The organism is Gardnerella sp. KA00288 (genome assembly GCF_049244085.1).
In the GTDB taxonomy this organism is placed as follows: domain Bacteria; phylum Actinomycetota; class Actinomycetes; order Actinomycetales; family Bifidobacteriaceae; genus Bifidobacterium; species Bifidobacterium greenwoodii.
In genome coordinates, this window is the sequence record NZ_CP058373.1 from 692059 (window position 1) to 922744 (window position 230686).

General features: G+C 40.6%; 166 protein-coding genes, 9 tRNA genes, 1 other RNA gene and 2 riboswitches (2 of these 178 running past the window's edge). Of the genes, 65 read left to right on the forward strand and 111 right to left on the reverse strand.

The genetic code is table 11. The features are described from left to right. The 4 genes from HXT52_RS02570 to HXT52_RS02585 form a co-directional block, all read left to right on the forward strand. Nucleotides 1-1009, forward strand: the 3' portion of a protein-coding gene (locus tag HXT52_RS02570) for a replication-associated recombination protein A (protein WP_119521175.1). It extends 386 nt beyond the left edge of the window; 1009 of the gene's 1395 nt are visible here — the last part of the coding sequence; the start codon falls outside the window, past its left edge; the stop codon is at nucleotides 1007-1009. After that, nucleotides 996-2102: a hypothetical protein gene (locus tag HXT52_RS02575; protein ID WP_421776139.1), complete on the forward strand. Its 1107-nt coding sequence runs from the start codon at nucleotides 996-998 to the stop codon at nucleotides 2100-2102. Before HXT52_RS02570 ends, HXT52_RS02575 begins: the two co-directional genes overlap by 14 nt. Nucleotides 2103-2240: 138 nt before the next feature. Further along, nucleotides 2241-2738 carry a hypothetical protein gene (locus HXT52_RS02580; RefSeq protein ID WP_410314347.1) on the forward strand — a complete coding sequence of 166 codons (498 nt, stop codon included), beginning with the start codon at nucleotides 2241-2243 and terminating at the stop codon, nucleotides 2736-2738. Between the two features lie 92 nt (nucleotides 2739-2830). Beyond that, nucleotides 2831-4069, forward strand: a complete 1239-nt coding sequence (locus HXT52_RS02585) for a hypothetical protein (RefSeq protein ID WP_421776140.1) — start codon at nucleotides 2831-2833, stop codon at nucleotides 4067-4069. A gap of 52 nt (nucleotides 4070-4121) precedes the next feature. On the opposite strand, the gene HXT52_RS02590 is transcribed toward HXT52_RS02585, so the two are convergent. From HXT52_RS02590 to HXT52_RS02600, 3 genes are all read right to left on the reverse strand, one after another. Continuing rightward, nucleotides 4122-4427 carry a YhbY family RNA-binding protein gene (locus HXT52_RS02590; protein WP_119521168.1) on the reverse strand — a complete coding sequence of 102 codons (306 nt, stop codon included), beginning with the start codon at nucleotides 4425-4427 and terminating at the stop codon, nucleotides 4122-4124. A 161-nt stretch (nucleotides 4428-4588) separates the two neighbouring features. Then, nucleotides 4589-6904: an energy-coupling factor transporter ATPase gene (locus tag HXT52_RS02595; protein WP_421776141.1), complete on the reverse strand. Its 2316-nt coding sequence runs from the start codon at nucleotides 6902-6904 to the stop codon at nucleotides 4589-4591. A gap of 48 nt (nucleotides 6905-6952) precedes the next feature. Next, complete coding sequence (locus tag HXT52_RS02600) at nucleotides 6953-7531, reverse strand: ECF transporter S component (protein ID WP_421776142.1); 579 nt, start codon at nucleotides 7529-7531, stop codon at nucleotides 6953-6955. Between the two features lie 6 nt (nucleotides 7532-7537). Next, nucleotides 7538-7684, reverse strand: a riboswitch (FMN riboswitch). 72 nt (nucleotides 7685-7756) lie between these two features. Here HXT52_RS02600 and HXT52_RS02605 point away from each other — a divergent pair. From HXT52_RS02605 to HXT52_RS02615, 3 genes are all read left to right on the forward strand, one after another. Beyond that, entirely contained in the window at nucleotides 7757-8800 is a 1044-nt protein-coding gene (locus HXT52_RS02605) for a glycosyltransferase (protein WP_410314344.1), read from the forward strand. 118 nt (nucleotides 8801-8918) lie between these two features. Then, on the forward strand, nucleotides 8919-9695 hold the full coding sequence (ppgK, locus tag HXT52_RS02610; RefSeq protein WP_004137262.1) for a polyphosphate--glucose phosphotransferase: 777 nt from the start codon (nucleotides 8919-8921) through the stop codon (nucleotides 9693-9695). A 99-nt stretch (nucleotides 9696-9794) separates the two neighbouring features. Beyond that, nucleotides 9795-10985 carry a pyridoxal phosphate-dependent aminotransferase gene (locus HXT52_RS02615; protein WP_421776143.1) on the forward strand — a complete coding sequence of 397 codons (1191 nt, stop codon included), beginning with the start codon at nucleotides 9795-9797 and terminating at the stop codon, nucleotides 10983-10985. A gap of 18 nt (nucleotides 10986-11003) precedes the next feature. Here the strand turns inward: HXT52_RS02615 and HXT52_RS02620 are convergent, their stop codons facing one another. Together HXT52_RS02620 and HXT52_RS02625 are read right to left on the reverse strand one after the other, a co-directional pair. Continuing rightward, nucleotides 11004-13217: a beta-carotene 15,15'-monooxygenase gene (locus HXT52_RS02620; RefSeq protein WP_421776179.1), complete on the reverse strand. Its 2214-nt coding sequence runs from the start codon at nucleotides 13215-13217 to the stop codon at nucleotides 11004-11006. 56 nt (nucleotides 13218-13273) lie between these two features. Further along, nucleotides 13274-14875 (reverse strand): ABC-F family ATP-binding cassette domain-containing protein, encoded by a 1602-nt coding sequence (locus HXT52_RS02625; RefSeq protein ID WP_004135059.1) that lies wholly within the window; start codon nucleotides 14873-14875, stop codon nucleotides 13274-13276. A gap of 213 nt (nucleotides 14876-15088) precedes the next feature. Here HXT52_RS02625 and uvrA point away from each other — a divergent pair, with 213 nt between their 5' ends. Next, nucleotides 15089-18049 carry an excinuclease ABC subunit UvrA gene (uvrA, locus tag HXT52_RS02630; protein ID WP_421776144.1) on the forward strand — a complete coding sequence of 987 codons (2961 nt, stop codon included), beginning with the start codon at nucleotides 15089-15091 and terminating at the stop codon, nucleotides 18047-18049. A 69-nt stretch (nucleotides 18050-18118) separates the two neighbouring features. Next, nucleotides 18119-20416, forward strand: coding sequence for an excinuclease ABC subunit UvrC (gene uvrC / locus HXT52_RS02635; protein WP_421776145.1), 2298 nt, complete (start codon nucleotides 18119-18121; stop codon nucleotides 20414-20416). Nucleotides 20417-20597: 181 nt separating this feature from the next. On the opposite strand, the gene HXT52_RS02640 is transcribed toward uvrC, so the two are convergent. Beyond that, entirely contained in the window at nucleotides 20598-21188 is a 591-nt protein-coding gene (locus tag HXT52_RS02640; RefSeq protein ID WP_004137250.1) for a hypothetical protein, read from the reverse strand. Nucleotides 21189-21570: 382 nt separating this feature from the next. On the opposite strand from HXT52_RS02640, the gene HXT52_RS02645 reads away from it, so the two are divergent. The 17 genes from HXT52_RS02645 to HXT52_RS02725 all read left to right on the forward strand — a co-directional run bounded on the left by HXT52_RS02645 (nucleotide 21571) and on the right by HXT52_RS02725 (nucleotide 36421). Next, nucleotides 21571-22701 carry a GuaB3 family IMP dehydrogenase-related protein gene (locus tag HXT52_RS02645; RefSeq protein WP_004126790.1) on the forward strand — a complete coding sequence of 377 codons (1131 nt, stop codon included), beginning with the start codon at nucleotides 21571-21573 and terminating at the stop codon, nucleotides 22699-22701. Nucleotides 22702-22917: 216 nt separating this feature from the next. Then, nucleotides 22918-24975 carry an AMP-dependent synthetase/ligase gene (locus HXT52_RS02650; RefSeq protein WP_421776146.1) on the forward strand — a complete coding sequence of 686 codons (2058 nt, stop codon included), beginning with the start codon at nucleotides 22918-22920 and terminating at the stop codon, nucleotides 24973-24975. A gap of 66 nt (nucleotides 24976-25041) precedes the next feature. After that, nucleotides 25042-25530, forward strand: coding sequence for a peptide deformylase (locus tag HXT52_RS02655; protein WP_004135050.1), 489 nt, complete (start codon nucleotides 25042-25044; stop codon nucleotides 25528-25530). Nucleotides 25531-25770: 240 nt separating this feature from the next. Next, nucleotides 25771-26589, forward strand: coding sequence for a 30S ribosomal protein S2 (gene rpsB, locus HXT52_RS02660; RefSeq protein ID WP_004126798.1), 819 nt, complete (start codon nucleotides 25771-25773; stop codon nucleotides 26587-26589). Between the two features lie 102 nt (nucleotides 26590-26691). Then, a complete protein-coding gene (gene tsf / locus HXT52_RS02665) occupies nucleotides 26692-27543 on the forward strand; it encodes a translation elongation factor Ts (RefSeq protein ID WP_004135048.1) in 852 nt (283 codons plus the stop codon). 170 nt (nucleotides 27544-27713) lie between these two features. Continuing rightward, a complete protein-coding gene (gene pyrH / locus HXT52_RS02670) occupies nucleotides 27714-28463 on the forward strand; it encodes a UMP kinase (protein ID WP_004126813.1) in 750 nt (249 codons plus the stop codon). Nucleotides 28464-28482: 19 nt separating this feature from the next. Continuing rightward, nucleotides 28483-29037 carry a ribosome recycling factor gene (gene frr, locus HXT52_RS02675; protein ID WP_004126816.1) on the forward strand — a complete coding sequence of 185 codons (555 nt, stop codon included), beginning with the start codon at nucleotides 28483-28485 and terminating at the stop codon, nucleotides 29035-29037. A gap of 50 nt (nucleotides 29038-29087) precedes the next feature. Next, nucleotides 29088-30113, forward strand: a complete 1026-nt coding sequence (locus tag HXT52_RS02680; RefSeq protein WP_004137244.1) for a phosphatidate cytidylyltransferase — start codon at nucleotides 29088-29090, stop codon at nucleotides 30111-30113. Between the two features lie 66 nt (nucleotides 30114-30179). Beyond that, nucleotides 30180-31121: a prolipoprotein diacylglyceryl transferase gene (lgt, locus tag HXT52_RS02685; RefSeq protein WP_421776147.1), complete on the forward strand. Its 942-nt coding sequence runs from the start codon at nucleotides 30180-30182 to the stop codon at nucleotides 31119-31121. Between the two features lie 55 nt (nucleotides 31122-31176). After that, complete coding sequence (rpe, locus tag HXT52_RS02690) at nucleotides 31177-31842, forward strand: ribulose-phosphate 3-epimerase (protein ID WP_004126825.1); 666 nt, start codon at nucleotides 31177-31179, stop codon at nucleotides 31840-31842. Nucleotides 31843-31951: 109 nt separating this feature from the next. After that, a complete protein-coding gene (locus tag HXT52_RS02695) occupies nucleotides 31952-32557 on the forward strand; it encodes a CDP-alcohol phosphatidyltransferase family protein (protein WP_102694737.1) in 606 nt (201 codons plus the stop codon). Nucleotides 32558-32572: 15 nt separating this feature from the next. Continuing rightward, nucleotides 32573-33655 carry a DUF881 domain-containing protein gene (locus HXT52_RS02700; RefSeq protein WP_415699435.1) on the forward strand — a complete coding sequence of 361 codons (1083 nt, stop codon included), beginning with the start codon at nucleotides 32573-32575 and terminating at the stop codon, nucleotides 33653-33655. 2 nt (nucleotides 33656-33657) lie between these two features. Beyond that, nucleotides 33658-33990, forward strand: a complete 333-nt coding sequence (locus HXT52_RS02705) for a small basic family protein (protein WP_004135038.1) — start codon at nucleotides 33658-33660, stop codon at nucleotides 33988-33990. Between the two features lies 1 nt (nucleotide 33991). Then, the gene (locus HXT52_RS02710; RefSeq protein ID WP_421776148.1) at nucleotides 33992-34828 is read left to right on the forward strand and encodes a DUF881 domain-containing protein; all 837 of its coding nucleotides are present in this window, start codon (nucleotides 33992-33994) and stop codon (nucleotides 34826-34828) included. A gap of 18 nt (nucleotides 34829-34846) precedes the next feature. After that, a complete protein-coding gene (locus tag HXT52_RS02715; RefSeq protein ID WP_004137215.1) occupies nucleotides 34847-35287 on the forward strand; it encodes an FHA domain-containing protein in 441 nt (146 codons plus the stop codon). Then, nucleotides 35265-35900 (forward strand): MerR family transcriptional regulator, encoded by a 636-nt coding sequence (locus HXT52_RS02720; protein ID WP_421776149.1) that lies wholly within the window; start codon nucleotides 35265-35267, stop codon nucleotides 35898-35900. Before HXT52_RS02715 ends, HXT52_RS02720 begins: the two co-directional genes overlap by 23 nt. Before the next feature lie 68 nt (nucleotides 35901-35968). After that, nucleotides 35969-36421: a hypothetical protein gene (locus HXT52_RS02725; RefSeq protein ID WP_421776150.1), complete on the forward strand. Its 453-nt coding sequence runs from the start codon at nucleotides 35969-35971 to the stop codon at nucleotides 36419-36421. A gap of 151 nt (nucleotides 36422-36572) precedes the next feature. On the opposite strand, the gene HXT52_RS02730 is transcribed toward HXT52_RS02725, so the two are convergent. The 12 genes from HXT52_RS02730 to hisS form a co-directional block, all read right to left on the reverse strand. Beyond that, entirely contained in the window at nucleotides 36573-37292 is a 720-nt protein-coding gene (locus tag HXT52_RS02730) for an HAD hydrolase-like protein (RefSeq protein WP_421776151.1), read from the reverse strand. Nucleotides 37293-37299: 7 nt separating this feature from the next. Continuing rightward, nucleotides 37300-37647, reverse strand: a complete 348-nt coding sequence (locus HXT52_RS02735) for an RNA polymerase-binding protein RbpA (RefSeq protein WP_004126876.1) — start codon at nucleotides 37645-37647, stop codon at nucleotides 37300-37302. A 62-nt stretch (nucleotides 37648-37709) separates the two neighbouring features. Then, nucleotides 37710-40343 (reverse strand): DEAD/DEAH box helicase, encoded by a 2634-nt coding sequence (locus HXT52_RS02740; RefSeq protein ID WP_421776152.1) that lies wholly within the window; start codon nucleotides 40341-40343, stop codon nucleotides 37710-37712. A gap of 15 nt (nucleotides 40344-40358) precedes the next feature. Beyond that, nucleotides 40359-40697 (reverse strand): hypothetical protein, encoded by a 339-nt coding sequence (locus tag HXT52_RS02745; RefSeq protein WP_004135025.1) that lies wholly within the window; start codon nucleotides 40695-40697, stop codon nucleotides 40359-40361. Between the two features lies 1 nt (nucleotide 40698). Further along, on the reverse strand, nucleotides 40699-42621 hold the full coding sequence (locus HXT52_RS02750; RefSeq protein WP_004135023.1) for a helix-turn-helix transcriptional regulator: 1923 nt from the start codon (nucleotides 42619-42621) through the stop codon (nucleotides 40699-40701). A gap of 229 nt (nucleotides 42622-42850) precedes the next feature. Further along, complete coding sequence (locus HXT52_RS02755) at nucleotides 42851-44290, reverse strand: UTP--glucose-1-phosphate uridylyltransferase (RefSeq protein ID WP_410296076.1); 1440 nt, start codon at nucleotides 44288-44290, stop codon at nucleotides 42851-42853. Nucleotides 44291-44421: 131 nt separating this feature from the next. Then, nucleotides 44422-45573 (reverse strand): amino acid ABC transporter permease, encoded by a 1152-nt coding sequence (locus HXT52_RS02760; RefSeq protein ID WP_421776153.1) that lies wholly within the window; start codon nucleotides 45571-45573, stop codon nucleotides 44422-44424. 5 nt (nucleotides 45574-45578) lie between these two features. Beyond that, nucleotides 45579-46256: an ABC transporter permease subunit gene (locus HXT52_RS02765; RefSeq protein WP_116794028.1), complete on the reverse strand. Its 678-nt coding sequence runs from the start codon at nucleotides 46254-46256 to the stop codon at nucleotides 45579-45581. Between the two features lies 1 nt (nucleotide 46257). Beyond that, the gene (locus HXT52_RS02770; protein ID WP_246905870.1) at nucleotides 46258-47091 is read right to left on the reverse strand and encodes a glutamate ABC transporter substrate-binding protein; all 834 of its coding nucleotides are present in this window, start codon (nucleotides 47089-47091) and stop codon (nucleotides 46258-46260) included. 74 nt (nucleotides 47092-47165) lie between these two features. Beyond that, on the reverse strand, nucleotides 47166-47936 hold the full coding sequence (locus HXT52_RS02775) for an amino acid ABC transporter ATP-binding protein (RefSeq protein ID WP_102695167.1): 771 nt from the start codon (nucleotides 47934-47936) through the stop codon (nucleotides 47166-47168). A 188-nt stretch (nucleotides 47937-48124) separates the two neighbouring features. Next, the gene (gene aspS / locus HXT52_RS02780; RefSeq protein WP_004135012.1) at nucleotides 48125-49921 is read right to left on the reverse strand and encodes an aspartate--tRNA ligase; all 1797 of its coding nucleotides are present in this window, start codon (nucleotides 49919-49921) and stop codon (nucleotides 48125-48127) included. Between the two features lie 88 nt (nucleotides 49922-50009). Continuing rightward, the gene (gene hisS, locus HXT52_RS02785) at nucleotides 50010-51410 is read right to left on the reverse strand and encodes a histidine--tRNA ligase (protein ID WP_102694747.1); all 1401 of its coding nucleotides are present in this window, start codon (nucleotides 51408-51410) and stop codon (nucleotides 50010-50012) included. Nucleotides 51411-51505: 95 nt separating this feature from the next. On the opposite strand from hisS, the gene HXT52_RS02790 reads away from it, so the two are divergent. Beyond that, nucleotides 51506-52876 (forward strand): DUF349 domain-containing protein, encoded by a 1371-nt coding sequence (locus tag HXT52_RS02790; protein WP_421776154.1) that lies wholly within the window; start codon nucleotides 51506-51508, stop codon nucleotides 52874-52876. Between the two features lie 88 nt (nucleotides 52877-52964). Here the strand turns inward: HXT52_RS02790 and HXT52_RS02795 are convergent, their stop codons facing one another. From HXT52_RS02795 to HXT52_RS02830, 8 genes are all read right to left on the reverse strand, one after another. Then, nucleotides 52965-54083 (reverse strand): Mrp/NBP35 family ATP-binding protein, encoded by a 1119-nt coding sequence (locus HXT52_RS02795; RefSeq protein ID WP_019261012.1) that lies wholly within the window; start codon nucleotides 54081-54083, stop codon nucleotides 52965-52967. Nucleotides 54084-54098: 15 nt separating this feature from the next. After that, nucleotides 54099-56870, reverse strand: a complete 2772-nt coding sequence (ligA, locus tag HXT52_RS02800) for an NAD-dependent DNA ligase LigA (RefSeq protein ID WP_421776155.1) — start codon at nucleotides 56868-56870, stop codon at nucleotides 54099-54101. Between the two features lie 55 nt (nucleotides 56871-56925). Beyond that, a complete protein-coding gene (locus HXT52_RS02805) occupies nucleotides 56926-60162 on the reverse strand; it encodes a tetratricopeptide repeat protein (protein ID WP_421776156.1) in 3237 nt (1078 codons plus the stop codon). 75 nt (nucleotides 60163-60237) lie between these two features. Beyond that, nucleotides 60238-60313, reverse strand: a tRNA-Gly gene (locus HXT52_RS02810). A gap of 219 nt (nucleotides 60314-60532) precedes the next feature. Beyond that, a tRNA-Val gene (locus HXT52_RS02815) sits at nucleotides 60533-60605 on the reverse strand. Nucleotides 60606-60645: 40 nt separating this feature from the next. Continuing rightward, a tRNA-Val gene (locus tag HXT52_RS02820) sits at nucleotides 60646-60717 on the reverse strand. Nucleotides 60718-60747: 30 nt separating this feature from the next. After that, a tRNA-Cys gene (locus tag HXT52_RS02825) sits at nucleotides 60748-60818 on the reverse strand. 28 nt (nucleotides 60819-60846) lie between these two features. Then, a tRNA-Gly gene (locus HXT52_RS02830) sits at nucleotides 60847-60919 on the reverse strand. A gap of 642 nt (nucleotides 60920-61561) precedes the next feature. Between HXT52_RS02830 and HXT52_RS02835 the strand changes: the two genes are divergently transcribed. Next, nucleotides 61562-62965, forward strand: a complete 1404-nt coding sequence (locus HXT52_RS02835; protein ID WP_421776157.1) for a hypothetical protein — start codon at nucleotides 61562-61564, stop codon at nucleotides 62963-62965. Between the two features lie 141 nt (nucleotides 62966-63106). On the opposite strand, the gene HXT52_RS02840 is transcribed toward HXT52_RS02835, so the two are convergent. The 10 genes from HXT52_RS02840 to HXT52_RS02885 all read right to left on the reverse strand — a co-directional run bounded on the left by HXT52_RS02840 (nucleotide 63107) and on the right by HXT52_RS02885 (nucleotide 78761). Next, nucleotides 63107-64393: a nucleotide-binding domain-containing protein gene (locus HXT52_RS02840; RefSeq protein ID WP_421776158.1), complete on the reverse strand. Its 1287-nt coding sequence runs from the start codon at nucleotides 64391-64393 to the stop codon at nucleotides 63107-63109. Nucleotides 64394-64410: 17 nt separating this feature from the next. Next, nucleotides 64411-64965 (reverse strand): SLATT domain-containing protein, encoded by a 555-nt coding sequence (locus HXT52_RS02845; RefSeq protein WP_421776159.1) that lies wholly within the window; start codon nucleotides 64963-64965, stop codon nucleotides 64411-64413. 13 nt (nucleotides 64966-64978) lie between these two features. Then, nucleotides 64979-69082, reverse strand: a complete 4104-nt coding sequence (locus HXT52_RS02850) for an Eco57I restriction-modification methylase domain-containing protein (protein WP_421776160.1) — start codon at nucleotides 69080-69082, stop codon at nucleotides 64979-64981. Then, entirely contained in the window at nucleotides 69060-70058 is a 999-nt protein-coding gene (locus HXT52_RS02855) for a restriction endonuclease subunit M (protein WP_421775658.1), read from the reverse strand. The genes HXT52_RS02850 and HXT52_RS02855 overlap by 23 nt, the downstream gene beginning before the upstream one ends. Before the next feature lie 423 nt (nucleotides 70059-70481). Further along, nucleotides 70482-73187: an ATP-dependent Clp protease ATP-binding subunit gene (locus tag HXT52_RS02860; protein WP_421775659.1), complete on the reverse strand. Its 2706-nt coding sequence runs from the start codon at nucleotides 73185-73187 to the stop codon at nucleotides 70482-70484. Between the two features lie 137 nt (nucleotides 73188-73324). Beyond that, nucleotides 73325-74635 carry a DUF3027 domain-containing protein gene (locus tag HXT52_RS02865; protein ID WP_421775660.1) on the reverse strand — a complete coding sequence of 437 codons (1311 nt, stop codon included), beginning with the start codon at nucleotides 74633-74635 and terminating at the stop codon, nucleotides 73325-73327. 17 nt (nucleotides 74636-74652) lie between these two features. Further along, nucleotides 74653-75042 (reverse strand): cold-shock protein, encoded by a 390-nt coding sequence (locus HXT52_RS02870; RefSeq protein WP_116794016.1) that lies wholly within the window; start codon nucleotides 75040-75042, stop codon nucleotides 74653-74655. A 129-nt stretch (nucleotides 75043-75171) separates the two neighbouring features. Then, nucleotides 75172-77118, reverse strand: coding sequence for a sensor histidine kinase (locus HXT52_RS02875; protein ID WP_421775661.1), 1947 nt, complete (start codon nucleotides 77116-77118; stop codon nucleotides 75172-75174). 14 nt (nucleotides 77119-77132) lie between these two features. After that, a complete protein-coding gene (locus HXT52_RS02880) occupies nucleotides 77133-77861 on the reverse strand; it encodes a response regulator transcription factor (protein ID WP_004127837.1) in 729 nt (242 codons plus the stop codon). A 75-nt stretch (nucleotides 77862-77936) separates the two neighbouring features. Continuing rightward, a complete protein-coding gene (locus tag HXT52_RS02885; protein WP_421775662.1) occupies nucleotides 77937-78761 on the reverse strand; it encodes a hypothetical protein in 825 nt (274 codons plus the stop codon). 127 nt (nucleotides 78762-78888) lie between these two features. Between HXT52_RS02885 and HXT52_RS02890 the strand changes: the two genes are divergently transcribed. Continuing rightward, nucleotides 78889-79182: a WXG100 family type VII secretion target gene (locus HXT52_RS02890; RefSeq protein WP_004127832.1), complete on the forward strand. Its 294-nt coding sequence runs from the start codon at nucleotides 78889-78891 to the stop codon at nucleotides 79180-79182. Between the two features lie 125 nt (nucleotides 79183-79307). Here the strand turns inward: HXT52_RS02890 and groL are convergent, their stop codons facing one another. Next, nucleotides 79308-80933 carry a chaperonin GroEL gene (groL, locus tag HXT52_RS02895; protein ID WP_004127829.1) on the reverse strand — a complete coding sequence of 542 codons (1626 nt, stop codon included), beginning with the start codon at nucleotides 80931-80933 and terminating at the stop codon, nucleotides 79308-79310. 246 nt (nucleotides 80934-81179) lie between these two features. Beyond that, nucleotides 81180-81851: a LytR C-terminal domain-containing protein gene (locus tag HXT52_RS02900; protein ID WP_421775663.1), complete on the reverse strand. Its 672-nt coding sequence runs from the start codon at nucleotides 81849-81851 to the stop codon at nucleotides 81180-81182. A 129-nt stretch (nucleotides 81852-81980) separates the two neighbouring features. Here HXT52_RS02900 and HXT52_RS02905 point away from each other — a divergent pair, with 129 nt between their 5' ends. The 11 genes from HXT52_RS02905 to HXT52_RS02955 all read left to right on the forward strand — a co-directional run bounded on the left by HXT52_RS02905 (nucleotide 81981) and on the right by HXT52_RS02955 (nucleotide 94595). After that, the gene (locus HXT52_RS02905; RefSeq protein WP_119521608.1) at nucleotides 81981-82697 is read left to right on the forward strand and encodes a uracil-DNA glycosylase; all 717 of its coding nucleotides are present in this window, start codon (nucleotides 81981-81983) and stop codon (nucleotides 82695-82697) included. 90 nt (nucleotides 82698-82787) lie between these two features. Continuing rightward, nucleotides 82788-83909, forward strand: coding sequence for an AAA family ATPase (locus tag HXT52_RS02910; RefSeq protein ID WP_421775664.1), 1122 nt, complete (start codon nucleotides 82788-82790; stop codon nucleotides 83907-83909). Next, nucleotides 83906-84850 carry a DUF58 domain-containing protein gene (locus HXT52_RS02915; protein ID WP_421775665.1) on the forward strand — a complete coding sequence of 315 codons (945 nt, stop codon included), beginning with the start codon at nucleotides 83906-83908 and terminating at the stop codon, nucleotides 84848-84850. The genes HXT52_RS02910 and HXT52_RS02915 overlap by 4 nt, the downstream gene beginning before the upstream one ends. Then, nucleotides 84850-85380, forward strand: coding sequence for a hypothetical protein (locus HXT52_RS02920; protein WP_119521602.1), 531 nt, complete (start codon nucleotides 84850-84852; stop codon nucleotides 85378-85380). Before HXT52_RS02915 ends, HXT52_RS02920 begins: the two co-directional genes overlap by 1 nt. Further along, entirely contained in the window at nucleotides 85380-86513 is a 1134-nt protein-coding gene (locus HXT52_RS02925; RefSeq protein ID WP_375169514.1) for a vWA domain-containing protein, read from the forward strand. The genes HXT52_RS02920 and HXT52_RS02925 overlap by 1 nt, the downstream gene beginning before the upstream one ends. After that, the gene (locus tag HXT52_RS02930) at nucleotides 86510-87664 is read left to right on the forward strand and encodes a vWA domain-containing protein (RefSeq protein WP_421775666.1); all 1155 of its coding nucleotides are present in this window, start codon (nucleotides 86510-86512) and stop codon (nucleotides 87662-87664) included. The genes HXT52_RS02925 and HXT52_RS02930 overlap by 4 nt, the downstream gene beginning before the upstream one ends. Then, nucleotides 87661-88251, forward strand: a complete 591-nt coding sequence (locus tag HXT52_RS02935) for a DUF6466 family protein (protein WP_421775667.1) — start codon at nucleotides 87661-87663, stop codon at nucleotides 88249-88251. Before HXT52_RS02930 ends, HXT52_RS02935 begins: the two co-directional genes overlap by 4 nt. A gap of 263 nt (nucleotides 88252-88514) precedes the next feature. Next, complete coding sequence (locus tag HXT52_RS02940) at nucleotides 88515-90167, forward strand: alpha/beta hydrolase (protein ID WP_421775668.1); 1653 nt, start codon at nucleotides 88515-88517, stop codon at nucleotides 90165-90167. Nucleotides 90168-90220: 53 nt separating this feature from the next. After that, complete coding sequence (gene purB / locus HXT52_RS02945) at nucleotides 90221-91663, forward strand: adenylosuccinate lyase (protein WP_421775669.1); 1443 nt, start codon at nucleotides 90221-90223, stop codon at nucleotides 91661-91663. Between the two features lie 16 nt (nucleotides 91664-91679). After that, nucleotides 91680-94115 carry a lysylphosphatidylglycerol synthase transmembrane domain-containing protein gene (locus tag HXT52_RS02950; protein WP_421775670.1) on the forward strand — a complete coding sequence of 812 codons (2436 nt, stop codon included), beginning with the start codon at nucleotides 91680-91682 and terminating at the stop codon, nucleotides 94113-94115. A 198-nt stretch (nucleotides 94116-94313) separates the two neighbouring features. Next, nucleotides 94314-94595 carry an HU family DNA-binding protein gene (locus HXT52_RS02955; protein WP_004119480.1) on the forward strand — a complete coding sequence of 94 codons (282 nt, stop codon included), beginning with the start codon at nucleotides 94314-94316 and terminating at the stop codon, nucleotides 94593-94595. A 110-nt stretch (nucleotides 94596-94705) separates the two neighbouring features. Here HXT52_RS02955 and HXT52_RS02960 read toward each other — a convergent pair whose 3' ends face one another. The 3 genes from HXT52_RS02960 to HXT52_RS02970 form a co-directional block, all read right to left on the reverse strand. Further along, entirely contained in the window at nucleotides 94706-97057 is a 2352-nt protein-coding gene (locus HXT52_RS02960) for a RelA/SpoT family protein (RefSeq protein WP_116794002.1), read from the reverse strand. Nucleotides 97058-97178: 121 nt separating this feature from the next. Beyond that, nucleotides 97179-97658 carry a dUTP diphosphatase gene (dut, locus tag HXT52_RS02965; RefSeq protein ID WP_004128220.1) on the reverse strand — a complete coding sequence of 160 codons (480 nt, stop codon included), beginning with the start codon at nucleotides 97656-97658 and terminating at the stop codon, nucleotides 97179-97181. Continuing rightward, nucleotides 97659-97952 carry a DUF4193 domain-containing protein gene (locus HXT52_RS02970; protein WP_004128217.1) on the reverse strand — a complete coding sequence of 98 codons (294 nt, stop codon included), beginning with the start codon at nucleotides 97950-97952 and terminating at the stop codon, nucleotides 97659-97661. Nucleotides 97953-98110: 158 nt separating this feature from the next. Between HXT52_RS02970 and sepH the strand changes: the two genes are divergently transcribed. Further along, the gene (gene sepH / locus HXT52_RS02975; protein WP_421775671.1) at nucleotides 98111-99376 is read left to right on the forward strand and encodes a septation protein SepH; all 1266 of its coding nucleotides are present in this window, start codon (nucleotides 98111-98113) and stop codon (nucleotides 99374-99376) included. Between the two features lie 51 nt (nucleotides 99377-99427). On the opposite strand, the gene HXT52_RS02980 is transcribed toward sepH, so the two are convergent. Beyond that, nucleotides 99428-100684 (reverse strand): alkaline phosphatase family protein, encoded by a 1257-nt coding sequence (locus HXT52_RS02980; RefSeq protein WP_421775672.1) that lies wholly within the window; start codon nucleotides 100682-100684, stop codon nucleotides 99428-99430. Nucleotides 100685-100913: 229 nt separating this feature from the next. On the opposite strand from HXT52_RS02980, the gene HXT52_RS02985 reads away from it, so the two are divergent. Then, on the forward strand, nucleotides 100914-103577 hold the full coding sequence (locus HXT52_RS02985; protein WP_421775673.1) for a DNA gyrase/topoisomerase IV subunit A: 2664 nt from the start codon (nucleotides 100914-100916) through the stop codon (nucleotides 103575-103577). 38 nt (nucleotides 103578-103615) lie between these two features. Here the strand turns inward: HXT52_RS02985 and HXT52_RS02990 are convergent, their stop codons facing one another. The 8 genes from HXT52_RS02990 to HXT52_RS03025 all read right to left on the reverse strand — a co-directional run bounded on the left by HXT52_RS02990 (nucleotide 103616) and on the right by HXT52_RS03025 (nucleotide 113640). Then, nucleotides 103616-105802 (reverse strand): InlB B-repeat-containing protein, encoded by a 2187-nt coding sequence (locus HXT52_RS02990; RefSeq protein ID WP_421775674.1) that lies wholly within the window; start codon nucleotides 105800-105802, stop codon nucleotides 103616-103618. 166 nt (nucleotides 105803-105968) lie between these two features. Further along, nucleotides 105969-106262 (reverse strand): type II toxin-antitoxin system YafQ family toxin, encoded by a 294-nt coding sequence (locus tag HXT52_RS02995; protein WP_116794594.1) that lies wholly within the window; start codon nucleotides 106260-106262, stop codon nucleotides 105969-105971. Nucleotides 106263-106287: 25 nt separating this feature from the next. Further along, nucleotides 106288-106545 (reverse strand): hypothetical protein, encoded by a 258-nt coding sequence (locus HXT52_RS03000; RefSeq protein ID WP_004136131.1) that lies wholly within the window; start codon nucleotides 106543-106545, stop codon nucleotides 106288-106290. Nucleotides 106546-106690: 145 nt separating this feature from the next. Next, nucleotides 106691-109255: an InlB B-repeat-containing protein gene (locus HXT52_RS03005; RefSeq protein ID WP_421775675.1), complete on the reverse strand. Its 2565-nt coding sequence runs from the start codon at nucleotides 109253-109255 to the stop codon at nucleotides 106691-106693. Between the two features lie 172 nt (nucleotides 109256-109427). Further along, entirely contained in the window at nucleotides 109428-110609 is a 1182-nt protein-coding gene (locus HXT52_RS03010) for an MFS transporter (protein WP_415682051.1), read from the reverse strand. A 187-nt stretch (nucleotides 110610-110796) separates the two neighbouring features. Beyond that, complete coding sequence (locus HXT52_RS03015) at nucleotides 110797-113028, reverse strand: InlB B-repeat-containing protein (protein WP_419388774.1); 2232 nt, start codon at nucleotides 113026-113028, stop codon at nucleotides 110797-110799. A gap of 154 nt (nucleotides 113029-113182) precedes the next feature. After that, on the reverse strand, nucleotides 113183-113392 hold the full coding sequence (locus HXT52_RS03020) for a DUF3791 domain-containing protein (RefSeq protein ID WP_004136124.1): 210 nt from the start codon (nucleotides 113390-113392) through the stop codon (nucleotides 113183-113185). 14 nt (nucleotides 113393-113406) lie between these two features. Beyond that, complete coding sequence (locus tag HXT52_RS03025; protein WP_116793995.1) at nucleotides 113407-113640, reverse strand: DUF3791 domain-containing protein; 234 nt, start codon at nucleotides 113638-113640, stop codon at nucleotides 113407-113409. 149 nt (nucleotides 113641-113789) lie between these two features. Here HXT52_RS03025 and HXT52_RS03030 point away from each other — a divergent pair, with 149 nt between their 5' ends. Next, on the forward strand, nucleotides 113790-114197 hold the full coding sequence (locus HXT52_RS03030; RefSeq protein ID WP_308583194.1) for a hypothetical protein: 408 nt from the start codon (nucleotides 113790-113792) through the stop codon (nucleotides 114195-114197). 59 nt (nucleotides 114198-114256) lie between these two features. Further along, on the forward strand, nucleotides 114257-115366 hold the full coding sequence (locus tag HXT52_RS03035; RefSeq protein WP_419388772.1) for a type II TA system antitoxin MqsA family protein: 1110 nt from the start codon (nucleotides 114257-114259) through the stop codon (nucleotides 115364-115366). 163 nt (nucleotides 115367-115529) lie between these two features. On the opposite strand, the gene HXT52_RS03040 is transcribed toward HXT52_RS03035, so the two are convergent. From HXT52_RS03040 to HXT52_RS03050, 3 genes are all read right to left on the reverse strand, one after another. Continuing rightward, nucleotides 115530-117914: a DNA gyrase subunit B gene (locus tag HXT52_RS03040; RefSeq protein WP_421775676.1), complete on the reverse strand. Its 2385-nt coding sequence runs from the start codon at nucleotides 117912-117914 to the stop codon at nucleotides 115530-115532. Nucleotides 117915-118007: 93 nt separating this feature from the next. Further along, nucleotides 118008-119513, reverse strand: coding sequence for an RNA polymerase sigma factor (locus HXT52_RS03045; protein WP_421775677.1), 1506 nt, complete (start codon nucleotides 119511-119513; stop codon nucleotides 118008-118010). A gap of 106 nt (nucleotides 119514-119619) precedes the next feature. Next, on the reverse strand, nucleotides 119620-120510 hold the full coding sequence (locus HXT52_RS03050; protein WP_421775678.1) for a hypothetical protein: 891 nt from the start codon (nucleotides 120508-120510) through the stop codon (nucleotides 119620-119622). 226 nt (nucleotides 120511-120736) lie between these two features. Here HXT52_RS03050 and HXT52_RS03055 point away from each other — a divergent pair, with 226 nt between their 5' ends. Then, nucleotides 120737-121843 carry a polyprenyl synthetase family protein gene (locus HXT52_RS03055; protein WP_421775679.1) on the forward strand — a complete coding sequence of 369 codons (1107 nt, stop codon included), beginning with the start codon at nucleotides 120737-120739 and terminating at the stop codon, nucleotides 121841-121843. A 107-nt stretch (nucleotides 121844-121950) separates the two neighbouring features. Beyond that, a complete protein-coding gene (locus tag HXT52_RS03060) occupies nucleotides 121951-124164 on the forward strand; it encodes a protein kinase domain-containing protein (protein WP_421775680.1) in 2214 nt (737 codons plus the stop codon). 85 nt (nucleotides 124165-124249) lie between these two features. On the opposite strand, the gene HXT52_RS03065 is transcribed toward HXT52_RS03060, so the two are convergent. Continuing rightward, on the reverse strand, nucleotides 124250-124960 hold the full coding sequence (locus tag HXT52_RS03065) for a lysophospholipid acyltransferase family protein (RefSeq protein WP_004136107.1): 711 nt from the start codon (nucleotides 124958-124960) through the stop codon (nucleotides 124250-124252). A gap of 79 nt (nucleotides 124961-125039) precedes the next feature. On the opposite strand from HXT52_RS03065, the gene HXT52_RS03070 reads away from it, so the two are divergent. Then, nucleotides 125040-125591 carry a hypothetical protein gene (locus tag HXT52_RS03070; protein ID WP_004136106.1) on the forward strand — a complete coding sequence of 184 codons (552 nt, stop codon included), beginning with the start codon at nucleotides 125040-125042 and terminating at the stop codon, nucleotides 125589-125591. Nucleotides 125592-125773: 182 nt separating this feature from the next. Here HXT52_RS03070 and secA read toward each other — a convergent pair whose 3' ends face one another. After that, a complete protein-coding gene (gene secA / locus HXT52_RS03075; RefSeq protein WP_102694780.1) occupies nucleotides 125774-128560 on the reverse strand; it encodes a preprotein translocase subunit SecA in 2787 nt (928 codons plus the stop codon). A gap of 217 nt (nucleotides 128561-128777) precedes the next feature. Then, nucleotides 128778-129449 (reverse strand): ribosome hibernation-promoting factor, HPF/YfiA family, encoded by a 672-nt coding sequence (hpf, locus tag HXT52_RS03080; RefSeq protein ID WP_004128140.1) that lies wholly within the window; start codon nucleotides 129447-129449, stop codon nucleotides 128778-128780. 211 nt (nucleotides 129450-129660) lie between these two features. On the opposite strand from hpf, the gene rnpB reads away from it, so the two are divergent. Beyond that, an RNA gene (gene rnpB / locus HXT52_RS03085) (RNase P RNA component class A) lies at nucleotides 129661-130034 on the forward strand. On the opposite strand, the gene HXT52_RS03090 is transcribed toward rnpB, so the two are convergent. The 14 genes from HXT52_RS03090 to HXT52_RS03155 form a co-directional block, all read right to left on the reverse strand. Further along, a complete protein-coding gene (locus tag HXT52_RS03090) occupies nucleotides 130031-130702 on the reverse strand; it encodes an HAD family hydrolase (RefSeq protein ID WP_421775681.1) in 672 nt (223 codons plus the stop codon). The genes rnpB and HXT52_RS03090 overlap by 4 nt on opposite strands. Further along, nucleotides 130686-132470, reverse strand: a complete 1785-nt coding sequence (gene recN, locus HXT52_RS03095; protein ID WP_421775682.1) for a DNA repair protein RecN — start codon at nucleotides 132468-132470, stop codon at nucleotides 130686-130688. Before recN ends, HXT52_RS03090 begins: the two co-directional genes overlap by 17 nt. A gap of 36 nt (nucleotides 132471-132506) precedes the next feature. After that, the gene (locus HXT52_RS03100) at nucleotides 132507-133436 is read right to left on the reverse strand and encodes an NAD kinase (RefSeq protein WP_119521576.1); all 930 of its coding nucleotides are present in this window, start codon (nucleotides 133434-133436) and stop codon (nucleotides 132507-132509) included. A gap of 81 nt (nucleotides 133437-133517) precedes the next feature. Continuing rightward, nucleotides 133518-134321, reverse strand: a complete 804-nt coding sequence (locus HXT52_RS03105) for a TlyA family RNA methyltransferase (RefSeq protein WP_421775683.1) — start codon at nucleotides 134319-134321, stop codon at nucleotides 133518-133520. Then, nucleotides 134318-135430: an HAD-IIA family hydrolase gene (locus tag HXT52_RS03110; RefSeq protein WP_421775684.1), complete on the reverse strand. Its 1113-nt coding sequence runs from the start codon at nucleotides 135428-135430 to the stop codon at nucleotides 134318-134320. The genes HXT52_RS03105 and HXT52_RS03110 overlap by 4 nt, the downstream gene beginning before the upstream one ends. A gap of 20 nt (nucleotides 135431-135450) precedes the next feature. Continuing rightward, nucleotides 135451-136863, reverse strand: a complete 1413-nt coding sequence (locus HXT52_RS03115; protein ID WP_421776180.1) for a tetratricopeptide repeat protein — start codon at nucleotides 136861-136863, stop codon at nucleotides 135451-135453. Between the two features lie 64 nt (nucleotides 136864-136927). Continuing rightward, on the reverse strand, nucleotides 136928-138247 hold the full coding sequence (gene tyrS / locus HXT52_RS03120; protein WP_004136073.1) for a tyrosine--tRNA ligase: 1320 nt from the start codon (nucleotides 138245-138247) through the stop codon (nucleotides 136928-136930). A gap of 137 nt (nucleotides 138248-138384) precedes the next feature. Then, the gene (argH, locus tag HXT52_RS03125; RefSeq protein WP_421775685.1) at nucleotides 138385-139872 is read right to left on the reverse strand and encodes an argininosuccinate lyase; all 1488 of its coding nucleotides are present in this window, start codon (nucleotides 139870-139872) and stop codon (nucleotides 138385-138387) included. 18 nt (nucleotides 139873-139890) lie between these two features. Next, on the reverse strand, nucleotides 139891-141105 hold the full coding sequence (locus HXT52_RS03130; RefSeq protein WP_004134896.1) for an argininosuccinate synthase: 1215 nt from the start codon (nucleotides 141103-141105) through the stop codon (nucleotides 139891-139893). Between the two features lie 258 nt (nucleotides 141106-141363). Next, nucleotides 141364-141909 (reverse strand): arginine repressor, encoded by a 546-nt coding sequence (locus HXT52_RS03135; protein WP_004128117.1) that lies wholly within the window; start codon nucleotides 141907-141909, stop codon nucleotides 141364-141366. 177 nt (nucleotides 141910-142086) lie between these two features. Continuing rightward, entirely contained in the window at nucleotides 142087-144711 is a 2625-nt protein-coding gene (pheT, locus tag HXT52_RS03140; protein WP_410313349.1) for a phenylalanine--tRNA ligase subunit beta, read from the reverse strand. Nucleotides 144712-144716: 5 nt separating this feature from the next. Then, entirely contained in the window at nucleotides 144717-145826 is a 1110-nt protein-coding gene (pheS, locus tag HXT52_RS03145) for a phenylalanine--tRNA ligase subunit alpha (RefSeq protein WP_050543263.1), read from the reverse strand. Nucleotides 145827-145861: 35 nt separating this feature from the next. Beyond that, the gene (locus HXT52_RS03150) at nucleotides 145862-146800 is read right to left on the reverse strand and encodes a TrmH family RNA methyltransferase (protein ID WP_421775686.1); all 939 of its coding nucleotides are present in this window, start codon (nucleotides 146798-146800) and stop codon (nucleotides 145862-145864) included. A 61-nt stretch (nucleotides 146801-146861) separates the two neighbouring features. Next, a complete protein-coding gene (locus tag HXT52_RS03155) occupies nucleotides 146862-147842 on the reverse strand; it encodes a cation diffusion facilitator family transporter (RefSeq protein WP_419185073.1) in 981 nt (326 codons plus the stop codon). 372 nt (nucleotides 147843-148214) lie between these two features. Between HXT52_RS03155 and HXT52_RS03160 the strand changes: the two genes are divergently transcribed. After that, a complete protein-coding gene (locus HXT52_RS03160; protein ID WP_421775687.1) occupies nucleotides 148215-149099 on the forward strand; it encodes a hypothetical protein in 885 nt (294 codons plus the stop codon). Nucleotides 149100-149460: 361 nt separating this feature from the next. Here HXT52_RS03160 and HXT52_RS03165 read toward each other — a convergent pair. From HXT52_RS03165 to eno, 5 genes are all read right to left on the reverse strand, one after another. Next, nucleotides 149461-149544 (reverse strand) — tRNA-Leu (locus HXT52_RS03165). A gap of 128 nt (nucleotides 149545-149672) precedes the next feature. Beyond that, a complete protein-coding gene (locus HXT52_RS03170) occupies nucleotides 149673-151337 on the reverse strand; it encodes a DUF501 domain-containing protein (RefSeq protein ID WP_119521397.1) in 1665 nt (554 codons plus the stop codon). A 54-nt stretch (nucleotides 151338-151391) separates the two neighbouring features. Next, nucleotides 151392-151868: an FtsB family cell division protein gene (locus HXT52_RS03175; protein WP_421775688.1), complete on the reverse strand. Its 477-nt coding sequence runs from the start codon at nucleotides 151866-151868 to the stop codon at nucleotides 151392-151394. Between the two features lie 170 nt (nucleotides 151869-152038). Then, nucleotides 152039-152953, reverse strand: coding sequence for an L-lactate dehydrogenase (locus tag HXT52_RS03180; protein ID WP_421775689.1), 915 nt, complete (start codon nucleotides 152951-152953; stop codon nucleotides 152039-152041). Between the two features lie 195 nt (nucleotides 152954-153148). After that, nucleotides 153149-154444 carry a phosphopyruvate hydratase gene (eno, locus tag HXT52_RS03185; protein ID WP_004111411.1) on the reverse strand — a complete coding sequence of 432 codons (1296 nt, stop codon included), beginning with the start codon at nucleotides 154442-154444 and terminating at the stop codon, nucleotides 153149-153151. A 147-nt stretch (nucleotides 154445-154591) separates the two neighbouring features. Then, nucleotides 154592-154708: riboswitch (TPP riboswitch) on the forward strand. Between eno and HXT52_RS03190 the strand changes: the two genes are divergently transcribed. The 3 genes from HXT52_RS03190 (at nucleotide 154698) to HXT52_RS03200 (ending at nucleotide 157423) form a co-directional block, all read left to right on the forward strand. Beyond that, nucleotides 154698-155519 (forward strand): ABC transporter permease, encoded by an 822-nt coding sequence (locus HXT52_RS03190; RefSeq protein ID WP_004136055.1) that lies wholly within the window; start codon nucleotides 154698-154700, stop codon nucleotides 155517-155519. (Overlaps the previous riboswitch by 11 nt.) A 56-nt stretch (nucleotides 155520-155575) precedes the next feature. Further along, entirely contained in the window at nucleotides 155576-156580 is a 1005-nt protein-coding gene (locus tag HXT52_RS03195; protein WP_004136053.1) for an ABC transporter substrate-binding protein, read from the forward strand. Between the two features lie 27 nt (nucleotides 156581-156607). Then, on the forward strand, nucleotides 156608-157423 hold the full coding sequence (locus HXT52_RS03200; protein ID WP_004136051.1) for an ABC transporter ATP-binding protein: 816 nt from the start codon (nucleotides 156608-156610) through the stop codon (nucleotides 157421-157423). Between the two features lie 77 nt (nucleotides 157424-157500). On the opposite strand, the gene mfd is transcribed toward HXT52_RS03200, so the two are convergent. The 3 genes from mfd to HXT52_RS03215 form a co-directional block, all read right to left on the reverse strand. Beyond that, on the reverse strand, nucleotides 157501-161082 hold the full coding sequence (gene mfd / locus HXT52_RS03205) for a transcription-repair coupling factor (RefSeq protein WP_421775690.1): 3582 nt from the start codon (nucleotides 161080-161082) through the stop codon (nucleotides 157501-157503). Further along, nucleotides 161072-161671 (reverse strand): aminoacyl-tRNA hydrolase, encoded by a 600-nt coding sequence (gene pth, locus HXT52_RS03210; RefSeq protein ID WP_410313344.1) that lies wholly within the window; start codon nucleotides 161669-161671, stop codon nucleotides 161072-161074. The genes mfd and pth overlap by 11 nt, the downstream gene beginning before the upstream one ends. 131 nt (nucleotides 161672-161802) lie before the next feature. Next, nucleotides 161803-162843, reverse strand: a complete 1041-nt coding sequence (locus HXT52_RS03215; protein WP_421775691.1) for an ABC transporter substrate-binding protein — start codon at nucleotides 162841-162843, stop codon at nucleotides 161803-161805. Between the two features lie 383 nt (nucleotides 162844-163226). Between HXT52_RS03215 and HXT52_RS03220 the strand changes: the two genes are divergently transcribed. After that, nucleotides 163227-164018, forward strand: a complete 792-nt coding sequence (locus HXT52_RS03220; protein WP_004136043.1) for an ABC transporter permease — start codon at nucleotides 163227-163229, stop codon at nucleotides 164016-164018. A 217-nt stretch (nucleotides 164019-164235) separates the two neighbouring features. Here HXT52_RS03220 and HXT52_RS03225 read toward each other — a convergent pair whose 3' ends face one another. Both HXT52_RS03225 and HXT52_RS03230 read right to left on the reverse strand, forming a co-directional pair. Further along, a complete protein-coding gene (locus HXT52_RS03225) occupies nucleotides 164236-167805 on the reverse strand; it encodes a UPF0182 family protein (RefSeq protein ID WP_119521381.1) in 3570 nt (1189 codons plus the stop codon). Nucleotides 167806-167947: 142 nt separating this feature from the next. Then, nucleotides 167948-169237 (reverse strand): uracil-xanthine permease family protein, encoded by a 1290-nt coding sequence (locus tag HXT52_RS03230; RefSeq protein WP_004136036.1) that lies wholly within the window; start codon nucleotides 169235-169237, stop codon nucleotides 167948-167950. A gap of 381 nt (nucleotides 169238-169618) precedes the next feature. On the opposite strand from HXT52_RS03230, the gene HXT52_RS03235 reads away from it, so the two are divergent. Further along, nucleotides 169619-170680 carry a YeiH family protein gene (locus tag HXT52_RS03235; RefSeq protein WP_004136034.1) on the forward strand — a complete coding sequence of 354 codons (1062 nt, stop codon included), beginning with the start codon at nucleotides 169619-169621 and terminating at the stop codon, nucleotides 170678-170680. A 135-nt stretch (nucleotides 170681-170815) separates the two neighbouring features. Here HXT52_RS03235 and HXT52_RS03240 read toward each other — a convergent pair whose 3' ends face one another. From HXT52_RS03240 to HXT52_RS03255, 4 genes are all read right to left on the reverse strand, one after another. Continuing rightward, entirely contained in the window at nucleotides 170816-171589 is a 774-nt protein-coding gene (locus HXT52_RS03240) for a L,D-transpeptidase (protein ID WP_421775692.1), read from the reverse strand. Between the two features lie 106 nt (nucleotides 171590-171695). Then, nucleotides 171696-172784 (reverse strand): redox-regulated ATPase YchF, encoded by a 1089-nt coding sequence (gene ychF, locus HXT52_RS03245; RefSeq protein ID WP_004136029.1) that lies wholly within the window; start codon nucleotides 172782-172784, stop codon nucleotides 171696-171698. A gap of 51 nt (nucleotides 172785-172835) precedes the next feature. Beyond that, nucleotides 172836-173642 carry a pyrroline-5-carboxylate reductase gene (gene proC / locus HXT52_RS03250; protein ID WP_421775693.1) on the reverse strand — a complete coding sequence of 269 codons (807 nt, stop codon included), beginning with the start codon at nucleotides 173640-173642 and terminating at the stop codon, nucleotides 172836-172838. Nucleotides 173643-173778: 136 nt separating this feature from the next. Continuing rightward, a complete protein-coding gene (locus tag HXT52_RS03255) occupies nucleotides 173779-175161 on the reverse strand; it encodes an alpha/beta fold hydrolase (RefSeq protein ID WP_421775694.1) in 1383 nt (460 codons plus the stop codon). Between the two features lie 115 nt (nucleotides 175162-175276). Here HXT52_RS03255 and HXT52_RS03260 point away from each other — a divergent pair, with 115 nt between their 5' ends. Together HXT52_RS03260 and HXT52_RS03265 are read left to right on the forward strand one after the other, a co-directional pair. Further along, entirely contained in the window at nucleotides 175277-177832 is a 2556-nt protein-coding gene (locus HXT52_RS03260) for a sensor histidine kinase (RefSeq protein ID WP_421775695.1), read from the forward strand. A gap of 9 nt (nucleotides 177833-177841) precedes the next feature. Then, entirely contained in the window at nucleotides 177842-178615 is a 774-nt protein-coding gene (locus tag HXT52_RS03265; protein WP_421775696.1) for a response regulator, read from the forward strand. 94 nt (nucleotides 178616-178709) lie between these two features. Here HXT52_RS03265 and HXT52_RS03270 read toward each other — a convergent pair whose 3' ends face one another. The 4 genes from HXT52_RS03270 to HXT52_RS03285 form a co-directional block, all read right to left on the reverse strand. Next, nucleotides 178710-180647, reverse strand: coding sequence for a chromosome partitioning protein ParA (locus HXT52_RS03270; RefSeq protein ID WP_421775697.1), 1938 nt, complete (start codon nucleotides 180645-180647; stop codon nucleotides 178710-178712). Nucleotides 180648-181028: 381 nt separating this feature from the next. After that, entirely contained in the window at nucleotides 181029-183722 is a 2694-nt protein-coding gene (locus HXT52_RS03275) for an ABC transporter permease (RefSeq protein ID WP_421775698.1), read from the reverse strand. Nucleotides 183723-183739: 17 nt separating this feature from the next. Continuing rightward, the gene (locus HXT52_RS03280; RefSeq protein WP_421775699.1) at nucleotides 183740-184579 is read right to left on the reverse strand and encodes an ABC transporter ATP-binding protein; all 840 of its coding nucleotides are present in this window, start codon (nucleotides 184577-184579) and stop codon (nucleotides 183740-183742) included. 271 nt (nucleotides 184580-184850) lie between these two features. Then, nucleotides 184851-186173, reverse strand: coding sequence for an O-acetylhomoserine aminocarboxypropyltransferase/cysteine synthase family protein (locus HXT52_RS03285; protein WP_421775700.1), 1323 nt, complete (start codon nucleotides 186171-186173; stop codon nucleotides 184851-184853). Nucleotides 186174-186493: 320 nt separating this feature from the next. Between HXT52_RS03285 and HXT52_RS03290 the strand changes: the two genes are divergently transcribed. From HXT52_RS03290 to HXT52_RS03310, 5 genes are all read left to right on the forward strand, one after another. Next, nucleotides 186494-187042 (forward strand): YraN family protein, encoded by a 549-nt coding sequence (locus tag HXT52_RS03290; protein ID WP_421775701.1) that lies wholly within the window; start codon nucleotides 186494-186496, stop codon nucleotides 187040-187042. Beyond that, a complete protein-coding gene (locus HXT52_RS03295; RefSeq protein ID WP_421775702.1) occupies nucleotides 187042-188685 on the forward strand; it encodes a YifB family Mg chelatase-like AAA ATPase in 1644 nt (547 codons plus the stop codon). Before HXT52_RS03290 ends, HXT52_RS03295 begins: the two co-directional genes overlap by 1 nt. Further along, nucleotides 188682-190337 (forward strand): DNA-processing protein DprA, encoded by a 1656-nt coding sequence (dprA, locus tag HXT52_RS03300; RefSeq protein WP_421775703.1) that lies wholly within the window; start codon nucleotides 188682-188684, stop codon nucleotides 190335-190337. The genes HXT52_RS03295 and dprA overlap by 4 nt, the downstream gene beginning before the upstream one ends. Nucleotides 190338-190377: 40 nt before the next feature. Beyond that, the gene (locus tag HXT52_RS03305; protein ID WP_421775704.1) at nucleotides 190378-192327 is read left to right on the forward strand and encodes an FAD-binding protein; all 1950 of its coding nucleotides are present in this window, start codon (nucleotides 190378-190380) and stop codon (nucleotides 192325-192327) included. A 114-nt stretch (nucleotides 192328-192441) separates the two neighbouring features. Further along, nucleotides 192442-192528, forward strand: a tRNA-Leu gene (locus tag HXT52_RS03310). 179 nt (nucleotides 192529-192707) lie between these two features. Here HXT52_RS03310 and HXT52_RS03315 read toward each other — a convergent pair. The 3 genes from HXT52_RS03315 to guaA all read right to left on the reverse strand — a co-directional run bounded on the left by HXT52_RS03315 (nucleotide 192708) and on the right by guaA (nucleotide 197121). After that, entirely contained in the window at nucleotides 192708-193436 is a 729-nt protein-coding gene (locus HXT52_RS03315) for a GntR family transcriptional regulator (RefSeq protein WP_308582964.1), read from the reverse strand. Between the two features lie 214 nt (nucleotides 193437-193650). Then, nucleotides 193651-195039 carry a PTS ascorbate transporter subunit IIC gene (locus HXT52_RS03320; RefSeq protein WP_421775705.1) on the reverse strand — a complete coding sequence of 463 codons (1389 nt, stop codon included), beginning with the start codon at nucleotides 195037-195039 and terminating at the stop codon, nucleotides 193651-193653. Nucleotides 195040-195558: 519 nt separating this feature from the next. Continuing rightward, nucleotides 195559-197121, reverse strand: coding sequence for a glutamine-hydrolyzing GMP synthase (gene guaA / locus HXT52_RS03325; protein WP_421775706.1), 1563 nt, complete (start codon nucleotides 197119-197121; stop codon nucleotides 195559-195561). 401 nt (nucleotides 197122-197522) lie between these two features. On the opposite strand from guaA, the gene HXT52_RS03330 reads away from it, so the two are divergent. The 3 genes from HXT52_RS03330 to HXT52_RS03340 all read left to right on the forward strand — a co-directional run bounded on the left by HXT52_RS03330 (nucleotide 197523) and on the right by HXT52_RS03340 (nucleotide 203383). Then, nucleotides 197523-200000, forward strand: coding sequence for a phosphoketolase (locus HXT52_RS03330; protein WP_016786789.1), 2478 nt, complete (start codon nucleotides 197523-197525; stop codon nucleotides 199998-200000). Between the two features lie 279 nt (nucleotides 200001-200279). Continuing rightward, nucleotides 200280-201986: a phosphate acetyltransferase gene (gene pta / locus HXT52_RS03335; RefSeq protein WP_421775707.1), complete on the forward strand. Its 1707-nt coding sequence runs from the start codon at nucleotides 200280-200282 to the stop codon at nucleotides 201984-201986. A 167-nt stretch (nucleotides 201987-202153) separates the two neighbouring features. Beyond that, on the forward strand, nucleotides 202154-203383 hold the full coding sequence (locus tag HXT52_RS03340) for an acetate/propionate family kinase (protein ID WP_165844124.1): 1230 nt from the start codon (nucleotides 202154-202156) through the stop codon (nucleotides 203381-203383). A gap of 80 nt (nucleotides 203384-203463) precedes the next feature. Here HXT52_RS03340 and aroA read toward each other — a convergent pair whose 3' ends face one another. Together aroA and HXT52_RS03350 are read right to left on the reverse strand one after the other, a co-directional pair. Then, nucleotides 203464-204831 carry a 3-phosphoshikimate 1-carboxyvinyltransferase gene (gene aroA / locus HXT52_RS03345; RefSeq protein ID WP_116793952.1) on the reverse strand — a complete coding sequence of 456 codons (1368 nt, stop codon included), beginning with the start codon at nucleotides 204829-204831 and terminating at the stop codon, nucleotides 203464-203466. Nucleotides 204832-204917: 86 nt separating this feature from the next. Further along, nucleotides 204918-204991, reverse strand: a tRNA-Pro gene (locus HXT52_RS03350). Between the two features lie 166 nt (nucleotides 204992-205157). Here HXT52_RS03350 and HXT52_RS03355 point away from each other — a divergent pair. Beyond that, entirely contained in the window at nucleotides 205158-206252 is a 1095-nt protein-coding gene (locus tag HXT52_RS03355; protein WP_004135993.1) for a hypothetical protein, read from the forward strand. A 73-nt stretch (nucleotides 206253-206325) separates the two neighbouring features. Here the strand turns inward: HXT52_RS03355 and glgX are convergent, their stop codons facing one another. The 18 genes from glgX to HXT52_RS03445 form a co-directional block, all read right to left on the reverse strand. Next, a complete protein-coding gene (glgX, locus tag HXT52_RS03360) occupies nucleotides 206326-208455 on the reverse strand; it encodes a glycogen debranching protein GlgX (protein ID WP_308583095.1) in 2130 nt (709 codons plus the stop codon). A gap of 99 nt (nucleotides 208456-208554) precedes the next feature. Then, nucleotides 208555-211596, reverse strand: coding sequence for a DNA polymerase I (gene polA / locus HXT52_RS03365; RefSeq protein WP_421775708.1), 3042 nt, complete (start codon nucleotides 211594-211596; stop codon nucleotides 208555-208557). Between the two features lie 109 nt (nucleotides 211597-211705). Next, nucleotides 211706-212494, reverse strand: coding sequence for an ANTAR domain-containing response regulator (locus HXT52_RS03370; RefSeq protein ID WP_119521327.1), 789 nt, complete (start codon nucleotides 212492-212494; stop codon nucleotides 211706-211708). A gap of 225 nt (nucleotides 212495-212719) precedes the next feature. Then, on the reverse strand, nucleotides 212720-213808 hold the full coding sequence (gene menA, locus HXT52_RS03375) for a 1,4-dihydroxy-2-naphthoate octaprenyltransferase (protein ID WP_421775709.1): 1089 nt from the start codon (nucleotides 213806-213808) through the stop codon (nucleotides 212720-212722). A 39-nt stretch (nucleotides 213809-213847) separates the two neighbouring features. Next, nucleotides 213848-214621, reverse strand: a complete 774-nt coding sequence (locus HXT52_RS03380) for an energy-coupling factor transporter transmembrane component T family protein (RefSeq protein WP_004135984.1) — start codon at nucleotides 214619-214621, stop codon at nucleotides 213848-213850. A gap of 55 nt (nucleotides 214622-214676) precedes the next feature. Next, nucleotides 214677-216530: an ABC transporter ATP-binding protein gene (locus tag HXT52_RS03385; RefSeq protein ID WP_050543656.1), complete on the reverse strand. Its 1854-nt coding sequence runs from the start codon at nucleotides 216528-216530 to the stop codon at nucleotides 214677-214679. Between the two features lie 264 nt (nucleotides 216531-216794). Next, nucleotides 216795-217421 (reverse strand): hypothetical protein, encoded by a 627-nt coding sequence (locus tag HXT52_RS03390; protein WP_004135981.1) that lies wholly within the window; start codon nucleotides 217419-217421, stop codon nucleotides 216795-216797. Nucleotides 217422-217895: 474 nt separating this feature from the next. Then, nucleotides 217896-219296, reverse strand: a complete 1401-nt coding sequence (locus HXT52_RS03395; protein ID WP_421775710.1) for a glycoside hydrolase family 3 protein — start codon at nucleotides 219294-219296, stop codon at nucleotides 217896-217898. A gap of 49 nt (nucleotides 219297-219345) precedes the next feature. Next, the gene (locus HXT52_RS03400; protein ID WP_421775711.1) at nucleotides 219346-221085 is read right to left on the reverse strand and encodes a VWA domain-containing protein; all 1740 of its coding nucleotides are present in this window, start codon (nucleotides 221083-221085) and stop codon (nucleotides 219346-219348) included. Between the two features lie 82 nt (nucleotides 221086-221167). After that, entirely contained in the window at nucleotides 221168-222823 is a 1656-nt protein-coding gene (locus tag HXT52_RS03405) for an alpha-amylase (protein WP_421775712.1), read from the reverse strand. A 144-nt stretch (nucleotides 222824-222967) separates the two neighbouring features. Beyond that, nucleotides 222968-223041 (reverse strand) — tRNA-Leu (locus tag HXT52_RS03410). A 257-nt stretch (nucleotides 223042-223298) separates the two neighbouring features. Beyond that, on the reverse strand, nucleotides 223299-224738 hold the full coding sequence (pyk, locus tag HXT52_RS03415) for a pyruvate kinase (protein ID WP_004127978.1): 1440 nt from the start codon (nucleotides 224736-224738) through the stop codon (nucleotides 223299-223301). A 149-nt stretch (nucleotides 224739-224887) separates the two neighbouring features. Then, nucleotides 224888-227002, reverse strand: a complete 2115-nt coding sequence (gene uvrB / locus HXT52_RS03420) for an excinuclease ABC subunit UvrB (protein WP_421775713.1) — start codon at nucleotides 227000-227002, stop codon at nucleotides 224888-224890. A 28-nt stretch (nucleotides 227003-227030) separates the two neighbouring features. Continuing rightward, the gene (gene coaE / locus HXT52_RS03425) at nucleotides 227031-227699 is read right to left on the reverse strand and encodes a dephospho-CoA kinase (protein ID WP_421775714.1); all 669 of its coding nucleotides are present in this window, start codon (nucleotides 227697-227699) and stop codon (nucleotides 227031-227033) included. A 78-nt stretch (nucleotides 227700-227777) separates the two neighbouring features. Then, the gene (locus HXT52_RS03430) at nucleotides 227778-228326 is read right to left on the reverse strand and encodes a TM2 domain-containing protein (RefSeq protein WP_004135965.1); all 549 of its coding nucleotides are present in this window, start codon (nucleotides 228324-228326) and stop codon (nucleotides 227778-227780) included. A gap of 152 nt (nucleotides 228327-228478) precedes the next feature. Beyond that, the gene (locus HXT52_RS03435) at nucleotides 228479-228808 is read right to left on the reverse strand and encodes a TM2 domain-containing protein (RefSeq protein WP_004135962.1); all 330 of its coding nucleotides are present in this window, start codon (nucleotides 228806-228808) and stop codon (nucleotides 228479-228481) included. A 220-nt stretch (nucleotides 228809-229028) separates the two neighbouring features. Beyond that, nucleotides 229029-230531, reverse strand: coding sequence for a 30S ribosomal protein S1 (gene rpsA / locus HXT52_RS03440; protein ID WP_004135961.1), 1503 nt, complete (start codon nucleotides 230529-230531; stop codon nucleotides 229029-229031). A gap of 138 nt (nucleotides 230532-230669) precedes the next feature. Beyond that, nucleotides 230670-230686: the 3' end of a bifunctional methylenetetrahydrofolate dehydrogenase/methenyltetrahydrofolate cyclohydrolase gene (locus HXT52_RS03445; protein WP_004135959.1), read on the reverse strand. Its footprint extends 865 nt past the window's final position; only the last 17 of its 882 coding nucleotides appear in the window; its start codon lies off the right edge, out of view; it ends in the stop codon at nucleotides 230670-230672.

Below are 230686 nucleotides of genomic sequence, written 5' to 3' on the forward strand. Positions count from 1 at the left end.
TAAATCGCAGCAAGATGCTCTGCTTCCAAGCGTAGAAAATCGCGACGTAACTTTTATTGGAGCTACAACTGAAAACCCAAGTTTTTCAATAATTAAGCCGCTTCTTAGCAGATCTGTAGTAGTAAAACTTGAGTCGCTTAGTGTTGAAGATTTACACACGCTTATAGAGCGCGCAGTAACTAGCGAAAATGGGCTCAACAATCAGCTTAAAATTGACGACGACGCAATAGATTCTATTATTCGCTTAAGCGGTGGAGACGCTCGTAAAACTCTTACTATTTTAGAAGCTGCAGCAGGAGCAATAACAGGAGATGCTGCGCTGCAGCACGGCAAAAAGAAACCTGTTATTACTGCCGATATTGTTTCTAACGTAATGGACACCACTACAGTTCGCTACGACAAAGATGGTGACGATCATTACGACGTGATTTCTGCTTTTATTAAGTCGATGCGCGGAAGTGATGTTGATGCGTCCTTGCATTACTTAGCGCGAATGCTTCGAGCTGGTGAAGACCCGCGTTTTATTGCCAGACGAATTATGATTGCTGCTGCCGAAGAAGTTGGCATGGCAGCTCCGCAAATTTTGCAAGTAACTGTTGCTGCAGCTCAAGCTGTTGCTTTAATAGGCATGCCGGAAGCACGCATTATTCTTTCTGAAGCTGTGATTGCTGTAGCAACCGCTCCTAAATCAAACGCAAGCTACAATGCTATTAATCAGGCTTTGCAAGATGTTGATGCTGGAAATATTGGTCAAGTGCCTCTTCATTTGCGAAACGCTCCAACGAAACTAATGAAAAGCTGGGGAAACCACGAAGGATACCAGTATGCTCACGATTATCCGGGTGCTGTAGCATCGCAACAGTATATGCCAGACGAGCTTGTTGGCCGCGAATACTACCATCCAACGAATCGTGGATACGAGCACGAGCTAACTCAACGCTTATCTCAAATTCGTAATATACTTCATGAGTCTAAAGAAAGTAGAGAAGTTGGCAATGAAAAAGAATAACGCTTTTTTGTATTATTGCGTATCAACAGTTGTGCTTATTTGCATGCTTACAACATGGGTTGTGTATGTTCGCTTTGTTGCAGACACTGTACAAAACAGCGGTTTTTCACTGAAAAATGTTATGAACAACAATGCTGTAACAGCTGTAGTTGAACCAAATAAGTCAGATAATGCTCTTGCTTTAGCAGGTCGTGCTTATAAAAACGTGCTTGAAAATCTACACGGAAAATACAAGTTCAAAAATGTTACAGATTCCTTCGGATATTACTACGATTTATGGGATTTGGATAATGATAAGATTCCAGAACTTATTGTAACTGCAAGGAAAAAATTAGGTTACGATGATAATAAACCGCGTTTTACTAAAGTATTTTCTTTTGATGGTAAAAAAATTCTTGAGTCGCAGTTAATTGAAGATTTAGATCAATCTAATGATGGCGAATTCTCAGACACATTAATGTACGATCATAAACACAATGGCATAGTTGTATATCGTGTATTTGACGCGCTTAAAGTTCGTCGTTATACTTACAAGCTTACTGAAGATTATAAGTTTAAATTAGATTCAAGTGTTGAAAGCAGTTCGGCAGATCCTAGCAATGTAGGCGATCTTGATGCAATGTTTGTTGATGTTAAAAATCTTAAGCCTGTAGACAATCTCATCAATAATATGACTCTTAGCGAAAAAGAGAAGAAACACAATAAGTATATTCAAGATTTACGAGATGATGGATACACCATTCTTACCGGCAATGTTAAAGAGATGAATATTGACGAAGTAAAGCAAACAGCACAGCCGGATGCAGATTTAGAAAATTATTCTTATTATTTTGTCAACGATTCAAAAATTATTTATACAGTAAATATGCCATACAAAACCATCATAACTGTTGGAGTTGATGGCAAAGGTACGCCAGTTCCTGACACATATGTTTACAAACGTTTCTTTGTTGAACCTAAAGCCGGAGAAATGAAAGATTATGTAGGCAAAAACGTAACTATAGCAGTTAAAAAGGCTTCTTCAATATGCTTTACCTTAGAACCAAGTTACGATGACCCTAGCTACAGCGCTCTAAAAATCATTACAGACTAAACGTAAACTGAAGGTTTACGCGTTATCAAATCGTGCGACTAGAATCATGGTTAAGAATTTCATTTAAGAGAGATTGATTGATTCGAAAACTAAGTCAGCGATGCTTATTTTGTATCACGCTTAAGATGGAGGTTTATTATGAGCAAAGCTAAAAGTTACTTTTGGGGATTTGTTGTAATTGCAATACTAGCCGGTTTATTCTATTGCGTTCAGCACAATGGATCTTTTAGCGGCGTGCGAAATGCTCTTAATATAAAGCCAGATCTTAACGCTATTAGCGAAAAGTGTAATCTGCCAATAAAGCATAGCTATGCTCTTGGTGGGGCTAAAGCAATCGTAAAAGTTGGAACAGGCGACGCTTTTGAAAAAGATGCATCATGCGTACTCAATGAGTTTCCGTCCGCTGAAAAAAATCGTAAAAAATTAGAGAACATTCTTTACAAAAATGGTAGCCCCTTCGATATGAGTGATGACAATCATATTTTTATTGTTGGTGACCCATGTTCTGTAATAATTTTCCCGACTACTGCTGGCGACGTTATGATTGTTGGAGATGCTAGTAATCTTTCCCACATTGACAACAACTCGCTTATGGCAGGTTTAATGAAAGATGTTTCTTCCAATTACGGTGACTAAATCTACGTATAACACGTACAAACCTTATATAACCTGCGCTGAATAAAGACGATTAGTTGTTGTGCAGCTTGGCGAAAGTAGAGATGTTTGCAATGAAAAAGAATAATGATTTTCTGTATTATTGCGTATCAACAGTTGTGCTTATTTGCATGCTTACAACATGGGTTGTGTATGTTCGCTTTGTTGCAGACACTGTACAAAACAGCGGTTTTTCGCTGAATCATGTTGCTAGTAGTGCCATAAGTGCTATCACAAAACCGCATACTCGCAGTACGGACGATATTCTTTCTCAAGCTGGTAAAGAATACAAAAAGGTGCTTGAAAATATTCACAAGTATTCATTCAATGATGCTCCAGAAGGCGATTATACTTACGCCTTATGGGATATTAATGATGACAAAATACCTGATTTGCTGGTTAATGATACGTACGAAGTTAAGAAAAATGATTCAGACGATACTCAGGAAGTGTCGTCAACGCGAGTTTTTTCATACGATGGGAATAAGCTAGTTGCTCCTAATAATGTTCTTAAAACTCTATTAAATAAATATGAGCATTCAACGCTCTTCTTTTATAGGAATCACAAAGGTTTAGTATTCTATCTTCCAGAAAGTGAAGAGTGGTATAATAATTATTCTAATAACAGTCCTTCTTTTGACCCAGATACTCCATTCAAATGGAAAGAAGTATCTTATACGCTTACGGGAAACAATCTGAACGATAGTACTACAGTTGTTGATTATCCTATTAAGAAAAATGAAAACGATACGTGCGAAATGGATAAAGTAGTTGCTCCAGTTTTTATCCCTATAAATGATGATACTGGTATCAATAAGCTAATCAACTCAAATAAACGTAGCGATAAGCAAAAAGCGTACGATAAGCAAGTTCTTCAATGGCAAGAAAAAGGGTATCAAGTTTATACTGGTACAGTAAAACAGCTTACTCCAGAAGAAGCATACAACTATCCTGGTGCGCCAGTAACATATACTGGTTTTAGTCTTGATGACTTTATACGTATTAACAATAACCCAACTACCACAGTGCTTGCTTTAGATAATCCGCGCTCAGCATCGTCATATTGTAATGGAACTGAGTGCGGATATAGGCCTCCAAGTAATTTGATGAATAGGGTCGTAATAATATTAGATGATGCATTTGTGCACGATCCAAATCATGACAAGATTATGAATTATGTTGGAAAGAGAGTTACTTTTGCAACAGATGGAATGTATGATACTGTAAACAATCTTCCATGGTCCCAGCCTGTATTAAGCAGTAGCTCATATATAATTCAGGAGTTAGATCCTAGCTTGGATGAGTACAAATAAGCAACATCAGGCAAGTTCGTGAGACCTGCTGCGCGATAACATATGAAATAATTTATTCACGCACAAGCATAATGTGGTCAACGTTGTCGAGTGTAGATACGCGGAACAATACAAAGCGATTGCCGATTACTTGCACGACTTCGGCGCCAAGCTTTTGAGCAAGAGCTTCAGCTGCTTCTTTAGCGCTTAATCCGGAACCATCTTGCACAGCGCACTTCATAAGTTCGTGGTACTGCATGGTTTCGTCTGCTTGCTTTACGGCTGCATCAGTAATGTCGTTCTTGCCAACGTATAAAAGTGGGCTTAGCGTATTAGCAAGTGCGCGAAGCTGCTTAATCTGCTTCTTTGTCAATGCCATAAGGCGTCCTTTCGCATGCAAGTTTAATCAAGTTTAATTAAACAAAAGTATTGCATAAGTTACATAAGTGCTTAACGGATTATACAGTATATTGCGAATTATTTCACACCAAAATTGCAACATGCGCATTTTGCTATGCATAATTTTATTCTGTATAACATTTATAAACTCATTGCAATAATCGTGCTAACAAAACCAACGGCCACAACTAATAACAGCACATCTTTTGCGTTAACTTTCAGCGTGTGCAGGTGCGATCTTGTTGCGCTTGGCGTGTAGCAGCGAGTGTCAAGTGCTAAAGAAAGTGTTTCTGAGTGGCGAATAACGCCTGCAAAAGCAGGAACAATAAGCGAAGATATTGCGTGGATTCGTTTGCAAATCGAGCCGTCCCGTATGCTTCCGCCTCTAGCGGTTTGAGCGTGCGCAACTTCTACTGCCTCGTTAGAAAGCGTTGGTAAAAATCGCAATGCTAGGCTCATAATAAGCGATATTTCCTGCGTTGGCACTCCAATAGTTTTAAGTGGCGACAGTAAAGACGTGCAGGCTTCGGTTAGTACTGTTGGGCTTATTGTCATAACTAATATTGCGCCAATAATAATTACAAGCGAGAATCTTGTGGCAAATAGTATTGCGCAATTAATTCCGTCGTAAGTTACAATAATCGGCCCGAGTTTATAAAGTATTTTGCCTGTGCGAACGGCAAGAATATTCAGCAATCCCGAAAAAGTAAATACTGCAATAAGCATGTGTAGTGAAGAAATTAGTTTTATGAATTGTATTTTTGCGGCAATAATTAGACACAGTGTGGCAAAAGCAAGAACAGCTAACTGTGTGTAATGAGTGATGCTAAAAGCGCTTAGCATGAGCATGAAGCAGGATATAAGTGTTATTCTTGGATCAAAAGAGCTAAGTAGTGAGGTTGATTTTTCTTGCGAAGATTCTTCTATCGTAATCGTTTCTTGTGATGATTTCTTTGTATCTTCTAAGCTTTCACTATTGTTTGCTTTTAATGTTACTAATCTTGCTCCTAAAGCTTTTACATCATGAATATTATGCGTAATAACAACAATTGTTACGCCTTGATTATTCAGTTCGCAAAGAATTTGCAAGAAATGTGATGCTGCTTCAAAATCTAATCCTGCTGTTGGTTCATCAAGCACAAGTACTCTCGGTCTAAAAGCAAGAACGCCCGCTATTGCCACAAGACGCTGTTGGCCGCCGGAAAGAGAAAAAGGCGATTTTTCAGCCAGATTTTCGAGATTAAGCAATCTTAAAGTTTCATCTACACGTTCTTTAAGTTCGTCTCCTTTTAGACCAAAATTTTTAGGACCGTAAGCAACATCTTCGCGCACAATGTTAGCAAAAAGCTGCTGTTCTGGAAGCTGCATTACGTAGCCAATAGTTTCGCGAAGTTTTTGACGATTCTTTTTAGAAGTTTTTCCACTAACAGGTATTTTTTCTACGCTTATAGAACCAGATTCTGCTTTTAACAGTCCGCACAAAGCTTTCGCAAGAGTGGATTTTCCACAGCCGTTTTCGCCCATTATTGCAATTATTTCACCTTCGTTTACGTCAAGTGAATAGTCGTTAATTACAGCTGGAGATTTATCATCGTATTTAACTGTTAAGTGTGATATTGAAATTGCTTTATTTGAATGCGTGCTATTGTTTATGTTTTCGTTTTGCTTCGCGTAATTATTAATATTTTCCTGCGCTTTTTTTGAAAAACTAGATTTAGAATTGTTGAAATATGATTCCAGTTTTTCTAAACAAATTTCGTGAAGCACCCCATTTTCTAGCAGAAGTATGCGATCTGCGCGCTGGCATTCGTCAATTCGGTGCGTAATTTGCACAATACTTGTGCCGTTTTTATGCAAATCATCAAATAATGTGTCAACGTTTTCGCGAGATTGAGAGTCGAGCATAGAAGTAGGCTCATCTAGCACAAGTAGCTTTGACTGCATTGCAATAGATCCTGCTAAAGCAACTTTCTGCATTTGCCCGCCACTCATAAGACTTGGGTTAGAAAGTCTATGATTTTGCATGTGAACAGCCTCTAAAGCATTGTTAACAAGTTTTCGCATTTTATGCTGTTCTACGTTTAAATTTTCCAGTCCAAAAGCAACATCATCTTCAGTAACAGTAGTAACAATCTGATCTTCTGGACTTTGAAACAGAGCGCCAATAAGCTTTCGCGCGTTTCTGTAAGCATCAGCATAAGCAGTAGTATTTTCAAAAACTTTTTCGCCGCACAATTCAACATAGCCGCTATCTGGAGCTGTTAAACCTGCAATAATTTTTGCCAAAGTTGATTTACCAGAACCGTTTTTGCCCACAATCGCTACGCGCTCGCCGGAGCGAATTGTAAGACTTAGATTATTAAGCGTCCAAGTTTTTCCATCATCGTAGCTGAAGCAAATATTTCGCAACACTACTAGAGTATTGTTTTCAACTGCGCAATTTTGAGCTTCGTTCATACTACTGCTTGTGCTGGTATTTTGCATAGTTTATGCCGTTTAGAAGATTTACTTGCTGTGGTGAAGTAGTTTAGAAACTGGTTTATAAACAAGCATCGTTACTACAACGTGAAGCGCAAGTTTAATAATATTAAACGGTAGCAGTGCTGGAATAATAAGAGCCACAACCTGCGAAACAGTCATGTGAGCGTAAAGAGGAGTAATAACAAGATTTCCTGCTATTGCGAGCGCAATTGCAACAACAGAGCCTACCAAAAGTGCGATGATTGCACCTTTTTTGGTATGCATTTTCTTGTATACGATTGCCGCTGTAACACTAGCTCCTAAAGAAACTAGCACTGCCATAACTGTGCCGAGTGGATTGGTAAACAAGTGCGGCGCAAAGCCGAGTATGCTTACGATTGCTGCAGCTGAAGGCCCGTATGCGAATCCTGCAACTAGGCACACGATTCCTGAAGGATCGTATTTTAGGAATGAAAAGTCTGGAATAAGTGGAAATTCTATGAAACTTACTGCCATTGAAAGTGCTACGAATAGCGCATATTTTGCTATTTTTTCGCTAGACCAGCGTGTGTTTGAAGAGTTAGTTTGATGATTGTTATGACTGCTAGTATTAGAAATACCCATGATGGGCCTCCGTTTCTTTCATCCGGACTGTAACCGTTGGCTTCGGAATTTAACCGAATCAGCAGCTTGTAAGCCGCTCGCGGGCTTCAAAAAGGCATAAAATACGCATTTTGTTACCGCCAGTAAGGATTTTCACCTTCCCTGAAACTGACTATTCTTTTGTATCTCATGCTAGGAACATTGTTGTAATAATTGTGTGGCGAGGGTAGGTGCGAGAATACAAGTATGAGCAATATGGGAACAAAGAAAATTGTTAACAGTAAAGCCAATAGTGTATGCAAGAGTATTGATAAGCTTGCTGTTGTTGTGGTTACTTATAAGCGTCAGGAACTTTTGGATAATTTGTTCCATTCTTTTGAATGTTTGAACGAGTGTCCTTGGCGAATTGTTGTTGTTGACAATGAGTGCAGCGATAAAACTCGCGAAATGGTTTCTGTTCTTGAATCTGATTTAACTAATCGTTGGGGTAAGGCAGAAAAAGACGATGAGGGCAATTGCTCTCACGTTGTTTACGCTCCGCAGGATGAGAATCTTGGTGGAGCCGGCGGTTTTAGCGCTGGTGTTAAAAAAGCTTATGAGCTTGGTGCTAAGTGGTTCTGGGTTATGGATGATGATGTTGAAACAGTGCCTGAGTCTATTGAGCGTCTTGCTCCTTGGACTAAGCGCCACTCGGTTGTTCAAGGAAGTCGTTTAGATTACGACGGTGGTAATTTCTACTGGCAGTATGATTTTTTGGTTCCTCTTGGTATACCGAATCCTATTGCGCCTTCAGCTTTTGGTAATGCTGGTTATCGTGTGATGAACACAATGTGTTTCGAGGGTGGTTTAATTCGTCGAGATATTGTTGAAAAAATCGGCTTCCCGGATTCTCGCTACTTTATTTACTGGGATGATACTACTTACGGGTATCTTGCTAGTAAGGTTACGAATCCTATTGTTGTTCCGGATATTATTCTTCGTCGCACTCGCGATATTCCAAACTGGGATATTGCAGGAGTTCGTCAGCTAAACTCAACTTCAGATATGAACCGTTACCATATTATGCGAAATCGTGGGTTTATGGCTCGCTACTTTATGGTTCATGGTGATTTCCATCCGTTTATGTTTGCGCTTGGAACCGCTTTAACTGCTGCTAAAGAGATTATTCGTCTGTTGGCTGTTGATCGTGAGCATATTCTTTCCGGTATTTGGAAATTATTTACCGGTTGGCTTGCTTCTAGGAAGATTTTGCATGACGGAACGTGGAAACCTATGCCTTCTTTGAAGTAAAAATAAAGCAGAAGTGAAGTAGAAGTTAACAATCAGCAAGCGTGTCGCAATAAATATACGATACAATACTTGTGAATATCCTGTTATCAGCACACATTCAGAGGGGAGTGTTAGTGAGATGATTGACACTGCACAAGCATTTGGCGTCGATATTGGCGGTTCTGGAATTAAAGCTGCTCCAGTAAATTTGGAAAAGGGCGAGTTTGCAGAGCCTCGTTATAAGATTCTCACTCCTGCAGTTTCTACGCCTCAGGCGGTTGCGGATATTGTTCGTCAGCAGCTTGAGCATTTTGAAGTTCCTGCAGACGTTCCTGTTGGAATCGCTTTCCCTGCTCCAATTAAGCCAGGCAAGAAGCTTGATTTTATGGCAAATCTTGACCAGTCTTGGATTGGTGTTGACGTTACTGAAGTCTTTAGTGAGGCTTGCGGTCGTCCAGTAACAGTTGTTAACGATGCTGACGCTGCTGGTTTAGCTGAGCAGCGTTTTGGTGCAGCAAAAGATAAGGATGGCTTAGTTATTGCTACAACGCTTGGCACTGGTATTGGCACGGCTTTGATTTACAACGGTGTGCTTATTCCAAATACTGAGCTTGGTCATATTCAGCTTGAAAAAGGTAAGGGAGATGCTGAAAAGTATGCTGCTTCTTCCGTTCGTGAAAAGCTTGATATGGGCTATAAGAAGTGGGCTAAGCGCCTGACTAAGTACTATGGTTTGATGGAAAAATACTTCAATCCAGATTTGTTTGTTGTTGGTGGTGGAGTTAGCCGCGTAAGCGAAAAATTCCTTCCACATATTGATATTAAGACTCCTATTGTGGTTGCAACTTTGCATAATGAGGCTGGAATTATTGGTGCAGCTTATTACGCAATGCAGAAGAATCAGCAACAGGACTAAATATTAATAAATAGTAATAGTTTATTTGTTGTTGTTTTAAGCTGGGTGCAGGTTTAATCTGTTGCCCAGCTTTTTTATGCCAAGTGTTAGGGTTGTTACGTGCGATTTTCTTCAAGAGTAGACGTAAGCGAGCCAAATCCTATTATTTTAGCGCAGAGAAAAGCTGTGTCTCAAGGCATAAAGCTTACTAAATTAAACGATTCTAATCCTACTGTTCATTCTCTTGCACCTGAGTGTTTATCTGAAAGTTATGCTGCAAATCCTAGAGGACCTATTGAATCTCGAAAACTGTTAGCAGACTTTATTAATAAGCGCGATAATCGCACTAATACTTCTACTCCTTCAAAGCTTAATCCAGATCAGCTTTACGTACTTTCTTCAACATCTCAAGCTTACGCATGGCTTATGATGCTTCTTTGTGATGCTGGGGATGCTGTTATTGGTCCTACTCCTGGATACCCGCTTATTGAGTCGATTGCGCGCTTGCAATGCGTGAACGCAATACAGTATCCTTTGCATTACGACGGTTCTTGGACTATTGATTTGCCTCGCGTAAAAGAGTTAATCGAAAATAAGTCTTTGCGCATTAAAGCACTTGTGCTTATTAACCCGAATAATCCTACCGGCTCTTACGTAAAGAGTGAGGAGCGTAAAGAATTATTGCAATTATGTCATGATAATGATGTTGCAATAATTGCTGACGAAGTTTTTTACGATTATTATCTTGAGCCTTTTGAAACAAACGCTAGGCTTGCTGGAGAATCGTCTACGCTCGTGTTTGCGCTCGATGGTTTTTCTAAAATGCTTGCAGCTCCTCACGCAAAAGTTGGGTGGATTGAAGTTTCAGGTCCTAAAGATGATGTTTACGAGGCTCAAAAAAGGCTTGATGTTATTGCAGACGACTTTTTGCCGATTGGAACAACGGTTTCTGAGCGCATACCTGAGTTGTTAGAGTATGCTTCTTTGCAGACTCAAAAGGTTCGTAACCGGGTTAGTAAAAATCTTAAAACTCTTCGTGAAACTTTAGCATCCTGGCCTAATTGTTGTGTTAGTGCTTTGCGTGCAGAAGGCGGTTGGAATATTTTATTGCGCGTGCCATCGTGCATTGATGACGATGTGTTAGCGTTGCGCTTAATGCAAGATTATCGCTTGGTTTCGCAGCCAGGATACTATTTTGACATGCCAGTAAATGGGTATCTTGCTCTTTCTTTGCTTCCGGAAGAAACTCAGTTTATTGAAGGTTTGAAATCACTTTTAAAAACCGTTGATACTCTTCTTTGTGAAGAATAGTTTTGCTAAAGACTTTTATTAAAATAGCGTAAGCCAGGAGCGAACCAAATACCATAAGTCTGGGTTAAAACGAAGAGTGCTATCTTCACGACCTGTAACAAACCAGCTGAGTGCTGCAATAATAATCGAAGCAAAAAGTAGTGCTATTACAACAAAACGTATGCTGTATGAAATAGTTTTTTTCTGCCAACAATCATCTTTTTGAACAGAGGCTGCATGCTCTAAAAGTAAAGTTACGCCAACTACCGCAGTAATTGCAAAAGCCCACGCAAAATCTGCAATATATCTCCAACCAATTCCAGCTTTTAGACTGTCGAAAACAATAAGAAATACGCCAATTATTAAAGAAGTTATAGCAATATTCCACGAAGTCTTGTGCAAGCATCGTTTTCTCATGACTAAAGCAGCAAAAGATGCAACTAATGCGAGAGGAGAAAGCACGAACATTCCGCCAATCATAGGCTCAGCATACTGCCATCTGTCAAAAGCAACAGGCTGAATGCCAATCCAAGGAAAAGTTGGAATTAAGCGCAAAGGCAGAGCAATATAGCTAAAAATAGACGGCAGAATATTTTGCGATGGCAAACGCATAGTTGTCATATCTGTAATAGTGATTTGATACTCGTTACCAAAGTTTAAAGGCGATCCAAAGCGCAGAAAATTATACAATCCAAACGGAATTGCAGTAATTACTGCTGGAAGAATCCAAGCTGTAGCATAGAGCAAAGGAATTCTCCAATATTCAGATTTTTTCCAATCTTTACTAAAATCTTTAAACGATTTTTTCAAAATAGGGTATAGCACAGGAATTGCAAATAAGACTGCTATTACAAAAGTAGGTCTGCAACCTAAATTAAGCGCTATAAAGAACGATCCCAAAGCAATATTTCTAAAAGAATTAGTTTTACTCTTAGCAAATGCGCCGAAATAAAACCATAATCCTAAAGATGTGAAAAATAGTGAAGCTGCCATTGGAACGGAATAGAAAGATGTTCTAAACCACAAGTAAACCGTGTTTGCGCTAATAAAGAACAGTGCTAAAGAAATTGATACGGTTCCTAAAGAAGCGTTTTTTACAGTATGCTCAATTATGCGAATAACAAGTAAAGATCCTGAAATAAGAAAAGCAATAAGAAACACAAATGTTGCAACAGTAGTTGGAAGCATTGCTCCGCCTGGAATCCAAATGCTTGTAATAAGACGGTAAGGCAAAAACAGTAGTACTGCTGGAAGAACACCAAAATACGAGTACCAGTGCCCCTTATAGTATGCGTAATCCCAGTACATGTGAGGAACTGAATGATTAAGAAGATTATTCCTAGCCATAGGATCATACGGGTTTGGCAAGGTGGTTAATTCGTGAGGAACAGGAAGATTAAGATGAACCTGCCCTTTTGCAAGAGCGTCAGCAGTATGAGCATACTGGTCGAAATCGTAAGCGTAATTTCCAGGCGAATCAAAATGCATTGGTGTAGCATTGCGCAAATTCCAAATAATTGTTGCAAGCGCAATGATTATAAAAGGCATCCATGATGCGAATAAGTAGAATCGTTGAGAAATGCTACTTGTGTTGAGTTTAATTTTCCAAAGCTTAGACCAAGGATTCCATAAAGCTATAAGTATTGCAAAAACAATTAGTATGCTTACGCGTCCCCAAGACCAGCTAAAAGGCGCTCTAACATTAGCTCTAGCATCCTCAATATCAAGTATTGCTCCAGCCGGATGCTGAAGCCACACTCTAACTACGCACGGCTGATCAACTACTTCTTCAGGAATGCTAAGTAGGGAAGCGTTAAGCGCTCGAGGATTTGTGCTTTGTGGTTTGCTTAAATATCTATTAGCTTCAACACGCGTGTGAATATCGTCTATAATTTGCTGCTTTTTATGAAGCTTGTTTTTAACGCGAGAAGGTTGAAGACGAATATAAGGCGAGCTTCCATCTGAAATAACCTCTAAGTATGCTTCGGAAGGGTCTGTTATAAGAAGACCGCCTGATTTAAGACGTTTAACGCCGCTTCCTAAAGAATTGTGAACAGATGCGCTATCTGTACTTCCTGTAACACTGCTCCAAAATGGAATATTTCCAATAGAACATTCAAACAGTGCAATTATTAGCAAAACAAGAAGCGGAATGTGTAAAAAACGCCATGCGCAGCGCATAATGCGACTGTGAGTTTGCCTACTAGTGTGCGAAATAGTATCGCTAGAATCTTTCGGCAAGTCTTTAAGCATGGACGTTGTAATCACCACATAACCATTCTATTTCAAAGTTTCGAGCATTTTTCTAACTATTCTTCAGCAACCAAGTCAAGATACTCGTCGTTCCACAAATCTTCATCGCCGTCAGGCATAAGAAGAACACGCTCAGGGCGCAAAGCTTCAACAGCGCCCTCGTCGTGTGTGACTAGAACAATTGCGCCTTCATACTTAGATATAGCTTTTAAAATCTCGTCGCGAGATGCAGGATCCAAGTTGTTAGTTGGCTCATCTAAAAGAAGTACGTTGGCTTGAGATGTAACAAGTGTTGCGAGCGCAAGACGCGTTTTTTCGCCGCCGGAAAGAACTTTTGCGGGCTTCATTGCGTCGTCGCCAGAAAATAGGAAGCTGCCTAGCATTGAGCGAGCTTGAGTGTCGTCCAAATTTGGCGCAACATGCTGCAGATTTTCAAGAACCGTAGCATCTAAATCCAAAGTGTCGTGTTCCTGGGCAAAATAGCCGATTTTGCAGCCGTGACCGTATTGAACTTCTCCAGTATCCGCTGTTTCTTCTCCGGCTAAAATACGCAAAGTTGTGGTTTTTCCAGCACCGTTGTAACCCAAAATAACAACCCTAGAACCTTTGTCTATTGCAAGATTAATTCCAGCAAAAACAATATTAGAGCCGTAAGCTTTAGAAATATCTTTTGCCATAATTGGTGTGCGACCGCATGGGGATGGTTCTGGGAAGCGAATGTCTGCAACTTTTTCCTGTTTTTGAGCTTCGCTGGTTTCGCTAAGTAAACGTTCTGCTCTGCGCATCATGTTTTGAGCTGCTACTGCTTTTGTGGCTTTTGCGTGCAGACGAATACCTTGCTTCATAAGGCGTTCTGCCTTCTTTTCGGCGACTTCGCGCTCGCGGCGGCGGCGTTCCTCGTCTACTACTCGCTGATGCAAGTATGCTTTCCAACCCATTGAATACATGTCTATTTGGGCGAGTTGAGCATCCAAATGCCAAACTTTGTTTACTACTTCGTCAAGTAGTTCCGTTGAGTGGGAAATAACAAGGAATCCGCCTTCGAAGCGTTTCAAATAATTTCGCAACCAAATAATTGAGTCGGCGTCCAAATGGTTCGTAGGCTCATCGAGAATAAGAGTGTCGGCGTCAGAAAACAGAATTCTCGCGAGTTCGATGCGTCTGCGCTGTCCGCCGGAAAGAGTGCCAAGAGTCTGCTGCATAACTTCTTGAGGTAGTCCCAAGCTTGTTGCCATTGAAATTGCTTCAGACTGTACTGCGTAACCGCCTGCTTTTTCAAAATCTTGCATAGCTTTGTCGTAGCGGTTCATAGCTTTAGTCATTACGTCCGGGTCTGGGTCGGTCATTTCTTTTTCTGCTTTGCGAATCCTAGACACAATGGAAGAAATATCTCGAGCACTCATAATGCGATCAATTACGCTTTGCTCAGGGTCTGCTGCGTGAGTATCCTGAGGCAAATATCCTAGGCCTCCGCTTACTCTAACGGATCCTCCTGCTGGAAGCATATCTCCAGTAATTACTCGAGTAAGAGTTGTTTTGCCTGCGCCGTTTCTACCGACTAAACCGATTTTGTCTCCCTTTGTAACGTGAAAATCGGTAGGGTTTAACAGCGTGCGCGCACCAATTTGAATGGTTAATGCTTGTGCGTCAATAGGCATAGTTTATAATCCGTTTCCCAAAAATTAGGCTTTATTTTATGTGTAATAAGTAAAGTATTGCCAAACTCACTATTGTACCGTGTGCTAGTAACGAATATGTGATTATAAGTTAGCAAAATACTTTAGTTTTTCGAACACTTGTTCTAAATGTAATTTTATAGTATAGTGGTTTGTTAATAGTTGGGGAGTGTTAATGGGGTTAAAAGTGGAGGTATGCGTTTGAATCAGCAAGTAAGTAAGCAGTCTGATGCTTTGCAAGCATTACTAGATAACACTACGTTTTCTTCGCATGACGGAAAAATAATATCGGATTTGTCTAAAGTGCCTTCTGAATGGAAAATCACTATTCAAGGAGCGCGCGAGCACAATCTTAAAAACGTGAGCTTGTCTATTCCTCGAAATCGAATGGTTGTTTTTACTGGTCTTTCTGGATCTGGTAAATCCTCTTTAGCTTTTGACACGCTTTTTGCAGAAGGTCAACGACGTTATGTTGAGTCGCTTAGTGCATACGCTCGCCAATTTTTGGGGCGTATGGATAAGCCGGATGTTGATTTTATTGAAGGGTTAAGTCCGGCGGTTTCTATTGACCAAAAAACTACTAATAGAAACCCTCGTTCTACAGTTGGAACAATTACTGAAATATACGATTATTTACGACTGCTGTTTGCTAGAGTTGGAGTTCCTCACTGCCCTGAGTGTGGTGAGTTGGTAAGTGCACAAACTCCTCAACAAATGACAGACGCTTTGCTTTCTAAGCCAGAGCGTACGCGTCTGCAAATTTTATCTCCTGTTGTTAGAGGTAGAAAAGGAGAGTTTAAAGATACGCTTGAATTGTTGCGTTCGGACGGTTACGCGCGAGCAATTATTGACGGTCAAATGCATGAACTTTCTGAAGATATTACTCTTGAAAAACAAAAGAAACACAATATTGAAGTAGTAATTGATCGAATAGTCATAAAAGAAGGTATTCGCGTTCGTTTAACAGACTCAATCGAAACAGCATTAAAACTTTCTAAAGGCGTTATGGTTGCTGATTTTGTTGACGAGCCAGAAAACTCTCCAAACAGGCGCCAATCATTTTCCGAGCACAGGTCTTGCCCTAATAATCACAAGCTAGATCTTGAAGAAATTGAACCTAGAACATTTTCGTTTAATGCACCGTACGGAGCGTGTGCAGAATGTTCCGGAATTGGCTACAAGCTTGAAATTGACCCTGAGCTTGTTATACCAGATTCAGACAAATCTCTTTCTCAAGGAGCTATTGAACCTTGGGCAATGAATAAAGCTGCAGGAATGTACTATCAGCACGTACTTTCAGGTCTTTCTAAAGACATGGGCTTTAGTATGAATACGCCTTGGAAAAATCTTCCAGAAGACGTACAGCATGCAATCATGTACGGACATGATTTTAGCGTAAAAGTCTCGTACAAAAACAGGTGGGGTAGGCAGCGCGAATATTCCACAGGCTTTGAAGGTGTAGTTAGAACGCTTATGCGAAAGCATGACGAAACTGATTCGGATCAAATGCGCCAATACTACGAGTCGTACATGCGCGAAGTTCCATGCCAAAAATGCCATGGAAAACGCTTACGTCCAGAGGTTCTTGCAGTTACAGTTGCAAATACTTCAATATCTGAAGTATGCGATATGCCAGTTGAACGCAGTCTAGAGTGGGTTAATGAGCTGCATTTAGAAGGATCTAAAGCACTTATTGCAGGAGAAGTATTAAAAGAAATCCGCGCACGACTTGGCTTCTTAAACGACGTAGGATTAAACTACTTAACTCTTTCAAGAGCTGCAAAAACATTATCTGGTGGCGAAGCACAACGAATTCGCCTAGCTACACAAATAGGCTCAGGATTAGTTGGAGTTATGTACGTGCTTGACGAACCATCTATTGGACTTCATCAGAGGGATAACGAACGACTGATTGCAACATTGCATCATTTAAGAAACCTAGGAAACACTCTTATTGTTGTAGAACATGATGAAGAAACAATTCGCGAAGCAGATTGGCTAGTTGACATTGGTCCAGAAGCAGGAGAACACGGTGGAGAAGTAGTGTACTCCGGTCCTGCAGCAAATATTGTGAAAGCAAAACGTTCGATTACAGGCGACTATATTTCAAGAAGGCGAATAATTGAAGTGCCAAAAAATCGTCGCTTAATTAACCCAGATCGAATGCTACATGTTATTGGAGCTCAGGAGCATAATCTTAAAAATATAGACGTTAACATACCTTTGGGAGTATTTACTTGCATCACAGGAGTATCTGGATCTGGAAAATCAACACTAATTAACTCAATTTTGTACCCTGTTCTTGCAAACAAACTAAACGGCGCTCGCATAGTTCCTGGAAAACACAAGCGTGTGGAAGGATTGGAATATTGCGATAAAGTAGTTCATGTTGATCAAAATCCTATTGGTCGAACCCCACGTTCTAATCCTGCAACGTACACTGGCGTGTGGGATAAAATTCGCACACTTTTTGCTCAAACTCCTGAAGCAAAAGTTAGAGGCTACGGTCCTGGAAGATTCTCATTCAATGTTAAAGGTGGCCGTTGTGAAGCCTGCCATGGTGATGGTACCTTAAAAATTGAGATGAACTTCCTGCCGGATGTGTATGTAGAATGCGAAGTTTGTCACGGAAAACGCTACAATCGTGAAACTTTGGAAGTTACTTATAACGGAAAGTCAGTTTCTGACGTTCTTGACATGCCAATTTCAGAAGCTGCAGTATTTTTCAAAGCATACCCGTCTATTGCTCGCTACTTGGATACTTTGGTTCAAGTTGGATTAGGTTATATTCGTTTAGGCCAAAGCGCGCCAACTCTTTCTGGTGGAGAATCTCAGCGCGTAAAACTTGCTACAGAATTGCAACGAAGGTCAACCGGCAAAACAGTGTATATTCTCGACGAACCGACTACTGGATTACATTTTGAGGATGTTAGAAAGTTGTTGAATGTTTTGCAATCGTTGGTAGATAAAGGCAATAGTGTTATTGTTATTGAGCATAATCTCGATGTTGTAAAGTCTGCTGATTGGATTATTGATTTGGGTCCTGAAGGTGGAGATTCTGGCGGAACAGTTGTTTCGGAAGGAAGTCCTGAAACTGTTTCGCTATGTGATGCAAGTTGGACTGGTAAATTCCTTAAATCAATGTTAAATTCGTAAAATTAAATTCGCATATTGTGCGTAAATCTTAAACGATTGTTTACATTTTGTGCTTGAAAGGAGGTGAAAATGCAGAATAATAATCTTAATAAGAATTTGCATAAACCAGATAACTTGCAAGAATTAGATCAAATGAAAGCGAACGAAAAATGGCGAAAAACGCAATCATTTGAAGATGAACATTATCTCGAAGATTCAGAAGATTCAGAAGATTCAGAAGATTCAGAAAATGTTAGCGAAAAGGTAAATGCTTTTGGAGCTCCATTATTGGGGGATAGTCGAGACTTGTTCCGTCCAGCGGCTAAAGATATTCCAGCGCAACCTGGAGTATACAAGTGGCGTGATGCAGATGGTCGAGTAATTTATGTTGGAAAAGCAAAAAATTTGCGCAATCGTTTAGCAAATTATTTTCAGCCACTTTACCAATTGCATCCTCGCACGCAATCAATGGTACTTTCTGCTAGAAGCTTGGAGTGGACTGTTGTTGCTACAGAATTTGAGGCGCTTACTCTTGAATACACTTGGATTAAAGCTTTCGACCCGCGTTTTAATGTTGTTTTTCGAGATGATAAAACTTACCCTTATGTTGCTGTATCTGTAGGAGAAACATTTCCTAGAGTGTGGATTACTCGAAATCGTTCCGCAAGAAACGCTAGATATTTTGGACCATATGCAAAAGTTTGGCCATTGCGTCACAGCTTAGATTTGCTTATTAAAACTTTTCCTGTTAGAACATGCTCGCCTGCGGTTTTTAATAAGGCTCATAGAACAGGGAGACCATGTTTGCTAGCCTCTATTGGTAAATGTTCGGCTCCATGCGTTGGAAATATTAAACCGGATGAGCATCGTTATTTAGTTGAGCGCCTAGTTGGGGTTCTTACTGGAAGCGTAGGCTCATCTTATATTTCTCAAATAACTCGTGAAATGAAGCAAGCTAGCGAAGAGCTAGAATTTGAGCGTGCTGCTAAATTGCGTGACGAAATTTCAGTATTAAGCACTGTTTTACAACAAAATTCAGCTGTTTTTGACGACGATGTGGAAGCTGACGTATTCGGTTTTTGTACCGATGAGCTTGAAGCTTCAATTCACGCATTCTTTGTTCGTTCTGGAATGATTCGCGGCGAGCGCAATTGGTCTGTTGAGCGCAATGAGCAAATAACTGATGGTGAACTTTTAGCGGATTTAATTACGCATGTTTATGCAGAATATGAACATAATGTTTTTAATGGTAAGAATACTTCTATAAGTATTAAGAAGATTCGAGATGCTGTTAGTGATACGCAAAAAGCTACTGCAACTGATGTAATATTGCGAGCTCAAGCAACTAGAGAGCGTAGGGAGCGCCAAGAAACTACGGGGCGCGAAGATTTACTAGCTCCTATATCTCCAGTTCCGCGCGAAATAATAGTTCCAATTTCAATTCCTGAAGATCGTCAAGAAGAGCTTGAATCATGGCTTAGTAATATGCGCGGCTCTAAAGTAAGTATTAGAGTTGCGGAGCGTGGAGAAAAGCGAGCTCTTATGGAGCGTGCTAACGAAAACGCTTCTCAAGCGCTAACTCGCATAAAATCAAGTCGTATTAACAGCATAGATATTAGAACTGAAGCCATGAACGAAATTTCTAAGGCTCTTGGCATGAAGGAATCTCCTTTGCGCATTGAATGCTACGATATTTCAAATACTGTAGACGGTAGTTATCAGGTTGCTTCTATGGTTGTGTTTGAAGATGGAATTGCGCGTCCTAGCGAGTATCGTCATTTTGTTATTCGCGGAGAAAATGGTGTTGGAAAACTTGATGATTTAAGCGCAGTTTATGAAACAATTTTTAGAAGATTTAAGCATTCTGATTCGAATGTTGAATCTGAAAATTTGAATAATTCTGCTATTGTTGCAGATTCCAATCAGAATCGTCGTTTTGCCTACAAGCCGCAACTTATTATTATTGATGGCGCAAAAGAGCAAGCTAAATCTGCTAAGCGCGCAATGCTGGACGCGGGTATTAGCGGTATTACTGTTTGTGGTTTAGCTAAAAAACTTGAAGAAGTATGGCTTCCAGATGAAGATTATCCGATTATTTTGAAGCGTAGTTCAGAAGGATTGTATTTGTTGCAGCGTGCAAGGGATGAATCTCATCGTTTTGCTATTACTTACCATCGTAAGCGTAGAAGAAAAGGTGCTTTGCATTCAGCTTTTGACACTATTCCTGGAATTGGTGAAGTGTATCGTAAACGTTTGCTTTCTTCCTTTGGATCTTTAAAAGAGTTAAAGAAAGCTTCGTTAGAAGATTTACAAAAGGTTAATGGCATTGGTGAAAGTAAAGCAAAAACCATATTTGACGCTTTACATTCTGAAACAGCTGGCAGCTAGTTGTCGTAAAAATTGCGGTTTCAATAGTGATAGTTGAAAATAGTGTATAAGTTGTATCAACAAAAAACTCCACCTTGTAGAAGATTCTCGCTTGACTCGCAAAATATTAATCTACAAGGGGGAGTTTTCTGTAATTTTTATTAAATACTTATGAAACATTTGTGAACTTTATTACCGTTTGCTAGCCCAAATCTGCATATGTACAAATCCATTTATTGTATTTGTGCTCCAAAACGATTGAAGCCCAGTATTCTACAGGTCCTGCAGAAATATGAACAACGCCTTCAAAATGATGAGGATTCGTTAGCATTCCATTAACAAAACTCGGCACTGCCGGCATCGCACACAATGCTGAACGTGTTTTCATATCATTCTTATATTGGAAGTAATCATCCATTAGCTTCCACATGTTATTTAATTTTGTAACACACTTTGGTGTTAGCAATTGTTTCATAGCTGTAGAAGTAGGTCTTCCTCTGGAAATATCAGAAGCAATGCAAGCTATTTGGCAAGTTCTTAATGCAATCTTAACAAGATCTTTTTCATCTTGATCGTCAAAATAGCATGTGCCAATATGGTACTCCAGTTTTTTGCGCGATAAGGCAATAGACAGTTCGCCTTCGTACACTGGTAACGATGTGCGAGCGTTAAAAACAACATGTGGCGGATGCTCATTGTTATCGTTGCTATTATTTGATGACTTGTTATTAAGCACGTCATCATTTTCGTCATCGTTATCCATTTCATATGTATCAACTATATTAATTTTCATTTTCTCTCCTGTATCTCATCTGCTCTATGAGCCCTTAAATTTCAGTACTTGCTAAGCTCATATCCCTACAAAATCAGCAAGTTAGATAAAAGCTTACAACGCGAGTTTTCGTCTATCTGTGTAAAATGCAAAAATGTGGATAAATTACAAAATATTCGTCATTTACCTTGAAAATAAACGATTTTAAGCGTGTTGAGTTATACACATTACGGTTTTATCGGTGTGTCGTATGATTTGGATGAATATTTTGTATGCATTGTTATGCAAATTTGCTTATAAAAACCATTAAAAATTAGATTTTTCAACATCAAAAAGCTACTGATAATAGTTGTAAAACATTGCAGATAAAACTTCGTCAGCATAAGGCACTAGCCTAATAAGTATGTCTCAGGAAATTGAAATTGGTTTGGGCAAAAAAGCCCGAGTTGCATATTCGCTTGACGATATTGCTATTGTTCCTTCGCGCCGTTCGCGCGACCCAAAGGCTGTATCTACTTCATGGCAGGTAGATGCTTATACCTTTGATATTCCAATTATTGCCGCTCCAATGGATTCAGTTACAAGCCCAGATACTGCAATTGCTATTGGTCAAATGGGCGGTCTTGGAGTTCTTGATTTGGAAGGATTATGGACTCGTTATGAGAATCCAGAGCCTTTATTAAAAGAAATATCCGAGTTGCCTTGCGAGGTTGCAACGCGTCGAATTCAGGAAATTTACACTGAACCAATCAAGCCTGAATTAATTGCTAAGCGCTTGCATACTATTCGTGACGCTGGTGTTACTGTTGCTGGCGCTCTTTCTCCTCAGCGAACTCAGGAACTTTACAATACTGTTCTTGAAGCTGGTGTTGACTTGTTTGTTATTCGCGGAACTGCTGTGTCTGCTGAGCATGTTTCCACAGATCACGAGCCTCTTGATTTAAAGAAGTTTATTTACGATCTTGATGTGCCTGTTATTGTTGGAGGCTGCGCTGATTACACTTCTGCTTTGCATTTGATGCGCACTGGAGCTGCAGGTATTTTAGTTGGATTCGGCGGTGGTGCTGTGTCTGCAACTATGAACACTTTGGGAGTACAAGCACCTATGGCTACTGCTATTGCTGATGTTGCTGAAGCTCGTAGAGATTATATGGATGAGTCCGGTGGTCGATACGTGCAAATTATTGCAGATGGCGGAATGGGTAATTCTGGCAACTTTATTAAAGCTCTTGCAATGGGCGCGGATGCCGTTATGCTTGGAACTCCATTAGCTCGCGCAACGGAAGCTCCAGGCCGTGGCACTCATTGGGGTGCTGAAGCTCGTCATTTAACACTTCCACGCGGTATGCGCACTAATGTTGGAACGGTTGCTCCATTGGAAAACATTCTATTTGGTCCAAGTCACGAGGCTGACGGTACAACGAATTTTGTTGGTGCTTTGCGTCGCACAATGTCTTCTACCGGATACGTGGATGTAAAGAGCTTCCAGCGTTGCAATGTTGCGTTTAACCCATTCCATCAGGATGTTCGTTAAGTTTATTTCAGCATAACTTTGTATATAGAATATGCGGTTTAGTGCACGAATTGTGTGCTAAACCGCTGTATTTTTAGCATATTGCGAAAGTTTTTAGTATAAGCGCTTGTAAAAATTCGTTTATTTAAATATTTTGTCAGCTAATAACAATATTAATCTCTATTTTTTGTATGGCTTACAGTAGTGTCGGCATAGGAATCAAGTACAATTAATAATATGCTCCGAGAATTTTCTGTAGAAGTAATTCACCCAACTCAAGACGGTGACACCATTTACTCGCTTCTTTCTAACCGTGCTATGCGCGATCCGCAAGGTATTGTTGCGCAGTGGCAAGATGACGACACTCGCCAGTGGCATGATGTTACTGCTGCTGAAATGCTCTCCAAGGTAAGGGCTGTAGCTAAAGGTTTAATTGCTCTTGGCGTGCAGCATGGATCAAAAGTTGTTATTTATTCTGCTACATGCTACGAGTGGGGTGTTGTTGACTTTGCATGCGCTTGCATTGGTGCAGTTAGCATTCCTATTTACGAAACGGATTCTGCTTTACAAGCTGCAGACATTATCAACGAAGTTAAGCCGGTTATTGCTTTTGCTGGTGACGATTCTCATGCTCAATGCTTAGAGCGAGTTCGCCAAGATTATAAGCGCATTACTCTCAAAACCGTATTCAATTTCAAAGCAGGCGGTTTGGAAGCAGTTATTGACTTTGGTAAATCAATTAGTGAAGATGAGCTAAATCAGCGTGTTATCGCTGTTAAAGCAGACGATTTGTCTACTATTGTTTACACTTCTGGCTCTACTGGAAAGCCAAAGGGAGCTATGCTTTCTCACCGTAACTTTACGCATATTGTTTTTGCAGGATACGATGTTCTTAGCGACATGCTTTGCAAACCAAATCGTTTACTTCTGTTCCTTCCTCTTGCGCACTGCTTTGCTAGATACATTCAATATGTTGCTATTGGCGGGCATGGTGTAATAGGTTATGTTCCTAACGCAAAGCATTTGCTCGCAGACTTGCGTAGTTTTAAACCAACCTACTTATTAGGTGTTCCTCGAGTCTTTGAGAAAGTTTACAATGCTGCTTCTCAAAAAGCTGGCGCAGGTATTCGTGGCCGCATTTTTGCTAAAGCTGTTAAGCATTTTATTCAGTGGTCTCGTGACAACGTTGATGGCAAAGCTCACTCTTTGGCTTCGCGCATGAATCACGCTATGTACATGCGAACAGTTGGTTCTTCAATACGCTCTGCTTTAGGACCTAATCTTTCATGGCTTGCTTGCGGTGGTGCTCCAATTAATGCTGATTTAGCGCATTTCTTCAACGGTCTTGACGGCATTACCTTCATTCAAGGTTACGGTATGACTGAAACTGCAGCTCCTTGCGTAGTTAATTTTGAACACGCAAATCAGGTTGGTTCAGTTGGTCGCCCAGGTCCTGGAATCACAATTCGACTTGCTGACGATGATGAAGTGCTTATTAAAGGACCTAACGTTTTCATGGGTTACTACAATAAGCCTGAGCTTACTGCAGAAGTTATTGACGAAGATGGCTGGCTTCATTCTGGCGATCTTGGTGAAATTGATGACGAAGGCTTCCTATCGATTACTGGTCGCAAGAAAGATATTATTATTACTGCCGGAGGCAAGAATATAAGTCCTGCTCCTATGGAAAGCATTATTGCGCAATGCCCACTGGTTTCTCACGCAGTAGTGGTTGGAGATGGAAAGCCATTCGTTTCTGCATTGATTGAGCTTGACTCAGACATGGTTCGTTCATGGCTTAAGAATAAGAGCATGGATGTTGACTTATCTATGAAAGAAATTGCTAACAATGACGCTGTTCGCTCTGTTGTTCAGCAGTTTATTGATCAAGCAAATAGCACTGTTTCTAGGGCTGAATCTGTTCGTAAATTTGTTATTTTGCAAGATGAGTTCACTCAGGATGCTGGAACTTTGACTCCAAGTATGAAGATTGTTCGTCCAAAAATACTTGCACGTTACGCAGATATTATTGAAACTCAATTGTATGCTCCAAAGCCAAACACGCGTCCTTTGCCTGCAACTGTTAAGATTCTCGATAAAACTACCGAAACTGTTAAGCAGGCTCAAGAAACAGTTAAACAGGCGCAAGAGGTTGTAACTCCTCGAGTCCGTCAAGCAATTGATCAGGCTGCAACTCATCTTAAGCATTTTGGTGAAGAAGCTTCCTCGGAATCATCTGTTTCGCCTCGCGATAATCAAGACAATAACGATAATAACGTACGCAACAACGAGTGAAATTAATTACTAATCTGCAATAGAAGATAATGTGTAATTAGTTATACTTGATTAAGGAGTTTTTGCGTGGCAATTAGAAAAATTCGTGTTGTTCCAGATCCTGTTCTTAGAACACCTTGTGACGAGATTCGTGAGATTACGCCGGCTGTTAAGCATTTGGTTGAAGATTTGTTGGAAACTGTGAACGATCCAGGTCGTGCAGGATTGTCAGCTAATCAAATTGGCGTAAGTTTACGAGCGTTCTCTTACAACATTGATGGACGTATTGGCTATATTCTAAATCCTGTTCTTGAAGATTTAAGCGGAGAACAATACGACGATGAAGGCTGCTTATCTGTGCCAGGATTGTGGTATAAAACTCGCCGATATAATCATGCTCGCGCTCGCGGTATTGATTTAGACGGTAAAACTGTTGTTCTTGAAGGCGATGGTCTTATGGCCAGAATGTTGCAGCATGAATGCGATCATTTGGACGGTCATATTTATTTAGATAGGCTAGAAAAGGACGTTCGCAAGCAAGCTATGCGTGAGCTTCGCAACAATATGCGTTCCTAACTTTGGCTGATTAAATATCGTATCTAGTATCTGATATAATTTCGCTTTGCGTGTCCATTTTGAGCATGAGTATTGTCGCGTTATATGAATGCTCGCTTTTTATTGTCTACAAGGACTCGCAAATACGCGCCATGTACGCGTCCGTTCGTGTCGGTCGGCTTGCGCTTAGACGTATGTTTAAGACAAGTTGCATGCGAACAGACATGGCCAGGCAAGAACCGACAAGAAAGGTATATAGATATGGCACAGATTACCATGAGCGAAATGCTGAAGGCTGGTTTGCACTTCGGTCATCAGACTCGTCGCTGGAACCCAAAGATGAAGCAGTTCATTCTTACACAGCGCAATGGTATTCATATCATCAATTTGTTCAAGTCTCTCGACATGATCGACAAGGCTTATGACTTCATCAAGCAGACTGTTGCCCACAATGGCACTGTTCTCTTCGTGGGCACTAAGAAGCAGGCTCAGGAAGCTGTACAGAATCAGGCAACTCGCGTAAACATGCCTTATGTTTGCGAGCGTTGGCTTGGCGGTATGTTGACCAATTTCCAGACCGTTTCTACTCGCGTAAAGCGCTTGAAGGAACTTGAGGAAATGGACTTCAGCGATGTTCGTGGATCCGGCTTGACTAAGAAGGAACTTTTGCTTCTCGAGCGTGAGAAGGACAAGCTTTCCAAGCAGCTCGGTGGTATTCGCAACATGAACCGCACTCCATCTGCCATGTTCGTTGTTGACATTAACAAGGAAGCTTTGGCTGTTGAAGAAGCTCATAAGCTTGGTATTCCAGTCGTGGCAATCGTTGATACCAACACTGATCCTGAAGCTGTTGAGTACCCAATTCCAGCTAACGATGATGCTATTCGTGGCGTTGAGTTGTTGACTAGCTTAATGGCTGACGCTGTAGCTGAAGGTTTGCTTGAGCATGCTGGTAAGGGCGCTAAGTCCGAAGGTAATGATGCTCAGCCAATGGCAGCTTGGGAAAAGGAATTGCTCACCAAGGAAGGCGAAGCTGAAGCTAAGCCTGCTAAGGAAGAAAATACTGAGGCAAAAGCCTAGTAAGCTAATTTGCAACCAGATTCTTAAATTAAAGCTGCAAAATCCAATTAATTCTTTGCTTTTTGCAGCTTTTAAGAATCATATTGATACGAGGAGAACAAAATGGCAGCAATTACTGCAGCGTTGATTAAGCAGGTGCGTGAAGAAACCGGCGCCGGCATGATGGACGTTAAAAAAGCTCTTACTGAAGCTGAAGGCGACGTTGCCCGCGCTAAGGAAATCATCCGCGCAAAGGGTATTCAGGCCGCTGGTAAGCGCGAGGGCCGTAAGGCTCAGGAAGGCACCATCGCTTCTAAGGTTGTTAAGTCTGCTGAAGGCGAAACTGGTTATGCAGTTGAGTTGAATTCCGAAACTGACTTCGTGGCAAAGACCCCTAAGTTTGTGGAATTCTCTAACACTGTTCTTGACCATGCTGTTGAAGCTAATGCTTCCACTACTGAAGAAGTACTTGCAGCACCAGCTGATGGCGCAACTGTTAAGGAATCTGTTGAAGAAGCAGCAGCTTTGTTTGGCGAGCACGTCAAGGTTGGTCAGGTTGCTAAGGTAAGCGGTCCACATGTTGAGATTTATGCTCACAAGAAGTCCGTGGAATTGCCTCCAAGCATCGTTTCCATGATTGCTACTGACGAAGCTGGTGCAAAGGTTGCTCACGAAGCAGCTTTGCAGATTTCCGCTATGGGTGCTCAGTGGCTTCGCCGCGAAGATGTTCCAGAAGAAGTTTTGGAATCTGAGCGTCGCGTTGCAACCGAGAAGTCCTTGGCTGAAGGCAAGCCAGAGAAGATTGTTCCAAAGATTGTTGAAGGTCGTATGAACGCCTTCTTCAAGGAAACCGTTCTTCTTGAGCAGACATACGTTAAGGATCCATCCAAGAGCGTTGGAGACTTGTTCAAGGAAGTTGGCGGTACCGCTTTGGCATTCGCTCGTCTTGAGGTTGGCAAGGGCGCTGCTGAATAAGCATTGCTTATGCTAAGAATCTGTTATGATTCTTAAACTATTGGGCTGTGTACATTTTGTGCGCAGCCCTTTTTATTTATTTGACAGTTTAATGTGTGTTAAGTGTCGCGTTTTATAGATAAAATAGCAAAGATATACTTGCATTCGCCGTGATGACTGGAGGAATCTGTATGGCAATTGCACAAGCGGAGGAAAGCAAGTCCCGTAGGGTTTTATTGAAACTTTCAGGCGAAGCATTTGGCGGCGGCGCTGTTGGAATTGATACTCATGTTATTCGAAGAATTGCTGGGGAAATCATGACTGCAGTGCTTGAAGGTGTTCAAGTGGCTATCGTTGTTGGTGGAGGTAATTTCTTTAGGGGAGCAGAGTTGCAGCAGGCTGGTATCGATCGTAGCCGTGGTGATTACATGGGTATGTTGGGTACGGTTATGAATTGTCTTGCTCTTCAAGATTTTCTTGAGCAGGCAGGGCAGGCAACTCGTGTACAAACTGCTATTACAATGGGACAGGTTGCAGAGCCTTATATTCCATTGAAAGCAATACGTCATCTTGAGAAGGGTCGCGTAGTTATTTTTGGTGCTGGTGCCGGTATGCCATACTTCTCAACAGATACTGTTTCTATTCAGCGTTCTTTGGAAATCCATTGCGATGAAGTTTTAATGGGTAAAAATGGCGTTGATGGAGTTTACAGTGCGGATCCTCGTAAAGATCCTTCTGCTCGAAAATTTGTAACATTGAACTATCAGCGTGCTCTTGTTGATGGTTTAGCTGTCATGGATGCGTCCGCACTTTCTATGGCTAGAGATAACAATCAAAAAATTCGAGTGTTCGGCTTAGAGGGTGAAGGTAACGTAACTCGTGCTCTTGTTGGCGAACCTATTGGTACATTAGTGTCTGACGCAGAACCAACATTTGCTTAAATATTACAAAGGAGAACACATGTCAGCAATTATTGATCAAGCAAAAGAGCAGATGAATAAGTCCGTGGAAGCTACTAAGGAAAATTTCATGGGTATTCGTACTGGTCGTGCTAATCCTGCTTTATTAAATGGAATTATGGTTGACTATTATGGTGCTCCAACTCCGATTAAGGCTGTAGCTTCTATTGGTGTTCCAGAGCCACGAACTCTTTCTGTTACTCCTTTTGATGCTTCTCAAGCTAATGCTGTTGAAAAAGCTATTCGTGATTCCGATTTGGGAGTTAGCCCTAACCGCGACGGCAATGTTATTCGCGTAACAATGCCAGAACTTACTGAGGAACGTCGCAAGGAATACGTTAAACTTGCTAAGAACAAGGCAGAAGAAGGCAAAGTAGCTGTACGCAATATTCGTCGTAAAGCCAAGGAATCTATTGATAAGTCTGTTAAAGATGGTGATCTTGGTGAAGATGAAGGCGATCGTTTACTTAAGGAACTTGATAAAGTAACTAAGCAGATTACTGATTCTTTGGATGTTTTGCTTGATGGTAAGCAAAAAGAAATTATGGAAGTCTGAGTTTCAACAGTTTTTCTTAGATTTTTGTAATCAATCTGAATGGGTGTCGTATGAGTCAACAAAAGCAGCATGATTTCGTAAGCGAATTAAATCAAAAGCGAGCTGACTGCGCTGCAAAAAAAGCAGATGCTACTTCTACTAATCAGGAAGAACGCGGCACCCATGAAACTTTAACAGACATAAATCGTCGAACTGGCCGCAATATGCCTCAAGCAATTGCAACAGCAGCAGTTTTGGTTGTGGCGATTATTGCGTGCTTACTTATTAGCATCGATGTTTTCGTTGTATTAATGGCTGTTTTTATGGTTCTTGCGTTGTGGGAGTTGCACGTTGATTTTGCAACTCTTGGGTTGCGTATACCGTTTGTAACTTTGTCGCTTTGCTCTCTTGTTACTATTTTTTCAACCTATTACGCAAAATGGCACGCTGTTGCGATGGCTAGCGGAATTACAGCATCATTACTTCTTACTGTAGTTTGCGCAACTCTTAGTAACACTATTTCTACTCGAACAATGCATGCTGTAGAAAAAAAGCTTAACGGCTCTAATTGCTCATCCTATGAGCATACGCTATTTACAAATATGTCTGTTTCTCTATTTGTAGTTTTGTATATTCCGCTTTTAGCTTCCTGCATTGTTCTAGCTTTAACTAATACTCGTTATGCTATTGCTCATGCCATGCTTTTAGTATTTTTGCCAGCATTAAGCGATACTGGTGGACTGTTTGCTGGTGCTTGGCTTGGTAAGCATAAGCTTTCTCCGCGTATTTCCCCAAAGAAGTCTGTTGAAGGCTTGATTGGCTCTATGCTTTTTGCTGTTGTTGGAGCGTATGCAATTATTGCAGGTTTTTACGGTTCTTCTTGGTTTAATTTCTGGTGGATGCCGTTAGTTATGGGCATTTCTTCAGGTATCGTTGGCACTTTTGGTGATTTATGCGCATCTATGCTTAAGCGCGATATTGGCATTAAAGACATGGGCCATCTGCTTAAAGGACACGGTGGAGTGCTAGATCGTGTAGATTCTATTTTGCTTTGTGGTCCTGTTCTGCTTGTTCTTGTGCATCTTGCTCATTTTTAAGCATATAATCTTGAATATTGTCAATCTTTATACTCTCAATCTTGGGTTTAGACTAATATCGACGCCATGACAGTCTGTTTTATTCCATCGCCAAGTATTTCGCAATTTTCACTTGGACCTATCAATATAAAGTTTTACGCGCTTTCTATTCTTGCAGGCATATTGATTGCAATGTTTATTACAAATCGTCGTTGGAAGCGCGTAGGCGGTGATTTTAATCAGATTCTCGATATTATTCTTCTAAGTCTTCCTATAGGCATCGTTGGTGCGCGCTTGTACCACGTAATTACAACTCCAGAAAGATTCTTTGGATCTCATGGTGATTTCTTAGAAATTTTTAGAATTTGGAACGGTGGACTTGGTATTTGGGGAGGAATATTTTTAGGCGCGATTGCTGCATGCGTTTTTTGTAAGCATCGCAAATATCCTGCCGGGTTGCTTGCGGATGCTGCCGCTCCTGCAATACTTATTGCACAAGGCATAGGTAGACTTGGAAATTGGTTTAATCAGGAACTTTATGGCGCTCCAACAACATTGCCTTGGGGTTTGAAATTAAACTATAATGCCACTCAAGCTATTGGTCATGCTGAGCGCTGTTACGATGGTTTAACCTGCCCAGCTGGAACATTATTCCATCCAACTTTTTTGTATGAAATGATTTGGAATTTCATTGGTGCAGCACTGCTTATTTGCTTTGGTAAAATGCTTATGGCCAAATTAAAAGCAGGCTCACTATTTATGTTGTACGTTATGTGGTACACGCTGGGCCGTGTTTGGATTGAAGCTTTGCGCATTGATTTCTCGCATGTTTTCTTAGGCGTCAGAATTAACGTATGGGTTTCTATTATTGTTTTTATTTTTGCCGCAGTAGGATTCGCTTTACTTCAAAAAAGTAATACTACACGCGAAATGTTAATTGAACGTCTTATTGACATTACTTCGGATGAGCGTGAGCGCGAAGAGCAAAATGTTTCGTCAAAGAAAATAAAATCTACTTCAAAAAAGTAGTATTAGGTACCGTTTTTTAGCATTCTAGTCTCTTGCATTTCCTAGAATGGAACACATGAATATACAAATAGCACCTAGCATTCTTTCCGCAGATTTTTGCAATCTTGAGCGAGATCTTGACGCAATATCGAATGCGGATCTTGTTCACGTAGATGTGATGGATCATCACTTTGTACCGAACTTAACTTTGGGAGAGCCAATTGTTAAGCGTATTTGCGAAGTTACCAAGCTTCCAGTAGATGTTCATCTTATGATTGAAGATCCTGATCGTTGGGCTCCAGAATATGCTAAGCTCGGGGCTGCTTCTGTAAGCTTCCACATGGGTGCTACTCATGCTCCTGTGCGTTTAGCTCGCCAGCTTAGGGATATGGGTTGCAAAGCATGCTTTGCTGTTCGCCCTGCTGAACCGGTTGAACCTATTTTCGATATTCTTGACGAATTCGATATGGTTCTTATTATGACAGTCGAACCAGGTTTTGGAGGCCAGAAGTTCTTGAGCAATCAGATGAATAAAGTTCGTCGTTTGCGTGATGAAATTACTCGCCGAGGACTTCAAACTCATATTCAGGTAGATGGTGGAGTTAGCCCTTCTACAGCTGCTACAGTTGCTGAAGCTGGAGCTGATGTGCTTGTGGCTGGATCTGCAGTTTACGGAGCTGAAAGTCCTGCAAAAGCTATTGAAGCTATTAGAAATACTGCTCAAGCCGCTTGGCGTGCATAGTTGTTTGTATTGGGGCATCAAAAGTGCCCCAATATTTTAAATCATTTGTAATAACTGAGCATATAAATATTTGTTTCAGTACACGCAAATATGTGATTAAGGAAGGTTTATGGTTAAGTTCGTGATGAATCAGGAATACAGTCCTAAGGCGATGAATCGCGTTCTAACTGTTCCTAATCTTATTAGTTTTCTTCGCATATGCTCAATTCCATACTTAGCTTGGCTTATTACTAAGAATCATATGATTCTTGCGCTGATTGTTTTAGCTATTTCTGCTTTTTCTGATTGTATTGATGGTTATATTGCTAGGCGCTGGAATCAAGTTAGTAAATTAGGTCAAATTCTCGACCCTATAGCTGATCGCCTTCTGATTATTTTCAGTACTGTAGCGTTGGCAATTGCAAAAATAATACCGTGGTGGGCGCTTGTATTAGTGGTTCTAAGAGATGTGATTATGGCAGCTTTGGTGGTTCTTTTGGCTCAACACGATTACGGACCGTTACCGGTTAATTTTGTTGGTAAAGCTGGGACTGCTCTTATTATGTTAGCTATTGTGTCTCTTATGATTGTATATGCTGTTAATACTGAGGCAATGTTTGTGCTGTATGCTGCCGCTATAGCTTGCGGAGTGTGGGGTGTTGTACTTTACTGGTATGCCGGTTTGCTTTATTACAGACAAGCCTATGTGCTACTTTCTGGTGCAAAATCTAAGTAAACTATGTAGGTTAATATGACTCAAAATAGTGCATTAGATAACGCTCAGAAAGATTTTGAAGAAGAGGAGTCTACTAAGACTTCTAGCTTTTCTAGTGTTTCTAGCATTTCTCGCGTTTCTAGTGTAGATATGCCTGAGTCTTTTGCAGCGTTGGACGGTATTGCGTTATCTCGTCGTCGCGCACTATTTTCAAAATCCTTTACAGGACTTGAATCTCACCATGTTGTTCTAACTGCAGATCGTTTTGCTCACAGTCACGATCGGCGTAGGTATATCGATGATTATGCTCTTCGTTTAATTGACGACTTAACAAATAGGCCTGTTGATCCACTATTTATGGATGCTCGCTTAGGAAAACAGCCTGTTAAACCATGGCACAAGTGGTTTACACGTATTATTGTTTTTCTTATTTGTATTGCTATTGGTACTGTTGGTAGCCAGTTTGTTCGTAAGCTTCACACGGACCCAAGAAAAGCAATACGCTCTTCTTTAGCGAACGAGTTAGTTGGTTATACGAATCGTTTTGACAAGCTTGTTAAGGAAGTAACTCAGCTTAGAAATAGTGTTGATCATGAATCTCAGCGTATTACAACTGCCGAAGAAGACGAAGTTAGTAAATCTGACGATATGGTTAACGGTACGCATGCTGTTGAAGGAAGCGGAGTTACTTTAACTATTGCAAATCCTCTTTCTGCCAGGTCTGACACAAATAATGGCTCATTGCCTAGGGAAAATAACGGTGCTCGTATGCGTCTTGTTACAGATAGAGATATTCAAAAGCTGGTTTCAACCTTGTGGGAAGCTGGAGCTGAGGCTATATCTGTTAACGGACATAGAATTGGCGCTCAAACATCTATTCGTATTGCTGGTCAAACAATTCTTGTTGGTGTTAATCAAACACAAAGCCCTTATGTCATTGAAGCAATTGGCGACACGAATGAATTAATGCGAGCATTTAATGCAGCAAAACGTGTGCGTTGGTATACTTCTTTACTTAACGCAGGTATTAATCCACAAATTTCACCTTCCAGGGTTATAAAACTAAACGCAGCTAGTACAGGTGATATTAATTTTGCTAGCGAAAGAAATAGGAGATAAGCATGGCAGCAATTCTAGGCTTGATTTTAGGCGTGCTAATTGGCATTGTGGTGCATCCAGATATTCCTATTGTTATTCAGCCATATTTGCCAATTATGGTGGTTGCAGCATTGGATGCATTGCTTGGTGCGGCTCGTGCGTATTTTGAGCGAAACTTTTCGGATAAAGTTTTCGTTATTTCGTTCTTCTCAAACGTTATTGCAGCAACCTTACTCGTTTTGCTTGGAAACCAGCTTGGTGTAGGCGCTCAATTGCAGACTGCAGTTATTGTTGTGCTTGGTATTCGAATATTCTCGAACGTTTCTGCAATTCGTCGCTTTATTTTCAGGAGTTAATATGCGACCACTGTTTTCTAATGCTTCTCGAGGAGATGACATTATTCATAAAATGCGCAGACAGAATGTTCACGATTCTGAAAGCGATGCAATTCAAACGGGTTCGTTTCCTGCTGTTCGCCGTAGGGTAAAGCCGTCTTTAAGCGGTCATATTACTTACACGCGAATATTTACCGGACTTTTAATGATGCTTCTTTGTGCTCTTTTAGGATTTGCTTATATGATTCAAGTTAATAGAAGCAACTCTTTACTGTATGAAACAATGAGCGAGGAAGAACTAACTCGACTTATAACCGAAACGCACTCTCAAATTCAGAGTCTTGAAATGAGAAAAAGTGAATTGACTGGTCAGCTTGATTCTTTAAAGCAGGCAGTTAATAAGCAGGATGAAGCGCGAAGAATTGCGCAACAAAACGCACAAGCCAATGGTCTTATTTCTGGTCGTCTTCCAGCTGTTGGAAGGGGTATTATTATACACATTACAGCGGGAGAGAAGGAAAATATTGACGCCGCAACAATGTTTCAGCTTTTGGAAGAATTGCGAAATTCTGGTGTAGAAGTTATGTCTATTAATGATGTTCGCATTGTAACTTCAAGCTATATTTCGCAAACAAAGCATGGTCTTTTATGTGACGGCGTTATGATTGATCCGCCATATATTGTTAAAGCAATTGGAGATCCGCAGAATCTTCAAAATGCTGTTAATATTGCTGGTGGTGTTGGGTCGCGTTTGAAGGTTAAATTCGGCTCTTCCGTTTCGGTTTCTGTGCCAGATGAGGTAGAAATTACTGCGACACGCGAGCCAAAACAGTACGAATATGCAAAACCCGTCGAGTAACAAGGTAGAATAGCAAGTATGACTGAACCAATTCCTACCGCTGGCGAAACAACTATTATTGGTATGCCAGCTATTCATATTCCAATGAATACTACTTCGGATCGTCCTTTGCAGCAGGATGATTTTGACACAATATCAAAATTGCTGCCTGGAACCGCATTGTTGATTTCAACTAGGGGAGCGGTGTCCGGTTCTCGTTATCTTCTTGACGAGGATTTGGTGTCAGTTGGTCGCGATTCACATGCTGATATTTTGCTCGATGATTCAACTGTTTCTCGCTCTCACGCAGTGTTTAAGCGCGTTAACGGCGTCTTTAGCATTATTGATGCTGGAAGCTTGAACGGAACTTACGTAAATCGTGAAAGAGTGGATGAAGCTGTGCTTCATAATGGTGATGAAATCATGATTGGTAAATTCCGACTGGTATTTTTCGCTCATGACGCAGTTACAGTCCGATAATTCTTCCGATAATTCTTCTTATGCTGTCCAGGGGGAGCTTTTTGGTTTTTCGCTATCATCTGATCAGCTAGGATATCGTGGTAGCGTTGCTATGAAGGTTGCTGGTATTACTTACCGGCAGTTAGATTATTGGGCGCGTAAAAGCATTATAGAGCCTTCGATTCATGCATCTAATGGATCTGGTTCTCGTCGTTTGTATTCTTTTAAGGATATTGCGATTATGGCGGTTGCTAAAAGGCTGCTTGATGCTGGCGTAAATTTAGTAAATGTTACGACTGCTATTATTTTTCTCAATCGTTATTCTGAGGATCGTTTGCGCAATATGACGATTATTTGCGACGGACAGTCTGTTCAAGAATGTGATGATAATCAAGAAAATATGCGTCGTATGCTTGCTTCTGGTTTCGCTGTATTTGCTATTGCTGTTGGGCGTATTGTGGCGCGTGTAGAAGATGATTTAGCTTTAGAAGCATCTTCTGAAAATACTAAAACAGAATACAACAAGAAAATTTCTGGCAAATCTGCATCTAAATCTAATTTAAAATCATCTCTTACAAAAACGTCGTTGAATAAGCATAGTTCTTGGAATCTCGTTCAAGAAACGTGGGGATAGTAGGTATTAGTCTACAATTATTGAGTAGCAATTATTATGCGTGGCCTTTTTTAAGAGGGAGGATATAGATGCTTTTTACTAATAATATGCTTAGCAATGTTTTAGTTTGCGTTGTAATGGTTTTTTGTTTTGCTCCTTCTTTAATTTTCCTAGTTAGCGAAATTATGTTTCTTATACCGTTTTCTCGTCGAAACAAAAAGATATATGAAGAGAAAAAGTATATTAAAAGTATTGGCGTAGATGTTTCTAAATATAAGCCGTCAGAGCCTATGCCGTTGATTCCGTGGAATGCTGTTGCAGTTTATTTAGCTGGATGGCCTGTTATGATTTTAGCGTTCATAATTAACGAGGTTTGTAATTTTTATCATCTTATTGATAAAGAGACTGTTGATTTTAGAGTTTACAAATGGTTGATTATTGTATTTGAAACTTGTAGTATTTTATGTGCTTTTATTGCTTTAGCTGCAATGATTGGTTATTCAGCGTATGCAGTATCACAAAATAAAAAAGTAGCCGCATAAAAGTAAGTAAGCAAATATAAAAATGAGTACTACTTTTTATGTTTTTTTTTACTGCTTCAGTTTGCGTATTCTAATCTAATTTGACATAACGTACATTATCGGATAAATATCAGGTAATAATATACTCTCAAAAGTCTTATTAAAGAATAAGTTAAGCGAAATATTCTAATACTGCTGTGCTTAATTCGCTTACGTTGTCAATAATCCTGTAAGATCCGTGTGCTTTAAGCTCACCAGGCTCAGCATAACCCCAAGCGCATCCCAAGCAATCTAATCCGCATTCTTTTGCGCCGTCAGCATCAGTCCAACGGTCGCCAACCATAAGTGCTCTGTCTCCTTGAGACGCATCGTAGCCTATTTGATTGAATACGTAGCGAATAACTTGCGCTTTAGTAGTACGCGACATATCTCTACTTGCGCCATAAATTCCGTCAATAAGATTGTTAAATCCAAAATAATCACAAATAGGTTTCATCTGATATTCAGGCTTGCAAGATGCGGTTGCTAAATAAAAACCTGCTTCGCGCAATTTAATAAGCTGCTCAGGAATACCGTCGTATACTTTGTTGAGCAAGCAACCTGGAATTTTGCTTCCAGGAATATTCGGATCGTCAAATGTGGCAATCTCAGAATAATATTTGCGATAAATAGCAAGACCCTGCATCTGCAGATTTTCAGGAACTTTAATTCTTTGGAAGGATTCTAAAATAGACGGTCCTATAAAACGTTGCATTTCAGCATCGTCAGGAATAGGCTGGCCTAATTCTTTCAAAGCAAGCTTAGCGCAGGTAATAATGCCTACGTCAGACTTTGTTAAAGTGCCGTCAAGATCTAACAGCACAACATTTCGTGAGATTTTTCTCGAGTCCATCGAGCAATCACTCATAGTCAGGAATCCAGCCTTCGTGATGCATTTTCAAACGCTTATCTAGTAAAGTCTTTAATTCGTCTTCACTACGGCGCTCAAGCAACATATCCCAGTGTGTGCGAGACGGCTTGTTAAAATCGTCGTCAGGACGGTCGTCTTCGCCTTCGCGATGAGCAATCGAACCGCAGCGGCACTCCCATTCTTCAGGAACATCAGCACCTTGAGCAAAAGGAAGTATTGTGCGATGACCCTTTGGGCACACATATGCCACATCCTCGCGTGCAGCAAAATCCACATTATCGTCAGATTCCAAAGATTTTGCACCAATGCTCATACCGCGTAAACTGCGTTCTGCCATAGTATCTCCTTATGTAGTACTTTATAAAACTACCTAATTGCACGGACTAGCTGTTAAAAATGTTAAACATCCGAATATGCTACAACGCCACGGTTCATAAGTAATGCAGCCTCGTGAGCGTTAGAGGCAAGATTTTTATCTACACCGCTTATAGCTTGTAAATACTCTCCCGCTGCGTAAAGTTGGGTAAGCAAATCAATAAGGCGTTTTGCTTGACGGACAAAATCTCCGCCAGTATTGTCTGTATTTTGCAAAATGTCGGCTAAATCTGCTCCCTGAGCCCAATCGTACATAATATCAACCGCACCAAATTCAAGCGGTCTTAAAGCTGGAAGATGGGCGTTTGCGCACAATGCGCTGGTTCTAATAAATAGTTCCTTCATGCGCGAAACAGTTGTAAATACCGCTCCATTTTGACCACCAGGGTATCTTTTAGGCTCTCCGCCTGAAGCTCCCCTAGATTCGTACACTAAAGCAGATAAGCATGATAATAATTCAATAGGCGTAAGATTATTAAAAATTCCTTCGCAAATTGCTTCAGCAAAAACAATATCTAGTTCGTTATATAGTCTTCGCAACAATTGCCCGCGATTAGTAAGGCATAAAATATTTTGCTTGTTACTATCTTTAGAAGATTGTAAATAATCTAAACTGTAAAGAACATCGCAAATATGGTCAAAAGTGCGAGCAACAGAGCCAGTACGAGATTCATAACGTTCACGCACTTGCTCAAGCTCCTTATGCTCGCGCATCCAATGGTATCCCCAACGTAAATGTTGTTGAATATCTGGGCATGCAGCGCAAGGATGCTTTCTTTCTTCTTCGCGAAGCAGAGAAATAGTGTCATCTAGCTTCTTAAAAGCTGCACTTCGTTCAGCATCCGTCTTAAATAAAGTGTGCTTAAGCTTACGACGCTGATCATGCTGAGCTTCTTTAAGTTTCATGCGCAGCTGAAGAAACTCAGCAAAATCCCCTTGTTCACAGTGAAAAGCTTCCTCATATCCCCTAAGAGCTGTTTCAAGCTCGTTCATGCGACTATGTAAGCGTTGAGCTGAAGCATTAGCTTCCCACTGTGCAAATGAGCAATCTAAAGTTGTACGAGCAGTATCCGCATCGCTTGAATGCAGCAAATTAACAGCCATATTAAACGTTGGCACGAAGCTTGAATGTAAAGGATACACGCGCTTACTGGAAAGTGCTGCAGCTTGAGCTGGCACAAAATCAGCATGATCGACTAATACAGCATGACCAATATCGTCAATTCCTCGCCTTCCAGCACGGCCTGTAAGCTGTGTAAATTCGCCTGGAGTAAGAGGAACATGACCTGTGCCATCAAACTTTACTAGCTTTTCTACTACAACGCTTCTTGCAGGCATATTTAAGCCCAAAGCTAGTGTTTCTGTTGCAAAAACAACTTTAATAAGTCCGCGTTCAAATAGTGTTTCAACAATATGCCTAAATAATGCGATCATTCCAGCGTGATGAGCTGCAAAACCTTGTTCAAGCGAAAATCTGAATCTTTCAAAAGAAAGCGCATGCAAGTCTTCTTTTGAAAGTTGATTTGCAACCATGCTGTCAACGATTTTGCGAATTTCATACATTTCATCATCGGAAGTAAGAATTAATCCAGCATTCAAGCATTGCTGAACAGCTTGATCGCATCCTGAGCGAGAAAAAATAAAGTAAATTCCAGGAAGCATCCCTAAGTAATCTAATTCGTCAATAACAGCCCAACGTTTAGGAGTATGTCGGCGAGTAGATTTATCTGACTCGGCTACTCCCCTTCTAACAATACGCTTTTTGCCTTTTCTATAACGGTATTTGCTGTCACTGTATGAATCCTGACGTCTACGAGCACGATGCTCCCATTCGTTAAGTTTCCTAGTTAATGCAGGATTTACGCGTTTAGTTTCTTTTCCGTTATTATCGCGGTCATACAAATCCAATAATTCAGGCTCAGTTCTGCCATCTTCTTGAATAACAACATGCCTTTCAAGAGGTACAGGCCTGTGCTCATCTACAACCAAATGTGTTGTTCCGCGCACAGATTCAAGCCATGCGGAAAAATCTTCTACATTAGAAACAGTTGCAGATAAACCGATGATTTTCACTGTTTTAGGAAGGTGAATAATAACTTCTTCCCAAACTGCTCCGCGGAATTTGTCTGCAAGATAATGAATTTCGTCAAGAATTACAAAGCCAAGAGAATTAAGCGTAATAGAGTTTTCATACAGCATATTGCGCAAAACTTCAGTGGTCATAACAACAATATCTGCTTCAGGATTTACAGATGTGTCTCCTGTTAGTAAACCAACATTTTTAGAACCGTATTGTTCGCAAAAATCATGATATTTTTGATTACTTAAAGCTTTTATTGGCGTAGTGTAAAAAGCTTTTACGTTACGCTGCTGAGCTAAAAATACTGCAAAATCTGCAACAACAGTTTTTCCAGCACCTGTAGGAGCAGCAACTAGAACATTGTTTTCAGCTTCCAGCGCATCAATTGCTTCACGCTGAAAATCGTCTAAATCAAAAGGCAAAGAACGTTCAAAATCTGCGGCCATTGAACGCTCATGCTTCATAACTTCACGAAAAGCAGCAAAACGTTGAGCAGGAGACAATAAAACGTCACCGTCTTTGCAGTTATCTGTTTGTGAATTATGCAAAATATGCCCCGCGCTATCTTTATTGTTCAAATTGTTTTATGAGCTTTATAGTTTAATATCTTCTTCTCGAAGAGATTTTTCATCCCAGTGCTGCCATATTTTACGATGATTTTCGCGAATTTTTTGATGGCGTTCAAGCACTTTTTCTCTTGTTTTCTCATAGCGCTCTGCAGCTTTTTGAATAGGCAGAGTAAAAAGAGGATCTTTAGGCTCGTCGTCGTTTTCATTGGACTCGTTCAAAGCTTCAAACTTAGAGGCTGCACTATCTGTAAAGTTAAAGAAAGCCTTGGCTAGTTTTATTGCGCTTAAAACAACTACCACTACTCCGGCGGCAATCATGCACAGCATAAACACTGTGATGACTAGCCAAATCCACCATGGCATATTACTCCTCCGAGTTCGTGCTATCAGCGTGATTAACGCTTAATTCACGCTGTGCGCGGGCAATAATCATACTGCGCAATGTTTCTGGAGCAACAGCAGTAATGTGGCGAGCGTGAGCAATACAGAATGCTACGAACCAAGAATCTGAAGAAACCGTAAGATGAACCTCAACTCCGTTTCCGCAAGGTTTAATAGTAGCTCCAGATAAATTCTTTAAGAAATTAAGCTCTGTTTCGTCAGTAGTGAAGCAGGTTTCAGTACCATTGTCAAAACTCCACTTACGAAGTTCGCTAACTGGAACGTCTGGAATTTCTAACTTAGATACAGGCTCAACAACTTCCGCACGCTCGATTCTAGCTACGCGAAGTACCTGCCAAATTCGAGGCAAGCCATTTGCTTTATTAATAGTCGTATCTTTAGAAACAAACTCGCGCTTATCTTCAGGTGTTTGATTCTCAACATCAGTCCAAACAGCAACGTAGTAAACGCCTTCATCAACATAAATTTTTGAAGGAGCCACAACTTTGCGTCGAATACAGCCAGCTCCATCGGTGTACTCCATATCCAACAAGGCGGAGGCATTGATAGCACTACGAACAATCGAGCAATTGCGAGGCTCGATTTCGTAGCCTGTTAAGCTTAGCCAAGGAGTTTGGCCTGGAAGCACGTGGCGACGAAGACGCTTATACAACGATTCAGCTTGCGTTCGCTGCTCAACTGGTAACAGTAGAGAGTGCGCCAAATAGTTAGCAGACGCAGTTAGCATACTCAAATACTGTTGAGAAATGCCGGCAAGACGCTCCAAACCCAAAGAGTTTGTTGCAGAAACAATGCCCTCGTTTTCAAGAAGAGTCCAATCAATGTCAAAGAATTGGCTGCCTGCCATTTCACCATCGTCGGAAACAGTAGTAAGCGTATTAATATCTTTGTGAAGAATGGTAACGAAACGACGAAGCTCATCCTCATTCTTTGGCTTTCCAATAAAACGCTCAGCTAGTTCGTTTAATGGGAATTCTTCGCCAAGGTGAGCAGATAAGAAAAGCATCAAACGCAAACGACGGTCAACTTCGCTGCCCGTTTGGAAGGATGAGCCTTTCTTTGTGTGAGATTTATCTGCTTCAGCATCTTGCGCTTCAGAATTTTGCAAAGGTGCTTCGTTGTTTTCTTCGCTATCAAGTTTGTTATTTTCGTTGCATGCTGCAAAATTTACTGCTGCGTGCAAGCGACGGTGGAAAGCGTCAACTGCCTCTTGAGGGCTTACAACGCTTGAGCCTGGATGCTCGAGCACAAACATTGCTAAATCGTCTGCATCAGTATAAGCAACGTTTAAGTGTTCTCCGTCAACGTCAACTGTTGCTGCAAAACGACGAGAATCAATAACTTTCACCAAAGAATCAGGAAGCATTTGAGTGCCTAAACCAGGCGCAATAGAATCCAAACCTAATCCTGGAATAGGAGTTTGAGGAACTCGTGGAGCTGTGCGAGAAGCACGCTGTTGCTCATGCTGATCTGATTCTAGAGAAGAAATAGACATTGAGCGAGCAAGATAATTTGCCGCTGCCAACACTGGCAATTCAGATTGGTCAAAACGTAAACGCACGCGAGGCTCATCGCCTAATTGTAAGCGATACGAAGCAAAGTCTTGGCCTTCGGACTTCGATGAGTATTCAGGCTGCCTAGACTCGATTGCAATTCCCATGGCTGCTAGTTTTGCGCGATCTCGCTGGAATTGTTTTGCGAATGCTGCTTTTGCTGCTTGATCAGCAAGCTCGCCATAAGAATCTGCGTATGCTTTAACGCGTTGTGCAATTTGCCGCGAAGTCAGCCATTGCGGGAATGCGGAAGACAATACAGCGAGCACATCGAGCTCGTGTTTGCCCCATTTGTCGGAAAAACGTCGCCTTCCGTTGCTTCCTTCTACCATTGGTCCTCACGTATCATGTTTGAAATCTGTTTACTTATGTGTAAGTGCATGCAAAACTTGCAAAATGCAGTTTTATTTGCGTTGCACTATTACACAACCTTTTCTATTTTAATGGTGTTTTGCGGTACGTGTGGACATTTTTTGAAAAAAGTTACAATAATTCTATATTTTTTGTTCACACAAACACAAACAACGTTGAAAATACGCCATTTTTTCGCGACACGCCATACTAGACCCATGAATCTGGCTCAATTCCTTGCGGTCCAACAAATTCTCCATTTGGAACATAACTTGGCTCACCTGTGTCTTCTAATAATGCATCAGCAAACATTGATACCTGGTTGCCAAAAGTCCAATCTCCCCTAATAGTAACCGATTTTGCGGCAGCTAAAGCTGGTACGGAGTACGGGAATCTCTCGTTAAAATCGTTTATGTTCTTGTAATAGCGTGGATCCAAGTCAATATCCGGGAATATGTAATTTCCATCTTCCATCTCGTAAGAATCAGTAAGATGGAATCTGTCGGATCGCATAATAAACAAGTCATTCGTGGTTTTAACAGGCAAGAAACGCATGCGGTCTACTTCCACGCAAAGCGCTTCGTCAAAAAGCGATGCAACAGCGCCCATTGCTGTTTCTAATTGAACTACTGGAGTGCTTGTTTCGTCAGTTGGGTCAACTGTTTTTCTGTTGCAAATAACAGGAAGAGGCAAAACGCCATCATATTCTTCCAGCTTTTTTTGCAACGCATCAACACGAACCCAAATATTATTCGTATTAAAATATGGATGCTTTTTAATGCTTTGCGCACTTCTACGATCTTCCGGATGAACCTGTGTCATTTCGCGAAGCATTAATCTTCCAGTTTGAGCATCTCGAACAATATGCCCACCTTTTCGATCAGCTTGGGTTCGTTTTGCCACTTCAATCATGATTGGAGCGCCAGTATTTTCAAAATGCTGTGCAAGTGTTCTTGAAGGTCTTGCGCCTAAGTTGTCGGAATTTGAGATAAACAAATACTCAATACCGTGTTCTTTTAAAGCTTGTAATAATTTAGATTCCCACAGAGTTGAAAAAATATCCCCATGTCCAGGAGGACACCATTCAAGACCATGATCTTTTTCGTAAGAAACCGGCTCTCCTGTTTCTTCAACAAGTTTAGGCTCTTGATGCTGAATAATTTCAACCGGAATATCTTCCTGAATAAACTTACGATTGCGTTTTAACACTTGCAAAGTATCGTGAGAAGTACGGAAAGAGTTCATAAAAATCAGTGGAAGCTCAACTCCTAAACGCTGACGTGCTGTAAGAACCTGACCGATAATAATATCAATAAAGCGCATTTGGCGAGCTTTATGTCTGCGAACTGGAAGTAAAGATTTTGCGCAAGACAATCCCATAGAAGTTCCCAAGCCGCCGTTCAGTTTAATAAACGCTGTTTTTGCGAATGCGTTTACTGCTTTATCGTGATCAATAGTTTCGTAAATTTCGTGAAAAGTTGGCACGCTTTTAATAGGCTCAATTGTGCTTTCACGAATAAACTCCCCTGAATTATCTCCAGATTTATTTAAGCTCCAAACATTATACAAGTGCTCAAATTGTTCAATAGCAATTTCGCTCATTCCTTGTTCGCGCATCTTTGCAGCGGACAATTCAAACGCGCCATCCATGTATTAGCCTCCTTGTATGCATGTGGCCATAAATAGTTTATGACCCTAATAGTTTAGCTACAAAAAGCGTAGTCAGCAACTAAAGTCACTAACTACGCTTCCTAAATTTTGCTACAAATTTTAGCTACAAGCTAAGCTTTTGGATTATCTTTTTTAATATCTTTATGATTATCCTTTGGCTTATTTTTTGGTTTGTTGCCAAAATTGCTTTGAGCATTCTTAAGATTTTCTTCTGTCTCGTCGCCAGTTTTTAAGTGATGCTCATCATAGCCTTGTATGTAGCGAGTTCTACGCCAATGATGGATAGAAGCATTAGTTCCACGGTGATGGACGTGATACTTACGAGGAGTACCACCATAAGGCAATTCCTTAACCTCGTCAGCCACAGCCATCTGGTTCACGTTAGAAGGATCCATAATAGCAATTGGTGCAACAGGATCTGCCTCTGTTGGAGCCGCAGTGCGATTCTTCAAGTGAGCTGGGAGCCATTCTGCAAACCAAGATAGCGCAAGGCAAATCAGGAAGTATATAACTGCTGCCACGCTTAAAGTTTGCAAAATATTAAAGTACATTGATCCAAGTCGACGCGATTCCTGGAGTAAATCAGTGTACATAATAATCGAACCAAGTGCAGTATCCTTCAAAACAACAACAAGCTGAGTTACTGCAGCAGGCATCATAGCAATAATAGCCTGTGGCATTTCGATTTGCGTAAGAGATTGGTATTCGCTTAAGCCTAATGCTAACGAAGCTTCGCGCTGTCCATTTGGCAGATTACCAACGCCTGCTCTAACAAGCTCAGCAACGACGGAGCCGTTGTACATAATCAAAGCAAGAACTACAGCCCAGTAAGATGCCTCTTTCATGCCAGAAAGTGCAAACGCTCTCCACAAGAAAATCATAAGCATTAATACTGGTACAGCTCGGCAGAACTCAACTATTACTGCAGAAATGCTACGAATAATAAAATTAGGTAAAAGACGGCACAATCCAAAGAATAAGCCAAATATTATGGAACCTACTACAGCAAGCATAGAAGCTTTCAAAGTCATCCATAATCCTGGAAGATAGAAATCAACCCATGCTTCAGTTTCAATAGCTGGATTCCACAATACCGAGGAAAGCTGGTTTTCTCCTTCTGGTGGATTGCTAAGTCGCATTAGTACAGCAATAACAAATAAAGCAAACACGCAGGCTGCAATAATATTTGCTACTCGAATCTTCCTAAGAGCTTTAGGACCCGGAGCGTCAAATAATAATGATTGTTCACGTTGTTTAGCCATCACTATCACCTTCTTACAGCAAGCTTGTTAGACAGATACGTTGTCAAAATTCCAATAGGAATAATGAGGATGATGTATCCTAAGGCGAATATTAAGAAGATTGGTACGATTAAATCCGCATGCTTCTCAATCATTTCGCTCATCATTGTTGAAGTTTCTGTTGCAACAGATGCTGCTGCAGCAACTGTAGAGTTTTTAAGCAATGCAATAAAAGTGTTACCCAAAGGTGCTACAGATCCGCAGAATGTTTGTGGCAAAATCACTTGCGTTGCCGACTGGAAGAAGTTTAATCCAAGAGCGCGGCAGGCTTCAGCTTGACCAACAGGAACAGTGTTAAGTCCGGATCTTAAAGATTCGCACACAAACGCTGCCGTATATAGTGATAATCCAGCAATTGCAAGCCAGAAGAAATTCACTTCAAAAATTGGTGAGAAACCAAGCTTAAGCTGAGCGTACACGCCTAACACCATGAAAACCATGATGATTGTAAGAGGCATGTTTTTAAAAAGCTCAACGTAGGCAGTTGCAACCATGCGCAAAGAAGCCACAGGGCAAATACGCATCGTAACAAGAATTACGCCAATAATTGATGAAAAAAGTACACTCCATAAGGTGATTTCAATATTGACCAAGAATGCTCCTGGAATATTGTAGGATGTAAAAAGTTGCACGAAATCTTGCATATTACATCTCCCCCTCTTGAGGAATTGGCGGATTATACTTTGCGTTTGGCTTAAAACCAGTTCCGCGCAAATTATCGTCTAGAGCTCGCTTCCAAGATCCGTTACGAATCATGTCTTTTAATGCGGCGTTAATTTTCTTAGCTAAGCTAGTATTGCCTTTTTTGATGCCAATTCCGTAATATTCTGCGGTAAATGGCTTGCTAACAAGCTTTAAACGGCCTCTAGAAGCTGTAGCTAGGCCAGCAAGAATAATATCGTCGGTAGTTACAGCATCCACAATGCCTGAGAATAATGCAGTTGCACATTCCGCGTAGCCTGGCTGTTGCATAAGTTGTACTTTTGAAGAGAACTTTTCTTTAACAACTATTGCGGATGTTGAACCAGATACTGAGCATAAACGCTTACCGTCTAAATCGTTCGGGCCATTTACTTTATGCTCGCCTTTGCGAATTAGCAAATCTTGGCCGGCAATAAAGTAAGGTCCTGCGAACGAAACCATTTTCTTTCGAGCGTCAGTAATGGAATATGTTGCAACAATCATATCGACATCACCGTTTTGAAGCATTGTTTCACGCTGCTTAGATGGTGATTCTTTCCATACGATTTGATCTTCTGAATAGCCGAGCTTTTTGGCAACATACTTAGCAACGTCAACGTCGAATCCAACGTAAGTTCCTGCTTTTTTGAAACCCATACCAGGCTGATCGAATTTAATACCAATGCGTATTACTTTTTTACCATCGCTACGATCGCAAGCTGTAAGCGGCATAACGCAGCATACGGTACAAAGCATCGCTAGTATCGCACGAAAAATGCGATTATGTAATATTTTCATATCTTTTCCCTTCATAAGAACTGTTTTTCGCATGTTTTGGCGTTTAAGCTAAAACGAAATTGAAAAAAGCGCTATTAGTGCGTAAGAATCTTGGAAAGGAAATCTTTTGCTCGATCAGTTTTTGGATGCTCGAAGAATTCTTCTGGAGTACCCTGTTCGAGGATTTGACCATCGGCCATAAACACAATTCTGTCAGCAGCTTTACGAGCAAAGCCCATTTCGTGCGTAACACAAATCATTGTCATGCCTTCTTTTGCAAGCTCAACCATAACATCCAGTACTTCGTTAACCATTTCTGGGTCGAGTGCGGAAGTTGGTTCGTCAAAAAGCATAACTTTTGGTTGCATTGCGAGCGCTCGAGCTATTGCTACGCGCTGCTGCTGTCCGCCTGAAAGTTGCGAAGGCATTTTATTAGCCTGATTGTCTACGCCTACTCTAGTGAGTAATTCCATGGCAAGAGTTTCAGCGCTTTGCTGATCCATGTGACGAACTTTCATTGGTGCAAGAGTGACGTTTTCAAGAATCGTTTTGTTTGCAAAAAGATTAAATGACTGGAATACCATTCCAACTTCTGCGCGCAAGGCTGCAAGCTCTTTGCCTTCCTGTGGAAGTGGCTTGCTGTCTATGCGAATATCTCCCGAATCAATTGTTTCAAGACGGTTGATTGTACGGCACATTGTTGATTTTCCAGAACCGGATGGGCCAATAATAACGAGAACTTCGCCCTTATTGACAGTGAGATTAATATCTTTAAGCACATGTAATTTTCCGAAATGCTTTTCGACATGGCTTAATTCTACAAGGGGATTTGCCGCTTTGAGCACTTTAGAAGTGCTATTAGTCATATCCTCGGCGTTTGGATCTGACTTTGATACTTGCTTATCCATAAAAAGAAGTCTAGCTAAGCTGTGTTACGGTTATTTATCGCCACCGTTACGTTTTGTTACTCTTAGGTTACAAAAAAGCCGCTGATTGAGGATTATTAAATCAACAATCAACGGCTTTGTAACAATATGTTACGAGTAGATTTTATTTACTCGTCTTCTTCTGGATCGTAGTCTACGCCAGTTTCTGCGCGCTGTTCGTCAGAAATTGGAGCTGGAGCGCCAGTTAGAGGGTCTCTACCGCCGCCAGCCTTAGGGAAGGCGATTACGTCGCGAATTGAGCTTGCGCCTGCCAAAATTGCAGCAGTACGATCCCAGCCCAAAGCAATACCAGCGTGAGGTGGAGCACCGTACTTGAAAGCTTCAAGCAAGAAGCCGAACTTTTCGTCAGCTTCAGCCTTGTCGATTCCAAGAACGTTAAGAACGCGGTCTTGAATATCGTCGCGGTGAATACGAACAGAGCCGCCGCCCATCTCATTACCGTTGCACACAATATCGTAAGAATCGCTCATTGCATGCTCTGGATCTTTATCGAATTTATCAATCCAATCAGCAGATGGCATTGTGAACGGATGGTGCATAGAAGTCCACTTGGAGTGACCGACTGCAACATCGTCATCGTCTGGATCATCAGTGCGCTTAAACAGTGGGAAGTCAACAACCCAAGTAAAAGCAAACTCATCTGGGTGAAGCAATCCTGCGCGGCTTGCAAGTTCTACGCGAACTGCGCCAAGCAAAAGCTGGGAAGACTCACGAGAGCCTGCTGCAAAGAATACTGCGTCGCCATCTTCTGCTCCAACAGCTTCTTTAAGTCCTGCGCGCTCTTCTTCGCTAAGATTCTTAGCAACAGGGCCTTTAAGCTCGCCGTCTTCGCCGAAGACTACGTAAGCCAAACCTTTAGCTCCACGCTGCTTAGCCCAATCCTGCCATGCGTCAAACTGGCGACGAGGAGTTTCAGCACCGCCCTTAAACAGCACAGCTCCAACGTAGGAAGCTTGGAACACGCGGAATGGAGTGTTCTTAAAGAAGTCAGTCAACTCAATAAGTGGGTTTCCAAAACGCAAATCTGGCTTATCGGAACCATACTTATCCATTGCTTCCTGCCAAGTAATACGAGGCAAAGGAAGAGTGATTTCGTGGCCTGCTTCCTTCCAAATAGCAGCAATAACGCGCTCGGCCATAGCCATAACGTCTTCCTGACTTGCAAAGCTCATTTCCATATCGAGCTGAGTGAACTCAGGCTGACGATCAGCACGGAAGTCTTCATCACGGTAGCAGCGAGCAAGCTGATAGTAGCGTTCAACGCCAGAAACCATGAGCAACTGCTTTAAGAGCTGTGGAGACTGTGGAAGTGCGTACCAAGAGCCTGGAACCAAGCGTGCTGGAACAACAAAGTCTCGAGCACCTTCTGGAGTGGACTTAATAAAGGTTGGTGTTTCAACTTCCGTAAAGTCCATATCTTCCAAAGCGTGACGAGCAGCCTTAGCCATGTTGGAACGAAGCTTTAGATTGCGCTGCATAGATGGGCGACGCAAATCAAGGTAGCGATACTTCAAACGAACATCTTCGCTAGGAAGCTTGTTTTCGGACTCGTTTTCCAAAGCTGTAGAAACCTGGAATGGAAGAGCGTCGGATTTAGCGAGAATAGTAACAGTTTGAGCAACAATCTCAATTTTACCTGTTGCTAAGTGGTCGTTCTCATTGCCGTCTGGGCGCAAGCGAACCTCGCCGGTTACCTGCACAACGAACTCGCTTCTAAGCGGGCGTGCAGTTTCCTCATCATAAATAACAACCTGCACCAAGCCTGTGTTATCACGGACATCAACAAAGGCAACGCCACCGTGATCACGGCGACGATCAACCCAACCAGCAATGGTTACTTTTTGCCCGACTAATTCTTCAGTCACTTCAACGGCATGATGTGTACGATACGCCGTCTGGCTCATAAGTCCACTTCCTCTACGTTCTAATAATGGTGTATTCATTTTTGTTGACATAAATTGCGTTTAATATTCAAGCAATTTTGCACGAATATTATTTAGCGCAAGAAACTGTCTGCCGGGCATAAACAGTATCCGGTTGCCACGACGTGGCATCTGCTACCGTCTGCTCGCCAGTAATAATATTTTTTACCTCGTCTTTGGAAGACTCAGACTCGGTGCTGTCTGCTGGGAACCATACGTAAGGAATACCCAGCTTATCTGCATACTTGATTTGCTTACCAAGTTTTGCTGCAGTAGGTGCAACATCTGTTGCAATACCGCGCTCGCGAAGCTTCCTAGCAATCTCATTGCATGCTGGACGATCTTCCTCATTCCAAACTGCCACAAGAACTGCTGCAGGAGAAATTCTAGAAACTGTAGCACCAGCGCTGTGAAGCATGTAAGAAACCAAGCGAGACAATCCAATAGAAAGACCGACGCCTGGATACTTCTTTTTGCCTTGAGAAACAAGATTATCGTAGCGTCCGCCAGAGCAAATAGAGCCTAAAGATGCTGCATTATCGAGGAAAGTTTCGTAAACGGAACCAGTGTAGTAATCAAGTCCTCGAGCAATCTTCAAATCTGCAACGACAGCGCCCGGACGAATTCGTGCAGCTTCGTCAACAATCATTGCGAGCGTTTCAACACCTTCTGTAGCCAAAGCGTACGATTCGTTATCTTCGCTCGTAGAAATATTGTGTTTAATGCAGAGAGATTCGAAACTAGATTTTAGTTCTTCCCCAGTTTTTGCAGTAAGCTCAGCCAATTCTAAGCAGGCAGCAGCTTGAGACTCATTAGCTCCGCACTCTTTTATAAGAAGTTTAGATACTTCTTCTGCGCCAATTTTGTCTAGCTTGTCTATTTCGCGAAGAACACCTTCAATATCTGTTAAACCAATACCGCGGTAAAAACCTTCGGAAAGCTTACGATTATTTGCGTGAACTGTAGCTTTTGGTAAACCAAATTCTCTCAATCGTTCAAGAGCTTCAACCATAACCAAAGGCAGTTCAACTTCGTAATGAGAAGGAAGTTCGCCGTTGCCAACAACATCAATATCTGCTTGAACAAACTCGCGGAAACGACCTTCTTGAGGACGCTCCCCTCGCCAAACTTTTTGCATTTGCCAGCGTTTAAACGGGAATGTTAAATCTCCAGTATGTTCAACAACGTAACGGCTAAGCGGAACTGTTAAATCAAAATGCAAGCCAATTCGTTCTTCCACAGGAGTGTCAGATTCGTGACCAACTTCTTGCAATCTTGACAATAAATAAATTTCTTTACTTGTTTCGCCTTTTTTCAACAAACTTGAACCTTGTTCTACGGCGCGCGTTTCTATGCCAATAAAACCGTTTAGTTCAAAGACTTCTCGAAGTGTATCTACTACTCGCTGTTCAACAGCGCGTTCACTAGGAAGCCATTCAGGGAAACCTGATATAGATGAGCCTTGTACCATGTCCACTATAATAGGTGGTGTTGCGGAAAAATCATGGCTTACCGTCATACTTATTCGTAACATTGTTACCGTGCATCTGCTGTAAGGAGTCGACCGTGACCGAACAGACTAAACCTGAAGAAACTACTAAAACTACTACCGCGCCAAAGCCACTTGCTCCATCGCCAGCAAGCTTCGCGCATAAGACTCGTGTTGTTGCTCAAGCACCAACTATTTCTTATAGCGAAGAGGATATTAAATCCGCAAAAACCTTTGGTCGTGTTGATGAAAATGGCACTGTTTATGTTACTGAAAACGGTGCTGAACGTGAGGTTGGTCAATACTCCACTGGAACTCCTGAAGAAGCATTGACTTTCTACATTCACCGCTACCTTGATTTGAAGATTAAGCTCGATTTATTCGCTAAAAGGTTGGAATCAACCAACGTAAAAGTGAAGGAAATTGATGAAACGCTTAACACTTTGCAAGAAGAATTAGCTGAGCCTGCAGCCGTTGGTGACCTTGCTGCTTTGCGTGCGCGACACGCCGAGCTTAAAGCAAAGGGAGATGAAAAGAAAGAAGAAATTGCAAAAGCTCGTAAAGAGGCTCTTGAAAAAGCTTTGAAAGAGCGTGCAAATATTGTAGAACGCGCTGAAGCATTGGTTGCTAAAATGAGCGATTCAACAAATTGGCGCGAGCTTAACGATAAGCTTCGCTCTCTTTTCGACGAATGGCAGGAACATCAGCGCACTACTATTCATTTGAACAAGGCTGATGCAGACGCTTTGTGGCAGCGTTTCTCTAAGGCTCGTTCCGCATTCTCCCAAGCTCGTAACTCCTGGGTTAAGGAGCGTGAACATGTTCGCAATAATGCTAAGCAGCTTAAGGAAGCAATTATTGCTGAAGCTGAAAGCTTGAAGGATTCAACTGACTGGCGTGAAACTTCTGCTAAGTTTAACGCTTTGATGGATCGTTGGAAGAAGGCTGGCAATGCTGGACGTCAGCATGATGATGCTTTGTGGGCTAAGTTCCGTGAGGCTGCTGACGCTTTCTACCATGCTCGACAGGCTGATCGTGAAAAGTTGAATGCTGGAGAGCATGAGAATCTCGCGAAGAAGGAAGCTTTGCTCGTAAAAGCAGAAGCGTTGCTGCCTGTAGAAAATGAGGAAGCTGCTAAGAAGGCTCGTAAAGCTTTGTCTGAAATTCAAGAAGAGTGGGATGCAATTGGATTTGTTCCTCGAGAAGATATGCGTCGCATTGAGGCTCGCTTGAATGATGTAGATAAGAAGATTAAGTCTGTTGAAGAGGCTGCTTGGAGAGATGCTGATCCTGAAGCTAACGCTCGTAAGTCCAGCTTTGCTTTGCAATTGGAAGCGCAGCTTGAAGAGCTTAACGCTGCTATTGCTAAAGAAACCGACAAGAAGCGTAAAGCTAAGTTGGAAGCTGAAAAAGCAACTAAAGAACAGTGGCTTAATGCTGTTAAGTAATTAGTTTTATAAATTAGTTTTATAAATTAAATAAAAATATGGGGTTGCTTGAAAATTCAAGTTGCCCCATATTTGTTTTTTGATTAGATTATTCCATTAAAGATTTAGCAAGTTGCACAAAAGTATTAGCAAGCTGTGAATTATCTAACTTCCCGTCTTCGTTTAGAACCGCAGGACGTCCCGCTTCGCCAATTTCTCTAAGAGTTGGGTCAAGAGGAAGCTGAGCTAAAAGAGGAACATTAGTATGAAGAGCTTCACAAAGCTGTTCGCTAACTCTTTTTCCGCCTCCGGAGCCGAATATTTCCAAGCGCTCGCCATTATTTTCAAACCAGCTCATATTCTCAACAACTCCTCGAACGCTTACAGGAATTTGCAAAGCCATAAGACCTGCCCTAACCGCAACGTCCGACGCACTAGGCTGAGGTGTTGTAACAACAACAAGCTCAACGTTTGGTAAAGTTTGAGCCACAGCAAGTGCCATATCTCCTGTACCAGGTGCTAAATCAAGCAAAAGAACATCTGGACTTCCCCACCAAACGTCTGAAAGAAACTGTTCTAGCGAACGCTGTAAACGCGGTCCTCTCCACAAAATAGCACGATCAGTTCCAGCAAACATGCCGATTGAAATAAGCTTTACTCCCCAAGACACAACTGGCATAAGCATGCCGTTAAGATTAGTTGGCTGAGAGTTTACTCCGAACATGCGTGGTAAAGAAAAACCGTATACGTCCGCGTCGATTGCTGCAGTATCGTATCCTAAAGCTGCAAAAGTTGCGGCTAAATTAGCGGTTATAGAAGATTTTCCAACGCCGCCTTTTCCTGAAGCAATAGCAAAAATTTTCGTGCGCGTACCTGTTTTATTAAAAGGATTTTCTCTGCGCTCAGCTTTCAAATCTTCTACTAGTTTTTCTAGCTTATCTTTACTCATTGCGCTAGAAGTAACATGTGGTATAAGAGTTGCTTGAGGATATTTAGATACAGCTTCTTTTACTCGTTCTGTAATAATTTCAGCCAATGGGCAGTTTGGTACAGTAAGTTCAAGCTTTATTCTTACGTTATAAACCGGTTTAGAAGCATCTAAATTTTCAGCTTCAATAACACTAACGCCAGTTACCATATTTAGTTCTGTAACCGAACGGCCTAATTCTGGATCAATAACGCTACCCAGCAAATCGTAAACGCGTGTTTCGAGTTCGCTCGTGTTCATTTATGCTATGATTCCTTAGTTATTAATATCAAGAGAATTTTCGCCAGCTTTTTGTAGAGCTTCTTCCACACTTCCAGTTTCCAAAAGAACACTAAACTGATTTTCGTTAAGCATTGGAATAGAAAGTTCCTGAGCTTTGGTTGCTTTAGAACCAGCATTTTCTCCCAAAATTACGCAGTACGTGTTTTTACTAACTGATCCTGAAGCTTTACCGCCTCGAGATACTATTGCTTCCTTTGCTTCATCTCTACTAAAGCCTTGCAAAGATCCTGTTACAACAACAGTTTTACCAGCTAGAGTTTGAGCAAGGGATGATGTTTCAACTTTTCCAACTACCCCTGCTTCTTGCCAAGCGTGCAAAACTTCAAATCTCCAGTTGCTACTATCTTTTGCTTGCTTAAACCAGTCATAAACAGCTTGAGCAATTTCTGGACCAACGCCATCAATCTGAGTAAGTTCTTCAACTGAAGTATTTGCAATATTTTCTAAAGATCCTAATTTCGCTGCTATAAGACGCGCTGTTGGTGGGCCTAGTCTACGAATAGAAAGCGCAACTAAAACGCGCCACAGGGCAGCATTTTTGCCTTTTTGGGCTATTTCTTCAAGCATGCTGCGAGTAGTTTCCGATGGTCTTGTGTACCACGGAACGTTAATTGTTTCTTTTGAGTTATTTGAAGCTCGTTTAGTTTTCCAAAAAACTACTTGAGCATCTTTTGGAACCTGAAATTCTGGATATTTAGAATCAAATTCACTGTTCTGATCCAAAGCTTCAGCTTCAATGTTTTGACTCGAAGATTCAGCAAATTTCGCTTCAATTGTGCGAGTCCAGAATGCTCGCACTTGTCTCCAAAGCCCGGATCCTCCAATTTTTCGAGTATGCTTTTTTAATTTTCCGTCTTTTTCTACTTCTTGCCATTCTTCAACAAGCGGAATTTCCTTCCAAACCATAACATTTTGTAAATCGTTAGCTGTTATGCTAAAAATTCCAGATTCGCTTTTAAGTACAGGAATTTGAGGCTTAGGTAACGTTAAATTAGCAGGAGGAACATAAGGCTGCTGCATGGAGCCTCTTTGAACCACAATCTTATCAATATCCGGGCAGTAAACTTCAGCGGTAGATGGCCTAGAATCTTCAGGATTTGTAAGAGCTAAAGCGGCGTTATCTCCCAAATTCTCAATATCAAAAGCCTGCCTAGAAGCCAGGTGAATAATACGTTCAGTAAGCTGAGCTGGGCAGTTTTCTACATTCGGACAGCGAATATCTTTATCTCCCTGTTTTGCTGGAGCTAATTTTGCTCCGCAAGAAGGGCAATACTCAGGCATAACAAATTTTCGTAATTGGTTTTCACGGCCTTCTCGTGCTTTTAAAACAGGCCCAACTAATTCAGGAATAACATCTCCAGCTTTTCGAACCACAACAGTATCGCCAATAAGCACGTTTTTATGCTCAACTTCGTAAGCGTTATGAAGAGTTGTTCTAGAAATAGTAGAACCTGCAACAGTTACAGGCTCAAGAATTGCTACAGGCGTAACTCTTCCTGTTCTTCCAACCTGAACAACAATATCCTTCAAATAAGTGTTAACTTCCTCAGGAGGATACTTATATGCAATAGCCCATCTTGGGGCTCTTGAAGTTGCTCCAAGATTGCGCTGCAGTGCGCGGTCATCAACCTTTACAACAATTCCATCCAATGCGTGCAAAATATTTGCCCTATGTTCGCCATAATAATCAATCATGTCTTGTATTTCGGCAAAGTTAGTTACTCTACGCGTGTATGGAGAAACTGGAACACCCCACTGTTTGTAAAAATTGTATGCGTCAGACTGGTTAAAAGTTGTTTCACTATTAGCATGACTTGAGTTTGATTTCCAACGAAGCTCCCCCAAGCCGTGCGCGAAGAAGCTTAAATGACGAGTTGCGGTAATGCGCGGATCTTTTTGACGAAGCGAACCTGCAGCAGCGTTTCTAGGATTTGCAAAAGCTGCTTTTCCAGCGTCTTCCTGCTCCTCATTAAGCTTACGAAAATCAGACCATTTCATAAAAACTTCGCCGCGAATTTCAACAAATTCAGGAATATCGTCAGGATTTTCAGCATGAAGCTGAGTTGGTATTGCCTCAATCGTTCTAACATTAAGAGAAATATCTTCGCCTGTTACGCCATCTCCTCTAGTAAGCCCCTGCTCAAGAGTGCCGTTTCTGTAAATAAGATTTAACGCAAGACCGTCAATTTTTACTTCGCATGTCATAGGAAGCGGCTTGGATTCAGGCCATTGCAAATCTCGAAGAACACTGTTGTACCAATCGTGTAATTCGTCAATAGAAAACACGTCATCCAAACTCATCATTCGCGAAGGATGTTTTACAGAAGTAAAATCGTTGGAAAAAGTTCCACCTACGCGGTGCGTTGGAGATTGCGGAGTGTCAAGTGTTGGAAAAGCTGATTCCAGAGCACTCAACGCTCGTATACGCGCATCATAAGCTGCATCCGAGCTTGTTGGAGCATCTTCAACATAGTAGGCAATTTGATCAGATTGCGTCCACGCTGCTAATTTTGCCCACAAGCGTGCAGCTTGTTCAGTAGTAAGAGATGTAGGCTGTAGACTTGAAAGAGCTAAAGCGTCCGCATCGGTAGGTTCTAGTTTATGAATCCACTCATCTGTGTCAACATTAGGATTCCAAATATGAGCATTAGAGTGCGCTTCATCAGTTACAGCTGGCTCATCAAAATCGTCAAAAAGCGTCCATTGAGAGCTTTGTGACGCCGCATCATTGTAAGCAGCACTCATAAAAATTCCCTTTCAACCCAAATATTTAGCGTAATCTACTACGCTATTTAGCATTTTAAGCATTTAGTGAACGCAAGAATTGAGATTGCACAGCGCCTTCCAAATCTTCGTTTGAAGTCATGCGAATATTAGCAACGCACAAAGTTCTTGCAATAACAAACATTCCTTCATCAACCGTAAGTTTTGCAGCTCTGCCAATAATATGGCTGGCTTCAATATTTGGCCAAACAGGAATATCGTCATTCATAAAATTCTGCTTCACATCGTCCATATTAGCCGGAGCTTTATAACACTGCGAGCGCATTCTAGATAGCAGTTCTTCTAGTTCCATTTGCAATGGTTCTATTCTTCCTGGGGCTAAATAATCAGCCATTCGATACGAGCTTGCAGCGAGTGCAAACCTGTCTTGCATCCATGCAGCGTACGCTAGTCGATAGTATGCGAATGCTGCATCATCTTTGTCGAAAGATACTCTCAAAGCGTTTAAGCATGCTGCTATAACAGATGACCAGTCTTCTTTTTGAGATAATTCTGCCGCAAGCTTTAAGTGAGATAGTGCGTATGTTGGAGCGTAAGCAACCATCGTGTTTAAGTGCTTTAATGCAGCCTCATGCTTATTCAATTGTGAAAGTAAGTCTGCTAACTCCATGTGCGCGTAGAACAATCCGTCTGGAATAAGTAGTGTATGCTCTTCTGGTGTTGCAAATATGTGATTGTACACAACTCTTTCCGCATATGAGTTAAAGTAGCGTGGAACAACATTTTCTACCGCAAACATTGAGTCGAATTTAGCAATATTCTTCTCGTATTCTTCTATTGCAGTGCTAATATCGCCTTCCATAAGCTGCTCTTGGACTCGAATACGCATGTTTCGTATGTTTTGCGAAGCTTTGAATGAAAGTTCAGGTATGTCTGTTTCATCAATAAGAGCTCTTGTTACACTGTCTGCTTTTTCACTAAGCTCAGGATCTGCAATTTGCTCAATAATATTCATTGCTTCTCTAGCTTTTTCTGCTGTTGTTTGAATTGGTTGAGATGCAATATGGTGGAAGTCTGTAACAGCTTGCTGCAAAAGGTCTTCTCTTTGAATTGATAAGCCTTGTGCGTGTGATGTTCCAAGTATTTCTTCTTGTTCTTCGCTAAATATTGTGTCGGAAAACTCAGGCTCTTCTTGCGCTCCTCTAGGCGCGAAGCAAGTGTCGTGCATGTCGAATGATGCTTCTACTGAGCCTAAAGTGTAGTCTTCGCGCATGCTCATTGTTGCATTAGATTGCTTATATATTTCCATTGGATTTTGCAAACCGTGAGCACGAATATGTTTAATAAATTTTTCGCGTTCAAACGTTACTGTCATTAGCGTACGTATTTCTGGAGGCTCGCTAAAAGCAGCTAAAGGATTTGAGTTTGAATCTGCTTTAGATTCCGTCTTAGAATCAACTAAAGATTGTGCACCTTCAACAACTTCTGCAAGCGGTAAGTGTTGCAAATCTTGGATTTGTGAAGGATCTCCATGAACGTCACCGTCTTTTGGATAACCTTTTGAAGGTGCATTATTTACATTCATATTGTCTAATGCTTGAATAGTGCGGTTTAGTAGCGTACTGATTGCATTATCTTGTGCTGCAACCATTTCTTCTAAACCAATAGAATCAAGCCTAATTGAAACATGCTGTATTTTCTCGCTTGCACCAAAGGCGAGCGTTGCAAGCATAATGCCGAATCGCAGATTGTAATAGGTTGCCATACGCGACTTTTCAACATTACTTAGCTTATGCCACTTATGCTCTAAAGTATCGTATTTGCTTGTAGGCATTAGCGACGATCCTGTAGAAGTGAACGCAATCGCCACATTGCCATCGTTTAGATTAGAGCGAAAATCTGCGTCGAATCTAAACGGCATGTATAAGCTTCTAATAAGCTTAGAAAGAGATTGACGGTAAAGCCACTCTCCCGCATCATTCTGCTTCAAAAATGTTGCAGACTGCTGATATTTTCTAGCCTTATTCCATAAGTGAAGCAAAGGACGAATACTATCGTCTTGTAAAGGATTTGCTAAACTTGGCGTATCAAAAGATTCACAAGCATTAAAAGCAGGGTTTTCAATCATAGCGTTATCTATAGCAGCAATGCGCTCTAAGCTAACGTTTCCTTCAAAATTCTTTCCGCCCTGCAAAGAATTAGCTTGCAAGAACTGGTATATTGCTTGTAAACGATTTAGCGCTCCTTCAATTCTTAAAACTTTTAGTGCTGCTGAAGGATCTAAGGAATCGTCCCAAATTAAGTAATGTGCAGAAGTTTGTTGAGCTTGTCTAAAATGTAGTCTTTCTGCGCCATGAACGGCTTCTAAGCTTCTAGTTGGATCTAATGCTCCAACCTCTTTCATAACGCGCTCATAGTAGCTTTCTAAACCGGAAACTTGCAATCCAACTTTTCTTGCGTGCGCAATATCTGCAGAGCTTCTTCTTATTGCGCCAAGAGGTGCTTCAGTATGCAATCTTCTTAGAACGTGCGAATATCCAAAACCTATTAAGTTTTGATTTAAATCTGGTATGAAAAATGTTGCGAAAAATGTTGTTGCAATAGCATTCTCGTAAGTAAGATTGCAGCGCAAAGAATCAGGTAATTTTACGCGCGTGCTTTCAAGCGTATACCTTTTATGCTTTCCAATTGTGCAGCACAGCCATGAAGCAACTTGATGCAAACCGTCTTCTAAAGAAACTTGCATAACAATATCGCCATTTACTATAGAAATATTGTTGTTGCTGTTGGTGATTGCTGCGCTTGCCTTGGACGTGCTGGCTGTGTTTTTATTTTTTAAGCACAGGCTTGGCAAGCTTTTTAAACTTTGCAAAATATTGCGGAATTTTTTTGAAATATTATTTGATTTAGGTACTTTTAAGCTTCCGTAAAAACGAGTTGAATTTCGTAAAGTAAAAGAAGATTGCTCAATAAAAGAAAGTTGCGGAAGACGTTCAAACGTATCTTCAAGAGTTACTTTGTCACCCGTGTAAACTCTACCTTCTGAATCTGCAATAGCAAGTTGACGAAAAAGCTTGCCATCATTTTTAACTAATCCAATCGAAATGCAGAAGGATTTTCCAGGAATTCTAAACCATCCAACCTGAGTATTAGAAGGAAGGCTTGGAAAATCGGTGAAAATATTATGCTTTACAAAGTTTGGAATAGAAGTAATTTTGCCTTCTAACCATAAGGAATTGATGGCATCTACCATTGTAGACATACTATCTTCGTTAGAAGTCGTCTGATTGGTAGATTGTACGTCGTCAGCCATAAATTCCCATTCTTTCAAAATCGATGCTAGTAGCAATTATGGAAACACGATTTCTTAAACAAAATACTAAAAAAGTGGAGCGGACAACGGGACTCGAACCCGCGGTCTCAACCTTGGCAAGGTTGCGCTTTACCAACTAAGCTATGTCCGCAAAACAAAATGATATTTTAGTTAATTATTTAATTAAATGCAAATATGGAATGTCGCAAGGTTTGTGGTTGGGTAAGCGTTGGTAATTGGTGGAAAGTAGTGTCAAGCGGCGAAATTGGGGTTATAGCGGTATAGGGGTTATAAGGGTTATAAGGGTTATTGGCCAAAAATCGAGTAACAAAAACAAAAAACGCAGTGCTTTTACACTGCGTACCTATTGTGGGTGATATAGGAATCGAACCTATGACCCCTTCCGTGTGAAGGAAGTGCGCTAGCCGCTGCGCCAATCACCCAAAATTTTTTTAATTATGCGTGAAAGGCAATCCTTTCGAGTGGGCGATACAAGGTTCGAACTTGTGACCCCTTCCGTGTCAGGGAAGTGCGCTACCACTGCGCCAACCGCCCAGGTTGTTTATTAAGCACGAAGCTTAATCGAGGTGGGTACGAGAGTCGAACTCATCTATACGGCTTTGCAGGCCGCTGCCTAACCGCTTGGCTAACCCACCGTAAGGTCGAATAACTCATCGGACCTAGAGCGGACAACGGGACTCGAACCCGCGGTCTCAACCTTGGCAAGGTTGCGCTTTACCAACTAAGCTATGTCCGCAATGCAACTTTACTGACCAATGTCAGCGCCGAAGCACGAGTAACTACTATACCCGAAATATTCTCAAATGCAAGCCCTCGCCTATTTGGCGTGTCGTTTGGTGGTGTTTGCGCGTGTTGGTTGGAGGTTTGTTATGCGTATGGATTGGAGCATTTGCGAGCGCAAGTGTTACTTTCTCAGATACTTGACTGAGTTTTTAACAGTGTTTATAGAATCTTTCTAGATTGATTTTGAGTCAAAACATTCTATGGAATCGAGATATATGGTATATACTCCAAAAGGGTAAATTGCAAAAGTAAAGGAGCCTACGCAACGCCTAAGGTGAGTAAATCAACCGACGGCATGAAGCCGACTTTCAACGCAGGAAGACTCCTATAACTCATGCTACCAAATATTGCTTTATTTACAACTTTGACTTTGTATAGTAAATCTAATTCATAGAGTTGGTGCGCAAGTGTATCAAAATTGTTGCGTTAAAGAAACAGTTTTGAGACGCGCGAGTGCACGATATTTTCAAGCGAAATTATCGATTGCTGTATTGGTTTGTAGTGATAAAATTGCAAACAATAAATTGCGGTTGTTTACATTTGTATATTAAATTATTCTTATTAAAAGCAACAAGTTAGTTGGAGATTAAGAGATATGGAAGATAAAAGACTTGATTTAACTAAACCAGTTCTTGGTTTTTTGAAGACAGAGAATAATGATTCTTCTGAAACTGTAGTTATGTTACATGATAACGGACTGAAATTTGAACTGTCTGTATTATTTAAAGAACTTAGTGATCAAATTTTAGGTGGAAGAGTTACACATATAAAATCTGATGCAGGGAATGAAATAATGAATATACTGTCTGCACCTCCTCATATTTTGCAAGTTTTATCTCCAAGAAATGCATATACGCTAGTCGGGTGTAGAGATGAAAAATTACTTACTAAGAAAAATTGTCAAATTGGAATTGGAACAATTACATGCGACTACATAATCGTTGGTTCAAGTAAAATACAATTCGAAAAAATAACTAATTTGCGAACTAGTTGTTCAAATCTATATGAATGGTTCACATCGGGAGGAATTAGCGTTAGTAATCTTTCTGATGATGGAGAAAGTATAAAAATTTATATTAAAAAATCTAGCAGCAAAGAGCTATGCAAAATAAATCCAATGCAAAATGAAAGCAATAAATCATCCATCAGTCTGTCGCTTGCTATTAATCAGCATGTAAGAAAATTATCAAAAAATAGCAGTATTGTTAGTTTTGAGGAAGAAGCATTTATTGAGACTCATAGTGAAACACAATTGAATTGGGAAAATCATATTTCAATTCATAATTGGATTTTAAATCTTATCTCTATATCTAAATTAGAGCGATGCGAATTCTCAAAAATGAAAGTAGGTGTGGAAAACAATAATACTTGCAATGATTCAACAGTAAAATGGTTCACTGTTCTTCATCATTTAAATGCTGGCACACAAAACATTTATGAAAAGCACAATAAACAATTCTTGTTCGATTTTGACGATATTAATACTTGTGGAATAGAAAAATGGTTTGAATTATTGCAAAGATATGGAAGAGCAATGGGAATAATATCGCACATAGCAAAAGAACAAAATAATCTTTCAGTTGAATCTGTGAATATAATCTTAGGCGTTGCGTTAGAAGATATTGGATGGGAAATAATAAAAAGTACAGGTCGTGAAGATAGGATGAAAAAGAGAAAGGGAGAAACAATTGAGGAATTGAAATGTTTTTCTTGTGCATTAGACACTATAAAAGAAGAACTAGGCAAATATTTTCCAATAGATAGCAAAGACTTTGATTGGGTAAAAGACATGAATGATATTTATAGGAAAAATAAACATGCGGACGCTAACGAAAATATGGAAAAAACTCCGAAAGATTATGAAAAAATGTACAGAATTAATGTTTGCTCTATGAATATTATTAGGTTGTGGATTGGCAAGCAGCTTGGAGCTGATCTACCTACAATGCTTAAAAGACTTAATTGGTACATCTTTAAATACAATGAGACATCTATATAAACAACTTTAAACGTTATATAGCTTGTTCTGTGAGAGTTTCAAGTGCATCTAAGCCACTTAACTTATGTTCTGCATCTAATGCGTCCCAGTATATTGAATCTTTAGTAAGTTTTAATTTTAGAACTACTAAGTTGCATAAGACTAGTTTGTGGTGATTGGTACAGATATTTTACCTTTTGCTATTACCACGCCGTAGTGTATAGCGTAGCATTCAACATAGTGTTCTCCTCGAAAAACCGTATGTTCTTCTATGGTGTTAGAGCTTGTACCATCGATAATTTGTCCTCTTATACAATTTCGTTTTTTAGCTTCTTCTCCACAGTTGCATACTTTCCATTTTAGACTATATGGTGTTGGTAGATCTGTATTTGTTATATAAAATTCTAGTTTTTTGTTTGGTTTAAGCCAAATATGATTTCTTATCATATCTCTTAAACTATCTGGTCTAAATCCATCTTGTGTTACTTTGCACTCAAGATTAAGCTCATATTGTAAATCAATAGGATAAAAATTTTCGATAAACTGTTCAGTGTCATCATACGACGTAAAAAGATTCTTGGTTACCTGTTCACAGTCACTTAATGGGACAAATCTTCCAAAGACCTCCCGCCATTTCTTGTATGACTTAACTTCATCGCTTTCATCAATAGCAGCACAACAGAGATCATAGGCTTCTAAAGCTTTTACTTGAAAATTTTTCTTGACCTTTACTCTTTGATTGCTGCCTAGAGCATTCCAGGATTCTTGTTTGGGTAAATTGCTTAGATATTTAAAGAAATCTCTAATCATATAATCAGGATGATTTGTAACGTTAAAATATTCATCGTTATCATTGAGAAATCTCCATGCAAGAGTATCTATGAGAAGACCACCCATAAGAACTTCGTGTTTATTGTTCCATACCCGAGCTAATTTGCATATTTTTCTAGCATTTCCATTAGAAGCTGTATCAAGGTCAGATATAGCTTTAATCTCATCTCGGGGTTTTGTTGTTTTCCAAGAATCGTGATACGTATCTGGATACGAAAATGAACCATCATCTTGTTCAAAGACAGGTTGCACTTCAAATTTATAATTTTCGAAATTAACTACAACAACTAGTTGATTTACTCGAATATCAGTTCGTGAATAATGGGTTACTATAGCTTGTTTTACTTTAGATAGAACTTTGCATGTACCTCCTGACACATGAAATTCATCATATAAATGATAAGGAAGAATATAAAGAAAATCTAAATCAGAGACTCCATTAATGGCTGTACAACGTCCCCATGAACCTACCATTAACCGATTGTCTGATTCTGAATCTGAATCTCTAAATTCTCTATTAAGAGCTTTTGTAATTTCATCTCTACGGTTTCTAATTTCTTCCTTATTAGAAATCTTAAGATTGTCGAAGATTTTATCAAAAACGTCTAATGCACTCATGTACTGATATTTCTTCCTTATTCTATTCTTCCTGGGGTTCTGTTATCAATTTCTTCTTGTGATGACTGAGGTTTTTCGTTACCGTTTATAGCAGCATTAGCCTTGTTATAATCTCTGGATGTTGTTCTAGGTGCTGTTGATAGTACGTCGTGTTCTTTAAGCTCTAGCTCATCTCGAATTTTACGTGCATACTCGTCTGAAATGGCTGAAGCTTCAAAATCAGAAATTAATGATTCATATCTTTCGAATAAATAGCGAATTTCAACAGCTGACTTTTGATGTTCTGCTATTTTTGCCTTAAAATCAAAAAATTCACCCGAAAAAGAAGCGCCTGTAGCTAAAGTTGCGATAAGTGATACTGCGAAATTCCCCCAGATTTCGTTTAATATAATACCAACAATACTTGTAATTAGTGTACCTGTAGTTACGACAGTTAAGCCAATTGAGAATCTTTTGCGCCATCTTTCCCAGGATTCATATCTATCAGCAGCTTTTTCTTGTGTGCGATAAGTGTATAAAAGACGATCTGCACGAGCATCAAGTAAATGGATTAGTTTGCTTTTATTTTCCATCACACGCCTCATGCTATTCCATATCTTTTATAGAGTTACGAATATGCTGTTTTTCTTCTTCATTTAAACCATAAAAGTTGAAAAGCTGCTCATCAATTTCATTTAAAGACAAGTTCCAATTAATTGGTGAATCTTTACTTAAATCAGGAACTGGCACAAAGCGATAAGTTTGTTTTGTGCCATGTTGGCTGACTTTTGCTTGAGCATGAAGGAATCTAGAGAATTTTGTCTTTAGATAGTTAGATAAATTATTTGCATCTTTTTCATCATTTACTAGATCAAAACCAATTACGATGAAAGTTTCTGAACAAACGGAATTCGGAATGGCAACAAAACAATTTTGGTTGTCGTCTTTTAGCTCAGTTCCTATATTATTAGCATAAGGGGTAAGTACTTTCCACTTGTCAATCCAACTATTATTTGATCTTATAATGTTTTGTGGAACATATCCTGTCAGCTTGGATTTGCAATAGCAGGTAACTGGGGATTCAAGTGTGCTCTTATCTAAACTAAAAGCAGTAGTCTTAAATATATCTCCATCTAGGCCGAAGGGCTTTCGTGATGAAACATGATCCGCCAAAGGTTTAAATGAACTTCTGCTTAACAATTTTTTAACAATGGAAACACCTATAGAATCACGCAAAAAGATATTTAAATGAAAACTGTTTAATGGTCTAGTCGCATTATATACATGTTTATTTTCATAATGAGTGAATATCTGTGTTCCACTACTATAATCTGCCTTATAAGTCTTATCAATCAAGAAATAGCAAACACCACCACGATTATTTGTACCAGGGAATACGGTTTCTGGGTTAATAAAATCATGAAGCTGACTTATGTGTGTATTTGCAAGCATATGCTCTCTAAATTGATCGAGTCCTTTGCCGCCTGCGTACCAACGTGTAGGGATAATAAGAGTAGCCTGATTTGTACTAAGCTGATTAGTGATTTCAACAAATTTATGGTAAATAGGGCGAGCGCTAGCTCGAGCTCCACCATCACTTTCCTGATACGGCGGATTTCCTACGATTGCTCCGAATTTCACTGTTTCACCCCCTTGAATTTTATCTTCCAGCGTAATTTTATCAAAATCTTTCTTCTGACTGAGAAGTTCGGTTATTCGATTATAGTCCACCTCCTCGTTATCTTTTTTAATATCGAGAAGGTCATAGCTTGTAAAGTCCTTAGCAATACAAGCAGTATTTAGTCCAAGTATTTCGTAGAAACGTCTTGTGAACTCATATGCAACGCTTGAAGTAGGAATGGCATATATGCTGTTTCTTATTTCGTCAAGCGTAAATCCTAATGCCTGTAGACGTTTTACAAGTGCCACTGAATATTCACCTGATTTTGAAGCAATATCAAGCAACTTTTCACCAGAAGATATAATTTGACGTAATTTTTCTTCTGACAACATTTCTACCATTTCATCAGCTACTTTTATCGGAGTTATGATTTCAGAAGCTGACATACGGCTAAATTTGGCAAGTGAAGTTACAGCACGATCAAGAGGATGCAAGTTTTCGTCAGTGGCAAGTGTAGATATATTTTGTATTTTATAATCTAAAGCACTGAGCTTAAAAGCATTGAGTGAATTTCGCAAAACCTCAATATCTTTTGTAGCGATACCTAGGTTTTTAGCGAGTTGATTATTTTTTCCTTGATGCAATGTTTCTAAAATATCATCTAATGACTTTACTGATTCTGGGCAAAGGAACGAGAAGAAGAGGATGCGCTGATAATATGTGCGTATCTTGTTTTCTAAATCTTTGATTTCTTTATCAGTTTTTTCGTTTGTTGAATCCTTAGGGTTTGGTTGTTCGCTGGACTCTAGTTGGGAATTATAATCATACAATGTTTCATCTGCGGACCCATTAACATCAAAATCCTGTCCATCAGTATCACTTTCATGAGCTTCTAGAGTTAAGCCAGCCTTAGATCCAAATGGGTTTTGATCTTCAATTACCTTCAGCATATCTTTGTTATTTAGGATTGAGAGATCTATTGGTAAATCTATTACTTCGTCAGTAATTGAACGAGAATTATTGTAGCGACTAACCTCTTTTAGGATATCAGTCGCATGCACTTGTTCTAAGTGATTATGATTCATAGTAATAATTGGTGATATTTTAAGTTCCTCTGCAATACGCTCACCAAGTTTTGAATTACCATTTTTCTCAATATTGGCATTGTAAATTAAAGATTTTTGTTCCTGCATAGTAAAGAGACGATGTGGATCAAAATCTACAAGCAGAGTCTGCGGTTTTAGGCACTCTTTGATAACTTTTGTACCGTCGCTTAATTTACGAACATATTGATTTTGTAAGCGAAATATTGCCTGATCATATTCTTGCGGACTAGATGTGTCTTTTAGATAAATCATCGTATCCCATTGTTCAACAGTTGATCCTGTTAACATGCGATTTACTGTTAAAGTAAGTGTCTTTTTACCTTCGGATTCTAATTTAGTTATTCTAGCTTTAATATCATTTGGAGTATTAAATGTATGTTTAGCATCCGCTCCCGAGATATTCAGAATCTCATAATCCCCTAAATTCTTAAATTCAGATGTGTGGTCATTAATAAGTTTTTCCATTGCATCGCAAGAAGCACAATAAGGCAAAACCATTACAATATGCCTACACATTTGACCTTGCTTAATTTTATCGTAGTCTAAAAATCCTAAAAGCTTTGAGTCACTAGAAGTACCATCGATAATTTTTAGAAGGTCAAAAACTTCATCTTCATGTACAAATTTTTGATGTCCGTTTGTTTTTGTGTCTTTCTTGATAGATTGCGGCTTAAAGAGAGCAGATAAAGCAAGACTAACTCCATGCTTTTTCAGTTCGTTCATTTTTTCTATAGCTCGCTCGCTTGGGTGGAACGCAAAACGAATCATCTGAGGGAAACCAAAATAAGGGTTATCCCATTCCTCAACATCATCTTTATCTAAGTTTTTAGCATCCCAAGCTGCCTGCTCATGAGCAATATCAGTAAATTGAACAAAAGAAATAATATCTTCTGGTTCAAATTCTGAGCCCATTAATATTCGATACGGAGTACCAGAGAGATGCAATCTAACTTTAGCTTTTAATTCCTTGATTTGTTTATCTGCATCTTCAAGATCTATTTGATCATCTTCCTGTTTATCAAGAAATTTAATATTATCTTTTAGGTCTTTTTTCTCGTCTGATTGCACATTGCGCAAAATTTCGCCATAACTTTGAGCACGAGCACCAAAATGTGTTTCATCAACAATTAATAAGTCAATTTTATTTTCAAAAACTTGTGCATGCTTTGCCTTAATCTCGGTACCTTGCAAGTCTTGTAATGTTAGGAAAATAACTGCCGTTTCATCTTTGGCATGAATATCTGAAATAGCATTATCATTCTCTAATAATTCTTTTGAACTTAAAAAGTTATAGCCTTCAAAATTACCAGGCTGTTCTACGTTCTTCTTCCATTCTTCGCGAACGTCTGCTTTAGCAGAAACAATAAGTACAGTCTTTGCATTTATAGCTTTGGCACATGCAAGCGATGTAAATGATTTACCAAATCGCATAACAGCATACATTAAAAGATTTGTACGTCCTAAGTTCACTGCCTTTATAAAATTGTCAACTGCTTCTTGTTGATTTGGGCGTAGTGTCCACTTTGATCCACGCTCATAGTGTATCGTAACAGGCAATCGTTTATTGGAATCATAGTAGGCATATGTAGAGTTTTTCAATTTATATTGCTCGCATATATCGTTAATAGCTTCATCTAATTCAGAAGTATTAACATCTTTAAAAAATTCCCTACTATAGTAAACATTATTTGTAGATAAATCTTCTGGTTTAAGACGTTTTTTGCCAAGCGAATTTTCTAAATAATCATGTACAGCATAATCGCGAAAATATACATTATCCGAAACTGTTGCTTTATGCTCATATTTTTTGATTAGGTCAGGAAACTTTTCTTCCCATTCCTTTAAACGAACACTGACTGGCCGATAAGTATCACCAACTTTGAGATAGTTTGGTATTGTGCCTGTTCGGAAAGCATAAATGTGAGGTGTAACTCTACCAAAAATAAGATTATCTAGCAATTCAAGATTGTCTACTTGTTCCATCGTTTTTCTCCTGTAAAAGTAAGTCATTGAATGTGTTGGTTTTATTAGTGCGCCAATCTTTTATTTGGCAGGATGTTGAAGTTTGAGAATCTATATTTTTTTCAGATTCTTCAAAATCAAATAAAGTTGGTTGTACGCTTGCTGGTATCTCACTACAGTAAGGGGGACATCCTGTAAGACCATCCATTTGCCAGATGTTCCACGAAATAATAGATGCTATGCTTAAAAGTTCTGATTCTGTAGGTTTTCTATTAAGCGAATCACGCATATAATCAACATATGTTGCAAGAAGATTTTCTCTTGCTAGAAGCAGACTATCTCCTTGATATTCAAAACCGTATATAGATTCAAATGCGCGTTTAGACCATTTGAGCCAATCTGTTTCATCATTAGTATTCTCTTTAACTACTCTAAGCTTGCGATCCAAAAGTCCTATACGTTGATTAAGTGAAATTATTTTGCCAGTTGTTGCATCATAACGACTAACTAAATAAGGAGCTTCTCCGCATGTTATTTCCATTCGACGTTCATCTACATATGAGACCCAACTTTTAGAAGATTTATTTGGAAACTCAATTTTTTCCGTTGTAGAAGTCCAACTTTTGTCACTAGTACAATTAAAAACATCAGATCTACCAAACCAAGCTTCATCAACAATATTATTTTGTTCATTGCAAATCCAAGACGGAGTAAACACCTCAGCCTTATTTTTAGTTCGAGATGTTTGCAATTCGCGAGATTTTGATGTTCTAGGTGCAATCAGTCCTGCATATTTACCAGTAATTGAAGCAACGGTTATTTCGGAATGTGCTTGATGCATATGACCACAATCTTTATAATCATTCGTAGCCCAGCAAATATTGCGTTTTGTTGTATGATCTAACAATAAAGCAGAGAAAACTTTAGGATATTTCTCAGCCAATGTTTGTTCATCAACATTCTGCTCAAAAGTATAATCAAGAGTTGATTTACTCATTTACTCATTTCCTTAAACTTAACAATAATCTCAATAAGTCTTCAATTTTTAGTCAAACGAAGCAAATAACTTTGTTGATATATTCATATAATTAAACTCTTTTCCCCTTTAAACTTAGCAACCAAATTACTGCCGCAATGACTCTCTTATTAAGTTATATATCACTTATATTTATTAAATTGCATCTATATAATCTGCTTATAATTCTCATTCTTCCCCTATAAACACATATAAGCATCACATATCCCTACTCAGTATGAGAAGAATAATCAGACATATCTTCTCTTATTATATTTAACAATTATGATTGCAGCAACACAGCAATAAAATTTGTAAAAATAGACAAATTTGTATATAAACAAATCAATAAAAACAAAAAATCCCGACGACATTACAGTCAGTCGGGATTTTTGCTATCTAGACTTATTTTGTTTCACTGCCAGTTTTATCAGCAGCTTCGTTATCAGAGTTGTTTGCAGTTTTATCTGCAGAATCGTCACTAGAAGCCTTGCTATCGCTAGAATCGTCAGCAGATACGTCGCTAGAATCCTTTGCAGAGTTATCTTTAGCAACATCATTAGAAGCCTTACTAGATTCATCTAACTCCACATCACCACTAGAATCCTTGCTAGATTCATCTAACTCAGCAACATCAAACTGCTGGCTCTTAAAAGTAAACTCCCCCAGCAATCCTTCGCCTTCAGCGTCAACCTCAATTCGTTCGCCGTCAGAAATTTCGTTCAGCAAAATCTTCTCGGAAATAATATCCTCAATATCTCGCTGAATTACACGACGCAATGGACGCGCGCCCAGCAAAGGATCGAATCCTTTTTGAGCGAGCAAATTCTTAGCAGCGTCGGTCAATTCCAAAGACATGTGGTGGTCAAACAGTCTATTATTGAGCAGCTTTATGTCCATATCAACAATTTGGCGCACTTCAGGCTCCGTAAGCTGACGGAACACAATAGTGTCATCCAAACGGTTCAAAAATTCTGGACGGAACTGGCGCTTAAGCTCCGAATTAACCTGATCCTTCATGCGCTGATACGTAGAATCAGAACTATTTCCAAGCGTAAAGCCAGTGTTTGCAGCCTTCGCAATATCGCGCGTACCAAGATTAGTAGTAAGAATAATAATCGTATTCTTAAAGTCTACTTTTCTACCTTGGCCGTCGGTTAAATGACCATCATCCAACACTTGCAAAAGCGTGTTGAAAATATCCGGATGAGCTTTTTCAATCTCGTCAAAAAGCACCACAGAGAATGGCTTCCTGCGAACTTTTTCGGTAAGCTCGCCGCCCTCTTCGTAACCAACGTATCCAGGAGGAGCACCGAAAAGCCTAGACGCAGCATACTTTTCAGCAAATTCAGACATATCAACGCGAATCAAAGCATCATCGTCGTCAAAGAGGAAGTTTGCCAACGCTTTAGCAAGCTCAGTTTTACCAACGCCTGTAGGTCCAGCGAAAATAAACGAACCAGAAGGACGTTTAGGATCTTTCAAACCAACGCGCGCTCGTCGAATAGAGCGTGCCAAAGCAGATACGGCTTCATCTTGGCCAACAATACGCTTATGAAGCTCAGATTCCATTTGAAGAAGCTTCTGAGACTCCGCCTGAGTAAGCTTTACTACAGGAATTCCCGTAGTGCTTGAAACAACGGAAGCGATCATGTCTTCGTCAACAACCATTTTGACGTTAGACTCGCCTTCGCGCCAAGCTTTTTCCTTTTCGGCAGCTTCGTTTTCAAGTTTTTCTTGATCGTCTCGAAGATTAGCAGCCTCTTCGAAATCTTGCTGCTTAATTGCTTCATCTTTCTTTTCAGAAATCTTAGCAATCTTATGGTTAAGTTCCTTAAGCTCAGGCGGCTGAGTTAAGCGCTTAATTCGCAAGCGTGCGCCAGCTTCATCAATAAGATCAATAGCCTTATCTGGAAGGTGACGGTCTTGAATATAACGGTCGGAAAGCTCTGCAGAAGACTGTAAAGCTCCGTCCGTAATAGTTACATGATGATGATTTTCGTAGCGCGAACGCAAGCCTTTAAGAATCTCAATCGTCTCGGCAATAGTAGGTTCAGGAACCTGAATTGGCTGGAAACGACGCTCTAAAGCAGCATCTTTCTCAATATACTTACGATACTCATCGGTTGTAGTAGCACCGATTGTCTGTAGTTCGCCGCGAGCAAGCATTGGCTTAAGCATGTCGGAAGCGCCAAGAGCGCCATCGGCCGAGCCTGCGCCAACAATAGTGTGAATTTCGTCAATAAAAAGCACAACATCGCCACGAGTTTTAATTTCTTTAAGAACTTTCTTTAAGCGCTCTTCAAAATCACCGCGGTAGCGAGATCCTGCAATCATTGATCCTAAGTCAAGAGAATAAATCTGCTTGTTTTTCAGCGTTTCTGGAACATCGCCTTCAACAATTTTCTGGGCAAGTCCTTCTACAACTGCAGTTTTACCAACGCCAGGATCTCCAATAAGCACAGGATTATTCTTCGTTCGGCGGCTAAGAATAACCATAACTCGTTCGATTTCCTCAGAACGGCCAATTACTGGATCAAGTTTTCCTTCGCGCGCTTCAAGTGTAAGATTTCGGCCAAACTGATCCAGAAGTGCAGATCCAGACTTGTTGCTTTTATCTTGCACGCTTCCAGCGTTAGCAAGTTCGCCCTTTTCATCTTCTGAATTTGTAGAGCTGCCTCCGCGAATTAAGTCAACTGTAGTGCTTCTTAAGTCTCCAAGATCGACTTCCATTTTAATAAGCACTTGTGTGCCAATGCCTTCGCCTTCGCGAATAAGTCCTAGCAAAATATGCTCAGTACCAATGTAGCTATGACCAAGTTGCAGAGCTTCTCGTAAGCTAAGCTCCAAAACTTGCTTTGCATGCGGCGTAAAAGGAATGTGGCCGCTTGGCGCAACAGCACCCTTGCCAATCATTTCTTCCACTTGTTTGCGCGCGCCTTCCAAGTCTACGCCCTTTGAGCTCAACGCTTTTGATGCAATTCCGTCACCTTCGCGAATTAGACCAAGCAAAATATGCTCAGTACCAATGTAATTATGCTGAAGTGAGCGAGCTTCCTCTTGAGCTAGCACAATCACGCGTCGTGCGCGATCAGTGAACCGTTCAAACATAACTGCCTTCCGTTCTTTTCGTTCATTCCATGGTAACTAGTCACCATGACGCGAAGTATTACACAACTTATTAGTATTTATTAGAATCTGTTAAGATTTTTAGGATTTTTCTGTATTCCTTAGAATTTCTTTAGATTTTACTTATGTTGTCTGCGTGATTTCCTTTTGTACAATCGCATTGCTGTAGTACCTGTGTTTTTATTAGGTTCTTCGCTTTTAGCAGATTCTTCAGTAACTTCTATTTTCTTAATTTCTTCGGTTTTTGCTTCATCCTCATAGTTAGATTCAACATCATTAGATTCAACATCGCGAGATTCAATATCGTTAGTTTCTGAAGTCGAATCTGCTGTCTTAGAATCAGCTGTATCTGTACTAGGGGTATCAGTGATATCAGTATCAGCCGTATCAACGGTATTAGCATCATTAGCAGCATCTTTATTTAATTTGCGACGCTTGCGGCGATGCGTTTTGCTATCTTCAATTGCTTCCTCAATAAGCTCAACATCTGCACGCTCGTCTCGAGGAGCTTGCTGCAAAATATCAATATGATAATCGTCGTAGGCTGGAGCTGATTGAATCCACAGCTGTGATGGTTCAGGTGGCTCAATTTCGGAATGCTCTCCGCAAGCGTGATCAAGAGATACAACTCGACCATCGTCTGGACTCCACATGTTCGCGCACACGCCAAACATTGAACCCAAGCTTCCAGCTAGTGGAATCATAAAACCGCATGAAGAGCAAACATTACCGTCAGCTATTTTTGTTGACAGTGACTTCGGACCGTGCTGCCCTGCATACCAGCGTTTTGCTGTTTGCGAAAGAGCTTCTGCAGTCATCACGCGTCTGCGAGATAGACGTAAAGTCGAAACTGCCTCTTCAAGATCTTCGTTAGAATCATTATTTTCGGATGATTCATTGCCTTGCGAATCGCAAGAGCCATTTTCATTCTCAACAATTTCTGTGGCGTCTGCATTTTCAGCAGTTTCGCCATCTTGCTTAAGCGTATTTTCTTCGGAATTTTCTTTTTCTTCTTTAGATTCTTCCTCAGATTTTTCGCTTAATTCATCTTCAGACTGATGATTTACTGGACGGAATCCATCTTCAAGACGAGAATCATCTTCCTCTGTTCCAATAGAATCCATTACAGAAAGATCACTTGGCTTCAATCGATCTTTCCACGGAATCCAAGGTGGCGGCAGCAGTGAGTCGTCGGTAGGAATAAGCGTAGATTCGTTTACAGTCCAACGCTCAGTTTCCAAATCGTGATACAACGTTACTGACCACTGCCAGCCCTCGTAACCAACAAGCTTACTTTCAAAGCGAAAATCGGTAACACCGTCACCAATATCCGTGGAAGACACAAAATCTCCCACGGCATCGGAACGCTCTGAAGTTTCCACAGCAATGCTACGAGCAATATCTTGTGGATTCATCACTTCATCAGTCATAAATAATATTCCCGAAACTATTCTTGAACGTCGAAATTGTCGGCTACTGCGCGCAAAAGCGTAGCGAGCTTCTTGCTTTCAGCAGTAGATGGATAATGACGACGACGCAAACCGTTACCTGCAGAATCAAGCAGCTTAATAAGATCTTCAACAATTGCTGCCATATCTTCTGCCTTTGGGCGAGTTGCTTTAACTAGCGATGGAGCTGTTGCAATAAGATTAAGTCCCATCGCTTGAGGACCTTTACGACCCTCAATTACAGAAAATTCAACCTTTGTACCCTTATGCAAAGTCTTTACAGTTGCAGGCAAAGCTGCAGCTGGTAAGAAAACATCCTTACCATCGTCGCCGGCAATAAAGCCGTACCCCTTCTGCGCATCGTACCAACGCACACGCCCATTGGGCATAACACACCTCACTCAAATAATCACTCATTGTCGCATATCAATATGCATTAAACACACAAGTGCATCGTTTATATGCGAAAACATCCGTATATAGTTTAACAGATATTAATGTTAATTGTTTCGCTTTTTCTATTGTAGCGCATAAGGTTCAATTTCTCTTACAGGAAGCACAACAGTAAGCGTTAATCCATGAGGATTAATATCCAGAGACTCCGAACCGTCCATTGTGTCGTCAACATTATTATCTGAGCCAGCAAAGTTTCCCGAAATAGTTGACGGGTCAGATATTGTTGCGCAAATAAAACCATGATGAGCTTTTACAACAGACTGTGCTATAGCCATTCCTAATCCAGTTCCGCCTTTTTCGCGCGCTCTTGAAGGATCTGCAATATAGAAACGTTCAAAAATGCGAGAAAGCGACTCTTCTGGAACTCCAGGACCATGGTCAACAACACGAATTACTGCGTAAGTATTGCCAGAATCAGTAGATTGGCTTTTTTCTGCAGCAATCAAAAACTCTTTTAACGAGTCACTAACTGAAGGAAGCTTGGAAAGCTGGTCTGGATCAATTGAAGCCTTCATTACGCCAATAGCAATTTCTACTGGAGAATCAGCCGGAGTGTATCGGTGAATATTTCCAACAATATTCGTCATGACTTGACGTAAGCGCGCTCCATCACCAAGAAGAGATACGCTAGGAAGACTTCCGCTATTGAACACAAACTTGCGTTCAAAATTGCAGTCAGTGCAGTCTTCCAAAGAAAAGTCTTCGGAAAGCGTAAGCGAACCCTGCTGAACCGCTCTAGAGGGATCTAAAGCATGCAAATCGTTAGCAGCATCCGAAAGAATTGGAGACAAGCTAACTTCCTGAGAAATATTAATTCCTCTACCCTCGTCAAATCGAGCCAATGAAAGCAAATCTTCCACTAACTCAGTCATGCGCTCGCTAGAAGCCTTAATATGAGCAATAGAATCATCAGCGCGCTCCTGCTCTCCCGGCATATTGCGCCACATTGTGTAAAGCTCAGCATAACCGTGAATAGCAGCTAAAGGAGTTCGCAATTCGTGACTTGCGTCAGAAACGAATCGCTTCATTTTTTCAGTCATTGCTTCTTGCTCATTAAATCCACGTTCAATACGCGCAAGCATTGAGTTCAAAGAAGCAGCCAAAGAACCAACTTCCGTGTTTTCTGGCGCGGATGGAACTCGCCTACTTAAATCTCCAGAAGCAATTTTTGAAGCTGTTTTTTCTATACGCTTTAACGGTCTTAAAGTGGACTGAATAATAAGCGCCGCAAATACCGCTCCAAGAAGAATAACTGCAATACTTACCATAATGCAGTATCTAGTAAGAGTATTTACAGTATCGCGCTGGTCGCTTAAAGATAAAGCAATATACACGTATCCGCGCAAACGTACGTCTGAAGTGTAGCTGCTTCGATGCTCCCATTCAAGCACTAAAACTCTCCAAGGAGCTTTTGCAGATTTTAAAGTAATCTCATCAACACTACTAGGGTCACCTTTAACTTTAGCCGGAGCAGTGTAAGGCTTATGTATAAGAACGCCCTTAATGGATTTTCCGTTTGCAGGAAGCTTCGGTATAGAAACAAAATCTCCCTTTAATTTTGGAACTAAAGGAGTAGATATGATTTTGTTATTAATATCGCGAATCTGCATAAAGTAGTCGTTTGGACCTGCTGTAGATTGGCTTGAATCTTTTGAACGAAGCAAATCTATATTGTCGTAAATAAGTCTTGCCTGATCCGTTAACTGTGCGTCAGTTTTTTCAAGCAAATAATTTCCTACCAATTGACGAATTGATAATGAAATACAAAATGCTGCAACAGTAAGTACTGCAAGAGTGCAAGCCACAAGACGAGTACTTAAAGGAATAGAATTTGCTTTGGTTTTAAGCCAGCAAATTCTGTTTTGTTTTGGCTTTTTTCCTGACGCAGTATTTTGTATAACAGCAACGCTTTTTCCAATATGCTGTCGCGCTGAGTCTTTGTTAGATTGCGCAGTTCCAGCATTATTTGGCTGCTTTTTATCGTCGCTACTACGATTATTGTTTTCCATAATCAGGCTTGACCTTACTTTGGTTCGCGAATCATGTATCCAATTCCGCGTTTTGTTTCAATAAGAGGGACTACCTTTTGCAGCTTGCCATTTTCGTCCGTAATTTCAATTCCGTCAATTTTCTTTCGAAGATACGAAATATAGGATTCAACGATTGCAGCATCTCCGCCCCAATCGTACTGCCATACATGATTCAAAATCTGGCTTTTTGATAACACTCGTCCTTCATTATCCATCAAGTAATGTAAAAGCTTGTATTCGGTTGGACTAAGCTCAATCGGTATGCCGCTTCGAGTTACATCGTGCGAGTCTTCGTTAATCTCAAGATCTGCTACGCGAATAACAGGAGTTATTTCATCCTGCTCCTGAGTGCGGCGAAGAATTGCGCGGATTCTTGCAACAACTTCTTCCAAACTAAATGGCTTAGTTACGTAGTCGTCGCCACCAACTGTTAAGCCCATAATCTTGTCTTGCGTATCATCTCTTGCTGTAAGGAAAAGAACAGGTACTTTAATACCATTTTGGCGAATTCGTCTCGTTACGGTGAAGCCGTCAATATCTGGCAGCATAACGTCCATAACAATAAGATCAGGCTTCACTCTTTCAATAACATCAACAGCTTGAGAACCTGATGCTGCAGTTTCAACTTCAAAACCTGCAAAGTGCAAAGACGCTACTAAAAGCTCACGAATTGATGGTTCGTCGTCTACGACAACAATAGATGCTTCAACATTCTTACTCATACTGATTAGCATCACTTATAAAGCTGAATGTTTCCTGAATAAATGCTGAAAATCAACAAGTTGTAGCTGATTTTATTAGCGGTGACGAGCATGACGCCTACGCGCTTTTCTAACCCCTGCTTTTATCTGCTTTTGAATACGGCTTCGGTGAAGCAAAATAAGTGTCACTATTGCCCCTAAGCAAATAATAATAATCAACATAATAAGTGTTGACATAAGGCTTACAGAAGAAGTTGTAGCGGTTCGTTTAGAGCGAGAAATTTGTTTCATCATCATAATTGCAGACTGACCCCAATGAGTGCCAGTTGTTGTTACTAAAGGTTTATACGCTGCATCAGATAATGCGTCAACAGTATTTCTGCTTTTTAACCATTCGTCGGAATTAGGCGATACTGCAACTACTAGACGGCCGTCGCGAGTTGCGACAGCAAGCAATACAGTATTTTTTGCAGGAAGAGTGCTTATTAATAAATCACTTGCCCATTTTGATGGATCTTTAGTATCTCCAAAAGTAGACAAATAAAGTAATCTTACCGTTACTCCAGTTCGCTTTTTAGTTGCGGCAATTTCGTCAGAAACTTTATTAACAGAGTCACCAAGAAGATTTTCAGTATCCGTAATTGAATCAGTCGCAACAATTCCTGAATTTAAAGCTTGTTCTTCCGCATAAGCTTTATTAATTTTTATAAAATCAGACGAAAGTAAAGAAAAAGTTGGAAATACTGGAAATATCTGAAAAATAAGAAAAATACTAACTAAACATGCCACAACTGCACGTAACACTTGCTTTAAGCGTGCAAAATTTAAGTTTGTAAGCTTATAGTCATTTAAAATGTGGATAACCCCTGACCTTTTAACCACATTCTCTTCTAAAACTTTTGCATAATTTTTCAATGGCATATATTCATAATAGCGTGACATCACACAAGTAGGTAAGACACGTTTATGTAAGAAGGTTACCCAATAAGTGTGATGTTGCGCTAATTAGTACTAAATGCTTTTTAAGCAGATACAAATAGGGGGAAATATGGCACAATTTCGAGTTGATTCAGAACAAATTCAGCAGGCAGCTGCAGCAGTTGGAACCTCGGTTAATTCAATTAGAGAAGCAGTCAACGGCATGTATGCCAATCTGCAGCAGTTGCAAAGCGTATGGACGGGTTCAGCTGCTACAAAGTTTGCGTCGACCGCAGGTCAGTGGCGTGCAGCACAGCAGCAGATGGAACAATCATTAGAAGCAATTCAGCAAGCTATGCAGCATGCTTCGGGAGTGTATCTTGATGCGGAAACTCAAGCTACTTCCCTATTTGGAATGGGCTGAATAGTCTGGTGAATAGTCTAATGAAAAATGGCGGTATACTTCATTTCTGAGCATACCGCCATTTACTATGAGCTATTCAGTCTATGAGCTATTAAGCTATAAAAATTTTCTCAACTTTTTTATATTTAGTAACCCATATCAGCGCCAGCTTGTGGTGCTGCAGCTGGCTTTTCTGGCTTGTTAGCAACCACAGCTTCAGTGGTTAAGAACAAACCTGCAATAGAAGCAGCGTTCTGTAGAGCAGAACGAGTTACCTTAACTGGGTCAGTAACACCAGCAGCCATTAAATCTTCGTAAGCATTGGTTGCAGCGTTGAAGCCTTGGCCTTCTGGAAGTTCGCGCACCTTGTTGAGCACAACATCTCCAGAAACGCCGGAGTTTTGTGCAATCTGCTTGATTGGAGCTTCTACAGCGCGGAACACGATTGCAGCGCCCGTTGCTTCTTCACCCTTAAGCTCGGTGATTGCTTGAGACTTTTCAATCTTTGCAGCAGCCTGAACCAAAGCTACGCCACCGCCTGGAAGCAAACCTTCCTCAATAGCAGCCTTAGCGTTACGAACTGCATCTTCAATACGATGCTTACGCTCCTTAGCTTCAACTTCAGTAGCAGCGCCAACCTTAATAACAGCAACGCCGCCAGCAAGCTTGGCAAGACGCTCTTGAAGCTTTTCGCGATCGTAATCGGAATCAGTGTTTTCGATTTCTGCGCGAATCTGAGCCACGCGAGCGTCAACATCTTCCTTAGATCCAGCACCAGAAACGATAGTTGTTTCATCCTTAGAAACAATAACCTTAGCTGCGTGACCAAACACAGAAGCGTCGATAGAATCAAGCTTCAAGCCGAGGTCATCGGAAACAACCTGTGCACCAGTCAAAATAGCCATATCCTGGAGCATAGCCTTACGGCGATCGCCAAAGCCTGGAGCCTTTACAGCTACAGTGTTGAAAGTGCCACGAATCTTGTTCAAAACAAGAGTTGGCAATGCTTCACCATCAACATCTTCAGCAATAATAAGCAATGGCTTGCCGGACTTCATAACGAGTTCAGCAATGTGAACAATGTCCTGCTGGCTTGAAACCTTGCCAGAAGTGAGCAAAATGTATGGATCTTCAAGAACAGCAGTCTGGTCTTCTGCGTTAGTGACGAAGTAAGGGGAAATATAGCCCTTATCAAAACGCATACCTTCAGTGAAGTCCAAATCAAGGCCAAACTTGTTGTTATCTTCAACTGTAACAACGCCGTCCTGACCGACCTTATCCAAAGCTTCAGCAATCTTTTCGCCAACTTCAGGATCTGCTGCAGAAATAGTAGCAGTAGCAGCAATCTGATCCTTAGTTTCAACATCCTTAGCAGAAGCAAGAAGTTCTTTGACAATTGCTTCAGAAGCCTTCTCAATACCACGGCGAAGAGCAATTGGGTTGCTTCCTGCAACAACGTTCTTCAAACCTTCGTGTACCAAGGACTGAGCAAGCACTGTTGCGGTTGTTGTACCATCGCCTGCAACGTCATCAGTCTTCTTAGCAACTTCTTTAACAAGCTCGGCGCCAATACGCTCATATGGATCTTCAAGATCGATTTCCTTAGCGATGGAAACACCATCGTTAGTAATGGTTGGAGCTCCATAAGTCTTATCAAGCACTACGTTGCGACCCTTAGGTCCAAGCGTAACCTTTACAGTGTTAGCAAGCTTGTCAAGACCTGCGAGCATACCCTGACGGGCGTCCTCTTCATAGGCAATAATCTTTGCCATGTTTCCTCCACATATCGTAACTATGGAACACTCACTCGTAGGTGAATAAGATTTGATTAGCCGTCAGCTGCTAATTATCACTCTCAACCTTCGAGTGCTAATTAGCAGATTAGCACTCTATGTGCCCGAGTGCCAACTTTGGCGTTTATAATTATTATTTTCAATAAAATTTTACAAATAAAGCCGGTTAGAATCTAATCCAACCGGCTTCTATATTTTGCTTTTATTACTTCTGTGCGTAGAAAACTACTTGCAAAGAACTACTACAATCTGCGAAACAATCTCTTTTTCGTTTTCTACAGCAGTAATGCCCAAAGTTTTTGCTATATCTTCAGCAGCAGCTTTCTGAGAATCATCCTTGTACCATACAACAGATTCAGACGGAACTTTGCCGCTTGGATTACCAGCAGTAACATTTGCATAACCAGATTGCTTCAGCTTGTCTGCATTCTTAGCAGCATACCCAGCAATATTGGTTGCATTAATAACTTTTACGGTAGCAGACTTATCTACTGAAGTCGTAGAATCAGATTTACTATCAGCATCCTTAGTATCGTCCGCTGATTTATCTTTGTTGGACTTTTGCTTTGCTGAAGCATCTTCATCTTCATCCGTATCTGCATCATCAGACTTATCTTCATCTTTTCCATCTGACTTATCAGTATGCGATTTCTTAATTATTGTTGTAGACTTCGAGCTTTGATGCGAATTATTCCAAGGTAATGGAAGATGCGAAATCTCTCCAGAGCCGATTGCCCAAACAAGCAAACCAGCCAGTAATGCAATAACTATCGCAACAAAATAAGGAAGAATTACAGCGTACCAAGCGGGATTGCCGCGATGCACACCAACTGGTCCCTCTGGTGGTTCATCAAAAACATCGGGCGTATACGACACGTTGTGATTATTTCGCGCCATAATTGCATTCCTCCAAGTGTTTACTTAAAACAATATGCATCCATAGTACCGAATGCTGGTCACAAAGCACAAATCAGAATTTTCAAGAAATTTTTCCTATTATGCTATGCCTTGTCATACAGTAGCCATATGAGTCCTTACAAAATTAAACCTTTAGAAGAATTAATGGATCCAGATTGGGCTAAAGCTCTTACTCCAGTTGAGCCGCAAATACGAGCAATGGGAGTGTTTTTGCGAGAGCAAATCGAAAGTGGACACCATATTCTTCCCGCAAGTCACAACATTTTGCGCGCGTTTAGCATTCCGCTAAAAAGCATAAAGGTTTTAATTGTTGGCCAAGACCCTTACCCTACTCCAGGCCATCCTGTGGGATTAAGTTTTTGCACTTCACCAAAAGTGCGTCCGTTACCTAAAAGCCTTATTAATATTTACAAGGAATTAGTGAACGACTTAGGTGTTTCTACTCCTCAAAGTGGAGATTTAACGCCGTGGACTAAGCAGGGTGTAATGCTTCTTAACCGCTGCTTAACTGTTGAAGCTGGTAAAGCAAATAGTCATCAAGGAAAAGGCTGGGAAACTGTAACAGACGCTGCAATAAATGCGTTAAATTCTCGAAAAGACGAAAACGGAAACCCAATGCCTCTTGTAGCTATTTTATGGGGAAGAAACGCTCAAAGCTTAGCTCCATTGTTAACAAACGCAACACTTATTACTTCTTCTCACCCAAGCCCTCTTTCTGCCTCGCGTGGTTTCTTTGGATCAAAACCGTTTTCAAGAGCGAATAACGCACTAATCAAAATGGGCGCTTCGCCAATTGACTGGTCGCTAAATTCTCAAGAAATATAGCTTTAAAAATACGCGTAGTAATCAAATAATCCCTAGCAATATGCCGGTTTTTACCAATTTCAGTACCGTATATCAGCTAACATAGAGCCTATGGCATTATTTCCACCGCAACCACGTAAGCAACAATTAAATAATAATTCCAATATGATTCCTAATGCGAATATAGCTTCTGCAGCAGGTAAATCTACAGTTGGATTATCAAATGCTCAAGATTCGGCTACTATTTCAGCAGACGATATTCGTCGCTGCCAGCAGATTGCAAACATTTTGCGCTCGCGCTTTGCACAAACTTTAGTCGGTCAGGAAGCATTGCGAGAATCTCTTATTTTAACACTTATTGCTGGCGGACATATTCTTATTGAATCTGTGCCAGGCCTTGCAAAAACCACTGCTGCACAAACTCTTGCAACTGCAATGTCTGGTAGTTTCCGACGCGTGCAGTGCACTCCTGATTTAATGCCAGCTGATTTAGTTGGTACGCAAGTTTTTGATTTTGCATCCCAACGTTTTACTACTCAGATTGGTCCTATTCACGCAAATATTATTTTGCTAGACGAAATCAACCGATCTAATGCAAAAACTCAATCTGCAATGCTTGAAGCTATGGCAGAAGGCGCAACAACAATCGGCGGTGAGCGTATTGCGTTACCTCAGCCTTTTATGGTTATTGCAACTCAGAATCCTATTGAAGAAGAAGGCACTTTTAATCTTCCTGAAGCTCAAATGGATCGTTTTATGGTTAAGGCAATTATGACCTACCCGAATCCTGACGAAGAAGTTAAAATGCTTCAGTTGCTTACACAAAGAGGATCAGATGTTGTTGATCCTGCAACTTTAAGCACACAGCGCATTAGCTTGCAAGATGTTGTGTTTATGCGTGCTGCAGCACGACATATTCATGTTTCTGAAGCAGTTATGAAGTATGCTGTTGACATTGTTGCAACTTCTCGAGGCGAAGGCTCTCACCCTCTTGCAACCATTAATACTCTTGTTCGCATGGGTGCAAGCCCTCGTGCTTCTATTGCGCTTATTCGCATTGCTCAGGCGCATGCTTTGCTTTCTGGTAGAGACTATGTAATTCCAGAAGATGTTAAATTATTCGCGCACGAAGTATTAAGACACCGTATTCTGTTGACTTTTGAAGCTTTGGCAGACTCTATTACTACGGATCAAGTTATTGACGCATTGGTAAAGACTGTTCCTGTGCCATGATACCTATGAAACGTTTAGCGTTGTCTGAGCCAGCCAAAGCCGTTCGCAGAAAAATTGAGCTGCTCGACCAACGCATAGATTTGCCTATTGCTCGTAAAGCATTGGGATTACTAGAAGGTGAACACCCTTCACATCGTCGTTTTGGAACTGGGGATGTTATTGATGTTCATGCTTGGCAACCTGGTGACGAAGCTCGAATGATGAACTGGTCTGCTAGTGCTAGAACAGGTCAGCCTATGGTTTCTTCGCGCGAACGTACTTCGTCATCTCATACTTGGATTGTGTGTGACGCAAGTATTAATATGAACGGCGCTTGCAAATCTTTTGAAACATTGTATGAGATTGCTGCAAATGCTGCATGCTTTTTTGCAGCTTTAAGTTTAAGACGTCACGATTCTGTTTCGTTACTTTGCGTTGATGGTAGCAACACAGTTAAAGTTCCTCAAGCTCGTAATCTTTCTGATTTTGAAAGGAACCTTGACAGCGCTTTGCTTAATACTCGAAGTCACATTCGAAATACTGAGTATTTGATTAAATCAATGCAAAAATTTGTTGATTCAAATGGTCTTGTTGTTCTTATTACAGACGAGTATGCGTTGCAAGCTCACGATGCGGATAGTTTACGAAAAATTACTCAAAATCATAATCTCGTTGTTGTAACTATTTGCCCAGTTAATTCTTTTGATAAAACAATTAACATGCGTATAAGCGATGGCATTACTTTGCGAAAAATTCCAGCATTTTTGCAAAACGATAACGTTAAGCAAGAGGTTGAAAATCGCAGAAGCATCAAAAGTAGTGCCTTGCGTGACATGCTTGTTGGCGTTAAAGCGTCATTAATATGTGGGTCATCTAGTGAGGAAATTTTCCGCGTGTCTGCCAAATCTGTAAGTCGTACGAATTATCTTACTGAATCATTACTCAAGGAGGATGTGCAGTAATGAGTATGCAAGATATTCACCCACAGATTCACAACGACATTCTTTTTGCAAGCATACTTGGCGTTGCTTTTGTTGTTATTGTTGTTGCTGCAATTGTTTTGTATTTTTCTTTCAAAAAGCCGAAAGTTTTGTTATCTTCTGACGAAATTGCGGATAATGCTGTACACGTTCATCGCGAAAACAAACAAGCTTGGCGAAATGAAATTGATGAAATTGTAAAACAATATCACAGCAATGAGCTTACTTCTGATCAGGCTTGTGCAAAGCTAGCTTCAGTTGCTAGAACTTACGTTTCTCGAATGAGTGGTGAAGATATTAAAACGCATACTTTAGGTGAAATTAGTTCTTTGCGCCTAAAGTGGCGCAATAAAAAGGGTGCAGATATGTTGCGCCAAACAATCGCAGCTTTGTATCCGCCCGAATTTGCTAATTATAAAGAGAATAAACAGGCACAAAATACTACTGTTGATCAAGCAGCAGAGTGGGTTCTTGTTTTGCTCGAAGGATGGCAAACGAAGGGGCAACGCTAATGAGTAAGATATTTGAGACTTTGTGGCCTTGGCGTTTTAAGTGGCCTTTAATTTTTGCTGCAGGAATACTAGTTTGCTTAGTTATTTTTGCTGTTTTGATTATTGGAGACGTTATTCGTCAGCATATTCTTAAAAAGCAGTATCAGAAGCATCACCACAATCTGAATCAAAAATTCTACACTTTTACTTTTGATGAAGATTTGCAAGGATCTTTAGCAAGTCACTCATGGTATATGTGGAGAAGGCTTAAAAGATTTGCAACAGCAATGTTGGTTTTGTCTTTATTAGGATCACTTGCAACTGCCTCTAGGCCTTCTCGAGTGTTTAATGCGGATGAACAAATAAGTTCTAGAGATATTGTTTTGTGTCTGGATGTTTCCGGCTCTGCATTGCCGTACGATCGCGAAGTTATTCTTGCTTATCTTAATTTTATTGAGCATTTCCAAGGCGAACGAATAGGTTTAAGTATTTTTAATTCCACTTCTAGAACAGTTTTTCCTTTAACAGATGATTATCGTCTAGCTAAAAAGCAGCTGCAGTATGCTGCTAATTTGCTTGGAGGGGTTCAGTCTCAAAATAAGATTGACAATTTGCAGCAGCGCCAATATCAGGAAATTTCTGATTGGCTTGAAGGCACACAAAATAGAAAAAATGCAACTTCTCTTATTGGAGATGGCTTAGTTAGTTGCGCTGCAATGCTTCCTGGTTTTATTTATGGCAATGCTCATAATTCTAGTAAATCTCAAAGTCGTTTTAACAGAAGTGCATCAATTGTTCTTGCAACAGATAATGTTGTTTCAGGAAATCCAACTTACTCGTTAAAGCAAGCTTTAGATTTGACTAAGCAAGCAAATATAACTGTTGACGGCTTATATTCAGGCGCTAAACAGAATGAGAATGAAGATACAACTGTAGACATGAAGAATCTTATTGAATCTCATGGCGGAATATTCTTAACTCAACGAAATACTGATTCTGTTCTTAATCTTGTAAGAGAAATTGAAAAACGTCACTCAGTTATTCCTCAAGGCACAACGCAATCAGCGTTTAGCGACGATCCTGGAATATGGGTGCTTATTAGCGTTGTAAGCGTTGTTGTGTGGTTGGCTATTGCAAAGAGGATTAAGAGATGATATCAACACTATTTTCAGCCGCGGCTCTCAATTTCTCATATGGCAAAATTGTGGCAGATGACACTGCTAAAGCAGGTCAACTGGTTCTCGCTCCATCTTATGGTTGGATTGTTGCGATTATAGCCGTACTTATTGTTCTTGTTGCAATGTTTTTTGAAATCATGCCTTTAAGAAGAAAATTGGCACTAACAAACGAAACTTTAGCAATGAGATTGCGAAGAATAGCTATTTGCGCAATGCTCGTAATCTGCATACTATCCCCTAGTATTATGCGCGCAACTATGCAACGTGCTGTAAACGCAACTAACGTAATCATTGCAGTTGATATTACAGGATCAATGCGAGCCAAAGATGCAAATTATGATAATAAGGCCAATATTGAGCGTATTGATGCAGCTCGCGCTATTGTTAAGCAAATAACTAAGTCTTATGCAAATGCGAGTTTTGCAGCTATTTCTTTTGGAGCATCCACGTCTGTCGATGTGCCTTTAACTCCTGATGCAAAAGCGGTTGATAATTGGATAACCACCTTACTTACAGAGCCTACAAGTATTGCTACGGGAACAAGCCTGGACGCTCCAATAGATCAGACTTTGCTCACAGCAAAAGCTATTCATGACGCTCATCCAGACGACACAACAGTGCTGTATGTTCTTAGTGATGGCGAAGAAACAACTCAACGAAAGCGTAGAACATTCTCATCTTTACGAGCTTATATTACTCACGCTTTTGTTATTGGTATTGGCTCGTCTAAAGGTGCAAAAATACCGCTTAAAAGTACAAAATTAAGTATTGACGATTACGCTTCTGAGGAAGATTTGCAAGGAAAATCAGAAGAAGATTCCAATTTAAGTTCTTCAATACAATGGGTTAAAGATCCATCTACTGGAAAACCTGGCATTTCAAAACTTGATGAAAAAAACTTGCGAAATATTGCGGATGAGCTTAGTGGAAAGTATATTCATTCTTCTTTAAATCACGCTTTAGGAAGTGAAGCAAAGCCAATACTTTCTCATCAGTGGCGTATGAATGAAACAGCGAAACCACGCTTGCGTCCAGAACCAATTATTTGGCCATTTGCCACAATTGCTGCTGTTTTGCTTATATGGGAATTAGTTGTTTGGTTTATTACATCAAGGAAATTAGTATGATGCGCATATCTAAACGAAATATTATTCGAGTTATTTCTATTATATTTCTTATTATTGCGTTATTCGCAGCATACTATGCGATTACTAATTGGCGTGCGCAATATGCGTATAATGCTGCAACAAACAGTCTTATTGCAAATATGAAATCTGCTAAAAATATTTACAGTGACAAAGATATATTGGTTACACAACAGCAGCAGACTGACGCACAATTTAGTGACGCTAAATCTCAGCAAATACTTTTATTACCAAAACTTAGCGAAAATATTGAGCACAATTCTGAAATTTCACGAAAGTTTACTGAGAGCCTTAAGCAAAAGAACGGTAAAAATAATACTAAATCTCCTGCGTCTAAGAGTAAACAACTAAAAAACTCTAGTAAGAGCGAAGAAAATAAGAATCAGACTGAATCAAGCAAGCCTAAACTTAACAATACACAAAAAAATAAAGTAGAAGACTTGCTTAAGCAGAACAATAAGGTAAATCCTAAAGATCAACAAGATCAAGAAGATCAAGATAATCAAAACGGAAAAGAAAAAACGACTAAACGCACAACGAGTTCAGACGGTGCAAATAAGCCTTGGTAATTGCTTATAGCTTTTATCCACAATGCCTACTTTTTGGTGACTTTAATTTATCAAGTGTGTTTAATACTTAATTATGCACACATATTACGAATGGAAATGGCTTATTCAGCGCACTGAACAGTGCGCAAGAAACATTCTTGCTGCAGCCTCAGCGAGCGAATTAAACGAATGGCAAGGTATTGCTGCCCAGTATTTTCGCCATAGCATGAGCAATATTGCTAGCCAAGCATATTCACTCTACGAAATTAGAGGAGGAATGTAATATGCCTTGGAAAGTTCAATCTTCTGTTTCGGGCGGAATGCCTCTTACTGTTGCGCAAAGCGAAGCGTACTGCAGTGTATCTAGAAAACTAAGCAATCTTGCGCATGAAATGTCAATGTTAAGTGCTTCTTGGCAGCATGCTGCAATGGTTATTTCTAATCAAACTTCGGCTTTTAATAATTTATCAGCTTCTTACAACCCTTCATCGCCTTTTACTATAAACGCTTCTCAAAGTTTTCTAACTCCAAGTATGTGCAATGTTTATGCGTCTAAATGTCAAAATATGTCTCAAAATTTAGAGCAGTTGGCAGCTCTTATTATTAGAGCAAGCGGCATTTACGAGGAAGCTGAGCAGAAAGCAAAAGAGCAATTTGATAATGGAATTGCGCTTCTTACAGCAATTTTTCCTATAACATCCTTACCATTTTTTATTTCAGCACTCTCTTCAGCGTCTAGCGATGCTAATAACCACACAGGTCTTAAAAATGTTGGGAAATGGGCTCACAAAACTCGCAAAATTCAGCAAGGAACTATTCGAGGCCTTTCTCAAAATCTACTAATAAACCCAATTACAGGCATACCTCTGTCTATTTTAGGAGCAGCGCAAAGTAAAAGAAATAATCGAATGACAAAAACGTATCGAAATAAGTCGCTTAATTTCTTAAAGTACGCAAATAAGCATATTGATAATTCAAGCAAAACAGTTTCTTCAGTTCCGTTTGTTTCTGGAGCGCTAAGCCTTTTTACAGCACAGTTAAATAACAAAAAGCAAGGTAATAATCTAACTGTTACTAAAATTAACGAACCATGGAGAAAACCAGCTTTTGTTCTTCCTAAACCTGGAAGAAATTTGAGCGAAACTCTCGATAATTTAGCTGAGCTTGGCAGCGGAAATTTGGGAGTTCGCCCTCCACTTGTTAATCCAGATGCCGCAACTATTGCTATTTCACGCTTCAAAAAAGCGGACGGAAAAACATCATGGCTAGTTGTAATACCTGGAACAGACGGTAAGGCTCATTCACCGTTTGGATGGGAGCAGAATGCTGAGGTAATGAGTCATACTCCTTTAGCTAGAAAGCAAGCAGATAGTACAAGAATGGTTGTTGAAGCAATGAAAAAATCTGGGATTAAGCCTAAAGATCCTGTTGTGTTAGTTGGTCATTCGCAAGGCGGTATTGTTGCTGCAAGTATTGCAAGCGATTATTCAAAACAGTACAACATACAGCATGTAGTAACTGCAGGCTCTCCTATTGCAAATCATCCTATTGCAAAACGCACTTGGGTTACGAGTATTGAAATGGAAGATGAGCTTGTTCCATCTCTAGACGGTAAGGAAAATCCTCGCCGCAGTAATTGGATTACTATTCACGGCAAAGCAACGCATGTTAAAGAAACTCAAAAACCTTTGCCTCCTGGAGTAACGCGTTTTTCTGGAAGGAAATATTCTAATCAAAAATTTAGTAAAGACGGAATATTTGTAAACGATGTGCCTGAAGAAGGAACTTTAACTCATGACATGCATTATCATAAAGCTGCCTACGATGACGCTCTGCAATTAGGCTCTAAAAATGTGATTATGCATAATCAGCATTTTAACAGTATTATCAACGGAAAGTTAGAAAGCACTACCCTATGGCAAGGCATAATGCATTAGTTAATATAATTTATCTAACTGCCTAATTCACAGCATGATGTAACCTTGCAAGTATGAAGCTTACTGATATTTCTCCTGCAATAGCTCTAACTCCTTTAGACGGTCGTTACCATAATCAAACTTCAGCACTTGTTGAATACTTAAGTGAACCTGCATTAAACCGCGAGCGCATGCGTGTTGAAGTTGAGTGGATGATTCTTCTTGCAAACGGATATGAGGGCAATAATTGGAAGCCTATTGTTAATGGTGTCAATCCTTTAACGAATGAAGAATGTGAGTATTTGCGCAATATTCCTGAAGATTTCGACGCTGAAGGAATTGCTCGTCATGCTGCTCATGAGGCTGTTACGCATCACGATGTTAAAGCTGTTGAATACTACATTGATGACGCTTTAGATGAGGCCGAAAAGAAGTTAGGTCACAAAACTCAGCTGTCTAATCTTAAAACGTTGGTTCATTTTTCGTGCACAAGTGAAGATATTAACAATCTTTCTATTGCTCGTTGCGTAAAAAATGCGGTTTTGAATGTTTACAGGCCGAATTTGGAAGCAATTGTTGAATATTTAGTGAGCAATGCTCAAAAGTATCGCGACTTGCCAATGCTTTCTTTGACGCATGGTCAGCCTGCTACTCCAACAACTTTGGGTAAAGAATTGGCTGTTTTTGCATACCGTTTGAAGCGTCAGATTAAGCATCTCGACAATCAGGAATATTTGGGCAAAATTAATGGTGCTACTGGTACTTTTGGCGCTCATTTAGCAGCATTCCCTAATGTTGATTGGATTGGCGTTTCTAAAGAGTTTGTTGAAAATCGCATGTCTCTTCAATGGAATCCATTAACAACACAAATTGAAAGTCACGACTGGCAGGCTGAACTTTATAGCACAGTAAGCCACACTAACCATATTTTGCACAATCTTGCTGTTGATGTTTGGATGTATATTTCTCGAGGCATTTTTGTTCAAGTTCCTGTAAAAGGTGCTACTGGATCTTCTACTATGCCTCATAAGGTGAATCCTATTCGCTTTGAGAACGCTGAAGCTAATCTTGAGATTTCTTGCTCTCTGTTTGATACCCTTTGCGCAACTCTTACAGAAAGCCGTTGGCAGAGGGATCTTACAGATTCTACAACTCAGAGAAATATCGGTTCTGCTTTTGGCTACGCTCTTTTAGCTCTTAACAATCTTTTGGGCGGACTTAATTCTATTCACCCTAATTCTGATTTTATTCTTAAAGAATTGGATGCTAATTGGGAAGTTCTTGGCGAGCCAATTCAAACCGCTATGCGTGCTGAAGAAATTGCGGGAGTTCCTGGAATGGAGCGTCCTTATGAGCAGGTTAAAGAGCTTATGCGAGGACATCATATTTCTCAAAAGGATGTTGAAGATTTTATTTCTTCTCGCGAGTTTGACGAGGCTACAGCTTGCAGATTAAAGTCCTTGACTCCTGCTTCTTACACTGGTTTTGCTTCACGATTGGTGGATTTTATTCAATAAGTAAACGGTAAGAACAATGCAATCTCGCATAAATCCAAATCTTGTTATTGAAGACACTCAGCCAAGTTTAGTGAGAAATTGGGCTGATTTGCTGTACGCACTTTCAGCTATTGCTGTTGCCGTACTTACAGTTTTGTCAGCAATGTGGCTTTCTGCAACAACAGTCGGCGTGGAAATTGATGCCCGTAGCGCTAGTAAAATCATTGGTCTTACTGTTACTGGAATTCCATGCGCGTTAATACAGCAGGGTTTAACGCTTATTGTTGTTGCAGAAGTAATTGCTTTTATGGCTGCACAAAAGCGTTGGATTGATACTGCTATTTCTGTTATTACGCTGTTTGTAAGCTACGGCTCAATATGGCTGCTCTCTGACGCTATTGCTTCTACACACAATTTGCCCCTGCTTTCTGCATTGCATTCTCAACCCACAAATTCAGTAACAGAATTATTGCCAGACATGTACGCTGTTCTGGTTGCGTTTCTTACAGTAAGTGGCCCGCGTAAAGAATATAAGCATGTAATGTGGGGCTGGAATGCTCTGTTTATTGTTTCTGCAATACTGCTATTTTCTTCATGGGACTCCTACCCTGCAGCACTTATTTCTTGCTGCGTAGGAAGAACTATTGGAACATTAATAAGATTTGCTAAAGGTACGAGCAGTAAAGGCGCTTGGGGTGATGACATCGTTATTGCGCTTAAAAATATTGGTATAGATAATCTCACTCAGCTTACTCGCAGAACTCAGCAGGCTGACCATACTGGAGTGTTACGCTCAAGCTTGGATGACGATTTAATCGAAAATTCAAGACTTTATGACGCAACTGATATTCACGGAATGCACTATGTTATTTCAGTTTTAGACAATCAAGTGCATTTACCTGGATATTTGAATCAGCTGTGGCAGTGGGTGCGTTTAATTGACATTCCAACTCGACGTGACCGTTCAGCAAGACATTCCGTGCACCATCATCTTTCGATGCTTCTTGTATTGAGAAATCTTCATTTGCCAACTGCTAATGTTTACGGAGTATCTGACAGCGATAAATCATCAATCATGGTTTTTCACGCAGCAAATGCTTTACTTCCTTGTAATTTGAACACTCTAACTGTTGAAGATGCGGCAAAACTTATGCGATACGTTGACGCTGCAAATATGCGAGGAATTACGCATAGAAGAATTACTCCAGAAACTATTGCACGTTTAGAGGATGGAACTCCTGTTATTGCAGGATGGCAAAATGGCGATGTTGCCAGCGATTCAACAAATATTGCTTTAGATAAAGTTCAATTATTAACTCTTATTGCTGCATGCACAGATATTGAAACTTCAATCAAAGCCGCTCTTAACGCTTGGGGTGCAGACAAGCTTGCAGAAATACTTCCTTTTATGCAAAAAGCTGCTATTCCTGCATCAACACGTTCTCTTCCTTCTTGGAATAAGAAAGTTTTTGAGCATCTTTGCAATAAGCTAAGCCAGACAGTCGCACTGCATACTGATGAGGAAGACTACGATACAGTGCGATTAGCACGTTTTAATATTCGATTCTTTGTGAGCCTTGTTCTAGCAATTATTGCTATTGCTGTTATTGCAACACAATGGCATCCTCAGGAAGTATTTGCAGCATTGAAGCATGCTAATAATCTGATGGTTTTGCTTTGCTTTATTTTCAGTATGTTTGCTTGGGTTGGCTCTGCAATTACTTTAGGATCGTTTATGGATGATCAAAAACCGTCTTCTACGGTTTTGTTTGCTTCTCAAGCAGCATCAGGTTTTACAGCAGTTTCTATGCCTGCAGGCGTTGGCCCTGCTTTTGTCAATATGCAATTATTGAAAAAGAATGGCTACAATTCAACTCAAGCTACTGCTATAACTAGCGCAGTATGGCTTATTCAAGCTTTAATAACAACTATTGTTCTTCTTGTTATTGGTATTTTTACTGGAAAGAATGTGCTTTCTGGAATGATTCCAACGCACATGCTTATTACAGTTATTGGCGTAATAACCTTGTTAATATGCACTTTAATGGCCATTCCTAAGGCTCGTAAAATTATTCGCAAGCATTATCTTCCAATACTGTCTGATTATGGCAGACAGGTTAAAGAGCTTGTTTCGCACCCTCTTCAGCTTATTGGAGGATCTTTTGGAGCGATTGTATTGGTTGCTTGCATTGGACTGGGATATTGGGTTGCTTTACTTGCGTTTGGCTACTATGCGAACCCTTGGGAAACAATACTTTTGTTCATTCTTGCAAACACTGCAGGATCCGCAATACCAACTCCTGGCGGCTTAGGCGCGGTTGAAGCTTCTCTTACTTTTGCGTTTACGTCTGTTGGAGTTCCACCTACTATTGCATTATCTGCAACCTTGCTTTATAGGCTTATGTTCTACTGGCTAAGAATTCCTATTGGCGCTTTTGCTATGAATTGGCTTAGCAGCCGTGAGCTAGTATAAATGGCTTAATTGCTCAACTTTTGTGTATTTTTCTATCAAAAAATCGCAATAAGACTATTCAGAATGAGTTTTTTATAAAAAAATACATAAAATTATTGAAAAAAATGCTAAAAAAGGCCACATTTGTAGGGAAAATGTATTAGTATCGAGAATGAACGTGGCCTTTGCAAAGAAGGCCCTTGACCCAAAGGATGCTGCATGGCATACAACAAGTCTGATCTCGTTTCTAAGATCGCACAGAAGTCCAACCTGACCAAGGCACAGGCCGAGGCCGCCGTCAACGCATTCCAGGATGTGTTCGTTGAGGCTTTGCAGTCTGGTGAAGGTTTGAAGCTCACTGGTCTGTTCTCCGCAGAGCGCGTAAAGCGCGCTGAGCGCACTGGCCGCAACCCTCGTACCGGCGAAACCATCAAGATTCCAGCTTCTTACGGTGTACGTATCTCCGCTGGTTCCTTGTTGAAGAAGGCTGTTACCGCCTGAAATTAGACGGATGCACATTCAAAATGTGCGATTAATAAAGAAGGACGTTCCAAAGCTGGACGTCCTTCTTATTTTTATCTTATCTTATTTTATTTTATTTTATCTTTTATTTATAAGTCTCCGCGCTCCATTTTACGCAAACGAGGCTCAGCGCTATCTTTCGCACCAGTAATACGATAAACGTCAAAAACGCCTTCAATCTTACGAATAGCAGCTAAAAGCGTGTTCAGATGCTGAGGGTCTGCCATTTCAAACGTAAACTGGCTTGTTGCAACACGATCATCTCCAGTGGCAATAGTTCCGGAAAGAATATTTACGCCATGATCCGAAAGTACGCGAGTAACATCAGATAGCAAGTGTTGCCTATCCAAAGCTTCAACCTGAACCTTTACTAAGAACAAACCTTTATCGCTGGTCCATTGAACAGGAATAACTCGTTCAGGCTGAGTTTTTTGTAAATCAAGCATATTCTGGCAGTCAGTTCGATGCACAGACACGCCTTGATTTCTAGTAATAAAACCAATGATGTTATCTCCTGGAACAGGCATACAACATCTTGCAAGCTTTACCCAAACGTCTCCAACACCCTTAACGGAAACACCTAAAGCACCATTAGATTTTCTATTGCGCTCTACATTCTTAAGAGGTAACGCTTCCTGCTCTACTTCTTCTGCAACCTCATCGGCACCAGCATCTTTAACAAGTCTAGAAATAACATTTTGCGTAGAAACTTGTCCTTCGCCAATCGCCGCGTACAATGATTCAACATTAGCTGGCAAATTAAGTTCATCCGCAACGCCAATTAAAGCCTGCTGTGTCATCAAAGTGGTTAAAGGCAAGTTACGTTTACGCATAGCACGAGTTAGCTCGTCCTTGCCCTCTTCAATGGCTTCAGAGCGACGTTCTTTGCTAAACCACTGACGAATCTTATTTCGAGCACGAGGACTTTTGACAAAACTCAGCCAATCACGAGATGGTCCGGCGGTATCTGACTTTGAAGTAAGAACTTCAACCGTGTCACCATTTGTAAGCTTAGTGTCCAAAGGAACTAATCTTCCGTTCACTCTTGCGCCCATCATTCGGTGACCGACTTCAGTGTGAACCGAATAAGCGAAATCAACAGGCGTTGCATCCTGAGGAAGAGCAACAATGCTTCCCTTTGGAGTAAACACGTAAACTTCAGAAGCTCCAAGATCTTGCTTTAATGAACCTAAGAACTCATCAGAATCAGGCGTTTCACTAGTCCAATCAGCAAGCTGCTGAATCCACTTAAGATTATCTGCCTCACTAAGCTCTTTACGCTCTTCAAGCTCACCTTCACGCTTACGGTCATCTCTGTCTGGCTTACTTAAAGCTCTACCAGCCTGACCATTTGCCTTGTACTTCCAGTGTGCAGCAATACCAAATTCAGCTCGCCTATGCATATCCCAAGTACGAATCTGAATTTCTACAGGCTTTCCACCAGGGCCAACAACAGTAGTATGTAAGCTCTGATACATATTTAGTTTAGGAGTTGCAATATAGTCCTTAAAACGTCCTGGAACAGGGCTCCAACGCGCATGAACCGCTCCTAATGCGGCATAGCAGTCTCGAATAGAGTCAACAATAATTCTAACGCCAACAAGATCGTAAATATTCTCAAAATCATGACCGCGAACAATCATTTTTTGATAAATCGAGAAATAATCTTTTGGACGACCCTTTACGGATGCTTCTATGTGTTGAACTGCTAAATCTTCGTTGATTTCTTCAAGAATTTGACGCAAATAAACTTCGCGCTGACCAGCTCTACGAGCAACAAGTACAACAATTTCGTTATAAATTTTTGCATAAAGTACTTTGAAGCTAAGTTCTTCAAGTTCAGTTTTAATAGCATTCATACCAAGACGGTTTGCAAGAGGAGCATACACGTCAAGAGTTTCTCGAGCTTTTTTGTGAGAACTTGATGGCTTAACATATCTCCAGGTTCTTGCATTATGAAGACGATCTGCAAGTTTTACAACAAGCACTCGTACATCTCGGCTCATAGCAACAACCATTTTTCGAATTGTTTCAGCTTGTGCGCTTTCGCCATACTCCATCTTGGAGATTTTTGTAACACCATCAACTAATCCGGCTACAGTGTCACCAAATTCTGCACGACATTCTTCTAACGTGTAATCAGTGTCTTCAACAGTGTCGTGCAATAATCCTGCCGCAACAACAATCGGACCCATGCCAAGATCTGCAAGAATCTGCGCAACTGCAAGAGGATGAATAATATAAGGCTCGCCTGATTTACGACGCTGACCTGTATGCTGTTTTACTGCGCGGGCGTAGGCACGATGAAGAATAGTCATGTCTTCATCGGGATGATGCCACTTGCACATGTTTAATATTGGCAGCAATGGGTTACGAGAATCCTCACTGATTTCGCATCCAAGCCTATGAGCGCCTTTTACATCATCTTGAAGTTCACCCATCGCAGCACACCTCCTGTATTGTCTACTATCCTACCCGCAAAAATGCGTTATGCTCTACAAAATTGTCAAATAATACAATAAATCCGACTCAGCGCTAAAACTGGTCGGATTTACTAAAAAATTATTGTACTCCGGTTGATCCAAAGCCTTTATTTGAACGATCAGAACCAGGCAATTGTGTTGCTGGAATAAATTGTGCTTCTACATAACGCTGTATAACCAATTGAGCAATACGATCGCCGCGATTAAATTTCACGGTATTTTCTGGATCTAAATTAATAAGCGGCACTTTAATTTCGCCACGATACCCAGCGTCAACCGTTCCAGGAGCATTCAACACAGTTACGCCCTGTTTTGCGGCAAGACCAGAACGAGGATGAACCAAAGCAACATATCCTGCTGGCAAAGCAATAGCAACCCCAGTCGGAACTAAAGCACGTTCAAATGGACGCAAAGTAATATCCTCAGTAGTACGCAAGTCTGCACCAGCATCGCCAGCATGCGCATAGCAAAGCGGCTGCATGGTGGAGGATTCGCCATCGAGATACTGAATTAATACCTCAACCTGCTCGGGGCCAGTGTAGGTCTCGTCGTATGCCATTTAAGCTGCGCACTCCTTGCAAACAGGCTGTCCATCAGCCGTAGTTTCTGCTAATTGACTACGATGCTTTACAAGGAAACATTCAGAACAAATAAATTCATCACCTTGCATAGGAATAACAGTTACAGACGCATCTTCATTGCTTAAATCAGCACCTGGTAACTCGTAGTCTTCAGCAATAGCATTCTCGTCATCGTCAATGTCGCTGCTGGAATTTTGAGAGCTTTTGCTCAAAGCTTCCAACGACTCTTCGTCCTCATCTTTACTACGAGGAGAATCATAATCCTGTGCCATTATGGTCCTTTCGTTTTAAGCTACCTACGCGCATAGCATACATTAATGCCACCCCGCATATAATACACACATTTTATCTTATATAGAATGGTAAAGAATGCAGTGTATGGACTAAAGTATATACATAGTATTGTTAAAAGCGAAGAAAGTGGTGCACAATGCTTGAAAATCCGCCAAAAGAGGCGAGTTTTGACCATGTTGATGCAGACGGCAATTTGATTTTTATTTTTGAAAACACGCCGTTAAGCATTAAAGTGGACGACACGCTGGAACACGCTATCGCTGAATCACAAAAGATTACTAAAAAGCATAGCGATAATAATTCGGCAGATAATAACGTATCTGCATCATCGTCGAACGCTACCCTGCCTATTTCGCAGATTCAGGCTTTAATTCGCGCTGGAGTTGATCCAAGCCACGTTGCTAAGCGTTATAACGTAAGCGAGGCACAAGTAAGGCGATTTTCTGCTGGAGTAGAAACAGAAAAACAGTACGCTATTGAGCAATTCCTGCTTGTTCCTGCACCAAAACAAAGCAATATGCGCACACTTGCAGATTTAATAGAGCGAACTCTTGCCAAAGCTCATATTGGTATGGAAACAGTTCAATGGCGCGCGACACGCCGAGGCTTAGAGCCGTGGCTTATTAGCGCTACTTTCAAAACTGCAACACGAACTATTAAAGCTGAGTGGACATGGAATATGCATGACAACTCAGTAACATGCGCTAATCCATCTTCTCGTTTACTTCTTGGCGAAGACGCAAATGGTAATGATGCAGCTAAGCAGGCGCAATACGGCGGAATGTATCGTGACACTGTAAGCATAAACTTCCCATTTTCAACAGAAGAGTTGCCGGGAAATTCAATTCGTTCAGCAAGAATTGAACGCGCTGTTTCACAATGGGAGCTTAGAAATAGTGATAAGCTTTCTGAACTTGATTCGAATAGTTCGGATATTTCTGATAGTTCTGATTCTAAGCAAGAGCATAAGCGCGCAAAAACTAGGAAAATCGCAGATTCTTCAAATGAATTAGCCGAAAACGTGCTATCAAATAGCAGCAGAGCTCAGCAACCTTCGCTTATACAGTCAGATTATGATGAAAATCAAGATGCATCATCTAGTATTCTTTCTTACGACTCGAGTGAAGCACAAAAATCTTTGGCAGACAAAGTAAAGCAAACCGAAAAAGCCGAGAAAGCAAAAATAGTTGAAGTATCTGAAAACGCAGAAAAAGTAAATTCTGATGCTGCAAAATCTTTGAATACCACTTCTACAAATCATGAAGCTGAGTTTGACACTAATCAAGAGTCTGATTCTGCTAAGAAAAACTCTTTAGATCATGCAGATCACAATAACAACAAGAGACGAAGTGGAAGAGCTGCAGTTCCAAGCTGGGACGAGATTTTATTCGGCGAAGGCTGATTCTTTTGATCTTAGTGTGAATTTTTCACTACGAAATTTACGCTAAAAAATTCACACTAAATCAATAAGACATGGAATATCCATTTCCATGTGAGTCATTGACCCGTGAACACTTGGTAAGCTCATAGCTTTTTCTGTTTGAGTTCTAGAATCGACAATAGTAAAAGCGTTACGAGCCTGAACTAGAACGTCGCCAAGAACAGATTCTGCGCGCGGGTCAACCTTGCCAAAAACACCGTCTAAAATAGCTTGCTTTTTGCTGCGAATAAGCGCATTTTCACCAATAATTTTGCGCCATCTTTCAATAATATCTTCGGGATTAGTGTTTTTATTTGCATAAAGCATAACAGAGCGAGGTTCTCCACCAACCAGTTCAACTCCGCGCATTAACTCTTCACTTTTAGCAATATCAATACGAGAGTTAGGGTCAGACTGAATCATACCGTGGTCGGCAGTAATAACAATCAAAGTGCCTTTAGCACAATTTCGCTGCAACAAACGCAACTGCGAATCAACCTGCTCAAAAGCGGCAACCCAATGCTCGGAATCCCATCCATAATTATGCCCAACCTTATCCGTATCTCTTAAATACAAATAAGTTAATCCCGGAGTTTTAGTAGTATTAGCAGCTTTCATGATTCTAGCTCTAGGAGTTCCAGCAGTAATATAAGTAGCTCCACGAAAAGCAGCTTGAGTAAGTGGGGAATTTTCAAACTTAGGCAAACTAATACTATCTGCACGAAAACCTTTAGAAACTAAGCTTTCAAACACTGTTGGCTGCTGCTGCAATTCCAGAGGATTTGGAGCATCCTTAAATTGAATAAGTTGAGCAAGCTTTCCAGTTTGAGCATTTTTTTGAGTATAGCCAGTCATGCAAGTAAGACCTGGGCATGTGCCTGTGCCAAACGTTGCCATTGCAGCAACAGTTGTGCTTGGAATACAAGATTTAATAGGACGCTGATTTTTAGGCTCATTTAAAAGAGAACGCAAATATGGCGCATGACCTTGACGCATTAGAATATTCCAGTATCCCAATCCATCAACTAAAACAACAATTGCAGATTTTACTTTAGGAAAACCAAGACTTTCGCGCAAAAAAGCTGGATTTTCATGCACTTTAGTACTTATAGGAGCGCCAATTGCATCGCTTAAAGCTGGTAAAACTGATGAAAGATGGAAAGCTCCGCTGCTTTGCTCATAGCAAGAATCATGCGAATAATCTTGCAAACTTGAGCTGGAAAAATCTCCATAAGTAATATTGCCTACAAACTGCAGCAATTCTTTTTTAGATGGCACATCAACACTCATATACACTATTGAACCACTTATATAGAACCACAATCTACTACTGCTAGCCACTACTAAGAGCTAATACTGAGAGAGCAAAATCATTCTAGCAAAATAAAAAATACTAAATTAGTAACAAATATTCAGCAAATAAACCTACTTTTATTAACAATATTAAGAAAATACTTACAGTTTGTGCATAGAAATTGGTAACATTGAGAGCCGTAATGTCATTCAAGGAGTTCTAGATATGCCTTCACGCCGTCACTCAACACAACAAGCTTTCGACCCAAGAAAAGTCAAAGAGCATATTGTTGAAACACCATTGAATGAAGAAATGAGCAAATCATTCCTTGAATACGCTTATTCTGTTATTTACGCGCGTGCTCTTCCAGATGCAAGAGACGGCATGAAGCCTGTCCAGCGACGCATCATTTACCAAATGGGCAACATGAATTTAAGCCCTGATCACGCTTACATGAAGTCTGCTCGCGTTGTTGGTGAAGTAATGGGTAAGCTGCATCCTCACGGCGATTCTGCTATTTATGAGGCAATGGTTCGATTAGCACAGTCGTTCTCACTACGTTTACCTCTTGTTGACGGACACGGTAACTTTGGTTCTCTTGACGACGGCCCTGCAGCTTCCCGCTACACGGAAGCACGTTTAGCTCCTGCAGCTCTTGGAATGAACGCGGATATTAACGAAGATACTGTTGATTTTGCGCCAAACTACGACAACAAGCTTAAAGAGCCTACTGTACTGCCATCTGCTATTCCAAATCTTCTTGTAAACGGAGCTTCCGGCATTGCTGTTGGCATGGCAACAAACATGGCAACGCATAATTTAGGCGAAGTAGTTTCTGCAGCAAAATATGTTATGAAACATCCTGAAGCCACATTGGACGATCTTATGAAACTCGTTCCAGGACCAGACTGGCCGGGCGGAGGAATTATTATTGGCAGAAGCGGTATTCGTGAAGCTTACGAAACTGGTCGCGGAGCGTTTACAACGCGTTCCACAACGCATATTGAAAATATTACCGCTCGCAAAAAAGCGATTATTGTTACCGAGCTTCCGTTTATGGTTGGACCTGAGCGTGTTCTTGAGCGTATTTCTCAAGGTGTTAAAGCTCGTAAACTCGATGGAATTTCGGGTGCTATTGATTTAACCGACCGACACAACGGCACTCGTCTTGTTATTGAAATAAAAACAGGCTTTGACCCTAACGCAGTTCTTGCGCAACTTTTTAAGCACACTCCTCTTCAAGAAAGCTTCACCATTAACAATGTTGCATTAGTTGACGGAAGACCACACACAATGGGATTGCGTGAGCTTTTAGACGTTTGGATTGCACACCGCAGAACAGTTGTTAGAAGACGCAGTGAGTTTAGGCGTACGAAAGCACAAGAGCGTCTACACTTAGTTGACGGCTTGCTACTTGCCCTGCTTGATATTGATGAGGTTATTCAAGTTATTCGATCTTCTGAAGACGCGGATAGTGCAAAAACCAAGTTAATCAAAGTTTTTGATCTTGACGAAATTCAAGCACAATATATTCTTGATTTGCGCCTTCGCAGACTTACAAAAATGAGCCGAATTGAGCTTGAAGCAGAACGCGACGATTTACTTAAAAAAATTGACGAACTTAATCAAATCTTAAGCTCTGACGCAAAACTTGACCGAGTAGTAATAGCAGATATGGATTCTGCTGTTAAACAGTGGGATACTCCACGAAGAACAATTCTTCTAGACGAAAACGAAGACGGCAGTTTTGTTCCTGTTGAAACAAGCATTAGCAAAGATAGCGAAGACGTTGCAATTAAAGCAGTACAATCCGCTAATAAACTTACTTCAACTCAAGCAGACTTGGCTGCTGCCGCTAACGCTGCACGTAAATCTGGAGAGAATGATGCAGCTTACGCAGCTTTGCAATTAAGCGACGAACCTTGTGCAGTTGCATTAAGTGCTTCCGGTTTCATTGCGAGAACCGACGTAGAAACATTCGAACGCTGGAAGTCTCACAACGAAAACGTTTTTAACACTCCTTGCTCAACAATGTTTAAAACAACAACTCGAGCAAGCTACGCTCTTATTACTTCCGCTGGACGCCTAGTATTAGCGCATGTTGCTGATTTACCGCAGATAAACTACGAAGAAGGAAAAACTTCTGAATTAACCAAAGGCGTAAAAGCACAAGAATTGTTAACATCTACACAAAGCACAGATCCAGTAAGAGGAGAACGTGTAGTTACAGCAATAGTATTAGAAAATTCCGAATCTCCTACCCCACTTGCGATTGGAACTATAAACGGCGTAGTAAAACGTTGGAACTGCGAAGCTCCAACAACTATGGACTCGTGGAGCATAATTGATTTGAAAGATGACGATGCTGTTATTGCCGCAGCCCCAGCTAAAGACAATGACAGACTTGTGTTTATTAGCACAGATTCGTCACTTCTTACCTTCGACGCAAAACAAGTTCGTCCACAAGGACGTACAGCAGGAGGAATGGCTGGAATTCGCCTAGCTGAAGGTGCAAAAGTTGCAAGCTTTGCAGTAGTGCCAGAGCAAGACATTGAATGGCATTATGAAGAAGGCGAAAATGGACTATTCTGCGCTACAGGAACAGTAGTATTCACAGTTGCTGGCGACAGCGATGCTCTTCCTGGAACAGAAAACGGTGCTGCAAAACTTACACCTTTCGACATGTACCCAACAAAGGGCCGCGGAACTGGCGGCGTGCGCTCGCAACGATTCCTTAAGGGGCAAAATACTCTTATTCATGCATACGTTGGGTATTATCCACTGCATGCAGTAACAGATAGAGGAAGTCGCGTGGAGCTACCTAAGCCAGACATGCGAAGAGACGCTTCGGGAACCGAGCTTGTTTCCCCAATTGCGCACATTGGGTAGTAATGTTTTTGCTGCGCTAGTTTTACACTTTTTTAGAGCTAGTTTTTGCGAGCATGTTTGGAATATCTGCGAAGTGATTTTCTAGCTTCTACAAGTGCAAAAATTCCTGCAGTCACAAATGCAAACAAATAATTTATTACCGTAGCTACTGAAGAGCCAGTTTGAGGAAGATGCTTAATAACGCGCTTAGCTTCCGGTTGCTCCGGCTGTGAAGGAGCTGGAGCGGACTCAGGTTCTGGAACAGGAGTTGGAGTTGACTCCGGTTCTGGCGCAGGAGCTGGTGGGGTCGGTGGCGTTGGCTTCTTAGTAACAGTTACTGCGGCAGATGCTGTTGCAGTAGCACCGCCATTGTCCGTTACGCTAAACGAAATAACATAAGAACCAACTTTACTATTATCAAAACCGCCATTATTTGTAATCTGAACCTTATTTTTTAAGTCTCCATCTTCTGGATCAGTTGCAGACACAATAAGTGACCTTAGATCAAGAGGGTCTCCCTCGGTAATGGTTTTACCCTGCACAATAAGAGTTGGCGCTGCATTGAGCACAGCTGGCGTAGGAGTATAAATAGCATAAACTGTTATGTCGCCTGTTACTGAGGTGGCAGCACTAAATTCCTTGGTTTTATCTTTACCAGTCTTATCCGTACTCCAACCTCTAAATGTATAACCATCCTTAGAAGGATTAGCCGGCATAACCTGACCTGCAACGCTTTTATCCTTTATGGATTTATTCTCTTTTACCTGCACTTTTGCATAGTTTTGATCGGTTCCATTCACAAATGTTACGGTATAAATCTTAGCCTTAGGAATAATGTTGTAAGTAAAGTGCGAAATACCAATTATCCTAAACTGCCCATTAATCGTATCGTAAAACATACACTGACCGTCAAGCGTTCCAGTTTTTACTGCTATATACTTGCCATCAGCGTTTTTCTTAAAGTATGAAGATTGAGCAATAAGTGTAGGAGTTCCATTCTCGGCAAAACCCTCCATAACACTAATTGCATGATTAGAGTTTTCTTGCGTGATTGTAATAGGGCGCTTGTATTCGTCACCTACTTCAATAGTGAAAGTTCCTGGATTCTGGTTATCGAATACAGAATCGCTTTTTTGTGGATTATTAGATGGGTATAATTTATACTTTCCTAAATTATCTTTTACGACAATTTCAGAAATTTTATTACCCTGAAATGCCTTTTCGCCAACTCCAGCAAGATAATACGGCGCAGTATCCGTAGCGTGCTCTTTGCCCTTGCCATCAAGCACGCCTTCAAACACCACTTTTTCAATTTCATTAGCAACAAATGCTGCGCTATGTATTGAAATGACATTTTTTGGAATAATAACGGTACCCTTAATTTTGTTCCAGCCAAACGCACCGTATTCGATGATTTTAAGAGATTGCGGAAGCGTTACGCCTTCAATATAGGTTTCGCCGTCAATATGTTCATGCTGCTTATTCCCAACTTGTTTTGCGTGTCCAGTAAAAGCACACTCATGAATAACTTCAATGCCTTCAGGAATAACAATGTGATGATTCTTCTTAAGCTTTTCCTTGCCCTTTTCGCTAAGTCCATCTACATATTCATTTACCGTTTGACCGGTATCCGGATAATGAACATCTTTCCTGCCTCCAATAGTTTTACCATCGGCAGAAATGTTAAAGTCTTCGCGCGTCCAGGTTAAAGATGCATCATCTGTAGTACCCGAATCAGTTGATGCTGATACAGATTCTGCAGATGCATGTACGCTTCTATCTTCACGATTATTTGTTTGAAGATCAGTATTGCTTACATCTATAAGAGTTTGTGTAAGTCTAGCATTTTCAGAATTTTCAGCATCAGTTACAGATTCAGAAGCTTTAGCAGATTTAGTAGATTTAGTAGATTTTGTGGTTTCAGCAGTTTTTGCAGTTTCGCTAGACTTGGAAGGTACAGTATTTACAGAAGGTTTTGCGGAAGTGCTATCTAAAGCAGCCCCCCCATTGTGTGTATTAGAAGTTACTTCAGAAGAAGTTACGTCAGAAGAACCTTCGTTAGAAGATGTTGCTGTATTAGAAGTTTCTGTATTAGAACCTGCTTTAGAAGAATTTACAGTCGTAGTAACACCAGAAGCAGTTGAAGTTTCGGCAGCATTCGCACTTTGCGCCATACAGAAAGCACAAGCAGCAGTAGCAATACCCATCATAGTGCTAGTCAAAATTATGTTAGTTCTCTTACTCATTTTTCCTCTTACAAAACCAAATCTTCTATAATCTTTAGAAAAATAACGGAATCAACACTAAAACAAATATAATTCAGGTATTTAATAGCATTGAACCATCAGATATTCTACAACTTACAACTCAATTCGTAACAAAAATGTGGCCAAGCTCACAAATTAGCAATTACTATTTGCCAAACAAATCAGAATGAGTGCCGGTTCGAGTCAAATATAATATAAGTTCATCATCTGCAATCTCATAAACGAGCAACCAATCAGGAGTTATATGACATTCTCGGCAACCATCATAATTACCAGTTAGTTTATGATCCTTATATTTTTCAGGAAGGCTCACGCCCGACGCAAGAATATCAACAACTTCTTCAATCAAACTAATGTTATATCCACGTTTAATAGCCAGCTTCAAATCTTTTTTAAACACGCGCGAGCGCGCAATACGATATTTCTTATAAACGCTCATAGACATCTCGTGATTATCGCTACGGTCAATCATTGTCAATATCTTGCAAAAGTTCAGCAAATGAACCGTAAGTTTTTTTATTAGGATTAGCCTTAAGCTGTTTTACTTCCTCAATAGCTTCAATAGTATCCGCATTAGGAATATCATATTTAATAACCGATTGCATATATTTAACTAAATTGTTTTTTACATTATCTCCGCGTAATTTAACTACATGCTTATACTGGTTGTAAATATTGCGATCCATAACAAACGAGCATGTAACAGTATCTTGATTAGGCATTTAATCTTCCTCCCCAATTGATAACGCAAACAATAAAGCCATCAATTTACAAACTATATAATTACTAAGTAGTATTACTAAGTAATTTTACTTAGTAATACTACTCAATTACTTAACTTGCATCAACATAAATAATTAACTATTTTTAATTTTTTCGGAGATGCTTTAAGTCTGCTACCAATGCCACAAGCCCAGCAAAAAGCGAGGCAATTGCGGAAGCAAGAACTGAAGTTGCGGTTGAACCAGTTTGTGGAAGACTTTTAACAACGCGCTTAGCTTCCGGTTGCTCCGGTTGCGAAAGAGCTGGAGCGGACTCAGGTTCGAACTCAGGCTCAGCAGGCGTCAGAATCGGAGCTGGAGCAACAGGAACCGGCAATTCAGGAACTGGCTCTGCTTCTGGCTCAGGTTTTGGAATAGGCTTTGGTTTCGGGACTGGATTCGGCTTATCACCAGCCGGCGTTGGAGGTGTTGGAGGTTTAGACGTATATGAACTATACACAGAAATACTGCTACTAACAGTAGTATTTCCAGTGAACTTAGTACCTTTACCATCTTTCCCAGTAAACCAACCGTTAAAAGTAAAACCAGGCTTCGTAGGATCAGGCGGCATCGACTGGTCAGTTAAAGAATCGCCACTAATAGAAAGACCTTGCTGAACTTTCACAGTTGCATACGGATTATTTTCATCATCATTTATAAATTTGACTACAGCAATCTTTCTTCTCAACACAAAAGTAACAACTTTTTGAGTAGAATCCGTATCGCTTTTATTTACTCCAATACTAAAGTTCACACTAGTGGAAGAATTAGCAATATCTTTTGAATCAGCAACCCACTCATAGTTCTCTGGAGCATCAGCAGTTGGATTCACAGTATAGTTTCCTGGAGCAAGATACACATCGTTGCCAGAAATATAGCCAGCCGCCTCAGGAAGCAAAGCCGTGTTTTTGTCTGTGATCATCTTTTGAAGTGCATCTTTTGTAGGAGCTGTTGGAGTATTAGAAGATGAAGTAAGAGTATTACTTACAAGAGTATTTCCAGAATAAATAGCATACTTCTTACCACTCTCAATCTTGTTTTGCGAATCTTTGTACTGCACCACAAGCTGCGTAGGAATCGGCCTAAAAGTCACATAATAGTGCTTTGTGGTTACTTGATTATCATCCTTATCTCGAACAATACCATAGTCGTAGTTGCCAAATTTCTTGGTATTTTCCTTGGTGAATGTGCCACCTTCAGGAGTATCAATGTCGTTACTGTAATACAAATAACCAGGGATGTTAGTGTTTTTAAGTTCTTCCATCGTTGGGCGTTCAACAATATCTTTCTTTGGGTCGCCTTCGTAGCTTAGAAGAGGAATAAAATAATTTGCAATAGCGTTATTGCAAAACTTTACATTATACACATTTTTATAATTTTGCAAATCAGTTATATTTAGCTTGGTAAACGATTTAGTAGAGAACTTGTCAGTTTCACCATCACTACGCTGAGAAAGTTCACCAGTACCTTCAATACGTGCAACATTGCGATATTGTAAATCATCTACAAAATGAAACTGCGCGCCACACTCTGGTATAAATACAAATAATCCCGGGGCAACACTTGAACCCTCATAATTAAGAGATTGATTTCCATAAATAATTTCATCATCTTTGCGACCGTACATTGTCATATGCACAAAGGTTTGATTTCTATGCATGTAATATTCAAAAGGCGTTTTTGTTGTAAGGTCTTTACCAATAAATTTCCCATTTATTTCAAGCGTGTATGGTATCACCGTATCAGGAGCTTTACTATAATCAAAGCTTAGAGATCCATCATTATTCCTAAACTCACGAGAAGATTTATATGGACGTATCTCACCCTCACCACCGTACGCTTTTTCGGCACGAGGGATAAAAATGTAATTATCAATGCGACCAAGCATATCATGATATTTATTCTGGATTGTATACGTAAATTCTTGAGTGTCCCCTACAGGTTTTCCATTCACAACTTTAAACTCTTTACCAGCAGGAGTATAAAAACTTTTAACAATAAGCGGGAAAGGATATGCGGACGTTGTTTTATCCTGCAACTCTTTTACTTCATCAGGCGTAATAACATTCGGGAACGGATTGGTTACATTCTCATCAGTAGTAAAATCGTATTTGCCATATTCGTTAAGCTTAACTTCGTTTTTCTTCTCGCCACTATTTGTGGACTCTTCTGCCGCTTTATCTTCTTTTGATACTTCTTTTGCAGACTGAGCCGACTTGTATACAGCTACTTTGCTTTTCTTTACATCAGACGAATCGTTTGCAGAACTATCATCTTTTACATTATTATTTGCAGCAGCATTGTTAGGAATGTTCGCATTACTAGAATTTACATCATTCTTCGAAGAATCAACATTCTTGGCACCAGCATCATCCTTGAAATTAGAATCATTCTTCGAAAGCGTAACATTCTTGGAATTGTCATAACCCTTGGAAAGCGCAGCATCATTGGAACTAGCATCACCCTTACCATTATCAGGATTTTTAGCAGAAGGATACCCCCCCCCGTCAGAAAATCCCGGATTCGAAACATTAGAATTAGCATTCACAACAGCAGACGCACTTGTAACATTTTCAGCCGCATTCGCGCTCTGTGCCATGCAAAAAGCGCAAGCGGCAGTAGCAATACTCATCATCGTAGTCGATAAAACAAGCACAGTTCTCTTGTTCATTTTTCCCTCTTATAAAATAAACAAATTTAAAAAACTTATAAAATAAAAATCACACAGCTGCAATCTCATCCTAAGAATGCAACCACACTAACCAATATACCACAATTCGGTATAATTTATATACAAAATTATAAAAGCTTAAACTTAAACGCACACGCAAATACTTTCACGCTCAACTTTCGCAAGTTCGAAGCAGACGCACGTGCATAAAAGTCATTACAGCAAGAAGAATAAGCAAATAAACCGGAAGCAGAACCATAGAAACATTCTGCGCAATTATTCCAAAAATCGCAGGCATTACCATAGATCCAATATATGCACTTGCCATTTGCATGCCAACAATCGCTTGCGACTTATCTGCACCGAAATATTGCGGAGTTGAGTGAATAATACACGGATACACCGGAGCACAACCAAGCCCAATAATTACAAATCCTGCAATAAGCTCAATATGATTCGGCAAAGGCAGCAACAATACCAGAATGCCAACAAGCATAACGCACTGCCCAATACGAATCATTGTTGCATCGTTAAAACGCATAGTAAGAAATCCACTTACAAAACGACCAACCGTAATACCAACATAAAACAAGCTTGCCCAACCAGCTGCAACAACACGGCCAACTCCTCCATGCAAAACCATGTAACTACTAGCCCATAATCCTGCAGTTTGTTCCAAAGCACAATAGCAAAAGAACATAATAAGAATATTTTTAGCTCCAGGAATAAGCAAAACTTCCTTGTAAGATAGCATTCCAGAAGATTGTTTCTTTACCTCAGTAAGATTATGCGGCTCTGCCTTTTTATTATTATTTTTCCACAGTGGCAAACTTATAAACAGCACAAGAGTTAAAACAATTTGTATAACAGCAATATACTGATACCCTGCAGGCCAACGCCGGCCGTGAGAAAGCGCAAAACCCATAACGTAAGGACCTAGAGAAGCTCCAATTCCCCACATGCAGTGAAGCCAGCTCATGTGCCAGCTTTCATAATGCACTGCAACATAATTATTAAGAGCCGCGTCCACTCCTCCTGCACCCAAACCGTACGGTATAGCTAGAAAAATAAGCACAAGATAATTAGGCGCAAAAGAAAAACCTAGTAACGCTAAAGCTGTTAAAGCAACTGAAATAAGCGTAACCTTCCCGGGGCCAAACTTATGCGTAAGCCTATTAGATAGCAGCGCAGAAACAATTGTTCCTGCAGAAATAACCATTGATATTCCACCAGCCCAAGAAATTTGCGCGCCAACATCGTGACTCATCGTAGGCCACGCAGCTCCAAGAAGAGCATCCGGCAAACCCAAGCTAATAAAAGCAAGATAAATAACAGCAAGAAGAATGTTAACCATAAAAATTCCCCAACCTTAGTCAATATGTATTTACAAAACAACTCACCAAACAAGTGTAGCCCAATAAGCATTAACAGCATATCGCGTGACGAAAAATAAGGCTTCTGCTTATGCGTTAAACATAAAACAGAAGCCTTAATTATTAAAACGTAAGCAATTAAAACTACGTATTACTTACAACTTATAACTAGTTTCTGCGCTTACGAGTTGCAGCAAATGATTCAGCAAAACCGGCTAAACCGGCGAAAAGCGAAGCAATTGCGGAAGCGAGAACCGGGGTTGCTGTTGAACCGGTTTTAGGAAGATTCTTAACAACGTGCTTAACTTCCGGCTCTGGCTGCGAAGGAGCTGGAGCAACAGGAACAGGAGTTGACTCAGGTTCTTGATCTGGAGTCAAATCTATATTCGGAATATCATCCCAATTAATGTCCGGCTCCAAAGTTGGCGTTGGCTCCGGTTCAAGTTCCGGCGTAGGAGCTGGCGGAGTTGGAGGTGTTGGCTTCTTAGTAACGGTCACTGTGGCAGCTGCTGTTGCACTAGCACCACCTTTATCTGTTACACTAAACGTAATCTTATACGAACCAACTTTACTATTATCAAAACCGCCATTATTGGTAATCTGAACCTTATTTTTTAAGTCTCCATCTTCTTGATCGGTTGCAGACACAACAAGACTATTTAAATCAAGCGAATCCCCCTCGGTAATCGTCTTATTCTGCACTGTAATAACCGGCGGATAATCCTTAAAAATGGAGTAAACTGTTAAATCGCCACTCACCTTAGTGCTAGCAAGGAACTTTGAACCCAATCCATCAGCTTGAGTATTCCATCCTTTAAAAGTAAACCCATCTTTCGTAGGATCTTGAGGCATAGACTGGTCAGTCCACTCATCACTATCAATAGAGTTGTTTTCTTGCACTTTTACTTGTTTATATTGAGTATTCCCATTCATAAAAGTAACTGTATAACCAGCAACTTCCCACTTAGGGAACACAACAAAGGTGTGATTTGTAGAGCAATACTGCGTACCGAGTTTACTGCCAAACGTATTTACACCCTTGTTATCCCTAAGCACAGCAAATAGATATGGGTAGGTAATAGTCTGAGCATTAAACGGTACGTAAGCAACGGTTGTGCTATTAATGATTTTTTTATCATCATCACTCATACGGTCATACGATGTGTATGCTATGCCGTTTGTCTTTCTAGCAACATAGAACTGCCAGCCAGCAAACTTAAAACCTGCTTTAACAGGATGTATAAGATTGCCATCTTTATCCTTAGGGAATTGAATAGCATTATTATCTACACGAAGGCGCTTAAAAATATTGTCATTGTTATAAGTAAACTTCCAATCACCATCAGATCGATAGTCACCATTTTCCTTTTTAGGCTGTTCATACGAGAAGCACTTGTCCGCCACAGACTCATCCTTCGCATAAACAATTTCCAATGCGTTTAGTCGAAAATATTTGTTTTGATAAGTTTTATTAGACCCGTTAGCTGGAGTCCACGTAAAGTTGCTAACACTAGGTGTAAATTCATCACCTTCATCTGCAGAAACGTTATTATAGGTCACATAATACGGGCTTGGAATTGTGCTATTTACTACTGACACTTCGTAAGTATGGCTTGAATCATAACTGCCCAAGCTTTTGGTTGCACTAGTAGCAGTAGTAGCATCATAAGTGCCAGTAGTCGTTGCTACTACCTTGTTGTTATCTGTTGTATCTACTATCTGAAACTTAATCTTTGAAAACGCGTCTTTCACGTCTTGTCTACTTGCGTCCAGCGTGGAACCAAAATCCCAATTCACAAAATTCAGTTGACCAAAATCGCTATCAGATTTAACTAGCGCATTGTTATTATCACCGTTCATGGTTTCCCAACAAAGACTAACCTTAAGCTCAGTTGTCTGTGTTGCAGGATTTTGAATAGGAGCTGGCTTACCAGTACTTGCCAAAAACATTTGATTATAAATTGTTGAAGAAGATGAATCTTCTTTCGACTCAGACTTTACATCATTCTTCTCAATAGTCTCAGACTTGGATTCAGGCTTATCATTAGCCCCAGTCTCATTCTTAATCTCGGCACTTGTTTTCGAGCTCACTTCAGTCTTTGCGCTACTATTCGTAGGTTCTGCAGCCTTTGCATCACCATTTTCAGAAATTCCAGAATCTTCACTCTTCTTTGAGTAATCTTCAGTTTTTAGGCTACTTTCGTTAGAAGCACCAGTATTTGTAAAAGTGCTATTTGCAACTGGGGGGGGGGTTGAAGATTTTGTTGTTGCAACAGCACTTTCAACGTTAGTAACGCTTTTCTCAGCCGCATTCGCAGTCTGCGAAACGCAAAAAGCGCAAGCAGCAGTAGCAATACTCATCATCGTCGTCGACAAAACGAGCACAGTTCTCTTGTTCATTTCTTCCTCGCAAAATAAACAAATTTAAAAAACTTATAAAATAAAAATCACACAGCTGCAATCTCATCCTAAGAATGCAACCACACTAACCAATATACCATAATTCTGTATAATGTATATACAAAATTATGAATTAAAAAACGCATCAGAATCATTAACATTCATGCATTTTTTCTACCAGATCTTGCACTAAATATTCATCACTCATGCAATGCATATCCGAAATGCCATTACGCATCAAATCGTAAGTAACAGAATGGTAAAACACGTCAAGCGCCTGCTCATAGCTCAACCCAGCACGCTCAGCCAGAAGACTTACAACCCTCGCATACTTCTTTTGCAACAAAACAGGATTCGCCTTCAAAATCCATCACTCCCCTAAAAACTTGCCACACCTTTTTCGCGCATGAAGGAAATAATGTCGTTTGTAATATACTCTTTGCCTTGAGTATGTAAAGCATCATAAGATGAAACAATATAAGACATAAGAATATTACTTTTCTTAGTTAAAGCATCATACGTATCACGAGGGTTTTGATTAAGTTTCTTAGCAACATTTTCAATACAAAATATTGCAAAATCAAGATTATCTCTATCGAAGACTTCTTGCATATCATCTTAAAGCATAAAAACAAGCCAAGAACATTAATAAGGCTAATAAATTTTATTCTAAAATGCATGTGCAATTATTTATGCATCAATAGATGCGTTTTTCTTGATGAATGCACTTATTTTTTGTATCATAAGAGTGGAGGTGGTATATGAACAAGAACTATAATCAGAATTACACAAAAGAAGAAATTTCAGCAATACTCGCAAAGATAAAAGATTGCATAAAAAATGACCGCTTTACCATCTCATTAAACGAAAATCGTCAGGAAAACATAAACTTCATTCGAGAATACAACATACGATCAGATATTCAAAAAAATATACTTCTCAACATAGAAGTGGAAGATTTTTGTCATTCGTTAAAAAACAAAAAAAGAGGCTATGAATATGAAACGCTTTACGTATTCGCACCACGCGTAAAACTATCACACGTAGGTAAATGTGAGATGGTAAACATTTACACGAAGTTTAATATCATTACTATTTCTCAGCAAAATAGAACAGTTGTTATTTCATTTCATAAAGCAAATAAACAGATAGATTATTTATTTAAATAATCTAATAAACAACTCAAAAAAAAATAATAAATCTGCTAATTCTCAATAAAAGGCTCATAATGAAAGATAATAAAACATTTTGCGAAGAATGCAGGAATGAAGTTGAGTACTCAACAAAATCCATTCCAATGACTGCATCTATTAAAGGAAAACAATATTCCTACACCGGCACAGAGGCACACTGCAAAGAATGCGATTCTGCCGTATATGTACCAGAAATTATCGACGCAAATCTTCGAGCATTGTATGACGAGTATCGTAAAGAAAACAATATTATTCCACTTGATAAAATCAACGAAATACCTACTAAATACTCAATAGGTAAACGACCACTTTCGCTGCTACTTGGCTGGGGAGAACAGACATTTTCTAGATTTGCAGACGGAGACATCCCCTCAAAACAATATTCTGACATTTTGCAACGCATTTATAATGACCCGGAATATTACTTACAATTATTAATCAGTAATAAAAATAATCTGAAATCCGCACTTAGCTACGAAAAAAGCTACAAGGCAACTCAAAAACTATTGCTTAAGTCCAACAATTCTTCAAGCAATAACGGCTCTATTAACACAGATTCAAGCAACAAAATAAACTATGTAATACAATACTTGCTCGTAAAATGTGAGGACATTACTCCCCTTGCTTTGCAAAAATCATTGTACTATATACAAGGTTTTTACTTTGCATTCTATAAATCGTTCTTATTTACCGATGATTGTCAAGCATGGGTTCATGGACCTGTGTATAAAGACGTCTATTTGCGCTATAAAGACTACACTTTTACACCAATCGATTCGCCAACAACAGAAATATCAGGAATTAAATCATCAGGAAAATTAGCTGATTACAAATACGCTCAAAAAAGCGATATCACAAGACTTACAGCAGAACTAACAACTACACTATCTGCTACTGAAAAAGCAATATGCGATAGCGTTATTGATAATATTTGCTGCTACAGCGGTAAAGAACTTGAACGATTTACGCATCATGAGGAGCCTTGGATACTTACTCGCGGCAATCTAAAAGCTGATGATTCATCAAATAAAATAATCAGCAAAAATATAATTGGCGAATACTTTACGAAAATAAAAGAAAAATACAATATGATAAATCCAGATGACATTCACCAGTATGCAAAAGATATGTTTGCTAGTAAATAACTAAATAACTAAATAAATAGTCCACATAAAAAATCCTCCTGCAGCAATTCACTAGACAGGAGGATTTTGTGTAAGTAATTTACGCGTAATCAATACTCGTAAGTAATTCACGTGTAATTAATAATTCAGTTTCACTTATCAAAAAAGTGTTTATATAGCAAAATCAGGTATCGATTTTGGAACGATCAAAGTCATCCGCATTATCAACAATAAACTGTTTGCGCGGAGGAACGTCATCGCCCATCAACAAATCGAACACTTCACTAGCCTGCTGAGCATCCTCCATGCGAATTCTTCGAAGCATGCGCGTTCTAGGATCCATAGTTGTGTCTGCAAGCTGATCCGCATCCATTTCACCCAAGCCCTTGTAGCGCTGAATATCACTGTTAAAATCAATGCCCTTAGCTTGCAAATCATCTAGCTTTCCAGCCAACTCGTCGTCGGAATACGTGTAAATATACTCGCCCTTGCGCTTTCCAGCGAGCGCAATTCTGTGAAGAGGCGGCACTGCAGCATAAACGTGACCGTGCTCAATAAGCGGACGCATATAACGGTAGAACAGCGTTAGCAGCAAAATACGAATGTGTGCGCCGTCAACATCTGCATCGGTCATCATAACAATCTTGTTATAACGCGCTTGCGAAATATCAAAACTTGCGCCAGATCCTGCTCCAACAACCTGAATAATTGCAGCGCACTCTTTGTTGGAAAGCATTTGTGCAAGACTTGCTTTTTGCACGTTCAAAATCTTACCGCGAATTGGAAGAAGCGCTTGGAAAGCAGAATTTCGAGCAGCTTTTGCAGTGCCAAGTGCAGAATCGCCCTCGACGATGAAAAGTTCTGCAACATCGTCGTTTCCAGGCTGGCAGTCAGAAAGTTTCGGCGGCATTGAAGCAGACTCAAGAGCGTTCTTTCTGCGGGTAACTTCCTTAGTTTTACGCGCCTGAATACGCGCATGCATTTCGGAAACTATTTTTTCCAAAACTCTAGAAGACTGCTCTTTAAAACCTCGCTTAGAACCGGTAATCATTTCGCCAAATTGAGCGTCAGTCATTTTCATAACTATTGGCTTAACTTGAGCAGTTCCAAGAACATCCTTAGTTTGACCTTGGAATTGAGGTTCAGCAATTCGAACAGTTACGACTGCTACCAAGCCTGCCATAATGTCGTCGCGCTCAATTTTTGTGTTGGCGTCTTTAAGATTTACTTTAAGCTTTCTAGCATTATCTTCCACGGCTTTACGAATCTGCTTAGTTAATCCCTGCATAAATCCGTCAACATGCATGCCTCCGCCAGGAGTTTCAACAACGTTTACGAAACTAATAATCGTTGAATCGTAGCCGTTTACCCAGCGCATTGCAATGTCAACACCGCATTTTCTAGTTACCTGCTGCGCGTGTAAATCTCCTGCAGAATCAACGGCTTGCGTTTCTTCTACATACGTATCTTCGCCAGAAATACGCCAAATATCGGATACTGCTTCACCTTTTGAAAGAAAATCAACGAAATCTTTAACGCCACCATTATGCAAAAACTCAATCACGCGAGGGTGATGCTTATTTTGCATTGAGTTAGCAGACTCAGCATTTGCAATAGATTGTGCTGTTGATTCTTCAGATTCAGAATTTTCAGTCGCTATATTTTCAGTCTCATCTTCAGACTTATCTTCATTTTCTAATGTTGTTTCAGATTCTAATTCTTCAAATTCAGCCACAGAGTCATCGCTATTATCAGACTGATTTTCAAGAATATTATTTTCTGCAACATTATCTTCTGCAACATTATCTTCAGGAGAATCAATTTCTTCAATATTTGCAGATTCACCTTCAGGAACATGCTCGTCAATAACAGTAATTTTTAAGCCAGGAACTAGGAAACTTGTTTGACGCACGCGAGCAATAAGCTGCTCATAGCTAAAATGAGCAGTAGAATTGAAGATTTCTGGATCCGCCCAATAGCGTACACGAGTTCCGGTAGTTTTTGGCGAAACAGTGCCAATAATTTCAAGCTCAGTAGGCTTATTTTTGCGCGTGCGCTTAAACGGAGATGCTGGAGATGGATGTTCCGGATCCGCATCACTATAAACACCAGGATGCCCTTGATGGAATGCCATATGATGCGTTTTACCGTCTCTATCAACTTCAACATCCAAACGTAAACTTAAAGCGTTTACAACAGAAGAGCCAACGCCGTGCAAACCGCCTGCAGCATTATAAGAAGCGTTACCAAACTTTGCTCCAGCGTGAAGTTTAGTTAAAACGACTTCAACACCAGTGAGCTTTGTTTTAGGTTCAACGTCTACTGGAATGCCACGACCGTTATCTGCAACTTCAATAGAGCCATCATCGTGAAGAGTAACAACAATATGGTCACAAGCTCCAGCCAAAGCCTCGTCAACCGCATTATCAATAATCTCCCAGAGGCAATGCATTAATCCTTGGCTGTCTGTAGTGCCAATATACATGCCTGGACGCTTTCTTACAGCATCCAAGCCTTCTAGCACTGTCAAACTGTCGGCATCATATTGCTCTTGCTCTTTAGAGACCACTTCTACCCCTTATATAAGCTAACTATTAAGCAATAAGTGTCGCATCTTAACTAAAGTAGAAACACGACACTTTTGCAATATAACGTTACAAAATCACTGATCTAAGAAGTCACGCAAAGTTTGCGATCTAGAAGGATGACGCAACTTAGACATTGTCTTGGACTCAATCTGGCGAATACGCTCACGAGTAACGCCATAAACGCGACCAATATCATCCAAAGTCTTAGGCTGACCATCTTCCAAACCGTAGCGCATTTTAATAACACCAGCCTCCCGAGGAGCTAATGTTTCAAGAACCTGCCTGAACTGCTCTTGCAAAAGAGAGAATGCTACAGCATCAGATGGTGCGATTGCGTCGGTATCCTCAATCAAATCTCCGAACTCAGAATCGCCATCTTCACCCAAAGGTGTATGCAAAGAAATAGGCTCACGCCCATACTTTTGTACTTCCTGCACCTTTTCAACTGGCATATCAAGCTCGCGCGCAAGCTCATCTGGCGTAGGCTCGCGACCCAAGTCTTGAAGCATTTGACGCTGAACTCTAGAAAGCTTATTAATAACTTCCACCATGTGCACTGGAACTCGAATTGTACGAGCCTGATCTGCCATAGCGCGAGTGATTGCTTGGCGAATCCACCATGTTGCGTAAGTGGAGAACTTAAAGCCCTTCTTCCAATCGAACTTTTCTACAGCTCGGATTAAACCAAGATTACCTTCCTGAATCAAATCAAGGAAAAGCATTCCTCGACCGGTATAGCGCTTAGCAAGAGAAACAACAAGACGCAAGTTTGCTTCCAAAAGATGATCTTTAGCTTTCTTACCGTCTGCCGCAGCCCACTTAAGTTCGCGCTTGCGCTTAAATTCCATATTGTCAATCTCGGTATCGAGTAAATGCTGAGCGTACAAGCCAGCCTCAATACGTTCCGACAAATCAACTTCCTGCTCAGCGTTCAGCAAGCTCACGCGGCCAATCTGCTTCAAATAATCCTTAACAGGGTCAGCAGTAGCTCCTGTAGCAATAACTCGACGCTTAGGATTTCCGGAAGGAGTTAGATTATCGTCATCATCGTCATCTCGAACAATAAATGCGCCCTTAGCCTGTGGAACTTGAGGAACATCATGCTTATGTTGATCATTGTCTTCAACATCTTCAAGATCATCTACATCATCTTCAAGATCGCTATCAACATCTACATCAACATCTCCAAGATCATCAACATCAGCTATATCTTCCGGATGAATATCATCCAAATCTTCCAAATTCATTTGATCCTCATCGTCAAGATGAGCGTCGTCTAATGAATCGTCAATAACTAATGAATCACCATCTTCTATAGCATCATTTTGAGCATTATCGATACTGTTATCACTATTGTTGCGAACTTCTGCTTCAACTTCAGATTCAACTTCGCTCAAACCTAACTCAGTATCAGTTTGATTTTCAACTACTTTTTTTGAACGAGAACTACGCGTTTTACTAGCAGCAGACGAAGTGCGAGCGCGACTTTGTCGTGCAGTGCTTGTTTTACGTGCTTTTACAGGCTTATTACCATCTTGCTCTTCGCTCTGATCAGCTGATGATTCAACTTCGCTCGTCAAACTGTTCCTCCTGTAGTATCCCCTTGCAGCGCATATAGGCATAGTTCAAGCAAGGGCAAGTTTTACCTTAAGTAGTAAACCATTTAAGCACGACGATTATTCCCCCTTATTTTTCTTGCGGCGTGGCGCATTCTGATATCCAGGCTGGTTCAAGCTTATTTTCATAAGCTCCTTCAACAATTTTTGCCATTGTACAATCACTATCTATACTCAATGCTCGCTCAGTATATTTTTTAACGTTACCTAGCCTAAACCACCAGCTAATATAGGCTAAAAGTGCGTAAATTTGCACTGTTAGCTCCGGTATACTTTGTGTAGCAAATGCCATAACTTGTAGCACTCTGCATGCTGTTATTGCTCTTTTTATATTCGGCTTTTTGCTTGTTTGAATAAACTTAGCTTCTAAAAATTGACGTAATCTATCTGACACCATAGGCGTGTGCGGATACCATGCGAATTCTGCTAGAGCATTGTCGTCATACCATTCTTGATTTTCATCTAAAATAGATATAAGCATTGCGTCGCGGACGTTAATATTGTGGAACATTCCAATAGCAAGATTTACTAAATCATATCCGAACATTTTCTTGTCGTGTAGAAACATGTCGCACCATCGTACGAAAGCAACACATGCAGTATTTCTAACAGCGCTTTCTTTACCGTTTATATTCGCGTTTTGAATAAAAGATTTTGAAACTGTTGGAATCCAATGCTGTATGCCTTTAACCCATTGCGAATTTTCGTCACAATTAAAATACGCATATTCTTTTGAGAATGTCATAAAGAAGCTACATTCTTTTGAAGGATATATTTTTCCTTTAATGTCCGAAATCTCTTGGCCAGCAAAACTAGTAAAATTATCCAATCCAACAAAATCTATTGAATCATCGCAAAGATCAGCGCTTTCACCATAAACTTCCAATATGCTTTGAGTATCAAAATCATCAATGCAACTATTCGAAATCTTCTCTTCTAAATCAACACTTGCTACTGCCATAACAATTACTCCCCTTCATTAATGTGTATTGCACATATACATTTATATATTTGCTCATAATTTTTTATTACTAAATCAAGTTTTACGAGCGTAATTCTTGATATGTGTAAGTTTCTCAATATGCGAAATAGTATTCAATAAAAAACGATTGCAACGGTTATAAGCTCATTAAATCGTGTAAACTATTGTGTTTTACTTGTTCAGCCCTGTGGATAACTTTCATAATATGAGCACTTTAACGGACGATACTTGCAATCTTGCTGCTATTGAATCTCGAATTGCGTATTTAATTTCGCAACAATTTTGCACAAGCGCCGAAAATAATCTTTCTTCAACCTGTAAAACAACTTTACAGCAGGTAATAAAGCAAGCTATCGTTTCTAGCGAAGGCGGTAAACGTCTTAGAGCTCTACTTACTATAAGTGCTTATAATGCTGCTTCTAGCGAAAAAACTACGAGTAAAATTCAAGATAAAGCTTTATTCGATATTGCTTGTGCTTTAGAAGTATTTCAAACCGCAGCATTAATTCATGACGACATTATTGACGAGTCAGCTTTAAGACGTGGAAAACCGAGTGCATATTGTGCATTGAGTTCTGTGTGTAACAACAAGCACATAGGATCAGGGCTTGGCCTTATGCTTGGTGATTTGCTTGCTACAGAAAGCTTTGATATTACTAGAAATTCGGCGAAATATTTTACTTATAGTGAAGAATTACTTCAAGCTTTTGCTTCAATGCAACGAAATGTAGGTATTGGTCAAGTTTTGGATTTGTCTATTGAAATGATGCAACTTGATAATCCATCTGAGCTTGCACAATCTTCTCTTAATGTGTTTAGGTGGAAAACAGCAAGTTATACGACTATTGCTCCTTTAACACTTGGTTTTCTTGCTGCATCAATGAATCCAAACGATGCTTATAATCTTGCTAATTCTATTGGAGATCCTCTTGGGATTGCTTTCCAGCTTGCTGACGATTTGCTTGACATTGTTTCAGATAGCAAGCTTACAGGAAAACCTATTGGTGGAGATATTCGCGAAGGAAAACGTGCTGTGCTACTTGCAGACGCGTTGCAATACGGCAGTGACCAAGAAAAAGAAATACTAACGAAAGCTTATACAAGCGAAGAACGCAGTGAAAGCGACGTTGAAAAAATAATACAAATCTACCATACTTCGGGAGCTATTGAACGTTCAAAACAGCGTATTATGAATCTTTGGCAGAAGTCAAATAATTCAATTGATGAAAGTCCTCTAAGTAGCAGCGGTAAAGCAATACTTCGCAATATAAGCGAACGTTTTATACCTGAAGCATGGCGTAATGTACAATAGTATTTGAGTGTAACTATCGAAAGCAACCATACTTACTACGTTACTTGTAAAATCATACGTAGGCTTGTAAATAGTAAGCAAGGTTTACGCGTATAAGGATTGTGACAATGGATGAAGCTACTCAGGTTCAGCCTGGAATGTGCATTGAAAATCGCTATCGTATTGTGCGTAAAATTGCTCAAGGTGGTATGGCTACGGTGTACCAGGCGCAGGATGAGCGTCTCGATAGGCCTGTCGCAATTAAAATAATGCACACTCAGCTTGCTCAAGGAGTACATCGTCAGCAGTTTATTGCTAGATTCCGCAGAGAAGCAACTTCTGCAGCAGCTATAGCAAACCCGCATATTGTTCAAGTTTATGACACTGGCGAATACGACGGTCTTGATTATCTTGTTATGGAGTATGTGCACGGCGTTAATTTGCGCTACGAAATGAACATGCAAGGCACTTTTAGTGTTCGCGATACCTTACGCTTGTTGGCTGAAACTTTAGACGGTCTTGCTTCCGCCCACCAAGCTGGAGTCGTGCACAGAGATATTAAGCCTGAAAATATTTTGATTAATGATCGCGGTCACGTGCAGATTACTGATTTTGGTTTGGCTCGCGCAATATCCCAAGCAACTCTTTCTTCTACCGGATTATTGCTTGGAACGGCAGCTTATCTTGCTCCAGAACTTATTGAGAACAATCTTGCAACACCTCAAGGTGATTTATATTCTGCTGGAATGATGGCATGGGAAATGCTTGCGGGAAGAGTTCCTTTTACTGCAGACAATCCTGTAACGCTAGTGTTTAAGCATGTTCACGAAAACACTCCTTCAATAAAAACCGCGTGCCCAGATATTAACGAAAAAGTTGCGCAATTTATATCTAAGCTTACTGCGCGCGATATGAACGATCGACCAGATAATGCTATCGAAGCATTAACGCAATTGCGAAATCTTTCAAAACAATTAAGTGCTGAAGACTGGCAATATAAAATTGATGCTGTTAAGGAAGAGCAAGATTCCGACTCATTATCTCCTCTAGATAATCTGCGCCTTACAGATATTGATAAGTCTGATAGCGATAATAAAACTAAAGATTATAAGTATTCTCAAGATTCAGATGATTCTACAAGCGATTTAGATGCTACTCAAGCAATAAGCACTGCCGCTGTAGAATCTGAAGAAAATACTAACTCTGATTCTCAAAGCAATCCGCTTGAAGAATTTGACGACAGCAATATGCCAACTATTGCAATTGATTCACACGAGCTTAATCGCAATAAGACTTCTATAAATCCACTAATTCCAACATTGCATCCTGCAAGTTTTAATTCAGACTCTAAAAAAGATTCATCTTCAAAAAAGCGAGTAATTGCTATTGCAGGAGGAAGTGTTATTGCAGTGCTAGTTCTTGGTGCTATTGGAAGCTTCTGGTACTTCCTAGGCCCTGGCAGCTACTGGACGCTTCCTAAGCCGGATGATCTTCGATGCGCAAATCAAGCAGCTTGCAAAGTTAAAGATATTAGTTGGCAAGAATATGAGCATACTTTGAAGGTTGCTGGAATTCCTTACACTGTTTCCAAAGACTACAGTGACGATGTTGATTCAGGGAAAGTTCTTGCCACTGTGCCTGATGTTGTTGGAAGTCACATTAGTAAGCACTCGAATAGTAAGCTTCGTATTATACTTTCGCGCGGTATTAAAAAAGCTACAATTCCGTCTGATATTACTAATCCAAAAACTCGTAATGGTAAGAAACCATTGCAAGCACTTCGTAAAGCTGGATTTACTCATATTATTCATCGAACTTCACTCGACGTTTACTCTCTTGAAGTCCCAGAAGGAAGCGTTGTTGACATTACTCCTAAACCGGGCACGCGCATGAATCACAATGAGGAAGTTAGTTTGCTTCTTTCTAAAGGACCTATGCCTGTTCAAATGCCGGATATTGTTAATCACACTAAGGATGATGCTGACGTTGCTCTTAGTGGTGCTAAATTAGACGTAAAGTACGAAGAGGAAAATAGCGATACTGTTGCAAAAGGTAGGATTATTAGCGCTTCAGTTGACGCTGGCACTCAAATGCACTGGGGAGACAGCGTAAAAGTTGTTGTTTCAAAAGGACCTAAATCTGTTACCTTACCAAATGTTTGCGGCAAAAACACTGCAGAAGCTCGTAGGATTATTGAAAGCCTTGGTCTACAGGTTAAAATATCGGCTCCTCTTGGAGATTATATGCATGTAGTTAGGTTCCAATCTCCTGGAGCTGGTAGCGAAGTTCCTTTGAAGGATTCACACGGCAATCCTTCTGTTATTACTCTTACAGTAATCTAAGATACAGTTAACTTACTGTATCTGCTATCTTCACTGGTTCTTGGCTTACAGCTTTCCAACTGTTACTAACTTGTATTAGTGCACGTTATTGCTTATTAGCTTGATTATCTTTTGCAGCTTGACGCATTCGTTCTTTTACAGTTTGAGCATATTCGTCAACGTACTCTTGACCGCTCATCTGTTGAATTGCTTTCGTTATTTGATCAGTAATTTCACGAAGACGCTCGTGAGTAATCTCACTTTCGTCTTTTACACGCTCTACTTGAATAGGCTCACCATAGATTGCCTGCGTTTTGCCTTTTGCAGGAATTATCTGACCTTGAACCTGCAAATCTCTTGTGCCAATAATTGCCACAGGAATGATTGGACATCCAGTTTCAAGAGCAAGACGAGCAGCACCAGTATGACCTCGATACAGTTTTCCGTCTGGGCTTCTTGTGCCCTCAATGTGAATGCCAAAAAGCTGACCTTTTTCTATAATTTCACGAGCATGATTTAGAGCACCGAGAGATTTTGAACCACCAGAACGATCAACTGGGAACACACCAACGGAAGTAAACCACCACTTCTTAAAACGTCCCTTTAATCCTTTTCCTTCAAAATATTCGGCTTTACCCATAAAGTGAATCATACGCGGGCAAGTTAAAGGAAGTAGAGCATCGTCAATAACAGCAAGATGATTTGCTGCAATAATTGCTCCACCTTTTTTAGGAACATTTTGAACGCCTTTTGCTGATGGATGAATCCTCATGCGGGCAATACCCCCAAGACCCTTCACGAAGAACCAGTACAACATAGCATATCCTTTCTGCAAGCAAGCAGACACCCGCTAATTTGCGCACCAAGAATCAGGCACACTTGCTAGAGTATAATTCATGACTTCTTCTAAGGATACCAACGACCCTCACCGTTACGGAAAAGGAATGTCACAATCATCAAATAATGACGATGCAAAGAATAGTAAAAATTTTGAAGATGATTGGCTGAATTTTATTGCGGATCATTCGGATGATCTAAAAGATATTTCTAATTCTCTAGACGCAAAAAGTTTTGAAAAGCATGCTAAGAAGAAAGAGAATGCACATAATTTTTATTTGATTGCAAAAAATAGTAGCGGCCCACGCGACAATACTCGCTCAAGTTGGCTTGACGTAGATACGACTATGGACGAGTATGGCGATGACTTTGTGCCTCCTAATCCAAAGTTGGAAGATATTTCTCCAGTTACATTTGTTTTATGGACTGTTTTTGCTGTTGGTATTGCTGGTATTATTTTGAGTGCTTTTATTCCATCGCTCGCAACTATTGTTGGAATTATAAGCGCAATATTCATGCTTTTAGGCGGATTAGGGATCTTTTTAAGCCGTAAAAAACCAGATCCTTATAAAGAAGATTATAGAGATTATGGACATGGAGCTAGAGTCTAACAAAAGCATAAAAAAACATGTCTGCAAATAAACGCTTTATAGATTGCATAAAAGTATTTTGAATAAAAAAGTAGAAGGCCAATACAAAACGTATGTAGCCTTCTACTTTACTTTTAGCTTATTTATTTTTATTTTATTTTTCTAAGCTTAAATTTTCACTTAAGTTCCAGTTTAAGTTTTGCTTAGTTTTCAGCTTCATTCTGTCCATGGCAAAGCTTGTACTTACGTCCAGAACCGCATGGGCATTCATCATTCTTGTTAGTTCCTGGGAACGTACGACCATCAGACCAAGGGGTCTTCCACTCTTCGTTCTTTGGTCGCATGCTTAACGGAACATCGCCTTCAGCATGGCTCAAAGGTGCAGGTCCAACAATTCCAGATGGCTGATCTTGAGAATCAACTTCTGCTTCTGCCTGAGCAACATCCTCATCGACAGAAGAATCAGAAGAAGTATCTTCTGTAGAAGCAACCTGCTCAAGATTAATGTGGAACAGAAGCTGCACACTTTCTTCCTTGATTGCTTCAATCATGGAGTTGTACATCTGATAGCCTTCACGCTGATACTCAACAAGAGGATCGCGCTGGCCCATGCCACGAAGACCAATACCATCCTTCAAGTAGTCCATCTCATAAAGATGTTCACGCCACTTGCGATCAAGCACAGCCAGCACAACACGGCGCTCAATCTGACGAATTGCGTCAGATCCAATGCGCTTTTCAAAGATATCGTAGAAATTGTTTACGTTATCAACAATCAAATCTCGCAAAGCAATAACAGCTTTTTCACCTTTAAGCTTAGAAATTGTTTCACGAACCTGATCCCAATCGAGAATAACAGGCATAACTGCTAGCAAAGCGTTTTGCAAGCCGTCCAAATCCCAGTTCTTTGGCTTATCAGAACCGTTCATTGCGCCACGAACATAGCTTTCCACAGTGTCACTGATGAACTTCAAGATGTCCTCATGAATATCTTCACCCTTAAGAACCATCTGACGTTCTGCATAGATAACAGTACGCTGCTTATTCATAACATCGTCATACTTCAAAACGTTCTTACGCATTTCAAAGTTACGAGCTTCAACAGTCTTCTGCGCCGTGCGCACACCGTTAGAAACATACTTAGATTCGATTGGTTCGCCCTCTGGCAAGCCCTTAGCCATAACACGAGCAACAAGCTGAGTGTTGAATAGGCGCATCAAATCATCTTCCAAGCTTAAGTAGAAGCGGGATTCGCCAGGATCACCCTGACGACCAGAACGGCCTCGAAGCTGGTTATCAATACGGCGAGATTCGTGACGTTCAGTACCAAGCACATACAAGCCACCAAGCTTCTTAACTTCTTCGTGCTCGTCCTTAACCTGCTCTTTAACTTCGGCTAAAACGCCCGGCCAACGCTTCTCATACTCTTCAGGAGTATCGTCTGGAGAATATCCTTCAGCCTTCAACTTAGCGTCTGCAAGGAACTCAACATTGCCGCCGAGCATAATATCAGTACCACGACCTGCCATGTTAGTAGCAACAGTTACAGCACCCTTACGGCCTGCAACAGCAACAACAGCAGCTTCCTTAGCATTCTGCTTAGCATTCAAAACCTGGTGAGGAATGCGAGCAACATCAAGAAGCGAAGAAAGAATTTCTGAAGATTCAACAGAAGCAGTACCAAGCAATACTGGCTGACCCTTTGCATGGCGTTCAGCAACGTCGCGCACAATAGCAGTAAGCTTTTCTTTCTTAGTGCGGAAGATTAAATCATCCTTATCCATACGAATAACTGGACGATTAGAAGGAATTGGAAGAACGCCAAGCTTGTATGTTCCCATAAATTCTGCAGCTTCAGTTTCTGCAGTACCAGTCATACCGGCAAGCTTGTCATACATGCGGAAGTAATTTTGCAAAGTAATAGTAGCAAAAGTCTGATTTTCTGCCTTAACTTCCACGTTTTCCTTAGCTTCAATAGCTTGATGCAAGCCTTCACTGTAACGACGTCCTGGAAGAACACGACCAGTATGCTCATCAACAATCAAAACCTCACCATTAGTAACCACATAATCGCGGTCAAGAAGGAAGAGTTCCTTAGCTTTAAGAGCATTGTTCAAATAACCAATAAGAGCAGTATTAGCTGGCTCGTAAAGGTTATCAATACCCAAGTAATCCTCAATCTTAGCAATACCAGAATCGAGAATACCTGCAGTTTTCTTCTTTTCGTCGATCTCGTAATCAACATCGCGGTTAAGCTTCAAAACAAGCTTTGCAAACTCGCGATACCAATGAGTTACATCACCTTCAGCAGGACCAGAAATAATCAAAGGTGTACGAGCTTCATCAATAAGAATAGAATCAACCTCATCGACAATAGCATAGTGATGACCGCGCTGCACAAGCTCGCTCTTTTCCCACGCCATGTTATCGCGCAAGTAATCGAAACCAAACTCGTTGTTAGTACCGTAAGTAATATCAGCGTTGTATTGCTTACGACGCTCAGGTGGCTGCTGATCGGTAATAATGCAGCCAACACTCATGCCGAGGAATCGGTAAATACGACCCATAAGCTCACTCTGGTAGCTTGCAAGATAGTCGTTAACTGTAACAACGTGAACGCCCTTGCCTTCCAAAGCATTCAAATAGCTTGGCAAAGTTGCAACAAGTGTTTTACCTTCACCAGTTTTCATTTCTGCGATATTGCCCCAATGCAATGCCGCACCGCCCATAAGCTGAACATCGAAGTGACGCTGGCCAAGCGTACGCTTTGAAACCTCTCTAACAGTAGCGAAGGCTTCAGGCATCAAATCATCCAGTTTTGCACCATTATCTAAGCGCTGCTTAAATTTAGCGGTTTGACCCTTCAATTCTTCATCGGAAAGCGCAGAAATTTCATCTTCCAACGCATTCACAGCCTTGGCAACGTTCTCAAGGCGCTTTAACTGACGGCCTTCACCCATACGCAAGGCTTTATCGACGATATCTACCACGTTTTGCTCCCTTAGGTCATGTCTATGAAGACGGCCTAGCCAACATAGACGTAAACTGTGCCTATATTACGCGACGGCAGCGATTTTTATAAGCACGCGAGTCGGTGTAACAAATAAAATGCCCGCCTAGCCATCTAGCCGACGGGCATTTTGTTAATCTAACTTAATTTTTACAAACTCCTAAATACTTTTATTAATTTTCGTAATTATTTTATTATTACTTTTTCTTAGCAACATTTTCAGGCGTATCAATCTCAAACACACCATAGCTCCATCCATGCCTACGATACACAACAGATGGTCGCATTGTTTCTTTATTAACAAACAGGAAGAAATCGTGACCAATTAATTCCATCTCGTACAAAGCTTCATCAATGCTCATAGGCTCTGCAATATGAAGCTTGCGTCGAATAACAATAGGCGTGTCACCAACGCTAACTTCCACAGACTCACCAGGGCCTAAATCAGAAGCAACAGCTGCATCCGCACTATTGGCAACATCCTCACTAGGCTCCTCAATTTTCATGTCAATTTCTGGCTCAACAGCGCCCATATCAACAGGAACCATTTCCGTGTATCCGCGGCGATGATCCTTGCGGCGATCACGCGTGCGGCGCAAACGCAGCGTCAACTTATCTAGAGCCATGTCAAGAGCACTGTACTGATCAGTGCTAGAAGCTTCTGCGCGAATCACGGTGCTACCTGCAACAACAGTAATTTCAACTCGCTTTGCAGTATCTGCCTGCCTTGGATTACCTTCATGAGTCAACACAATTTGAACGCGCTGCGCATCAGGAGCAATAGCGGTTACGCGATTCATCTTACTTTCTACAACGTCACGGAACCTTTGATTAATCTGCGTATGACGACCAGTAATGACGATTTCCATGCGAAACCTCCCCATATAGATTCGAACCTAAGTTCGATTTGTATCAGCCGACTGCCACGATGCCGTCGGTGCTTCTATTATATCTGCTAAATCAATAAGAAACTAGCAAGTTATTAAATTTAAGCAAAAAAATTTCATAATTATTTCGAAAATTTACGCAAAACAACTAATTTTTTACGATATGAACAATATCTGCTATACTTGGGAAGGTTGAGGTTTCACGATGGCCGCGGTCACAATGTTCATTCGGAGTGACTGAGGAACTTCCGGGCTCCACAGAGCACAATGGCGGATAACGTCCGCCCAGGGCGACCTGAGAGATAGCGCAACAGAGAATAGACCGCCCGAACGTTTCGTTTGGGTAAGGGTGAAACGGCGGTGTAAGAGACCACCGGACTTCTGGTAACAGTTAGTCGCATGGCAAGCCTCATTGGGAGCAAGGTCAAGCAGAAGACGCTTAAAGGCTGCTCGCCTGAGTCTTCGGGTAGACTGCTAGAGTTTGGCGGTAACGTCAAATCGAGATGGATGGCCATCCGTGTGCACTTGTGTACGCGACAAAACCCGGGGTATGTGAAACCTCATCAACTTTTTGGAGCATCATCGAAGTTGGAAAATACTTCTAAACATTTCCTAAATGGCAAGTCTAAATCATTTTTTGAGCACGATTCATCTACAATACCGTATGTTTTCATTCCAGCTTGTTGAGCAGAATTTAGCGCAGTTGCAGAATCTTCAAAAACTGCACAATCTTTTGTAGCAACCTTAAGAGTTTCTGCTATATCAACATAAGTTTTATAACTGTTTTTTCCTTCTTTAGATAAATCTTCCCCAAATTGCAAAAAATCAAAACAATCTAAAATATTAAGCCTTCTTAACGCAGGCTCGCATAAAGTTTTGGAAAGAGTTGTAATAAGAAACATCTTTACTTTTTTAGAACGCAAGTATTTAACGTAGTCGTAAGCTCCCTTTCTAAGAGGAAGATGATTAGCATAAGCATCAAACGCCATATCTGACCACTCCTTCATTAGTTCTTCAGGAGATTCACTAAAACCGTAATGTTCAATAACATAATCTGCAATTTGGCGAGGATTCATAGCTGCTGTAGTATTTGCAAAAATATCCGGAACATTTAAGCCGCGTTTTGCGAAACTCTTTTTATCAATATCATCCCAAACTCCAAGAGAATCAATAAGAGTTCCGTCAAAATCAAAAATAGCAGCCTTAAAAAACGAATTATTATTCTGCAGCGTCATCAATTATCTTTCTACTCGTTTCCAACAATTCATGCGCATGTTCAAGCGAAGTTTTAGAGTTACTTCCAGCAAGCATACGAGCGATTTCCAGCTCACGAGATTTACCTTCGAGTAGATTAACAGTAGTATCCGCTTCTTGACTTTCAAAATCACCATTATTAACAGGTGAAATATTTTTTTGCACAGCATATTGAGCATCAGCAAAAGAGGCCACTTGAGGCAAATGCGTAACAACAATCACTTGCGAATGTTTAGCAAGTTTAGCCAAACGCTTTCCTAGTTCAACTGCTGCAGCGCCACCAACTCCTGCATCAACTTCGTCAAAAATAAAAGTCATGTTTTTATCATCATGCTCGCGCATTCTTGCAACAACAAGTTCCATTGCAAGCATCAGCCTACTCAGCTCACCGCCAGAAGCACTTTTGCCCATTGGTAAATCTGGCGAAGCTGGAAATGGTCTAAAAAGAAACTCAATATCGTCAATGCCGTTTGAATCGAGATCAACGAAACCATCTTGATTCTCACTTCTAGAATTTACTCGAACATTTAATTGAGCGCCATCCATTGCTAAAGAAGATAGCTCATTACTAACATCATCACTAAGCTTTTTAGCTGCTTTCACACGAGTGGCAGATAATTTCTTAGCTAAATCAAAAGCTTCATCGTAACACTTATTACAAGCGGCCCTAGCACGCTCAATAGCTTCTGGAGAATCATCTAAATCTTCAAGTTCAAACTGAGCTTTTTGCGCCCAATTAAGAACATCATCTAAAGTTGGCCCCCATCTGCGCGTAAGCTCACTAAGATCATGTATTCTTGCATTTAAAGAATCTAAATCTTCCTCACTCGCATCAAAATCAATCTGCTGAGCAAGCTGCATTACAATATCGTCCAGTTGCGCATGAATATCATCAAGCTGTTGAGCGAGTTTACTAAATGAATTATCAACTCTAATATTTCGCAATGCTTGAGCAGCCTGATCAATAAGCGTTCTTGCATCTAAAGATGACGATGAAGCACTATAGTCGATTTGACTAACGTCAAGCGATGATAAAGCTGTGCTCACAGCGTTAATAATTTGCGCAGAATTTTCAATGCGCTCGCGCTTTGCACGCAATTCTTCATCTTCATTATGTTTTGGATCTACTTGTTTTATTTGAGCTAAAGACTCTCTCAAATAGTCAGCTCTCTGACGAGCGGAAGATTCTTGGTTTTCAAGACGATTACACGCTTCTTGAGCATCTTTTAAAGCTTGATAAGCTTGAAAATACTTATTAGCTAATTCACTATTCTTTGCCACTAGATCTAACATTTCGCGCTGTTTTGCGCTAGTTGCTATACGTAACTGATCACTTTGACCATGAATCGTGATCATTTGTGAACATACGTCTTCAAGCAAAGTTTTTGGAACAGCGAATCCAGATATTGTTGCCCTTGAGCGACCCTGTTTAGGAACAGTTCTTGCAACATACATATCTGACTTTGTTTCATCAATTTCTGAAGTTTCAAGCTCAATGCCAGCTTGATTAACAATTTCTTCCACTTCGCCTGATTTTGGGATGCTAAATACGCCTTGCACCCACGTTTCTTTAGCATTTGGCGAAATTCTAGCAGAATCTGATTTCGAACCAGAGATAAGTTTTATAGCACTTAAAAGCATTGATTTTCCAGCGCCAGTTTCACCTGTAATCGCAGTCATTCGTAAAGAAGGAGTAATAAGCGCGTGTGAAATTGGCCCAAGATTGCGTATTTCTAATTCTTCAAGCACACTATACCTCGTTTTTACTGCTATTAGTTAAGTAGATTATTTACGGTTTGACTGATTACTGTTATGTTCTCGCCAACCAACTACTGGTAAATCAAATTTTGTAACCAAACGCTTAGTAAAAGGCGCTCCCGAAAGTCTAGCTAGCAAAAGCTCATCTTTAGACTGTCGAACTTGAATCCTTGATCCTTGAGGAAGAGCACGCTGACGCCTGCCATCGCAGCAAATCCAGCCTCCCGAAGAAGATTCTTCAAGAATATCAATCGTAAAAGTAGATCCTGAGCCAATAATAAGCGGACGAGCAAAAAGCGCGTGAGCAGCTAAAGGAACTAATTGCAGAGCCTCAACATTTGGCCACATAATTGAGCCACCTGCAGAAAACGCATAAGCTGTTGAACCAGTAGGAGTTGAAACTATTACACCATCACAGCCAAAAGATGACATTTCAACATCATCTACTCGTATTGAAAGCTCTACCATTCGCCCACGATCTGCACGATCAAGCGTAATATCATTCAAAGCCCAGTCTCTTAAAGGCTCAGTTTCTCCAGGAAGCCACACGTCAACATGAGCCTCCATACGTCGATCGATTGAATAATCCTTATTGGCAATTCTTCTAATTGCTTCATCAATTTGGAAGCTTTCGAATTCTGCCAAAAAACCAACGTGACCAAGATTTATTCCAATAATTGGCACGGTAGTGCAATGCACTAACTCTGCAGCCTGAAGCATGGTGCCATCTCCCCCAAGCACCACAACAATTTCAGTATGCTCATCAACTAAATTAGTAGGCGTTTTAGAAAAGTCAGAAACGGCAGCACTGTGAAAAACATCAACTAGAAAACCCGCTTGAGTAAGCTGTGAAGTAACTTGATTTACTACAGCACTGTGGCTATCAAGTCTCGCATGAGTTACTACAAGAGCGCGTCGAGGCGCAGAAGCAGTATTTTCATCGAAATGTTTCTGCATCACAAATACCCTTCGTACTGTTTTCAAATAACAGTACTATTGTAATTCTTCTACGTATATTAGGCGTAAGTATTTGTATTATCAGCCTTCAAAATGCGCATAAAGCAAATATTCTACGTTTCCGTGAGTGCCTTCAATAGGAGATTTTACTGTTGAAACAATCTTCAAATTATTATCTTTAGCACACTTTTCAACATTTTCTAACGCTTTAAAACGCAAAGATTCGTCTGTTACTATTCCACCTTTTCCAAGATTTCCTTTTCCAACCTCAAACTGAGGTTTAACAAGTAAAACAACATCTGCATTATGCTCAGCAATGCGCGAAATTACCGGAATAACAAATGTTAAAGAAATAAAAGAAACATCCGAAACTATCAGATTAGGTTTATACGGCAAATCTTCTTCGTAAACGTTACGAATATTTACTCCGCTCATTTCGATTATTCTAGGATTATTCGCAATTTTAGGATTAAGCTGCCCATGACCAACATCGAGAGCAATAATATGCTCAACTCCTCTTTGTAAAAGCACGTCGCAAAATCCGCCTGTTGACGCACCAATATCTAATGCTCTAGTTGAATTGGAAGTAGATAAACCATATTTAGAAAACGCTTCAAAAGCTCCTTCTAGCTTAAGAGCTCCGCGAGAAACATATTTAGCAAAAGAGCTTACGCCTTCTAATTTAGAAATAACTATTTCCTCTGAATCCTCTACAAGAAAAGAAGATTTTTTAATAGTTTTATTATTTACGCTTACAGCACCATTTTGAATTAAACGCTTAGCTATTGTTCTACTTTCTGCTAATCCTCTGGCAACAAGAGCACAATCCAAACGTTTATGTGAAGAAGAGTTTACAAAAATTCGCAAATCTTCATTAAAACTCATAATGAAAACTCCGGAAGAGTATAGTTTTCAAGAGATTCACCATTATCTTGCAAACTCCATGTCAACGCGCATGCAGCCCTCAAAGCATTGCAATCATTAAGATTATTTACTTCAATAATACGATTATCAGTAAGCTCAGCTTTTGCATTTTCGCAAATAAAAGTATGCTCGTCCACTCTCTCTGGGCAGTTATGGGACTCGTTAAGTCCTCGCAAATCTTTAGAGACAAAGCTTGGTCGCAAATGTTTCGGCGCAAGCATAAGCATTCTAGGATTCGTAACTCCAGTAAGAACAAGCAAAGACTCGTAGCCTCCCCTTGTTCCGGCTTCAATATCAGTATCTAAACGGTCTCCTACAGCAAGAGATTTAGAAATACTTATTACAGGATTTCCAAACTCGTCCTTTTCAGTATAATTTTCATCCTCTGACTCAAATTTAGTTTTTACATGTTCAGCATTTGCTGCAACAAGCAGTCGAGCCTCGTCATACATTGCAGATTCAGGTTTTCCAGCAGACGAAATAGGCTCAACTCCTGTAGCATTAATAACAGCCTGAATCATTGAGCCGCATCCAGGAGCTATTCCAAGTTCGCGAGGAATTGTTAAATCACGATTTGTAACAAAATATTTAGCTCCGTGCTCTACAGCAAAAGAAACTTCTGCCATTTCTTGCCAAGTCATCTGAGGATACCAGCCTTGAATAACAGCTTGCGGATTATCTTTGCAAGAATCTACAGGCTGTAAACCTACACGCTTAACTTCCTCAAGCAAATGTTCAGCACCAAGAACTAGAACACGAGCACCTGGCTCAACATGACGCGCAACCATGCGAGCTGCAACAACAGATGAAGTAATAATCTGCCATGGTTTTACACTCAGACCAAAACTTTCCAATTGTTTAGCAACAACAGCTTGAAAACGAGAAGAATTATTTGTTGTGTATTCAATAAACATTCCGCGTTTTTGAGCTGACTCAATCGATTCAGCAGCATACTCAACAGAATTTCCGCCTCTATAAACAACACCATCCAAATCAAGCAAAGCTAAGCTAAAAGCTTCACTTAAAGGACGAGTACTTGCAGAAAAATTCTTTCTCGTTTCAAGTTGCATAAAAATAGCCTTAAATGATTTTAATCCTCAGATTCATCTTCTTCTGGAGCAAATTCGCAATCATCTTCACTTACACCAATCTCATCCATCATGGCGTCGTTCAAATGTTCCAAATCGTAGTCAATAACAATATCATCTGTGTTAATATCGTCATCGTCAGCATCAGCATACTGATTTTCAAGACTGTCGAGCAAAGATTCTAATTCTACGGCTTCATCGCTTCTGCCTGCTTCTTCTAAGAAGTACTGCTCAGCTTGAACGGCACGCATACGATACTCTCCAGGTAAGCCCTTTGAACGGCCCATTGCATGAACGAGCTCAATAGCTTTATCTGCATGATCAGTATCAAACAAAACACCGGCGTACACTAGGAACATTTCGGCTTTAACTTCACCCTTAAGGCTTTTTGCTTCATCTGACATGCAAATCTCTAAGGCTTTATCTAGATTGCCCATGCCGCGCTCACAATCTGCAATAAATGGCAGGTAGTCGAGATAACCGTTCATGCGCATTGCAGTGCGGAATTCTTTAGCAGCAAGCTTGTAATCGCCTTGACGATAAGATACAAAAGCTAATGTTTCGCGAGCAAAATCAATTCTTGAAGCCTGCTTAGCAACCCATTTTGCGTGTTCCAAAGCAAGATCAGGATTCTCTTCCTGCAAAACGTAGGCTGCAAGAATATGAAGACCAATATTTTCAGCATGCTCCTTGGAAAGGCCACGCAAACGCTCACGGTCTTCCTTAGAAAGCATTGCCCACTCTAGACCCTTTGGCATTTTAGGCTCGCCAGGGCGACGCGCGGTATAAGGGTTTTGTGATGGATATGAAACCGTTCCGTCAGAATTGCGACGAGGTCCATTTTCAAATCTGACATTGCCATGCGCATTGCTGTTTCGGCGCTCAGAGCTGCGATGTTCGTCGAAGCGACGATTTTCATTGCGATTATTGCGGTCGTAACGATCATTATGGTGATTGTCAAAGCGACGATTTTCGCTGCGATTATCACGACGATTTTCGCTGCGATTATCACGACGATTATCGCCAAAATCACTTCTGGAATCTTTATGGAAATCCTTGTGGAAGTTTCCACCGCGATTATTTTCTCTGCGATTCTCGTTGTGATTATTTCGACGGTCGAAACGTTTTTCACCATCAAACTTCTTGTAGCGAGGATTTCCGCCTTCTTCACCGCCATGCTCAAAATCGCGCGAACGACGATCATCACGGCGATCATCAAAGCGGCGATTACGGTTAAAACGATGTTCTCCGTCGCGATTTTCAGAACGGAAACCACTTCTCTTAGAACCACTCTTGTGGAATCCATCTTTATGGAAACCACCGCGTCTTTCACCACTTTTACCACCGTTTCGATGGCCAAAATTACCACGATTACCAAACGACTTGCCACTACGTGATCCGCGCTCTTCGCCCATTATCGGCATACCTTTCAAATTCTAATAAACAATAAATTAATATTAATCTAATATTAAAAACAAATCATGCGCGCTCTACAGCACCAATAGCTTTTTTACCGCGGCGAAGCAAAGCAAAACGACCATGTAAGAACGAATTATCGTCAAGAACATCATCAACGCCTTCAACGCGTTCATTATTTAGATACAAACCACCAGCTTCGATAGCGCGACGAGCTTCGGAAATTGTGCGGAACAAACCTGCAGAAACCGCAGCTTCTACAATACGATCCCCATTGTGAGACTTTGCAAAATCTAAGCTACCATCTTCTGACTTCACTTTAACGCCATCTAAAGCAGCCTCAAGAGTCTGCTCATCAATATTTTTAATATCTCCACGTCCAAACAGTGCGGAAGAAGCTTCAATAGCTTGGTTAGTTAAATCTTCACCATGAACAAAACTTGTAACTTCCCAAGCAAGCACGCGCTGAGCTTCACGGCTTCCTGGATCTTCTTGAATTTGCTGCGCTAAACGCTCAATCTCACTCTTTGGTAAGAATGTGAAAACTTTAAGTAACTTAACAACTTCATCATCAGGCTGATTAAACCAGAACTGGTAGAAGCGGTATGGGCTTAACATTGTTGGGTCAAGCCACATTGCGTTGCCTTCAGACTTACCAAACTTGCGGCCCTGATTATCCGTAATAATCGGGCTAGTAAATACGTTTACTGAAGCTCCGCGAACCTTACGAATCAGATCCATTCCAGAAGTCAAATTACCCCACTGATCAGATCCACCAAGCTGCAAAGTGACATTGTAGTTATCAAAGAGATACAAGAAATCGTTTCCTTGCAAAACCTGGTAACTAAACTCTGCAAAAGAAATACCTTCATCTGAGTTCAAGCGACGAGCAACAATATCCTTAGCGATCATTGTACCAACACGGAAGTTTTTTCCAACATCTCGCAAGAAATCAATAGCAGACATCTTAGAAACCCAGTCGTAATTGCTAACAAAACGAACAGGATTTTCTCCATCAAGAGGCAGAATACGTCCAATCTGATTATGCAAACGTTCAGCCCATGCAGCAACAATATCTTTAGAATTTAAAGTTCGCTCACCACTTTGACGAGGGTCGCCAATCAAACCAGTTGCTCCACCAACAAGCGCAATAGGATGATGACCTGCTGCCTGCAAGTGGCGCATGTTAATAAGCTGAACAAGATTTCCAATATGCAAAGATGCAGCTGTAGGATCATAGCCGCAATAATACGTTAATGGTTCTCCGTCAAGTGCTTGAGCAAGCTGTTTCTCGTCTGTAGATTGAGAAATCAATCCACGCCACTTTAGCTCTTCAAACAAAGAAGCAAAACCTGCTTCCTTGTAATTCCTGACCTGAGCCATTCGTATCTCCTTATTGCAAAAATTCCGAAATATCGGGCGCTATGCGCGTCCGCAAGCCTTTTAATTTTTGCAGTACAGGCAGACACTATTACAAAGCTGTCAAAAGCATAATCACAATATTTCAATTTTGCACAATATTATTTTGAAGATGAACTATAAGCGGAACCGTCGCTTGTAGAAGAAACAAACTTACTATATTCATTTACTTTAGATTCAGCTTCATTTATTTGTTCAAGAACTCGCACTAGTGCAGTTCCGCCTCTAGTACAACGAGACGCAACAGATCCGTCACTTGAAAGCAGTTTTCTAAGATTAGGAATTTGGCTGCAATCAATGAATCCGCCTAAAATATTCACAAAATCGTCGTCGCTTAAATCAGCAAAATCTCCGCCGATTTCTTCTGCTCGCTTTACACACAAACCAGACAAAGTATGAGCATTACGGAATGGAACACCTTGCTTTACCAGCCATTCTGCAATATCTGTTGCGAGCGCAAAACCTGTGGCTGATTGCTCACGAAGACGCTTAAAATCAAACTGCATAGTTTTTAGCATTCCTGCAAATGCTGGAAGTAGCACTTCAAGCGTGTCAATTTGGTCAAAAACAGCTTCTTTATCTTCCTGAAGATCGCGAGCATAAGCAGTAGGAAGACCTTTAAGAGTTGCCATTAATCCTGTTAAGTCTCCAATTAATCTGCCAGACTTTCCTCTTGCGAGCTCTGCAATATCTGGATTCTTTTTCTGAGGCATAATAGAAGAACCGGTTGAATAAGCGTCGTCTAAGCGAACAAAAGCAAATTCTTGCGTATTCCAAATAATAATTTCTTCGCTTAACCGGGAAATATCAACGCCAATCATTGCTGAAATAAATGCAAATTCAGCAACAATATCTCTGCTTGCGGTTGCGTCAATAGAGTTTGCGCAAACAGCGTCGAAACCAAGCTCTTTAGCAACGCCATCAGCGTTGAGACCAAGAGTGTTTCCAGCTAAAGCTCCAGCACCATAAGGGCTTTCGTTTGCGCGTGAATCCCAATCAACAAGTCTCTGAATGTTGCGAAGTAGTGGCCAAACGTGAGCCATTAATTGGTGCGCAAGTAAAATAGGTTGAGCATGCTGCATATGAGTTCGCCCTGGCATTACAGCATCTTCTGCATTTTTTGACTGCGTAATTAAAGCTTTGCAAACTGTTAGCAGTAGGTTTGCAATAAATCGAGCATGTCGGCGTAAGAACATGCGTATAAGCGCTGCAATCTGATCATTTCTAGAACGACCTGCTCTAAGCTTTCCGCCTAACTTGCTTCCAGCAATTTCAAGCAATCCTCGCTCTAACGCAGTTGCCTCATCTTCGTCTTCTTCAATAGGAACAAAAGTTCCTGAATCAACTTGATTTTGCAGTTCGTTTAATGAGCAAATCAGCTCTGAATACTCTTCTTTGCTAAGAAGACCTGCACGATACAACGCAAACGCGTGAGCTCTAGATCCAGCAATATCATCATCAGCTAATCGCCAATCAAACTGTGTTGATTTGCTTAATGCAGCAAGCTCTTTAGATGGGCCAGAGCTAAAACGTCCGCCCCACAATGCAATCGGATTGCTAGCGTTTTTTGTTGTATCGTGAGAAATCATTATTACCTCAAATCCAAATTAATTGTTTTTTGAAACGCGCATGTCACGAGCTGCAGCAACAGTATTTGACAATCCGTAAATTTCAATAAAACCGTTGGAAGCACGCTGATCGAAGGTATCGGAAGAATCGTACGTAGCTAAGTTAAAGTCATACAGAGACTCTTCGGAGCGTCTACCAGTAACAACAGCCTTTCCGGCGTACATAGTCATTCGAATATCGCCAGAAACATGCTCTTGAGTTTCGTTAATAAACGCATTCAAAGAACGCACAACTGGAGAGAACCATTGACCGTCGTAAACAAATTCTGCCCACTTTTTATCAAGATCACGCTTTAGCCTGTGCTGCTCACGTTCCAAACAGCAGTTTTCCAGCTCTTGATGCGCAGTAATAAGAGCCTGAGCTCCTGGAACTTCATACAATTCGCGAGACTTGATGCCAACTAAACGATCTTCAATAATGTCAATTCGACCGATTCCTTGAGCACCTGCTCTTGCGTTCATTTCTTCAATAGCTTGCAAAGGCGTTACACTATGACCGTCAATAGCAACTGGAACACCTTTTTCAAAAGTGATAGTCACTTCATCAGGCTCTTGAGACTCCATAGGATTTTGAGTGTAAGAATAGCACTCTTCTGTTGGAGCATTCCAAGGATCTTCCAAGAAACCTGTTTCAATTGCGCGACCCCAAACGTTTTGATCAATTGAGTAAGGGCTTTTCTTACTTTGCTCAATTGGAAGCTGGTGACTGTTTGCAAAAGCGATTTCAACATCGCGAGTAAGCGACAAATCTCTAATAGGGCTGATTGCTTTTAACTGTGGATCTAAGGATTTGATAGCAACTTCAAAACGAACTTGATCGTTTCCCTTTCCGGTGCAACCATGAGCAATAGTATCCGCATCAAATTCGTGCGCCGCATGCACTAAATGCTTTGTAATCAGTGGACGAGATAGTGCAGAAACAAGAGGATACACATCTTCGTACATTGCATTTGCTTTCAAAGCGAGCATGCAATAATCGTTGGCAAACTCATCTCGCGCATCAACAACATAAGATTCTACTGCACCACAAGCTAATGCGCGCTTCTTTATTGCATCAAGAGCTTCGCCGCCTTGACCAACATTAAGAGATACTGCAACAACATCTTGGCCGGTTTGTTCTTTCAAGTAAGGAATTGCTACAGAAGTATCCAAGCCGCCTGAGTACGCCAGAACAATGCGCTTATTAGTATTCATGTGACCTCCATATGCAGCGCTTTGTATAACTAAACAATATAGAGCATATTATACACATAAGATAAACGCAATAGACATGTCACAAATTGTTGTATTTTTATTTTTTTGTCACATTACGTGAAAAAATATATAAAATTTAGAAATCATACTTATACATATAAAAACGTGTACAGCATAATTTGCACTGTACACGTTATAAATATAAATATTCACGAATAAATTTTCGCAAATAAATTTTCGACTAAGATTTTTCTATAATTAGCGAGATGCAACAGTAAGCATCCAGTTTGCTCTTTCTTCCGCTTCTTCATTGGAAACGCAAACCATAATAACAGTGTCATCTCCTGCAACAGAGCCCAAAATACCCTTCAAAGGCTGGCGATCTATAACACTAGCAACATACTGTGCAGCTCCAGATGGAGTATGAATCACAACAATATTATTTGCGTGAGCAACTTCCGTAACAAGACCAGATAACGTTCGAGCAACCTGCTGATCTATACGAACAGTATCCATTGCATGACGATTTCCAGTGCCATCCCCCAAAACGTAGGCAATCCTACCGTCGGTTAAACGAATCTTAACAGCATTTATCTCATCTAAATCGCGGCTTAAAGTAGCTTGAGTAACATTAAAGCCGTGGAGAGCAAGAACCTTAGAAAGCTGAGACTGAGACGTAATAACCTCAGACAACAAAGCCTGCTCAATAGCATCTAATCTAGCAGCTTTTGTAGAGGGACGTTGTTGCTTAAAAACAACATCTCCGTCATCATCTATTTCAGCATCCTGCCTAGAATTAACCATAATTTTTTACAGAACCTTTCATAAAAAACATTTATACATAAATATATACGATTACATGTGTAAATATCTACGAAATATGAAATTTATTTCAAAAATTTGTTATAACAACAGAATAATGCGACTGTGAAACCAATAAAACATGGAATCACAATCGCATTATGCTTATTTAATACAGTTTTATACGCGCAAAGTTGCGTGCAATGCTGCAGCAGACTTTGTAATCTCCTTACGAACTGCTTCCATTTCTTCACCAGAAAGAGTTCTATCTGCAGCTCTAAAGGTTACAGAATATGCAAGAGATCGCAAACCTTCACCTAACTGCTCGCCTTCATACACGTCAAAAAGCTCAACAGATTCGAACAAATCGCCTGAAGCTTTTTCAATTGCATCTTGCAAAACCTGAGCCTTCAGCGAAACAGGAGCAGTGAACGCAAAATCTTGCTTAACTGGTGGGAATGTAGAAATCGGCTTAGCTTGAACTGGCTTCATTTGCATATTGTTAAACAAAGAAGTCAAATCAAGCTCAAACGCTGCAGAATGTTTTGGAAGATCCAAAGCGTCGCACACGTGAGGATGCAATTCGCCAACAACACCAATAGAAACTTTAGAGCCGTCTTCAGCAATTACACAAACGCTAGCACTGCGACCTGGATGCCAAGAAACAGGAGCATCCTCAGCGTTAAATTGATCTAACACGAATTGAACACCAATGCGCTTAGCTAAACGTTGAACTGCTTCAACAGCATCACTCCAGTCAACATCGCGATGAGTGCCAAGCCAGCCAGTTTCTTCAGCATGACCGGTAAGCAGAGCAGCAACATGCAAAGGCTGATCCGGCAAACCTGCATCTAATGCAGCAAGTTCTGCATTAGACGGTCGCACAGAACCAGGAAGAGCAGGAATTGCAGGAGCGTTTGGATCACTAAAGTAAACATGACCAAGCTCATACATTGAAATATTATCTAAGCCGCGACGAAGATTACGACGAACAGTTCCAGCTAAAGTCATAAGAACTGATCTGCGAAGCCAAGGACGATCTCCTGCCAAAGGATTAGCAATACGAACACTTACCTTGTCAACTTCATCAACATCTTCGCGGAAGGCCTTAATATCTTCTTCACCAACAAATGGGTAGCTTAAAGATTCAACTAAGCCCATTTCTGCAAGCTCATAAGCAATAGCGCGACGAGTTGCCTGCTTTTCTGTTAAACCAGTTCTTCCCACAATAGGAACAGCAGGTACTTTAACAGGAATCTCGTCGTAACCAACAAGTCGAGCAATCTCTTCAACCAAATCGCAAGGCTCATTCAAATCTGGACGCCAAGTTGGAGGAAGAACTGAGAATGAACCATTTCCACCACCTGCAACAGAGCAACCAATATCGGTGAGAATGTCACTAATACGGTTCAAATCAAGATCAAGACCAGCAACACGCTTAACTTCATCAGCTTTGAAAACAATCACATTGCGAGACTGAGTATTATTAACATCATTTGGATAAGAAGATGGCTGAGCACCACCAAACTGCTCCAAAAGGTTTGCAGCCATTTGAGCTGCAGCAGGTTGCAACTCAGTGTCAACACCACGCTCAAAGCGACGCGAAGCCTCAGAAGGAATCTTATGACGGCGAGCGGTTCGAGCAATAGATACAGGATCAAAGTGAGCTGCCTCAATCAAAACATTCTTAGTTTCACTGGTTACTTCGCCATACATGCCACCCATAACGCCAGCCAAACCAAGAATACGAGAGCCATGATTTCCACGAGGAGAATCGCAAATAACCAAATCCTCAATGTGCAATTCGTGATCCTTACCATCTAAAGTCGTAAGATGTTCACCAGAACGAGCACGACGAACAACAATAGGACCCTCAATTTTATCCAAATCGTAAGCATGCAAAGGCTGGCCTAAGTCAAGCATCACGTAATTAGTGACGTCAACAGCAAGAGAAATGCTACGCATGCCTGCACGAGTTAAACGACGCTGCATCCAGTGAGGGCTTTTAGCATCTGAACTGAAATTATTAACAGCACGAGCATAGTAACGATCGCAACCAGCAACACCGTGAATTGGGTTCGTATCTTCAATGCTTACCTGAATATCTGCAGATTTATGATTCTGAGAGTCCATAAATTTTGCAGCTTGCTCATTAAGAGCTATTACAGGATCTGTGTAAGATGCGCCGGTTGAGTGATGGTACTCGCGAGCAACACCCCTGTACGAGAACGCGTAACCGCGATCTGGAGTAATATTAATCTCCAAAATTGGCTTATTAAGATGAAGCAATTCCATAGCATCATCGCCAGGTTTCAGAGCATCATATTCAGCCTTAGTGAAACCATATTCACGCAACAAAATAATGCCGTCGTGGCTATCTCCTAAACCAAGCTCACGCTCGGATGCGCACATTCCGTTAGAAATATGACCATAAGTCTTACGAGGCTCAATCTTAAAATCGCCAGGAAGAACAGCGCCAGGAAGAGTTACAACAACCTTTTCACCTGCAGCCATATTTGGAGCGCCACAAATAATGCCACGAGGAACTTTCTTACCGTTCTCATCAACATCGTTGTACTCTTCACCAACATCAACATGGCACCAATTAATAGTTTTACCATTTTTCTGCGGTTCGGCAGTAGCATCTACTACATAACCGACAACAATTGGGCCGGTGACCTGCGAAGTATGAATTTCTTCCTCTTCCAAACCTACGCGCACTAAATCCTTAGCAAGCTGCTCGTAAGTTAAACCTTCTGGCACTTCAACATGATCTTTAAGCCAGTCAATATCTACCATTGGCATGAGTTTTACTCCCCCATTACAAACTGTTGTGCGAAGCGCTTATCGCCTTCAACCAAATCATGCATATCGTTAATGTCGTGACGAAGCAGCAAAGTGCGTTCCAAACCAACACCAAAAGCGAAGCCAGTGTAAACTTGCGGATCTAAACCTGCAGACTTCAAAACATTTGGGTTGACCATACCGCAGCCACCCCATTCAATCCAACCTGGGCCACCCTTTTTATCTGGGAACCACAAATCAAGCTCAGCGCTAGGCTCAGTAAATGGGAAGTAGCTAGGACGCAAACGGCTTTTAGCATCTGGACCAAACATTGCAACAGCCAAACGGTCAAGAACGCCCTTTAAGTCAGCCATTGTCAAGTTCTTATCTACAGCTAAAGCTTCACACTGGTGGAATACTGGAGTGTGAGTTGCATCAAGCTCATCTGTGCGGAATACGCGACCAGGTGAAGCAATATAAAGAGGAACTCCACGCTCAATTAATGCGCGAACCTGATCAGAAGAAGTCTGCGTGCGCAAAACCATGTTTGAACCAACAAAGCCTGCAGCATCCTTGGCTTGATTTCCCTGAACGTAGAAAGTATCTTGCATTTGGCGAGCAGGATGATCTGGACCAAAATTCAACGCGTCGAAATCAAACCATTCAGTTTCAACTTCTGGACCTGCAGAAATTTGCCAACCCATAGAAATAAAGAAGTCTTCAAAATCTTCAATAATACGAGCTATCGGATGACGAGCACCAAGAGGTTTGCGATTCACCGGAAGAGTCATATCAACTGTTTCAGCAGAAAGCATACGTGCTTCTTCAGCAGATTTAACACGCTCCGAAGCCTGAGCAAATGCACGTCCAAAATCAGCTCGCAAAGTTGACATTACTTTGCCAACTTCCTTCTTTTGATCTGCAGGAAGTGAACCAATAGCCTTGCTTGCAAGAGTCATCACTGACTGAGCACCAGCATATTGAGTTTTCACCGCCTTTAACTCGTCCATGTTCTGAGCTGCAGCAGCACGAGCAATACCTTCTTTGACTGCTTGAGTTACAGCTTTAACGTCGAATGGCTTATTATCGGTCACAGCACCCTTCCTATCTGTATTACGCGTATCCACATGTTTCATTATGTTCTATACACTGTTAAAAATACTGCCCAAAGCTATATTTTTCGCTCATGACTAGACATAGCCAAGCCCATAAGCATTACTGCTGCGCTTGTTGCAAGGTTCATTGATTCCGCTTTACCATAGATTGGGATAATTGAAATATTGTCAACTTGCTGCAATATTTCTTGAGGAAGACCACGCGCTTCGTTGCCAAATAAGATTGCTAAAGAAGAGCTGGTAAGCTCAGTATTTGCAAGAATCTTTGGGAAAGGCACAGGTTTCAGCTGATCAGTTCCGTAAATATCCGCTGCAATAACGCGAATATTTGATTTTTTAGCGTAATCAAACCAGTCTTGAACGCTTAATTGCACTACAGGAAGATGAAATAGTGAGCCAGCAGTCGAACGCACAAGCTTAGAATTCCAACGACTTACGCAATCGTCAACAAAAACAACAGCATCGCAGCCTGCAACATCTGCAACACGAATAATAGCACCCGCATTACCAGGATCTCTTACCTGCCAGCAAGCTGCAATCAAAAGAGGATTATTTGTATTGCCTGCTCGCTCAGAGCCTTCTGCATTCACAAAGTTTTCTGCACTAACAGACTTTTGCAAATTCTTAAACTCACCTACGTAAATCTCATCTAAAAATTGCGCATCGCTAACAGCAACAATTCCTTGCGAATCAGAACTTATTTTTTGCATAATACTTGATTCAACAGGATGAACATATAAATCTTTAGATAACGCTTCTTTAATAATTTCTTGCAAAGAAGAAGATTGATTAGCATCTTCTTCATTGTTAACGCAAACCTCTTTAGTAACGTAAATATCACTTATTGAATCTGAAGCGTAACGAACAGCCTCACGAACACTTTGAGGACCTTCAACCAAAAAACGCTTAGAAGCATGCGAGTTGCCTCGACTCAACGCTACAAGCCTACGCACACGCTCACTGTGTGGATTATCAATTAATTCTTTTAAGGGCATATTTACACTTTACTTCAAAAAACGAATGCAACACAGTTAAATAATAACCAAGCTTCAAATATTACTCGTGATGCTCAGAAGAACTAGAAGTGGTATAGCCTTCAGGCTCCAACTGAAAAGTAGTGTGCGAAACAGAAACAGGAAAATGCTCACGCAAGCAATCCTGAAGTTGGGAAAGCACCTGAGCGCATTGAGCCATAGTCATGTTCGGCTCCACAACTACGTGAGCCATAAAAATTGGCATGCCAGTAGAGACAGTGCTTGCGTGCAAATCATGAACAGCAAGAACATGCGGCACATGCTCTAAATGCTCACGAACTTTATCTAGATCAAGACCTTCTGGAGTTTGTTCAAGAAGAACCTTAACAGCATTCTTAAGCAACTTCAGAGCGCGCGGAATCATAAGAATAGCAATAATCGCGCCGGCAAGAGCATCAAAACCAGCCCAACCAGTGCTCATCATAACAATTGCAGAAATTACAACCGCCACAGAACCCAAAGCGTCATTCATAACCTCAAGGAATGCGGCTCGCATATTCATGTTGTCTTGCGATTGAGACATAAGAATTACAAGCGAAGCAAGATTTGCAGCAAGGCCGAGTATGCCGAAGAAAAGCAGTTGATTTACATCATGAATGCCTTGGTGACCACTTCCAAAAAGACGCATTCCAGCCTCAACAAGAGCATATACGCCAACAATTAGCAAAATAATAGCACCGGCGGCAGCAGTAATAACCTCAAGACGAGCCCAACCCCACGTGCGCTTACTACTTGGACGACGACGCATAAGAATTGCAGTAACAGTTGAAGCTGCAAGAACGGAAATATCTGTAAGCATATGGCCTGCATCAATAAGAAGCGAAAGAGAATTCGTAAGGAAAGAGCCGATTACTTCGGCAAAAAATACGATTGAAGTAATAGAAAGAGTAAGAAGTAATCGGTGCTGGTGGGTGTGACTTGCGTGGATTGCGGCAGCTTGGGAAGCTTCGTTGGCGTTGGTGGTGGTTTTGGTACCTGTGCTTGCGTTGGTATTGTCGCTTATTGAGTATGAATCAATGCCGCTAGTTGGAGTTACACCGTTATGATTATACACTTTCTAAGCCTCCTCTAAATACAGGAACGATATTATTTCTCAATATCATTCGCATTTTCTCTTATACGCAATGAACCCCAGCCGAAGCCGGGGTTCAAAATTGCTAAACTATCATATCTACAACTATGTAATCACACGCTGTCGACATAAGTGTGAAGCGTGAATAAGTGCAACCTGCCAAAATTTTATTTAATGCAACTTGTCAAAAGTTTATACAAAATAAAACGCGCAAATAAAAAAAAACGGCTAACGAAACATACGTAATAACAATCAAATAGAATATAGTATAACCTAGCTTGCGAAACTACAGATAGGAAACTTATGAGCAAGAATATTACGCGCGTTACTAAGCATAAAACTACAACTCGCTCTATTGTAAATACTATTTTGGGCATACTTATTACTCTCACAATGTCGGCATCACTATTTGCTGCTCCTGAGACTGCGTATGCTAGTGAAAATAAAGTAAACTCTTGCATTGCAGCAACTCAAAAATCTGACAATAGTACCAAAACGATTGCCGCAGGTTCTTGGTTTGACGGAGTTAAAAATTTTTGGAAATCGATTTTTAAAGGTAAAAATAAAGACGGAAAAAAGGATGAAAAAAGTGACAAAAAAGGAAATAAGAAGGACGAGAATTCAAAGAAACACATCGAAGTAGTAGACGAAAACGGATTAACAGCAGAAGAACGCAATAAAACAAAAGCCGATAACAAAAAGTCTAAGAAAAAGCAGAATCGCAAAAAGAAGAAAAATCGAAAAAATCGGAAACGCAAAAACATTAAAAATGGTATAAAACGCAAAAAGAAAACTACAAGGCGTAATCGCAAACGTGTTAATCGTAAAAGAAAAAATAGAGTAAAGAAAATAGTGCGTTCTAACACTAATCGCAATACCACCAATAGTGGAAATAATGGCGATAAAAATAAAAACACAGGCAATGATTCTAAACAAAATCAAAACCCTGCTCCAACACCAGCTCCAGCACCACAGCAACAACCACAGCAACAAGTTCAGACTCCTGCACCAGCTCCTGCACCAACACCTGCACCTCAGCAACAGACGCCACAACATTCAGGCGCAATAGTTGTTCATCCAGGTTCTTTCTGCAACTCAGGACCAGGAGTAGAAGCTGTATCAGCAAAAGGTGCGCCTATGGTTTGCAGCGACAATGGCGAAGGACGCACTCGCTGGCGCAGACGATAACGCAGATTACGTACTGCGCGAGTAACAATAAATCACACTTTTTCGTTACTAACGCAGTCTACGTACTGCACCAGTAACGCATGACCGTTGTTTTCTCAGTCTTCTGACTGAGTTAGTAACGGTATTTGGGCTATCAGTGTTACTTCCTCAGTTCGTTAGCTGAGTTTTTAACAGTGTTTTGGCGATTACCGTTACTTTCTCAGATACTTGACTGAGTTTTTAACAGTGTTGAGGCTTGTGGCTTATGCCACAGAATATTCATCAGCCTAGCTTTACACACTTTTTGGCCTATAACCCTGGAAACCCCCAAAAGTTAATCAAAAAAGCGCCGCACAGCTAAAACTGTACAGCGCTTTGTTTGTGCCTCCGGTGGGACTCGGACCCACAAGCCCGTAAGGGCGTCAGATTTTAAGTCTGATGCGTATGCCAATTCCGCCACAGAGGCAGCAATCAATTATTATGCCATACATCACTGCAAAGAACAAGCCGGCGCGTGGCGAAAACATAAACACACACTTACTAAACACTCGTCAAACATGCAGCTCCATCAAACACTTGTCAAAAACACTCAACTCAGCGTTCTAAACCAAGCAGCCTGCGACCCAAATCAAGCGTAATGCCATCAAGCAAACCATGTTCACTCGCCACAAAAGTATCCATCACCCCACCATGATCCTCGTACGCAGCTTTTGCCAAACGCTCAAGCACGCGACTCCACACCACAGCTCCGCCGCCAACAACATCAACGCGCCCAGGGTGAATCGTCGCATACGAGCGCCTACGCTCACGCGTCATGCGCAAAAATCGGTTATTAACCGCGTACGCCTGATCAAGCCCAATTTTAACTCCGTCAACAGCCGAGTGATCATAATGCTTCAAGCCCATTGTCAATGCAGCCATTGTAGTAACAGTTCCAGAAACTCCAATAATAGTGCGCACTCGCCCAGCAGGGACAACTTTGAAAGCTTCGTCAATATGCTTGTCAACGTCATCAATTGCAGCTTGGATTTCGTCTTCAGTAGGCGGATCAGTATGCAAATGACGCTCAGTCATGCGCACAGAACCAACATTCATCGAATATGCTGCAGCAACCTTGTGAGCAGGCAAACTCTCTCCATCCCCTCCAAGCACAAGCTCAGTAGAACCTCCGCCTAAGTCAACTACAAGATACGGCGGCTGCAAATCATCGCGCGAAACAACGCTAGTTGCTCCAAGAAAACTAAGCGACGCCTCTTCCGTACCACTAATAACTTCAGGTCGAACACCTAGCTCATCAACCATCATCTGCTCAAAAATTTCACGATTTTCAGCATCTCTTGTAGCCGAAGTTGCCACAAAACGAATCGCATCAACCGGATGCTCTTTTAACACCTGCGCAAATTCGTGCGCAGCATCACGAACTCGCGCTAAAGCATCGTCAGCAAAGCGGTGCGTTTCGTCAATTCCCTGCCCAAGTCTAACAACGCGAAGCATTCTAGGAACAATATCTTTCATTCCATGTTCAGAAACTTGCGCAATTTTAAGACGAATAGAATTAGTTCCACAATCAATTGCAGCAACAGTCACAGATTTTTCTTCACTATTACTACCAACATTTTTTCTAGTATTTTTTATACTATTTTTTTCGTCCACAACAACTTCCGTTTCTTCAGCATCACAATCATCGCTCCATGGAGTTGTGCAACGGCACACGTTTGGATCAAACTCATCCTTAATTCTCTCCAACACCATGTCACCAATAGGATTCACACCTTTGCCCATTACCAAGGTTTGCGCAAGCAAAGCGTGCAAGCATTTCACGCGCACAGGCATACCACCTGCACTCATATCACTAATATGCTCTTCACTATCTCCCAACGAAACAGCCAATGCATGACGGAATGCCAAATAATACTTATGCGCCTGCTCATACTGCTTCTTAACAACTTCGTCCGTCTGCAACAATTCGTTAAATTCTCGCATAAGACCGTTTGCCTCTACATGAGACACTGCTTTTACAGCTTCGGGACTTGTTAAATAGCAAGTAGTTGGAAATGGTGTGCCATCTTGCAAACACGGCCTTGTTATAACCGCAAGAGGCCGGCCACAAACGCAGCGCGCACCAACAGCAACCATTCCCCTCGGAAATCTTCCAAGCTGCTTCTGAACAATCGCACGTTCAGCATCGCTTGCTGGCGTTTTAAGTAAACGCTTTACAGCATCTTCTGGAGAGTAATGATTATTGTCATTTTTTTGCATAATATTTGAACTTTCTGGCATATTTATTTTTCCCAGCACAGCTTTACTGTAATTTTATTGCAATGGCAAATTATCTGGCTTGTCTGCTTTGTGTATTGCATACATCAAATCACTATACCAAGGTAGAACAGTACGATTCTTAGTTTCGCTATTTTCCTGCGCAAACGCATTAGGCAATGTGCCTCTTACAGCTTCAGGATGCTCCACTCTAACTGCCTGTTCCCCTGGAAAAACAAAACCAAGACGATCTCGAGCCTGAGCTGCAATATATGATTTATCTTTCCAGCGTTCAATATTATTGTCGAGTGTACGTTTTTGCTCTTTTAACGTACTTTCTTCGCGCTGCAATACGTGAAGTTCAGCCAAACTTAGAGCATAATTTCTAACTGTAGAAATGCACTCAATTGAACCGACTGTAACTATAAAAACCATGAGTAGAAAAACAAGCGGTCCTGAAAATAGTCGACGCTGCTGCATCGGTGACTGTGTTTCTTCACCTGCTGCTTTCGTACGGCGCTTCCTCATAACCATACATTCTAAATTACTTGATGTATTCGACGTGAAAAACACAATAATAATGGTCAGTTACTAAACAGCAACTGACCATTACTACCTAATTATTTCGTTAGATTACTTTTATAATATTCCGATATAATATTTCGATATATTACATCGCTATATTACTTTTAGATTATTTTAGATTATTTTGCTTGAGCTTTACTTAAGATCGTATCTGCAGAATGCTGCAACTTTTGCAATTCTTCTTCAGTTAGATCAAGCTTGCACTGCTTTACAATACCTTCGCGACCCACGATTGCTGGGTAAGAAAGATAAGAATGGTATTCCTCGCGATAGTTCGAAACAGGCATCTGCTCTTTAGAATCCGAAAGAACAGCGTTCACCAAGCGCACTGCAGCGGCAGCAATACCGTAATTCGTGTACTTCTTGCCATAGAACACCGTAAAGCCACCTTGGCGAGTTTCCTCATCAACAGCGTTCAAATCAATATTCTTTTCTTTTGCAAGCTCAGCAATTGGCTGTTCGAGAACCTTAACTGTTGACCACGCAACAAACTGTGAATCGCCATGCTCACCCAAGCTATAGCCCTTCACTGCTTTTGGATGCACTCCGAAGAATTTGCCAACAGCGCGATGAAGTCTTGCAGAATCAAGCAAAGTTCCAGTACCAATAACTTTTTCATAAGGAAGACCAGTTGTTTCTTTATAAATCTGGCAAATAGCGTCGCAAGGATTCGTAATATCAACTAAAACACCATGGAAGCCAGAAGCTTTAATCTTTGCGCCAACTTCTTCAACTTGAACACGATTATGTTTAAGTTCTGCGAAACGATCAGGATTTGGAACGTCTAAAAGTCTAATATTGCCCATAGCACTTACGATAACTTCAACATCTTTCAAAGCATCGTAATCATTGACAGTAATGTTTACGTTAAAAGGCAAATTATCCATTGAATCCTCAAAATCCAATGCATCAGCCTTAACCTTAGCTTCATTCTTGTCATACAGGTATAACTCGTCGGCGTAACCACCAACAACAAGCTGGTGAGCAACAGCTGCACCAACATTTCCCATACCGATAACTGCTACTTTTCGCATAATGAAACATCTCCTTCTGTTTCGAGTTTCTCACAAAAATATCACCATTATGCTGAGAATGAAAGTAAATTCAAAAAAATTTTTTGCGTGTCTTGATTTTTTCAAAAATATTTACAAAAAACGGCCAGCCGAAAACACGACTGACCGTTTAAACTTAAAGACTTAAGAAGATTTAAGTTACTTAAAAGTAGAAAGTTACTTCATATACTTCTTGCAAGCCTTGAATGCACTGTAACCAGCGTACTGAGCGGTAGAACCAAGCTCTTCCTCAATCTCAAGCAAGCGGTTGTACTTAGCAATACGCTCGCCACGAGCAGGAGCACCAGTCTTAATCTGGCCGGTGTTCTTAGCAACGGCAAGATCAGAAATTGTGGTGTCTGGGGTTTCACCAGAACGGTGAGAAACCATAGAGGTGAAGCCATTCTTGGTTGCAAGTTCAATAGCGTCGAGGGTTTCGGTGACGGAACCAATCTGGTTCAACTTCACGAGCAAGGAGTTAGCTGCACCAAGCTCAATACCCTTAGCCAAACGCTTTGGATTGGTGACGAGCAAATCATCGCCAACGAACTGCAAACGATCACCAAGACGCTTGGTGATTTCTGCCCAATCATCCCAGCCTTCTTCCTGGAATGGATCTTCAATGGAAACGATTGGATACTCGTTGATGAGCTTCTCGTAGTAATCAAGCATGTAAGCAGATTCGCGCTCTTCGCCATCGAAACGATACTTACCAGTTTCCTTGTTGTAGAACTCAGAAGAAGCAACGTCAAGAGAAATACCAATCTGCTTGCCTGGCTCGTAGCCTGCGGCTGCGATTGCATCCATGATGTACTTCAAGGAATCCTCATTGGACTTCATCTTTGGAGCGAAGCCGCCTTCGTCGCCAAGACCAGTAGCCAAGCCTTCCTTCTTCAAAACATTCTTCAAGGTGTGATAAACCTCAACGCCAGCGCGCAAAGCATCGCTGTAGGTTGCGAAACCGTATGGAGAAATCATGTATTCCTGAATATCGGTTGCGAAATCAGCGTGAGCACCACCGTTCATGATGTTCATGTTTGGAACTGGAAGAATGTGGCCATTGGTGCCGCCAATGTAGCGGTACAACGGAAGCTGAGCAGACTCAGCAGCAGCGTAGAGAGCAGCGAGGGAAACGCCGAGAATTGCGTTAGCACCAAGCTTGCCCTTGTTTGGCGTGCCATCAAGCTCAATCATTGTTTCGTCAAGAGCGCGCTGATCGGTGGCATCCATGCCGATAACCTTAGGAGCGATTACTTCGTTGACAGCCTTAACAGCTTCCAACGTGCCCTTGCCCTGATAACGGGACTTGTCGCCATCGCGACGCTCCCAAGCTTCTGCCTCACCAGTAGAAGCACCAGAAGGCACTAAACCAATACCCTGAGCGCCATCTTCGGTCTCCAAATAAACCTGAACAGTAGGATTTCCACGAGAATCCAAAATTTCGCGTGCATATACGCTTTCAATAGCTGCCACAACTACTCCTTTATACTATGGGTTGTGATGACTCTTTTAAGATTAGTGCGTTTTATGGACGTTATATTGTATTTGCAAGTGTTTATGCCGAGAACGTTCACGTGTCGCGAATTTGTACGTTTTGTCCATGCCTGTGCGCCATAATAGCGAACTGACACGGGGTGCAACCTTACGCATTCATATGATTTTGCGGATATTGCTGAGAACATACCCGTCGAACCTGATATAGCTAGTACTATCGAAGGGATGTCGGATGAATATCCACTTTCGCGAGCGCAAAACTGAATGTATTGCAAACAGCAAGCAAGCGAATAAGAAAGCAAATAAGTCGTTAAAATCTTTTAGCGCTTGGCTTTCTACAATAGTTATAGTTTTTTGCTGGTTTATTATTACGCTCGGTCCTGTTGAAAACCGCGCTCTGCCTTCACCGTTCGAAGTTATTAAAGCTTTCGTAGATTTACACAATGAGGGAATACTGTGGCCGTCTCTTGCAATAAGCATTTTTAGGGTTGTTGCAGGTCTTCTTTTGGGTATTGCGTTTGCACTTCCTGCCGGAATTCTTTCTGGAGGAAGCGCAATAGGTGAAACAATAATAAACAAGCCTAGCCACATGATACGTTCAATACCGTTCCCTGCTCTAGCTCCTCTTCTTATTATTTTTCTTGGCGTTGATGAGCTTATGAAGATTATGCTTATTGCAGTGGGCGTTTTTGGCCCTATGTATGTAAATATTCGCGATGGTGTTCGTAATATTGACCCTCGCCTTATTGAACTAGCTAAGGCTTATCATATTAAAAAATCTACTATTTTCACCACTATTTTTATGCGCGGAACTCTTGCTAATTTTATGACTGGATTGCGTTTTTCTATTTCCGTCGCATGGGTTGCACTAGTTACTTGCGAAACAGTTAATTCTTCTATTGGAATCGGCTATATTCTTTCGAGAGCGCAACAATTCTTTAGGCCGGATCAGATGATGGCTTGCATAATTATGTACGCAATTGCAGGTCTTGGATCCGAAATTACGGCAAATATTTTCGAATACTTACTCATGCCAGAACGAAGAATTTCCTAAAAATAAACACAATAAACAATAAACACAAGATAATAAACACAAAAAAGGAGCCAACTATGGTTAATTTCAAATTAAAAAGCGCAAGCAAGCGTGCTATTTGCGCATTGTGTGCTCTTTGCACAGCAGTTGCACTAGCTTCATGCGGAAGCGCTCAGAAATCTTCAAGCAACGCGTCTTCAGCAAAAGAAGATACTGGCACTATGCGCGTTGCTTATCTTTCTACAGCAAACTATTTAACTACATTGAAGAACGAAAAGTTCTTGCAGGAAGAGTTTGGAAAGTCTAAAGTCACTTACACTGGTCCTTACACTCCAGTTGATGGACTTACTGCAGTAATGAGCGGTAGCGCAGACGCAACAACTACAGGAACTGGCCGTTTTATTGATCTTATTGCCGAAGGTCAGCCTTGGGTTGCTTTTGCTCTCGAATACTACAATGGTGATTCTCAGGGAATTGTAGCATCTGCAAAAAGCGGCGTAAAAACCTTAAAAGACTTGTATGGAAAGAAAGTTGCTATTATTCACAATGGCGACACCGGCGACTACATGCTTCATCGCGCTTTCGATAAAAGCGGTTTAGACGTTTCTAAAGTTCACAAAGTTGAAATGAGCCCTAAAAACTTCCAGGCTGCTTTCTCTTCTGGACAGATTGACGCAATTTCTTCGTTCGACCAGAATCTTGCAGCAGCTATGACAACTCCTGGTTCTAAGTTGCTTGTAAACGCTAAGAAGTACGGCAATATGAACGTTACTATTCATATTGTTTCTAGAAGCTTTGCTAAGAAACATCCTGAACTTGTGAAGAAAATGTATAAGGCTCTTGTGCGCGAAGCAAAGAAGTCTCACAAGGAAAAGAATGTTATTGGCAACGCTTATAAGCAGCTTGGTGCGTCTGACACGATTATTAAGCAGATTGAAAAGTTTGATAATCCAACAATTAGACCAATCGACGCTAAAGGCTTGGAAATGATGAAAGTTCAAGCCAAGGAATACGTTAAGTACGGTTTGATTAAGCAGGCTCCAAAGAATTTGGATGATTCTGTAATGGACTGCAGCAAGTAAACGTTATTACCTAACTAAAATACGACTATGTTTAAGAGCATTTTTCATAAGCGTCACGATGCTGAAGTTTTGGAAGAATCTACTTACGAATCGAATATTAACGATAGTGATTACTGCGTTAGTATGGAGAATCTTGGTATTTCTTTCGCATCTTCAGAAAGTAAAAATACAGAAGATAATTCTGCAACTAATTCTTCTTTCGTATTGAAAAACATTACGATGAGAATTAAAAAAGGCGAATTTGTGTCGCTTATTGGTAGATCCGGTTGCGGAAAGACGACGCTTTTGAAAATAATTTCAGGACTTCTTACTCCTACTGAAGGCAGCATTTACGCCACAAGTCGTCAGGCTATTGGTTTTCAGGACGCCAGATTAATACCTTGGCTTTCTGTGAGCAAAAATGTTGTTTTTGGTATGGAAGCAAGTAAGCAAGAGCTTAAGGATATTGCGCATTTAGCGCTTTGCCAAATGCAGCTTGAAGACTACGATAACAAGTGGCCATCTCAGCTTTCTGGCGGCCAGCAGCAGCGCGTATCTTTAGCAAGAGCTTTAGTTAGAAATCCTGAATTATTGTTGCTTGACGAGCCTTTTGGTGCTTTGGATGCTCTTACTAGATTCGATATGCAAGATTTGCTTAATAAGCTTCAATCTGAATACGGCTGGAGCACGCTTATGGTTACGCACGATATTGCGGAAGCTGTGAGACTTTCTGACCGAATTCTTATGATTAAAAATGGTGAGATTTATAAGCAATGGCATATTAATCGCGAGAATCTTGACGCTCAAAATCGTCCATTAAATCATAGTGAAATAGAAGATGAGCTTAGAGAAGCGTTACAATAAGTAAACTCGAAAAAAATTGATAAAGGCGACTGCAAAATAAGCGGCCGCCTTTATTTATAAAATAAACACAAGCTAATTCACCAAGCTAAATCTTCAAGAAGTTGACGCACCCATGAAAGTATTTCATGCTCGCTCATTGCGCTAGTTCCAAGCGAAGATTCAAAAGGCGCTGGAATAATAAGCATATGAGTAACAGGACGATACTTTGCTCCGCGGTAAATTCTTTGCAAACGCATCCACAACGACTCTTTTGGATCGACGCCAACAACTCGCACTGTTTTTCCTTGAGAACTAATTTGCGTAATACCAAGCTCTCGAGCCTTAAAACGCAAGCGAGCAACATCACACAGCGCGCCAAACGCTTCAGGCGGCTCACCAAAACGATCCAACAACTCGTCATGAAGATCCTTCAAATCGTCATCATTACTTGCGCAAGCAAGCTTACGGTACACTTCCAAACGAAGCTTGTCGGAAGCAATATAATCAACCGGAATCGAAGCTTCAATAGGTAAATCAATACTCACAGCCACAGACTCAACGCGCTCTGGCTCCTTATACTGCTCAACAGCTTCTGAAACCATGCGCACGTAGAGATCAAAACCGACTCCCTCAATATGCCCACTTTGCTCATCGCCAAGCAAATTACCTGTGCCACGCAGCTCCAAATCTTTCATAGCAACATCAAAACCAGAACCTAAAGCCGTGTGCTGAGCAATAGTTGCAAGACGATCGTGAGACTGCTGAGTCATTGGCTTAGTTGGATCATACAAGAAGTAAGCGTATGCGCGCTCACGTCCTCGCCCAACTCGCCCACGAAGCTGATGCAATTGACTTAAACCAAATCTGTCGGCATGATCAACAATAAGCGTATTCGCATTAGAAATATCAAGTCCGGTTTCAATAATCGTAGTGCAAACGAGCACGTCAATATCTCTATGCCAAAAATCGCGAATTACAGCATCAAGCTGCTTTTCACCCATTTTTCCGTGCGCAATAGCAACGCGCGCATCCGGCACAAGCTCGTTAATTTTGTTTGCAACAGAACTAATATCTTCTACGCGGTTATGAACATAAAAAACCTGTCCTCCGCGCAACAATTCTCGCTTAATACAAGCTGATACTTGCGAATCTTCATAAGCGCCAACATAAGTCAAAACTGGAAGACGGTCTTCTGGAGGCGTAGCAAGTGTAGACATTTCACGAATACCAGTTACAGCCATTTCAAGAGTTCTTGGAATTGGCGTTGCAGAAAGGCTTAATACGTCGACGTTTGTGCGCAAAGCTTTTAACGTTTCCTTATGCTCAACGCCAAAACGCTGCTCTTCATCTATTATGACTAAACCTAAATCTTTGAATTTTATACTCGGGTTCAAAAGTTTATGAGTTCCAATAACAACGTCAACGCTTCCGTCTTGCAATCCGCTTAAAGTTTCGTCAATTTCTTTAGCAGTTTGGAATCTACTCATTGCAGCAACTTTTACAGGGAATCCTTCAAAACGATTCGTAAAAGTTTCGTAATGCTGTTGAACAAGCAATGTTGTTGGAACAAGAACAACAACCTGCTTAGAATCCTGAACAGCTTTAAAAGCTGCACGCAACGCAATTTCAGTTTTTCCAAAACCAACATCGCCGCAAATTAAGCGATCCATCGGCATTGGTTTTTCCATATCTGCTTTTACTTCATCAATAGTTGTCAGCTGATCGGCAGTTTCTTGGTAAGGAAATGCGTCTTCCAACTCTTTTTGCCAAGGAGTATCTTTACTAAACGCAAAACCGCGAGACTGCTGACGCGCGGAGTAAAGTTTAATAAGATTTTCCGCAATTTCGTGAACATGCTTTTTAGCTTTTGCCTTAGTTTGAGCCCAATCCGAGCCTCCAAGCTTATTAAGTTTTGGTATTTCGGCACCAATATATTTGCTAACTAAATCAAGCTGATCTGTTGGAATAAATAATTTATCTGCAGGAGCGTTACGTTTACTTGGCGCGTATTCGATTACTAAATATTCACGAGTTGCAGTTCCACCAGTTACTGCAATATTTCGCTGCTTCATGCCAATAAAACGACCAATACCATGCTGCTCGTGTACTACAAAATCTCCAGGCTTTAGTTCCATTAAGTCGATTGCTTTGCGCCTGCGTTTTGGCGTTTTTAATTGTGTTGAAGCAGAAGATTTACCAGTTAAATCGCGCTCTGTAAGCACAGCTATACGCGCTTTTGAATCAATAAAACCGTCGCTTAAAGAAGAACGTACTGTAGTAAAGTTTGCAACTCCTGTTGTTCTAACAGCTCTTCTTAATCTAGAAAGAGTACCAGAAGCTGCTGCAGTAATAGTTACATCAAAACCGTCATCTATAAGAGATGATATTCCGCCTGAAACTTTCGAAGAATCTCCCCTAAATTCTTCAGGAGCTTTAACAGGTAAAGAGATATTTCCTGCAAGCGTATCGTCTACGCCGAATGATGTTAATTTCCAAACATCATGATTAGAAAATTCTAATGCAGAAACAGTTTCGTCAAAATCTAAGAAATTAGCTTGATCAAAAGTAATAGGAGCTCCCGCCCCATGTCCGGAAGCTGCAACATGCCAGCTGGCTGCCAAAAACTCGTTTGCAGTGGACGTAACATCTTCTGCTGCTCTTCTGCATTTTTCCGGGTCAGATAGCATTATTACAGCATTTTTAGAAAACATGTTTTGCACTGATTCCATGTTGTCAACTAATGCAGGCAGCAAGGATTCCATACCTTCTACCGGTATAGAATTTGCAATGGATTCAAGCATGTCATCAGCATTGGGAATAACACCAATAAGAGAGCGGGCACGCTTACAAATTTCCTCTGTAAGTTGCAGTTCTCTACAAGGAGTTGCCCAAAGTTTTTCAATATTATTTCCGTATGTACGCTGATCTGAAGCATGGAATTGCTTCATTGTGTCAATTTCGTCACCAAAAAATTCAATACGCACCGGATGTGTCATTGTTGGCGCAAATACGTCAATAATTCCGCCTCGAACAGCAAATTCTCCACGCTCCATAACCAAATCAACGCGCGTGTAAGCATTTTCCACCAACCGCTTAGTTGCGTCTGTAATAGAAAGTTCTTTTCCACACTCAAAAACTAGCGGATCTACATCTCCAAGTCCTGAAACTACTGGCTGAATAAGAGATCGAACAGGAAGAACAAGAACTCGAATCGGTCCAAATAAAGAACTACCTTCTTCTGGATGCTTAAGCCTACGAAATACTGAGATTCTGCTCGCAACAGTATCTGCGCGAGGTGAAAGACGCTCGTGAGGCAAAGTTTCCCATGCCTCTAGTTGTGCAATGTCTTGCGGATTCCCCATATACCAGTCACGAATAGATTCAGTGAAATCTGCCGCATCTTTGGCTGAAGGAACAATAACAACAACAGGCATATTCTCTGCAAGAGAAGCTGCAAGAGCCGGTCGCACTCCAAGAGGCGCTGCAATATTAAGCTCGCCACTTTCTGCAGGTTTTTGAAACTTGTTAATTGAATCAATATTATTTTTCGATAATGCACGAAATATTTCATCTTTACTGCATAAATCTAGCAAAATATCATGCAAATTGATTGATGATTCTTCTGTTTCAATATTTTTTAATTTTGCAACCATTTGTATTGACCTGTTATCAGCGGCCATTAAAATGCTCCTGAGTTGCTGCAAGCCCTCGGAAAATAACGCTTTCTGCAGCATCAGCACCGTCAGCTAAGAAGTTAGGAAGCTCAGATTTTTGAGTTCCACCAAAGCCGCCAAGCACCCAATTTACAGTATTATCATGTGCATGAGCACCACGCTGAGCATGACCTACGCCCATGCGAACGCGAGCATATTGTTGAGTTCCAAGGGATCTGTCAATAGACTTAATACCATTATGGCCACCTGCGGAACCGCCAGCTTTTACTTTAATTCTGCCAAAATCTAAATCCATATCGTCGTGGATTATAACAATATGATCCGGCTCAATCTGATAGTAGGAACTTATAGATGAAATAGCAGCTCCTGAATTGTTCATAAAAGTTAGCGGCTTAGCAAGGAAAAACTTAGCAATTTTCCCATCCAGATTCATCACACCTTTGCCAAGTTTTGCTAAACCTTTGTGGTCTGCAAGAGACACCGACCAGCGCTCTGCAAGCACATCCGCTACCATAAAACCCATGTTGTGACGCGTGCCTTCATACTTTGTTCCAGGATTTCCTAAACCTGCAATAAGCCAAAAATCAGATGCCATACATCCCCACCCCAATTCGCATAGGTAGCCAACAACAAAACGGGCGCATCGATTGAAGCTGGATTTCCAACTACCCGATACGCCCTCATATACTGTAATCTATTTTAGCAAGACTCAAGTCATTGCGTAAACTACTTCAAAAATTCGTCTGTAGTTAATTCTTTTGCTTGAGGAGTTTTATATGTTACTTTGCCTTTAGAATCCGTATATGCGCCTTCCTTACTTAGGAAGTCGAAGTATTCTTGAGCACCCTTAACATCATTCGTGCCGAACACAAACTTGCCGCTTTTTATGTCTGCACGATTGCCCCAATATTGCCCGTCAACAATCATCTTCATGCTTCGCTTAACGAATTTCACATCAAGATTAGCTTCAGGAGCCTCTTTTACTAAAATATTCGCAGCTTCATCTGGATGATTGTAAGCATATTCATAACCGCGCTTAACGGCTTTAACAAAAGCACGAACAAGCTTCGGATTGCGCTTAACCGTGTTTGCGTGAGTAATAATGCCAATAGTGTCCTGCTGGCCTGGCACACCATAGTCTGCTTCTTTAAAGCAACGCAACTTTGGACCATACATTTGCGCTTGCACGCCTTCCCAAGTTCCATAAAAACCACCAAAATCAGCTTTTCCGGATTCAAGAGTGCGGAACGTGGAAGTGCCAACAGTAACCTTGTCGAACTTACCTTCGCCACCATCATGCTGAATCATTCTGCGAATAACAGCATCGCCTTCTGCAGATCCAAAGGTTGCAAAAGTTCTACCATCAAAGTCTTTAGGAGAATGAATTTTAGTGTTTTTATAAAGAGAGCACCAAATTGCGCTAGGCTTTTGCTGAACTTGCAAAACTTCCTTCAATTTAGCGCCCTTTGTGCTGAAATCTGCAAGATTAGTAGTATTACTTAAAGCAAAATCCGCAGCTCCAGAGTCAACAGCATGCTCGGCACCAGTTTGAGACACAGCCAAAATATTCACGTGTAAACCAGCTTGCTTAAACCAGCCCATATGCTTTGCCACGTATACGCCAATATGATTAGTATCTGGTATCCAAGAAAGCATAAACGAAACGTTTTGAAGACCAGATTTACTATTCTGCTTACTGTTGTTTGATCCGCACGCGCACAAAGACAGAATGCAGCATGAGCTTATAAAAACTGCTGTTGCGCGCATAATATTTTTATTAAATTTAAAACAAAAAGCTCGCGCATTGCGCCATAATTGACATATCATGAGTTCCCTAACTTTCTTAAAAATCCGCTTTCTGGGAACGTGACACGAACTTGGCAGAAAACGGTATCAAGGACCTAGCCCGCGCCGTTCAATGCCCCCGAAAATTAGAACTTTCGGTTTGCCACACATTGACTCACGAAACGACTAAATTATGCACTAATCGAAAGACAAATACGCATAAAATACACGTTTGCTAACTACATACTAGCTATGTGATATTTTCATACAAGAAAGTTTGTAAAATTTTATGTTGTTTGATTGGGGCAGCAGTCAAACAACTACAACAAGCATTATTGCTTGTATATTGAAAGGAACGATATTCCATGACGCGCGCGCGTTGGAAATCACTACTGCATAATTATCTGCCAACAGTAATTTCTATTATTACGTTACTAATTTTTTGGCAGCTTTCTTGCGAATTTTATAAAATTCCAGAAAATTCTATTCCAACTCCGACAACTATTGCAAAAGCCACTTGTGAAGTGTGGCCGCAATTATGGCCTGCAACTCTTGCAACTATTGAAGAAACGGTTATTGGTTTTAGTTTTGCCATTGTGTGCGGCATTTTGCTGGGCGTACTTTTTCACGTATGCAAGCTGGTTCACGCAGCTTTGTTCCCCCTTCTTTGTGCTGCACAAACGTTACCACTTATTTCGATTGCCCCTCTATTTCTTATATGGTTCGGTTTCGAAATGTCTGGAAAAATTGTTATCGTAGCTATTTTTAGCATGTTCCCTATTGCTGTTCAAACAATTAGAGGTCTTGATGCAGTGCCAAGTTTTTATAGCGATGTAGCTTTAACGTGCGGAGCTGGACGAGTTTGGACGCTTTGGCATGTAAAATTACGAGTTGCAGCGCGCCAAATTTTTGGCGGTATTCGCATTAGCGCAGCCTACGTTTTTGGCGCAGCTACTACTGCAGAATATCTTGGCGCTCGTCAAGGATTAGGTATTTGGCTGCAAGCTGCATATAATTCTTTCCGCACTCCCCTCATTTTTTCAGCGACTTTGGTAATTATTGCTTTTACAGCATTGCTTATGGGAGTAGTCAATATTAGTGAGCGTCTGCTTCTTGGCCCTGTAAGCGATGACGAAGATCCAGACAACCAGCTTTAAAACACCGTTAAAAACTCAGTCAACAAACTGAGAAAATAACGGTAATAAGCAAAACACCGTTAAAAACTCAGTCAACAAACTGAGAAAATAACGGTAATAAGCAAAACACCGTTACTAACTCAGTCAACAAACTGAGAAAGTAACGCATAAATAGCAATATCCGTTATTATCTCAGCTACAAAACTGAGATAATAACGGATTAGTAACGGCAATTCTACTACTTTGCAGATTCTTCTTTCATAGCCTCGCCAATAGCATCGCTTAGCTCCTTTTGAGCTTTGCCATACGCTTCCCAATTACCTTCTCGCATTGCAGCATCGGAATCCTTTAACGCTTGAGCTGCACGCTTAAGAGCAGCTTTTACTTGAGGATTTAGCGAAGATGAATTAGTAGAGGAAGCTTGATTAGAAGAATTTTGCTTATTCTCTTTGCTATCTTTACTACCTTCGCTTATTTGAGGCTTATCTGCTTTATCGCCAGGTTTATTAGAAGCGTCTCCTGCCAAAGCTCCGGAATCTCCACCGAATACTTGATCAAGAGCTTCGTCCAATGTATCTGCAAAACCAACCTGATCGCCGAAAGCAACTAATACCTTCTTAAGCAATGGATAACTTGTAGATCCACTTGATTGCACATAAACAGGCTCTACGTAAACAAGTCCTCCACCAAGAGGCAAAGTTAATAAGTTTCCTCGCTTAACTTTTGTAGAACCAGATTCAAGCAAATTCAGCTCTTTAGAAACGCTAGCGTTAGCGTTGAAATTGTTTTGAGCTTGACCAGGTCCTGGAACGTTAGAAACCTTAGGTAATTCTTGCAAGCGAAGCTTACCATAGTTTGGTCCAATCTTTCCCGGAGTATCCCCGGCATCTGAATCAACAGACAAGAAACCAGTTAAAATTTCGCGAGTAATCTTACCTGCAGGAATATATGTAGAAACTAACGAAAATACCGGCTTCTTTGCATCCCCAGTTTGCAAAGTCAAATAGTAAGGCGGTTGCAAAATATCATCACGTTGAAGACTTTGAGATTCCGTTGGATCAACAGGAGTCTGCCAGAAATCTTCACCAGAGAAGAACTGACTTGCAGTATCTACATGGTACTTTGCTAGCAAATAACGCTGAACCTTAAACAAGCTTTCCGGATAACGCAAATGTTTCATCAAATCGCCAGAAATCTTAGAAATATCGTGATAATGACCTGGGAATATTGATTTCCAAGCTTTAATCACAGGGTCTTTGGTATCCCAAACGTACAAATCAACCGAACCATCGTATGCATCAACAGTGGCTTTTACTGAATTGCGAATATAATTTGCGCGCTGATTAGTTAAACCTTTAATTGAGCGAGATGTTGTTGTAGTTGAATCCTGCGTAATACTGCCAAAATCAGTCATTTGAGAGTATGGATAAGCATCAGAAGTAGTGTATCCGTCAACAATCCACTTAACTCGACCATCCACAACAGCAGGATACACTCGGCCGTCCAAAGTCAAGTATGGAGCAACTTTCGACACACGCGTCTTAGGGTCGCGATCGTACAAAATCTGAGAATTTGCGGTAACTCTATCCGAGAAGAGAATCTGATCCGACTCAAAACGAATAGCATGCATCAGCTTAGAGAAGAAGTTACCTACGCTCGGGCCACCATTACCCTTAAAAGTAGTTAAGGCACCTTGAGAACCTGTTGGATAATCAAATTCCCACGGAGCTGTGCCTTTTGGCGAGCCAACAATGGAATATTCTGGAGCGTTTGGAGAGAAGTAGATACGAGGCTCATATTTTTGCGACTTCGTAAGCTTACCTTGAGTAGGAATACCGTATTCCATAAACTGAGGCTGACCGTCTGCAGTAACCTTATTTCCATAAGCCGCAACCATGCCGTATCCATGAGTGTAAACAGTGTGATCGTTCACCCAGTTACGATTATCATTGCCAGCTAAATCTAGCTCTCTAGCCGCAATAACAGTATCTTGACTCACTCCGTCAATATCGTATTTGTCAACAGAAAGAGTGTCCGCAAAAGTGTAGTATTGCTTTGATTGCTGAAGCTGACGGAATGTTGGAGAAGTAACTTGAGGATCAAGCAAACGAATTTGCGCAGTAGATTCTGCTTCTGCAGATAACGCTCCAGATTTTCCGTGAGAAGTTGCGTTATACGATTCTTTCTTTACATTGTTTAAACCGTAAGCAAACTTTGTAGCATCAATATTTCGCTGAATATAAGGCGCTTCCATTTCCTGTGCGTTAGGAGCAACCTTAAAACGCTGCAAAAGTGCAGGCCAAGCAAAAGATATAACAATTGAGCAAGCAATTAAAGAAACCAAAGCAATTGTTGGGGTTTTCCAAGCTTTAACAGCACTCTTAAAACGTTGCGCTATTGGAGCTTCACCAGAGAGTGCATGAGATTTCATAAACCAAAACGCAAGAACCGCACCAACCACAACAGTTATTACTGCCATTACTATGCTTCCAGGCACTCCAGCGTTCATATCCGTGTATGATCCACCAGTAATTCTTGAACCGTCAAGAGTTACTACAGAGAACATGTCTAAAATTTGCAAAACTGCCCAAGATAAAATCACAAACATAAACCATATTGCGATTTGCCTGCGAGCGCGGTTAGTAATATTCAATATTCCATTGCCATCAATAGGCATAGTAAAGCGAATACCGCCCATAAGCAGGTGCGAAACAATAGAGAAAATAAGAGATATTACCAAAAGAAGAACAAAAGCACCGGCAAACAATCTTAGTCCTGGAAGCACAAATACGTAAAAACCATTGTCGATTCCAAATTGTGGATCCTTAATTCCGAAAGACTGAGCGTTGAACATAAGTAATATTTGCACCCAGTGATTGTAGAATTGGAAACCAAATATTGCGCCAACAATTAGTGAAACAATACCAGCAGCATGTAACGCAACTTTAGAGCTTATTCCATGCTTTAGGTCAATAACATTTCCTCGCACGCGAATATAAGAGCCATCTGCATTAGTCGGACGAGCTTTAATTGCTAAAGCTGCAGACAAGTAACCAAAAGCGGACATCAATACAGCGTATAGTATCCAAACTCCTACTTTTGCAGCCAACTGAATCCAGATTACGCTTTCAAAGCCGAGTTGAGCATACCACATGCAATCGGTTATAAACTTTGCAAGACCAAAAACAATTGCGCATATAAAAACTATTGCTACTACGATTGCAGCAAAAATCCAACGCCATTTTCTTGATTTTCCAACAAACTTATTTACATCAAAATCAATTTTCACAGAATGACTCTCCTTGCTATTTGAGCTTTTATTATCGCTTTTATTGCTTTCACTATCTTCGCTAGTATCGCTAGTATCGGTAGTATCGGTATTTTTTGGCGAATCACCTTCGTTTTCTAGTTTTTTCTTAGCTTCTAATAAATCAGTAAAGAGGTCACCGAGGTCATCATCTTCACTATAATAGTCTGCCCAATCTTTCATTTTTTTTGCAAACTTTGAAAAAGTCTTATCTTTGTTTTCACTATTAGACTCATCTTTAGACTCATCTTTAGAAGCATCTTTATCAACAACATTTGCATTGCTATTATCTTCATCAATGCTTTCTATAACTACATCTTGATCAATAGAATCATCCATAGAAGCATCAGCAGCATCATTATTTTGATTGCTCTTTTTCTTTCCATCGCTTGAATAATCGGAACGCTTATGCACTTTAGTGTTTTTAGGTTTATTAGCCATATACGCGCCAAAAGCAACCCATGCAATGCCAATAATTATTTCTATGATGACTTTCAACATAAGCTTAATGATACTATACTAATTATTCCCAATCTACTTGTTGTGTTTGTTGTGTAATCAAAAATAATTACAAAAAAGCGCGCTCGCAAAAGTAGCGAACGCGCCTAATTTGATTAGATTAAATCAGATTAAAGCATTTAAGCTAAGCAACATCTGGATCGTCTTTAGCGATTGTTCCGGTGAGCTTTCCTATTGCCTTCATTACGTGGTACACAACCAACACAACAACAGTGCCGATTGCAATGCCGTTGAACTGAATTCCAGAAACAGCAAATTGGAAGTTAGCAATGCCAATAATCATAACGATTGCAGCAATCATAATGTTAACTGGCTTGTCGAAGTTCACCTTGTTTTCTACCCAAATGCGCACACCAATCATACCAATCATGCCGTAAAGCAAAGTGGTTACACCACCCAAAACTCCAGCTGGAATAGAGTTTACAATTGCACCAAACTTTGGGCAGAGGCTTAATACGAACGCGAAGAATGCAGCGCACCAATAAGCAGCAGTAGAATACACTTTTGTTGCAGCCATAACACCAATGTTTTCACCATATGTAGTTGTACCGCAGCCGCCGAAGCAACCTGCAATTGCAGTACCTAAACCATCGGCAAACAAAGCTGTACCAATCTTGGAATCGTAGTCGCGGCCAGTCATTTGAGCTACAGACTTAACATGACCAACGTTTTCTGCAATAAGAACCAGCACAACTGGCAAGAACATAAGCAAAACAGAGAAGTCAACTTGCGGAGTGTGGAACTTAGGGAAGCCAATCCAAGAAGCTTGCTCAATCTTACTAAAGTCAACTTGACCCTGGAAGCATGCATACGCGTAGCCAACAAGAACACCGAGCAAAATGTTCAATCGTCCAAGAAGGCCACGGAAGATTACTGCAATGAGCATAACTGCAACCAAAGTTACTAAAGCAGTGTCTGGAGCCTTTTGGAAGTTACCCCAAACAGCTGGACCCAAGTTAAAGCCAATAATTGCAACGATTGCACCGTTAACAACAGGAGGCATAATAATGTCAATCCACTTTGCTCCTGCAAAATGCACAAGCACACCAATTAGCGCAAGAAGAATACCCGTGCACATAATGCCAAAGCTTGCTACAGCTATGCCCTTATGCGCAGCAGTTACTGCCATAACAGGTGCTATAAGACCAAAAGAGCTTCCTAAATAACTAGGAAGCTTATTTGCGTTAATAAGTAAGAACAGTGCTGTGGAAAGAGCCGTGAACATTAAAGTAGTAGACGGATCAAAGCCTGTAAGAATTGGCACTAAGAATGTGGCGCCAAACATTGCAATAACATGCTGAGCGCCAATGCCAGCAGTACGAGTCCACGTTAAACGTTCATCTGGCTCTACTACTTCGCCTGGCTTCAAAGTTTTTCCGTCTCCATGAAGCTGCCATGTAAACAAAGAATTCATTTCTTCTCCTCGTAAAAACAAGTTCTGCAAGAGGTATGTAACCGAGTGTCGTTAAAAAAAAAAACAAGCACTCATCGAGCGCTGGGATGGCAGCTTCTGGGGGCTCCATTACACCACCGACCCATATGCCAAAGAGAAATTTTAACGCGCAAAAAGATATGTGTCGAACATAAGTAGAAAATCGTAAGGCTACTTTTTATTTTTGTTGAAATATCAAGGAAAATCGGTGTGTCGAAAAGAATAAAACAAACACTAACGAATGTTTATAATCGCTCACTTATGTTTATAAAATTGATTAAAATTTGCAAGATATTTATAACATCTGACTAAATTTTTATTTAATGTTCGTTTTTGTCCGATTGTGAGAGAATAATGAGCTAAATGGTTAATTTCTTTGATACATGGAAAAAGAAAATCTGCACCATCGATATGGCTCTTATTGCCGTATTGACACTTCTAGCTTCCTTCATTGGTAGCTGGCTTAAGCAATACCCAGGCTTAAAACTTCTGGGTGCTCTTATTATTGCGTTGCTCGTTGGCATGGCTCTGCAGCTGCCATTGCACGCATACAAAAAGAATAATGATTTACGACGCGCAGGAGTTAAAAGCGCAGCTGGTTTGATTGCAAACAAACTTCTTCGCCTTGGTATTATTCTCCTCGGCTTTAAGCTGAATTTGCATGATTTGTTTACCAAGGGCATTAAGTGCCTACCTATTGCAGCTGTGTTAGTTGCAGTAATGGTTTGCGTAACTTATAACATTGCTAAACTTTTGAAGGTAAATCCTCAGCTTGCAATGCTTACTGCAGGAGGCACAAGTATTTGTGGCGCTGCAGCAGTTATGGGTCTTTCTGGCTCAATGCCAGTTCTTCCAGAAGAGGAAGATGAAAAAGAGCAGAACGAAGTTATGGCCGTTGCAACAGTTGCAATTATGGGCACTATTTACGCTCTTGCTGAAATCTTTATTCTTCCTCACTTCGGCATGACTAATCAGCAGCTTGGAATTGCTTCAGGCGCATCTCTTCACGAAATTGCACATGCTGTTGCAGCTGGTGGAGCATTCAATAGTATTAATGTTGCAACAATAATGAAGCTTTCACGAGTTCTTATGCTCGTTCCAGCCTCCATCTTTATTGCAATCTGGTGGAATGCTCGTCATAGCAAAGTTGAAAATGGCGGAAAGCATAAGATTAGCTTCCCATGGTTTATGCTTGGCTTTATTGCAGCATCTGTTATTGGAACTTACGTTCCTTTCATAACAGCTCACGCATCCACTCTTGTAGAAGCAGGATACGTTTTCCTTGGCATGGCAATGGCAGCTCTTGGAATTAACGTAAACTTCAAAGTTATTTTCAAACAGGGTCGCACTGCTTTCCTTGCAAGCTTCTTAGCTTCTATTGTTTTGGTAGTATTAGCTTGTTTGGCTGCAGTACTATTCTTCTAAACAAAATATTGCAAGAATAGTTTGCTAAAAATATAAGAGGGTCTTCAAATGAAGGCCCTCTTTTTTATTTGCAACATTTAAAATTACATTTAAATCAGACTAGTTAAATATTGCGTTTATACAATTTTTGCAAGATTATCCAATATGAACAGACGTTCCGTCAGGAATATTCTCATAGAACCATTTTGCATCCGCAACGCTTAAACGCACACAACCATGAGATGCAGGCTTTCCTAACTTCATACCTTCAGACCTAATATAATTCCCAAACTCATGGTTAGTTGGCACAGAGTGGAATAAGTATTCTGCATCAATAAAACCTACCCAATAGTCAGCGCCAACTTTTTCATTCTGATTGTAAAAATGCTTGTTGCGCATGCCGTTAATATGATAATCGCCATGAGGAGTAGAGTCATTTATTCCAGAACTCATAATCATTGAATAAACAGTTTTTCCTTTAACAATAATGTAAACGCGCTGCTTTTTAAGATTTACATCAATATGTAAGTCAGAAACCTTTATTCCAGTAAGATTAGGGTACGCTCCCCCTGTAGGATACTTCCAAAAATCAGATTTAGCATTAGCTTTTTTAGAAGAACTTTTATTGCAATACTTATAAATATTATTTAGATTTCTTCTATTACTGTTATTTTTAATACCGCCGCAATTATTCTTAATCTTTTCAATAAGCGCATTTTTCCGTGCCTGCACACCGTATTGATACGTAGTAGAAAGTACATTTGACGTTTCAAAACCAACAAATAACAGGAAAATTACTATCAACATTGCAAGTATGCTCGCAGATATGTAGCGCATAGTTTTCGAACTACGAATCCACCATCTGCGCACTTTTGCAAAAACTCGCGCACATTTGCGTATATCACTAACAAAGCCACGAATAAATTGCATCACTATCTCCGGTTATAAAAATAAAAAAGTTGCTACTAATAGTTTAACAGCAAACTACTAGCAGCAACGCTTGAAAAAACAAAATTTCGCTTAATTCGCAGAAATATCACACGTTGAATTTAAATTCAACAATATCTCCATCTTGCATAACATAGTCTCGGCCTTCAAGACGAAGCTTGCCTTCTTCCTTAATTTTTGCCATAGAGCCTTGAGCCTCAACAAAATCATCGTAAGATACGATTTCTGCTTTAATAAATCCGCGCTCAAAATCAGTGTGAATTACGCCAGCAGCTTGAGGAGCAGTCCAACCTTTATGAATCTGCCAAGCGTGAACTTCCTTAACACCAGCGGTTAAATAGGTTTGAAGACCTAAAATATCGAATCCCACACGCGCAAGCTGATCCAAACCAGATTCCTTCAAACCAGCATCCTCAAGCATTTCACGAGCGTCAGCTTCGTCAAGCTCTGTAAGCTCGGACTCAAACTGAGCGTTCAAGAAGATTGCTTTTGCAGGCGCCACAGAAGCAGAAAGTTTAGACTTTAAATCTTCGTCAGCAAGCTCAGAATCATCTACGTTAAACACGTAAATAAACGGCTTAGCAGTAAGCAAGTGCAAATCGTACACATCGTTTTTATCAATAAGCTTTTCGTTATGCGCTTGGTCAATCGTTTTACCAGAAGCAAGAATTTCCTTAGCTTTATTTACTGCATCAACATATTCCTGCGTAACTTTCTTGCCACGCAAATCCTTTTCCAACTTTGGAAGAGCATTTTCAATAGTTTGCATATCGGCAAGAATAAGCTCAGTATTAATAGTGTCAATATCGTCGGCAGGATCCACTTTGCCGTTCACATGCACAATATCGTCGTCATTAAACGCGCGCACAACTTCGCAAATAGCATCTGCTTCGCGAATATTAGCAAGGAACTTATTGCCCAAACCTTCGCCCTCGGAAGCACCCTTAACAATGCCTGCAATATCAACGAAAGTAACCGTTGCTGGAACAATCTTTTCGGTATTAACTAATTTAGCTAAAACTGGAAGACGATGATCCGGAAGTGGCACAATACCAGTATTTGGTTCAATAGTTGCAAACGGATAATTCTCCGCCAAAACGTTATTGCGAGTTAAAGCATTAAACATAGTGGATTTGCCCACGTTTGGCAATCCAACAATTCCAATAGTTAAAGACATATTCACCTAGTTTAGACCAGCGTCGGGAAAGCCGACACAACTTGATTTTATTTACTTTATATTTTCGATAGCATCCACGGCAGAAATAACATCTCCCCTAAATCCGCGAGATTCTAGCTCAGCAACGCCTCGAATAGTGGTTCCTCCAGGAGAGCACACTGCATCTTTCATAATCCCTGGATGAGTACGCTCGTTCATATATAACGCACCTACTCCTTCGATCATTTTTGCAGCCAAACGGTAAGCACAATCTCGCTGCAACCCGTACTTTACGCCAGCATCTCCCAAAGCTTCCATGTACATTGCTGTAAAAGCTGGAGCACAGCTAGAAATACACATTGCAATATTCATATTTTCGCCAGCCACACGCTCTACTAAAGAAATTGGCTCAAATAAAGCATTAAACATAGAAAGCTGGGCGTCAGTTAGAGTATTACTAGACTCAGCTAAAGTAACTCCCTGACCTACCGAAATAGGAGTATTAGGAATAATGCATTGAACATGAACATTATTGCCAAGCAAATCCTTGTATCGCTCAAGATTCCAGCCGGCTGCAACAGAAATAATGGCTGTACCGCGTTCATCAATAAGACCAGCAATAGGTTTAAGAACTTCAGAAATCTGATAAGGTTTTACAGCAACAATAATTACGTCACTTGCTTCACATACTTCTTTAGCAGTGCGCATAGCGCGAGCGCCAATAAGCGAAGTGTTACGCTCAAGTTTTTCAAAATTACGAGCACATGCAACAATATTTTCACCTTGCAATACGCCTGCATTTACAGCACCTTTAGCAATTGCTTGTGCCATATTGCCGTAACCAATAAATCCAACAGTACCGAATGTTCCACTACTCATTCATAATCCCCTTTGGTGCATTTCATAAATAAAGCACTATTTATGACGCAATTATTACTCAAACAGATGTATAGCATATCAAATATTGCTCTATTAAACGATACAAACACGCAAAATTTAAAACTTACAGAGCTTATTAGCGCTTGTAAATTCCCTCTAAATCACCACGATTTAAAGCCTCATCAAAAAGATGACGGAATACTACATCTCCATGCAAACCATCATGCTCAAATTCGTTTGTTGTCCAATAATGGGAGTTTGCAATACGAGAAAGCGTATCTAACTGAAGACCAGAATCAACATACATGTCGTCAAAATAGACTGCAGACTGTAATGGGACTTCGTTATTAGCAAGTTGATCTTGATCGTAAATTTTGCCAAACTGCTTGTCGCTCATTAAGCAGTCAACTGCTGGCAAGAATGGCTGCAAAGCTTTTTCTTGATCAAACATCCAAGGAAACATAGCTTCGCCCGTAAAAAGAAGCGGACGTGCAGAACCAGAAAACTCTGACATTGTTTCCCTAACCTGCTGAGCTGCCCACAAAATTGGATGCTCTAATTCACCGTCAGCATAAATAAATTCTTGCAGCGGCCAATAAAGCGGGCTCGAAGCCGTTGAATCCATTACACCGTACACAAACTCGTCGCTTAAACTTCCAGCAGAAGCTCCACCACCGTGCTTAAACGCTTTCAAAGAACCATCACCATCTGCAAACGCAGAATCAAGTAGCCAGTGCACTCGCTCAAAACTTGGCTTCATACCAAAGGAAGAACCCAACATTTGGAATCGCTCAACCGTAAGCTTCTCGCCATTTGGAAGCACAACATCACCCTGCGCGATACGATCCGCAATAGCGGCTGCACGAGCAACATCCTGAGGATAACGCTCATAGAATTGCTCAGTTTTACGCGCCATACGAGGAAAAGTATGCTCATAGACTTCACGCGCATTTGCAGGAACATGAGGAATGCCGCCAGTTGTGAAGCTTGCAATCAATCCTTGCGGGAAAAGCGACAAATACGTAAGCGTTAAGAATCCGCCGTAACTTTGCCCTAAAGACACCCACGGTTTTGCGTCAAATTCAGTAAGACGCAAATGTTCAAAATCGCGAATAATAGAGTCAGCTAAGAAACGCTTCAAATACCACGCTTGACGCTCAACACTTACTCCGTCGTCTGCCATACGCTTCATAGTTGAAGCATCCACTCTTGAAGAACGCCCAACACCACGCTGATCTGGCAAGACTACGCGAAAATGCTTAATAGCCTCTTGAATCCAACCATCACTAGAAGGCGAAAGTGGTCGCGGACACTGCCCACCAGGGCCGCCTTGTAAAAACACAAGCAACGGCAAATCGTCATGCACATGCTCAGGAGCACAAACAACTCTACAGAACAGTCGAATCGTTTCGCCTTTAATAGCTCCACCAGGAGTGTTGCCTTCCCAATCAAGTGGAACATCAATCGCACGCTCCTCAACATGTAATCCCGGAACATAATAGCTTGTGAGTAATGCCATCTTGCCATCCCTTTCTTTATTCGTGCTACATTGCAACTATCAATTACACACTCTATTTATAAATCATACTCAAGTTTGATTGTTCTATAAAGTACTATGCACTAGCCTAGTAATTATGAAAGTACCTAATATGTTTCAAAGTGTTATACAGCGATTACGAAAAGAGCTCACATTAAACGACATATTATGGGGTATTATTCCACTTATTCTTTTTATACTTTCAAGCGATCGCTACGTTATAAGCAACGTTGATGGCTTTTTGACTCAAGGTTCGCTTATTACAGTAACGCTTATCAATATTGTTGTTGCATTACTACTTTCATTACGAAAACTATGGCCTGAACAAGCGGCTACTATTTTTATTGTTATTTGCATTGTGCAAGTAGCATTTGGCCCTACTCAACTTTTCGCTGATTTCTTTGGTTTCGTGCTACTTGTTAATGCTATTGCGCGCGGAAATCCAGAACATTCAAAAGCTTTTGTTATTGCAGCTTACGTAACAACAGTATTATCTTGCGCAGTAATATCGTGGAATACTGTAATGGGACCAATATATGGCATCAATCATTCAAAAGCTAGTTATACTTGTAGTGTACAAAATATAAATAGTAGTAGCATAAAAAATTGCGTTTCAAATATACTTAATTTTGCAATTCCTTCAATAATTTTTGCGATTATTATTACTACTATTACGGTTATTATTGGCTACTGGCAGCGCACTCACGTGCATACTATTCAACTTTTGCAAGATCACAATAATGCTATTCGCGCGTACCGCCGAAAAGCTCAACACATTGCTGTTACTGCAGAGCGCGCAAGAATTGCAAGAGATATGCACGATATTGTTGCCCACACGCTTTCTATTATTATTGTTCAAGCAGATGGTGGTCGTTATGCAGCAACCAAAGATATTGCACTTGCTAAAAAAACAATGCATATTATTAAAAACGAAGCCGAGCGCGCCGTTCACGACATGCGCCGACTTCTAGAAGCTTTAACAGACGCTCCATCGTGTCAATTGGATTTCAATCACATACCTTCGCTTATTGAACAAGCAAAAATTGCATCTCCTAAAAATATTTTTTGGCATACTGTTGATGGCATAAATTCTCAAAATAGACTTAACACGGACGCACAAACCGTTGCATACCGCGTTGTTCAGGAATCTCTTACTAATATTCGAAAGCACGCAGGAGATGGCGTTAAAATAAACATTCATGAACAGTGGAATAACCAAGGCTTAACACTAAAAATCACGAATGAAATACACAAAACCGAAGCTAACCAAACGCAAAATAGCAATGCGCAACATAAAAACGGTTATGGCTTAATCGGCATGAAAGAGCGACTTGAAAATCTTCATGGAACGCTTGATTATGGAAAACTCAATGATGGAACGTTTAGTATTGTTGCTTTTATTCCATATTCCTACAGCGCAGACCAGTCAAACAGTACTGCTTCTGTATTAAATAGTATTCATAACGTTACTAATAAGAATGCAAAAGTTAATAATCAAGCAGAAGCACAAACAAAACCGGCAAATGTGAAACCAGCAGATGTAAACGTTCCAACCTCATCAAAAGTTTTGCCATACGTTTTACCAGAAGCAAATGCTTCACAAAATAGGATTGAGAAAGTATCTCAATGGTTTGAACAACATTGGCTTATTGGAGACATTATTTATGCATCACCTTGGGTTGTTATGATGCTTTTTATGCCAACTTACGATTTTACTGTTGGAACTGGAATGACTTCACAATATTCAAGCTCGCTTTCATTACAAATACTTTATAAAGTATTTACTCTTACAACCATGATTCCATTCATGTTTCGCAGAAAAGCTCCAACCGCATGCGCAATTGTTGCAGCAGTATTTTCTGCAATACAGCTTATACTCTTGCCGAATATTTTATTCGCTAATTTTTTCATACCAAATATTATTTACGCTGCTGTGCTCTACGGTAAAAAACACGCATGGCAATGGGTTAGCTCAGTAGTACTTGCCGAATCTGCTATTTTCGCCGTAAAAATTGGTATTTCATCAAAAAATATTCCACAAACTGAAACTCCAATACGATTCTTTACATCAAATATTGCCACAACCAATTTTTATGACATTATGCAAATGGCGTCCGTTGGATTAATTTTTGGTTTTATAGTTGCGTTAATTTGTTTTGCGGCCATTGCATTTGCTTATTCCCGCAGAAACGATGACAATAATTTGCTGATTCTAAAAGCGCGCAGAACAGAATTAGAGCAAGAGCAAAAACAGCTAGAAGTACTTGCAGCTAACGCAGAAAGGCAACGACTTAGCTCAAATATTCAGCAAAAAGTTGCTATTACATTGCATAAAGTAATCGATGCAGCAAATAGCGGAATTGATATGCTTAAAAATGACGAAAAAACAAATAGCAATGCAGAAAATCGAAAGTCATCAGAACCAAAGCAATCACAGGAACAAAGTGAAGAAATTAGTAAAGCTTTCAAAAATATTGGAGATGAAGGTCGTTCGGCACTGAAATATATGCGAAAATTGCTTGGAGTTTTGCGAGAAACAGGTTCAAGCGTTCATTCAGCAAATAATGCTGCGAATGTAACTGAGATTGCTATTCGCCCTGCTGCCCCACTTGATGAGCAAATTCAACACAACGCATTAAATAAGCAAGAGTAAGTTGATACTATGGAAAATATGGAAAACAATGAAGTAATTCGCGTTGCAATAGCAGACGATCAGGAGCTTGTGCGAGCAGGATTTGCGATGGTAATAAATTCGCAGCAAGATATGCACGTTGTATCTCAGGCTTCTAACGGATCACAAATTGTGGAGCTTTCTAAAAGCCAGAATCTAGACATTATTCTTATGGACGTTCGCATGCCTGTAATGGACGGTTTGGAGGCAACTCGCAAGATTCTGCAGCAAAAAACTAACACAAATACTCGAATCATTATCTTAACAACTTTTGATTTAGACGAATATGTTATGGCTGCAATTCATGCGGGTGCTTCCGGATTTTTGCTTAAAGATACAGAGCCAGAAACTTTGCTTAATTCCATACGAACTGTGTATCAAGGAAACGCAATTATTGCTCCGACCGCTACTAAACGTTTGATCGAAAATATGATTCAGCAAGGCAAAGTAGCAACAAATATTAAAGCAAACAGCGTTGCGAGTTACGCTGCACAAGCAAATTCGGCTGCACAAGCAAGTTCAACTGCACAAGGAACACAAAGCTGCGCATACGGAATTTCCGTTATTCCAGAGCTTACTGATAGAGAACGTGAGGTTCTTGTTGAAATTGCTCACGGACTTTCAAATCAGGAAATTGCTGACAAACTATTTATTAGCTTGCCAACAGTTAAAACTCATGTTGCGCATATTTTAGGAAAAATCGATGCTAGAGACCGCGTTCAAGCTGTAGTTTTTGCTTACGAAAATGGCTTAGTTAAGCCGTAAAAACATACCAGAATATATAAAAATGCGGCTATTTATGCATAAGGCACAAATAGCCGCAAATTTAAATTATCAACATACCTAATAGCTTTTTAATTTATGCTTTCGGTAAGCGACGGTGACGCATAAATGTTACGCCTGCAGCAGCCGCACCAGAAATGGTTAGCGCACCCAAAACACCCAACATTATAGTGCTAAGCATATTGCCAGAAGACTTGTTCTCGGATGTAGCACTAGCTTGAGCTTGTGGCTTTTCGCTTTCAGTATCCGAAATCTTTTCGTCAGTTTCGTTAGCAGGACGATCCTGAACATCATTATTTTCGGAAGTTTCCGCACTTTCTGCAGTTTTAGAAGTTTCCGTGGTTTCCGCAGTTTTAACGTTTTCCTTAGCCACATTAGATTCAGAAGGCTTTGCAGAAGGCTTTGCAGATTCAACAGACTTGCTTTCAACAGGCTTGCTTTCAGTCTTGCTTTCAGTCTTGCTTTCAACAGGCTTTGACTGCTTATCTGTAGCATCTTCAGAAACAGCAGGAGCTGAATTATCTTCAACTTGAACTGCTGGCACTACTGGGGCTGCAGGAGTAACAGGAGCAGATGGCATAGCTGGAGCTTTAACAGACGGAGCTGGGATCTTAGCTTCAGGTACTGCAGGAGAAGGAGCAGCTACTTTCGGAGCACCTGCTACTGGAGGTGCAGGTGCTGGAGAAACACGCTCTTTAGATTCAGAATCAGAAGGTGCTGGAACACTAGGAGCAGTCTGTTTTTCAGATTCTTTTGCCTCATTATTACCAGCAGAACTGCTACCATTTTGCTGATTCTTTTGAACTTTTTCCTGTTCCAATTGAGCTTTGAGAGTAGCAACTTTAACTCTAGCTTCCTCAAGCTTCGTTTCTGCGGCTCTTAAAGAATCTTCAACTTGCTTCTTTTGCTTATTGTTATTGGCTCTTGCATCAGGCTGATTATTTTTTAATGCTTTAACACCAGCAATAACACGTTTTAGTGATTCAATTTTTTGGCTTAGCTCATCACCTTTACCAACTGACTTATAGTTCTCAATAATATTATCAAGAAGCTTTATTTCAGACTCTGCTTTCTTTACTTCAGAATCTTTACTGTTAGAAACTTCGAGCTTATTGGCTACATCTTTTTTAGACTTATCAATTTGATCTTTAATCTTTTTAAGTTCTTCATCTGCTTTTTCAAATTCTTGCTGCGCTGTTTTGAAAAGAGATTCTAATTCTTTCACAGTTTTTTCTTTATCAGCTACAGATTTCTTATCTTTTTCGATTTTTTTAAAAAGCAAAGCTTGATCATCAGAAACTTTTTTAAGCTGATTATTTATAGAATCAATATCACCATTATTTTCTTTAACAGCTTTATCTAATGCAGATTCTAAATCAGTCATTTTTGTTTCATACTCTTTAACTTGAGCAGAATCACTTGCAATAGATTCCTTAAGAGAATCTACTTCTTTGTGAAGATTTGAAATCTGCGATTCATACTGCTTTATGCTAGATGCAGCTCTTTCTTTTGTTTGACTTTTTTCTTCTTCGTCATTTTGCAAACCATCAAGAGCTAATTTTGCATTATCATATTGCTTTTTTAAAAGTTCGTATGCTTCTTTTAATCCGGTAAGATCGCTCTCTTTTTCTCTTTTGGATTTTTCAAATTCCGCAACCTTTGCTTTTGCAGCTTCGGAATCCATTTTAAGTGCATTTTGAGCTTCTAGAAGTTCCTTTTCCTTATCTTTCACAGCGTTTTCAGCTATTTTTTCAGTTTCAGAGATTTTACTTAAAAGATCGTCAAATTCTACAACTTTTTTCTTATACGCTTCAATTTGATCTTCTAATTGCTGAACTTGCTCTTCAGCTTTTTCAATTGCTTCTTCAGTAGACGCTTTAACAGTCGCCTCTGTTTGAGCTGGTACATTCTGTACTTCATCAGCAGCATCTTGCGCCCACGCTGGCATTGGGCTTTGCATTAACAATAAGATTCCTGCAATTGCTGCGGCAGATTTTTTATTGACCGTTACCATATTTTCTACTCCTTGCTCGTAGCGGCCTTCATGTCTAACTTATGTCAGCAGTCATTTTGAGCATAACAAAGAAATAAATACATTTTCAACGCTATTTATTCGGAAAATTTCCGGCAAAACTTGTCATTATGAATAATAATCGTATTATTTTTGAATATCTTTAATAAAAAATGCCATTTCTATACATAATATTATAATCTTCGCATAATTATGCACACATTTTAATAAAAAAATAATAACGATAATACAAATTTTTTCTGCGTGTCGAAAACACTTAAGAAAAAGATAATGCCGGCACGTAAAATTTACACACCGGCATTATCTTTATTTTCTGCAACTTAACTTCTACAGACTATCTTTCACATATAGTTTTTGTGAAATTTAGTCCTCCGCGAGCGCAACTACTGGCGAAGACTTCACTGCTCTACGAGCTGGAAGCACGCTGGAAAGAAGCGCTGCAAGCAAAGCGATTAGAGCAAGAACCGCGTAAATAGTCCAATCAACTACAAACGGAACTTTGCCGATTACGCTAAACACCATGTAGGATCCAATCCACCCAAACGCTGTTCCAACAATCAAACCGGAAACAGTGCTTGTTAAGGAAATCAACGTTGCCTCCAACGCAAGAGACCTTCTAACTTGGCCTCTCGTCATGCCTATTGCGCGCAAAGTTGCAGATTCTTTGGTTCGCTCAATAACAGACAAGCTTAATGTGTTTGCAACGCCTATTAAAGCAATCACAACAGCTACTGCTATTAAGCCAACAAGCACCATCATCATTGCGTCGATAGCACTCTCCCACTTTGCACGCTCAAACACGCTTCCAGTAGACATAACCTCCGCATAGCTAGATGTAACATTTTGAATGTTTTTAGCAATATCTACAAGATTAGCTTTGCTAGAATCTACCGAAATAAGCAGAATATGCGTTGTAGGCTTAAGGTAGTTATTGAAGTAGGATTTGCTCACAAAAGCAGTATTATTTGAATACACACCAACATTTCGATACGTCTTAAACTGAACTTGTTTTACAGTAATGCTCTTATCGTTATTACTAGAGTCTGTATTCATGCCAGTAAATGGAGTAACATTTTCTACACTATCTTCACCAGAACTGTATTTTTCTACGTAAGCTTGCAGATTAAGGTTTCCTTTTTTAAGGTCAAAAGGCTCTCCACCTTCATCATTAAACTTAGGCAAAAGCACAGAATCCCTGTTTATATTGACGCCATCAAGGTCAGTGTGCATTACATTTCTAAGTTGATTTACATTATCAACTCCAGCTGCCATAGCGTACTCAGTTTTGCCCTTAGCGTTCTTAAAAGTCATAGGAACTGCAGGAAGCAACTCAGTATGCTTTATTCCACTAATCTTTGAAATATCGGCAGCTAAAGACTCATCAACATTCTTGCCTTGAATAATAATGTCAACACTGTAACGGTCATCAACAACACCTTTAAGAGTTGCTTTACCGCAGATTGCGCCAGTTACTACTGTAGAAACAAGCGTTACGCCAATAAGCAAAGCCGTTCCAGTTGCAGCAACTCTTCTAGGGTTTCGTTGCACGTTTGCGTTGGCAACTTTAGATGCAGGCCCACAAAGTGCCATGATTGCGCCAGTTGCCTTCATAGCAAACGGCATCCAGAATGTTGCTGTAATAATAATTCCAATAAACACAAGCGCGCATCCAAAAACTGCCACAAGCAAAGTTCTCCAAGAGTCAGCACCAGCATTAGGCGACTGCTGAGCAATCATGCTTGCCAAAGAAGTAGCACTTAAGGCCGCAAATAAAATACCTACAACAATAAATAGAACACCAAAAACAGCGCGAATAATGCTTGCACGCTTATCTTTAATCAAATCCATTGGACGCAACGCTTCCATAGGCGTTACTTTTGTAGCAGATCGAGCAGCACCCATAGATGCAAGAACTGTTACAATCGCACCAATTACTATTGGCCACACAACCGCCGGAAGTGAAACAATCAAAGGAATCTTAGATAATGGTCCAGAATTAATATTCAAGTTACTAATTGCGCCCATAAATCCTATTGCGCAAAGCACGCCAACACCTGCAGAAATAACTCCAAGTATTGCAGCTTCAAGCAAAACTGCCGCATAAAGCTGGTGCGATTGTGCGCCAATTACGCGCAAAAGCGCAAGAGTGCGTCTGCGTTGAGCAACCAAAACTTGGAATGTGTTTGCTATAACAAGCGAAGAAATAAGCAACGCTAGAACACCAAAAGATAGCAAGAACATGGTTACAAAATTAGTGCCGTTGGACACATTTCGAACAGCTCTTACACCAACATCATGCCTAGACATAAGAGAAAATTGCTCTGGAAGCAAAGCACTAATCTTAGGAGATAAATCGTTTATTTTAGATTCATCGATGCTCATATACACTTTGCTTTGCACAACTTGATCATCAAAATTCTTAAGATTGTTGAGTTTTGCACAAAAATCGTTCGTTACGCCGCCAAGATATATGCCGCGATTTGAAAATGGTATTTGAGAATGTTCTCCATCGTCAACAAGACCAACCACACGAACATCGTACGATTTTTCTTTATTTCCGCCAGTGTCATCTACTTTAACCAAAGTTATAGTATCGCCAATGTTTGCATGTATGGATTTAGCAATACTTTTAATAAGCGTAATTTCGCCTATTTTTTGCGGATCTCTACCTTCTGTTGATTTATACACAGGAAGATTTCCATACAAACCACTAGACCAAGCAGCGCTCGTAACTGATTTATCACCTTTTTCTACTCTTACAAGCGCAGTCGCATCGTTACTACGAATACCGTTGACACCAGGCATCTTCGATATTTCGTCTAAATGAAGGTCTTTATAATGAATTCCACTATTCGGAGAACTGTTAGAGCTTTTAGATGAGATTGCATAATTTGCGCTATGAAATTCTTCCGTTGCATTGCGAACCATCAAGTCGTCAACACTATTTACAAAAAGCAAAGTAGCACTCATAAACATGCTGCCTATAAGAATTGCAATTCCAGAGGCGATTAGCATGCGTACGCTTTTACGCATAAGTTTTAGCGCGATTTTCCACATTCTAACTTCACCACCTTTTATTGCAATTGAGCAGACTGATTACTAATACCAGCCTCACTGCGTTCCATAAGCATCTTGCTCATACCTTCCGCAGTAGGATTTTGCACATCTTCAACGATTTGACCATCTGCAAACACGATTGCACGATCCGCGTAAGAGGCTGCAACAGCATCATGCGTAACCATAATCACAGTTTGACCAAGCTCAGTTACGGACTTCTTCAAGAAATGCAAAACTTCTGAGCTGGAAGCAGAGTCAAGATTTCCGGTAGGCTCGTCTGCAAAAACTACGGAAGGCTTAGAGATTAAAGCTCGAGCGATTGCAACGCGTTGGCGCTGGCCACCAGAAAGCTCAGCAGGCCTATGCTTTAAGCGATTTTGCAAGCCAAGAGTATTAACCAAAGTATTAAACCATTGCTTATCTGGCTTTTTGCCCGCCAAAGTAAGAGGCATAAGAATATTTTGCTCAGCGCTGAACATTGGAAGAAGATTAAAACTTTGGAAAATAAATCCAACCATTTCTCGTCGCATAAGCGTAAGCTGCTTATCGCTCATGCCTGTAATATCTAGGCCATCTACCAAAACTTTTCCAGAATTAACGCTGTCAAGACCAGCCAAAGAGTGCATTAAAGTTGACTTTCCAGAGCCAGACGGGCCCATAATCGCAGTAAACTTGCCGCGTTCAAAACTTACGCTTACATCTCGCAGAGCGTGAACAATGCCCGCGCCCTTACCAAAATCTTTAACAACATGCAAAGCTGCAACTGCCGTCTCACCAATCAAGTTTTGGTTAAAATCTGCTCTAAAATCTAAAGCATTTTCTTGCTCGTATGAGCTTACTTCGTACGGACTGTTCATAACTGCTCCTTTTCTTAAAAAGTAGTAATCGCATAGTTATCTATTGCTAATACTTAAATTTACGGGAAAATACGGCTGATTACCATCGTACGTAAGGCGGAAATTATTTAGAAAAAATTAGCGTCTCATCCTAAAGTATGATGCGCAAATTTAAAGAATATACACAAAAAATCGGAGCGCATACAAATACGAATGCGCTCCGAATAAAACGGTAATGGATCTCCAGGAATATTTTTAATTAATAACTTTTGCTTTACTTTCTCTTTTCTTTTTAAGCAAGACCTGCTTTACAAACCGCGTCAAATCCGCGCTGCAAATCGGCAAGAATATCGTCAATATGTTCAGTTCCAATAGACAAGCGAATAGTTCCCTCATGAATGCCCTGATCTTCCAACTCTTCAGGAGTTTCCTGAGAGTGAGTAGTAGATGCAGGATGAATAACCAACGATTTTACATCCGCAACATTTGCAAGAAGTGAGAAAAGCTGCAAATTGTCAATAAATACGCGAGCTGCATCCCTTCCACCTTTAATATCAAACGTGAAAATAGAGCCGCCGCCGTTCGGGAAGTAACGCTTATAAAGCTCGTGATCAGAACGACCTTCAATAGAAGGATGACTTACAGATTCAACTTCTGGCACAGTTTGCAAATATTTCACAACCTTCAACGCATTCTCAACGTGACGTTCAACTCGCAAGCTCAAAGTTTCCGTGCCTTGCAAAAGCAAGAACGCAGCAAACGGGCTAATGCAAGCGCCAGTATCGCGCAAAATAATCGCACGAATACGAGTCACAAAAGCCACAGATCCTAAAGCTTCATAGAAGTTCAAACCATGATAGCTAGGGTCAGCTTCAGTAAGAGTTGGGAATTTTCCAGGAACTTTAGCCCAATCAAAATTGCCGCCTTCAACAATAATGCCACCAAGAGTTGTGCCGTGGCCGCCAATAAATTTCGTAGCAGACTCAACTACAATATCTGCACCATGCTCAAGCGGACGGAAAAGATATGGAGTTGCGAAAGTATTGTCAACAAAAACAGGAATGTTGTGTCGATGCGCAATCTCTGAGATAGCTTCAAAATCAGGCAAATCAGCATTAGGATTACCAAAAGTTTCAAAGTATACGAGCTTTGTATTTGGTTGAATTGCATCCTCGAAGTTTTGAGGATTCTTAGGATCCACAAAAGTGGTTGTTACACCATCTCTAGGAAGAGTGTGACGAAGAAGGTTATAAGTTCCACCATACACATTCTTTGAAGACACAATGTGATCGCCCTGCTGAGTGATGTTACGAATAGCATAATCTACAGCTGCCGCACCAGAAGCAACAGCCAAAGCAGCAGTTCCACCTTCGAGAGCCGCAATTCTGCGCTCAAAAACATCTTGAGTAGAATTCGTTAAACGACCATAAATGTTTCCAGCGTCACGCAAATCAAAACGAGCTGCAGCATGATCAAAATCATGGAATACGTAGCTTGTTGTTTGATAAATAGGAACTGCACGAGAATCAGTTGCCGGATCCGCCTGCTCTTGGCCAACATGCAATTGCAATGTTTCAAAATGATACTTTCCTTGCAATTCTTCAGTAGCGCTCATAATACCCCTCCAGTTTTTCAACTTTTTAAACAGTAGATTAGTTTGCTTCAGCTTGCTTTGTGCATCCACTTACTTTTCTGTTTTCTGTTTACACTTTTATTTAAGTGATAACGACAGTATGCCATTATGGTTCATTCGTACATACCTACGGTTATCAAAATTACCTATAACGAATTAACAATTTGCAAAAAATAGCGAAATTTGTTTTAGAAAAATACAGAAAATATAGTGAATTTCTAATACAACACGCCGTATATAGCTTTTATCCACAATGCTCAAAAAATCTGGATTACTGCTCAATAAGCACAGAAAATAGCAGCATGATTACACAAAAACACATTATTGACGATGAAATTATCTCGTTTGACGAGATTGATGACGCTGAGACTGCTCAAGTATTTTTGCAAGAAAAACTTGAACAAGTGTCAAACGATCTTCAATCAGACTCTGTTGACAGCAAAGAGCTTGGAAAACTTGGCGAAACATACGCCGCTTTGCGCCTAATGCAACAAGGTTGGCATGTTATTGACAGGAACTGGCATTCGCGTCAAGGAGAATTAGATTTAGTTATGATTACGCCGGAACAAAAATTAGTTTTCGTGGAAGTCAAAACTCGAAGAAGCGTACGTTGCGGCACACCGCTTGAAGCAATAAACCAAGATAAGCGTAATAAATTACGTAAAGCAGGCATGCAGTGGATAGAAAAATTCGGCACTGACATACCCAGATACCGTATTCGTTTTGATGCAGTATCAATTCTTGTTATAAACAAATACACGTACAGCGATTCTGCATGCATGATTCAAGCGCTAGAAGAAATAGATAACAACAGCAATATTCAATTCACGCATATTCCAGGAGCATTCTAATGAGTATTGGAAACGCATTATCAGTTGGACTTATTGGACTTAAAGCTTTTACGATTAAACTTCAAGCATTTATGTCTGGCAATATGCCAAACTTTTCAATAATAGGACTTCCAGACACTTCTCTAAGCGAAGCTAGAGAACGAGTAAAGTCAGCTCATCATGCCTTACACTGCAAATGGCCAGAAGGTAGAGTAACAGTAAACTTGTCTCCTGCTTCAATGCCTAAAAGTGGATCTTCATACGATCTTGCTATTGCAGCAAGTATTTTAAGCGCCGAAAAATATATTCCACTTTCTGAACTTGAAAATACCGTTATTTTAGGAGAACTAAATCTTGACGGCACAGTTCTTCCAATACAAGGAATGCTTCCTATTGCTCTTTACGCAAAAAAGAAGCATTTTAAGCGCATGATTATTCCTCAAGAAAATCTTGCGGAAGCGCAATTAGTAGAAGGTATTGAGACTATTGGAATACATCATATTTATGATTTAGTAACCGAATTGCATGGAACTTTGCAAGAAGAGTCCCTAAAACTTATTGAAGAAGACCCAGTTTATAAGCACATGCAAGTTTTAGAACGAAATGGGCAAGACAATACCAATAGTGAGCACTCTGAAATATTAGAAGATCAAAGCGCTTCACCACTACAAGTCAATTCAAAATATGAGATTGGAGACATGTGCGAAGTTATTGGCCAAGAACACACAAAGTGGGCTCTTCAAGTTGCTGCAGCCGGAGGGCATCACGTTATGATGATTGGCCCTCCAGGATCCGGAAAAACCATGCTCGCATCTCGAATACCAAGCATTATGTGTCCTCTTAATGAACAAGAACAGCTTGAAGTCGCATCTATTCGTTCACTTTGCGGCACGCTACCATACTATGGCATTAGTGACATTCCACCATTTGAAGCGCCACATCATACAGCTTCAGCAGCTTCACTTATTGGAGGCGGAACGGGAGTTGCAAAACCTGGTATTATAACTCGCGCACACTGCGGAGTACTGTTCATGGACGAGGCTCCAGAATTTTCACCAAGAGTTTTGCAAACACTTCGAGAGCCGTTGGAATCCGGCCATATTGCTATTTCGCGTTCAAAAGGAACTACGCTTTATCCTGCTAAATTCCAGCTTGTTATTGCAGCAAATCCTTGTCCTTGCGGCTACGCATACGGAAACGGAGAGCGATGCACATGCAAAGAGCGAGAACGCGCTAGATACTTTTCTAGACTTTCTGGACCTATTCTTGATCGCATTGATATTCAAATGGATGTTCCACCTGTGGAAAGAATTGTTATACCAAACCAAAACAATCAAGTTCACGGGCCAAATAAAGAAGCGAGCACAACTCTTACAAGTGAAATGATGCGCAATAATGTAACAGAAGCACGTCAAGTAGCTAGAACTCGTTTCAGTAAGCAAGGTTGGGATTGCAATGCTCAAGCTTCCGGAACATGGCTTCGAAAATACACTTCTAAACAGGCTGTTGGGCTTATTAATCGAGCATTAGAAAAACACCAATTAAGTTTAAGAGGAGCAGATAGAGCGTTGCGACTTGCTTGGACGTTAGCAGATCTTTCTGGACACAGTTCCCCCGACATGACAGACATGGCTCAGGCTATTAGTTTAAGGACACGAATATGAGCAATCTTAATAATGTAAATAATAAAAATTGCGAAAATAGCATTGATAATGTTATTGAAATTGACGAGGAAACACTTTCTCGCGCAATACTAACGTTCTGCTTAGAAGGAGCAGACGCCATTATGTACACGCTTTTACTTGGAACTCAGCATGCTAACGATATTGTAAAGCTGCTGCATCCTATTGTTAAAAGTTTCCTAGCCCAACAGCAAGAATCTTCTGCTCAACAAATGCAACTTCCTATTATTAGTGAAGAAACTAGCTATGAAACAGCCCAAGAAAATATTGAAGAAGCTATTAAAGAAAACGCGGATAATATTAGCTTGTCTAAAGGCAAGCGCAGCAAAAGCCAACAGCTAACATCTACTATGTGGAAGCACATAAGCAAACACCACTCAATAACAACTTTAGAATCTTATTTTAATAAGGGATTAAAGTCATGGGGATACAGAGACAACAACAATACACAAACTTTAGAAGCACTACACCACACTCTCGCAAAATGGTGTGTTAGACTAACACATCTACCAACTTGGGAGCCAAACGCATTATGTAAATGGTTCACTAATTCAGGAAAGCAGTGGATTATTGCACCTCACAGTAAGTATTGGCCAAAGCAATTACAAGATCTGGCTTTTCAAAGCCACTTTTCTCCACCATTATGCCTGTGGGGTATTGGAAACCCTCAAGCACTTATTCAATGCCATAATCCGCTTGCAATTGTAGGATCTAGATCTTGCACAGATTACGGAAGAGAATTAGCGTATCGTTTTGCTTACGACTGCGCTTCAAAAGGGCATACTATTATTTCTGGCGGCGCTTATGGAATTGATGCAGCAGCCCACTGGGGCGCAATTGACGCACAAACAGAGGCATGCGAAAACAAACCAATCGGAAAAACAATTGCAGTTTTTGCAGGCGGATTGAACCATATGGGTCCACAAAGCAATTCTCAGCTTTTTGATGAAATTATAGAAAAAGGCGGTGCTTGCATAAGCGAATTGTGCCCCGACACTACTCCAGTCGGGCACAGATTCCTATTACGAAACCGAATTATTGCAGCATTATCTTCAAAAGTTCTTGTAGCGCAAGCAAGACTACAATCAGGCGCTTTGAATACTGCAACATGGGCCACAGACTTAAACCGCGAGTTGTATGCGATTCCAGGAGATATAAATCGACCTCATAACGCTGGATGCAATAAAATTATTCACGATTCACAAGCAATAATGGTGTGCGGTCAACAAGATGTTGATATTCTTTTCCCACAATCTCACCATTACATAGCGAGAACTTTGAATAAAACTGCTAGTAGTAAAACAACAGCAGAAAGCAACTCTTTTAACAACTCTGATAATAGCGATAAAACCTACAATGTTCAGGAAGAGCAAGTATTAAATTCAAGTGAATCAGAAAATTATACTGAAATACAAAAGCATATTATTAATGCGATTCTTACATGTAAGCGCAAACGTGAAAATTCAAACATTGATAGCATTTATGAAATTATTAAGCTTTCATACGAGAAAGAAGAATTAGACACCATTCCATCTATTGCAGAAGTTTCTGGAGCAATTACACTTTTAGAGTTGGAAGGAACTATATTTAGAAAAAATGAAGATTTTGTTATAAAGCAGCAAAAAGTGGCATAACACGCATTCCGCAAGACTATGCTTATGAGAAAATAAGAGTATGCAATCAAGCGAATACTACGATGCAATTATTATTGGAGCCGGAGCAGCAGGACTGTCTGCAGCACTTGGGTTGGTTCAATCTTGCGAATACAAAACATTGAAAGAACAAGGAAAATCTCCTTCAATAAAAGTGATTTCTAAAATACCTTCTTTAAGATCTCATACAGGATCAGCAGAAGGCGGAATCGCTGCAAGCCTAGGAAATGTTGAACACGATACTTGGCAGTGGCATTATTATGACACTGTTCATGGCGGAGATTGGTTAAGCGACCAGGATGCAGCTAAATTGCTTGCAAAAGAGGCTGCAGAAACAATTATTCAGCTTGAACATGATGGCGTAGCATTTTCTCGCACAAAAGATGGCCATATTAACCAACGTCGTTTCGGCGGTCATACTGCCAATTTTGGTGAGGAACCAATTGCGCGTGCTGCTTTTGCTGCAGATAGGATTGGTCATCAAATTTTGTATAGTCTTTGGCAAAAATGCGTTGCTGAAAACATCTCTTTTATTGAAGATTTATATGTTACAGATATTGCTATAGACCAAGAAACACACAAAGTTGAAGGCATTGTAGCTTTTGATCTTACCAAAGGCAAATTGCGCTCTATGCGTGCAAAGTTAGTTCTTATTGCCACAGGCGGAGCTGGAAGACTATTTTCTACAACATCAAATTCTTGGGATTTAACAGGCGACGGAATGTCATTAGCTTTGAAAGCAGGCTTGCAGATTGAAGATTGCGAGTTTATACAATTCCACCCTACTGGTCTTGGACATACCGGAATGCTACTTTCTGAAGCAGCTCGAGCAGAAGGTGGAGTATTAAAAAATTCCAATGGTGAATCATTTATGAAAAATTATGATTCAGTTCATAAAGATTTAGCCCCTCGAGATATTGTTTCTCGAGCTATTGAAAATGAAATTCTAGAAGGCCGCGGTGTTAAAGACACTACAAGCGATTGTAATACTGACTCAAAATGTGATTGCGTTTGGCTAGATATGACAAATATTGGCAAAGAACGAATTAAAGAAGTTTTGCCACAAGTTAGCGAAACAATAGAACAATACGCTAATATTGACCCTTCTAAAGATTTAGTTCCTATTCGCCCAACAGCGCACTACACAATGGGCGGAATACCTATTACTTTAGATGGCGAAGTTTACACGTGGCACAACAATAATCAAACTATTATTCAAGGATTATACGCAGCTGGCGAATGTTCTTGTGTTGGAGTTCATGGGGCTAATCGCTTGGGAGGAAATTCTTTGCTTGACGCTTGCCTTTTTGGAAAACGCGCTGGCATTGCAATGGCAAAAGAACTTAACGATATTTCTGGTAGCAAATGTGAATGCGACGAAAACAGTGAGTGCAACAAAAACAGTGAACACAACAAAACATGCACAGAACTAGAAAAATTATATGATCAAAAAATTTTTGAGATTAAAACGCTTACTAAAGAAGATAATTCTGAGCAAGATGGTACAGAAAATAATATAAATACCCTAAGTAATTCTGCAGATACAAGCGAAGAAAATAATCCTTATGCACTATTTTCAGAACTTGGAACAATTATGGAAAAAGCTGCTGCAATATCCTGCGACGAAAAGTCACTTAACTCAGCTTTACAAGAAATTCACGCTTCATTACTTCCTAAAATAAAAAATTTAAAGCTTCATAGTAAAGATTTAATTTTTAATCAAGAACTTACAGCAATATGGGAAATAAGCAATATGTCAACGCTTGCACAAGCAGTATTAAAGGCATCGCTTTGTAGACATGAGTCACGCGGATCATTCTTTAGAAAAGACTACCCAAACCATGACACTTCCACTATTCCACAACATTCATTCGTTGATTTAGAGGGAAATACAACAAATAAACAGATTAATATTGTTGATTTTCAACCAAGTAGCGACGGAAATTTTGCGGCAAAAAATAGCTTAATATAAGGCAGATATAACGCAATTCATGCTTTACTAAAACAAAAAAGCATAAATTTTTCAACACGCCGAAGCAAAGACTCAAAAAAGATGTTATAGTCTTATCTGTTGTCTAAAACACCTGTCCGGGTGGCGGAATGGTAGACGCGCTAGCTTGAGGTGCTAGTGCCTATTTGTACAGGCGTGCGGGTTCAAGTCCCGCTCCGGACACGAAATAAGTCTTGCTGAGAAATCAGCAAGACTTTTTTGTTTTGTAAAACAACCGGCAGACTATAAAACTGAAAACCAAGGGTTATAGCCCAAAACCAAACACAAATGGCTTATACGAAAATTGCCCGCAGAAAATTCTACAGGCAATTACAAAACTTCATGCTAACACAATGCAAAATTTACGAATTTGCATGCAAATGGAAAGTAATCTCGCCAGAATTTGGTGTATACACTGCTGCACCAAACGCAATTTTAGAACCAAAATTATCTTTTACAGTAGATTGAGCAGCAATTACTGCAGTTCCAACAGGAACGTTCATTACTGTTGCAAGACTGTCACATAAGTTTTCTACATAAATAGATACTTCATTTTCCACAAGCTGAACCGCGTAAGCATGCAATAAGAAATCAGCTAAAGATTCCTCTGAAAAATCATGAGTCAACACCTTTGGAAAACGAGAAGCAGACAAATACAGCACGCTGTAACGCGATAATACTCCGTCTACGTATCGCAAACGCTTTAAGCAAATAAGCTCATCCGTTGGCTTTAAGCCTAATCGTTCAGCAGCATCTTCATCATGAACAACATCATTTTCTAAAACTTTTATTGTAATAACAGAGTCTCTTGAATACCTTTGCTCGTAAAAACCTTGCGCACGATCCGAAATAAACACTTTATTACGACTATTAATAATTTCAGGCGCACGGAATGTTCCTCTACCCTGCTCACGCACTAACAAGCCTTCTGCAATAAGTGTGTCTACAGCATGCCTCAACGTAATGCGACTAACGTTGTACTGCTTGCACAATTCAATTTCGGGAGGCAATTGTTCGTTTGCTTCCATAGAATCAATGCGAGCGCGAAGATTATCTCGCACAGCAATGTATTTAGGAACACCTTCGACCATTATCACTCTCCCCTAGCTAAACGATAACATGAAAAGCCGTTGATACTAGTTTGTGTAAAACACAGCGTAGTAACAACGGCTCATGCAAAACTAATAACTCTGTTATCCTACCAGTCATACAATAAAATGTACAAATAAATAAGAAAATGAGTAAAAAAATTTTTAATTTTTATATGTCTACACAATTATTTAATTGTGTTTTTATTTTCCTTACTTATTTTATTTCTTCAACTTTTTCAAAATTATTAGAATCGCGTTTATTCATAAATATTGAGACAGAGTAGAACAATATTAGCGCAATAAGTATTACAGAAATTAGAACAGTACGGCCGCCAACAATATTTACGTGACCAAGTATTACACCAAATACGCCATAATCCGCATCAGAATATGTAGAATTTGCGCTTCCCAAATCGCCAAGCACTGGCAAAAGGAACAACGGAAGGAAAGTAATAAAAAGACCATTAATAAATGATGCAGTCAAGCAACCACGTATTCCACCTTGACCATTACCGAATACTCCTGCAGCACCACCAGCCATGAAATGCGCAACAATTCCAGGAATAATAATTGTCGTTCCCAAAACCGCCATAAGCGTCATTCCAAGCAAACCGCCAAAGAAACTAGCTAAGAAACCAATAAGAACAGCATTAGGAGCAAAGCCAAAAGTCATTGGTGCATCTAAAGCAGGACGAGCATTTTTAACAAGCTTTTCCGATATTCCCTTAAAAGCTGGAACAATTTCGTCAAGAACAATCTGCACGCCTGCAAGAATAATATAAACACCTGCAGCAAAAGTTGCAGCCTTCAACATAACGAAAACAATGAAGTTTTGACCATTAGATAAATGTGTTTCGACATACGAAGATCCAGCAAAAAGTGCCACTACTATATAAATAACAGCCATAGAAAGCGTGATAAGAACTGTTGTATCACGCAAGAATCCCAATGCTGCTGGGAATTTAATATCCTCAGTTGACTTAGAAGGACGCTTTTTTGAAGCAGTAATTTTTGCAATTAACGCACCTAAAGCAACACCAGTACCAGCAGGATGACCTAAAGCAACATCATCTTTGCCTGAAGCTTTTTTCATAAACGGCTGCACCAGTGCTGGAGAAATTGTCGTAAACAATCCTTGAGCAATTGCGCCCCATAAAAGAACTTCCCACATGCTAAAGCCTGCAACATTAAATATAACTGCAAGCATACTTGCCATATAGAAAGCTACGTGACCCGTTAAATAGATAAATTTAAAACGAGAAGTAATAGAAAGAATAATATTAACAATCATTCCAAAGAAGAAAATAAGCGCAGATTCAGAGCCATACTTCAATAAAACAGTTCCAATAATTGCTTCATTATTCGGAACTACGCCTTGCACATGAAATGCGTATTGAAACATTTTGCCAAATGGGTTCAACGCTTCAGTAATAACTCCAGAACCAGCTGCTAAAACAAGAAAACCAACAAGAGTACGGATTGATCCTTGCAAAATATCCGAGAATCTCTTTCTTTGCACTGCAAGCCCAATAAAAGAAATAAGCGCAACTATAACAGATGGCTGTCTGAAAATATCGAGCAGTACTGACAGAATTCCGTCCACGTAACTCTCCTTACCATATTAATCGATATAGTTTGAGCGGATTACGCAATTATTGGCGGCAAAATATCTTACAAACTTCGCAAACGATACCGTAGGCGAAACTATTCGAGATACACGATTAGTTTCGTAGCGCAGTAAAACTACACTTACAAAATTCACGGTTCCGCAATGAAGCAAAGTAGTAAGAGCTACTACGAGCAGTAGTTTTTACACCCAGCCAACAACTACTGTTACAGCTCATACTGTTGTTTCATGTCAAATTCATTGTATCGTTTAAACATTATAAACAATTAAATACAACAGTATTTACTACTAAAATATTCATTAAATATCGATAAAATTCGAAAATTTACCTGTTTTTAGAAAATTCGACACACCGATATACAGAAAAAAGCACTCCATTTTCATGAAGTGCTTTATAAAAAACAGTAATTATTACAGTTTTTAATGAAAATAAACATATGTTTTACTGTATAAGCATATGTTTATATTTCAGTCGATAATTCTCATCAAAAACTGTCACTCCCACTCAATCGTGGCAGGTGGCTTAGAAGTTACGTCGAGCACTACACGATTAATTTGACGGCATTCATTCGTGATTCGAGTAGAAATCTTTGCCAACACATCGTAAGGAACACGAGACCAATCAGCTGTCATAGCATCCTCAGAACTCACAGGACGCAAAACAATTGGAGAACCATACGTGCGCTCATCACCCTGAACACCAACAGAATGAACGTCAGCAAGCAATACAACTGGGCATTGCCAAATGTCACGATCCAATCCAGCTTTAGAAAGCTCTTCCCTAGCAATTGCATCTGCTTCGCGAAGCACAGCTAATCGCTCGCGTGTAATCTCACCAACAATGCGAATTCCCAATCCTGGGCCTGGGAACGGCTGTCTCCAAACAATTTCATCTGGAAGTCCAAGCTCAGTACCAATAGCGCGAACTTCATCCTTAAACAGCGTGCGTAAAGGCTCAATAAGCTTAAACTTTAAGTCCTTTGGCAGGCCGCCAACGTTATGATGCGACTTAATATTTGCAGCACCATCTCCACCGCCAGATTCTACAACATCTGGGTAAAGAGTTCCCTGCACAAGGAACTTAACTTCCGCTCCAGTCTTACCAGCTTCTTCAATAACTTGACGCTGAGCTTTTTCAAAAGTACGTATAAACTTTTCGCCAATAATCTTGCGCTTGCGCTCCGGCTCGCTCACGCCTTTAAGAGCATCCAAGAAATCATCTTCAGCATCAACCGCAATTAGCTTAATGCCAGTAGCTTCAACAAAATCATGCTTAACCTGCTCAACTTCGCCTTTACGAAGCAAACCGTGGTCAACAAAAACGCAAGTAAGCTGATCACCAATTGCTTTATGCACCAAAGCTGCAGCAACCGCGGAATCAACTCCGCCAGAAAGACCACAAATAACTTGCGCATTCCCAACTTCTGCGCGAATCTTAGCAACCTGATCTTCAATAATGTTAGAAGGATTCCAATTATTATCTAATCCTGCACACTTATGCAAGAATGTAGAAATAAGTTCCTGACCCAATGGAGTGTGCTTTACTTCTGGATGCCACTGAACTCCATAAAGTTTGCGACTTTCATCCTGCATTGCGGCAACAGGAGCACCCTCTGTGTGAGCCAATACCTTAAAACCTTCTGGAGCACGCTTAACAGCAACACCGTGACTCATCCAAGTATTTTGCTCAACAGGAGAATTTGTAAGCAAGCCTTCAGAATCATCAATAGTCGCAGAAGTTTTACCATACTCACCGAGAGCAGCTTTATCTACATCTCCACCAAGTTCATGAGCCATTACCTGGAAGCCATAGCAAATGCCAAGAACCGGAACACCCGCTTCAAAAATTTTTGGATCAATGTCAGGAGCACCCGGTTCATAAACAGAAGCAGGACCACCTGAAAGAATAATAGCTTGAGGATCTTTAGCTAGCATTTCGTCAACTGGCATAGAGTGCGGAACAAGCTCTGAATACACATTTGCCTCTCGCACTCGACGAGCAATAAGCTGAGCGTATTGAGCGCCAAAATCAACGACAAGCACTGGTCCTTTTGCCATGATTCTCCTTATATATAAGTTCTAACACGATTCAATTTATAATAGTGAAGCTTTGCGACGTTGCAAATAACAAAACACCCAAGCTTGAATACTTATGTTTATATAAATTGCGTATGCTAATAGAAATCAATGATATATTTTTGTGCGAAACGCTGAACAATAAAGCAAAAAACGAACATAAAATGTAACATAATCTATACAAATGGCTAATTTTTTGCGCACATAATCACACATTTTTTCAACACAAATGCACGAAGAAGTAACCAAACGAACAAAAGTCAGACGCTGGCACTATACTGAAACGGATGGAAAAAGAGCTGTAATACATTTGTTTTCCAGACTCTATAACCAAATGGTAATGATCAAATTGCACTGAAAAGTGCTTGAGTACAGGAGTACACATGACGAGTCCTGTTATTGGCACACCTTGGAAGAAGCTCAACGCTCCAGTTTCCGAGGCTGCTATCGAAGGCGTAGATAAGTACTGGCGTGTTGCCAACTATCTTTCAATCGGCCAAATTTATCTTCGTAGCAACCCTCTAATGAAGGAGCCGTTTACTCGCGAAGACGTTAAGCATCGTCTAGTGGGTCACTGGGGCACCACTCCAGGCCTTAACTTCCTTATTGGCCACATTAACCGTTTCATTGCTGAGCATCAGCAGAACACTGTGATTATCATGGGTCCAGGCCACGGCGGCCCAGCTGGTACTGCTCAGTCCTACCTCGACGGTACTTACACCGAGTACTATCCAAAGATCACCAAGGATGAAGCTGGTTTGCAGAAGTTCTTCCGCCAGTTCTCTTACCCAGGTGGTATTCCTTCTCACTTCGCTCCTGAGACCCCAGGTTCCATCCACGAAGGTGGCGAGCTTGGTTACGCTCTCTCCCACGCTTACGGCGCTGTTATGAACAACCCAAGCTTGTTCGTTCCAGCAATCGTCGGCGACGGCGAAGCAGAAACCGGTCCTTTGGCTACTGGTTGGCAGTCCAACAAGCTTGTCAACCCACGTACCGATGGTATCGTTCTTCCAATCTTGCACTTGAATGGTTACAAGATTGCTAACCCAACTATTCTTTCCCGTATTTCCGACGAAGAACTTCACGAGTTCTTCCACGGTATGGGCTACGAACCATACGAGTTCGTTGCTGGCTTCGACGATGAGGATCACATGTCCATTCACCGTCGCTTCGCCGACATGTTCGAGACCATCTTCGACGAGATTTGCGATATCAAGGCTGAAGCTCAGACCAACGACGTAACCCGTCCATTCTACCCAATGATCATCTTCCGCACCCCTAAGGGTTGGACTTGCCCTAAGTTCATCGACGGCAAGAAGACTGAAGGCTCTTGGCGTGCACACCAGGTGCCACTGGCATCTGCTCGCGACACCGAAGCTCACTTCGAGGTTTTGAAGAACTGGCTGAAGTCCTACAAGCCTGAAGAGCTATTCAATGAAGATGGCAGCATTAAGGAAGACGTTCTTTCCTTCATGCCACAGGGCGAACTCCGTATTGGCCAGAATCCAAACGCCAACGGTGGTCGTATCCGCGAAGATCTTAAGCTTCCAAACCTTGACGATTATGAGGTTAAGGAAGTTAAGGAATTCGGTCACGGCTGGGGTCAGCTCGAAGCTACCCGTCGCCTTGGTGTTTACACCCGCGACGTAATCAAGAACAATCCAGATTCCTTCCGTATCTTCGGCCCAGATGAGACCGCTTCCAACCGTTTGCAGGCTGCTTATGAAGTAACCAACAAGCAGTGGGACGCAGGCTACCTCTCCGAATTAGTCGATGAGCACATGGCAGTTACCGGTCAGGTAACCGAGCAGCTCTCCGAGCACCAGATGGAAGGCTTCCTCGAGGCTTACTTGCTCACCGGTCGTCACGGCATTTGGAGCTCCTACGAGTCCTTCGTACACGTTATCGACTCCATGTTGAACCAGCACGCAAAGTGGCTCGAAGCTACAGTTCGTGAGATTCCATGGCGTAAGCCAATCTCCTCCATGAACTTGTTGGTATCCTCTCACGTATGGCGTCAGGATCACAACGGATTCTCCCATCAGGATCCAGGTGTAACTTCTGTTCTTTTGAACAAGACCTTCAACAACGATCACGTTATCGGCATTTACTTCCCAGTAGATTCCAACATGTTGCTCGCTGTTGGCGAGAAGGTTTACAAGTCCACCAACATGATCAACGCAATCTTCGCTGGTAAGCAGCCAGCTGCTACTTGGTTGACCCTCGACGAAGCTCGCGAAGAGCTCGAGAAGGGTGCTGCTGAGTGGAAGTGGGCTTCCAACGCTAAGAACAATGACGAAGTTCAGGTTGTTCTCGCTGGTATCGGCGATGTTCCACAGCAGGAATTGATGGCCGCTGCCGACAAGTTGAACAAGCTTGGCGTTAAGTTCAAGGTTGTTAACATTGTTGACTTGCTCAAGTTGCAGTCCGCTAAGGAAAACAACGAGGCTTTGACTGACGAAGAGTTCACTGAGCTCTTCACCGCTGACAAGCCAGTCCTTCTCGCTTACCACTCCTATGCACATGACGTTCGCGGCTTGATCTTCGATCGTCCAAACCACGACAACTTCAACGTCCATGGCTACAAGGAGCAGGGCTCCACCACCACGCCATACGACATGGTTCGCGTTAACGACATGGATCGTTACGAGCTTACCGCTGAAGCTTTGCGCATGGTTGACGCCGATAAGTACGCAGACGAAATCAAGAAGCTCGAAGACTTCCGTCTCGAGGCCTTCCAGTTCGCTGTTGACAAGGGCTACGATCACCCAGACTACACCGATTGGGTATGGCCAGGCGTTAAGACCGACAAGCCAGGCGCTGTCACCGCTACCGCCGCAACCGCTGGCGATAACGAGTAGTTTTAAGCTGATAAAGCTAAAACTGGTTAGCTAAAAAACATTTCGGGAGTCAATCGAAAGGTTGACTCCCGTTTTGTATATAAAAAATAAATTTATATGTAAACTAAATAAAAAAAAAACGAATCAAAATTTATATTGCAGAATTACTACTATGTGCGTGTATAAAAACAAAAAGCCGTACAATAGAACAAGCTTGGTTATATTGTAAAACTTAAGTAATTTAATTTTTACAATATGAAACCTAACATCACAACACGAAGTATCAAAGGAGAACGCATCGTGTCACATATTAATGTAACGATTATTGGCAACGAAGATATGTACGGCAGAAATGCTGTGGCACTCGGAATAACACATATTCTGTCTAACAATTACACCACTACTATTTTTCGCCCATGCGCTCAAACCAATGACACTTTTACTAAACAACTTTTGGGTATTGCAAATACTTCAGCGAAAGTAGAGCAAGTTATTGCAACCACTCCAGAAATAGTCAGAACAAATAAAAACACAGTTCGCGGAGATATTGTTGCACGATACAATGAAGTACTACAATCAACATCCGCTCAAGCTTCTGTTATTGTTTCAAGCGACGCAAGCCCTATATATGATCCAGATTTATTTGCTTTTGACGCAACTGTTGCAGCAGACTTAGCTTCACCTGTTTTTCTAACCGTTTGTGCAAAGGGACGAAATTCAGAGCAAATCTTACAAACTATTAATACTGCCAACGCTTGTATTATGAATGCTTGCACGCAAATTTTGGGCGTTTTTGTTACTGACTGTTCTGAGGAACTTGGCGCTGAATTGATGAAAGATTATACGGCTAGAAATTGCGCAAATTCTTGCGAACAAGAAACTAGAGTAAGCCAAACACCATTATGGGTACTTCCTCAAATAAACGAAGAGAACAAAAATAGCTCGTTAGAAATATTCGTAAACTGCATTAGAGAAAAAGATATTCTTAATGCGCTACACCAGCCATTCAACGCTCCAACTACACCATACGCTTTTCAATACAGTCTTTTAGGAAAAGCAAAAGAACAGAAAAAAACAATCGTTCTTCCAGAGGGTGAAGAAGATCGCATATTAAAAGCGGCAGATTACTTGCTTGAACGCGATATTGTGAATCTTATTATTGTTGGCGAGCGCGAATCAATATTGAAACGTGCTGAAGAATTAAATCTTAATTCAGTTTGCAAAGCAAGTTTCCAATCTATGAGTGATGAAGCAATGCTTAGCCATATGATTACAAAACTTTGCGAATTAAGAGCAAAGAAAGGAATGACTGAATCACAAGCGAGAGAACAACTTAGCGACGCAAGCTATTTTGGCACTATGCTGGTTGTACTTGGACAAGCAGATGGTCTTGTGTCTGGATCTGTTAATTCCACTGCAAATACTGTGCGACCAGCATTACAAGTAATAAAAACAAAACCCGGTTCCAAGCTGGTTTCTGGCGCATTTCTTATGTGTTTTAAAGATCACGTAGCTGTATTTGCAGATTGTGCTATTAACACAAACCCGAACGCAGAACAGCTGGCAGATATTGCGATTCAGTCTGCGAATACTTCTGAAGCATTCGGACTAGATCCTAAAGTTGGAATGCTTTCTTATTCAACGTTAGGATCTGGTAAGGGCCCAGATGTTGACACTGTAGAAGAAGCAACGCGAATAGTAAAAGAAAAAGCTCCAGATTTAGCCGTAGTTGGTTCTATTCAGTTTGATGCAGCTTGGTCTCCTACAGTTGCTGCAGCAAAAGCAAAAGATAATCCTATTGCAGGTCACGTGAATGTATTTGTGTTCCCTGATTTATGCGCAGGAAATATTGCGTATAAAGCAGTGCAACGCTCCAGCGGAGCACTAGCAGTTGGCCCTATTTTACAAGGTCTAAATAGGCCTGTAAACGATTTATCTCGAGGAGCTTTAGTACAAGATATTATTAATACTGTTGCTTTAACAGCTATTGAAGCTCAGCGAGAATAAAATTTTGTGCAGAAAGCTATAAAATAAATAAAAAATAAGCTGTTAATGTTCTTCACATATTTTAGATTGTTATGACACAAAATAACTCTCCGTATTGTAGGAACTTAACGGTAAACTAGAGCGTGGCAATTTACAAGCCTTATCAATACTTTATGGAGGATGCCCACATGGCAAAAACCGTTCTTGTTATCAATTCTGGTTCCAGTTCGATTAAGTATCAGCTCGTTGACTTGGAAAGCGGTGAAGGCATCGCTTCCGGTATCGTTGAGAAGATTGGCGAGCCAGTTGACGGCCACTACAAGCACGTATTCAATGGCGAAAAGCATGAGTTCGATGAGCCAGTTCATGACCACGAGCAGGGCTTAAAGCGCGTACTCGGTTTCTTCGAAGAATACGGTCCAAAGCTTTCCGAGTCTGGTATTGTGGCAGTTGGACACCGCGTTGTTCAGGGTGGCTTGACTTTCCCTAAGCCTGCATTAGTCAATGAGAAGACAATCAATAAGGTTAAGGATTTGGCAGTTTTGGCTCCACTTCACAACGGCCCAGAGGCTGTTGGCGCTGAAGTCATGACTGAACTTTTGCCAGACGTTCCACAGATTATGGTATTCGATTCTTCCTTCTTCCATGATCTTCCACAGGTTGCAGCAACTTATGCTTTAAATAAGGAAATTGCAGACCGCTATCATATTCGTCGCTACGGCGCCCACGGCACTTCTCACGAATACATTGGCTCTGTTGTTCCAAGCGTTGTTGGTAAGCCTGCAGAAGGTTTGAAGCAGATTGTTTTGCACATTGGTAACGGTGCTTCTGCTTCTGCCCAGATTTCTGGCAAGCCAGTTGAAACTTCTATGGGCTTAACCCCACTCGAAGGCTTGATGATGGGCGGACGCACTGGCGATATTGATCCAGCAGTAGTCTTCCACCTTATTCGTAACGCTCACATGAACGTGGACGAACTTGATACTCTCTTCAACAAGCGTTCCGGCATGACAGGCATGACTGGCCACGGCGATTTGCGTGATATTCACAATCTCATCGCAGAAGGCGACGAAAACGCTAAGCTTGCTCTCGGCGTATACGTACACCGTATTGTTGGCTACATTGGTAACTACACTGCTCAAATGGGTGGCGTTGACGTCATTACATTCACAGCAGGCGTTGGTGAAAACGACGAAATCGTGCGCGCTCGCGTATGCGAAAAGCTTGAGCCATTCGGTGTTAAGCTCGACAAGGAAAAGAACTTGGTTCGCTCTAAGGAGCCACGCGTTATTTCCACTCCAGACAGCTCTGTGATTATTGCTGTAATTCCAACGAACGAAGAGTTGGCTATTGCACGCAAGGCTGCAGCTATTGCTGAAGCTGGTGAAGATACCTACGGCAACAAGTTCAACCACTAAATCGTTGGCGCTTAATAGCATAGAACAAACAAATAAATAGATACGAATAATCCCGGGTCAAAAAGGCTCGGGATTATTTATTATTCAAGCATTTTATGCCACATGCCTGGAAAATCTGGGATTGTTTTTCTAGTTGTGGCAATGTTTTTGACTCTAACATTTTCTATGCGCAATCCAAGCATTGCAGCAAACGTTGCCATGCGATGATCTGCATAAGTTTCCATAACTTCCCCATGCACATAATCACTTGGCTCAATACTGATGCCATCTTCAAGCTCTTTAGCACCAATACCGACTCTATTCAATTCTTTAACTAAAGCTTCTAAACGATTAGTTTCATGGCCACGTAAATGAGCAATACCATGCAACTGACTTACTCCGTCTGCAAAAGCAAGAATAGCTGCAATGCTTGGAGCAATCTCCCCCGCTTTACTTAAATCTAAAGAAGGAATTGCATGGATACGACCATTTCCTTCTACACAAAGAACTCCAGACCCAGTGTTTGTATCATCCTCTTCAAAATTAACAACAGCACCCATACGTTCAAGTATTGCCGGCAACAATCCGCCAGGTTGAGTCGTGCGCTTAGGCCAGTTTGGAACTCTAACTATGCCTCCTGAGATTAAAGCAGCCCCTAAAAATGGCGCAGCATTAGACAAATCTGGTTCGACAACGACAGTATTTGGCAAAACTAATTTTGATTCCAAAACAGCCCAACTAATAGGCTCTATCATTTGGACTGTGCCACCAGCCTTTTTCACATCATCTATTGTCATTAAAATATGCGGCATGCTCGGCAAATTTTTACCAATATGTTCAATATACAAACCGTTAGGTATGCGAGAGCCAATTAGCAATAATGCTGAAATGAATTGCGATGATGCAGAGGAATCAATGCAAACAATATTTTCCACATTTCGAGTTTTAAGTTCTACTGATTTAGGAGGAATAATAGTGTACGGCAAAAAACCAGTTTCGCCGTGATACTCAACATGAGCACCAAGCTGTTCTAAAGCATCAAGTACCGGCTTCATAGGGCGAACATAGGCTTGCTTATCTCCATCAAATCGCACGGGTTTATTTGCAAACAATGCTAGAGCAGACACAAAACGCATTACAGTTCCCGCTAGTCCGCAATATACTTCAGCATTATCCTCAACTCTAAAAATTCCGTCTTCTGGCGGAATTACACGCAGTTTTGTGCCCTCTTCATTTAGTGATTCACATTTAACGCCGAATACAGATAAAGCGTTAATCATAAGCTCAGTGTCTCTAGAGCGCAATAATCCTTGTAAAACTACAGGTTTTGTACCTATTGCAGCCAATATTAAATAACGATTTGACAAGGATTTACTACCAGGAACTTCAACACAAGCTTTTAATTGATGATTAGAATACGGTGCTTCCCAACAAGTAGCACAATCCACAGTATCGTTAATATCGCTCATACTATGAATACTATCTATTAATATGTACTGATATGTGAACTGATAATTTGCAATCAGACTAAAATATTTCACTAGATATAAAAAAGTCGGGGTGACAGGATTCGAACCTGCGACATCCTGCTCCCAAAGCAGGCGCGCTACCAAACTGCGCTACACCCCGAGGCTTTTGAACTGTTAACCAGCTCCAAGCACAATCAAATACAATAGCGCACTTTGCCGACAAATGCAAATTTTCGACACACGTGGCGTGTATAAAATTTTTACACGTGCTTGACTTTAGTGCAAACTGTACAATGTAATTAGTTACAAGATAAAGGGGCTAAAATATGGGACGTTTCCAGCGAACTGAAGCAATGGGATTAATAGCATTTCTTGTATGCGCATCATTCGCAATGGTTATTATGTCCATGTACATGTTGCTTATGCCAGCATTTTGGCAAATTAGCCAAAGACTTTTCCTTACAGCCTCAGGAATTGTGGCTTTGTGCAGCATTGGCGCTTTTATTATTGGATATTTGCGTACTAATAAAAAATTTACCGGACACCATCTGATTCGCATAGTAAAACATACTTTTGAAATTACAGCGCTTTCTACAATTTATGGCGCGACAATGTTTCTTATGTCTTTTGCTTTGCTTTCCATCATCAACAGTATTATTGGCAAATCTGCAATGAACAATTATTTGCCGGTATTATGCTCAGCATTATCTGGAATTGTTGGTTACGCAACACTTATTCAAGCTGAGCTTCTTGAAGCTAAAACCGTAGCTTCCCTGCTTCCTCTATTCGTTATTTCAGGCGCTGCAACTGCAGGTCTTACCACGGATGATCCTTACTGGTATAACAATAATTTTTCCCAGCTTGGCGACAGAACCACTTTTGCAGCCAGCATGTTCAACGCAACGCTTGTACTATCTGGAATTTGTATTATCATAACAAGCTACTTTGCTGTTACAGAATTTGTTGCAACCCAACGCGAAATATTGCAGCACAATAATGAAGAGCGTACGCGTCATTTCAAAACTCGCACAACTATTATGGCTACTTTGCTTATTTTAGGCGGTATTGCTTTTATTGGCATAGGAACTTTCCGATATACTCCTCATCCTTTTCTTCATGACTTGTGCGCTAGAGGCGTAACTGGATTAATTTGTACAATGCTTGTATGCTTGCCTTGGTTAGCCCCTCGCCTTTCTCGCACATTCTACGTAGCTTCTGATTTAGCTGTTGTTCTTACAGCTTGGGCAGGAAATCAGTGGATGCACGGTCACAATACTCTTACTAATGTTGAAGCATTATCTTGCCTACTATTTCTAGGATGGATTATTGTTTTTTCAAGGCAAGTTGCAGCTATGCAAACTGACCGTCTTCAATCAAAAATTAATCAGGCTATTATAGCAAATAGCAGCGCAGGAAACTAAATTCCCTACGCTGCTTCAATCTTATGAAATTATAAAATTATTTGCGATTAAAATATTTTTTATTAGACTCTTATTAATGCTCCGGCTTGTGCTCGCTCATAAGCAACAAGAAGCTGCGAGATTGAGCCACAATATTAAATCCTGCCTCATATAAAAGCTCAGGGCCTTTTGGATTATAAGTGTCTACAATAAGCTTCCACTTTTCACCATAACGCTTGTCTGGCAATGTAAAAGTAATAGGTTCATAATGAGCATTAAATATAAGAATAAAGTCATTATCAACCATTCTTGTTCCATACCAGTCTGTTTCTGGAATGTCGGAGCCATTCAAATAAATCATCACGGAAAGCGCGTGAGTATTTGACCAATCTTCCATGTCCATAACAGTTCCGTTATGATCAAGCCATTCAACCTGTGGAATATCATAAACGTCATCATCGTTTGAACGCCCAGTAAAGAAGCGACGGCGATGCAAAACAGGGTGATGAAGACGCAGATGAATAAGCTTGGAAACGAAATCAAACATATCACGCTGAGTTTCGTTATAATCCCAGCTCATCCAAGAAATAGCGTTATCTTGGCAGTAAGCATTATTATTGCCGTGCTGTGTACGCATCACTTCGTCGCCTGCGCAAATCATAGGAATACCCTGACTCATAAGCAATGTTGAGAACAGGTTACGCATTTGCCTCTCGCGCAGCTCATTTACATCGTGAATACTTGTAGGACCTTCTACACCGCAATTCCAAGAACGATTGTCGTTTGCGCCGTCGTTATTTCCTTCTTTATTCGCCTCATTATGTTTTTCGTTATAGCTTACTAAATCGTTCATAGTAAAGCCGTCATGAGCTGTAATGAAGTTCACAGAAGCAACAGGCTTACGTCCATTTTGCTCATACAAATCAGAGCTTCCCATAAGCCTACTTGCAAATTCAGGCAAAGTAGAAGGCTGCGAACGCCAAAAATCACGAACGCAATCCCTATACCTGCCATTCCATTCGGACCAGCTTGGAGGGAATCCGCCAACCTGGTAACCTCCAACACCAATATCCCAAGGCTCTGCAATAAGTTTTACGCTAGAGATAATAGGATCTTGCTCAATAATGTCGAAGAATGCAGAAAGTTTATCTACTTCTTGGAACTGACGAGCAAGAGTTGCAGCTAAGTCGAAGCGGAAGCCATCAACGTGCATTTCGGTAACCCAATAACGCAAGCTATCCGTAATCAATCGCAATGCTTTCGGAGAACGCATAAGCAAAGAATTACCAGTACCAGTAGTATCAAAATAATGACGCTGATCGTTGTCTACAAGACGATAATATGCGCGATTATCAATACCACGGAAACTCAAAGTAGGACCACGGTCATTGCCTTCAGCAGTGTGGTTATAAACTACGTCAAGAATAACTTCCATTCCAGCAGCATGATAAGCCTTAACCATTGACTTAAACTCATTAACCTGCTCACCGCGCTGACCAGAACTTGAGTAAGAATTTTGCGGAGCAAAGAAACCGATGGTATTGTAGCCCCAATAGTTGCTCAATCCCTTATTTTGTAAGAATGAATCATTTACAAACTGATGAATTGGCATAAGCTCAATTGCAGTAACACCAAGCTTCTTTAAATAAGAAATAACGCTTGGGTGAGCAAGACCAGCATAAGTTCCGCGAATATCTGCAGGAACACGACTATCAAGATTAGTCATACCGCGAACATGAGCCTCATAAATAACAGAATCATGGTACGGAATCATAGGATGCTGATCATTACCCCAATCAAAGTATGGGTTAATAACTGCAGCTTTCATCGTATGGTCTGCAGAATCCAAAGTATTCATTGCAGAAATATCATCCGGATTATCAAACCAGTAAGAAAACAGGCTTTCATCACCGTCAATATTGCCTTCAATTGCTTTTGCATACGGGTCTAAAAGAAGCTTATGAGGATTGCACCACAATCCGTGCGAAGGATCGTAAGGACCATGAACACGATACCCATAACGTTGGCCAGGCTGAATACCTGATACATAATTGTGCCAAACGTATGAGTTCTGTTCGGTCATATCAATACGTGTTTCATTATCATTCTCGTCAAACAAGCATAATTCAACGCGCTTTGCAACTTCGGAAAACAGCGCAAAATTAACGCCGGCGCCGTCATAATTGGCGCCAAGCGGATACATGGAACCTGGTCTTATATGCATAATATAAGTATCTCATATATTTGCGCACTTTTCACGCTATGTTGCTTTTATTTGAAAAAAGATGAAAATTTATACAAATTTATTCAAATATATGCAAATCTAATGAGCTGCTAATTGCCAATCAACACCAACGCCAGTTGACACATTAAGCGGAACATCTAAATTAACTGCATGCTCCATAGCTTCTCGCACAATATTTTCTACACTATCTTTTTCTCCGTGCGCAATTTCCAAAATTAATTCATCGTGAATTTGTAAAATTACGCGGCTGCGCATTTTAGAATTTCGCAATCCTTTATCAACACGTATCATTGCAAGCTTCATAATATCGGCTGCAGTTCCTTGAATTGGAGCATTTAAAGCTCCACGTTCTGCAGCTTCGCGAGCTGTACGATTATTTGACGATAACTGTGGGAAATATCTACGCCTACCAAACATTGTTTCTGTATACCCAAGTTCTTTAGCTTTCAAAACCAAAGACTCCAGGTAATCATGAACTTTTCCAAAAGTATCAAAATACTTATTTTTCAACACTTCGGCAGCAGACGGTGTAATAGAAAGTTGTTTTGCCAAACCATAAGTACTCAATCCGTATGCCAAACCGTAGCTCATAGCTTTTACGTGAGAACGCTGGTCACTACTAACTTGATCTACAGGTATTTGATAAACCAGGCTTGCCACATATTTATGAAAATCTGCACCAGAGCAGAACGCTTCAATAAGAGTTTCATCATGAGAAGCATGAGCCATAATACGCAACTCAACTTGAGAATAATCACAGCTCATTAAATATTCGAAATCTTCACCTGGAACAAACGCTGCACGAATTTCACGGCCAGCAGCATTACGATTAGGAATATTTTGCAAATTCGGATCTGCAGAACTTAATCTGCCTGTTGCAGCAATAGTCTGCTCAAATCTTGTATGAATACGTTTATCATCATAATGAGCAGCATCAATTAAGCTTTGCACTATTTGCTTTAACTTATTTTTCTCGCGATGACTAAGCAGAGCCCCTAAAAATTGACTTGCAGGTTCTTCAGGATCAAGCTTCGCATACATTGCTTGCAATGCTTCAGCATTAGTAGTGTAAGAACCGTTTTTTGTGCGCCTAGTTGGTTTAAGAGCAAAATGATCAAACAGTATTTGCTGCAATTGCTTAGGACTTTGCAAATTCACACGATTTCCCGCAGCCTGCCAAGCCATATTCTGAGCAAATTCAGCATCGGAAGAAAATTGCTGGAACATGCTACTTAAACGCTGCATATCTACAGCAGCACCAACATCTTCTAGTCCTCGCAAAACTATTGAAATAGGCATTTCCAAGTTTGACATCAAACCTGTTTGTTTTCTAGAATCCAATTTTGGCGCAAATTGAATAGCTAAAAGACGTGTAAGAACAGCAGTTCTTAAAATTTTATCCTCAAACTTTTGCGTTTCTTCTTCGCTTGTTTTAGCTTCATCTAAAGCTAGTGAATCATCAAGTAAAAAATCAAGCTCACCCTGCTTAGCTTCCTGATTATCCAAATCTTCATCATCGCTCGAAATATCTAAATAATGTTCTGCCATATTTTCAAGCGTTTCAGCACGAAAATCAGGCTCAAGCAAATATGAAGCCAATCTTGTATCAAGAAGAGGAGTAATACTCGGATTATCGGAATCAACTAATTCCAAAGATGACAACAATCCTAAATGCTTTTTATAGTCGTGCAAAACTATTGAAGAAGCATATTTTTGCAAAAATTCCCTTAAAGATTCGAGTAAGGAGTTTGTCTCTACACGCAAGTCTGAAGCATAAATTAGTGCTGCTCTACCCCTAACAAGCATTAATAAACAGTCCGCTTTTAAACCAAAACGATGCTTTGACTGGCAGCTACTTTCATGAGCATAAACAACTAATTCGCGATTGTTTAATATTAACTCTGCACATTTTTGCTCATTATCAATAAGTTTTTCTGCATCTACAGAGGAATCAGATTGCGAAGAATCTTTCGTATTGTCTTCTTCTAGGAAAGTAGATATGCTAGTTTCCCACTCGCGTAAATCTTCTAAAGATTTAATATGACTTACTTTAGTATTTTTTAATACGTCTTGAAGATTTTCAGCATCAGAAGTTGATTGCTCGCCGCGACTGGTATGCTCTATTTCAGCATTTCCTTCATACGTTGAAGAAAGCATAATTCGCATATTGTCATCAAGCAATTGCTGATTTGTACGACTAAAAGCTTTAAGAATCTTACGCTTTTTTAATTCACCAAACTCAAGTTGAGATAACAACTCTCCTAATTTATTAGCATTAATATCTTCACCAAAACGCAAATTATCAACACTAATACCAAGATCTAAGTCACGGACCAAAGCATTAACTCGGCGGTTCAAACGAACCTGATCAATATTTTCTCGTAAAGCTTCACCCTTTTTACCTGTAATCTCACCTGCATGAGAAATAATATCTTCCAAGCTGCCGAACTGGTTAATCCATTTGGCAGCATAACCATCTCCAACACCGGGAACGCCAGGAATATTATCTGCAGTTTCGCCTCTTAAAGCCGCTAAATCAGGATATTGCTTAGGAGTAACATTATATTTTTCTAAAACGGCAGCAGCATTCATTTGTTTCAAATCTTTGAAATGCTGCCCCGGATAAAGAACTGTAATATTGTCGTCAATAAGCTGAAATGCGTCGCGATCTCCAGAAAGAACTAAAGTTCTATACCCAGCATCAGCGCCCATTGTTGCAAGTGTTCCAATAACGTCATCACCCTCATAACCGGGTTTTTCAATATATGTAATATCTAGAGAACGTAGCATCTGCTGAATAAGAGGCAGCTGAGAAAGAAGCTCTTGAGGAGCAGCTTCACGCGTACCCTTATACTGAGGAAGCATCTTATTTCTAAAAGTGCCACCTTTAACATCAAAAGCAATAGCTAAACGGTCAGGATTTTCTTTTCTTACCACTTGGGAAAGCATAGTAATAAAGCCCCAGACAGAATTGGTGGCCTGCCCATAGCGAGTAGAAAAATTATCCGCAGAAACTGCAAAAAAAGCACGGAACGCAAGAGAATGGCCATCAACGACCAACAACGTTCCTTTCTCATTCTTAAAATCAGAAGAATGTTCTTCGACGATGCTGGTATCCACTGTTGACTACTCACCCACGTTCCGTAATTATTACAACAATTATGCTAATAGTATTCAGCACAACAAGCGTTATGATTTAATAAATTTAAGATTTTTAAGATTAATACTATTAATCCTCAGAATCTGAGTCTATTTTATCATCGCTATACTTTGAAATAATAGCCAAAGCAAGACGCTTCTTAGGGATACGCTGATCCATAGAAGTTTTTTGAATCCAACGGAATGCACCCTGCTCTGAGAATCCGGCCTTATCCATAAGAAGACCCTTAGCTCGGTCTACCAGCTTGCGCTCTTCTAAGGTATCTTCAGCTTTCTTAAGCTTTTCTTCCGTCTTTTTTAGCTGATCTTCCGTATCGTGCAATCTATTTTCTGTGCGCTCAACGCTATCTAATAAATCGTTAATCTCACTAAAACGACCCATAGCAACTTCCAAAGCTGGAAGAAGCTTAGATTCTTCATACGGCTTAGTTACGTATGCCATTGCACCGGCACCTGTTGCTTGTTTTACTAAATCTGCCTGCGAAAAAGCAGTGAGCATAACAACTGGCGCAATGTTTTCATCACAAATAGTTGCTGCAGCAGTAATACCATCCATAACAGGCATCTTAACGTCCATGCACACAACATCCGGATGATGCTCACGAGTCAACTCAATAGCTTCTTGACCGTTAGCTGCCTGACCTACAACCTGATAACCGTTATCTTCCAACATAGCTACTAAATCCATGCGATTAACAGATTCATCTTCTGCAACAACAACAGTGCGAATATTGTTAGATTTCTTATCTTCAGACTCGTTCTTCACAGCTTCTGCATCAGCAGCCTTACGAAGCTCATCATCAGTAAGTATTTCAGGCATTGTTTGCTCTGTCCCTTCATTACTTTTCGTAACTGGCATAATCACAACCTCATTTCATTGCCGCATAAACAGGGCAACACCGCCATGCATCTTTAACATGACGACTACGCAACAGCACGTTCACAAACACCGGTAGAATCACGCATCATAACGCAATTTGCATGCCACTAAAACCGCACGCACCCAGTGTTTGTGTCAATCAATGATACCATAAGATTCACAAGACTCGCGAAAGAATGCACAAATTCGCGCTATTTTGCTTATTTATACAGCCGCAGACAACAGTACTACTACAGCTGCAAAAATGGTTTGAGCAACACAAAGTGGAAAAGCATTCTTATAGTCGCCTTTAAGTATACATTTGCCAAATTTATACGCTTTTATTATAAGAGCTACCAATATAATCCACTGAAGAATAGCAAAAAATAGGTGCAATGGAATATTGCGTACTAAATTACTAAAATTGAAGAAAATTTCAGCATTATAAAAGTTCCATATTGAAGGAACTTCAAAAGGAAAAACAATAATTGAAACCGAATACGCTAACAACAAAAGCGCCGCAACAATGCTCACTGCAGCACATAAACGTCTACCTCTTTGCTCTCCAAGCATTATCATCGCAGTTATTTTTCCATGCTCTTTATCACTTGCAATATCTCGAAGATTGTTCACCATCATTAAGCATGCAGAATAAGCTCCAGGAATGAATGACATTAAAACACAAGCCAAAACCATTAATGGACTATTAATAAAAATATTGTTTGCTTGAACACCTATGCCATGTGTTATTGCACATAAAGATCCAATAAAAGGAACAGGGCCAAAAAACACAAAAGCGCTTACTTCTCCAAAACCTTTATAACCATAAGGATGCTTTCCTCCTGCATAAAACCACGCTGCAGCAATGCAGGCAATTCCAAGCGGAATAAACCACAATATTCCTGTGCTAAAAACAATAAGTAAACCTGCTATGCAAGAAATCAAAGCAGAAACTATTACCGCTTTAAGCACAGATTTTGACTCAATACCAGCATCCGCAAGACGCCACGATACATCACATAATGGCTTAGAATTTTTACTTTTACTCACAGGGCGAAACTTACGATTCTCGTCTAAACCATTCAAGCCGTCACAATAATCGTTCGCATAATTAACAGCAATCTGCATAAATACTGCAACAGCACAGCACAGAAAAAATTGTATAAAGCACTGCACAAAACTAATAATTGGTTTCTCAAAATGCGAAAAACGCATCATTCTAAGAGAAATAGCAAATGCCATAACAACAGGAACTATTCCTATTGGCAGCGTGTAAATTCTTGCACCTTTAAGCCAAACTTTTACACTTTTCATTATTAGCCTCTTAAACTATTTGTTAATTACATAAAATCTTCATACAAGATTAGGCAAAAAGATTGAAGTAACTATTGGTAAAGCAATAATAAGCGCAGAAATAATCACAGATAAGAATCCACGCCATCCGAATGGATATTTATAATACGATGATTTGCGCGTGCGCAAATAAAAACCGCGCTCTTCAGCAGCAAGTGCAGAACTGTCTGCTTTTCGAACTGAAGAAACTAAAAGAGGCACAATAAGTGGCATCATAAGCTTTATTTTTTTAAACGGATTTTTAGTATCATATTCAACACCACGAGCCATTTGAGCTTCTGTGATTTGAGACATTTCGTAAGCGAAAATCGGCACGAAACGCACTGCCGTTGTAATAGTAAAGGCGTAGCAGTATGGAACATGCAAATATTGCACTACAGCATTTGCAAGATCGTTTAATTTAGTTACCGTTAGAACTGTTACAAGAGGAAAAGCAAAGCAGAACAATCTCAAAGCAGCTTTTGCACCAATATCAATACCGTGCAACGTAAACCACAAGAAAATATAGTTTCCACTTTGAGCAATAACAGTCTGTATCAGAAACATTACGCAAGAAATTATAAGCATAGCTTTAATAAGACCAGATAATGTTTTAACAACTCGAGTAAAAGCCATGCCAATGAAAATAATAGCTGCAATCGCAATAAGCGCGGAATACTGTTTAGCAATAAACACGCTTATTACAACACTCGCAGCAAGAATTAGTTTTGCAATAGGATTAGTGCGATGAAGAAAAGTGTTACCTGGTTGGTAAGTTAACAATCTCGTTTTCATAAATATCAGACGCCTTTACTACTTTATTTGCTACTTTTATTTGCTATTGCTTCTACTAATTCTGTACAGTCTGTTTTACGATTTTTTCGCCACGCAACGCTTCTACTAATTCTGCTCGCACATACAAGCCATTACACTTATTAAATCCATGCGCAACCAAGCCTTGAGAAACGGAACACAATAATGGCGGATACAATGCTGCAGCAGAGCACACTTCCGGCTTTTCAAACACATCATGCGCTGAACCATCAATAATAAGCTTTCCATCGTTAATTGTTATAAGTCGAGTTGCATAATCAAGCACAACTTCCATATCGTGACAAACCATAATCACGCAGCAACCGTTTTTTCTTAAACGCTCTACAACTTGCATAATTCTCATGCATTCCTTGTAATCAAGGCCACAAGTTGGCTCGTCAAGAAGAAGAATCTTAGGATTCGTTACAACAGTTGCAGCTAAAGCAACCATTTGGCGCTGTCCTCTAGAAAGCATAAACGGGCTAGCTTTAGAATCCAGCTCCAACTCATCAATAATTTCCATTGCATTAGCTTTAGCTTCGTCCTCATTCTGACCAATTAAAATACAGCTTAAAGTAACTTCTTCAAGTACCGTTTCTTTGCATAATTGTCGATCAGGATTTTGGAATAAGGTAGATACATATTTTGCTATTTGACTAATGCGAAGCGACTTAGTGTCGATGCCATCTATTGCAACACTACCTTCTGTAGGTCTTAATAGACCATTAATAATCTTTGTAATTGTTGTTTTTCCAGCACCATTTCTTCCAATTAACGCAATTAATTCACCGCTATTTGCATTAAATGAAACATCTTTTAGAGCTTTAACACCATTCGCGTAGGCAAAACTCACATTATTTATTGAAAGGCATTGCTTGTTAGAATTATCTGAATTATTAGCTTTTATGAAAGTTTCTTTATTGGACTCTAAAACAGATTCTGCATTATTCGAGTTATTTGAATTAGAAAGTTTAGAATAATCCGTACGTAATGTTTTAACAATAGTATTTACAGTTTCTTCCACGCCAACAGTAAGCTCAGCAGGATTACAAATCTGTTCATCTTGCAACTGCTTAATTAAATGCGTAGTACGCGGATAGTTAATACCAACTTTACGAAGTAAATCAATGTCTTTAAGAGCTAAAGAAACAGGAGCATCAAGAACAAGCTCACCTTTAGAAAGCACTATAAGACGTTTACAATATTCGCTTAATAAAGCAACTTTTTGCTCAATAACAACAATAGTAATACCAAATTTTTTATTAAGATTTTGAAGAATAGAAAAAATCATGCGAGAAGATACAGGATCCAACGCACATGTTGGTTCATCCAGCACTAAAACTTTAGGTTTAAGCGCCAAAATTGCAGCAATAGCAACTTTCTGCTTCTGACCGCCAGACAATGTATCCAGATCTCGATTGCGCAAATCGCTAATACCAACAGTTTCTAAAGAACTAGCTATACGATTAGGGATTTCATCGTGAGGAACACCAAAATTTTCCAATCCAAAAAGAATCTCATCTTCAACATTTGCAGCAACCATTTGCGCATCAATATCTTGAATAACAGATCCAATCAAGCAAGCAATATTAGTTAAAGCAAGATTTTTAGTGTCTTGACCCGCAATCTTAACGCTTCCTAAGAGTTCGCCAGAATAATGGTGAGGAATAGCACCAGAAAAAAGCGAAGCAAGAGTTGTTTTACCAGAGCCAGAAGGTCCAATAATTCCAACAAATTCACCAGGGTAAATTTTAAGATTTACTCGATTAAGCGCATACGTATTATCATCAACGCTTGAAGTATTTTCACTACGATTTGTACCGTATTGAAAAGACACATTCTTCAATTCAAGTAGCGGATCTTCTAAGTGTGAATCATTAGGTTTTTTCATAAGGCTCTTTATGTTTCGTTGTGGGGCTTGTTCAACTAATTTTCTGCCAGCAATAAGTTCGTTTTGCTGATGCGTACCACCCATAACTGTAACACACCAATCAAACTCAAACTATTTACTAACATAAAAGTTGATGCCAATCGCAATATGACTGGCATCAACTCACTTTTATACCTTTACTTTTTTCTATACACTGCAATCATTCATGCATACTAAGTGCAATAAAAACACATTTTATGCAAAACAATTCGTATAAAAATCGATTTACTTGTGCAATACAATCTTCAATGGAGTGTAAAGTACTTCAACAACAATCGCATTAAATACTGCTGTACCCAAAATAATTGGAAGCATCACCATTACCATATTTGGAGAGTGAAGAATGAAGAAAGCAGCAATAAGAGCAAAAATGCAACCAGAAATTACAGTCGTAATAAAAGTAGAAATGAATGGGAATACGCTTACTTTACGAGCCGCATCCTTTGGGAACAAGCGAATATAACCAATTAATATTGCAGTCATAATGATTGCAGCTGGAATATCGCAAGCATACTCAAGGAATGGAATTGAAGTATTAAATTGAATTAACGTTGCAGCAAGAGCACCAATAATAGCTCCCTGGTAAATCTTCGGCCTAACAAGCAAAATTGACAAGCAGAATGAAGCAATAACAAACTCAGGCTGAATATTTCCAATAGAAAGAGATTTTGCAACAGTAAAGTCAAGAATGCATCCTGCCGCAAAAAGTACTGCAACTAACACTAAGGAAGTAATATCTAATGCGTGATTCTTAACTTTTACATTTTGCATCATTGCAGCTGCAGCATCTGTAGTTGCGTTTGCACCATTGTTATAAGCTTCCTTAACGGTTTCGTTAATTTCTTGAGCCATGATTTCTCTCCTTGTTTGGGCTTTATATTATTCATATAAAGCTATCGAATATTTTGTTGTGATTTGTGATTTTGTGATTTGGTTATTTTTTAAGATTTAAGCTTATATACAAAAAGACCCCCGGGTTTACCCCGGAGGTCTTTTATAAGCTTTTATATGCAGCTTCTAAAACTTCAGAGTAAACTCATGCCAAAGAGAAGACTGCCACCACCACATACGAGCAGCGTTAAGAGCATTGTGAGATTCAGCATTCATGTTCATGTTACGCATGATAACTGCCTCCTTAAGCTCATTAGCTGACTATGGTTCACGCACAAACCTCAACCGAAGTATTCGATATTCGTTTGTGTTGAGAATGATGCTAACACCATGAAAGTACAAATGCAAACACAACACGCGCACAAACTGAAAATATTATTAAAAAATATTATTAGAACTATTAGTAATTCTTAGTAATTATCAGTAATTCGTTTGTTATTTAGAAAGTTTTTGATATTTAGCAATCTGCAGTTTTACAGCAATAATTCGTTTTACAGAATCATCAATTCTAGACTCAGGGATTTCTCCTCTACGAACTGCATTAACAACAGAATAGTAAGCTTGACGCAAATTTGCAGGAGAAAGTAACATATCAAGACCTGCTTTAATCCCAGTAATTGCAGCGCTTGAAGGAGCATAACGTAAAGATATTGCTCCCATTCCTAAAGAATCAGAAATCAGAATACCGTTATAGCCAAGCTTTTTACGAGCTAAACCTGTAACAATCTTTTCCGACATACTAGCTGGAGTATCATCTCCCGTAATCTTCGGATACGACACATGACTAACCATAATGAACTTAACGCCAGTATCTACCGCATCTTTGAATGGAACTAAATCTACTTTTCTTAGCAAAAATGGAGTCTGATTCGAAACAGTAGTACCTTTGTGAGAATCTTCAAAAGTTGAGCCATGACCAGGAAAATGCTTATACGTAGCAAAAACATGATTTTCTTGCAAACCATCCGTAAACGCGTCAGTCATACTAGCCACAAGCTTTGGGCTAGAACCAAACGAGCGCTTTTTCATAAGATTATTATCTGGATTAGTTAGCACATCTGCAACAGGGGCAAAATCAACATTAAAGCCAAAATCATGGAGATATTTACCAATATATGCTCCAGCTTTATAAGCTTTACGCATTTTCTTAGTAACGCCAATATCTCTCATATTAGGCGAAGTATTCACTCCCATTTGAGGATTAGAACTAACTCTTGCAACAGTTCCGCCCTCTTCATCAACGCTGACAATTGCAGGCAATGATACACGAGCATTACTTATTTCTTGCAATTTAGAAATCATACTTTTGGTCTGTTCAGGACTTTGAATATTTTCCCTCGTGTACATTATTCCGCCAACAGGCAATGAGTTAAAAGCCTGCTGCATTTGCGCACCAGAAGAAGTTACCGTCCAGTTTATGCCAACTAATTCCTCAGGTTTTACAACAAACATTTGCGCAATTTTATCTTCAAGAGACATTTTTGAAAGCACGCTTCTAACTTCTGCGCTATTAGGATCAACTCCCCTACGAGCCAGTTTTTTATGAGCTTTAATTAAAGCCTCGCGCTTTTCTGCTTCTAATGCTAACTCTTTAGGACTCTTAATAGCAGTTCTATTAGAATGGTTAAAGAATTGCGAGCGCATAACATGTACTGCAGCGCACATAGACACTACTATTAAAGCAACCGCAATAATAATCGCAAAAATAGAAGCGGAATGATTCCTCGACGCAACTTTTTCTACTCGCTGATTATGCAACGCACCCCTATACTGTACTGTGCGACCAGTTACAGTATGCGGTACGCTTTGCAATTTACGCGGCTGTTGCTTACGCATAAGCTTTCCCCTAATTCACTAATAATAAAAATACTATTGAAATTATTTACTAGTATTTATTCACTTCGCACACGTAGCCTGTCTTACCGCTAAACGTTTTGTGTAATGTAGGATTTGTAAATAGGTTGTCGCGCTGATCATTCCAAGACCATTCGTCATTTAATCTCCAAAGCATAAGATAAAACTCAGGTTCACCATCTTTATCATTTCGACTTGGCTCACCAGGCAACCAGTTTTGATACTTTACTTTTTCACCAGTAACCCAGTGTGCATACACTTCACCGTTTTCGCGCTGAGAAGTGTAACCGCCAATCCACACATACTTGACGCCTTCCTTCTTAGCCATATTTATAACCTTAGTTTCCTTACGCTTGTCTGTAAGAGTTACTAAGTAACCACCATCTTGCATGCATGCACTATTAGCTTCGGTCCAAGTTACGTCTCCCTTATGAAGAACAAAACGAGAACCACCCTTCTTATAAGTCTTCTTCTTTACTGGCTTAAATGCTAAATCGTCACCAATGCCACCAGACTTATGATTCTTCGAATCTGCAAGCAAAGCAGAAACTACACGATCAACATAAGGATTTGTTGAAGAATCAGAATCGTATTCAAGACAATAAACATTATCTTGATTAACTCTAATTCTATTCATTACATCTTTCATATCTGAAATAGAATTAATATCCCAGAAGTAGCCGTTTGTTTCGTTTGCAATATTCTGCAATACGCTAGAATCAGCATCACTTGTACCAATCAAATAAACTGGTATTCCCTTTTCTTTTGCTAGAGCAATAACCTCATCCGCAGTATGAGTGCTTTCATTATCCAAACCATCTGTAAAAGCAATAACACAGTTAAAACCTGGATGGTTTGAAGCATTAGTAACACCAGTGTATAGAGCATCATACAAGGCCGTCATTCCGTAAGGTGTCATATTATCGATACCTGTAAGAAGTCGATCTTTATCATTTGTGTATGTTGCCATATACATGAGGTAGCTATCGAAAGATATAAGCTCTCCTTTATCTCCAACCTTGTAGTTGAGATTGCGCACAAAATCACTCATTGTTTTCTTCATAGTGTCGATTGAAGAATCCATTGAGCCAGATTTATCAAGAAGAATCTCGTAATTAACACCTTGATTGTCTTTAATTCGCTCAACCTTGTGAATAAGGCGTTCTACTTCTTTTCCGCCACCAATTTTTTCGCGAATTGCAGCAGTTGGAGAATCAATTTCAAGCGCTTTTCCACTGCTATCCGTAAGAGAAAAGTACAATTTAACGTGCGGATATTGAGAAACGTCGGAATTAACAATTTTTAGCGTATAATCTTCATACTTGTGTGATTGAGTAAGCTCACTGCGAAGCTTTGAATAAGGAATTTGACCCGGATGAATAAAATCCCAAATTAAGCATCCGAAAATACACGAAAGAATAAAAGATATAACTATTGTAATAGAAAGAATTATATTTCTTTTATCCTTTAATTCCTCATTTGAGAAAACATCAAATCCAGAAAATAGGCCGCCACTGCGTGAAGATGCAGGAATAGCTGATGCCGTATAAGTGGCTGATGTTGCAGCATTATACGGCTCAGCTTTGTAAGCTTGAGGCATGTTGTTACGCATACTTTGCTGATTCTGAGGGCTCTGCTGATTCTGAGGGCTCTGCTGATTCTGCGCATTGTTCTGCTGATCATTTTCTGCAGAAGCATTAACAGCTGCTCCACAACGAGAACAGAACCGTACATTATCCTTAATTAAAGCTCCACAGTTGATGCAAAACATACGTTCTTCTTTCTCACAACATTATGCAAGTACTTACATAATTAGCTCAAGCTTAATATACTTTTTGATTCTATACCTTCTTTTATATATTCTTATCTCGCTTTACTTTAATAAAGGACGCACTAGCCACAACCAAAGCTATAAAAATAGCAACAAATACCAGAAGTATTTTATTAATTGCAGAATTGCTACCAAAGTGCTTTACAGCATTAACATGCAATGCCACTGCAGAATGAGAAGGAATAGTTGTTTCAACTTTCCCACCACTAACAGTTACAGTTTTTTCGCAATTCTTTGATGCATAAACATTGCAATACTCACCATCTGGCAAATCAGTATTGTAACTAACATCATTTTGCTTATCATCATTATTAATAGCGAAGAAACCATTATTTCCGCGGCTAAAAGCAATATTATTGCTTTCATCATCCTGCCACTTAGTTACTTTCGTACCTTTAACAGCATTATAGAAGCCAATCATGCCTCGAATTGAAGTCCAGCGTTGAGTGCACTGCCACTTTGAATCCTTGCCACAACTTGCATCAGGAACAAACGTTTCAGTTGCACCAGGAGCACCTTCATCTCGCTCACTAAACTTATATCCAGAGTAAATATTTGGCGTACCATACGGATAAGCAAGCATAAAAGCATTCGCAAGCTCATATAATTTGCCATCTTTATAAGTAAGAACACTTGTGGCATTATCTCGCTCAGTATCCCAATTTGTAACAAAAATAGCAGCACTCTTATTAGGAATAAGACCATCTGTAATATGCTTCAAATTGTCTATTGAACCAGAGAAATAATTTCGCAAACGGTACGAGTACTCAAACTCGTCTACTTCACCAGTTCCAACATATTTATCTGGCTGATTTTCTTTCGCACCATTGCTATCCCCAATCGTTTCCTGCATCCACCAAATGTTTTCAGGCTTAACACCACTAGCATCAGATGCAGCCTTCTTAATAGCTTTCATCTCGTTTGGAGCAATATGCTTAACAGCGTCTACGCGGAAGCCAGCTACACCCATTTTTAGCAATTTTGCAAAATAATTACCAAGAGTTTGCTGCACATGCGGCTTAGAAGTATCCAAATCAAGCAAACCAACTAAACGATAATTCCAAACTACTTGAGCATCACTATACGTGTAAATATCTTTATCTATTTGATGAAAATCATCTTTCGTGTAACCAGCATCAGGATAACTCTGATTTGCCGCATCATACTTACTACCACCAACTCCCACAGTATCTTTATTGTCAGCACCAGTCATGTGGTTAATAACAGCGTCAACAATAATTCCAACCTTCGCAGCTTTACACGTAGTAATCATATTCTTAAACTCAGCTTCAGTACCAAGCTTGGAATTTAGATTGTAACTAACAGGCTGGTAAGAAGTCCACCACGCTTTTCCTTTAATATGATCCTCTGGAGGAGACACCTGAACGTACTTAACGCCTTCAGGACCATACGTTTCTTTGCACTCCTTGGCAATACTCCTCCAGTTTTGCTGAAAAGCTGTAACAATAACGCCTTTTTGTGGAAGGCCGTTTGTTGATTTAGTTGAAGCAAATGCCGAAGAGTTTGGAACAATGGTAAACACACACATTAATATTGTTGCTACAGCAGCGAATGACGCAAATACAAACATTAATTTATGCTTGTAATTATTGATTAATTCGCTAGCATAATTACTTTTTTTACGATTACCTACTTGCAATTTTGCACTGCGGATCATCTTTGTTCCTTTCACATCACGTACAGCACATTCATTGTTTTATTGTGCGAAAATGCTTTTATTATTATACGCTTTACTGTTTATGTCTGAATATTAAAACGAAATAAAAAACGTCACTCAGCAAGCTAAGTGACGTTGTGCACGTGCCCCCGGTGAGACTCGAACTCACACTGCACAGATTTTGAGGCTGTTTCCTCTACCAATTGGGATACAGGGGCATCTTCAATTTTTCGCAATTTTTTGCGACTTGTTGACTATAGCACACTTTAAGCTGCATGCAAATAGTTAAGGCGTTTTGCGCGTGTCGCAATATTGAATATTTGCGATTAAATACAAGCAATGCGCGCAACCTACAGATAGGAAGCGCGCATTACAAGTCACAACTTATACGTTACACGTTATACGTCCTACACATGCGCAAGTAAATAATTAAAAAATTAAATCATACTAAACGCATGTGCAAAACCGCGTAATATTAGTCGCAAGCACCAACTGTGTGAACGTAGATGGAGTCAGTACGACCAGCCTGACGCTCACCCTGAGCAGTGCTCAAGATAACAATCTGGTCACCATCTGAAACCTTACCAGCCTCACGAAGAACCTTGTCGGTGAAAATCATCAAATCGTGACGATTCATATCGTGATAATCTTCACTAATCAAGAATCCTTCAGTACCCCAGCTCAAAGCCAACCAGTGATAAGTGTGCTCATTGTTGGTCAATCCGTAGATTGGAGCAGTTGGACGTTCGCGGGAAATACGATGAACCGTACGACCAGTCTGAGTGTAGGCAACAATAGCCTTAGCGTTAAGCTTATCTGCCAAATCAACAGCTGCAGAAGAAACTGCGCCGGTGCTAGACATATCAAGCTCAACTGCAGGAATGCGATCATAGCCATTCTCGGTAGCATACTGAGAAATGCGAGACATAGTCTTTACGGTAACATCTGGATACTTACCAACAGCAGTTTCGTTAGAAGTCATTGTTGCGTCAGCACCATCGAGAACAGCGTTAGCGCAATCGGAAGCTTCTGCACGAGTTGGTACTGGAGAGTTAACCATTGTGCCAAGAACTTCGGTAGCAACGATAACTGGCTTTGCATAACGGCGAGAAAGCTCAATGCAGCGCTTGGTAACAAGTGGAACCTCTTCAAGAGGCATTTCCACAGCCATATCACCACGAGCAACCATAATGCCATCGAAGGTCTTAACAATCTCTTCCAAGTTTTCAACAGCCTGTGGCTTTTCAATCTTGGCGACGATTGGAATACGACGACCTTCTTCGTCCATGATTTCGTGAGCGCGATCAATATCGGTAGCAAAACGCACGAAGGACATAGCAATAATGTCAGCGCCAGTGCGAATAGCCCAACGAAGATCAGACTCATCTTTTTCGGTCAAAGCTGGAAGAGAAACTGCAACGCCTGGAAGGTTAATGCCCTTGTGGCTGGAAACTGGGCCAGCAACAATAACCTTAGTGTGAACGTCGTTGCCTTCAACCTTAGTTACCTCAAGACGAACCTTACCATCATCAATAAGAATTGGGTCGCCTGCATGGCAATCTCCTGGCAAGCCCTTGAAGGTTGTGGAAGTGCGATGCTCGTCACCTTCAACATCATCAGTAGTAATGATGAACTCCTGGCCTTCTTCCAAATAAACCTTATCTTCACCATCAGCGTTCTTCTTGAACCAACCACAGCGAATCTTTGGACCCTGCAAATCAACAAGAGCAGCAACATTGCGGCCAGTGGACTTGGAAGCTGCACGAACATTGTTGTAAACGCGCAAATGATCTTCAGGAGTGCCGTGAGAACGGTTCAAACGAGCAACATCCATACCAGCTTCAACAAGCTTGGTAATACCTTCCAACGATTCTGTAGCTGGACCAATGGTATCAACAATTTTGGCTTTACGCATAATGCCTACCTATTTCCTTTGTTTATTTTTAAATGGGAAAATACCCACTTTCCGAGTAACAGTGTACCAGCAAATTGTGACCTATAGGCAAAACTCGCGCCTATTTATTCATTACAATTAACCACGACTAGCTGCGCTCGCTTATTAACTCACTTATTAGCCTCATCCATTTGCCGCAACTCTTTTTTAAGATTGCGTATTTCATCGCGCAAGCGAGCAGCCAACTCGAATTGCAACTGCTGCGCAGCAACATGCATTTGCTCGCTCAAATTCTTAATCAAAGACATAATATCGTCTTGCGGCAAGGCCGATATATTCGCCATACGCTTTTCTTTGCTTTGCTGCCCAAGATTCGTCTCTTTTGGCACACCATAATGCGAGTTGCCAGCCTTATTAGCATTCCTATAACCGCCTGCTAGCAAAGTCTGCGTATCAACATCTTCTTTAGCAAGCATGTCGTTCACGTCACTAATCTTTTTTCGCAAAGGCTTAGGATCAATTCCATGAGCCTTGTTATACGCGATTTGCTTTTCGCGGCGGCGCTCCGTCTCACTAATCGCCTTGCTCATAGCATCCGTAACGGTATCTGCATACATAAGCACAGTTCCAGAAACGTTACGAGCAGCGCGGCCAATCGTCTGAATAAGCGAGCGGTAAGATCTTAAGAAGCCTTCCTTATCTGCATCCAAAATTGCAACCAGCGAAACTTCTGGCAAATCCAAACCCTCACGAAGCAAATTAATGCCAACAATCACATCAATTTTGCCTTCGCGAAGCTCGCGCAAAAGCTCCACTCTGCGCAAAGTATCAACATCTGAATGCAAGTACTCAACTTTAATTCCAAGCTCCAAAAAGTACTCGGTTAAGTCTTCCGCCATTTTCTTCGTAAGCGTAGTAACAAGCACGCGCTCATCTTTTGCCACTCGCTCCTTGATTTCCGCAAGCAAATCGTCAACCTGACCTTCCACAGGTCGAACCTCAATCTTAGGGTCAAGCAAACCAGTTGGGCGAATAATCTGCTCAACTACGCCGTCAGAAAGCCCCAACTCGTAATCTCCAGGCGTTGCAGAAAGATACACAGTTTGACCAACATGCTCCAAAAATTCTTTCCACTTTAACGGGCGATTATCCATTGCAGAAGGCAGCCTAAAGCCATGCTCCACAAGCGTTCTTTTGCGCGAAGCATCACCCTCATACATGGCTCCGATTTGCGGCACTGTTACATGCGACTCGTCTAAAACTAGCAAAAAGTCGTCTGGGAAAAAGTCAAGCAGCGTATGCGGAGGCGTGCCTGCATCGCGTCCGTCAAAATGCCTAGAATAATTTTCCACTCCTGGGCACACACCAACCTGACGCAGCATCTCCAGATCATATGTAGTTCGCATTTCTAAACGCTGAGCTTCCAGCAATTTGTTCTGCTTTTTAAGTTGTGCAACGCGTTCGTCACGCTCTTTTTCAATAGCCTCTAACGCGCGTTCCATGCGCTCTGGTCCCGCAATGTAGTGAGATGCAGGGAAGATATGAACGCTACTCTCCTGGCGAATCACTTCTCCTGTAAGAGGATGCAACATTGTAATTCTGTCGATTTCGTCACCAAAGAACTCAATTCGCACAGCCAATTCTTCGTACACTGGAATAATCTCAACAGTGTCTCCGCGCACTCTAAAAGTTCCGCGCGTAAAAGCAATATCGTTGCGCTTATATTGCATGCTCACAAACTGGCGAAGAAGCGTATCTCGCTCAAGCTGCTGGCCAACGTTTAGCATAAGCATTCTCTCTGCATACTCCTCTGGAGTACCAAGTCCATAAATGCAAGAAACAGTAGCCACAACAACGCAATCGCGTCTAGTAAGCAAATTCGCTGTAGCAGCATGACGAAGCCGCTCAACATCGTCGTTAATATTGGAATCTTTTTCAATATACGTGTCTGTTTGCGGAATGTACGCTTCTGGCTGATAGTAATCGTAGTAAGACACAAAATAGCTCACGGCATTATCTGGCATAAGCTCACGAAATTCCGCGCAAAGCTGAGCTGCCAAAGTTTTATTCGGCTCAATAATAAGAGTAGGACGCTGCAAACGCTCAATCAGCCAAGCAGTTGTAGCAGTTTTACCAGTTCCCGTAGCACCCATTAAAACAACGTCGTTTTCGCCGTTTTCAATGCGATTCGCCAACGCTTCGATTGCTTGCGGCTGATCACCCGAAGGTTTGTATGGTGCTTTTACAACAAACGGCTTGTTTGTGCGCTGAATTTTATTAGACATAATCTTTTACTTCCCCAATTTTGCCATTTCAGCGCTTTGATTGTTTATTGTTTATTTCTTGCAGCCATGTTTTCAGCATATTGTCAACACTTTTAAGCATAGATTCCATCGGTTTCGTTGAATCTACCACAAAATCTGCCATAGCTTTTCGAGCTTTACTTGGAAGCTGACTATTTATGCGCGCTAAAGCTTGTCTCTCCGTCATATTTCGCTCGCTTATCATTCGCTTAACGCGAATTTCTTGAGGCGCTTCAACTGTAATAATATGGTCAAAACTAAATGGAATGCTGTCTATTACTTGCGCAAGCAGCGGGATATCGTGCACAATAATCGAACTCATACTGCCTAATACATTACTATTTTCTTCAGAAATTTTATTAACATATTCGCTTTCTAAAGTCTTTGCGCAATCATAAATAGCAGGATGAATAAGCAACTCAAGCTTCTTACGATTTTCACAACTCTCGTTGGAGTACCCAAAAACATGCTTTGCAATAAACGCGCGATTTAAAGAACCATCATTCTTAACAGCATTTTCCCCAAAAATTCCTACGATTCGCTGCAATACTGCACTTCCTGGTTCCACAACTTTACGCGCTAAAACATCGTAATCTATAACAAAAGCGCCAAGCGAATGCAAATGGTTTACTACTGTAGATTTTCCAGCCGCAATTCCGCCCGTTATCGCAATACGCATTATTGTCATATATAAATTATAAGTAATGCCCCAGTAAATAATTACCGGGGCATTATATGCTAAATAGTAATTGTAAAATTAGTCTTGAAGTTCAGCACCATCGGCATCCTTATGCCACTTAGAACCAGGCTGAGAGCAAAGAATGCAAATTCCTTCAATAAATGCCCAAATTCCAGAAACAAAAGCCAGCAAGCCGAAAGAAAGAATAGAAATAAGAAGCTGGGCAATAGCCTTGCCTTTAAAACCAAGATAGAAATTGTGCACACCCAAAGCGCCCAAGAAAATCGCTAACAGGCCTGCAGCAATCTTGTTACGAGAGCTTCTGTATGTGTTTGATGAATAATTATTAGACCCATAGTTAGAGTAGGAAGACGCTTGATTGTACTGAGGAGCAGACTGAGAGTACTGACCATATTGTGGCTGAGAATACGAATTCTGGCCATACTGAGGCTGACCATACTGTGGCTGAGCATTGTACTGAGGCTGAGCACCATACTGGGATTGGTCGTTATATTGTGGCTGAGCCTGGTTGTACTGCTGAGACTGATCATTGTACTGTGGCTGTCCGTACTGTGGCTGTCCGTCAGAGCCTGAGTAATCTCCAGTTTGATTATCTAAATCACTCACAATAATTACACTTTCTCTCGTAAGAAATTTATTTTCTTAAAAACTATATAATAAAAAATTAATAAATAAAAGCGTTATTACTAAAGATATTAAAAGATGCCCAGATAATCACTCACCAGGGCATCTTGTTTATTAACAATAATTATAAAACACTAATCCTTTAACTCAGCACCATCAGCATCTTGATGCCACTTAGTTCCAGGCTTTGAGCAAAGAATCAAAATACCCTCAACCAATGCCCATATTGCTGTAATGATCAACAGGAAACCAAAGGAAAGAACAGAAATAAGCAGCTGTGCAATCGCCTTGCCTTTAAAACCAAGATAGAAATTGTGAATACCTAATGTGCCTAAGAAAATCGCTAGCAAACCTGCAACAATTTTATTGCGCGAGCTTACTAAAGTTGCTTTAGCGTTCTCCTCACTATTCCCATCGTACGAAGGGGACTGAGCATTTTTCTGATTGTTGTCAAACGTGCTCATAATCTTCACCAATCCTTTTAATAATTATGATTAATGCTTAAAAGCATCATATAATCATGATTCTTAAAAGAAAATTAATTGTACCTATATTTAATTACAAAACTTGAGTCACAAAAATACTCGTAAAACATACTCAAAATAGTAGTAAAACATAAACAAAATTGCCCCGATGATCACTCACCAGGGCAATTGTTAATAAGCTTCTAGTAGAAAGTAGAAACTACTTCTTTTCGCTCAAAAGCTGTTCGCGCAAAGCTGCGAGCTGGTCGGAATCAGCTAAAGCACCTTCGTTAGAAGCCTCAGAAGAATAGTTGGAAGCAACTTCTTCCTTCTTCTCTTCCTTAGCTGGCTTCTTTTCAGCTTCTTCGCTCTGGCCGTCAGCGGCAGCAGATTCAGCTGCAGCTGCGAGTTCCTTAGCAGCGAATGCCTTGTGTTCTTCCCAAAGCTCGTGAGCTGCAGCATACTGAGCTTCCCACTCTTCGCGCTGCTGCTCGTAGCCAGCCATCCACTCATTAGTGTTTGGATCGAAGCCTTCTGGGTACTTGTAGTTACCTTCGGCATCATATTCAGCTGGCATGCCGTAGAGAGCTGGATCGAAATCTTCAGAATTTGGATCGACAGCTTCAGTAGCTTGCTTCAAGGAGAGGGAGATACGACGACGATCAAGATCAACGTCGATAACCTTCACGAATACTTCTTCGTTAGCCTTAACAACAGTTTCTGGGTTCTCTACGTGACGGTTTGCAAGCTCAGAAATGTGAACCAATCCCTCAATACCATCTTCAACGGAAATGAACACACCGAACTGAACAATCTTGGTAACCTTGCCCTTAACAACCTGTCCAGGAACATGGGTGCGAGCGAAGCGCTGCCATGGATCTTCCTGAGTTGCCTTAAGGGAAAGGGAAATACGTTCGCGATCAAGATCAACATCGAGAACTTCAACGGTAACCTTATCGCCAACCTTAACAACCTCAGATGGGTGATCGATGTGCTTCCAAGAAAGCTCAGACACGTGAATGAGGCCGTCAACGCCGCCGAGGTCAACAAACGCGCCAAAGTTTACGATAGAAGACACAACGCCTTCGCGAATCTGACCCTTCTTAAGCTGCGAGAGGAAGGTCTCGCGAACTTCGGACTGGGTTTCCTCAAGGAACTGACGACGAGAAAGCACAACGTTGTTGCGGTTCTTATCGAGCTCGAGAATCTTAGCCTTAATCTTCTGGCCAATGTATGGGGAAAGATCGCGAACGCGACGCATTTCAACCAAGGAAGCTGGCAAGAAGCCACGCAAACCGATGTCTACAATCAAGCCGCCCTTAACAGCTTCAATAACTGTACCTTCAACGATGCCGTCTGCATCCTTAATCTTCTCGATGTCACCCCAAGCACGCTCATACTGTGCACGCTTCTTGGAGAGAATAAGACGTCCTTCCTTGTCTTCCTTAGTAACAACAAGGGCTTCAATGGTGTCGCCAACTTCAACGACATCATCTGGATCAACGTCTTTCTTGATGGAAAGTTCACGGGAAGGAATTACACCTTCAGTCTTGTAGCCGATATCCAACAATACTTCGTCGTGATCAATCTTTACGACGGTACCTTCAACTAAATCACCATCATCAAAATTCTTGATGGTTGAATCGACTGCCTTGATGAAGTCTTCTTCGGTGCCAATATCATTAATCGCAACCTTGGCGACTTCGTTATTATTCTCTGCCATTATTTATTAGTGGTTTCTTCTTGGGGTGGATATTACTCGATATTTAGTTATAGTTATGCGCGATACTACGCACACAAAGAGCTAGTTTATAGGCAGGCCTAGCCAAAATTGCCGTTTTAGTCCGGGAGTGTCGAAATATTAATTTTGAAGCTTTC

Bases quoted from the DNA above. Each gene is read 5' to 3' on its own strand.
- HXT52_RS02575 (WP_421776139.1), top strand. From the start codon at position 996: ATGAAAAAGAATAACGCTTTTTTGTATTATTGCGTATCAACAGTTGTG.
- HXT52_RS02580 (WP_410314347.1), top strand. From the start codon at position 2,241: ATGAGCAAAGCTAAAAGTTACTTTTGGGGATTTGTTGTAATTGCAATA.
- HXT52_RS02585 (WP_421776140.1), top strand. From the start codon at position 2,831: ATGAAAAAGAATAATGATTTTCTGTATTATTGCGTATCAACAGTTGTG.
- HXT52_RS02590 (WP_119521168.1), bottom strand. From the start codon at position 4,427: ATGGCATTGACAAAGAAGCAGATTAAGCAGCTTCGCGCACTTGCTAAT.
- HXT52_RS02595 (WP_421776141.1), bottom strand. From the start codon at position 6,904: ATGAACGAAGCTCAAAATTGCGCAGTTGAAAACAATACTCTAGTAGTG.
- HXT52_RS02600 (WP_421776142.1), bottom strand. From the start codon at position 7,531: ATGGGTATTTCTAATACTAGCAGTCATAACAATCATCAAACTAACTCT.
- HXT52_RS02605 (WP_410314344.1), top strand. From the start codon at position 7,757: ATGAGCAATATGGGAACAAAGAAAATTGTTAACAGTAAAGCCAATAGT.
- ppgK (WP_004137262.1), top strand. From the start codon at position 8,919: ATGATTGACACTGCACAAGCATTTGGCGTCGATATTGGCGGTTCTGGA.
- HXT52_RS02620 (WP_421776179.1), bottom strand. From the start codon at position 13,217: ATGCTTAAAGACTTGCCGAAAGATTCTAGCGATACTATTTCGCACACT.
- HXT52_RS02625 (WP_004135059.1), bottom strand. From the start codon at position 14,875: ATGCCTATTGACGCACAAGCATTAACCATTCAAATTGGTGCGCGCACG.
- uvrA (WP_421776144.1), top strand. From the start codon at position 15,089: ATGCGTTTGAATCAGCAAGTAAGTAAGCAGTCTGATGCTTTGCAAGCA.
- uvrC (WP_421776145.1), top strand. From the start codon at position 18,119: ATGCAGAATAATAATCTTAATAAGAATTTGCATAAACCAGATAACTTG.
- HXT52_RS02640 (WP_004137250.1), bottom strand. From the start codon at position 21,188: ATGAAAATTAATATAGTTGATACATATGAAATGGATAACGATGACGAA.
- HXT52_RS02645 (WP_004126790.1), top strand. From the start codon at position 21,571: ATGTCTCAGGAAATTGAAATTGGTTTGGGCAAAAAAGCCCGAGTTGCA.
- HXT52_RS02650 (WP_421776146.1), top strand. From the start codon at position 22,918: ATGCTCCGAGAATTTTCTGTAGAAGTAATTCACCCAACTCAAGACGGT.
- rpsB (WP_004126798.1), top strand. From the start codon at position 25,771: ATGGCACAGATTACCATGAGCGAAATGCTGAAGGCTGGTTTGCACTTC.
- tsf (WP_004135048.1), top strand. From the start codon at position 26,692: ATGGCAGCAATTACTGCAGCGTTGATTAAGCAGGTGCGTGAAGAAACC.
- pyrH (WP_004126813.1), top strand. From the start codon at position 27,714: ATGGCAATTGCACAAGCGGAGGAAAGCAAGTCCCGTAGGGTTTTATTG.
- frr (WP_004126816.1), top strand. From the start codon at position 28,483: ATGTCAGCAATTATTGATCAAGCAAAAGAGCAGATGAATAAGTCCGTG.
- HXT52_RS02680 (WP_004137244.1), top strand. From the start codon at position 29,088: ATGAGTCAACAAAAGCAGCATGATTTCGTAAGCGAATTAAATCAAAAG.
- lgt (WP_421776147.1), top strand. From the start codon at position 30,180: ATGACAGTCTGTTTTATTCCATCGCCAAGTATTTCGCAATTTTCACTT.
- rpe (WP_004126825.1), top strand. From the start codon at position 31,177: ATGAATATACAAATAGCACCTAGCATTCTTTCCGCAGATTTTTGCAAT.
- HXT52_RS02695 (WP_102694737.1), top strand. From the start codon at position 31,952: ATGGTTAAGTTCGTGATGAATCAGGAATACAGTCCTAAGGCGATGAAT.
- HXT52_RS02700 (WP_415699435.1), top strand. From the start codon at position 32,573: ATGACTCAAAATAGTGCATTAGATAACGCTCAGAAAGATTTTGAAGAA.
- HXT52_RS02705 (WP_004135038.1), top strand. From the start codon at position 33,658: ATGGCAGCAATTCTAGGCTTGATTTTAGGCGTGCTAATTGGCATTGTG.
- HXT52_RS02710 (WP_421776148.1), top strand. From the start codon at position 33,992: ATGCGACCACTGTTTTCTAATGCTTCTCGAGGAGATGACATTATTCAT.
- HXT52_RS02715 (WP_004137215.1), top strand. From the start codon at position 34,847: ATGACTGAACCAATTCCTACCGCTGGCGAAACAACTATTATTGGTATG.
- HXT52_RS02720 (WP_421776149.1), top strand. From the start codon at position 35,265: ATGACGCAGTTACAGTCCGATAATTCTTCCGATAATTCTTCTTATGCT.
- HXT52_RS02725 (WP_421776150.1), top strand. From the start codon at position 35,969: ATGCTTTTTACTAATAATATGCTTAGCAATGTTTTAGTTTGCGTTGTA.
- HXT52_RS02730 (WP_421776151.1), bottom strand. From the start codon at position 37,292: ATGGACTCGAGAAAAATCTCACGAAATGTTGTGCTGTTAGATCTTGAC.
- HXT52_RS02735 (WP_004126876.1), bottom strand. From the start codon at position 37,647: ATGGCAGAACGCAGTTTACGCGGTATGAGCATTGGTGCAAAATCTTTG.
- HXT52_RS02745 (WP_004135025.1), bottom strand. From the start codon at position 40,697: ATGCCATGGTGGATTTGGCTAGTCATCACAGTGTTTATGCTGTGCATG.
- HXT52_RS02750 (WP_004135023.1), bottom strand. From the start codon at position 42,621: ATGGTAGAAGGAAGCAACGGAAGGCGACGTTTTTCCGACAAATGGGGC.
- HXT52_RS02755 (WP_410296076.1), bottom strand. From the start codon at position 44,290: ATGGATGGCGCGTTTGAATTGTCCGCTGCAAAGATGCGCGAACAAGGA.
- HXT52_RS02760 (WP_421776153.1), bottom strand. From the start codon at position 45,573: ATGGCTAAACAACGTGAACAATCATTATTATTTGACGCTCCGGGTCCT.
- HXT52_RS02765 (WP_116794028.1), bottom strand. From the start codon at position 46,256: ATGCAAGATTTCGTGCAACTTTTTACATCCTACAATATTCCAGGAGCA.
- HXT52_RS02770 (WP_246905870.1), bottom strand. From the start codon at position 47,091: ATGAAAATATTACATAATCGCATTTTTCGTGCGATACTAGCGATGCTT.
- HXT52_RS02775 (WP_102695167.1), bottom strand. From the start codon at position 47,936: ATGACTAATAGCACTTCTAAAGTGCTCAAAGCGGCAAATCCCCTTGTA.
- aspS (WP_004135012.1), bottom strand. From the start codon at position 49,921: ATGAGCCAGACGGCGTATCGTACACATCATGCCGTTGAAGTGACTGAA.
- hisS (WP_102694747.1), bottom strand. From the start codon at position 51,410: ATGGTACAAGGCTCATCTATATCAGGTTTCCCTGAATGGCTTCCTAGT.
- HXT52_RS02795 (WP_019261012.1), bottom strand. From the start codon at position 54,083: ATGAACACGAGCGAACTCGAAACACGCGTTTACGATTTGCTGGGTAGC.
- ligA (WP_421776155.1), bottom strand. From the start codon at position 56,870: ATGAGTGCTGCTTACAATGATGCGGCGTCACAAAGCTCTCAATGGACG.
- HXT52_RS02805 (WP_421776156.1), bottom strand. From the start codon at position 60,162: ATGGCTGACGACGTACAATCTACCAATCAGACGACTTCTAACGAAGAT.
- HXT52_RS02835 (WP_421776157.1), top strand. From the start codon at position 61,562: ATGGAAGATAAAAGACTTGATTTAACTAAACCAGTTCTTGGTTTTTTG.
- HXT52_RS02840 (WP_421776158.1), bottom strand. From the start codon at position 64,393: ATGAGTGCATTAGACGTTTTTGATAAAATCTTCGACAATCTTAAGATT.
- HXT52_RS02845 (WP_421776159.1), bottom strand. From the start codon at position 64,965: ATGGAAAATAAAAGCAAACTAATCCATTTACTTGATGCTCGTGCAGAT.
- HXT52_RS02850 (WP_421776160.1), bottom strand. From the start codon at position 69,082: ATGGAACAAGTAGACAATCTTGAATTGCTAGATAATCTTATTTTTGGT.
- HXT52_RS02855 (WP_421775658.1), bottom strand. From the start codon at position 70,058: ATGAGTAAATCAACTCTTGATTATACTTTTGAGCAGAATGTTGATGAA.
- HXT52_RS02860 (WP_421775659.1), bottom strand. From the start codon at position 73,187: ATGTTTGAACGGTTCACTGATCGCGCACGACGCGTGATTGTGCTAGCT.
- HXT52_RS02865 (WP_421775660.1), bottom strand. From the start codon at position 74,635: ATGACTGATGAAGTGATGAATCCACAAGATATTGCTCGTAGCATTGCT.
- HXT52_RS02870 (WP_116794016.1), bottom strand. From the start codon at position 75,042: ATGCCCAATGGGCGTGTGCGTTGGTACGATGCGCAGAAGGGGTACGGC.
- HXT52_RS02875 (WP_421775661.1), bottom strand. From the start codon at position 77,118: ATGGAAAACAATAATCGTAGTAGCGACGATAAAAAGCAGCCAAATAAT.
- HXT52_RS02880 (WP_004127837.1), bottom strand. From the start codon at position 77,861: ATGAGTAAGAATGTTGAAGCATCTATTGTTGTCGTAGACGACGAACCA.
- HXT52_RS02885 (WP_421775662.1), bottom strand. From the start codon at position 78,761: ATGCCATTGAAAAATTATGCAAAAGTTTTAGAAGAGAATGTGGTTAAA.
- HXT52_RS02890 (WP_004127832.1), top strand. From the start codon at position 78,889: ATGGCACAATTTCGAGTTGATTCAGAACAAATTCAGCAGGCAGCTGCA.
- groL (WP_004127829.1), bottom strand. From the start codon at position 80,933: ATGGCAAAGATTATTGCCTATGAAGAGGACGCCCGTCAGGGTATGCTC.
- HXT52_RS02900 (WP_421775663.1), bottom strand. From the start codon at position 81,851: ATGGCGCGAAATAATCACAACGTGTCGTATACGCCCGATGTTTTTGAT.
- HXT52_RS02905 (WP_119521608.1), top strand. From the start codon at position 81,981: ATGAGTCCTTACAAAATTAAACCTTTAGAAGAATTAATGGATCCAGAT.
- HXT52_RS02910 (WP_421775664.1), top strand. From the start codon at position 82,788: ATGGCATTATTTCCACCGCAACCACGTAAGCAACAATTAAATAATAAT.
- HXT52_RS02915 (WP_421775665.1), top strand. From the start codon at position 83,906: ATGATACCTATGAAACGTTTAGCGTTGTCTGAGCCAGCCAAAGCCGTT.
- HXT52_RS02920 (WP_119521602.1), top strand. From the start codon at position 84,850: ATGAGTATGCAAGATATTCACCCACAGATTCACAACGACATTCTTTTT.
- HXT52_RS02925 (WP_375169514.1), top strand. From the start codon at position 85,380: ATGAGTAAGATATTTGAGACTTTGTGGCCTTGGCGTTTTAAGTGGCCT.
- HXT52_RS02930 (WP_421775666.1), top strand. From the start codon at position 86,510: ATGATATCAACACTATTTTCAGCCGCGGCTCTCAATTTCTCATATGGC.
- HXT52_RS02935 (WP_421775667.1), top strand. From the start codon at position 87,661: ATGATGCGCATATCTAAACGAAATATTATTCGAGTTATTTCTATTATA.
- HXT52_RS02940 (WP_421775668.1), top strand. From the start codon at position 88,515: ATGCCTTGGAAAGTTCAATCTTCTGTTTCGGGCGGAATGCCTCTTACT.
- purB (WP_421775669.1), top strand. From the start codon at position 90,221: ATGAAGCTTACTGATATTTCTCCTGCAATAGCTCTAACTCCTTTAGAC.
- HXT52_RS02950 (WP_421775670.1), top strand. From the start codon at position 91,680: ATGCAATCTCGCATAAATCCAAATCTTGTTATTGAAGACACTCAGCCA.
- HXT52_RS02955 (WP_004119480.1), top strand. From the start codon at position 94,314: ATGGCATACAACAAGTCTGATCTCGTTTCTAAGATCGCACAGAAGTCC.
- HXT52_RS02960 (WP_116794002.1), bottom strand. From the start codon at position 97,057: ATGGGTGAACTTCAAGATGATGTAAAAGGCGCTCATAGGCTTGGATGC.
- dut (WP_004128220.1), bottom strand. From the start codon at position 97,658: ATGGCATACGACGAGACCTACACTGGCCCCGAGCAGGTTGAGGTATTA.
- HXT52_RS02970 (WP_004128217.1), bottom strand. From the start codon at position 97,952: ATGGCACAGGATTATGATTCTCCTCGTAGTAAAGATGAGGACGAAGAG.
- sepH (WP_421775671.1), top strand. From the start codon at position 98,111: ATGCTTGAAAATCCGCCAAAAGAGGCGAGTTTTGACCATGTTGATGCA.
- HXT52_RS02980 (WP_421775672.1), bottom strand. From the start codon at position 100,684: ATGAGTGTTGATGTGCCATCTAAAAAAGAATTGCTGCAGTTTGTAGGC.
- HXT52_RS02985 (WP_421775673.1), top strand. From the start codon at position 100,914: ATGCCTTCACGCCGTCACTCAACACAACAAGCTTTCGACCCAAGAAAA.
- HXT52_RS02990 (WP_421775674.1), bottom strand. From the start codon at position 105,802: ATGAGTAAGAGAACTAACATAATTTTGACTAGCACTATGATGGGTATT.
- HXT52_RS02995 (WP_116794594.1), bottom strand. From the start codon at position 106,262: ATGAGCGTTTATAAGAAATATCGTATTGCGCGCTCGCGCGTGTTTAAA.
- HXT52_RS03000 (WP_004136131.1), bottom strand. From the start codon at position 106,545: ATGCCTAATCAAGATACTGTTACATGCTCGTTTGTTATGGATCGCAAT.
- HXT52_RS03005 (WP_421775675.1), bottom strand. From the start codon at position 109,255: ATGAACAAGAGAACTGTGCTTGTTTTATCGACTACGATGATGAGTATT.
- HXT52_RS03010 (WP_415682051.1), bottom strand. From the start codon at position 110,609: ATGGTTAACATTCTTCTTGCTGTTATTTATCTTGCTTTTATTAGCTTG.
- HXT52_RS03015 (WP_419388774.1), bottom strand. From the start codon at position 113,028: ATGAACAAGAGAACTGTGCTCGTTTTGTCGACGACGATGATGAGTATT.
- HXT52_RS03025 (WP_116793995.1), bottom strand. From the start codon at position 113,640: ATGCAAGAAGTCTTCGATAGAGATAATCTTGATTTTGCAATATTTTGT.
- HXT52_RS03030 (WP_308583194.1), top strand. From the start codon at position 113,790: ATGAACAAGAACTATAATCAGAATTACACAAAAGAAGAAATTTCAGCA.
- HXT52_RS03035 (WP_419388772.1), top strand. From the start codon at position 114,257: ATGAAAGATAATAAAACATTTTGCGAAGAATGCAGGAATGAAGTTGAG.
- HXT52_RS03050 (WP_421775678.1), bottom strand. From the start codon at position 120,510: ATGGCAGTAGCAAGTGTTGATTTAGAAGAGAAGATTTCGAATAGTTGC.
- HXT52_RS03055 (WP_421775679.1), top strand. From the start codon at position 120,737: ATGAGCACTTTAACGGACGATACTTGCAATCTTGCTGCTATTGAATCT.
- HXT52_RS03060 (WP_421775680.1), top strand. From the start codon at position 121,951: ATGGATGAAGCTACTCAGGTTCAGCCTGGAATGTGCATTGAAAATCGC.
- HXT52_RS03065 (WP_004136107.1), bottom strand. From the start codon at position 124,960: ATGTTGTACTGGTTCTTCGTGAAGGGTCTTGGGGGTATTGCCCGCATG.
- HXT52_RS03070 (WP_004136106.1), top strand. From the start codon at position 125,040: ATGACTTCTTCTAAGGATACCAACGACCCTCACCGTTACGGAAAAGGA.
- hpf (WP_004128140.1), bottom strand. From the start codon at position 129,449: ATGGAAATCGTCATTACTGGTCGTCATACGCAGATTAATCAAAGGTTC.
- HXT52_RS03090 (WP_421775681.1), bottom strand. From the start codon at position 130,702: ATGACGCTGCAGAATAATAATTCGTTTTTTAAGGCTGCTATTTTTGAT.
- HXT52_RS03100 (WP_119521576.1), bottom strand. From the start codon at position 133,436: ATGCAGAAACATTTCGATGAAAATACTGCTTCTGCGCCTCGACGCGCT.
- HXT52_RS03105 (WP_421775683.1), bottom strand. From the start codon at position 134,321: ATGAGTTTTAATGAAGATTTGCGAATTTTTGTAAACTCTTCTTCACAT.
- HXT52_RS03110 (WP_421775684.1), bottom strand. From the start codon at position 135,430: ATGCAACTTGAAACGAGAAAGAATTTTTCTGCAAGTACTCGTCCTTTA.
- HXT52_RS03115 (WP_421776180.1), bottom strand. From the start codon at position 136,863: ATGGGCGAAGAGCGCGGATCACGTAGTGGCAAGTCGTTTGGTAATCGT.
- tyrS (WP_004136073.1), bottom strand. From the start codon at position 138,247: ATGGCTCAGGTCAGGAATTACAAGGAAGCAGGTTTTGCTTCTTTGTTT.
- argH (WP_421775685.1), bottom strand. From the start codon at position 139,872: ATGATTTCTCACGATACAACAAAAAACGCTAGCAATCCGATTGCATTG.
- HXT52_RS03130 (WP_004134896.1), bottom strand. From the start codon at position 141,105: ATGAATACTAATAAGCGCATTGTTCTGGCGTACTCAGGCGGCTTGGAT.
- HXT52_RS03135 (WP_004128117.1), bottom strand. From the start codon at position 141,909: ATGGTTAATTCTAGGCAGGATGCTGAAATAGATGATGACGGAGATGTT.
- pheT (WP_410313349.1), bottom strand. From the start codon at position 144,711: ATGCCAATGGTAGATATTGACTGGCTTAAAGATCATGTTGAAGTGCCA.
- pheS (WP_050543263.1), bottom strand. From the start codon at position 145,826: ATGAAACATGTGGATACGCGTAATACAGATAGGAAGGGTGCTGTGACC.
- HXT52_RS03150 (WP_421775686.1), bottom strand. From the start codon at position 146,800: ATGCCCTTAAAAGAATTAATTGATAATCCACACAGTGAGCGTGTGCGT.
- HXT52_RS03160 (WP_421775687.1), top strand. From the start codon at position 148,215: ATGAGCAAGAATATTACGCGCGTTACTAAGCATAAAACTACAACTCGC.
- HXT52_RS03170 (WP_119521397.1), bottom strand. From the start codon at position 151,337: ATGCAAAAAAATGACAATAATCATTACTCTCCAGAAGATGCTGTAAAG.
- HXT52_RS03175 (WP_421775688.1), bottom strand. From the start codon at position 151,868: ATGGTTATGAGGAAGCGCCGTACGAAAGCAGCAGGTGAAGAAACACAG.
- HXT52_RS03180 (WP_421775689.1), bottom strand. From the start codon at position 152,953: ATGCGAAAAGTAGCAGTTATCGGTATGGGAAATGTTGGTGCAGCTGTT.
- HXT52_RS03190 (WP_004136055.1), top strand. From the start codon at position 154,698: ATGAATATCCACTTTCGCGAGCGCAAAACTGAATGTATTGCAAACAGC.
- HXT52_RS03195 (WP_004136053.1), top strand. From the start codon at position 155,576: ATGGTTAATTTCAAATTAAAAAGCGCAAGCAAGCGTGCTATTTGCGCA.
- HXT52_RS03200 (WP_004136051.1), top strand. From the start codon at position 156,608: ATGTTTAAGAGCATTTTTCATAAGCGTCACGATGCTGAAGTTTTGGAA.
- mfd (WP_421775690.1), bottom strand. From the start codon at position 161,082: ATGGCCGCTGATAACAGGTCAATACAAATGGTTGCAAAATTAAAAAAT.
- pth (WP_410313344.1), bottom strand. From the start codon at position 161,671: ATGGCATCTGATTTTTGGCTTATTGCAGGTTTAGGAAATCCTGGAACA.
- HXT52_RS03215 (WP_421775691.1), bottom strand. From the start codon at position 162,843: ATGCGCGCAACAGCAGTTTTTATAAGCTCATGCTGCATTCTGTCTTTG.
- HXT52_RS03220 (WP_004136043.1), top strand. From the start codon at position 163,227: ATGACGCGCGCGCGTTGGAAATCACTACTGCATAATTATCTGCCAACA.
- HXT52_RS03225 (WP_119521381.1), bottom strand. From the start codon at position 167,805: ATGTTGAAAGTCATCATAGAAATAATTATTGGCATTGCATGGGTTGCT.
- HXT52_RS03230 (WP_004136036.1), bottom strand. From the start codon at position 169,237: ATGAATTCTTTGTTTACATGGCAGCTTCATGGAGACGGAAAAACTTTG.
- HXT52_RS03235 (WP_004136034.1), top strand. From the start codon at position 169,619: ATGGTTAATTTCTTTGATACATGGAAAAAGAAAATCTGCACCATCGAT.
- HXT52_RS03240 (WP_421775692.1), bottom strand. From the start codon at position 171,589: ATGCAATTTATTCGTGGCTTTGTTAGTGATATACGCAAATGTGCGCGA.
- ychF (WP_004136029.1), bottom strand. From the start codon at position 172,784: ATGTCTTTAACTATTGGAATTGTTGGATTGCCAAACGTGGGCAAATCC.
- proC (WP_421775693.1), bottom strand. From the start codon at position 173,642: ATGAGTAGTGGAACATTCGGTACTGTTGGATTTATTGGTTACGGCAAT.
- HXT52_RS03255 (WP_421775694.1), bottom strand. From the start codon at position 175,161: ATGGCATTACTCACAAGCTATTATGTTCCGGGATTACATGTTGAGGAG.
- HXT52_RS03260 (WP_421775695.1), top strand. From the start codon at position 175,277: ATGAAAGTACCTAATATGTTTCAAAGTGTTATACAGCGATTACGAAAA.
- HXT52_RS03265 (WP_421775696.1), top strand. From the start codon at position 177,842: ATGGAAAATATGGAAAACAATGAAGTAATTCGCGTTGCAATAGCAGAC.
- HXT52_RS03270 (WP_421775697.1), bottom strand. From the start codon at position 180,647: ATGGTAACGGTCAATAAAAAATCTGCCGCAGCAATTGCAGGAATCTTA.
- HXT52_RS03275 (WP_421775698.1), bottom strand. From the start codon at position 183,722: ATGTGGAAAATCGCGCTAAAACTTATGCGTAAAAGCGTACGCATGCTA.
- HXT52_RS03280 (WP_421775699.1), bottom strand. From the start codon at position 184,579: ATGAACAGTCCGTACGAAGTAAGCTCATACGAGCAAGAAAATGCTTTA.
- HXT52_RS03285 (WP_421775700.1), bottom strand. From the start codon at position 186,173: ATGAGCGCTACTGAAGAATTGCAAGGAAAGTATCATTTTGAAACATTG.
- HXT52_RS03290 (WP_421775701.1), top strand. From the start codon at position 186,494: ATGATTACACAAAAACACATTATTGACGATGAAATTATCTCGTTTGAC.
- HXT52_RS03295 (WP_421775702.1), top strand. From the start codon at position 187,042: ATGAGTATTGGAAACGCATTATCAGTTGGACTTATTGGACTTAAAGCT.
- dprA (WP_421775703.1), top strand. From the start codon at position 188,682: ATGAGCAATCTTAATAATGTAAATAATAAAAATTGCGAAAATAGCATT.
- HXT52_RS03305 (WP_421775704.1), top strand. From the start codon at position 190,378: ATGCAATCAAGCGAATACTACGATGCAATTATTATTGGAGCCGGAGCA.
- HXT52_RS03315 (WP_308582964.1), bottom strand. From the start codon at position 193,436: ATGGTCGAAGGTGTTCCTAAATACATTGCTGTGCGAGATAATCTTCGC.
- guaA (WP_421775706.1), bottom strand. From the start codon at position 197,121: ATGGCAAAAGGACCAGTGCTTGTCGTTGATTTTGGCGCTCAATACGCT.
- HXT52_RS03330 (WP_016786789.1), top strand. From the start codon at position 197,523: ATGACGAGTCCTGTTATTGGCACACCTTGGAAGAAGCTCAACGCTCCA.
- HXT52_RS03340 (WP_165844124.1), top strand. From the start codon at position 202,154: ATGGCAAAAACCGTTCTTGTTATCAATTCTGGTTCCAGTTCGATTAAG.
- aroA (WP_116793952.1), bottom strand. From the start codon at position 204,831: ATGAGCGATATTAACGATACTGTGGATTGTGCTACTTGTTGGGAAGCA.
- HXT52_RS03355 (WP_004135993.1), top strand. From the start codon at position 205,158: ATGGGACGTTTCCAGCGAACTGAAGCAATGGGATTAATAGCATTTCTT.
- glgX (WP_308583095.1), bottom strand. From the start codon at position 208,455: ATGCATATAAGACCAGGTTCCATGTATCCGCTTGGCGCCAATTATGAC.
- HXT52_RS03370 (WP_119521327.1), bottom strand. From the start codon at position 212,494: ATGCCAGTTACGAAAAGTAATGAAGGGACAGAGCAAACAATGCCTGAA.
- menA (WP_421775709.1), bottom strand. From the start codon at position 213,808: ATGAAAAGTGTAAAAGTTTGGCTTAAAGGTGCAAGAATTTACACGCTG.
- HXT52_RS03380 (WP_004135984.1), bottom strand. From the start codon at position 214,621: ATGAAAACGAGATTGTTAACTTACCAACCAGGTAACACTTTTCTTCAT.
- HXT52_RS03385 (WP_050543656.1), bottom strand. From the start codon at position 216,530: ATGAAAAAACCTAATGATTCACACTTAGAAGATCCGCTACTTGAATTG.
- HXT52_RS03390 (WP_004135981.1), bottom strand. From the start codon at position 217,421: ATGGCTCAAGAAATTAACGAAACCGTTAAGGAAGCTTATAACAATGGT.
- HXT52_RS03395 (WP_421775710.1), bottom strand. From the start codon at position 219,296: ATGCGTAAGCAACAGCCGCGTAAATTGCAAAGCGTACCGCATACTGTA.
- HXT52_RS03400 (WP_421775711.1), bottom strand. From the start codon at position 221,085: ATGTTTTGCATCAACTGTGGAGCTTTAATTAAGGATAATGTACGGTTC.
- HXT52_RS03405 (WP_421775712.1), bottom strand. From the start codon at position 222,823: ATGATCCGCAGTGCAAAATTGCAAGTAGGTAATCGTAAAAAAAGTAAT.
- pyk (WP_004127978.1), bottom strand. From the start codon at position 224,738: ATGCGTAAAGCCAAAATTGTTGATACCATTGGTCCAGCTACAGAATCG.
- uvrB (WP_421775713.1), bottom strand. From the start codon at position 227,002: ATGTCTAATAAAATTCAGCGCACAAACAAGCCGTTTGTTGTAAAAGCA.
- coaE (WP_421775714.1), bottom strand. From the start codon at position 227,699: ATGCGTATTGCGATAACGGGCGGAATTGCGGCTGGAAAATCTACAGTA.
- HXT52_RS03435 (WP_004135962.1), bottom strand. From the start codon at position 228,808: ATGAGCACGTTTGACAACAATCAGAAAAATGCTCAGTCCCCTTCGTAC.
- rpsA (WP_004135961.1), bottom strand. From the start codon at position 230,531: ATGGCAGAGAATAATAACGAAGTCGCCAAGGTTGCGATTAATGATATT.